The following is a 230,686-nucleotide window of genomic DNA, read 5'->3' as shown; positions in this document are numbered from 1 at the left end:
TTTGGTGACTTATGTCACATTCCTGAAATTCTCCTCCTGAACGTCTGGCTCCATAAAATCTAACCAGCACGAAATGCTGAAAACCCTCTGGCGAGGTGAGCCTTCTGCTGCCTGTCAGGCTATCGTTTGTATTGATGATGGCGGATTTTTTGTTATGTTGACTGTGAGCAGTCACCTAGCAGTTCGATTTCAGCCAGAAAAATATAGGGTCGGGAAATGGCAAAAGTATCACTTGAGAAAGACAAGATTAAATTTTTGTTAGTGGAAGGCGTCCACCAAAGTGCGGTTGATACACTCCGCGCCGCGGGCTACACCAATATTGAATTTCACAAAGGTGCTTTAGATACGGAGTCGCTGAAAGAATCGATCCGTGATGCGCACTTTGTTGGACTCCGATCGCGTACTCAGCTGACTGAAGAAGTGTTCCAGGCAGCCGAAAAACTGGTGGCTGTTGGGTGTTTCTGTATCGGGACCAATCAGGTTGACCTGAAAGCGGCGACCCGTCGCGGTATTCCGGTCTTCAATGCACCGTTCTCCAATACCCGTTCGGTTGCCGAAATGGTGTTGGGCGAAATGCTGCTGATGATGCGTGGCATTCCTGAAGCTAACGCCAAGGCGCACCGCGGTATCTGGAACAAACTGGCTGTCGGCTCGTTTGAAGCGCGCGGTAAACGTCTGGGTATCATCGGTTACGGCCACATTGGTACGCAGCTGGGGATTCTGGCGGAAAGCCTGGGGATGCGCGTCTTCTATTATGACATCGAAAGCAAACTGCCTTTAGGCAACGCGCAGCCAATTGCCACACTGGAAGAATTGCTCAATACCAGCGACGTCGTCACGCTGCATGTGCCGGAAACAGCAGGAACCAAAGACATGATTTCTGAAGTGCAGCTGGCGCAGATGAAGCCGGGCGCACTGCTGATCAACGCCTCACGTGGTACGGTCATCGACATTCCTGCGCTGTGCAATGCGCTGCGTAACAAACATCTTTCCGGTGCGGCTATCGACGTCTTCCCGGAAGAACCGGCGACTAACAGCGACCCGTTCAATTCTCCGCTGTGTGAATTCGACAACGTATTGCTGACGCCGCACATCGGCGGTTCGACAATGGAAGCGCAGGAAGGTATCGGTCTGGAAGTCGCAGGCAAACTGGCGAAGTACTCTGACAATGGTTCAACGCTGTCAGCGGTTAACTTCCCTGAAGCCTCTCTGCCGGCGCATACCGAGAAAGCCAGCCGTCTGCTGCATATCCACGAAAATCGTCCGGGTGTGCTGACCAGCATCAACCAGATTTTTGCGGAACAGGGTATCAACATTGCTGCGCAGTACCTGCAAACCAGCCCTGAAATCGGTTATGTGGTGATTGATGCAGAAACGGATATCAATACGCTGACTACCGCGCTGCAACTGATGAAGGCCATTCCGGGCACCATCCGCGCACGTTTGCTGTACTGATTACATCAGTCGTAAATATTAAAGCCGCCGAAAGGCGGTTTTTTGCTTTCTGGTTTCAGAGAAATAAAGAAGGGATATCAGGAAAGTGAAGAATGTCGGGAGGGGATCTTACCGGGATGACTAATCATTCAGAAGTTAAAAGCACTCAGAAGTAAAAAGCATTCAGAAGTAAAAGGAGAGGGCGACCAGACCACAAAGGATCAATGATGACAGGGTGATTTCAAACTGGTAGCGGCGCAGTGTCATCTGTCAGTACCTCAGAATAAAAACCGGAGAAAAAAACACCCGGCGAGCCGGGTGTTAAATTAACAGTCTTGATAAGAGTGAGCAGTAATACTCACGAAGACTTCTTCGTTACTTCTTATGCTGCTGGCGTTGCTTTTGCAGCCGGAGCAGCTTTCTTAGCATGTTTCACGTGTTTTTTAGCAGCCTGAGCTTTCTGAGCTACCGGAGCAGCTTTCTTGGCATGTTTCACGTGTTTTTTAGCAGCCTGGGCTTTCTGAGCTACCGGTGCAGCTTTCTTGGCATGTTTCACGTGTTTTTTAGCAGCCTGGGCTTTCTGAGCTACTGGTGCAGCTTTCTTAGCATGTTTCACGTGTTTTTTGGCAGCCTGGGCTTTTTGAGCTACTGGCGCTTTCTTAGCTGCTTTTTTGTGTTTCTTGGCAGCCTGGGCTTTTTGCACAGGTTTTTTGTGTGCTTTGTGTTTGGTCGCATGAGCCGGAGCAGCGGTAGTTGCTGTTGCAGCTGGTGCTGGAGTTGCGGTGGTTTCAGCAGCGAAAGCAACTGAAGACAGGCCCATTGCAGCGGCTACAACCAGAGCTAATACTTTTTTCATGTGTAATTCCTTAAGAATTTTTGGTTTATGTGTCCACCCCACTGCGGGGCCGGTGAGAGAATAATAGGCGTGACGAACAGCGCTGTCCGTGAGTGATTGGTATCGGCGTGTAACGGTATGTATAAATAAAGAGATGTGTTTTATTTCAGAGTGTTAGTGGGGGATGATGTGTGGTTTGGCGTAAAGACACTCTGGTTAGTTACAACATACTTAAAGATTGCTCGCAGCTTATGGCGTATCTGCGCTTTACAGCGATGTTTTATTGTCTGGCATTACCATGTCCATACTTTACCTGGCGTAATTACTTCAGGTAACGGCACATCCCAGTGTTCTGTCGGCAACGCATCCACATGCTGGCAATCGTGCGCCAGACCTATCGGATACGGCCCGCCTTCCTGCCAGTTTTCCAGAGTACGGTCATAAAAGCCGCCACCCATCCCTAAACGTTGCCCGGTGCTGTCGAAGGCGACCAGTGGCGTCAGGATGATATTCAGCTGTAATAAAGGAATGACCTGTGCGACGTCCAGCTGCGGCTCAAGGATTTTGAGGCGATTGCGGACCAGCGGTGTTTCGGGCGTATAACGCAGAAAAAGCAGATTACCCGCAGAGAAAGGGTGTAGTACCGGCAGGCAAAGTTGCTTACCTTCGCGCCATAAGCGGTCGATCAGGGGGGCTGTATCCAGCTCGCCATCAAAAGACAGAAAGACGGAAATGGTTTTTGCGGATTGAATCTCAGGATGCGTAGCGACACGTTCTGCGGCCTGATGGGCAAAATGCGTTTGCTGCTCAGCGGTCAGAGCGTTTCTGCGTTGGCGAATTTCAGTGCGGATAATTTGTCGGGCTGAAGCGAAATGAGGAGTGTAGGGCATAGATACAAACACCAGAAAGGGATGTACCGAAAAGAAAGGGGAATCTCCGAGATGCCGTCGCAGGCTGTAACCCTTGAACCCATGGTTCAAGGTGAACGTGCTGTCGCAGTCTTTAGGCTTCTCGGACGGACCGAGCATGCGCACCGATTACGGATCATCACATTCTGTTGGTACTAATTATCGGCTCAGGGGACGGGCCCGCTGGCGAACATCTCAGAGAAATTTTTTACCGTTTCTGACGACCTGTGACCAGTCAGTCAGCAACGTGTGTTATTCGAAAGGCGCCCCTTCACGTTCAGAGATCCGGCCTTGTTCGAGCAAAGCTTGCTCGATGGTTTGTTGCAGCATCCGAATGCGTTGTTCCATATTGGATGCATAGTCGCGTGTTTTCAACCTTTCCTGAGCAAGTTCGTGACATACGTTTAATGCCGCGATGAAAACCAGTTGCTCTGTATTGGTGACTCTAGTGCGAACTTTCAGATCTTGCAACCGCTGATTAAGATCATCAGCTGCCAGATTCAGTGCTTCCTGTTGTTCTGGCGGACAATTCACTCGTAAAGAGCGACCAAAAATTTGAATATCTACCGGTTGTGCAGACATGCCACCTTCCTGCTGATTTATTCGTCCGCCCCAACGTGACCACTACGACCTGGCGCAGGATGTTGGAAGCGGGCGCCACTATAACTATCTCAATACCAGGTTACAACCCCATGACCGGCTGACTGCTGCCCGATTGTTCAGGGCGTGCCATTCATGCCTTATACCACCCCATCGCGGGCTGCTAATCTGGTACTACGACAGACCTTGGTGGTAGCATAACACGAACTTAACCGACCAACGATGGCGAATGCGCATGTCTATTGAGAATACTTACCCTACTTACGATTCGTTGGATCAAAACCTGAAACAACAATCGGTTGCTTTGACCGCAGCAGAAATGCACGGTTTGATCAGTGGCTTGCTGTGCGGTGGCAATCGCGACGGCAGCTGGCTGACGATGGTGCATGACCTGACGAACGAAGGCATGGCCTTCCCGCACACGCTGGCAGATTTGCTGCAACAACTGCGCAAAGTGACGTCAGATACCCTCGAAGATGACAGCTTTGAATTTAAAATGCTGATGCCTGACGATGAGAAACACGTCTTTGAGCGTGCCGATGCGCTGGCCGGATGGGTGAACCATTTCCTGCTCGGTCTGGGCATGATGCAGCCGAAACTCGCTAAAGTGAAAGGCGAAGTTGGTGAAGCTATCGATGATTTGCGTAGCATCGCGCAACTCGGTTACGACGAAGATGAAGATCAGGAACAACTGGCGCAATCTTTAGAGGAAGTTGTCGAATACGTTCGCGTCGCAGCGATTCTTTGCTTTGGTGAATTTGGTCACAGCCGCCCGACGGCTGCGGAAAACCACCGTACATTGCATTAATGGTTGATGGCATTAACCGAACATTGCACACATTAAAACGATTTCAGGAGAAGGTGATGACTCAGCAAGAGTTTGAGAATCGTCGTCAGGCGCTGTTAGCGAAGATGGCACCGGGAAGCGCTGCGATAATTTTTTCTGCGCCGGAAGCAACACGCAGTGCTGACAGTGAATACCCGTATCGTCAGAGCAGTGATTTCTGGTACTTCACCGGTTTCAATGAACCGGAAGCGGTGCTTATCCTGGTGAAAAGTGATGAAAATCATAACCACAGCGTACTGTTTAACCGTGTGCGTGATCTCACCGCTGAAATCTGGTTTGGCCGTCGTTTAGGTCAGGATGCCGCGCCCGCCAAACTTGGCGTGACCAAAGCGCTGCCTTTTGACGACATCAACGACCAGTTGCATCTGCTGCTCAACGGCCTTGATGTGGTGTATCACGCGCAAGGCGATTACGCCTATGCCGATGAAATCGTAAACCGTGCCATGGAAAAACTGCGCAAAGGCTTCCGCCAGAATTTCTCTGCTCCTGCGACTGTCATTGACTGGCGTCCGTGGGTGCACGACATGCGCCTGTTCAAATCAGCGGAAGAAATCGCCATCATGCGCCGTGCCGGACACATTACCGCGCTGGCGCATACCCGTGCGATGGAAAAATGTCGTCCGGGCATGTTTGAATATCAGCTTGAAGGCGAAATTCATCACGAATTTAACCGTCAAGGCGCGCGTTATCCGTCCTACAACACCATCGTGGGCGGCGGCGAAAACGGCTGCATTCTGCATTACACCGAAAATGAATGCGAACTGCGTGACGGCGATTTAGTGCTGATCGACGCCGGTTGTGAATATCAGGGCTATGCCGGTGATATCACCCGTACGTTCCCGGTGAACGGCAAATTCAGCAAAGCGCAGCGCGAAATCTACGACATCGTGCTGGCGTCAGAATACAAAGCGCTGGAAGTCTTCGGGCCGGGCAGCAGCATTCAGGCCGCAACCGAAGCCGCAGTGCGCGTGATGATTGAAGGCCTGATCAAACTCGGCGTGATGAAGGGCGACGTTGAAACCCTTTACGCTGAGCAGGCGCACAAACAGTTCTTCATGCACGGTTTATCGCACTGGCTGGGGCTGGACGTTCATGACGTGGGGCATTACGGCTCGGCAGATCGCAGCCGTACGCTGGAACCTGGCATGGTACTGACCGTTGAACCGGGCCTGTATATCGCGCCGGACGCGGACGTACCCGAAGCTTACCGTGGCATCGGTATCCGTATCGAAGACGACATTCTGATCACCGCCACCGGCATTGAAATTCTGACCGGCGATGTGGTGAAAGAAGCCGATGAAATTGAAGCATTAATGGCGGCGGCACAGAAATAATATGAGCATAGTCATTGTTGGCGGCGGAATGACCGGTGCCTCGCTGGCGCTGGCGATTTCCTCGCTGACGCAGGGCAGTTTGCCGGTGCATCTGGTGGAAGCCACTGCACCGGATCATCATGGACATCCTGGTTTTGATGCCCGCTCGATTGCGCTGGCACAGGGAACCTGCCAGCAGTTAGCCCGTGCTGGCATCTGGCCGGCCCTGAAAGCTATCGCCACGCCAATACGTGATATTCACGTCAGTGATCGTGGTCATGCGGCTTTTGTGAATCTCAATGCTGCGCATTACGGCGTCGAAGCGCTCGGGCAGGTGGTTGAGTTGCATGAAGTCGGCAAACGGCTGTTTGCCATGCTGAAAAATGCCTCCGGCGTCACGCTGCATTGCCCGGCGAAAGTCACGGATGTCGCGCGTTCGCAGGATTCTGCCAGTGTCACGCTTGATACCGGTGAAACGCTGACCGCGCAGCTGCTTGTCGCCGCTGACGGTTCACATTCTTCGCTGGCGAAAGCCTGCAACATTGGCTGGCAGCGTGAGGATTATGGTCAGATCGCTGTCATTGCCAACGTGGCAACCAGCGAGCCGCACAACAATCGTGCTTTTGAGCGCTTCACAAAACACGGGCCGCTGGCACTGCTGCCAATGTCCGATGGACGCAGCTCGCTGGTCTGGTGTCATCCGCGCGAAGCGAAAGAAGAGATTGATCACTGGAGCGAAGCGCAGTTCCTCAGCGAGCTGCAAAAAGCGTTTGGCTGGCGTCTGGGCACTATAAAACAGGCCGGTAAACGTTTCAGCTATCCGCTGCAATTACAGCAAGCCAACAGTCATATCAGCCATCGTCTGGCACTGGTCGGCAATGCAGCACAAACGCTGCATCCGATTGCCGGACAGGGGTTTAATCTCGGTCTGCGTGATGTCATGACACTGGCGGAAACGCTGGCTAATGCGACGGCGAATGGCAGCGATGTCGGCAGTTACCGCGTACTGAGTGACTATCAGCAGCGCCGCCAGCCCGATCAACAGGCAACCGTCGGCGTGACCGATGGCCTGATCCACCTTTTTGCCAACCGCTGGCTGCCGCTAATGGTCGGACGTAATCTCGGTTTACTGGCGATGGAAGGCATTACGCCGTTGCGCGATGCGTTCACCCGCAGAACTTTAGGTTGGGTTGACCGTTAAGCCTTACAGGAAAAATTATGCAATCTTTTGATGTGGTTATCGCCGGTGGCGGAATGGTGGGTCTGGCGCTGGCGTGTGGTTTACAGGGCAGCGGTCTGCGCGTGGCGGTGCTGGAAAACCAGCAACCCGATCTCGATTCACCGTTACCGGAACAGCCGGGTTTACGGGTTTCAGCTATTAATGCTGCCAGTGAACGTCTGCTGAAATATATCGGCGTCTGGGACAACATTATTGCTCAGCGTGCCAATGCCTATCAGGGGATGGAAGTCTGGGATCGCGACAGCTTCGGTAAAATCGCGTTCCGTGGCGAAGAGTACGGTTTCAGCCATCTCGGCCACATCATTGAAAACCAGGTGATACATCGGGCCTTATGGCAACGTGCGGAACAATCTTCCGACATCACTTTGCTCGCGCCGGCCACATTGAAAAATGTGGCGTGGGGCGAAAACGAGGCGTTTATCACCCTCAATGATGATCGTCAGCTCACTGCACGGTTAGTGGTCGGCGCGGACGGCGCGCAGTCGTGGCTGCGTCAGCACGCTGATATCCCGCTGACATTCTGGGATTATCGCCATCATGCACTGGTTGCGACCATCCGCACTGAAGAGCCGCACCAGTCTGTTGCACGCCAGGTCTTCCACGGCGAAGGCATTCTGGCATTTCTGCCGCTGGCCGATACCCATTTATCTTCTATTGTCTGGTCAGTTTCGCCAGATGAAGCGCAGCGCCTGAGCGCGCTGGAGCCTGAAGAGTTCAACAAAATCCTCGCCAGTACCTTTGACCTGCGCCTGGGTATTTGTACCGTAGAAAGCGAGCGGCTGACCTTCCCGCTGACCGGTCGTTATGCCCGCAGCTTTGCCGGGCCACGTCTGGCGCTGGTGGGCGATGCGGCGCACACCGTGCATCCGCTGGCCGGTCAGGGCGTCAATTTAGGTTTCATGGATGCTGCTGAACTGGCATCTGAAATCCGAAGACTGCAAAAAGAAGGCAAAGATTTCGGCCAGCACATGTATTTGCGCCGTTACGAGCGCCGTCGTAAACACAGCGCCGCGCTGATGCTGGCGGGTATGCAGGGCTTCCGCGAACTGTTTGCCGGTGACAATCCTGCCAAAAAACTGTTGCGGGATATCGGCCTGACGCTGGCGGATTCTCTTCCGGGCGTGAAACCGAAACTGGTGCGTCAGGCGATGGGGCTGAATGATTTACCTGAGTGGTTACAGGACGATTCACTTCGATTGAAATAATCTAATTTCAGCTCAGTTTTTCCATTACATTTTCTAATCCGGGGCCGGATTTCTCATTCTGCAAATGGTGAGAAATCCGGCCTTGTCGTTATATAACATCGACACTTTTGATGTTTATTTGTAGATTTTGCGTCACAAACCCCAGTTTGCCAGTCAAAAACTCTGCACAATGCCCTTGTGAAATCACTGACATCTATCCCGCTCTGCATATTTTAACTTATGGTTAGTGAGCTTATTCAGTGGTAAGTTCGAGCGAGGGTATCGTTTGCGCGGTGTGCTGTTTATGCACTTAATTAAATGAGGAATAAGATGGTTAAGCAGACTCAGCTTTATGAACAACATGTTGCGTGCGGCGCGCGTATGGTCGATTTCCACGGCTGGATGATGCCTTTGCATTATGGCTCTCAGCTGGATGAACACCACATCGTGCGTCAGGATGCCGGTATGTTTGACGTCTCGCACATGACCATTGTCGATCTCCACGGTGCCCGTACCCGTGAATTCCTCCGTTATCTTCTGGCGAACGATGTCGCCAAGCTCACCGTTCCCGGCAAAGCGCTGTACACCGGCATGCTCAATGCGTCCGGCGGCGTGATAGACGACCTGATCGTTTACTTCCTCAACGAAAATTATTTCCGTCTGGTGGTTAACTCCGCTACTCGTGAGAAAGATCTGGCATGGATTTCGCAGCATGCAGAACCGTACGCTGTTGAACTGACGGTGCGTGATGATCTGGCGCTGGTCGCTGTGCAGGGGCCGCAGGCGAAAGAAAAAGCGGAAACCTTGTTTACCGCTGAACAAAAACAAGCGGTCGCGGGCATGAAACCGTTCTTTGGCGTTCAGGCGGGCGATCTGTTTATCGCCACCACCGGTTATACCGGCGAAGCGGGTTATGAAATCGCGCTGCCGCAAGAGCTGGTGGCCGATTTCTGGCAGAAATTGCTGGCCGCAGGCGTGAAACCCGCCGGTCTGGGCGCACGCGACACGCTGCGTCTGGAAGCTGGCATGAATCTCTACGGTCAGGAAATGGACGAAGGCGTGTCACCACTGGCGGCCAACATGGGCTGGACCATCGCATGGGCACCGGAAGACCGTAACTTTATTGGCCGTGACGCACTGGAAAGACAGCGCGAGCAGGGCACTGAACAGCTGGTCGGCCTGGTGATGACCGAGAAAGGCGTATTGCGTAACGAACTGCCGGTGCGATTCAACGACAGCGCGGGCAACACGCTGGAAGGCGTGATCACCAGCGGCTCATTCTCTCCGACGCTCGGCTACAGTATTGCACTGGCGCGCGTTCCGGCGGGCATTGGCGAAAACGCTATTGTGCAAATCCGTAACCGCGAAATGCCGGTAAAAGTCACTAAGCCAGGTTTTGTCCGTAACGGCAAACCACTGGTGCAGTAAAGAATTCGTAATAAAAATTATCCAGTTAACGCTGAATTAAGCACTTTTTTGGAGAAAGTAACATGAGCAATGTTCCAGCAGATTTGAAATACGCCTCTTCCCACGAGTGGGTACGTTCAGAAGGCAACGGCGTTTACACCGTAGGCATCACCGAACACGCGCAGGAATTACTGGGCGACATGGTTTTCGTTGATCTGCCAGAAGTCGGCCGCCAAGTCGCTGCCGGTGAAGACTGTGCCGTAGCTGAATCCGTCAAAGCGGCGTCAGATATTTATTCTCCAATCAGCGGCGAAATCGTTGCGGTTAACGGCGAACTGGAAGGTTCTCCGGAGCTGGTAAACAGCGAGCCCTACGGCACCGGTTTCCTGTTCCAGATTAAAGCGTCAGACGAAAGCGAACTGGCTAAGCTGCTTGATGCAGAAGCCTATTCAGCATCCATTGAAGACTGATTAAACACTGTTTACCCGCCCCGCAACCCGCTTGCGGGGCAGATCCCGACCCGTAGCTTTTGTCAGTATCCCAAGACACCTCCAGCAGATTTCAGGAATGCGTAGCAAATGACTCAGACTCTCAGCCAACTCGAACACAGCGAAGCCTTTATCGGCCGCCATATCGGTCCGTCTTCTCAGCAGCAACAACAAATGCTGGAAACGGTCGGTGCGGATTCCTTAAACGCGCTGATCCAGCAGATCGTTCCGGTCGATATTCAGTTGCCGGGGCCGCCGGCTGTCGGCGATGCCGTGACGGAACATCAGGCGCTGGCTGAGCTTAAAGCCATTGCCAGCCAGAATCAGCGCTATAAATCCTACATCGGTATGGGTTACAGCGCGGTGCTGACGCCGCCGGTTATCCTGCGCAATATGCTGGAAAATCCGGGCTGGTATACCGCGTACACGCCGTATCAGCCGGAAGTGTCGCAGGGCCGTCTTGAAGCATTGCTGAACTTCCAGCAACTGACGTTAGATTTGACCGGTCTGGATCTGGCTTCTGCTTCTTTGCTCGATGAAGCGACTGCCGCCGCCGAAGCGATGGCGCTGGCAAAACGTGCCAGCAAACTGAAAGACGCTAACCGTTTCTTCGTGGCGGACGACGTGCACCCGCAAACGCTGGATGTGGTACGCACCCGTGCGGAAACCTTCGGTTTTGACATCATCGTTGATAAAGCGGAAAAAGTGCTCGAGCTGGAAGGCGTGTTCGGCGTGCTGTTGCAGCAGGTTGGCACTACCGGTGAAGTTCATGATTACACCGCGCTGCTGGGCGAACTGAAATCCCGCAAAATTATTACCAGCGTTGCCGCTGATATTATGGCGCTGGTTCTGCTGGCCGCACCGGGCAAGCAGGGTGCAGACGTAGTCTTCGGTTCCGCACAACGCTTTGGTGTGCCGATGGGCTACGGTGGCCCACACGCGGCATTTTTCGCCTGTGTAGACGAATTCAAACGTTCCATGCCGGGCCGTATCATCGGGGTTTCCCGTGATGCAGCGGGCAAAACTGCACTGCGTATGGCGATGCAGACCCGCGAGCAACATATCCGCCGCGAAAAAGCCAACTCCAACATTTGTACCTCGCAGGTTTTACTGGCGAACATTGCCAGCCTGTATGCGGTATTCCACGGCCCTGAAGGCCTGAAACGCATTGCGTCACGCATTCATCGTCTGACCGACATTCTGGCCGCTGGCCTGAAACAGGGCGGCCTGACGCTGCGTCATAACACCTGGTTCGATACGCTGACCGTTGAAGTTAAAGACAAAGCCGCCGTGCTGGAACGCGCGCTGAGTTTCGGTCTGAACCTGCGTACTGACATTCACGGCGCAGTCGGTATCACTCTCGACGAAGCGACGTCCCGCGAAGACGTTCAGATTCTGTTTGCCGCTCTGCTGGGTGACGATAACTGTCTGGATATCGACAAACTGGATACAGCTGCATCGACCGACAGCAACTCTATTCCTGCCGCGATGTTACGTGTGGATCCGATCCTGACCCATCCGGTATTCAACCAGTACCACAGCGAAACCGAGATGATGCGTTATATGCACCGTCTGGAGAAAAAGGATCTGGCGCTGAATCAGGCGATGATCCCGCTGGGTTCCTGCACCATGAAACTGAACGCTGCGGCAGAAATGATCCCGATTACCTGGCCGGAATTTGCCGAGCTGCACCCGTTCTGCCCGACAGAACAGGCTGGCGGTTATCAGCAAATGATTGGTCAGCTGTCACAATGGCTGGTTCAGCTCACCGGTTACGACGCTGTGTGTATGCAGCCAAACTCCGGCGCGCAGGGTGAATATGCGGGTCTGCTGGCCATCCGTCGTTACCATGAAAGCCGTAACGAGAGCGGTCGTCATATCTGCCTGATCCCAAGTTCAGCGCACGGTACCAACCCGGCTTCCGCGCAGATGGCGAGCATGACCGTGGTGGTGGTCGCGTGTGACAAACAGGGCAACATCGACCTGAGTGACCTGCGTGAGAAAGCCGCGAAAGCGGGCGACGAACTGTCTTGTATCATGGTGACTTACCCGTCAACGCACGGCGTTTACGAAGAAACCATCCGTGAAGTTTGCCAGATTGTGCATCAGTACGGCGGTCAGGTTTACCTCGATGGCGCGAACATGAACGCACAGGTCGGCATTACGACTCCGGGTTACATCGGCGCTGACGTCTCGCACCTTAACCTGCATAAAACCTTCTGTATTCCTCACGGCGGCGGCGGTCCGGGCATGGGCCCGATTGGTGTGAAATCACACCTGGCTCCGTTCGTTCCGGGTCACAGCGTGGTGCAGATTGACGGCGTGCTGACCCAAAACGGCGCAGTTTCTGCGGCTCCGTTCGGCAGCGCTTCCATCCTGCCAATCAGCTGGATGTACATCCGCATGATGGGCGCGGAAGGCCTGAAACAAGCCAGCCAGGTGGCAATTCTGAATGCCAACTACATTGCGACCCGTCTGAAAGACGCCTATCCGGTGCTGTATACCGGCCGTGATGGCCGTGTGGCGCACGAATGCATTCTGGATATTCGTCCGCTGAAAGAGACGACCGGTATCAGTGAAATGGATATCGCCAAACGTCTCATCGATTACGGATTCCACGCGCCGACCATGTCCTTCCCGGTTGCCGGTACGCTGATGGTTGAGCCGACCGAATCCGAAAGCAAAGTGGAACTGGATCGCTTCATTGATGCGCTGCTGGCAATCCGCAGTGAAATCGACCGTGTTGCGAAGGGCGAATGGCCGCTGGAAGACAACCCGCTTGTGAACGCGCCGCACGTGCAGAATGAGCTGGTCAGTGACTGGAACCATCCGTACACCCGCGAAGTGGCGGTATTCCCGGCCGGTTACGACAATAAATACTGGCCGACAGTTAAGCGTCTGGATGACGTGTACGGGGACAGGAATTTGTTCTGTTCGTGTGTACCGATGTCAGATTACGAGTAAGACCCGTTTTGACTGAGGCCGCCATTATCTGCGGCCTCAGCTAACGTCAAAATCAAGGGCGTGGGCGCCGGCCCACACCGGGTTAAGGGGCGTAAACGCGCCCCCTTAACAATCCTGCGTTTTTTCACTCCGCGCTGTCGCATTCACGATGGACATGCACCACTAAAATAGTGAGTGGCGCAAAATGCCATCGCTGCGCGATCCCCTCATTTCAGGCTTCGAGCCTTTCGGTCTCGAACCGTTCATTCGGTGTCATTTTTGATCACGCCAATGCGCTTTTCTAAAAGATAAAAGATAAAAGACAATCTTCTTTTGAATTCAAGATCGTGCAGGCGATAAGCCACCCTTGAGGCCAGTGTGGCTGGCAACCCACGACCTTGACTTTGCAGTTGAATTTTCCTCTTCTACACTTTCCTGACTTCCCCCACTGGAGTATTCAATGAAAATCGCTCTCGTCACCGGCGCCAGCCGCGGCATTGGCCGTGCAACGGCTCTGCTTCTTGCGCAGCAGGGTTACGCCGTCGGTGTGAATTACCTGAATAACGAAACCGCAGCACAATCTGTTATCGATGAAATCCATCAGGCTGGTGGCAAAGCAATTGCGCTGAAGGCTGATATTGCCGATGAAGCGCAGGTTGTCGCGATGTTCAAACAGTTCAGCGCCGAACTCGGTCCGATCACCGCGCTGGTGAATAATGCCGGGATTTTGTTCCAGCAGACCACCATTGAAAATCTCTCCGCCGAACGTATCAATAAAGTGCTGTCTACCAACGTGACCGGGTATTTCCTGTGCTGCCGCGAGGCGGTGAAAATCATGTCGCATCGGCATGGCGGAAAGGGCGGGGCGATTGTGAATGTGTCCTCAGCGGCCTCCCGTCTGGGCGCACCGGGCGAATATGTCGATTACGCGGCATCGAAAGGCGCGGTGGATACCCTGACCACCGGTCTGGCGCTGGAAGTGGCGGCTTACGGTATTCGCGTAAACTGCGTGCGTCCCGGCCTGATTTATACCGAAATGCATGCCAGCGGCGGAGAGCCTGGGCGTGTCGATCGCGTGAAAGCCAATCTGCCGATGCAGCGCGGCGGTCAGCCGGAAGAAGTCGCACAGGCGATTTCCTGGCTGCTGTCGGATTCCGCCTCTTACGCCACCGGCAGCTTTCTCGAGCTGGCAGGCGGCAGGTAATCAGAATCAGTCACTGATAACGGGGATCACTCCTCGTTAACTCCCCGTTCACTCCCCTCAAACGGTCAACTCCACACAATCGGTCATTAACGGTCATCAGATTGCGCGAGGAATTGTGACCGTTTGCAAATCTGTTGCTGTCTTGTTGCAACGCAAATGACGATTTAATGCCGTTCCCGCCACAGATCCAAACTTTAACATTTCATCTTTTCTCACCTTTTCGTGACAACTATCACAGGACGATTGTGGCAAAAAATGCGCACAGTCGCCTTTGAGGCACTGCGCATTCCGTAAATACCCGGCTGCGTATCCTATTTGACATCGGGAAAGAGGAATCACCACATGCTGCCAGTAGAGCGACATCGTTATATCACCGAAATTCTCAGCCAGCGCGGACGCATCCTGGTGCAGGAAGTGGCGCAGTTATGCCGCATCTCGCTGGAAACCGCGCGGCGGGATCTGGCGCTGCTGGAAAAGCGTGGCGTGCTGTTACGCAGCCACGGCGGCGCGGTGTTTATGGAGCATTCGGCGGGCGAAAAAACCTATGTGCCTTCGCAGATTGAACAGGGCGAATCCTTCCGTGACCGCAGTAATCAGTCGCCGGACAGTAAAACGCGTATCGCCAAACGCGCATTACAGCTGATCAATCCCGGCGATTGCCTGCTGCTCGACAGCAGTTCCAGCAGCTGGTTTCTGGCGCGTCAGTTGCCCGACATTCAGCTGGTGGTGCTGACCAACTCGGTTCACATCATCCAGACGCTGGCGGTGAAAGCTAACGTGCGGGTGATCGGACTGGGCGGTGAATACTCGGCGAAATACGAAGATTTCGTCGGCGTGCTGGCCGAGCAAATGCTGAAAGAGTTCGTCATCAACAAACTGTTTTTCTCCTGTCACGGCATCAGCCACGAAGGCGGCATCCGTGAAAGTAACGAGCATCATGCGCGGCTGAAACAGCAAATGCTGCTTTCCTCCGAGCACAAAATTTTGCTGGCTGACTCCAGCAAATTCGGCCGCCGCTCCTTTGCGCGGATCTGCCACTACCGGGAAATCGACACACTGATAACAGACCATCTGGAGGATGAAGAATTCCGCCAGGAACTGGCCTGGAGCAACGTTAACGTGATTGAAGTTTCTCCGTCACCCCTACAGAAAAAAACTAAAAACAGCCGCAACGGCCCGTTAGCTGCGGCACATAACTGACCTACCAGGAGAGTAAACATGATCAAGAAATCCGTTCTTGCCTGCCTGTTCGCCACAGCCATGTTGTCCCTGTCTGCGCACGCCGCCGACAAAATCCGCATGGGCGTGGTGGTGAAAGTCGGCGGTAACGCCTGGTTTAACGCGATGGAAGCCGGGATCAAAAGCGAAGCGGCCAAACGCGGGATCGACGCGTGGCAGGTCGGGCCGACCAGCGCGGATCCGGCGTTGCAGGTGCGTGCGATTGAAGATCTGATCGCCCAGAAAGTGGATGTGATCGGCGTAGTGCCGAACGATGCCCGCGTGCTGGAGCCGGTACTGAAACGCGCTCACGACGCCGGGATCAAAGTCATCGTGCATGAATCACCGGATCAGAAATATGCCGACTGGGATTTCGAAATGGTCGATGCCACGCAGCACGGCATTAACCACATGGTCGCGCTGGCGCAGTGCATGAAAGAGAAAGGTGATTACGCGGTATACGTCGGAAGTCTTACCGTGCCACTGCATCAGAAATGGGCCGATGCCGCCATCAATTATCAGAAAGAACACTATCCGAATATGCATCTGGTCGGCGACAAATTTGGCGTGGGTGAATCCCTCGATGACAGCATCCGTACCACCAACGACCTGATGTCCAAAGACGCCAATCTGAAAGGCATTCTGGCTATCGGTTCACAAGGCCCGATTGGCGCAGGTCGCGCGGTGCTTAACCGTGGCAAAACTGACGACATCTGCGTATTCGGACCATTCAGTCCGGGCCAGGGCGCAAGTCTGGTGAAAGCCGGCGCCATCAAAGGCGGCTTTATCTGGAACCCGATGGTCGCCGGTGAAGTCTTTGTGCGCATCGCCGAGAAGCTGGAAAAAGGCGAAAAAATCACTGACGGCATGACCATTGAAGGCATGGGCAAAGTGAAAGTCGACGAGGCAACGCGCACCATTCTGGGCAACGAAACCGAAAGCCTGGACAAAGCGAACCTGCCGAAACTGGTCAAAATGGGGCTGTAATCATGGCAATCTCCGAGATCATTCAAACAGATAACGCGCCGCTGATTGATGTGCAAAACCTGTCGGTGACCTTTGGCGGGCAGCGTGCGCTCAACGACATTTCCCTGCGGCTGATGCAGGGAGAAGTTCACTGCCTGGCGGGCACCAACGGCTGCGGAAAAAGTACGTTGATCAAAGTGATCTCGGGGGTTTATCAGCCGGATAACGGCTGCCAGATCACGCTCAGTTCGCCCTCGCAGGGCAGCCAGAGTTTCAGCAAACTGTCCCCGGATCAGGCGCGGCAGTTTGGCGTGCAGGTGATTTATCAGGACTTGTCGTTGTTCCCGAACCTCAGCGTGTTCGAGAACATCGCCTTCGACCACAACTTACAGGGGCTGATGGGCTGGTACCGCCCGTCACGTCTGCGGGAAACTGCGCAGCGCATTTTGACTGAACTGAATTACACGCTCGATCTCGACAGCAAAGTCTCGGCACTGCCGATTGCCCAGCGTCAGCAGGTGGCGATTTGCCGGGCGCTGGTCGCCGATGCGCGATTAGTGATTATGGATGAACCGACCGCCTCGCTGACCCGTACTGAAGTGAATCAGCTGCTGCGCACCGTGCATTATCTGAAAAGCAAAGGCATCAGCGTGGTGTTCGTCAGCCATCGCCTCGATGAAGTGCTGGAGATTTCCGACAGCGTCACGGTTATCCGCGACGGTAAAAAAGTCGGGACGTTCCCGGCCTCCGAAGTCAGCAGCGAACGCCTGACCGAGCTGATGACCGGCCTGAAACTCGATTACCGGCTGAAAGCCGCCAACATGAATGACGAACGCATCATGCTGGAAACCGACAAACTCAGCCGCGCAGGGCAGTATCACGACGTCAGTTTCAAACTGCACGCCGGAGAAGTGCTCGGTTTATGCGGCCTGCTTGGTTCCGGCCGCACCGAACTGGCACTCAGCCTGTTTGGCATGACCAAACCGGACAGCGGCAAAATCTACCTCGACAGTAAACCGGTGCGTTTTCGCAGCCACGAAGACGCGATCAAATCCGGCGTCGGTTATGTGTCGGAAGATCGCCTGACGCTTGGCCTGATCCAGCAACAGTCGGTCGGCGACAACACCGTGCTGGCGATCATGGATCAGTTGCGCAGCCGTTTTCACCTGATCGATGAATACCGCAAAAACAAGATCATCCAGCAGTGGATCGAAAAACTCGGCGTCAAAGTCGCCAGTCCTGAACAGGCGATCTCCACACTTTCCGGCGGTAATCAGCAAAAGATCGTGCTCGCGAAATGGGTACTGACGCAGCCGAAAATCCTGATCCTTGATTCCCCAACGGTCGGCGTCGATGTCGGTGCGAAAGCCAGCATTTATCAGCTGATCCACCAGCTGGCGGAAGAGGGGATTTCAATCCTGCTGATTTCCGATGAAGTGCCGGAAGTCTATTTCAACTGCGACCGCGTGCTGCATTTCAGTGAGGGCACGGTGGTTGGCGAATATCTGCCGGGCGCGATCACCCAGCAACAACTTGCGGAGGCGGTCAATGCTTAAGCTCAGCCGGTTACGCCCGTCCAGCAACGAAGGTTATTTAGCCTGGGTATTGCTGGTGGTGATTGTCACCTTTTCCTTACTCAGCAATCAGTTTCTGACCTTGCAGAACCTGGTGGATCTGACTGAAAGCTACGCCGTCAGCGGCATCTTTGCCCTCGGCCTGTTCGTGGTGCTGGTCACCGGCGGTATCGATATTTCGTTCGCTGCCGTGGCTTCTGTCGTGCAGTACATCATCGCGACACTGGCGATCCACTACGGCCTGAGCAGCCCGACCGGCAGCATTTTACTGGCGGTCGCCATCGGCACGGTGCTGGGGATGATCAACGCCATTCTGATCTACTGCCTGCGCATCGTGTCGATCATCGTCACCATCAGTATGCAGTCGCTGCTGTTTGGCATGCTGATGTGGCTGACCAACGGCACCAGTCTGTATGACCTGCCGGACTGGCTGACGACGCCAATCCGCGTGCTGCCGTTCAGCGTCGGCGAACAGCATTATCAGATTGGTTTGCCGGTGGTGGTGATGCTGGCGGTCGCCGGGCTGAGCTGGATCCTGCTCAACAAAACCCATCTCGGACGCCAGTTGTTTGCGGTGGGAGGCGATCAGGAATCTGCGCGCCGTATCGGTATCCGTGTCGGGTTATTGCATCTGTTTGCTTACGGATATCTCGGCGCGATGGCGGCGATTGGCGGGCTGGTGCAGGTGTATCGCGTCGGTGAGGTGGTGCCGAATGCGCTGGTCGGCGGCGAGCTGGATGTGCTTGCAGCGGCAGTACTTGGCGGTGCCAGCCTTAATGGCGGCAAAGGCAGCGTGGTCGGCACTCTGATGGGCGTGTTCCTGATTGGCGTGCTGAAAAACGGCCTCAACCTGATCGGCGTTTCCAGCTACTTCATGAACATCGTCATCGGCGTGGTGATCGTCGCGGCCATCACTGTCACCCATTACAAAAAACGCAAAGAAACCGAAGTCGGCTTCGCCTGAGGAAAACCGCTATGTTCGCAAAAAGCAGAAATGTGAGTCTTAAAGCGAAGCCCGATGCGCGGCCTCGCCTGAAAATCGCTTCCCTGAAAATAGATAGCACAACATTGGGATTATCGCTGTTATTGCTGGTGGTGATCATCGGCTTCAGCCTGGCGATGCCGGGGCGCTTCTTCAGTGACGCCACCTTTATGAGCGTCGCCTTCCAGCTGCCGGAACTCGGTTTACTGACGCTGGCGATGTTTATCCCGATCCTCAGCGGTGGCCTGAACCTGTGCATTATCGCCACCGCCAACCTGACCAGTTTACTGATGGCGTGGGTGTTTCTCACCTGGCTGCCACCGGATGCCAGCATGGCGATGCAGGCGGTCTGGCTGACGCTGGCATTGGTCGGCGCAATGATTCTGGCGCTGGTGATTGGCATGCTGACCGGCGCGCTGGTGGCGTATGTCGGCGCGCATCCGATTCTGGTGACGCTGGCGACCATGACCATGGTGAACGGCGTCGGCATCTACCTTTCACGCGGCGCGGCGATCAGCGGTATGCCGGATATCGTGCGCTTTATCGGCGCGGAAACCCTGCTCGGCGTGCCGGTTCCGCTGATTATCTTCCTGCTGACCGCAGCCTTAATCGCGGTGTTTTTAGAACGCACACGCCTCGGTAAATACATCTACATGAGCGGCAGCAACATCAACGCCACCCATTTCAGCGGCATCAATACCCACCGCGTGCTGATTGCCATCTACGTGATTTCCAGCATGTTATGCGTGATTGCCGGACTCATCATGATGGCGCGTTTCAACTCGGCGCGCATGGGCTACGGCGACTCGTATCTGTTGCTGACGGTGCTGGCCATCATTCTTGGCGGCACCGACCCCAACGGCGGCTTCGGCAAAGTCGCAGGTGTGGTGCTCTCGCTGATTGTCCTGCAGGTGATTTCCACCGGCCTGAATCTGATGAACGTCAGCCCGCATTTCAGCCTGGCGATGTGGGGCGCGGTACTGATTGTGGTGCTGGCGCTGAAATTCTTCCGCAGCCGTTATCTGCAAAAAAGGGCAGGGCGAATGAGCGCTGCCAAAGCGCGGGCGGCTCAACCTTAAACACTTTTTTAAAATTGCCTCTGACTTAGGAAAACATCATGGAATACAAAATTTCTCCGTCGCTGATGTGCATGAGCCTCATCGACATTAAACAGCAACTTGAAGTGCTGAACCGCCGCGCCGATATGCTGCACATCGACATCATGGACGGCCATTACGTCAAAAATATCACGCTGTCGCCGTTCTTTATTGAGCAGATCCGCCCGCATACGCCGCTGGTTCTGGACGTGCATATGATGGTGGAAAACCCGGCTGACTTTATCGAGCCAATAGCCAAAGCCGGTGCCGATTTTATCTGTCCGCACGCAGAAACCATTAATCGCGACGCGTTCCGCATCATCAATCAGATCCGCTCGCTGGGTAAAAAAGTCGGCGTGGTGCTCAACCCCGCGACACCGGTGGAATACATCCAGCACTACATTCATCTGCTGGATAAAATCACCGTGATGACCGTCGATCCTGGCTATGCCGGTCAGCCGTTCATCCCTGAAATGCTGGGGAAAATCGCGCAACTGCGTGACCTCAAACAGCAAAAAGGCTACCGCTATCTGATCGAAATCGACGGCTCCTGCAACCTGCGCACCTATCAGGATCTGATGGGCGCGGGCGCGGAAGTGCTGATCGTCGGCAGTTCCGGCCTGTTCACGCTGGACAATGATCTGGATGTTGCCTGGGACAAAATGCTCGATCAGATGCGTCAGGCGCGTCACGCAGCCTGAGGGCAGGAGAGCCGTATGCCGCACTTTCTTGGAGTGGATGTCGGGGGCACCAATACCCGTTTAATGCTGATGGACAGCCAGCAAAATTTTCGCGGCTACCACAAAACCCCGACCCAAAGCTGGGCGGGGCAGACTGACCCGTTACAGGGGCTGGAAAACCTGATCACGGCGTATTTGCAGGAACAGGATCCGCATCATCAGGTGGCGCAAGTCATGCTCGGGCTGCCGGGCGTATTGTCCCGCGATCGCCAGACCGTGCTGTCGCTGCCGTTTATCTCCGCACTGGATAATCAGCCGGTGGCGGCGATGCTCTCGCAACGTTTACACCTGCCGGTGGCGATGGATAAAGACGTAAACCATCTGATGTGGTGGGATTTAACACGGCACAGTGCGCTGCCGGATGTTGCTGTCGGGCTGTATCTCGGCACCGGGCTGGGCAACAGTTTGTGGATCAACGGCGATTTTTACCACGGCGCGCACGGCGGTGCGGGTGAACTGGGGCACATTCCGCTGGCGGGGAATCCGTTACTTTGTCCCTGCGGCAAAACCGGCTGCGTCGAGACGCTGACGTCCGGCAACTGGCTGACCGGCTGGGCGCGGCAACATGCGCCACAAACGCCGTTCGCCGACCTGTTTGTACGTCACGCGGGGCATGTGGATTTAACTGAATTTGTGGCACGACTGGCGCGCACCGTCGCCAGCGAAATGAACATTCTGGATCCCGAATATCTGGTGCTGGGCGGTGGCGTGCTGGCGATGGAGAACTTCCCGCTGGTCGAACTGGAACAGCAGTTACGCAGTCATCTGCGCAGCCCGTATCCGGCGAACGGCCTGACCATTCATTTCAGCGCCGTCACCGACGAGACCGGTTGCCGTGGCGCATGTTTAGCCGCACAGCGCGTTTTTCCGTCGCAGCCAGCTCTGGCAGCCGGAACATTTTCCTTCAGGAGAGAGGCATGAACAAAGGCAAGGTATGCGTATTTGGGTCTTTCAACCTCGATATCGTGGCAGGCATGGCGCGTTTCCCCAAACCGGGAGAATCACTGATTGCGCGCAACAGCATGATGGGCGCGGGCGGCAAGGGCGCCAACCAGGCGGTCGCCGCACTGCGTGCCGGTGCGCGTGTGCATTACATCGGTAAAGTTGGTCGCGATGATTTCGGCATGTTTGCCCGCCGCCATCTCGACAGCGCCGGTTTCGACGCCGTCACGTTGTTCTCCACCAGCGAATGCCCGACCGGCAACGCGTTGATTTATGTCGCCGGAGCCGATGCCGAAAATATGATTGCCGTTGATCCGGGCGCAAACCTGACGGTCACCGACGAAGAAGTCGAACAGTGCCGTCCGGCCGTCGCCGCCGCTGATATCCTGCTGACACAGCTGGAAAATAACCTGCCAGCGATTGAAAAACTGATCGGTATCGCGAAGGACAACGGCACTTACATTATCCTCAACCCCGCGCCGTTCCAGCCCGTTTCTGACCATTTACTGGCTCAGGTGGATTTACTCACGCCCAATGCCACAGAATGCACGCTGCTGACCGGCATTGAAGTCTGCGATATTCCCTCCGCCGAACGCGCTGCTCACGCGCTGCACGCCAAAGGGATCCAGGCGCTGATCATCACGCTGGGCACGCAGGGCGCATTGCTTTCGGTGAACGGCGAAACGCAGATTATTCAGGCCTGTCCGGCGACCCCGGTCGATACCACCGGCGCAGGCGACGCCTTTAACGGCGCGCTGGCCTCCCAGCTTGCCGCCGGCGCCACACTCCCCGAAGCCGCACAATTCGCATCTGCTTATGCTTCTGTATGTGTGGAACGCGCAGGCGCAGCCGCATCAATGCCGACGTATGAAGAAGCACGTGAAAGAATGGGGGTTGTGGTGGTTTGAAGCAGGGTTTTCTTTGCTCCTTCCCCTCTCACGAGGGGAAGGGTTTTATTACTTCAGCCAGCCCTGCTGATGCGCATTATCCAGATGAGTGCGGATATGCAGCCACAGTTCAGGATGGATATCGGCGATAAAGGCATTACGTGCCAGAACCTGCTCGAGACGGATATTGTTTTCCACCCAGCTCTGACCCTGATTATTCAGGTTCATGACCATCGGCATCACGCGGTCGATCACCAGCGCAAAGCGCGCTTCAGGGGTTTCGCCCGCTTCATATTCATTCCACAAATCCAGGAACTGCGTGCTCATGGGCACAGGCAGCAGGCCGAACAGGCGTTTCGCTGCAATGATTTCCTGATCGTGAACCGCCGCGCGGGCAGCGAGATCGTAAACCAGCACATCACCGGCATCGATTTCGACGATGTCGTGGATCAGCGCCATGCGGATGACTTTATTGATATCAACGCCTTCCGGTGCGAAAGGGGCCAGAGACATTGCTGCCACGGCGAAATGCCAGCTGTGTTCTGCGGAGTTTTCCTGACGCTCAGTGCCTAACACTTTGGTGCGACGTTGCACGCTTTTCAGCTTGTCGATTTCCATCAGGAACTGAAAAACTTCGGTCATTGCCCCAAAATTCAGCGGGGTAGTTGCTGCAGACATACTAAAACCTTAGTCATATTGACGGCATGGTAAACGGCGTTATTTTCATTTTTCCGCTACACCTTAGTCGCTTGATATAAAAAAATCATGTTTTTGGGTGCGGAAAATCCCGCTGTAGTCTGAATGTCACTTTGGTAAATTATAAACAAAGCGAATGAATTGAAGGGCTTCACAGTCGAGGATGAGTGAAATGATGATCCGGCTAAGAGACTGTTACATCAGATAATACTCATTTTAAGCTTACAGATGTACACTGGAATTGTTCTCAGTTAAGCTAATTCCGTCGGAACGTTTTATAAACAATGATTTTTACTTTTTTGTCTTGAGGATCCTCAACGTATGGGTAAGTTGTCTCCATCACCACAGGGATATCCGTGGGCTGAAGAAATTGCTAACAGCCTGAGTCACGGCGTTGGTCTGGTTTTTGGGATTGTCGGGCTGGTGTTGTTGCTGGTTCAGGCAGTTGGCGATAACGCCAGCGCCATGGCAATCACCAGCTACAGTTTGTACGGCGGCAGCATGATTTTGCTGTATCTGGCCTCCACGCTGTATCACGCGATACCGCATCAGAAAGCCAAATACTGGCTGAAAAAATTTGACCACTGCGCGATTTATTTACTGATTGCCGGGACCTACACGCCGTTCCTGCTGGTCGGGCTTAATTCCCCGCTGGCGAAAGGACTGATGGCGGTGATCTGGGGGCTGGCGCTGTTCGGCGTAATTTTTAAACTGGCGTTTGCTCACCGTTTTGAAGTGCTTTCGCTGGTCACTTATCTGACGATGGGCTGGCTGTCGCTGATAGTGATTTACCAGCTGGCGACTACACTTTCGCTGGGTGGCGTAGCCTTACTGGCGCTGGGCGGTGTGGTGTACACGCTGGGCGTTATTTTCTATGCCTCTAAACGCTTTCGTTTCGGTCACGCCATCTGGCACGGGTTCGTGCTCGGCGGCAGTGCCTGCCACTTTTTGGCCATCTATTTTTACGTCTGATTTGTTTAATGAAAGTCAGTAAAAGGAAAGCGGAGCCTGATGCTCCGCTTTTTTGTGCCTGCTATTTACCGCGCTTGCCCGCATCCGGCGTGTCCGACCACCATTGCACCAGTGAAGGCACTGGCCGCAAATCGTAGTGCGCTTCGCCCAGCAAATGATTGAGGATTTTCGCCGAGCGCCACGCGGTCAGCGTCAGTTGCCCTTCGGCGCTGCCGTGACTGTGAATACCGGCATTCACTGCGTAAATGCGGTTCTGCTCAGGGCCGTCCCAGCGCAGGTTGAAATTCGGCTGAAGCGGCAAATGTTGTTCGCGGTCATAGGGGATGCGGTCCAGCAAAGGCTCGAGATAATCCGGTAAACCGGGGCGATAGCCAGTCGCCAGGATCACGATATCGGCACTGAAATGCTCCTCGCATTTTTCCAGCCCGTGTTTTGCCTGCAAACTGAAATCACCGCCCGCATTACGTACGATATGATCGAGCGCGCGGTGGGGCAATAAACGCACGTTACGCGGCTGATGCAGCACATCGAAACGGTGATACAGCTGCTTATAAATATCTTCCAGCGTGTGATAACTGATGCCATCCGAAGGCAGTTTTTGCGTGGCGATTTCCTGCTCACGTACGTCTTCCGGCAGCGTATAAAAGTAATTCACATACTCCGGCGTGAAATATTCATTGGTGAAAATCGATTCATCCAGCGGCTGAAAATTCGGGCGTCGTGATATCCAGCTCAGTTCGGCAAATTCGCCCCAGTGGCCGCTCAGCGCGTTAAGAATAATGTCCGCGCCGCTTTGTCCGCCACCGACGACGGCCACGCGTTTGCCGGTGAAATCCGGTTCGCGTAGTTCAATCTCAGCCGCATGAAAACAGTTTTCGCCCAGCGCCGCCCGCGCCGGTTTGGGGATCCACGGTGCATGGCCGGTGCCGAGGCAAATATTGCGCGCACGGTGCTCGCCTGTTTTACTCTGCACGATAAATTCCTGCCGCTTGTCATCGAAATCAATGCGCTCAACCGGCTCGGAAAAATGCAGGTCAGGGATGCGGTCGCACGCCCAGCGCAGATAATCGGAAAACTCATCGCGGCTGATGATCAGTTGTTCCGTCGCCAGAAAGCGGTAAATTTTCTTCTGTTCCACCAGATAATTGATGAAAGAAAACTCGCTGCGCGGGGCGACGGTGGTCACCAGATCCTGCAACACATAGGTTTGCATGGTGGCTGTCGGCAGCAACATGCCGGGGTGCCAGCTGAATTCCGGATTAGCGTCGAAGAAAGCAGCGTCGAGTTTTCCGGTATCTTTAGCCATCGCGGCGAGGCTTAAATTAAAGGGACCAATACCAATACCTATCAAATCCTTCGCGGACATCTTTCTGTTCCTTGTGTTTTTAGGATATTTTGGAAGCTCTGTTAAGCATAGGCCAGCCGCCCGCGACTGACATAGTTCTCGATAACTTATAGAAATATTCCTAAACTCAGTGACTTCGCCGTTCCTTACTCAATGATTAAAAAGGATTTGCTATGACCCGCCTGCGCCGTTTTAAACAAGTCGATGTGTTCACCGCCCAGCCGCTGAAAGGCAACGCCCTGGCCGTGATACTCGATGCCGAAGGACTGACAGACGCCGAGATGTTTGCAATGGCCCGCTGGACGAATCTTGCGGAAACGGCGTTTGTGCTCAAACCCGCTTCACCACAAGCCGATTATCGCGTAAGGATTTTCACTACCGATAAAGAACTGCCGTTCGCCGGACACCCAACGCTTGGCACAGCTTACGCGCTATTGCAAAGCGGGTTGCAGCCGAAAAATCCGGGATATCTTGTCCAGGAATGTGGCGTCGGGCTGGTGCAGGTGAAACAGCTGGCAGAAGGCGGACAGGCCTTTTCCGCGCCGCCAGCGAAACAGAGTCCGCTTGATGCTCAGCATCTGGAATTGCTGGCTAAGGCGTTACGTGGCGGAAAGATTCAGGCAGAAGTTACGCCAGTCAACGTCGATATGGGGATCATCTGGCTGGTGGTGCGGATGAAAAGCGCGCAGGAATGTCTGAATATCACCGCTGATGCCGCCGCTGTCAGCCAGCTGCAAACGCAACTGGGCATTAACGGTATCGCGGTTTACGGTTTGCACGATAAAAACGGTCCGGCGGATTATGAAGTGCGTGCGATTATTGATGAGGACGGCGTGCTGAAAGAAGATCCGGTCACCGGCAGCGCCAATGCCTGTCTGGCGCGGGTGCTGAAAGCCGCGAATTTCCCTGACGGAGAACATATGGCACAAACTTATCGCGTGCGGCAGGGGACTAAACTCCAGCGCGATGGCCGCGTAACCGTGACGTTTGTCGATGGCGAACCCTGGATCGGCGGCGATACATGTACGCTGATCGACGGCACGTTAGATCTCTGATCAGCGTGACCGCGCACTGGCGCTGCTGAAAGCGTGGAAACTATTTGTCGCTCATGACCAGCAAATACCGGCACGGCTCAGTGCCGGGATTACTGAAGGTGATCGGCAAATCCACGCCGAACGTCAGCGCATCGCCTGCCGATAGCACATACTTTTCCGTGCCATAATCGACAGTCAGCGACCCTTCCACCAGCCACAGACGTTGTTTATACGCCTGATGACTCCAGCCCGGATAACTGACGCGCGCGGCGGCTGGCAGCGTAATTTCCACCAGTTCCGGACCGCCGTTTTCCTCATGCGCCGTCACCTGACGCCGCAGATAACCGATATCCGGATCCTGCCACACTTCCTGCTGTGCAAGCGGACGTAATGGCGCGGGTTGTTGGTTATCTTCTGACAGCAACTGCGCGAGCGAAACACCCAGACTGGCGGCCAGACGACCTAAAAGGCTGGCGCTCGGACTGCTGTCCTGCCGTTCAATTTTGGAGATCATCGCTTTACTGACACCTGAACTGCTGGCCAGTTGTTCCAGGCTCAAACCCTGTGTTTTACGCAAAGACTGCAAACGTGTGGCGATCAGTTGGTCGATTGACATGGGATCCGTTCCGTTGTTTACTTTTGTGGAATTAATTCTACTATAGTGGAATTAAACATCAAACGGAAGTCACCGGGGAAGAACTGATGAAAATGATCACCTGTACCGAACGCCAGCACGCTGTCGCTATTCTGGATATTTTTAATGATGCGATCCTGACATCCACCGCGTTGTATGACTATAAACCGCGTCATATCGACAGCATGACAACCTGGTTTGCCACTAAACTGACCCATAACTTTCCGGTGATCGGGCTGGAAGACGCGCAGGGCGTACTGCTGGGTTTTGCCAGTTACGGCACGTTCCGCGCCTGGCCTGCGTATAAATATTCGGTCGAACATTCGATTTATATTCATAAAGATCACCGTGGCAAAGGGTTGGGTAAAATCTTGCTTAATGCACTGGTGGATGCCGCACGTGAACGTGGCGTACATACGCTGATTGGCGCGATTGGCGCGATTGACGCGGCCAACAGCGGCAGTATTGCCCTGCACGAAAAAAATGGATTCAGTCATACCGGGACCATTAAACAGGCGGCATTTAAATTTGACCGCTGGCTGGATCTGGCCTTTTATCAGATGATCCTCGACACGCCGTTAAAGCCGGTGGCAGGCTAAAAGTCCGGCATTGAATGAGAAAGCAAGCGCCGGAGGGTGCAAGGGATAATGGCGGCTTATGCTGACAGTCATCCAGTCGGGAAACGTGAGGCAGAAAATGTCAGGTAAAACACAAGTCATCAACAAAACGGTAGCGGAAAACTCAGCCTCTGAGTCGGTGAAGGATCCACGCTGGCAGGCGGTCATCAGCTGTGATGCGAACGCGGATGGCAAATTTGTTTACGCGGTAAAAACCACCGGTATTTACTGCGCGCCTTCATGCCCGTCACGGCAGCCGAATCCGGAAAATATTCTCTATTTTGATGATGCCGAAGCCGCAGAAGAGGCAGGATTTCGCCCGTGCAAACGCTGCCGTCAGGGACTGATTTCACTGGCGCAGTTTCACGCTCAGCGGGTAGCTCAGGCCTGCCGCATGCTGGAAGGATCTGCCGGGATGTTGACGCTTAATCAGCTGGCCGCCGAAGTAGGCATCAGTGCTTATCACTTTCATCGCCTGTTTAAGGCGCAAACCGGCGTGACGCCCAAAGAGTATCAGCAGGCGCAGCGCGCCCGGCGTGTACGTGAAATGCTGGCTGATTCTGCAACGATAACCGAAGCGATCCACGCGGCCGGATATCCTTCCGATGGCCGGTTTTACGAAACGTCCGCAGCCACGCTGGGCATGACACCGCAAAATTTCCGCTCCGGTGGCCGCGATGTGCGCGTCTGGTTTGCCATCGGAAAATCTTCACTGGGCGATATTCTGGTTGCCGAAAGTCAGCGGGGGATCTGCGCCATTTTACTGGGCGACGATCCTGAAAAGTTGATCAATGAGCTGCAAAACAGTTTTCCACAGGCGGAATTGCTGGGCGGCGATGCGGATTTCGAGCAGCGAATTGCTTTGGTTGTTGGCTTTGTCGAAGCGCCTCAGATTGGGCTGGATTTGCCGCTGGATATTCGCGGAACGGCTTTCCAGCAGCGCGTCTGGCAGGCATTACGTGATATCCCACCGGGAAATACCGCCAGTTATGCCGAGATTGCCACTAAAATTGGTTCGCCTAAATCAGTCCGCGCTGTGGCCGGAGCCTGCGCCGCAAACCTGCTGGCAGTCGCCATTCCCTGTCATCGGGTGGTTAAAACGGGCGGTAATATTTCCGGTTACCGCTGGGGCGTGGAACGAAAACGCAGTTTGCTGGCGCGGGAAGAGAAAGGCTGACTATACTCAGCTGACATTATGATTTTCCGAACATTTTGATGAAGAGGGATGCTGTGCCAGCCTGCACTATACGGATTGCTGAACCGAAAGATATTGATTCACTGGCTGAATTACACGTTGCCATCTGGCGTGATACTTATCGCGAACTGGCACCGCCGGAAGCCTTTAACGCGCTTGATGTTCCGCGTCGTAAATCCTTCTGGCAGGATAAATTTGCGCATCCTGCTGCCGGTCAGGGCATTTTTATCGCGGAAGTTGACGGCAAATTAGCCGGATTCAGTCTGGCTTCGGCTTCTTCAAACCCTGAATTTGGCGAGATGGCCGAAATCAAATTCCTGTATGTTTCGCCTGCATTTAAGCGTCAGGGGATTGGCAAATTGCTGATTGCCAAAGCCGCAACACATCTGGCGGGTGAAGGTTTTAAAAGTGCAGGGCTGGGAGTTGTAGAAGGCAACGAGCCTGCAATTAGGTTCTACCGGGCCCTGGGGGGGCTGGAATCCGGGCGCTATACCGATGCAGGTCCGCTGTGGCGTTCGCCTAATATTATCTATGCGTGGCCTGATGTTACGGTATTGTCTGCGCTAAATTCCTGAGCGGTTTTCATTGAAGGACCGGTTCTGCCTGCGTCAGTAAACAACGCAGGCAATGCCTGTCAGCGCAGTTCTTCCAGACGATGTTTCTGCTGACCTTCCGCATTGAAATTATCTGCACTTAACCAGCGATCAAACGCTGCCTTTGAGGCTGGCCATTCGTGGTCAAGAACCGAATACCAGCAGGTATCACGGTTGTGGCCTTTATTGATGATGGCCTGACGGAACATACCTTCATACTCAAACCCGAAGCGTTTTGCGGCCAGTTTTGACGGCTCATTCAGGCTGTGGCATTTCCATTCGCAGCGGCGATATTTCAGGGTATCGAACAGATAACGTTGCAGCAGGTAAATGGCTTCAGTGCCAAAACGTGTGCGTTTCATCAGCGGTGACCAGTTCACCCAGCCAATTTCGGCAACGCCATTCACGGCATCGATACGCATCAGAGAAACGCTGCCCACGGCGCGCTGTGTTTCGTTATCCACCACCGCGAAAAACAGCGGATCTTCACTTTTTTCCTGCTGGGAAATAAACACGTCGCAATCTGCCCGCGTTGCAGGGCGGTCGACGGCGAGATAGGTCCAGTCCCGGTTGTCATCAATGCTGTGCCAGGCGTTAAATAAATCCTCACTGTGGCGTTCGCAGGACAGAGGCTCAAGATGACACCAGAGGCCATCAAGCTGAACATGCACAGGACGCTCGCGGGGTTGCCAGTCGGGAAGGGCGTCACCGATGGGTTGGCCAAAATGGTTCAGGGTGGTCATAGCAGTTTCCATTTTACTATTAATGAACTTCCATAACATCAGAATGGAATGACAGCTGCAACCTGTACTTTACTAAAATCCTGAAAGCGGGCGCGGGCCCGCTTGGTTAATACAGGCGGGTCATAATCGCCCGGCACTGCCACAAATCCGGATTTTTTCTTCCACGACTTTTTGCATCGCGAGTTTTCCCGGCACGATGTATTTTCGCGGATCGTTAGCGTCCGGATGTTCTGCAAAATACGCTTTCACAGCATCCGCAAAGGCAATTTTCAGCTCGGTCGCGACGTTCACTTTACAGATCCCCAGACCGATTGCCCGGTAGATCATCTCCTCCGGAATCCCCGATGCACCGTGCAGAACCAGCGGAATATCAACCTGCTGGCGGATTTGTCCAAGACGGGTGAAATCCAGTTTGGGTTCTCCCTGATACAAGCCGTGAGCAGAACCAATGGCGACGGCCAGCGAATCAATTCGCGTCGCTTCAACAAAGTGTTTCGCCACTATCGGATCAGTAAAGTAGCTGTCGCCTTCTTCCACCACCAGGTCGTCTTCCTGACCGCCCAGGCGGCCTAATTCCGCTTCGACACTGGCATCAAAGCCATGACAAAGCCTGACGGTTTCGCTCACCTGTTTGATATTGTCTGCCAGCGGGAAGTGCGAGGCGTCGATCATGACGGAGCGGATCCCCGCACGGACTTTGCTTTCTATATCACCCTGATCCTCATGATGATCCAGGTGCAGTGCCAGTGGGATGCGGTATCTTCGCGCAGCCTCGTGGCATATCGAAATCAGGTAATCTGTTCCTGCATAACTGAATGTGCCTGGTGTTCCTGCAAGGATCACCGGAGAACTCATGGCCGCCGCGGTTTCGGCTACCACCTGCACAGTCTCCAGATTGTGGACGTTGAACGCAGGCACAGCATAACCGTCGCGCTGCGCGGCAAGCAGCATTTCCCTGTTTGAAATCAGATACATTGTTTCAGCTCCCTGTCATATCCAGTAAAATTTTCCCTGTCATCGGCTTTCCTGCGAGTGCCGTCACTTCCCTGACAAAGTCTTCCGGTGCTCCAATACTTGCGATCAGCGCGTCAAGATTTATCCTTTTCTCAGCAAAAAGTTGTGTGGCTTGCTGCCATTCACTGCCCGGCCAGGGGGCGGAATAATTCATCCAGCTGCCCAGCAACGTCAGTTCTTTGCGCAGGATATGGCTGAAGGTAGAAACGTTCAGGGTAAGATCCTTGTGTAACGTCCCGACCAGCGCCACCTGAGCTTTAGGGCCGGCAATATCGAGGGAAAGCGCAACAGTTTGCGGCGTGCCTGCTGTTTCTACGATCAACTGATTAAAGCGTCGTTCTTGTGTTTTCTGCCGAATGTCGTCTGCGCTCAGCGTTGCGCTGTTAAAGGCATGGCTGGCACCGGTTTCCAGCGCAAGAGCCAGACGCTGAGGATTGATATCAACAGCCGTCACCGATTTTGCTCCCAGTGCGCTGGCCGCCTGAATGATGAGTTGTCCGATGGTGCCTGCGCCAATCACAATGACCTCTTTGTCCTGACAGCCACCGGCAAGTTTGAGGGCATGCAGACCTACCGTAATGGGCTCGAGGAAAGCGCCCTGCAAAAGGGAGGCATTCCCTGGCAATTTGAACAAGTTTTTGCGGGAAACTACCGCATATTCAGCGTGTCCTCCCTCGCGGCGGGAGCCAATAAAGTCATAGTGTTTGCACTGCGAATAAGCGGCTTTCTTGCACTCTTCACATTCAAAGCATGGGAGTAAAGGAACGCAGGCCACGGCATCACCTTCCTGTAGGTCGTGAATATCCTTCCCGATACTGACGACATGACCGCTAAATTCATGGCCGAGGGTAATGGGATAATAATGCGAACTGTTTGCGAAGATACGCGGGATATCTGACCCGCAAAGACCTGAATAGGCGATGCGAACCAGCACATCACCGGAGCTTTTGAGTTCCGGAACCGGGCGATCTTCAACTGTCATCTTCCCGCCGGTGTGTACCACAACAGATTTCATAATCGGTTTCCTTGAGCGGGGGGATCCCCCCCGCTGAGATGAAGTTAAGAATTGGCCCGTGCAATCACTGCTTGTTTTTCAGCCTGCGTAAACTGGCGGGCACGACGCCATGTCAGGAAGACCCCGATGGCATAGACGACGCCAATCACGCTCAGTCCTGCGATATTCTTCAGTGTGCAGAGCTGAATCAGCAGATAGGTGACAGGTGAGCCGCCCTGATCCATAGATGCTACTCTTCCCCCTGCGGTAAGTGCGCCAGCATTGGCAGCCAGTTGTGTATGCAGATCAATAGTCTGAGTAGCAATCCACAACGTGATGCTCATGATGATGCAGCCGGAGATAAGCGTGCGGAACAAGTTACCCTGATGTACCGCTACGGCGATGGCAACGAAGAAACCGATAGTGGCGAGGTCCCCGAACGGCAGGACCTGATTGCCAGGTACCAGTACGGCAATCAGGATGGTCAGCGGAATAAAGATCAGGCTGGCAGATACCACGGCGGTGTGCCCGAGCAGCAGCGCGGGATCCAGACCAATCAGGAATTCCTGTCCGCCAAAGCGGGCTTGCAAACGGGTACGGGCATGGCGGGCAATGGGGGTTAAGCCGTCCATGATCGGTTTGATCACTCGTGGCATCAGGAGCATCACTGCCGCTGTTTTCACCGCCAGCTGCAGCACGCCCTTTGCGTCGTAGCCGGCGAGGAAACCAATAATCAACCCCATCACAAAACCGACAGTCACCGGTTCACCAAACGGCCCGAAACGCTTTTGCACATCGTCAGCGCTGAAGTGAATTTTGTTCAGCCCCGGGATTTTCCCGATAACAGTATCAACCAGCACAGCGATCGGGCCGAGATAGGCCGAAGAACCATGCGGGATCGCAATGCCTTCAAGATTGAAGAAATCCCGGGTATCTTTCGCAAACCAGTCACCCAGTTTGTAGATAAACGCCGCATGGATAACGACACCCATAATCCCCAGCCAGTAAGAGCCGGTGGCGAGATGCAGCATGGCGCCAGTGAACGTCATGTGCCAGATGTTCCAGATATCCACATTGACGACACGCGTCATACGGGTCAGCAACATCACAATATTCACACCGATGGCAATCGGGATGGCAACCAGTGCAATTTGTGAAGCCCAGGTCATTGGGGCTGAACCTGGCCAACCAATATCAACCACTTGCAGGTTGATTTCGAAGTGCTCTGCCATGGCTTTTGCCGCTGGCCCGATGGAATCGAGCATCAGGCCGATGACTAATCCGATCCCGACAAAACCTATGCCAATATGAATTGCTGATTTAAAAGAATCCCCCAGTTTCATCCCCAGTATCAGAGAGAAAACGATGATGACGCCGGGCAACATGACTGTTGGCCCGAGGTCGAGGATGTAGCGCATTATTTCAGTAAACATGGCTTACTCCTGTAACAGGGTCAGTATTTGCTGGCGCAACGTATCCATGCCTACACCTGAGATAAACGGCATCCCGTGAACGACCGGAATGCTGCCGAATGTGCGGTCGACTTTGGCGGTGGTACAAATCAGATGAGCACCGTCCATATAGGTTTCGATCTCCGTTACGCGACACTGCACGAGATCCACTTGTATGCCATGTGCTTCACACAGTTCTTTGATTTCTTCTGCTGCCAGCGTAGAGGTGGCAACAGCTCCGCCACAGGCGACTATAATTTTTCGCTTCACGGTAAAACTCCTCAATAGGTTGTTTTTGATATTATTTTTTTAGGTAAGACGTCGGGTTCAATGTTGAGAATGCGCTCAGGTGCACGCTTCGGAACGCTTCTCCGGTGATGAGATAAAAATGCGGCTTCTAAACAGCGTGGAAAGCTGCTCTTCAGGCGCCGTCAGCAAGCTTTCGCAAAAAACGGGATCTTGTAACTGGCTGAATAACTGGCGTAGTAACTTCAGCTGTTCTGCCGGATGAGTGACTATCAGGGCAATAATCAGTGAGGCCGGAATGGTTCCGTCGTCATCTGCCTGAAAAAATTCCACTGCGGTATCGGGTCTGATGAGATAAATCGCCGGACAGCGGGCATGTGTCGCTTCACAGTGGGGAATCGCGACGGCATGGTGTTCCAGCTGGATGCCTGTTGGGAATTCAGCTTCGCGGTTTACCAGGGCTTGCGGATACGTCGTTTCCACTATGCCTTCCTGCACCATACGTTCACCGATGTGCGTAAGCGCCTCGTGATGATCCGCAAAACTGATGCCGGTTTTGACGAAAACCTCGCAGTTATGCATGGCAGGCTCCTTCCTTAAGGGATTGCGCAGGTGTGCAGCCGAAATGGTAAGCGCGTAAAACATCCTGGATTTTATCGATGATAAGTTCGTGCGGATCGCTGGCGAGTTCGCCTTTCATCACCCTCTCAAACTGAGCGGGAAGGTACTGACTCAGTAAGCCCAGAGGAATTGCCACTGATTGCAGGTTGGTGATTAAGACTTCCATCGCCCGGTTAATGCGGGTGTGAGGCCAGTAATAGCGAATGCGATCGGACAGGCTGAAATGCAGGTCGATGAGCGAGAGGCTAAATGTCGAATGGTAATATTTTTTCCAGTAACCGGGCTCATCCAGCATAACGCTATCTATAACCGTCAGGATCTGGCTGCGGGACTCGGGCGCAATCAGTACCTGTTCAATGTTTGCCAGCGCGAAAACGGCTTCCCGTAAGGCAAAAGTCAACGCCGGCCCCACTTTCAGGATGGCGAAGTGATCGTTCACCAGGCTGCGGTAGGAATCACGGGTCTGGTAATCGGTAGAATGTGCCTCGTAAATTAGCGGAGTTGTCGCAATATACGCCGACAGATCCCGGGCGAGTTCCGGCTGGTAGTGGATTACACGGCTATGATCGAATTCCACGCCGGGCTGGACCACGACGGCGATAATCCTGTTTATTGCATCATTCAGCCCAAGCTCACTAAATGCCTGATGGTGCATATCGAGTGTGGCTTTGGCATCTGCGGCTTTCGTGACATGAACATGCTCGATAGAGGAGGATTCACCGCCGGGCACAGGAACTTCTGTACCAATGACATAGGTCAGCTGCTTTTTCTGCTGTGGAGTGGCTACCCTTTCTGCGACCTGACATAAGCGCGCAGCGCGTTGAGCCACAACAAGTGGATCCAGAGGGACAGGATCATCTGTGCATGACATAGACGCATCCAGATGAATTTTGCTGAACCCTGCTTCGACATAGCGGGCAATCAGCACCTCGGCTTTTGCCATCGCACTTTCAGCGCTTTCGTTCTGCCAGCAGTTTGGTCCCAGATGATCCCCACCTAAAATCAAACGATGCATCGGGAATCCTATATTTTCGGCGATCGCGAGAACGAAATCTCGAAAATCCATCGGCAGCATCCCGGTGTATCCGCCAAATTGATTGACCTGGTTTGAGGTCGCTTCGATCAGCACTTTGCGGTCTGTATGCAGGTCTTCGCGTAACGCCGCTTCAATCACCAGAGGATGTGCAGAGCACACTGAGCAAATCCCAATTCTTTCGCTTGTCTTGTGTTTAGCAATAATGTCTTTCATTTTCTGCCTCCGTTTGTTTCCGAAGAGGATCGTACCTTTGCGAAAGGCAAACAATAGCGTTTTCCGCATTATGTGATGGTGATCGAAATGTTTCGTAAGTTTATTGCATTCATTTTCTTTCGTTTTAAGTGGTGTCTCGGGAAATGAGAAGATAAAGTCTGAGAATGCAGCCAAGACACATCCGGAGTTGCTATGATTCACAGCGCCGGGAATTTTTACTCCTCATTGAGGGGGCTTTTGTTTACACTGTGGGGAATATGACCTTTCGGATTACTCATAATGAATACTTATGAACGTCGCCATAAAATCATTGAGTTAGTGAATGAAAATGGCAGTGTTTTAGTGGCTGATCTTTCGACTACTTTCGAAGTTTCAGAAGTGACCATTCGTTCGGATTTGAGTCTGCTGGAACAAAAAGGCGCACTTAGCCGTTTTCATGGTGGTGCGGCAAGATGGACGGCGAAGAACGCTTCCGGTCACGACAAACAGCCGGGGGAATTGGTACTGGAAGAACGCTACCTTCAGGCCAGTGACCCCAAAAAACGTATCGCGCAGACGGCGGCTGGCATGGTTAAGCCCGGCGATACCGTGATCCTCGACAGTGGTAGCACCACGATGTTACTGGCCGAGGAGTTAGTAAAATCAGGAGACATCACGGTTATCACCAATAATCTTCCTGCTGCTTTTGTTTTGTCTGAAAATCCAGACATTACACTGGTGGTTTGCGGCGGAACGTTGCGGCATAAAACCCGCTCCTTACATGGCAATATCACGGAATATGCGTTGCAGGGTATTGTCGCTAACCTGATGTTTGTCGGCGCTGACGGCCTTGATGCGGCGACCGGGATTACTACCTTTAATGAAGGCTACAGCATCAGCGGAATTATGGCCGAGGCCGCTCAGCATGTGGTGGTGGTCACTGATTCCACAAAATTTGGACGACGCGGATATAACCTGGTGCTGCCTATGGAAAAAATTGACACCATCATCACTGACGCGGGCATCAGCAATAATGTGCTGCAGGCGCTTCAGCAAACGTCGACAGAGATTATTGTTGTTTAATCTTTATCCGGTTTCTGACTTCAACCTGTGCTGACTTTATGGCTGCTGATGACTAAAAGATACGGGCACAACTGAGGATTGCGCAGACGCGCGAGGAAGATTTTAGCTTTTTCAGTAACAGCACTTGATAAGTGGAATCGGTATTCAAAAAGTTGGCCGCAGAGCAAGATGCCTGCGGCGACGGGAAAGCAATCAGGATTTTTTGTTATAGACTTAAAAGGTGAAGTATTTCTTTTCCAGCGTCTGATAAGTGCCGTTTTTGTGGATTTCTGCCAGTGCATTATTAATCAGTGTGAGATGCGCCTGGTCATCTTTGCGCAGGCCAATTGCCGTGCCTTCACCTAAGTAACGGGTATCCGTCAATGGCTCACCTGCAAAAGCATAACCCGCGCCTTCAGGCGTTTTTAGAAAGCCCGTTTCTGCCTATGTCAGCTGCCGGTGGCCGATAAAGTCGCGATGATCAGTAAGGTGATTTTTTTCACCAGTGTTCTCCGCTGGTACTTAATAAAAACAAACCCCGCCAGGCTGTGACGAAGGTAAAAGAGGGTTTTCTATTTTGAATATGACGACCGGACTGATTGTGGTTAAGCGGCAAACTTATGTTCAAAACGGGCAGCAGTGAGACATAGCGACGATTGGTTTTTGGGCAGAACAAATGAGAGATTTACAGGGGTGGGTTGCAGGGTAATTTCTGTTTTGCATTTTAAAAACAACAGGGTAAATCTGCCGATGTCTGAAGCTAACAGGCAAAAAAATCGTCTTTATCCAAAGGGATAAAGACGATTTAAGATTTACCTTTGACTTAATATGACATTGTCAAAGGCTGTTCATTGAAGATTACTTGGCTTTATCGATGAAGAATTTTATTGAAAGGGCTTTGTTATCAAATGACTTATTTGAAAGGTCGGGGATCATTTCACCTGACTTCACATCAATATAAGACCCCTGATAGTCACGTTTATCATACACGCGTGCGGTATAACCCTCAGCAACCTTTACTGAAGACATCTTACCACCGAAATTAGGCATATATTCCCAATATTCATAACCCCCATCGAGCAATGGAGTATCCCCCATAATGTTTACCCAGTCGCCCTTATAATAGGTTTCTGCATAACCAATCGCTTTAATAACCTGAACAGATGATGCTGCTTTGTTCATTTCGATGCCTGTCCGGGTCATATCATATTGAGATTGAGCTTTATATAGAGATGAAGTTCCTTTGAACTGACAGTCTGTGAATAAACGTATTCCCAATGAACCTTTTGGCAGCGATAAGGACGACACTTCGTCATTAGCTTCAAAACCGTTTTTCATCTTCACACCGGTTAAGCAAGCGATGTCCCCGGTGACATCCAGGCTATCACCCGTTAAACCAGAATTCTGGAACAGCGTGGCTTTAAGACCGGTCACCTGTTCTGGCTCTGGCTCTGGCGTTGGTTCTGGTTCTGGCTGCGGTTGTGGATCAAAACTGGTGACGACGATTTTAGCGACAGTCGCCGGGTTAGGTGAAATACGTTCAATGACAACGGTTTCACCGAGAGAGATATCTCTCTCATCCGACTTAACGTGGGAAACAGAGCTATCTTCAGTCACGGTGCTGTATGCACATTTGCCATTATCGCAGTTGAAAATAGAGTTCCCTTTTTTCTTATCATCGTTAATGACTTTAGCGATATAAGAGGAACCGTCCACACTGTGAAGAATCGATTTATCAAAATCAACGAATACATACGGCACGTTATTAACTTTTGACACGCTAATAGAGCTCACGGTGCCATCAAACATGACCGGATTATTACCGTCAAGCATATCCTGTGTGACCGTTAATTCGCCGAGAACAGCTTTATTCGGATAATCACGTGTTACAGTGATCACAGAACCCACTTTCAGGCGACTTGTGGCATCAAAGGAAGAACTTAATGAAACCTCTTTGCCAAAGTAACCCACCGAAGTGTAGAAAGATTTGGCACCCTCGCTGTTAAAGAGATAATTCCCGTCGACAGACGCAGTAAATCCGTTGCCACTCTTCAGCTTGCTTGCATCAAGGTTAACAATCACTTTTGTTTGACCATTGAGCAGGCTAACCAGAATACCCTTGAGATCGTCCTGATCAATAATCGGATCGACGTCTGGTGGTACAGGCACGTCGGAATCATCCGGCAGCGGCGTGTTTTTCACTTCTTTAACGATATTACCCAGTTCGTGTTCCGGGGTATCACCACTGATATCCCACAGGATTGCGCCACCAAAGCCTTGCGCATTGATATAGTCAACTTTTTCCTTAATAGACTGCGGATCGTCATAGGTCAGGAATTCTTGCTTGGTTTTGCTGTAGAGATACGGTACGTGTGACTCAGAGTCCCAGTAGCGCGTGTATTCGCCAGTGCTCAGTTTTTGTTTCAGCACATACCACGGGTTGGTACCTGTTAACTGATCTGCATCGTCCCATGCGCCTTTGACAGATGCGGCACCGGTGTTGAACATACCCGGTAAACCAGGAATCAGCTCGGTTCCAGGAACATGGCCCCAGCCACGACCGTAGTAAGGGATCCCCATCATCAGCTTGGCTTTTGGTACTTGCCAGGTTTCGACGTAAGCAGTCATGGTGTCGGCCACGTTCAGCTCTTTATCTTCATCATGGCTGTTTTCATACAGTGGTGCGTTATGACCGGTTAATGGATCAAAAGCACCGTGGATGTCATACGCCATCACGTTTACGCTATCCAGCAATGGCGCGGTCACAGCCGGGTTGATGTACTGAATGTTGTTGTGGTTGGTGGTGACTGCCGCAGAAAGTTGATAGTACTTATCATCTTTAAGACCCTGTGCATCCAGCTTGCTGCGTAGAGACTGGATAAGCTTGGTGAATTGCGCTTTTTCAGCTTCGGTGTCCGGGTATTCCCAGTCAATGTCCAGGCCGTCGAAATTCCACTGCGCCATATAGCTGACCATGCTGTTGGCCAGTTTCTCAAGACCTGCATCCGTAGCAGTTGCGTTTTCGAAGACACCTTCCTGAGAGTTATTCCAGCCACCGACAGAAATCATATGCGCCACGTTGGCCGCTTCTGTGCGTTTATCCAGATCTTTGATCAGGCTCGGAGCTTTGTCGGTGTCATGCATGGTCACTACACCATCTTTGACCACCGCAAAACCGTAGTTCAGGTGGGTCAGGCCAGAGTAGTCAACTTTATCCGGGGTAAAGAAGTTATGTGCTTCATACACACCCCATTCCGGGAAGTAGCCAATCACTTTACGCTCAGCAGCCACGCGGGCCTTTTCACGGGTCTGCAGATCGATTGCGTTCTGGCCGGTATACGGCGTGAACTGGAAGGTGGCGTAAGGCTTGATATTAATCGCATCGCCGGATTTCCAAACCGGATCAGTGCCCGGGCTGATGCCCTGATCAACCCACCATTGTGCAGTCCAGTAATATCCGAGGAAGCGAACGGTATCACCGCCTTTATAGGTGCGGTTCGGATCGTAGTCTTCGGAGATAATAGCCAGTTCTTGTTTCGGCGCGACTTCTGCTAAAACAGTACCAGGGAAGTTGTTTTGCGATGCTTCGGTATACGCAGTCCAGGTGTGACCACCATCTTTGGTGATCATCATCGAGTAATCGAGGCCTGAGAAGGTGTTCGTCTCGTCATTTCCCGCCACGGTGGCAGCTGACGAAATTATCGGGAATCCAATAGCTGAAAACAGGATTGCCGCAGTTAATTTATTTAAGCGCATAAATAGCTTCCAAATTTGTCCATAAACTCGTTATTCACGAGGGATGCAAAAAAAATACGCGCCTTTATATCATTTACATTGTCTGCATAGTATTTAATTATATATTAAGAACGAATAAATCAAACTTACCCATATGTATTTAAACAATAAAGATATATTCATCATTTAAATAAATGTTTTTGGTGTCAATTATAATTAAATGTAATTATTTATAATAGGTGCAGAAACTGAGCTCACTATCAGCTTCTTTGGATGCCAAAGACTGACTCCTCAAAGGCCCTGATCTTGGCAGTAGTGAGTCAAAACGGGGCGGTTTTGGGGTTCACCCAATCATAAATTGTGGATCTGAAAAGACCCGTTTTGAGCGAGGTCGCGGGTAAGCGTAAAACTTTACCATTAGACGATGTCATAGCTATTTCTCTTGAATCATATTGGTTTGGATGCAGGAGGACTAGTATGCGGTCGTTTTTAAAAAGTATTTGTGTCTTATTGTTTTTATAATGAAAGCCATAGAACTTCACTTGTTTATTTTAATTTAAATGAGTCTTAAAAATACTTACGATTTTTTATTAAAAGCTTCGACGATGTGCCTGAAACCCTACCACATTGGGTACAAAATACGCGATGGGAATCAGTGAAGTCGATGCAGGACTAAGAAAATCCTGACATTCCGATTATTTTGGAACAGCTCAATAACGAATTCACATCGGTGGCTCTTTTTCAGAGGCCCCGGGAAAAATTAAAGATACAAAAAAGCCCGCAGGGTTTACGCCTTGCGGGCTTCTAGGACTTCTCCGGACTTATCTGGTAATAACCGGATCATTATTTGGTGGAGCTGGGGGGATTTGAACCCCCGTCCGAAATTACTACATTTCTATTTGAGTAGTGTATATTCTGGAATCTTCAATATTATCATGTGGTTAATTTGTTTCTTTTAGTTTGCTTTAGTTTCACCTTGCACTTGGTGTCGCCAATATGCCGCCACGCATTGGATGCCTTTGTCCCATCAAATCTCCCTTCGCTGCTAGGGTACGGTTGGGCAGCATGTCTTTGAATACTGTTTGAGGCGTCATTATATAAATAATAAATTCGTGAGTATTATTTTTTGGCGGTATCGAATTAAGATAGTCAGTTCTAACACCAGCTATATCAGATATCTGTAAAGTTACATGATATAAAAACTTGAGCACTTTTTTGATCTGGTCTTCATTTTCAAATGAAAGAGCACATTTTTCGGTATCACCAAAGCAGTAATATAAATGATTGGTCGGATTATAATCTAAAGAGAGTACAATGCAAGTTTGCGTAATTAGACTATCTATTAATGACAAGCATTCAAGTTTATTTGCTTTATTTGTCTTGGTTTGACTAGCGGTATAAATTGCTTCACTTATTAGTTTGAAATAGTGTTCGAGTAAATCTGGAAAGTTTGGGTTTACCTCTAAAGAAAAACCATTTTTAATGTTAGATTTCGAAAAAATTCTTTTATATAACGCATGTGGTTGTGACAGATTAAAATTCTCACTTCCAAATGGATTATCCTTATATTCATAAGTTATGGAAATTTTGGGGAGTGATTCTAGTGCATCTGTTATAAATTTAACGTGTGAGTAGTAAGAGTCTGCTTTGTTTTTACTTTCAGTTAAATCAATTTGTTTTAACGTATTTTCTAACTGTTTATGACTATTATCTAACTGTGCTTGGGCGTAAATTATTTGTTTTTCTGTTTGAATTGTTCTGTGCATTGACACAATTATAGCTACTAAAGGAACACATATTCCGAAGAGATATATTGGCAGTTTATAGTTTTCCAAGAATCTATTATATGCTTCGCTACTAAAGGCCAAAGTGGAATTTTCCCATAGTGGATAACTGAATATAAAAAATAATATAGCTGGGACGATAATTGCTGCCCAAAACAAAAACTGTCTAGCAAGGTTTCTCTCATTAAGCATTAATTTCATTTTTCCGAGTCCAATTTAAGTTAGCTAATGGGTTTTTAGTGATAGCATCTTCAAGATGTTCAGGAGCGAAATGAGCATAAACCATAGTCATTTTAATATCTGCATGCCCCAAAATATCTCTAAGAACTAAGATATTTCCTCCGTTCATCATGAAATGGCTCGCAAATGTGTGTCTTAGAACGTGGGTGCACTGACCTTCTGGTAAAACAATGCCTGCTCTTTTAACTGCTCTCTCAAATGCCTTTCTACAAGGGGAAAAAATAGCCCCTCGTTTTTTAGGTATTTCCTCATAAAGTTCTTTTGATATAGGTACTGATCTATTTTTTTTCCTTTAGTCTTAATGTATGTAACTCTATATTTGGAAATTTGTTGCCCTTCTAACTTTTCAGCTTCGCTCCATCGCGCACCCGTTGAAAGGCAGATTTTAGCTACAATAGTGAGGTCTGGATTTAATGATTCTTCGCATGCATCTAAAAGGCGTTTGATCTCTGAACCTTCTAGAAATGTCAACTCAGTTTGATGAATCCTAAATAGAGGTAATCCGGCGAGCGGATTCGGAGCTGTCCAATGACCTAATTTTTTTAGAGCCCCAAAAACAGCAGAAAGGTTTAGCTGTTCGAGGTTTACAGTTCGCGGCTTAACTTTCGGAAGGAGCTTTCCTTCTGGGGTGATTAATTCGCCATTCAACCTTTTTTCACGGTATTTAGAAAAATCAGCTGCGGTTAGCTCTGTTCCAACTGGATCACCGAGGCCATCACAAATGACCTTTAACTTTGCATTCATTTTCTTTGGAGCAGCAAGGGTTTGTCCGTAGAGAGAGTCCCATAGCTTTATTAACTCTGACAGGGGTCTCTTATCGGCTTTTTCCCCAAGCCATGGCTTTTTACTTGCTTCATCCATTGTGAATGTTTCAAAAGCTGCCGCTTCACCTTTAGTTGCAAACAACTTCCTTACGCGTTTTCCTTTCCGTCCGCTTGGATAGCACTCACAAAGCCACTTTCCATCTGTTTGCTTTCTGATTGTCATTACTCAAGCCTTAATGAATGTACCTGCCACCTTGGCAATGATTTTTATATCCTCGACAGAGCAATCGAATGGTACGCCTCCGCCTAAAACTCGAACTTTTTTGACGGGGATGAATGCAAGTTCTCGAACACTAAATTTCCCCTCAATGTTAACTAACCACTCTCCGTCAGAAAACTCAGTAATGCCTTTGTCAACGATGTAGGTTTTTGATTCAGTGCGCACTGCATGAGCAGAAACAAGATTGTTGGGTAGAAACACCTTGTCGAACATCATATGACCCAAAAGATTTAGAGCGCCATCCTTGAGTGAATAGCTTTCAAGACGGTCAATATCTGACTTGGAATGTTCATATTTCACGCCCTCTCCGGTCGCTAACCACTTTAAAGACACATTGGTTTCTAAAGCACACCAAACGATGTAGTTACCTGGAAATTTATCGCTCGTATACCAAGTGGCCAGAGTGCTTTTTGAAATACCAAAATGCTCACATAAAGCCTGTCGGAATCTGTATCCGTATGCCTCAAGCATACGATCAATGGCTTTTGCGCCGCCTTCGTTAAAATTCATGTTTGTTCCAATATTCGAACTAAAAGGTTGACTGTTCGAATTCTCTTACGTATAAAGCAATAGTTCGCTGATACGAACTAATGTAAAGAGAAGTCATAATATACTAGTAAATACGAACCTAACGGAGATATTGCCCGATGAGTGGAACTATTTCAATCGAGATTCCGAGCCTATGGGTGTTTCCCGACCAGTTTGCTGCTCTGGAAAGCATGTCCATACATACCGTTTACAAATGGAAAGAGTTCGGGAAGCTGAAAATCATTCCTAAAAAGGTCGCCAAGGGTAAAACCAAGGCAGGTGGAAAAATTCAAATCAAGTATTACGACTATAAATTACAACAACTTAAGGCAATGGGTTGCAGTAATGTTGATATTAAAGTTGTTGGCTGGGATAAGTTTGCCGCCAAAAATGAGGCCTAACTATGTTTGATTATCAAGCATCCATACATCCACACCTGGACACGGCTTGCCGTCGTTTCTCTCTGGCTCACAACTTAACTGAGCTTGCGGAAGGAATGGGTATTACTGCCCAGGTGTTGCGGAACAAGCTGAACCCAATGCAGCCACACCGCCTAACTCTGCAAGAGCTAATCACGCTGACTGATATCACCGATGATTCGACGGTGTTAGATGGTTTGCTGGCACAGCTTAAATGCTTGCCTGCGGTGCCGATGAATGAAGCGAAGCCCGACAATTTACCTATGCACGCCCTAAGTGCCACGGCCGCAATTGGCGTTATCGCCGGTGAAGCCATATCCGCTGCGCCTATGACGCAACTAAGAGAAATACGATCCCGTCATTGGATAGGTATTTTATCCCCATGAAAGCCCGCCGTGCGGGCTTTTTATTGCTTGTAGATATCCGTTTTATTCAACAGAATCTTGATCATCTTCCGAAATAATTTTGTAGACAACTAACTCCCTAAAGCCATCGATCCCCTTATGACCATTTCTTTTAAGTAGATCGTTGGAAATAGCATTCAGAACATGTTTTAACACTTCTCCATCGTCGCATTCAGGGATTGTTGTGCGAAGCTCAAAAGGGATATCGTTGTGTCTGTAATGGATTAAATAATGTTGAGACATAGCTATTCCTCCTTCATGTGAGTTTCAAGAATAGCCTATTTTGGGCTACCCAATAATCCGCAGGGAGAGTCGACACAAATAACCCGCCTCAATCGCACGTAGTGCCGTTCAACATCGCATTCAACACCCTGAGCACTTTCAAAACGATCAAGCTGCCTGAGTGAGCCACTGTGGCCGTGCGTACACGAAACAAAGCAAGACCAGACGGAAATTGCACTACACCGCACCCGCCTGCGCTTTTTGCGTCAGCATTTTTTTCAGTTTTAAAATTCTACAAACCAAACCGCTAGCCCGTGCCGTGTCTGGGACTCTGCCGTCATTCCCAAACTGAAAAGATTGAAAAGAATTTCAGTAAATTTCAGTTTTCTGGATCTGTGGAGGATCGAGGGGATATATCATTTATATGAAAACAAAAGGTTTTATCTGCTTTTTGTCCTTTTGCTGGATCGTTAAGAAGATCAAACCAGTCGGCCGGTGCAATGCCGGGAGGTCAGCCGCGGCGAGGCCTGTAAGAGATTTAAAGACATTTTGTAAAACTGAAATTCATAACAGCGATTAATTTTTATACACTACATATCTATATTTGATCACGCTAATTATTTTATTGAACACATGGCACTGAAATTTTTTTTGATAAGCATGCTATAGCGTGTTAATTTTAAGGCATAAACATTAAATTAGAAGGGAAGAACATGGGGAGTCGGCGCAGAAGTGATCTAGAAAAGGCCGTCATAGAAGTTTTAAAAAACAGTAAGAAGCCATTATCTATGCTTCAAATGGTTGAAAAAATACAAAAAAAATATCCATTATTACTAACTGGGCAAACCCCAAAAAATACTCTTTATGCAATGATTTACAAAAGAGAGAAAAGAAGAGCTATGGATAGCGAAGCAGCTATCATTATCCGCCATAATGAAGGGCGTTCTGTCTATTATAAACTGATGGATAATACTAAATGAAAGTAGTTCCACATGTTATCCCTTACCAAGGAAGTAAGCGAAAATTAGCCAACGATATTTTGGAAAATATTAAAGGCTTTAAAATTGATACGTTTTATGAACCTTTTGCAGGTTCTGCGGCTGTGACATTAGCTGCCGCAGCTAGACAAAGTGCAAATAAATACATAATTGGTGATAAGTACACCCAATTAATGGAGTTATGGGGTCTTATAATTAATAGCCCTGCGGATGTTTCAATAAGATATTCAAAATTATGGCATGAGCAATTGGAAGAGCCAAACGAATACTTTTTGAAGGTGCGTAGCGATTTCAATAAAGATAATGACCCCGTTAAATTATTATACTTGATGGCTCGATGCGTTAAAAATGCTATTAGATTTAATAATTCTGGAGAGTTTAACCAATCCCAGGATAAGCGCCGCCTAGGCACTAAACCAGAGAAAATTCATCAAAATTTGCTTATGGTTTCTAATTTATTAAAAGACCAGGTGGAGCTTTTTAGCGGAGATTTTAGGTTGTTAACTCAGCAGGCGACAACTAATGATCTAGTGTATATGGATCCGCCATGGCAAGGTACAAGCACAAAGAAAGATCCAAGATATGCATATATTCTTGATTTGAATTCTCTTATTGATGAGATGGAAAATATGAATATTAAAGGCGTACCTTACATTCTTTCTTTTGACGGGGTTTGCGGTGATAAATCATATGGAAACGAATTGCCGGATAGTTTGCAACTCAAAAAAATCATGCTGAGTGCAGGACGTTCTTCACAAGCAACGCTTTTAGGAAGAGATGATTCAACCTTTGAATCACTTTATCTCTCCCCTGCCTTATTAAAAAAAATGTCTTAAATTGTATTCAGGACTGACTTAATAAAGTCCTGAATGCTCAAGCCATTTTCCTCACTAATTTTTTTAAGCTTACTGTAATTCTTGAACTCATTTATTCCTTTAAATTCTAAAATGATTCTTCTAGTTTGGGTCATCGCTAAATGTTCATATTTTTCAGGATAGGCCCAGTAACAAGTTTTACAGATTTCAATATCTTTTTTATTTTTAAAATTATAGCAATGTTCGCACGACCAGGACTTTTGCCTTTGCGACGCACCAGTTAATAACATAAAGTTTTGAGGTTCATTTTCTTGTGAAATATCATCACCTGCAACCTCATATGGAATTCGATGGTCTATTTGTAAGTAAATAGGTTCGTAAGATTCGCCAGAGATAGTACATTTAGAACCATAAATATCAATTAGGAGATTTTTAAAGGCCTTAGAAAATATTTGACGCCCTGCCAGTTTATGGGCTTCGATTTTATCTGGATCACCGAATTTATAACCGGCTATTGCCCGTCCAGTTGAGGATGGTATCTTGAATGTTTCTAAGGGTATTCCTGCCTCTCTTACATCTCGTGCCGCCCTGGGTGCATGATTGTAACCGTATAAGTCTTTTAACTCCTCAGTGGTTACGTAGCCATGTTCAATAATGTGCTCGATGACGGTTCGTGGTCTTTTCCCTGTAACATTTTTCACTGCTTGTAAAATTCTTGGATCGATTCCAGATGACATTCTTCTATCTCCCTCTATCAGAATTTTTTAGCATCCATTCAAACCAAAGGTATTGCGTTAGGAATGTTTGCTAAGACCGTCTATGTCTGCAGGCTTTAGGTTTGGATCGCCACTTTGTCGCCATTAATAAAAAAAAAAGGTTACGTTTGCACGTAACCTCTTGTTTTAATTGGTGGAGCTGGGGGGATTTGAACCCCCGTCCGAAATTACTACACCGTCGGCACTACATGCTTAGTCCAATCTTTACATTCGCCGGTTAGCTGCGGATGGACACGCCACTAACAAACTATCCTGATTGGGTTTAACGCTTTCACCCCAGGCAAGGTGTCCACGCGATCTCTTTTGGGTTTGACCTCTCTTGATCCCCGTCCTAAGAGCGGAGGCTAGGGAGAGAGGGCTCTAAGCAGGGTATTAAGCTGCTAGGGCGTAGTTTTCGTCGTTTGCGACTATTTTTTTGCGGCTTTTTACGAGGCAAACCGCCCCTCGGCATGCTCCTTGGGCTTCGCAAATCCCGTCGAATCCAGAATCAGCCCCAAGTACTGTTACGCAGTATACCAGAAAAAGAACACGCTAAGCCAGAGACTTAGCGGTTTGAGTTCTTCATGATACGTGCTTTGTCTACTTTCCATTCACGATCTTTAATGTCATCGCGCTTGTCGTGCTCTTTCTTACCTTTAGCCAGACCGATCTTCACTTTTGACCAGGCATTTTTCCAGTACAAGGAAAGCGCCACGACGGTGTAACCATCACGACTGACTTTTCCGAAAAGCGTTTCTAATTCTCGCTTCTTCAGCAGTAATTTTCTCGTACGGGTAGGGTCGCAGACGATATGACTCGACGCCACGTTAAGAGGTTGAATGGTTGCGCCAAATAAATAGGCTTCACCGTCGCGGAATGTGACATAGCTGTCAGAGATGTTTGCTTTACCAGCGCGCATCGATTTGACTTCCCATCCCTGCAAAGCAAGCCCCGCCTCGATTTCATCTTCAATGAAATATTCATGGCGAGCGCGTTTGTTCATCGCGATAGTCGCGGAACCGGGTTTATGTGCTTTTTTCTTTGTCATAGTGATACTTATTATACTGTAAGCGATGCCGATTGAAATCCCCACGCTGTCAGAGTGGGGTGTTTTTCCTGTTTGTGGCGAGCTGTGCTTCGTAGTTTTTATTACCGCGCGGATAAATGGTATTATCTGTACGTTTTATGACACCTGGAAAATGATATGCCACAGATAAGTCGTTCTGCGCTTGTACCCTTCAGCGTGGAGCAGATGTACACCCTGGTTAATGATGTCGATGCTTATCCGCAGTTTCTGCCCGGTTGTACCGGCAGCCGCATTTTAGAAAACAGCGATACGTCCATGACCGCCGCCGTTGATGTTTCGAAAGCGGGCATCAGTAAGACTTTTACAACCAAAAATACGTTAATCAGCAATAAGCGCATTGATATGCAGCTGGTTGATGGTCCTTTCCGCAAACTGACCGGAGGATGGGATTTCATCGAACTTAGCCCCGACGCATGTAAAGTTCAGCTTAGCCTTGATTTCGAATTTACCAATAAATTGATTGAGTTAGCGTTCGGAAAAATCTTTAAAGAACTGGCAGGCAGTATGGTTCAGGCGTTCACGATGCGCGCAAAAGAGGTTTACAGTGTCTGAGATCCGCGTTGAAGTCGTCTATGCACTGCCGGAACGTCAGTACCTGCGCACGGTGAAACTGGAAGAAGGGAGTAGCGTGGAGGAGGCGGTCAAGGCTTCCGGTTTGCTTGAGTTACGCAGTGATATCGATTTGAAGCAGAATAAACTGGGTATCTACAGCCGCCCGGTAAAGCTTGCCGATACGGTGAGTGACGGAGATCGTATTGAGATTTACCGGCCATTAATTGCTGACCCGAAAGAGTTACGGCGGATTCGCGCCGAACGTTCTAAAAAATAAGGCGCCTCAGGCGCCTTATTTTTTTACCCTGAAAGATGATTTTTGGTAGTTACCAGAGACCATCACACCGGGGCGATTTATTTTTGATCGCTCAACTTCGGTTTGTTGTCGATATTGGTCAGTTCACCCGCTTGGTTGAAGGTCAGCGTCAATGTTTGCTGTGTTACACCTTCGTGGCCTGGCTCCTGACGGAACACGTAGAACCAAACATCACTGCCAAACGGGTCGTGCAGCATCGGCGTGCCAAGAACATAAGCAACTTGTTGTTTAGTCATACCGGTATGAATTTTTTGAACATCCGCAGGAGATAAGTAATTCCCCTGGTTGATATCAGGCCGATAAACCACCTTTTCCAGAGTGGAACAGCCCGCAGTAAGCATTACAAGAGCTACAGCGGCGGCAGTTAGCGTTTTACAGCGCATAGTCATTACATTCCTTTAGGGCATAAGATGCCGATGATAATAGACCTTTCATCAGTTTGAAACCTTTGCGGGGCACCTGTATGACCGCTTAAATGTAAAAAAGTTGAGCTTTTTACGCAGCGAGCAGCTCTTTTGCATTGGCCAGCGTGTTTCGGGTGACTTCACTTCCGCCCAGCAGACGCGCCAGTTCCTGCAAACGCGCCTTTTTATCAAGCCGGTTCATTTGCGTTTCTGTCACTTCGCCGTCGGTTTCTTTGCTGACAAAATAATGCTGATGTCCGCAACCTGCAACCTGAGGTAAGTGAGTCACACACATAACTTGCGTGGATTCACCTAACTGGCGCAGCAACCGGCCAACAATGGCTGCCGTTGGTCCACTGATGCCAACGTCAACTTCATCGAAGATAAGCGCCGGAGTTTCCATTTTTTGCGCCGTAATAACCTGGATCGCCAGTGCAATACGGGAAAGCTCACCACCGGAGGCTACTTTGGCCAGCGCCTGAAGCGGCTGACCCGGGTTAGTGGTGACCTGGAATTCCAGACGGTCAGCCCCCTCCATGTTCAGGTGTTCTGGTTCGAACTGCACCTGAATTTTGAATTTACCGTGCGGCATGGAAAGTGCCTGCATGCTTTGCGTAATCAGATGTGTAAGTTCATCGGCGAAATACTGGCGTTTTTCATGCAGCTGTTCAGCAACCGCTACTGCCTGCTGATAATGACGCTGTACCGCTTCGCTCAGCTCTGCCTGATTGGTTTCCTGATCATCCAGTGCCTGCTGTTCTTCAAGCAACTGGCGATGCAATTCTGGCAGTTCTTCTGCGCTGACATGGTGCTTGCGTGCAAGATTCATCTGGCGGGACAGGCGCTGTTCCAGTTCGTATAAGCGGTTTGGATCCATTTCCAGGCGTTCACTGTAGTGGCGCAGTTCATCGCTGGCTTCGCTGACCTGAATGGAGGCATCGTCGAGCATGACGATCAGATCGTTCATTTTGCTGTCGAGCTCAGCGAGTTCAGTCAGCTGATTACGTGCGGTATAAAGCAAACTGACAATGTTTTGCTCTTCGCCATCGGCCAGAAGATATAGCGCGCTTTGGCTCAGGGAAAGCAGCTGTCCGCTGTTTGCCAGACGTTTGTATTCTTCATCGATTTGTTCGTACTCACCGGCCTGAGGGGCGAATTCGTTCAGTTCTTTCAACTGATATTGCAACAACTGACGGCGCGATTCGCGCTCGCTGACTTGCTGCTGATATTGTGCCAGCTGACGGCAGCTCTGATGCCAGTTTTGGTAAGCTTTACGCATTTCAGCCAACAGCAGGGGCTGATCGGCATAAGCATCGAGCAGATCTTTCTGATGCTCAGGCTTGAGTAAAAGCTGATGGGCGTGTTGTCCGTGAATTTGGATCAGATGCTGACCCAGCTCGCGAAGCTGTGACAAAGGCACGGGCGTGCCGTTAATGAAACCGCGGGAACGGCCGTCGCTGCTGATGGTACGGCGCAGCAGGCAATCCTGCCCTTCGTCGAGCTGGTTTTCTGCCAGCCAGTGTTTTGCAGAAGGTGTATCAGCCAGAGTGAAGCGGGCGCAGATATCGGCACGACTCGCACCCAGGCGCACCATGCTGCCGTCTGCGCGACTGCCAAGGCAAAGCCCGAGCGCATCAATAGCGATGGACTTACCGGCACCGGTTTCACCGGTGATTGCCGTCATACCGGCATGAAAATCGATTTCTAATTCGCGGACAATGGCAAAGTTACTGATAGTTAATTGCGCCAGCATGATCACCTTCCTGTACATAACAACAGACCTGTAATTACATACAGTATAAACTGGTTTTATATACAGTAAAGGGGCTGGCGAATTATTTTTATCTGATCAGAAGAGTTTTTTTGACCATCCGAGTTTTGTGCTTAATGTATTGAAATAGCTGTAGTCTTTCGGGTGGATCAGATTCAGGTGAAACTCGCTGCGGCGGATGACCACTTCTTCACCCGGTTGAATCGGCAGGGCAATCTGGCTGTCACAGCTGATTTCAAGGTCATTGCTCATATGTGAGAACCGCAGACAAATCGTACTGCTGCTGTTAATAACCAGCGGGCGCGCAGAAAGTGTGTGCGGGAACATCGGCACCAGCGCAATAGCTTCTAACGTCGGCGTCAGGATCGGACCGCCACCGGATAGCGAATAGGCGGTAGAGCCGGTTGGTGTCGAAATAATCAGACCGTCCGAACGTTGGGAGAAGGCGAATTTGTCGTCAATATAGACTTCAAATTCAATCATGTGTGCGACTTTTCCCGGATGAAGGACGACTTCATTGATAGCAGTGCTCACGCGACATTGCTGGTCTTTGCAGCGTACCATGGCCTCCAGCAGGAAACGTTGTTCGCTGATGTATTCGCCCTGCAGAACGTCATCGAGTTGCTGCAAAGCGTTATCCGGGTCCAGATCGGTCAGAAAACCGAGATTGCCACGGTTGATGCCGATGACTTTGATGTCATAGCGTGCCAGAACGCGTGCGGCGCCCAGCATGTTACCGTCGCCGCCGACAACAACGGCCAGATCGGCCAGTTTACCGATTTCTGCCAGACTGCCGGTCGTGGCGTTTTCAAGGGCTAAATCTTGTGCCACCTGTCGCTCAACAATGACCTGATAACCTTTTGAGATTAACCAGTGGTAAAGCATTTCATGGGTGGCAAGTGCTGAAGGATGACGAGGGTGTCCGACAATCCCAATGCACTCAAATTTTTTATTCATCGCTGTGGTTATCCTCAGCAGGGTGTGATGACCCCTGCATTATGACCGGTTTCATTAAAAACCAAACCTTGAAACCCCGGTTTTGATCCCCATAATAAGCCAAGTAGCAAGATTAATGCTAAAACGCGGAGAGATTCATGAGTAGTAAAGAACATAAGACACCTGACGAGCAAGTCTCTGAAGAACTGAATCAGGAACAAGAGCTGCAAGCGGAAGCGGAAACCCAGGCGGCAGATGTCGTTGACCCGCGCGATGAACGTATTGCTGAACTGGAAGCACAGCTGAAAGAACTCCAGCAGCGCGAGCGTGACAGCCTGCTGCGTGCTAAAGCGGAAGTGGAAAACATCCGTCGTCGCACCGAACTGGATATCGAGAAAGCGCATAAATTCGCTCTGGAGAAATTCTCCGGCGAGCTGCTGCCTGTTATCGATAATCTGGAACGTGCTCTGGATCTGGCTGATAAATCCAATTCAGAACTGGCAGGTTTGATTGAAGGCGTCGAGCTGACCCTGAAATCTCTGCTGGATGCTGTGCGTAAGTTCGGTATGGAAGTGGTGAGCGATATCCACGTGCCTTTCAATCCGGAACTGCACCAGGCGATGACGATGATGGAATCCGAAGAGCTGGAACCTAATTACGTGATGATGGTGATGCAAAAGGGTTACACGCTGAACGGCCGTCTGTTACGCCCTGCAATGGTTGCGGTTTCCAAAGCAAAAGCCTGATTCTGTGTTTAGCAGACTGATATAACGAAAGAGGCACCTTCGCGGGTGCCTCTTTTTTATGCCTGTTCAGGTCGCATTTATGCCTGTTCAGGCAATACCGGCACCCAGTCAATCGGTGCCAGACCCTGTTGTTCCAGTAAGACATTCGCCTGTGAGAAATGTTTACATCCCAGAAAACCGCGATGTGCAGAAAGCGGAGAAGGGTGCGGCGCTTTCAAAACATGATGGCGGTTGCGGTCGATAATATTACCCTTCTTCTGCGCGTGAGAGCCCCACAGCAAAAAGACAATTCCTTCACGATTTTCGTTCAGCGCGGCAATAACTTTATCGGTAAAGGTTTCCCAGCCTAGTTTGGCATGTGAGTGCGCCTGACCCCCTTCGACGGTCAAAACCGTATTCAGCAGCAGCACGCCCTGATCGGCCCAGCTTTGCAGATAGCCGTGAGACGGTCGTACGAAGCCGGGAATGTCGGTGGCCAGTTCTTTATACATGTTCACTAAAGAAGGCGGGGCAGGGATACCCGGACGGACAGAAAATGATAATCCGTGAGCCTGGTTGGGGCCATGGTAAGGATCCTGACCCAGGATCACCACTTTGACGTCTGCCAGTTCAGCAGAACGAAAGGCGTTGAACACATCCTGCTGTGGCGGATAAATGGTTTTGCCTGCCGCGCGTTCTGCCGCGACAAACTTCAATGTATCAACGAAATAGGATTGTTCTTTTTCCTGACCAATCACGTCATGCCAGGTGAGAGTAGTGGACATTGACGCTCTCCTTTTGAAGGTAATTTTAAACTGGCAGTAGCTTACCTGCTCATTCTGCTGAGTGAAACCCGCACGCGCTTTTGCTGATGTTTATCTGCGACTTAACGTTCTATGCAAAATTTGTTGATAATTTACAAAAATAATTTAATCAGGCGCCTTGAGAAAATTGATATAAAACATAAATATGCCGAGGGTGAGAAATACCCACAGGGAAAAGATTGATATTTATCAAAGAATGCGGGGTGCTCTGCTGTTATATCTGACAACAGGAAAACAGGTTGTGATTCAGCCTGACATCAATCAATTAACAGTATCGTAGCCAACTTGGAGGCAACATATGATCACCGGGATCCAAATTACTAAAACCGACAACGAAGCGCTGAAAAACTCTTTCTGGCTGCTCGATGATGAAAAAGCAGAAGCTCGCTGTGTATGTGCAAAAGCGGGTTTTGCGGAAGACCAGATTGTGGCTGTCAGCGATCTTGGCAAGTTTGAATACCGTGAAGTGCCAATGGAAGTTCAGCCGACCGTGCGCGTGGAAGGTGGTCAGCACCTGAACGTTAACGTACTGCGTCGTGAAACGCTGGAAGATGCGGTTAAACATCCTGAGAAATACCCACAGCTGACTATTCGTGTGTCTGGCTATGCGGTACGTTTCAACTCACTGACTGCTGAACAGCAGCGTGACGTGATTACCCGTACTTTCACTGAAAGCCTGTAATCGCCTCTGAGCGTTTCAGTTTTCAGGTAATAGCAGGAATAAAAAAACCGCCTTTAGGGGCGGTTTTCTTTGCATCAAATCAGGCCTGATTAGGAGGCGTCTTTTGCTGCGTCAGGTTTAACGCGGCGCTTGCCGACGTTTTTGCTGTCACGATGGCGAACTTTCACTTTCACCTTCGATTTTTCCTGATCCGCTTTCTGCTTCTCTTTACGTTTCGCCAGCACTTTCTTCGATGGCTTACCGGTCACTTTTTCACTAGGTGCTTTGGTCTTAGGACGGAAGCCTTCCAGCACGCGCGCTTTAAGTGGTTCATTCAGGTAACGACCGATTTTACCGAGCAGCAGATGGTCATGCGCTTCCACGAAGGAAATCGCGGTGCCTTTGCGGCCAGCACGACCGGTACGGCCGATGCGGTGCAGATAGATATCAGCGGTCAGCGGCAGGTCAAAGTTGAAGACGTGGCTGATGTCGTTGATATCCAGACCGCGCGCGGCGATGTCGGTGGCAACCAGCACGTTAACGCGATCTTCGACCATACGTTTAACGGCTTCGGTACGTTTAACCTGTACCATTTCGCCTTCGAGATAGCAGGAGTTAATCCCTGCTTCGCGTAACCAGGCAACCAGTTCATGCACACGCTCGCGCTTACGCACGAAGATCACCGATTTAGTGACGTCTTCCTGTTTCAGCAAATGGATCAGCATCTGGGTTTTATGCGCCAGATCGTCGGCACGGTAATACCATTGCAGGATCTTTTTGCGTTCGCGGCGTGACGGATCGGCTTCGATTTCTACCGGCTCAGTCAGAATGCGTTCTGCGAATTCACGGATGGCTTCCCCTTCCAGCGTTGCGGAGAACAGCAACGTCTGTTTGCGCCAGCGTGCTTCGGCAGAAATGGTTTCGATGTCCTGCGCAAAACCCATGTCCAGCATGCGGTCGGCTTCGTCGAGGATCAGCGTCTCGATTGCGCGGCAGTCGAAGTTTTCTTCTTTAATGTATTGCAGCAAACGTCCGGTTGTCGCAACGACAATGTCCTGGTTTTCGCTGAACACTTCGGCATGGTTCATATAAGCCACGCCGCCAGTGATGGTCGCGATATCCAGTTCGGTATGTTTGGCTAACTCACGCGCCTGTTCAGCAACCTGCATAGCAAGTTCGCGGGTTGGCGTGAGGATCAGAATTCGTGGCGGACCAGATTTCTTACGCGGGAAATCCAGCAAATGCTGCAATGCAGGCAGCAGGAACGCCGCTGTTTTGCCGGTGCCGGTAGGAGCCGAACCCAACACATCGCGTCCGTCCATTGCTGGCGGAATGGCCTCTGCCTGAATGACAGTAGGACGGCTATAGCCTTTGTCGCCAAGGGCTTCAATCAGGCGTTCATCGAGTTCGAGTTCGGAAAAAGTGGTTACAGTCATGGTCTACCTCTACTTGGGGCGCCGATTATAGACGTGTTAGACGCGATCTTCACCTATTTAAGCGGTTTGCGTGGCTTTTACTCTGCTTCTCTTTGCCCTATGCTACGACAGTTTTCGTTCCCGGCCCTGCTGGCTGGCGTTATTACGGTGAAATGAGTGACAAAAGAAGTCAGTTCCGCACAGCCTTTACGGCGCAATGGTTTTACCTTTAAACAGTTTTTCGTCGCACATGACCGTTGCGCGATGAAAGTTGGCACAGACGGTGTTCTGCTGGGTGCGACTGCGCCGGTCACTCAGGCACGACGTGTTCTTGATATTGGCTGTGGCAGCGGTCTGATTGCCATGATGCTGGCACAGCGCAGCGAATCTGACACTGTTATCGATGCCGTAGAACTTGAACCTGCGGCCGCCGGACAGGCAGCTGAAAATTTCCGCGAATCAGTCTGGGCGAATAGATTGTCTGTCCATGCGCAGGATATTAATGAGTACGCGCAAAAATATCCTGCTCAGTATGATCTGATTGTCAGCAATCCGCCTTATTTTGAATCGGCCGTTGCCTGCCGCGATGAAGCCCGTAATGCTGCCCGTTACACGGAAACCCTGACACATGAGGCGCTGCTTGAATGCGCGCAGATGCTGATTGCGCCGGAAGGGCTGTTCAGCGTTGTTCTGCCCTATGACATCGGTCTGGCATTTGAAACGCTGGCTCACCAGAACGGCTGGTTCAGTGCGTGGCGCATGGCCGTTCGAGACCGGCCGGGAAAACCGCTTAACCGTTTGCTGCTGACATTATCAAGGCAATTTGTTGAACGCACGGATGAGGAACTGGCATTGCGGAAATCGGAAGGCGTTTACAGCGAAGAGTTCTGCACGCTGATCACCGATTTCTATCTGAATTATTAACGGGGCAAAGGGTGAGGGGCCGAAAAGTGCGTTCCTTCGCACTCTTTCGAAACTAACACTGTAAAACCTATGGCTGCAAAATAGTGGGCTGCGGATTTTCCTGTAAATCAGGATAATCGAGCGTGTAATGCAGGCCACGACTTTCTTTACGCTCCAGCGCACTGCGGACGATCAGTTCAGCCACCAGCACCAGATTTCTCAATTCCAGCAGATTATTGGAAATACGGAAGTTGGCGTAATACTCGTCAATTTCCTGTTGCAGCGTCATGATGCGGCGCAGTGCGCGCTCCAGGCGTTTCGTTGTACGCACAATTCCCACGTAGTCCCACATAAACAGGCGCAGCTCATGCCAGTTATGCTGGATAACCACCTGTTCATCGGAATTGTCCACTCGGCTTTCATCCCACTGCGGAATGTTTTTTGCCAGCTTGGCATGAGGCAGGCGCTTAATAATGTCTTCCGCTGCCGACCAGCCGTACACCACACATTCCAGCAGTGAGTTAGAAGCCAGACGGTTAGCGCCATGCAGACCGGTATAGCTGACTTCGCCAATCGCATACAAACCATCGAGATCGGTACGACCGTGCTGATCTACCATCACGCCGCCGCAGGTATAATGCGCAGCCGGCACGATCGGAATGGGCTGTCTGGTCAGGTCGATGCCCAGCGATTGCAGCTTTTCATCAATCATCGGGAAATGATGCTTAATGAATTCCGGCGGGCGATGGCTGATATCGAGATACATGCAGTCTGCACCGAGACGTTTCATTTCATGGTCGATAGCACGTGCAACAACATCACGCGGCGCCAGTTCGCCTCGTTCATCGAAATCAGGCATAAACCGCGTGCCATCCGGACGTTTGAGCAGGGCACCTTCGCCACGCAGCGCTTCGGTCAGCAGGAAGTTACGCGCCTGAGGATGATAGAGGCAGGTCGGATGGAACTGATTGAATTCCAGATTGGCAACCCGACAACCTGCACGCCACGCCATGGCGACGCCATCGCCTGAAGAGATATCCGGGTTAGTGGTGTACTGATACACCTTAGCGGCACCGCCTGTGGCGAGAACGACGGCTTTGGCGCGCAGTGTTTCAACATGCTCTTTATCGCGGTTCCAGACATAGGCACCGACCACGCGTTGGGTGCCCGGTAATCCAAGTTTGCTTGAGGTAATTAAATCAACGGCATTATAGCGTTCTTTCACGCAAATATTGGCGTGCGCCCTTGCTTTCCCAACCAGCGTAGTCTCTACTTCTTTACCTGTAGCATCAGCAGCATGCAGGATCCTACGGTGGCTGTGACCGCCTTCGCGTGTCAGATGATAACGCTCTTCTGAGCTCGCGTTGGTTTCGGTATCAAACAGGACGCCCTGGTCGATCAACCATTGCACACAATGTCGTGCATTGCTGGCGATAAATTCAACAGCTTCTTTATCGCATAAGCCTGCGCCGGCAATTAATGTGTCATCAACATGTGAGGCAATGCTGTCTGCTTCGTCGAAAACGGCGGCAATTCCGCCCTGGGCGTAAAACGTAGAGCCTTCGTTGAGGGGGCCTTTACTGAGAACAGTGACGTGACAGTGGTCTGCAAGTCGCAAAGCCAGAGAAAGGCCCGCAGCACCACTTCCGATTATCAATACATCGCTAACAAATTCAGATGAAGGTTGCATAACGTATGATGTTTGCAGAAGAAGAGGGAAATTCATGTTAGCCTAAACCTTCGTGCAAAAGCCACGGGCTTAAGACTTCAATAGAAAAAACAATGGCGATGTGGAACTAATCGTTCCATGTGAACTCCAAGCAGTACTTGCTCAGGAATATAATGATGAAAGCTGGCAGTACGATTCTAAGCGCGGAGATAGTTTTGGGGAGATTTTACCTCGGATGAGCGAGCAGTTAGCCGATCAAGTTCTGGTTGAGCGGGTCCAGAAGGGTGATCAAAAATCGTTCAATTTACTGGTTATTCGTTACCAGCATAAAGTAGCGAGCCTTGTATCCCGCTACGTGCCACAAGGCGATGTGCCTGATGTGGTTCAGGAATCTTTTATCAAAGCGTATCGTGCGCTGGAATCTTTCCGCGGCGACAGTGCTTTTTATACCTGGCTGTATCGTATTGCAGTCAACACAGCGAAAAATTATCTGGTCGCTCAGGGGCGTCGTCCGCCATCCAGTGATGTCGATGCGAACGAAGCCGAGAATTTCGAAAGTGGCGGTGCCCTGAAAGAAATTTCGAACCCTGAGAACTTAATGTTGTCTGAAGAATTACGACAGATAGTTTTCCGTACTATTGAAGCACTTCCTGAAGATCTTCGCATGGCGATCACCTTAAGGGAGTTAGATGGATTGAGCTACGAAGAAATAGCCGCCATCATGGATTGTCCGGTGGGTACGGTAAGATCCCGTATATTCCGTGCCCGGGAAGCAATTGATAACAAGGTTCAGCCGCTCATCCAGCGTTAGAGATGACGGACACAGGAAGGGTACTTAGGCATGCAGAAAGAAAAGCTTTCCGCTCTGATGGATGGTGAAGCCATTGATTCTGAACTGTTGAGTTCTTTATCAACAGATTCCAAGCTTCAGCAAGACTGGCAGAGTTATCATTTGATCCGCGATACCTTACGCGGTGATATTGGGAATGTGGTGCATCTGGATATCGCAGACCGTGTGGCCGCAGCGCTGGCAAACGAGCCGGTTAAACTGGTGCCGGGTTCCGCAACAGAATCGCAGCCTCAGCCTCATACCTGGCAAAAAATGCCTTTCTGGCAGAAGGTGCGCCCTTGGGCGAGCCAGCTGACTCAGGTTGGCGTAGCTGCTTGCGTATCGCTGGCTGTGATTGTCGGTGTGCAGCACTATAACCAGCCTGACGCATCGGGCGCTTCTCCGGAAACGCCAGCATTTAATACTTTGCCAATGATGGGTAAAGCCTCTCCGGTCAGCTTCGGCGTGCCAAATGAAGGCAATACCACCAGCGGGCAACAAAATGTGCAGGAGCAACGTAAGCGTATCAATGCTATGTTGCAGGATTACGAACTGCAACGCCGCTTGCATTCTGAGCAACTTCAGCTCGAACCTGTTACTCCACAGCAAGCCGCTGTTCAGGTCCCAGGAACTCAGTCTTTAGGAACGCAAACGCAGTAATGAAGCAATTTTGGTTTGCCGCTTGTTTAGTGACGGGCAGCCTGCTTACTCCAAGTATCGCCTCGGCAGATCCCACTTCCGAGGCGTTATTACAAGGGATGGGTAAAGCCAGTCAGTCGCTGAATTATGAAATGGGTTTTATCAACATCACGAAGCAAGGGATTGATTCCTTTCGCTATCGTCATGCTGTTTCTAATCAATCCTCGCTCGCTCAACTGGTACTGATGGATGGTCCGCGCCGTGAAATTGTCCAGCGCGGAAAAGACATCAGCTACTTCGAGACCGGGCTTCAGCCTTTTACTCTGGATGGCGATCATATTGTTGATTCCCTGCCCTCCATTGTATTCAGCGATTTCTCCCAGCTGTCAAAATACTATGATTTCATCGCCGTAGGTCGCGCGCGTGCCGCAGACCGTCTGAGCCAGGTGATCCGCGTGGTTTCGCGTGATGGCACAAGGTTCAGCTATGTTATCTGGATTGATGAGCAGACTAAGTTGCCAATGCGTGTGGATTTATTAGATCGCGATGGCGAAACGCTGGAACAGTTCAGGGTCATCAGCTTTGATGATGGTAATCAAGTCATAGTGGCTCTTGCTGATCTTGAGAAAGCCAATCTGCCGCCGGTACTTTCGTTACCTGCTTCTGAGCCGATTAAGTTTGGATGGCAAGTGAAATGGCTTCCGGCGGGGGTAGCTGAAGTGGCGAGCAGTCGCAGAAGCTTGCCAAATATGCCAGTCACGATAGAATCCCGTTTGTATACTGACGGATTGTTCAGCTTCTCTGTCAATATCAGTGCTACCACTAACGGCCCCTCTGAGCAGTTAATCAGACAAGGGCGAAGAACCGTACAAACGGAAGTTCGTAACGGTAATGAGATTACTGTCGTCGGTGAATTGCCGCCTTCCACAGCAAAACGTATCGCTGAAAGCATTGTTTTCTCTGCCAAATGACTTTTGGCTAAATAAATCCGGGTGATTGTATGATGAAAGAATGGGCCACAGTGGTGTCGTGGCAAAACGGTATTGCATCACTGCGCTGTGAAACGCAGTCGGGTTGCAGTAGCTGCCATTCGCGTTCAGGTTGTGGTGCCCGGGTGCTGAATGAACTGGGACCACAGACTGGCCATAATCTTCAGGTCAGTTTTGCTGAGCCCCTGGAGCCGGGGCAAAAAGTTGAACTGGGAATACCTGAGGGTAGTTTGCTGCGCTCTGCATTTCTGGTCTATATGACACCGCTGTTTGGGGTGATTGCCGGAGGCGGAATACTGCAGGCTCTGTTTAAAGCAGACATGTACGCAGTGATCGGTGCAGTGCTGGGCGGCGGTCTGGGATTTATCATCGCCAAAGCACTGGCGGCAAAAGTCGACGGTAAATCGGGTTATCAGCCGGTGGTTTTGCAGGTGGGATTACCGCCGAACGCATTCCGTTATTCTGCGGATAACGAGCTTCCTTCTTAATACCTGATTTCTGTGGTGCTACCCGGAACGATGCGAAAACAAATGCCACTGACTCAGACGAGCCAGTGGCATTTTTAGTTTCTGACCGGGATACGGTTCTGAATCATATGCTCAATCAGGGCGATGAAAAGATCGGCACTGGAGAGTGAAGTATAGGCAACAGAGAACAAAATCCGACCGTGTTTATCAAGCAATCTGATTAACGGGCTGTTGCTCCCGCCGCTGATAAACTGAATGTCTTCAACGGGTATTGTCTTTCCTTCTTCAGTGGTCAGCATTAATGCACTCAACCGGATCCTTTTCTCGTTCATTGTCAGAAGGTTAGAACCGATAAAGCGTTTCAGTCCGCAGTGCGAATTTACCATGCAGGTAAAAAGAATGTCTCCGCCCTGCGCTAGCGTATTCAAAGCCCAGGGGCCACGAAACATCAGTTGTTCATTCTTAATAACATCAATCAGCCGTTCTGAATTAGCAATGTTCGGCGTGATCCGGTGCCATGTTTTGCTATTTTCCTCACGGAACATCATCGTATTTAAAATGCGACGTGTATATTTACCCGTTCTGAAACGGTATATATCCGAGATTCTGTCGAACGGAATAAACCGGTTCTTTTTATCTAGCTGGCTTATAACCAAAATACCATTTTCATGAAGCTGATAGACCTGATTCGGTCGAATCAAACGTCTCAATAAAATAAGCACGACACCGAGCGCAATGCTCAGCAAGGCAGATACCACCACGCTATGCAGCCCGTCAGCGGTATGGCCGAAGGCGAGGAAAAAAGCGATTTGTACGGCACCGCCCACCAGCAAAAGCACTGAAAGGACCAGAGTGATCCAAGAGTTGGCTTTGGCAAAGCCATGCTGACTGAGCAGCCGCCCTTCATTGATCATATTGATAACCTTGTGACCGGATTGAATTAATAATAAAAAAACGAATGAATAGGAAGAATGAGAATTAAAACTTTGTGAATTGAAATAATGTAATTTCTTTTATAACAATATATTAGGTGTGCAAGTGCGTTTTTGTATATGGGCATTTTCCTAAAACCTGCGTGAGTCTAAAAAACACAGACGAAATGCCCAAAAAAAGTCAGGGCGACGCTGAAAGAACAGTCCTTAAATGAAAACAAATGAAAATGTGAGGATTTCCTTCAGAAAAAGCACGCATAATCTGGAGTTAGGATGTACCGAGACTAGGTTTTCACGGTGCTGGCATGTAGAATGCTGCGACTTAGGCGAAAGACAGCCAACCTACAAACCGTCGCTGTATGTTCATGGCGAATGATTCAGAAATACCAAGGTAGAAAAACTTTTATAATGAAGCATATACGAAATTTCTCCATTATTGCCCACATTGACCACGGTAAGTCGACGCTGTCAGACCGTATTATTCAAATTTGCGGCGGCTTGTCCGATCGTGAAATGGAAGCGCAGGTTCTCGATTCTATGGATCTTGAGCGCGAGCGCGGTATCACCATCAAAGCGCAAAGCGTGACGCTCGATTACAAAGCGAAAGATGGGCAGATTTACCACCTGAACTTTATCGATACTCCCGGACATGTCGACTTCTCCTACGAAGTTTCCCGCTCACTGGCCGCCTGTGAAGGCGCATTGCTGGTTGTGGATGCGGGTCAGGGCGTAGAAGCGCAGACGCTGGCGAACTGCTACACTGCGATGGAAATGGATCTGGAAGTAGTTCCGGTTCTGAATAAAATCGATTTGCCTGCTGCTGATCCTGACCGCGCAGCTCAGGAAATTGAAGACATCGTGGGAATTGATGCGACGGATGCAGTCCGTTGTTCAGCTAAAACCGGTGTGGGTGTGCCTGAAGTTCTGGAGCGTCTGGTGCGTGATGTTCCGCCACCGGAAGGTGATCCTGATGCGCCATTGCAGGCTCTGATCATCGACTCCTGGTTCGATAACTATCTTGGCGTGGTTTCTCTGGTGCGTATCAAAAACGGCACCATGAGAAAAGGCGACAAAATCAAAGTCATGAGTACCGGACAGGTGTATAACGCCGATCGTCTGGGTATCTTCACGCCTAAACGTGTTGATAAAGACATTCTGAACTGCGGCGAAGTAGGCTGGCTGGTTTGTGCGATCAAAGACATCCTTGGCGCACCAGTGGGCGATACCCTGACGCTGGCTCGTCAGCCTGCAGAAAAGGCTTTGCCTGGTTTCAAGAAAGTGAAACCTCAGGTGTATGCTGGTCTGTTCCCGGTCAGTTCCGATGACTATGAAAACTTCCGCGATGCGTTAGGCAAATTGAGCCTCAACGATGCTTCCCTGTTCTATGAACCGGAAAGTTCTACCGCGCTGGGCTTTGGTTTCCGTTGTGGTTTCCTCGGTCTGCTGCACATGGAAATCATTCAGGAACGTCTGGAACGTGAATACGATCTGGACTTGATCACCACGGCACCGACCGTTGTGTACGAAGTTCTGACCACCGGCAACGAAACCATCTATGTCGACAGCCCGTCTAAGCTTCCGGCGCTGAATAACATTCTGGAATTACGCGAGCCAATTGCTGAGTGTCACATGCTGATGCCGCAGGAATATCTGGGCAGCGTGATCACCTTGTGTATTGAGAAACGTGGCGTGCAGACCAATATGGTCTATCACGGCAATCAGGTTGCGCTGACGTATGAAATTCCGATGGCTGAAGTAGTCCTCGATTTCTTCGACCGTCTGAAATCAACATCGCGCGGCTATGCGTCCCTCGATTACAATTTCAAACGTTTTCAGACTTCTGACATGGTGCGTGTTGATGTTCTAATCAACGGCGACCGTGTGGATGCACTGGCACTGATTACTCACCGTGGCAATTCACAGTTCCGTGGACGCCAGCTGGTTGAGAAGATGCAGGAACTGATCCCGCGTCAGCAGTTCGACATTGCTATTCAGGCGGCAATTGGTGCTCACATCATTGCCCGTTCCACCGTGAAGCAATTACGTAAAAACGTTCTCGCCAAATGTTATGGCGGTGACGTCAGCCGTAAGAAGAAACTTCTGCAGAAGCAGAAAGACGGTAAGAAACGCATGAAACAAGTGGGTAACGTTGAGTTACCGCAGGAAGCGTTCCTGGCCATTCTTCACGTGGGTAAAGAAAGCAAATAAATCCTCATTGAGTTGTAGGGAGTATGCATGGCTAACATGTTTGCCCTGATCCTGGCGATTGCAACGCTGGTTTCAGGGATTATCTGGTGCCTTGATCGCTTCAAGCTGGCACCTGCACGCCGGGCTAAAATTGCGAAAATTAAGGCTGAAACGGGCGGGGCGGTTGACGATACAACGCTGAGCAAAGTCGCGAAGCAGCCAGGCTGGGTGGAAACCTGTGCTTCTGTATTCCCGGTATTGTTAGTTGTGTTTGTGGTGCGTTCATTTATTTATGAACCGTTCCAGATCCCATCTGGCTCTATGATGCCAACGTTGCTTATTGGCGATTTCATTGTGGTTGAGAAATATGCTTATGGCCTGAAGGATCCTATTACCCAGACCAAGCTTATCCCGACCGGTGAACCAAAACGCGGCGATGTGGTGGTATTTAAATATCCGCTTAATCCAAGCGTGGACTATATTAAACGTCTGGTCGGTTTGCCAGGCGACCGGGTGACTTACGATCCGTTCAGCAAGCAGGTGACCGTTCAGCCAGCCTGCGACAGCGGCAAAAATTGCAACACGGCTTTGGCGGTGACTTATGACACCGGCGTTGCCAGCGATTTCGTGCAGACTTTCGGTCAGTCTTCTGGTGGCGAAGCCAGCAGTGGTTTCTTTGAAACGCCACCGACAGGCAATGTTCCGCAAGACGGTGTCCGTCTTGTTCAGCGTAATGAAACGCTGGGCAATGTCACGCATCGTATTCTGACTGTGCCGGGCGCGCGTGACCAACTGGGTGCGTATTATCAGCAACCGGGCCAACCGCTGGGGACATGGGTCGTTCCTGCCGGCCATTATTTCATGATGGGCGATAACCGTGATAACAGCGCTGACAGCCGTTATTGGGGCTTTGTACCTGAAAAGAATTTAGTGGGTAAAGCGTCTGCAATTTGGATGAGCTTTAAAAAACAGGAAGGTGAATGGCCTACCGGTGTTCGTTTAAGCCGTATCGGTGGAATTCATTAATTAATGGTGCCCGTTAGCGCAGCATTATATTTCCACTCGTTGTAGAATATCCTTTCGGGCGATAAAAGTTGGCTCCCCTGATTTTACGTTTTTATTTAAAACGAACAGGAGGAGCCACTGCAAACGAAACAGCTTTGGATTGGCTTAGGGCGAAGCAGGCCTGTTCCGTATGCTGAAGTTTTTGACGCATTCTTGATCTATTGGTAACTCATGAATCCCATCGTAATAAACAGGCTTCAGCGGAAGCTGGGCTACACTTTTCAACAGCAGGAGCTTTTATTGCAGGCACTGACTCACCGCAGCGCAAGCAGTAAACACAATGAGCGTTTAGAGTTCCTGGGTGACTCAATTCTTAGTTATGTAATAGCTAACGCGCTGTACCATCGCTTTCCTCGTGTAGACGAGGGCGATATGAGTCGTATGCGTGCCACGCTGGTACGTGGAAATACGTTAGCTGAAATGGCACGTGAATTCGATCTCGGCGAATGCTTACGCTTAGGGCCGGGCGAATTGAAAAGTGGTGGTTTCCGCCGCGAGTCGATTCTTGCGGATACGGTGGAGGCACTCATTGGCGGCGTGTTCCTGGACAGTGATATCCAGACCGTCGAAAAGCTGATTCTCGATTGGTACCGTAGTCGTTTAGACGAAATCAGTCCCGGTGATAAGCAGAAAGACCCAAAAACCCGTTTACAGGAGTTTTTGCAAGGTCGTCACCTGCCGTTGCCTTCTTATCTGGTTGTGCAGGTTCGCGGTGAAGCGCACGATCAGGAGTTTACCATCCACTGCCAGGTCAGTGGCTTGAACCAGCCGGTTGTAGGAACCGGTTCAAGCCGCCGTAAAGCCGAGCAGGCGGCAGCGGAACAAGCGCTGATACAGCTGGAGCTTGAATGAGCGAAGAAAAGAATTACTGTGGTTTTGTTGCAATCGTAGGCCGTCCTAACGTCGGTAAATCTACCTTGCTGAATGAATTATTGGGGCAGAAAATCTCCATTACTTCCCGCAAACCGCAAACCACGCGTCACCGCATCATGGGTATCCACACCGAAGGGCCATACCAGGCTATCTACGTGGACACCCCGGGGCTGCACATCGAAGAAAAACGTGCCATTAACCGTCTGATGAACCGCGCTGCAAGCAGCTCGATTGGTGATGTAGAACTGGTGATCTTCGTGGTTGAAGGCACTCACTGGACTCCGGATGACGAAATGGTGGTCAACAAACTGCGTGATTTGAAATCACCGGTTCTGCTGGCAATCAACAAGATTGATAACGTCACCGATAAGTCTAAATTGCTGCCACATTTGCAATTCCTGAGTGAGCAGATGAACTTCGTTGATATCGTGCCTATCTCAGCAGAGAAAGGCACCAACGTGGATACCATTGCAGCTCTGGTGCGCAAACGTCTGCCGGAAGCGGTTCACCACTTCCCGGAAGATTACATCACTGACCGTTCACAGCGTTTCATGGCCTCTGAAATCATCCGTGAAAAACTGATGCGTTTCCTCGGCGAAGAATTGCCGTATTCCGTGACCGTAGAAATCGAACGCTTCGTCAGCAATGAACGCGGCGGTTACGATATCAATGGCCTGATTCTGGTAGAACGTGAAGGCCAGAAGAAAATGGTTATCGGCAACAAAGGCTCTAAAATCAAGACGATTGGCATTGAAGCCCGCCAGGACATGGAAAACATGTTTGAAGCGAAAGTCCATCTTGAGTTGTGGGTTAAGGTCAAATCCGGCTGGGCAGACGACGAACGTGCGCTGCGTAGCCTGGGTTATGTAGACGACTTATAAGGTCCGCGCCTATGGAAGGCTGGCAACGCGCATTTGTTTTGCATGGGCGACCTTACAGTGAAACCAGTCTCATGCTGGATTTATTCACTGAGGGACAAGGGCGGGTACGCATACTGGCTAAAGGTGCGCGTGGCCGCCGGTCCAATTTAAAAGGCTGCCTGCAGCCTTTTACGCCTTTACTGGTTCGCTGGAGCGGGCGGGGAGAAGTCAAAACCCTGCGTAATGCCGAGCCGGTTTCTCTGGCACTTCCCCTTTCAGGTCTGATGCTTTACAGCGGCCTGTACGTCAATGAACTCGTTTCCCGCGTACTTGAGCAGGAAGCTAATTACTCTTCGTTATTCTTCGACTATCTTAATTGTCTGCAAAATCTTGCCAGCGCCAGTGGTTCGCCTGAGTACGCTTTGCGTCAGTTTGAACTCTCGCTTTTACACCATCTGGGCTATGGCGTGGATTTCCTGCATTGCGCGGGCAGTGGCGAAGAAGTCAGCGACACCATGACCTACCGCTATCGTGAAGAAAAAGGCTTTATCGCCAGTCTGGTCATTGATAATTCCAGCTTCACCGGGCGTGATTTGAAAGCGCTGGCCAGCCGGGATTTTCCGGATGTTTCCACGCTGCGTGCTGCAAAACGTTTTACCCGCATGGCACTGAAACCCTATCTCGGCGGCAAGCCCCTGAAAAGTCGTGAGCTATTTCGCCAGTTTCAGGTCAAAAAGCCTGTCTCACCTTCTGACAATTCTTCCAGCTAATTCAGATTCCGGGCTACACGTCGCTACTCTCAAGGGTGTAAACTGCAGAAAGTAGCTTTTCTGATCCACTCATAAATCAATTCATTCTCAAATCTGGAGCTGTTATGGCTGAGTTGCTGTTGGGCGTTAACATTGATCACATCGCGACACTGCGTAATGCACGTGGTACGGCTTACCCTGATCCGGTTCAGGCGGCATTCATCGCTGAACAGGCTGGTGCTGATGGGATCACCGTCCACCTGCGTGAGGATCGCCGTCATATCACCGACCGCGACGTGCGCCTTCTGCGTCAGACTATCCAAACCCGCATGAATCTCGAAATGGCTGTCACCGATGAAATGGTCGGGATTGCCTGCGAAGTTTTGCCGCATTTCTGCTGCCTGGTGCCGGAAAAACGCGAGGAAGTGACTACCGAAGGCGGTCTGGATGTCGCCGGTCAGATAGATAAAATGACCGTTGCCGTTTCCCGTCTGAGCGAAGCGGGCATTCTGGTTTCCCTGTTTATCGACCCGGATTTGCGCCAGATTGATGCTGCTGTCGCGGTCGGTGCGCCTTACATCGAAATTCATACCGGTGCGTATGCGGAAGCGAAGACTGATCTTGAGCGTCAGGCTGAGCTGGAACGTATTAAGCAGGGCGCGGCTTATGCAGCAGGCAAAGGTTTGAAAGTAAACGCCGGTCACGGGCTGACGTACCATAACGTGCAGCCGATCGCGGCACTGCCGGAAATGCATGAGCTGAATATCGGCCACGCTATCATCGGTCAGGCGGTTATCGACGGCTTATCCGGTGCAGTACGTGAAATGAAAAATCTGATGAGAGAAGCCCGCCGGTAATGAGCATTTTAGGTTTAGGTACGGACATTGTTGAAATTTCCCGTATCGAAGCAGTGATTGAACGCAGCGGCGACCGGCTGGCGAAGCGTATTTTATGCGCCAATGAATGGGCTGTTTATCAGCAACATCAGCAGCCGGTTCGTTTTCTGGCGAAGCGGTTTGCCGTCAAGGAAGCCGCAGCTAAAGCGCTGGGAACCGGTATTCGCAACGGCCTGGCATTTGAGCAGTTTGAAGTCGTCAATGATGTGCTGGGTAAGCCGGGGCTGGTTTTTCATGCCCGCGCGGCAGAAATGGCGGCGGAAATGGGCGTGAAATCCGTGCATGTTACGCTTGCCGATGAGCGCCGTTATGCCTGTGCGACGGTTATTATTGAAAACTGATTTGTTGCATCATTCCGTCAGTTAAACGGCGTGATGCAATACCACAAACTTATCCCAAAGCTGTTCGTTAGTTTCGGTGTGTTGCGGATTGATGATGATGGTATTGTCGATTGGGCAGACGCTCTGACAGGTCGGTTTGTCGTAATGACCGACACATTCCGTGCAACGATCGCTGTCAATTTCGTAAATATCATTGCCCATCGAGATCGCCTGATTCGGGCACTCCGGTTCGCACATATCGCAATTAATGCATTTGTGTGTGATCAGCAGGGCCATGGCGTTTTCTCATATCGTTCAGTCATCAGGGCGCGCAGTATAGCAGAATTGCGCTGGCACAGGGTCTACGTCAGTGCCTTTCCGCTCCCCGAATGATCCTGATCAAACCAGCTTTTTGACCAGTTCTTCGCTGTGGCGGATCCGCTCCGGTGCATGTTCAGTATCCTGCTGAACCAGCGCAACAAACAGCAGATCGGTCAGTGAATATTGTGCCGTTGTGGCCGACAGCGCGGCTCCGCGTGTGGTCGGTAATTCTGCGACGGTGTACAAACAGTGATCGGCCTGTTGTTGCAGGGTATTGGGTGAAAACCCGGTGATCGCCAGCACCTTAGCGCCACTTTCCCGGGCAACCCGTGCCGCCAGATTGATTTCGCTGCGTTCACCGCTGAACGAAATCGCCAGCAATAAATCTTCCTTTGAAAGCGCCTGAGCTGTAGCAATCAGCACATGTGTGTCCGACTCTGCGATGGCCGTGACGCCAATTTTCAACAGCTTATACGCCAAATCCTTAGCCACCAGTCCGGATGCCCCGATGCCCGTCAGAATGATTTTTCGGGCACTGCTCAGCATCGACAATGCGATTTGCAAACGGGGCTCGCTGTTGATATCGAGCGTAGCGCGCAAAGCCGATTGTTTTTCTGTCAGCAGTTTCTCGCCCACAACGTGCAGACTGTCGGTGCTCAGGATCTGATTGTGTACGGTGACAGGTTCGCTGTTTTTGGGGGATGCCAGGGATTCGCTCATGGCGAGTTTCAGCGCAGGAAAGCCTTTATAACCGAGTTTTTGCGCGAACTTCACCACGCCTGACTGGCTGACTCCCGCCATTTCGGCCAGTTTTTGTGAGCTCATATGACGCGCTTTTTCCGGCTGAGCCAGTAAAAAATCAGCCAGTTTACGGTCATTTTGTGCCAGTGTCGGATACAACTGGCGGATACGGATCATACAACTCATGGTGGCTTATCCCGGCTTCTCAGAATACGTAGGTCACGTTTTGCGGATTATGTTATCTAAAATAGCAAATATTCCTCGCAATGATGAATAAAATATTCAAGTATTATGCAATAATTTTGAATTAAAAATTCAGGAGAAAAACATGAACAGCCCCCTTAACTTAGGCGCACTCGTTTCCGAGAGCCGTAATCCGGATACGATCAACTTAGATGAAATGTCTTCACTGGAATTAGCCACCTGTTTCAATCAGGAAGACCGCAAAGTTCCTGAGGCCATCAGTAAAGTTCTGTCGCAAATAGCGCAGGCGATCGATAAAGCCGCGGCCTCATTTAAAGCGGGCGGTCGTCTGATTTATCTCGGCGCGGGGACCAGCGGGCGTCTGGGTGTTCTCGATGCATCGGAATGTCCGCCAACGTTCGGCGTGCCGCACGGCATGGTTGTCGGCCTGATTGCCGGTGGTCCCGGTGCATTACTCAAAGCGGTGGAAGGGGCCGAAGACAGCGAAGCGCTGGGCGTTGAAGATTTAAAGGATCTGCATCTGAGCGCGGATGACACCGTTGTCGGATTAGCGGCGAGCGGCCGCACACCTTACGTGATCGGCGCGTTGCGCTACGCCACGGAACTGGGTTGTGCCACGGTGGCGATTTCCTGTAACCCGGATTCACCGATTGCGCAGGAAGCGACGATCGCCATTTCTCCCGTTGTCGGGCCCGAGGCGCTGACCGGTTCCACTCGTCTGAAATCCGGTACTGCGCAGAAGCTGGTACTGAACATGATTTCTACCGGTGCGATGGTGAAAACCGGCAAGGTTTATCAGAACCTGATGGTCGACGTGAAAGCGACCAACGTCAAACTGGTCGATCGTGCCTGCCGCATTGTTGTGGAAGCCACCGGCGCGGCACGCAGTGATGCTGAACTGGCGCTTTCTCAGACTGATTTCGAAGTGAAACCGGCCATTCTCATGTTACTGGCGGGCATTGATGCACCACAGGCAAAAGCGCGTCTGGAGCAACATAACGGCTACCTTCGCGCCGCGCTGGCGGGCTAAATCAGGAGAAAAGCATGGCGACAGCAATGGATAAAACTCACCTGCTGGCTTCTAAGATTTTGCAGGGTGTGGGCGGCGAAGGGAATATCAGCAAGCTGGAAAACTGCATGACCCGTGTACGCGTGGAAGTTTTTGACGATGCGCGTCTGGATCTGGCCAGCCTGAAAACGCTGGAGGGGATTAAAGGTTATCTCAGGCAGGGCGAGCAGCATCAGTTTATCGTCGGGCCGGGGGCAGCAGCCAAAGTCGTGGACGCCATGCGCCTGTTGCTGAGCCCTGCGGGAACAGCCAGTGCGGCGGGTGAAAGTGATATAGCCCGCAACAAAGCCAGTGCCAAAGCCAAATACTCAGCGCCGATGAGTGGCGCGCTGCGAAAACTGGCGGATGTTTTCATTCCGCTGATCCCGGCATTTATCGCTTCAGGTCTGATTATGGGCATTATTAATCTGCTCAAACGGCCTGATATCGCCGGTTCCATTGCGACTGATTATCCTAATATTCTCGGCCTGCTGGCGATATTCGGCGGCGCTGTATTTGCCATCATGAATATTCTGGTCGGTGTGAATGCTGCCCGCGTGTTTGGCGGTTCACAGGCCATGGGCGGCGTGATGGCGGGGATCCTTTCCAGTCCGGCGCTGGCGCAAATTACGCTGTTTGGCGAAACATTACAGCCGGGGCGTGGCGGGGTGATTGCGGTCTTGCTGGTCGTCGCGCTGATGTGCTGGCTCGAAAAACGGCTGCGCCAGTGGCTGCCGGAATCGGTCGAACTGATCCTCAATCCGCTGATCACCACGCTGATCACTGCGACGCTGGCAATTGTTATCCTCCAGCCGATCGGCGGTTATATCTCTGACGGCATCGCGCATGGCGTCAATATTGCTATCGACAAAGGCGGATTACTTGTGGGTGCAGTGCTGGCCGGAGCCTTTCTGCCGCTGGTGCTTTCCGGGCTTCATCAGGGGCTGGTGCCCATCCACGTAGAGCTTATTCAGGCGCACGGTTCCAATCCGCTGTTGCCCATTCTGGCGATGGCGGGTGTCGGACAGGTCGGCGCGGCGATTGCGGTTTACATGAAAACGCGTAACGCACGGCTGAAAAAAGTGATTAAAGGTGCGCTGCCGGTGGGAATACTGGGCATTGGTGAGCCGTTGATTTTCGGGGTGACGCTACCGCTTGGCCGGCCATTTATTGGCGCCTGTCTGGGCGGAGCCGTGGGCGGCGCGCTAATCTGTTACTGGAAAGTCGCTACGGTCATCACGTTTGGTATTTCCGGGTTGCCGCTGGCGCTGACCATTATTTCTGGCAAAGTGATGTTGTATCTGGCCGGTTTAGTCATTACGGTATTAGCTGGTTTTATTTTTACCTGGCTGATGGGGTTTAACGATCCCGAGGAGTAATGGATTGAGTACGAAGCCTGATCGACGGGTGGTCTTTTTTGACCTGGATGGAACGCTGCATCAGCAGGACATGTTCGGAACCTTCCTGCGTTTTTTGCTAAAAAAAATGCCGCAGAACCTGGTTCTGGTGGTGCCTTTATTGCCGCTGATTGGCGCAGGACTATTCTTTCAGGGGCGCGCAACACGCTGGCCGATGAGCCTGTTGCTGTGGGCCATTACTTTTGGTCACAGTGAGGCACGCCTGAAAGCGCTGGAGCTGCAATTCGTGACTGCGTTTCGCGAAAAAGTGGTGGAGTTTCCGGTGGTACAACGCCGGTTGCGCGAATATCTGGACAGCGACGATACCGAAGTGTGGCTGATCACCGGTTCTCCTGAGAACCTGGTGCAGCAGGTTTATAACGCATCGCTGTTTTTACCGCAGGTACGTCTGGTGGGCAGCCGTATCGCGCGGGGTAAAGGCGGCTGGGTGCTGCCTCTGCGCTGTCTCGGTGAAGAAAAAGTTGTACAGCTCGAAAGCCGGATTGGCTCACCGCTTAAACTTTATAGTGGTTACAGCGACAGCAAACAGGACAACCCGCTGTTGTTCTTTTGCGAGCACCGTTTTCGTGTCAGCAAGCAGGGTGAATTGCAGCAACTTGAATAAATACCGCGGTATATTTCAGACAACAAAACAGGCCATTTCTGGCCTGTTTTTATTTGGGCATATTCTTTAGTAATCAGAACGCAGCTTTGAAAATCCCTACCACATCGGCATGTGTACCCTGAATCGGGTTAGTCAGTGCGCAGGCATCTTTCAGGGCGTTGGTCGCCAGTGTATTAAAATCTTCTTCTTTCACGTTCAGGTCGCGTAATCCGGCAGGAATATCGACATCACGCGCCAGCTGACGGATAGCATCGATACAGGCTTTTGCACCTTCTGCATCACTCATCGCTGAAACATCAATGTGCATCGCGGCAGCAACGTCTTTCAGACGCGGGCTGGCAACGCGGGCGTTGTATTCCTGCACAAACGGCAGCAGGACGGCATTACAAACACCGTGCGGCAGGTTATAGAAACCGCCTAACTGGTGCGCCATGGCGTGTACATAACCGAGCGACGCATTGTTAAATGCCATCCCGGCGAGAAACTGTGCGTAAGCCATGTCTTCGCGAGCCTGCATATTTTTACCGTCTTTCACCGCCGTGCGCAGTGAGTCGGTAATCATGGTAATCGCTTTCAGCGCACAGGCATCCGTTATCGGGTTTGCCGCGCTGGATACATAGGCTTCGATCGCGTGAGTCAGCGCATCCATCCCGGTGGCAGCAGTCAGCCCTTTTGGCATGCCGACCATCAGGTGCGGGTCATTGACTGACATCAGCGGCGTCACGTTTTTATCCACGATAGCCATTTTGATATGGCGTTCTTCATCGGTAATGATGCAAAAACGCGTCATTTCTGAAGCCGTACCGGCAGTCGTGTTGATAGAAATCAGCGGCAACTGGGGTTTAGCAGAACGGTCAACGCCTTCGTAATCATTGATGTTGCCGCCGTTAGTGGCCAGCAACGCGATACCTTTGGCGCAGTCATGCGGTGAACCGCCGCCAAGTGAGATCACGCAATCGCAGGCATCTTTTTTCAGGATCTCCAGCCCTTCACGCACATTGCGGGTGGTTGGGTTAGGGTTTGTTCCATGATAAACGCTGCTTTGCACGTCGCTTTTTGCCAGTAATTCCTGAACCTGTTTAACCACGCCGATATCGAATAACACTTTATCCGTGACGATCAGGGCATGGCGGAAACCATGCTGCGCGATAGCGGTAGCCGCATCATTAAGCGCGCCAGAACCAATAACGTTAACGGACGGGATAAAGAAAGTTGCAGTAGCCATAATTGTTTTCCTTGTTGTCAGCTCTTGATAGGTACAAGGAAACCTTAATGTTGTTACCGGTAACATCATTTGATCTGGCGCAAGAATACACAGATTAACCCGGCTAATTTCCTGATCTAATGACTATGAAATGTAAGGTTATTATCTGTTGGCATAAGCCATTTCTGCTATCAGAACCGCGGGTTATCATCATTAAGTAATACTTCCTGTTACCGCTGATGAACTGTACGCGCGATATCGATTATGGCCCGTGGGCGGGCGGCACGAACAAAGGTATAATGGCGCTGATTAAAATGACTGAGGTTGAAGTGGCAGTGACAGAATTAGCAGAAATAAATGACGACGAACGCTGGATGCAATACGCAATGACTTTGGCGCTGAAGGCGCAGGAGGAGGGCGAAGTGCCGGTGGGCGCCGTGCTGGTTTTGGACAATCAGGTGATTGGCGAGGGCTGGAACCGTTCTATCGGACATCATGATCCGACGGCGCACGCGGAAATCATGGCGTTACGTCAGGGCGGCAGCGCGGTGCAAAACTACCGCCTGCTGGATGCCATACTGTATGTCACTCTTGAGCCTTGCGTGATGTGCGCCGGCGCGATGGTCCACAGCCGGATCCGTCGCGTAGTGTATGGCGCAGCCGATGCCAAAACCGGTGCAGCGGGTTCCCTGATGGATGTTCTGCGCCATCCCGGCATGAATCATCAGGTAGAAATTACGGCGGGCGTTCTGGCTGATGCCTGTTCTGAACAGCTGAGTGCGTTCTTTCGTTTTCGCCGCAGCCAGAAAAAAGCGCTGCGGCTGGCAGAACGCGCAGCTCAGGCCGGTGACATCATTTCTGATAATCCTAAAGAATAAGGCTGTTCAGGCCTTATTTCTCCAGTGCTTCCTGTGCATCCACTACCGGATATCCCTGACCCAGCTGAGCCTGTAGCGCCGCCTTCTGCGCCTGCTGCTTCTCTTTTTCCATCAGATACCCCACCAGACTGAGCTGATAGCGGCGGATATTTTCCACATAATTATACGCCTGCGTGCCGCGGGCATAACCGTAAGTCGTCCGGCTTAAGAAGCGTTTCTGATTAAGCATCGGCAGCCGTTGCTTCACATCCGCCCAGCTGTCCGGATTCCCCTTTTGCTGTGCGGTCAGCTTGCGGGCGTCCAGCATATGGCCGTAGCCCATATTATATGCCGCCAGTGCAAACCAGATCCGTTCATCCTGCGGAATAGATCCCGGCATTTTATCCATCAGATGCGACAGATACTGCGCACCGCCACGGATACTTTGTTCGGCATCTGTCCGGTCATCGACATTCAGCCCGCCAGCCGTCGCGCGGGTCAGCATCATTACGCCACGCACACCGGTCGGTGATTTCGCCAGCGGATCCCAGTGAGATTCCTGATAAGCGATAGCGGCCAGCAAACGCCAGTCGATGTTCTGAGCATATTTTTCAAACAGCGGCTGCAAATCCGGCAGCGTCGTGTCGATGGCGTTCAGGAAAGTACGGGTATCGACATAATCGAAATCGCCCACGTGCCCGAGGTATTTTTCCTCCAGTTTTTCCAGCGTACCGTCCTCTGAAATCTGACTGAAGAAATCCAGCATAGCGGCAGCAAGGCTGTCGTCATCAGGTTGTTTGCGGTAATACCAGGTGACCGGTTCATCGTCTGTGGCATCAAAGGCCACCGCAAGGCGCGGATAGACGCGCTGCATCAGGGCGATGGTGACCGAATCCCCCAGCGTATAATCGAGTTTGCCGTTTTCAACCTGTTGCAACAGGTCGCGGGGTGACAATTTATCGGTGGTGGTCCAGTTGAGGTCTGGATATTTTTGGCTGGCAGCTTCCAGCGTGGCGATATGCGCACTGCCAGCAGACACTACCAGCGAGCCTTTGATGTCGGCGAAACCTTTCGGGCGCACAGCACCCTGCCGGTAAACCAGCTGCTGCGATACGGAATAGTATTCCGGGCCGGCGCGGTAGTTTTTCAGGCGCTCATTGTTGTACACCAGACCGGAAGCCAGCATGTCGGTTTTACCATGATCAAGATCGTCGAACATGCTCTCGATGGTGGTGTGCTGAGAAATCACCAGCTTCACGCCCAGATAATCTGCGAAGCGTTTAGCCAGTTCATAATCGAAGCCCAGATTGCCTTCAGGGGAGTCCATAAAAGTCAGTGGAGAATTGAGCGTGCTGACGCGCAATTCTCCACGGGATTTTATCTGATCCAGCTGGTCACCTTCACCTCTGTGCCACGGCACGGCAGGCCACAAGGCCAGTGCCAGTAACAGGGCGGCGATCCCCATCAGAACATAATTAATTTTTAGTCGCGTCAAATAGTTATCTCGCTGCGGCGCTCTTGTTTTTTTACGCTATGCTGTGCAGTTAGTATGGTTATATCCCCAGTGCTGACGCATTTTGCTCAACAAAACGGCAGTCTGCAACTTTATTCATAATAGCCATGATAACGGTAAGGCTATAAAGGAATATGAAGTTTCCCGACGCAAACGGTTTCGTCGGACGCCAGCTTTCTTTATAATAGCCCGCGTTTTCCCCCTGTTGCGCCCAATGAAGCACTGTGGTCAGTGTCTTCGAAGACGAGAGATCTGTGATTATGGAAATACTGCGTGGTTCGCCCGCTTTGTCGGCTTTTCGCATTAACAAATTGTTGTCCCGTTGTCAGGAAGCACGTCTTCCGGTCAGCGATATCTACGCCGAATATGTACACTTTGCCGACGTCAGCGCACCGCTGAATTCGGACGAACAAACCAAGTTACAACGCCTCCTGAAATACGGTCCTTCTCTCGCTGAACACGCTCCTTCTGGTCGTTTATTGCTGGTCACCCCGCGTCCGGGCACCATTTCTCCCTGGTCTTCCAAAGCTACCGACATCGCCCACAATTGCGGTTTGTCACAGGTTCTGCGCCTTGAGCGTGGTCTGGCATTTTATGTTCAGGCACCGCAACTGACCGAAGCGCAGTGGACCGAACTGGGCGCATTGCTGCATGACCGCATGATGGAAACCGTGTTTACCCGTCTGGAAGACGCCAGCGCGCTGTTCGCGCAGCATCAGCCAACCCCGGTGCAACATGTGGATATCCTCGGCGTTGGCCGTGGCGCACTCGAAGCCGCCAACACCAAATTAGGTCTGGCGCTGGCGCAGGATGAAATTGATTACCTGATGGAAGCCTTTACGTCGTTGGGGCGCAACCCGACAGACATCGAATTGTATATGTTCGCACAGGCCAACTCAGAACACTGCCGCCACAAAATCTTCAACGCAGACTGGATTATCGACGGCGAAACCCAGCCGAAATCCCTGTTCAAGATGATTAAAAACACCTTCGAACAGACCCCTGATCACGTGCTGTCCGCGTATAAAGATAACGCCGCCGTGATGGAAGGTTCGCAGGTCGGTCGTTTCTACGCCGATGCGAAAGACGGTTTGTACGATTTCCATCAGGAGCAGGCGCATATCCTGATGAAGGTTGAAACCCATAACCACCCGACGGCGATCTCTCCATGGCCGGGTGCGGCAACCGGTTCAGGCGGTGAAATCCGTGACGAAGGTGCAACGGGGCGCGGCGCAAAACCGAAAGCCGGTCTGGTTGGTTTCTCTGTTTCCAACCTGCGCATTCCTGGCTTTGAACAGCCGTGGGAAGAAGATTTCGGTAAGCCGGATCGTATCGTTACTGCGCTGGATATCATGACCGACGGCCCGCTGGGCGGCGCAGCCTTTAACAATGAATTTGGTCGTCCGGCGCTGCTGGGCTACTTCCGTACTTACGAAGAAAACGTCAACAGCCACAACGGCCCTGAGCTGCGCGGTTACCACAAACCGATCATGCTGGCCGGTGGTATTGGCAACATCCGCGCGGATCACGTGCAGAAAGGTGAAATCACCGTTGGCGCAAAACTGATTGTGCTGGGTGGTCCGGCGATGAATATCGGTCTGGGCGGCGGTGCGGCTTCTTCCATGGCATCGGGTCAGTCTGACGCGGATTTGGATTTTGCTTCCGTACAGCGCGACAACCCGGAAATGGAACGCCGTTGTCAGGAAGTGATCGACCGTTGCTGGCAGCTGGGCGAAGCCAACCCGATCCTGTTTATCCATGACGTCGGTGCCGGCGGTTTATCCAACGCCATGCCGGAACTGGTCAGCGATGGCAACCGTGGCGGGCGTTTCCAGCTGCGCGACATCCTGAACGACGAACCGGGGATGAGCCCGCTGGAAGTCTGGTGTAACGAATCACAGGAACGTTATGTACTGGCAGTTTCTCCGGCTCAGCTGGAACAGTTCGATGCTATCTGCCAGCGTGAGCGCGCACCTTATGCCGTGATTGGTGAAGCCACTGAAGAAATGCATCTTTCTCTGGAAGACAGCCATTTCGACAACCAGCCAATTGATATGCCGCTGGACGTTCTGCTGGGTAAAACCCCGAAAATGACCCGCGATGTCACCACACTAAAAGCGAAAGGCGACGACCTGAATGCGGAAAACATTCAGATTGCAGAAGCGGTAAAACGCGTTCTGCATCTGCCCGCTGTGGCAGAGAAAACCTTCCTCATCACCATCGGCGACCGCACCGTCACCGGCATGGTGGCGCGTGACCAGATGGTTGGTCCGTGGCAGATCCCGGTCGCTGACTGTGCGGTCACCACCGCCAGCCTCGACAGCTATCACGGCGAAGCGATGTCACTGGGCGAACGTGCGCCAATTGCCTTGCTGGATTTCGCTGCTTCTGGCCGCATGGCCGTTGGCGAAGCGCTGACTAACATTGCCGCCGTCGAAATCGGCAGCCTGAAACGCGTTAAGCTTTCTGCTAACTGGATGTCTGCGGCCGGTCACCCGGGCGAAGATGCGGGTCTGTACGCCGCAGTAAAAGCGGTGGGTGAAGAACTTTGTCCGGCGCTGGGTATCACCATTCCGGTGGGCAAAGACTCCATGTCGATGAAAACCCGCTGGCAGGAAGGTAATGAACAACGTGAGATGACGTCACCGCTGTCACTGGTGATCACCGCGTTTGCCCGCGTCGAAGACGTGCGCCACACCGTGACGCCGCAACTGCGCACCGATAAAGGTGACACTGCGTTGCTGCTGGTCGATTTAGGTGCCGGTCATAACGCACTCGGCGCGACGGCGCTGGCACAGGTTTACCGTCAGCTCGGCAATACGCCAGCGGATGTGCGCAGCGCAGAGCAACTGGGTAGTTTCTTCAACGCTATGCAGGCGCTGGTGTCTGAGCAGAAATTACTGGCTTATCACGACCGTTCCGACGGTGGTCTGCTGGTGACGCTGGCTGAAATGGCCTTCGCGGGACATTGCGGTCTGACCGCAGATATCGCAGCGCTGAGCACTGATTCGCTGGCGGCATTGTTTAACGAAGAACTGGGCGCGGTGATCCAGGTTCGTAAATCTGACCGTGAGGCGGTTGAGAAAACGCTGGCTGATTTTGGTCTGGCGGACTGCACGCATTACCTCGGCAGCGTCGAAACCGGTGACCGTTTCATCATTTCGTCGGGTGACAAGCCGGTGTACAGCGAAAGCCGCACCACGCTGCGTACCTGGTGGGCTGAAACGACCTGGCAGATGCAGCGTTTGCGCGACAACCCTGAATGTGCCGATCAGGAACATCAGGCCAAAACCAACGATCTGGATCCGGGCCTGAACGTCAAACTGAACTTTGCCCCTGACGAAGACGTGGCTGCACCTTACATCGCGAAGGGCGCGCGTCCGAAAGTTGCCGTGCTGCGCGAGCAGGGCGTGAACTCCCACGTTGAAATGGCTGCGGCCTTCCATCGTGCCGGTTTCGATGCGGTTGATGTCCACATGAGTGATTTGCTGGGGGGTCGCCGTGATTTGCAGGATTTCCATACGCTGGTGGCGTGCGGCGGATTCTCTTACGGTGATGTGCTGGGCGCGGGTGAAGGCTGGGCGAAGTCAGTGCTGTTCAACGACCGCGTGCGTGAAGAGTTCGAAGAATTCTTCCACCGCCCGCAAACGCTGGCGCTGGGTGTCTGTAACGGCTGTCAGATGATGTCGAACCTGAAAGAGTTGATCCCGGGCGCAGAACATTGGCCACGCTTCGTGCGTAACCTGTCAGACCGTTTTGAAGCGCGTTTCAGCCTGGTTGAAGTGACTGCCAGCCCGTCGATGTTCATGCAGGGGATGGCCGGCTCACGTATGCCAATCGCGGTTTCCCACGGCGAAGGCCATGTGGAGGTGCGTGACGCTGCGCATCTGGCACAAATCGAGCACAGCAATCTGGTGGCGTTGCGCTTTGTGGATAATAACGGTCAGGCAACCGAAGCGTATCCGGCGAACCCGAACGGCTCCCCGAACGGGATCACTGCTGTGACCAACCTGTCAGGTCGCGTTACTGTGATGATGCCGCACCCTGAGCGTGTTTTCCGTACCGTCAGTAACTCCTGGCATCCGGAAGAGTGGGGTGAAGACAGCCCGTGGATGCGCATGTTCCGTAATGCGCGTAAACAGCTTGGCTGATGCTAAATAAGCTCCAGTAATAAAAATCCGCAGTGCGAAAGCCTGCGGATTTTTTTGTCTGACTTACCGCAACGGAAGTAACGCTAACTCTCTGTTTTTTAATAGTTATGTCATTTAATATTCATTAAATTGATTGTTGCTTAATTAATCATTAACTATTTATATGTAATCATCGTCATATAATGCCCAGGTCAACTCAACAGGGCTTATACGCCAATGAAAAATATCATTTTCGCGAATATTCGTGCAGCACTCGCTTGCCCAATTTTTATGCTTTTATTATTAATATCCCTTAATGTGCAGGCACAGGATCACCCTGGTAATTCCACGGTGGAGAATGTTTCCCCGCAGGAAAATAATGAAGGCTTATGGGATTCATTCACCAATAATATTGCTGAAACGTGGAATACACCGCAGCAGCAAGATCTCTTTCTTCCGGTATTAACTCGTCATAACCGGCATACACACAGCAAAAAACAAATCGAAGGATATAACGAACATCCGTGGGGCGGAGGTTACGGTATTTCGCGTTATGATGAGAAAGGAAACTGGCACGGCATTTATGCGATGGCCTTTAAAGATTCTTTTAATAAATGGGAGCCTGTTGCCGGTTACGCTTATGAAAAGATATGGCAGCCGCTTGATGATAAAGAATTCCGCTTAGGGGCAGGGTACATTACCGCCGTTTCAGCCCGTGACAATTATGATTACATTCCTTTTCCCATGGTGCTGCCGCTGGTATCAGCAGGCTATTCAAGGCTGACGTTCCAGACAACCTACGTGCCGGGAACCAACAGCAAAGGGAACGTCCTGTTCGGCTGGTTCCGTTTTCAGTTTTAATCGTCTGAGTAAGGTGAGGGGAAAGTATTAAGAAAATCCCCGTTATGTTTTTCGGTTTATTCTTATTGGTGAGTTTTTTAAGTAAATTAATTGCCTAAACAGACCCTACATATTTTAGGGATAATTCCTATAATGAATTACGGAAAGACTTTAAATTCATGAAATTGAATAAACAGACGTTTTTTGTTACTTCTTTGTTTAGTTTATAAAGACATTATTTGTCTATGATACTCTCCTGACGCAGGGAGCTATTACAGATATGATGATCAAGAAAGTAATCGGTTGTGCAGGTATGATACTAACGCTGGGTATGAGCTCATCCGTGTGGGCAAATAACAGCGGGATTAATCCGGTCAGCGATCCGGATACCATCCAGTATAAATCGCTGGCTGCGAACGTGTGGTCAGACTTTACAGATAAAGTCTCAACGACATGGAATGATTCTGATTCACAGGATCTGTATCTGCCGGTGATCACATGGCATAACCGTCTGACATACGATAAAGAGAAAACCGATCGTTATAACGAACGTCCATGGGGCGGGGGTTATGGTATTTCCCGTTATGATGAAAAAGGCAACTGGAACGGCATTTATTTTATGGCGTTTAAAGACTCCCATAATAAATGGGAACCGATCGGCGGTTATGGCTGGGAAAAAATATGGACACCTGCAGAAGATAAAAACTTTCGGTTAGGTTTAGGTTATACCGCGGCGGTGACGGCGCGTGACGACTATAACTATATTCCTATTCCGATCGTGTTACCGCTGGCTTCCATCGGCTATAACAAACTGACCTTTCAGGCGACGTATATTCCGGGAACCTACAATAACGGCAACGTTTTCTTTGCCTGGCTGCGGTATCAGTTCTGAAGCGCTTTCTTTATGAATGAGTTTTGTGACTGAACAAAGTCCGGGCACAGGTTGTGAACCTGATCCCCCAATTTTGATGAATATTCCACTATGCTAAAAATTCACCGCAAGAATCAATCTGTTGGGTTCTGCGGTGATTTTTTGTTTTCAGGGAATCTGTAAAACACTTCATCAAGAGGATCACTCGTGAAAAAAGCATCCCGTTATCTTGCGTTATCTGCACTTGCCTGCGTTTTCCCCCTCTCGCTTCCTGCCGCTCAGGCGGCTCAGTCTGATAATTTAGAACTCCAGCAAGTCCTGGTGCTCAGCCGTCACGGTATCCGTGCGCCGCTGGTCAATTACGGTGACGTGCTTGCCGAATCCACGACGCACACCTGGCCGGTGTGGAAAACGGAAGGCGGGTTGCTGACGCCGAAAGGCGGCCAGAATTCTGAACATATGGGCCAGTACTTCCGCGCATGGCTGGCGAAAGATAAATTGCTGCCTGCAACCGGCTGCCCGGAAAGTGCGCAGGTCTTTACTTATGCCAACAGCTTGCCGCGCACCATTGATACCGCAAAACATTTCTCCACCGGTGCTTTCCCAGGCTGCGACGTTTCAGTTATTAATCGCGTAGAAATCGGCAAAATGGATCCGGTGTTCAACCCGATTATCACCGCTGATGTGAACGATACTTTCAAAACCAACGCGCTGAATTCTGTTAACCAGCATGCTGGCGAGGGCGGTCTGGCGGGGCTGAATCAGCGCCTCAAGCCAAATTACCAGCTGCTGGAAAGTATCCTCGATTATAAAAACAGTAAAACCTGCAAAGAAAAACAGCAGTGCGATCTGGCTTCGCAGCCATCAGAAGTCGTGCTGACGCAGGGTAAAGAACCGGGTATTACGGGGCCGCTGCGAATGGCGACCGGCGCGGCGGATGCGTTTATGCTGCAATACTACGAGGGTTACCCGATGAAAGACGTGGCGTGGGGGAAAATAACGACGCCGGAGCAGTGGAAGAAACTGGAGGATATCAAAAACCTTTATCACGAAACGCTGTTCGGCTCGCCGGCGATTGCTGCCAACGCCGCTAAACCGTTGCTGACCTTTATTTCCGGTGTGCTGGATCCGAAACTGGCAACGACCGCCGATCAGAAAGCCGCGCAGCAGGCAAAACTGGCGGTGCTGGTCGGGCATGATTCCAATATCGCGTCACTGCTTGCGGCACTGAAAACCCAGGATTACCAGCTGCCGGGTCAGTACGAACGTACGCCAATCAACGGGACCGTGGTCTTCCAGCGCTGGCACGATAAAAAGACCGATAAAGACCTGATGAAAATCGAGTATGTATATCCGACCGCCCGTCAGCTGCGCAACAATGTAGCGTTGAGTCTGAAAAATCCACCGGAACGCGTCACGCTGCAAATCGAAGGTTGTACCGTTGATAAGCAAGGTTTCTGCCCGATGGAGCAATTTAATCAGGCCGTGCAAAAGGATTTACAGGGCTGATGCCTTAAGCCGCTAACTGGCAATAGATAGCGTTTTAAGTTAGTTAGCGGCAGCTTTCCTCAGCCAGATAATGTGCCAAAGTTTCCTCACTCTGGCACATTATGGCGTCCTCTTCGTTTTACCTTAGCGCCCGTCAGCGGGCAGAGATTGCTTCCCGCTCCGCCCGTTTCTGGTGGCGGTTGGAAATCCCCACCTGGACACTGATCGCCACGGTTTACAGCGGCTGGTTTGCGCTGGTCTATTTCTGGGAAGATCTCGGTCCGTGGATTGCCACGCCTGCGCTTATCTGGTTCACGGCCTGGTATATGTCGCTGCAACACGAACTCATTCACGGGCACCCGACCCGTAAACCCTGGCTGAATCAGCTGCTCGGCACGCTGCCGCTGGCGGTCTGGTATCCCTATGGTTTATACCGCGACACGCATTTACAGCATCATCGTAATGAACATCTGACGCTGCCGGGCGATGACCCCGAGGCGTATTATTTCAGCCGCGCCAGCTGGGAAAGCTTGTCGCCGCTGATGAAAGCCGTTGTTCGTCTGCGTAACACACTGCCGGGACGGATGCTCATCGGGCCGCTGCTGGATATTTCCGCCACGCTGACCGGCGCGCTGACGGCGTTATTGCGCGGTGACTGGCGCACAGTCGGCATGTGGGGTTTCCACGGGGTTTTGCTGACAGGTTTGTTGTACTGGATGTCGCTGCACGGCCTGTCTGCCGGGTATTTCATTCTGGCGGTGAGCTATCCGGCGCTGAGCCTGACCAAAGTCCGTTCTTTTTATGAACATCGCGCCGAACATTCGCCACAGGCACGCTCAACCCTAAATGAGGCCGGTTTTATCTGGCGGCTGCTGTTTCTTAATCTCAATTATCATCTGGTACATCACGATTTGCCGGGCGTGCCGTGGTTCGCACTGCGTCAGGTGTATTTTGCTGAACGCGAAGCTTATATTGCGCGCAGCGAGGGGTTTGTGGTGAAAGGTTACCGGCAGTGGTTCAGGCAACATTCGCAGAAACCGGTTTGTGTAGAAGCGCATCCGTTTGCCAGCACTCGTGAGCCGGTGCAAACCGCGCGCAGCGACTATGATTATCAGCAGGAAACCCCCTGACGGAGTGGCCAGATGATGCTGATGTCTTTACCGATGTATGCTGTTTCTGTACCGGACGTGGAAGCTTTTGCCGGTGTTCTGCGGGAAACACTGAAGCGCGCAGGTCTGATTGCCACACCGCAATCGCTGAGCTGGCCGCAGGATTTATTGATGCACTGGCAGCAGCCGGATTTGCTGCTCAGCCAGACCTGTGGTTTTCCGCTGGTAGAAAGCCTGCCGGATGTTCAGCTGGTCGGCACTTTCAGTTACCGAGCGCCGGGCTGCGACGGCTATCGATACCGCAGTTTTTTGCTGGCGCGTGATGAAGATGCAAAACTGCATTTGCCTGATTTTCGTCACCGGCGGCTGGCGTTCAACAGCACCGATTCTCAGTCCGGATACAACAGCCTGCGGGCGCTGGTGGCACCCCTGGCGCAGGCCGGAAAATTTTTCTCTCAGGCCACAGCAACCGGCAGCCATCGTGAATCCCTGCATTATGTTCAGCAAAACCGGGCAGATCTGGCGGCGATCGACTGCGTGACGCTGGCGCTATTGCACCGCCACGATCCGTCAGCGCTCAGCGGTCTGGTGATTATCGGCCAGACGGCGGCCGTGCCGGGTTTGCCGCTGATCACTTCGTCACAAACGTCTCCGGAACATCTGTCCATTTTGCGTCAGGCATTGCATGAAATCGCGCATGAGCCGGTCGCTAAACCGTTGCTGATTGAAGAGTTTAGTGAAGTGCCGCGTCAGGCCTATAGCGTGATTACATTGATGAAAAATATTGCTCAGGAGTTTGGCGTCCGCGAACTGACGACGTCATAACGCTCTGAAATATTGCATAAAAAACCGGGCCTGAGCGCCCGGTAGTGATATCTGAGTAGCGATAAATCAGTGCGTTTCGATAGGGAAATCTTCGTTCACATCTCCCCATTCAGCCCATGAACCGTCGTAAAGCTGCACATCTTTAACACCCAGAGAATCCAGTCCGAACGCCAGCGCCGCTGCGGTTACACCGGAACCACAACTGGTGATCACCGGTTTATTCAGATCAACGCCCAGCCGTTCGAACGTCGCTTTCAGCTCAGGTGGCGATTTCAGATGCCCGTCTTGTGTCAGTTCGGTAAACGGAACGCTGAGGCTGCCCGGAATATGGCCGCCATGCAGCCCTGGGCGCGGTTCCGGCGCTTCGGCTTTAAAACGCGCCAGAGAACGGGCGTCGATAATCTGTACCTTGCCAAGCGCGTCTTTTACCTGCTCCGCACTGACGACGACCGGACGCACCAGTTTGGCGTTAAAGGTGGTCGGGACGCGGATGTGCTCGCCGTTTTGTGTGGGTTTCCCTTCAGCAATCCACGCATTCAGGCCGCCATCCAGCACGCGTACGCTTTTCGCGCCGAAGCTGGTCAGCATCCACCATACGCGGGGCGCGGAGAACAGATCGCCCTCATCATACAGCACGATGGTTTGCGTATCCGCAACGCCCAAACGGCTCATTGAGGCAGCGAATTCCTCTGCGGTCGGCATCATATGCGGCAGACCGGTGGAGCAGTCAGAAATGCTGTCGACTTCCACATAAATCGCGTTGGGAATGTGCGCTTCAAGATATTTGCCATGAAAATCCACCGGCGGCGTAATGCCCGGTTTGGATTTACGACAATCGATAATGACGACATCCGGTGAGTTCAGATTTTTTGCCAGCCATTGTGTAGAAACGGTATGGGTAGAAAAAGTCATGTTCTGTTGCCTTATCTTTTTTGTGAAACCAGCCTCAGAGATCGCCCGGGATCAAAGAATACATCCAGGCGTCACGCGGCTGACCGTGATAATAAAGCCGGTTGCGGTGCAGACCTTCGGACGTCGCGCCCGCTTTTTCTGCCACCCTGCGGCTGCTTTCATTGCCGTCCATCACGACGATTTCCAGACGGGTCAGCTCCAGTTCAGTAAACGCAAAACGCGCAGCGGCTTTGACCGCCAGCGTTGCCAGTCCCCGGCCGGTATAACCGGTGCGGATCCAATAGCCAAGATTGGAAAACTTATATTCCTGAACGATGCGGTTGATGCCCACGCTGCCAATCAGATTTCCGCCGGAGCGTTCAAAAACACAGAAATTGAATTCTGCCCCGCGATGACGCTTCTGCTCACTGTCGGTGAGATATTTGCGGCTGTCATCAGGGGAATATTTATCGGTACACCAGCTTTCCCAGGCACCAATTTCAGCCACCGAGGCCTGAACGGCGGCAAAGTGGGTGATGGCTTCCAGCTCCGTAGCAACGCGGATTTCTATTTCTTCATCCTGATAAATCTGGCGTGTCAGCATGGGCGTTATCCTGTTATTGAGGAGACCAATAAGTCAGCCTCACATATCATGTATCCGTCTGTCAATTGGCGAAAATGCCGGTTAAGTCAGAAAAAATAAGCCAGAAAAACAGCAGGCTGTCTGCTAAACGCTTTACTCTTCCGGCAGCAACATCACCAGCTTGCATTCGGCATATCCCGCCGGAAAAAATGTCTGCTGCCGGTAGCGAATTTCACCGCTCAGCGGATGGTTAAAGCGCCGCTCGCCACCTTCGCGAGCCAGCACTTCCTGTTGTGTCCACCACTGGCTGAATTCGGCGCTGCGTTCCCGTAACCGCTGCACCGCCTGGCGGACCGCTTCGGAATGAGGGTAATGGCTGGTTTCAGCCCGAAATTCTGCCACCACGCGCTTGGCGCGCTCCGGCCAGTTTGTCACCAGCTGGCGCGCCAGCGGATGCAGAAACATAAAATCCAGCAAATTAGGATTTTCATCCACGCCCAGCCAGCCGCTGAAGAGCACACCCGCCTGCGGATTCCACGCCAGCACATTCCAGCAACTGTCGAGCAGATAACCGGGGCAGGTCAGCTGATTGACGTAATCTTTCAGGCCCGCGTCCGGCGCGGCGGAAGACGGCAACGCCTCAGGGTCTTTCACCGATGCGAGGCTGAATAAATACTCGCGTGCGGCAGGCTCCATACGCAGCGATTTCGCCAGCCGGTCAAGCGTGGCGGCTGAAATCGACACATCGCGTCCCTGTTCAATCCACGTATACCAGGTTGCGCTGATACCGCTGATTTGTGCCAGCTCCTCACGCCTCAGCCCGCTGGTTCTGCGACGGGGTGAGCCTGGTAAACCCACCATTTCCGGCGTCACCCGTTCGCGGTGTGTGCGTAAAAAGGTTCCCAGCGCCCTGGGGCCACTGAGCGACTCTGCGATATCAATCATGACATCCTCTTAAACGTGAGTTCTTAGACAGGAACTTACTTATACCAGTATAAGTGCTCATATTGTACCCGTATAAAACAATGCCTATAGTGATTTTGAGGTCATTTGAAACCGCGTTCTTCCCTAATAAATCATTAAAAAAACAAGACAGACAGGAGCAATGATGAACATTAAAAACACCCATACTCAGGCCGTTGATAAGCAGTTTGGCTCGCAGGCAAAAGATTATCTGACCAGTGCCGTTCACTCACAGGGCGCGGATCTGCAACGTCTGGCGACGCTGCTGGCACCTTTTCCGGATGCGCATGTGGTCGATCTGGGATGTGGCGCGGGGCACGCCAGTTTTATGGCTGCCCGCGTCGTTAAAAATGTGGTTGCCTACGATTTGTCGGCGCAGATGCTGGACGTCGTGGCGCAGGCGGCAAAAGATAAAGAGCTGAATAACATTACGGTACAGCAGGGCGTTGCGGAGTCACTGCCGTTTGACGACAGCAGCGCGGATATCATTATCAGCCGTTATTCGGCACACCACTGGCATGATGTCGGGCAGGCGCTGCGTGAAGTGGCGCGTGTGCTGAAACCGGGCGGAAAGTTCATCATGATGGATGTGGTATCGCCGGGGCACCCGTTGCTGGATATTTATCTGCAAACGATTGAAGTACTGCGCGACACTTCTCATGTCCGCAACTATTCCCCAGGTGAATGGCTGAACATGGCTTCAGAAGCCGGTCTGATTGCCCGCGAAGTCACTACCGACCGCCTGCCGCTGGAATTCACCAGCTGGATAGCGCGTATGCGCACGCCGGAGCATTTCGCCGTCGCTATCCGCGAGCTGCAAAAAGTGATGTCTGAGGATGTGATAAAACACTTTGAGATCCAAACTGACGGCTCATTTACCAGCGATATTATGATGCTGGTCGCGTCGAAAAACTAAAGAATTGCGGTGTGATACGCCCTCCGTTGAACGGAGGGCGTGAAATTATCTTCTTACTTCTTACTTCTTACTTCTTACTTCTTACCAAACATTTTCTTGCCCAGCAGTACCAGCGCCAGTACCGCGGCACCCACCACCAGACCAACGACCAAATCTGTCGCGCCGGTAATCAGCGTATTAACCCAACTCTCATGGCCGTGTGTCAGCGGTTCAATCAGGCTGTGCATGAACGGTAAACCATGGCTGATAATGCTGCCGCCGACCAGGAACATCGCGATGGTGCCGACAACCGACAGTATCTTCATCAGCCAGGGCGCGAGATTCACAATACCGCGCCCGAAGGCGCGTACAGCATTCATCATGCCGCTTTCGCCGTTCAGCTTACTCAGGTACAAACCGGCGTCGTCAATTTTCACAATCGCTCCCACCAGGCCATATACACCGATAGTCATTGCCACGGCAATCAGCACCATCACAGTGACCTGATTAAGGAAAGGTGCTGATGACACAATCCCCAGTGAGATCACAATGATTTCAGCAGAGAGAATAAAGTCAGTGCGAACGGCACCTTTGACCTTTTCTTTTTCCTGCTTTTTAGCATCGGCTTCATTTTTTACCTCAGCCGACGCCGGTTTTTCTTCTTCGTGATGGTCACCGGGCATGAATTTGTGGGCGACTTTTTCGAAACCCTCGTAACACAGATAGGCGCCGCCAATCATCAGTAAAGGTGTGATCGCCCAGGGAATAAAGGCGCTGATCAGTAACGCCAGAGGAACCAGAATCGCTTTATTGATCATGGAACCTTTTGCGACAGCCCAGACGATCGGTAATTCCCGGTCGGCTTTTACTCCGGTAACCTGCTGTGCGTTCAGCGCCAGATCGTCGCCCAACACGCTGGCTGTTTTTTTAGCGGCGACTTTACTCATCGCCGCGACATCATCAAGAATCGATGCAATATCATCGATCAATGCCAGAAGACTTCCACCCGCCATAAATACTCCCTTTTATCATTGTGCAAAGGCTTTCCGCACGCGCGGAGCCTGAACTCTGCTGTTCCGACCTTGCATCAGATCACAGCAACAGAAAATTCATAAAAAATAATCATATCAGTGATTGCATAGCGGCGTCGATTTGTGCGAATGTTGTCCCGTTCTTAAATAACTTTGAAATCTCTTCATAGTTTCTCCATTAAATATCCTCATTTTTCCAGCAGTTATACCGGCAGAAATATTTCTTTGCATTCTCTCCTCATTTTTACCACAAAGGTTAAATTTCTTTACGTTCGATTACGTCGCCTTTCATTGCTTCGCTGATAATTAACTCAACGGATAACTTCCGCTCCATTAATTAACTAAACTAACGAAAGAAAGGTGCGTATTATGAAACTCTTACCTGCAATCACAGCTGTTGCTATTACCGTTGCTTCATTCTCTGCTCTTGCTGCTACGCCAATTTCAGAAATGCAGGCGCAAAGTGGTAATTTCCAGTCCCTGGGTGTTGTTTCAGTGAGCGCACCTAATACCGTCCCGGGCAGCATGCGTGACCAGCTGAACCAGGTCGCCAGCGACAAAGGTGCAACACACTACCGTGTCATCGGCCAGGGTACGCCGGGCGATTCAAGCCTGAACCGTGCAAGCGTTGAGTTGTATAAATAAACTCAGCTTTTATAGAAAGCCTTTTTTATAAAATCTGATTAAGGTTATTTCCCGTAGCGAGAAGGCCAATGTCATCTGACATTGGCCTTTTTATTACCATCATTTATAGCTTCTTTTGAGAATCATCCCATGTGTTTTAATTTATCCTCTTCTTTTTGACAATAATTTCTCTTATTAATCATTTCGTAAGAATTTTTGCGTTATATAAGGGTCTATGTCCTCAGGAGGAGTTAATATGCTGAATGCCGCAAGAATGACAATTAAGAACACCGGGGTCTCGATTCAGAACCAATTTTTCTATTTACAGAATTTTATTACTTCACCAAGAACGATGGGGACGCTGATGCCGTCATCCCCGTGGTTGTGCCATGCGATGCTTAGCCAGATTGACTGGGCGACGTCGCTGGAGATAGCTGAACTGGGCGCAGCCGACGGGGTGCTGACCCGCCGCATTCTCAGCCGGATGCGTGCTGACGCGAAACTCGAGGCATTTGAAATTCAGCCTGCGTTTGTCCGCAAGCTAAACCAGATGGATGATCCCCGTTTGCAGGTGATGGCGCATTCTGCTGAGCATATGAGTACGCAGTACGACGCTGTATTCTCCTGTTTACCGCTGCTGTCGATGCCAGTGCGAACCAGCATCCGGATTTTGCAGGCTACCCGCCAGCAGTTGAAAGAAAAGGACGGGGTACTTGTTTTGTTCCAGTACAGCCATCTCTCTGAGAAATTACTGTCACGCTACTTCACCTGGAAAAAAATTCGTGTGGTGAAGAATTTTCCGCCGGCGCTGGTGTATATCTGTAAACCTCGCTGATACAGTTACTTATGGAAGCTGGATCGCAAAGCTGCCCGCAGGCCTTTGCGGAACAAGGATTTTTCAGTATGATGAGCACCATAGCGTAAATAAAACGCTACAGAAGCTTCACCGGCAGGTGATAAAAATCTGCCAGTGAGGCTTTTTTGTTGTACTATCTGGCGAGTACATTTTCAGGCCAGTACAATGACCATTTTTGATGTTCACACTTCATATTGATGATGGATTTTCATCAGGCGGGCTAACGGCTCCCGGGGAATAAAGGATAGCGGTAATGACACAACCCATTTTCATGGTAGGCGCGCGCGGTGCGGGTAAAACGACGGTCGGCAGCGCTCTGGCGAAAGCACTGGGCTATAAATTTGTCGATACCGATCTGACATTGCTGCGCACCTCTGGCATGAGCGTGGCGGACATCGTTGAGCGTGAAGGCTGGGAGGGTTTCCGCCGCCGTGAAACTGAAACGCTGAAAGCGATTTGCGCGCCCTTCACGGTGATTGCGACCGGTGGCGGCGTGGTGCTGGCGCAGGAAAACCGCGATTTCATGCGTGATGCAGGAACGGTTATCTATCTGCGTTCGCCGGCTTCGACGCTGGCCAACCGTCTGGAAGATGCCCCGCTGGAAGATCAGCGACCTACGCTGACGGGTAAACCGATTACCGAAGAAATGATGGAAGTCCTGAATGAGCGCGAAGCCCTTTATCAGCAGGCTGCGCATCATGTCGTAGACGGAACGCTGGACCCTGCGGGTGTGGTGAATGCAATTCTTGATGCGCTGGCACTGCCGGTCGCGCGTTAAATCCTCCGCTACCAACTCTGAAGACGAGCCCCTGTGGCTCGTTTTTTTATGCCCCAAAATCCTGAAGTAGCGGAAGGTGTAAATTAAACGGGCCATTTTTGTGATGAATGTCACGGGTGCTTAAGTATTGTACGCAGTGATGTGCAGGCGTAAAGTAATCACTCAGGTTATTAATTTTTACGTCCACTTCTGCAACGGAACCCATGATGAAAATCCTGAAACACTTCTTCAGCCAGCATGCGAAAGCGATGCCCGCGATATGGTCAGTGACGATCATTCTTGTTGAAGCCTCTATCGCACTCTATATTTTGCGCAATATTTAATCAAAATTATCTGCTGAGTTTTACGTCCGTCACCTCATTATTACTCGGCATTCAACCTCTCTTTCTGTGAATTGAATGGCTTTAGGAATTTCTTTAAGCATATTCATTTATCTGTCTTCTTGTGCGGGAAAAATAAACGGCTTGACGCTGACACGTATCAGCTTTAGTTTTTATTTACCTTAACAGGAACCCTGTTCCATATACCGGAACTGCCTCCTTATGACTACTTTAGAAAATGCAGCAGCAGTGCTGAAGTTATTTTCCAAAAAGGGGGTCCGACAGGGACATCCCGGTTTGTCATTCAGTGATGTCGTCGAAAATTTAAAATTACCTAAAAGCACGGTATCGCGTTTGCTAATGACCATGGAAACGCAAGGGTTGCTGGAGCGTGATCCGGACAGCCGTCTTTATCAGATTGGAAAGTTATTACTGGCCGTCTCAAGCCATTATTTATCGGCGCCGCTGGTGGATTTGGCGTCGCCTTATATGACGCAACTCAGTCAGCTTACGCAATGTACCGGTTACATCTCGATGCTGGAAGGGCGTGACATTATGGTGATGCGTATGTTCCCCGGCAGAACCTATTTGCAAGTGGTCACTCCGGCGGGAAGCCTTTTACCCGCGCATGAAACGGCGATTGGCCGGGCCATTTTATCGCGTTATTACGATGAAGAAGTCCGTGAGCGTTTTAGCGGTAACTATGAAGCGCATTCTGTGAATGCACCGAAAAGTCTGGACGTTTTGTTATCTCGCCTGGCTGAAGTGCGACTGACCGGCGTGTCTTTTGCCAATAATGAAACGCTGCTGGGAATAAGTACGTTAGCGACCAGCATTTTTAATAAGCATCGCAATGAACTCGTGGGGTTGTGTTTATCTTTTCCTTCCCCCGCGCAGGGAAAAGAAATTCCGGAAGGGATCAGGGAAGGGCTGATTGCCGTAACCCGGCAACTCGCCGAAAAATTGGGTGATGAGTATTGGCATTTACCAGAGCGGTAATTAACCGCGAAAGTAATGACTAATAACGGACCCGGAAAATCGCAGTTTTCAATATTTGCCAACACCAGGGGCCTTATGTCAGATCAACCTGCTAAAAATAATAAGGAAAATCCGCTAAAGGATATTGGCACTCTCATCGTGATGATCCTGCTGTCTGTTTTGGGCGCAATCATCGGAGTTCAGCTGATTACCACATTGGGCGTGACGCCTAATACGTCGATTATCGGTGCGCTGTTTGCCATGTTACTGGCGCGCATCCCGATGCAGGCTTTTCAGCGTTACCGTTCTGTTCACACGCAGAATCTGGCGCAAACTGTGATTTCTTCCGCGACCTTTGGTGCGGCAAACAGCTTGCTGATGCCGATCGCCATCCCTTATGTCATGGGCCAGCCGCAACTGATTATGCCGATGTTTACCGGCGTAGCGGTGGCGATGTTGCTCGATGCCTACCTGCTTTATCGTCTGTTTGATACCAAAGTGTTCCCGGCCAGTAATGCGTGGCCACCGGGCGTTGCTGCCGCTGAAGCCATCAAAGCCGGTGATAACGGCGGGCGTCAGGCGTGGTTGCTGGTCGCGGGTGTGGTGGTCGGGCTGGCGGGCGCGATGCTTAAGATTCCGATGGCGGCCTTCGGCACGGCGTTTATCGGCAATATCTGGGCGCTGAGCATGTTTGGCATCGGTTTGCTTATCCGCGCTTATGCCCAGCCGCTTGCCGGTTTAGATCTTAATGCGATGTATATTCCGCACGGCATGATGGTCGGTGCCGGGCTGGTATCGCTGCTGCAGGTGATTCAGGTGGTGCGTGCTAAAAACGCCGACGCCAAAACCACTTTTACCCAACCAGCGAAAGAAGTGCGCAAAGCACTCGGGCTGGGCGCATTCGGCTATATCGCTATTGCCGCACTGCTGGCGCTGGGGGGCGGGCTGTACAGCGAAATGTCAGTCAGCATGCTGATTGCATTTGTGATTTACGCCGCCTTTGCCGCGTTCTTCCATGAGCTGATTGTCGGAATTGCCGCGATGCATTCTGGCTGGTTCCCGGCCTTTGCCGTGGCGCTGATCACGTTGATTATCGGCATACTGATTGGCTTCCCGCCTCTGGCGCTGTGCGTGCTGACCGGCTTTACCGCTGCTACCGGTCCGGCGTTCGCCGACATGGGCTTCGATCTGAAAGCCGGGTTCATTCTGCGCGGTTACGGCAAAGATTTACGTGCCGAACTTTATGGCCGCCGTATCCAGTTATTCGCCGCTTTACTCGCCTTTATTATCGCCATTCCTGTGGTCTGGTACGCCCATTACGGCTACTTCGCGCAGGATTTAGTGCCGCCAGTTGCACGGGTTTATGCCAAAACCATTCAGGCCGGTGCACAGCCTGGGATTGCGCACAGTTTGCTGATCTGGGCCATTCCGGGCGCATTAATACAGCTGATTGGCGGCCCGAAACGTCAGCTCGGCGTACTGCTCGCCACCGGTTTGCTGATCAACAGCGTGATGGCCGGTTGGGCAGTCGTCTGCGGCATCGTGCTGCGCATTATCATTATTCGAATCTGGGGTGAAAAAGGGCGTACACCAATGGAAGTGCTGGCGGCAGGATTTATTGCCGGAGACGCACTTTACAGCTTCTTCACCTCGGTTTTCAGCGCCAAAAAGTAGTGAGTACCGCACCAACACCAGGGCTTAATCAGCCAGCACGACACACCGACTGTTCCACGATGAACAGCGCCCGCGACCGTTTTGCCACTGCGCCTTATGCGCCGGTTGCGGGGTTTTAAGAGGATTTTGTGATGAGTTTGCAACAGACATTAACCGTATTCGAACTGATTGACAGTGCACATGTCAGCGGCCAGGACATTGTGGACTTATTCGCCCGTTATCCGGGGATCACCGCCAGTACACACCGTGCGGAGGGCCCGAAAGGCGGTACCGATTTTGTCCGCATTACCGTGCCGGGCAGCAAAGGGAAGAGCAGCGGCGGCACTGCGCCCACGCTCGGAATCATTGGTCGTCTGGGCGGCATCGGTGCGCGTCCGACGCGTATCGGGCTGGTATCCGATGCCGACGGCGCCATTACCGCCGTCACCAGCGCACTGAAGCTGGCCGACATGCAGCGCAAGGGCGATGTGCTGGAAGGCGATGTGATTATCACGACGCACATTTGCCCGAACGCGCCGACCCGTCCGCACGATCCGGTTGATTTTATGGATTCGCCGATTGATGACGTGACCATGAATGATAACGAAGTGGTTGAAGGCGTGGACGCGATACTTTCTATCGACACCACCAAAGGCAACCGCATTATCAATCACAAGGGATTCGCGATTTCGCCGACGGTGAAAGAGGGCTACATCCTGCGTGTTTCCGAAGATTTACTGCGCATCATGGAAATGACCAGCGGCAAACCGGCAGTCACTTTCCCGATCACCACGCAGGACATCACGCCTTACGGCAATGGTGTGCATCACCTGAACAGCATTCTGCAACCGTCAACGGCGACCAGCGTTCCGGTTGTCGGTGTGGCGATTACAGCGGAATCTGTGGTGCCCGGTTGTGGCACCGGCGCAAGTCATGAAGTGGATATCGCACTGGCGGCGAAGTTCGCCGTTGAAGTCGCGAAAGAGTTTGGCCGCGGCACCTGTCAGTTCTTTGATGCCGATGAATATCAACTCCTGTTGTCGCTGTACGGAAGCTTGCGTCACCTGCAAAACCGGAAGTAACACCATGATGACATCCTTTGCAACGTTAACCATCGGACAGGCGCCACGCAGCGATATTATGCCGCTGCTGATGGCGCATCTGCCAGCCGGGTCAGTCACGCATGTTGGCTTACTGGACGGGTTAAGCACGGAGCAAATTGAGCAGCGCTATGCGCCTGCCGAAGGCGACGCGGTGCTGGTCACCCGTTTGCTGGATGGTTCGCAAGTAAAGCTTGCCGCGCCGCGCGTAGAGCGAGGCTTACAGGAAAAGATTGATGTGCTCGAAGCGCTGGGCTGCATGACCATTCTGCTGCTGTGTACCGGCGAGTTTAACCATCTGCACGCAAATAATGCCCTGCTTCTCGAACCTGACCGCATTATCCCGCCACTGATTAGCTCGATTATCGGCCAGCACCGCGCAGGCATTGTGGTACCGGTAGAATCCCAAGTGGTTGAACAGGCCAACAAGTGGCGCAAATTAGCCAAAGCGCCGTGTTTTGCGGTCGCCAGCCCGTATCTTTCTGATGACAAGACCCTGACGGAAGCCGCGATGCGTCTGGCTGAACAGGGTGCGGAAGTGGTGGTGCTCGACTGCATCGGCTTTAACCGGCATCACGAGGATGTGCTGAAAAAGCATCTGAATATTCCGGTGGTGTTATCGAATGTATTGATGGCAAAACTGGCGGCGGAGCTGGTGGTCTGAGGATGTGACGGACGGGGCATACAGCTATCCACAATGGCACTGTGTGACCGTAAAATCAAATCAGTGACGCCGCTTTGCGGGCGGTGTCGTCTGGTGCAGATAAAGCGGTAATAATCAGTGACAGAAGACGCTTTCTGCCCCTAATATGAAGGCTCTGAAAATTATCGCAAAGGGCCAATCTATGTTGAAAAATAATGAGTATTTTGACGGGAAAGTGAAGTCGATTGGTTTCGACAGCGAAAGTACGGGTTCAGCCAGCGTTGGCGTGATGGCCGTCGGTGAATACACGTTCGGTACCGCAAAGCCGGAAGAAATGACCGTCATCAGCGGCTCACTGAAAGTGCTGATCCCGGGATCTCCGGACTGGCAGGTGTTTAAGCCAGGCGAAACTTTCTATATTCCGGGTAAAAGTGAATTCAACTTACAGGTCGGCGAAACGACTTCGTACTTGTGTAAATACCTGACCAAATAATATACAGACACAGTACAAACAAAAAGGCGCTCATGAGCGCCTTTTTTACGTTCTGCATCCGGTCTTAGCGTTGTGCTTCGCCGCCCAATGCTTCGATCAGGTTCTGGATAAGCGCCGCCAGTTCACCCGTCATCAGCACGAAATCAGCATCGAAACGTCCGGCGAAATCTTCGCGGTCGATGTCTTCATTTTGATCACGAATAACGTCGCTGAATTTCAGGCGTTTAATGCTGCCGTCGTCGGCCAGCACCACGGCGATACGTTCCTGCCAGTCAACGGCCAGCTTGGTGACCAGTTTGCCATTTTCGATATGCGTGGCGATTTCGTCACTGACCAGCGCCTGTTTTTTACAGCGGATCACGCCGCCTTCTTCCAGGATCGCTTTCAGCTCAGCTTCATCCTGTAAGGTGAAACCGGCAGGTGTTTCGCCTGAACGTACCCATTCGGTCAGCGTCAGCTCGATCGGGCTTTCCATGGTCAGCGGCACCACCGGCAGCGAACCGAGGCTTTTACGCAGCAGCGCCAGCATATCTTCGGCTTTCTTGGCGCTGGCGGCATCGACCATGATCAGGCCGTTAACGGTATCAATCCACATGAACGTCTGGCTGAAGCGGCTGAATGCGCGCGGCATCAGGCTGTGCAGCACTTCATCTTTCAGGGAATCTTTTTCGGTCTTTTTCAGCTTACGGTGCTGTTCGCCTTCGAGCTGATCAATTTTGGCCTGTAACTCTTGTTTGATAACCGGAGAAGGCAGAATTTTTTCTTCTTTGCGTGCGCAGATCAGGATCTGCCCGCCGTTGACGTGAGTCAGCGCGTCGCCACCGTGAGAACCCATCGGTGAAACCCAGCCGGTTTTCGCCATATCCTGGCTGCCGCACGGGGTAAAGGTGAAAGCACTAAGCTGTTTTTCCATTTCGTCAGCAGATAACGAAACTTCACGGCTCAAACGGTAAACCAACAAATTCTTAAACCATAACATGGCGTTATCCCTGTCCCGGCGCACTCGTGGTACGCTGAATAAATGAATGCAGGGCGGCATGATAACCAATTGAGCGCCGGTCGTCGTTAAGAAATCGCCGTGGCCTGTAACATTGCATAACAGCTTATTCTGGTGACAGAGGCCACTGGCTTCTAAACTGAACAGACTCAGAAAAACTGACCCTGCAGGACATAAAAAGGAGAATAAAACGTGCGAATTGGCATTGATTTAGGCGGCACAAAAATAGAAGTCATTGCGTTATCGGATGAAGGCAAAGAGCTGTTTCGCAAACGGGTCGATACGCCGAGAAATGACTACGAGCGCACACTCAAGGCGATTGAAGGGCTGGTGCTGGACGCCGAGAAAGGCACCGGACAGCGCGGCAGCGTGGGGCTGGGGATCCCCGGCACGTTATCGCCGTTTACCGGCAAAGTGAAGAATGCTAATTCGGTCTGGCTGAACGGTCAGCAACTGGATGAGGATCTGGCGCTGTTGCTCAAACGCGAAGTGCATATTGCAAACGACGCCAATTGCCTGGCGGTTTCCGAAGCCACCGACGGGGCAGGTGCAGGCCGCCACACTGTATTCGCCGTGATTATCGGCACCGGCTGCGGTTCCGGCATTGCGCTTAACGGCGTGGCGCACGCGGGCGGCAACGGCAACGCAGGCGAGTGGGGCCACAATCCGCTGCCGTGGCAGGATGAGGAAGAAATCCAGTTTGCCCGCGAAGTCCCGTGCTACTGCGGAAAATCAGGCTGCGTCGAAACGTTTGTTTCCGGCACCGGATTTGCCGAAGACTACTTCCGTCATTCCGGTCAGCGTTTAAACGGCGCAGAGATTATTGCGCTGGTTGAGCAGGGCGATGAAACGGCGGAACTGGCGCTGGGTCGTTATGAGCGTCGTCTGGCTAAGGCGCTGGCAAACGTAGTGAATATTCTCGATCCGGACGTGATTGTCTTCGGTGGCGGCATGAGCAACGTCGATCGCCTGTATCAGACCGTGCCACTGCTGGTTAAACAATGGGTATTTGGCGGGGAATGTGAAACGCCGATGCTCAAAGCGGTTCACGGTGATTCGAGCGGAGTGCGTGGCGCTGCCTGGCTGTGGCCGCAATCGCGTTTTGCGTTATAAGTTCTTCATCAATTTTCAGGGGGCAGAGTTTGCGCCCCTGATTTCATTCATAATCCAGCAGTTAAAGCGCCATCTCCCGTTTAAACACGTCCAGCGTGTGCGCCTTCACGCGGATAAATTCCGGGTGGCTCATGATTTCAGAACCACGCGGACGCGGCAGGTCAAACGGCACAATTTCTGCAATCTGCGTCGGTCGCCGTGTCAGCAGTAAAATCTCATCCGCCAGAAACACTGCATCCTCGAGATCATGCGACACAATCAGCATGGTGACGCCAGTCGCCAGCTGCACTTCCTGCAATTTATCGCGGATAAACAGCGTCATCTCGAAATCCAGCGCCGAGAAAGGCTCGTCGAGGAACATCACTTCCGGACGCGTCGCCAGCGCCCGCATGATGCACACGGTTTGCTGCTGGCCGCCGGAAAGCTCATACGGATAGCGTTTCAGGTCGAAGCGGATATCAAACATTTGCGTCAGTTCTTCGACCCGCGCATTGACGTCCGCTTTGCTCATGCCGTGTCGGATCAGCGGATATGCGATATTGGCGCGGGCACTCATCCACGGAAACAGCGCGTCGCGGTAGTTCTGAAACACATAACCGATGGTGGTCTGCGCCAGCGTTTTGCCGTCGAACAGAATGTCGCCTTTATCCACCGGGATCAGCCCGGCGATCATGTTCATTAACGTCGATTTACCGCAGCCGTTCGGGCCGAAGATCGACACGATCTTTCCACGCGGTAAGTCGAGATTGAGATCGGTATACAGCGGCTGTCCGGCAAACGCCTTGCTCAGTCCGCGGATCGTCACATGGGTATCCGGGCGCGTAGCGTACTGCGGCAACTGCGGGCCTTTATAATCAGGGTTTAGCGAGAGAGGTTGCGTCATGCTTTGCTACTCCAGTGGACGGTTTTTTTCTCGATCAGCAAAAAAGCCAGGTTCAGCAGATAACCCAGCGCGCCGGTGATCAGGATCGAGGCGTACATGTCTTTGATGTTAAACACCTGCTGGGCATCGATGATCCGGTGGCCGAGGCCGGTTTCCGATCCGATGAACATTTCAGCGACGATCACGATCACCAGCGCAATCGACACACCGGTGCGCAGGCCAACGAAGGTTTGCGCCAGGCTTTCCATCAGCAGAATGTCTTTAAAAATATGCCAGCGGGAAATTCCCATCACTTTGGCCGCCATCAGCCGGGTTTTTTTGGCATTCATCACGCCGTACGCGCTGTTAAACAGGATAACCAGCACCGCGGCAAAGGCGGCGATGGCAATTTTATTGGCATCGGTAATGCCGAAAATCAGCATAAACAGCGGGATCAGCGCTGATGACGGCGTGGAGCGGAAGAAGTCGATCAGAAATTCCAGGCTGCGATAGATCTTTTCATTGCTGCCTAAAATGACGCCGAGCGGCACGCCTATCACTGCGGCAAAAGCAAAGGATACCAGCGTGCGGTAAAGGGTTGCGCCGATGTCGGTGCGCATGGAAGCATCGAAAAATGACTGGAACATGTAGCCAATCGTCTCGACGGGCGAGGGCAAAAGCACCGGGTTCAGCCATTTTGCGCTGACGGCCAGTTGCCAGAATAAAAACAGCAGCACAGGGCCGACCAGCGGCAGTAACCTTGAAGACCAGCGTGAAGTCATCCTGTTTCTCCTTATCCTTTATAAATCAGCGAAGCGACATCCACCGGTTTGCTGAAGATTTTTCTTTCCGTAAAGACGTCATAAAATTTCTGGAACCATTGCAGGTTGTCGCCTTTTAAATCGGGATACATCACAAAGCCCGGCAGCGGCACCTCTTTCACCAGCGCCGGTTCTATGCTGGTGTAACCGGCGACGTTTTCGCGAGCCTTGTCAGGATGCGCCGCAATGAATTCCACCGCTTTCTGATAAGCGGCAATAAACTTTTTGGTTTCTTCCGGTTTGCTGGCGATAAAACTGGAGTTCAGCGCCGCGGCGCCGCCGAACCAGGGCGCGTCTGCATTGCCGAGCACGTATTTAGAAATGACGCCGGTTTCCAGCGTGCGGGAAAGGTTTTTCATGCGCCCGACGGTGCCGGTGGGTTCGAGTGTATACACGCCGTCAATTTGTCCGGCGGCCAGCGCAGGTGCGTGCTGCCCGACCGGCAGTTCGATCACTGAAGGATTAGTGAAACCATTTTTCTCCAGAATGATCTTCGCCATCGTCACGTTCTGGATCCCCGGCCCGCAGGCGATCTTCTTACCTTTCAGATCGCTGATCGCTTTCGCAGTGCTGTTCAGCGGCACCAGAAATTCATCCAGAACCAGCTGATGATTGGACGGATTCGAGCAGATGATTTTGAACAAATCCGGTGAGGTGATAGCCCCCAGACCCAGCGCGCCTGTGGCCGTGCCGTTAGCGCACCCGTGGATCCTGCCGGTAATCATCCCCTCGACAATTTGCTGTGCGCTGGCGAATTTAACGCCTTTTACATTCAGTCCGGCTTCTTTAAAAAAGCCCTGTTCCAGCGCCACATATAACGGTAAACCGCCGACAATCGGCCAGTAACCAATGCGGATTTCATCGTCATCAGCTGCAAAGACCGAGGTCGGGATCATACCGCCAAGCGTGGAGACGCCGCCGGTGATGGCGAGCCATTTCATCAGCTGGCGGCGTTTTTTATCGACTTCAGGTTTGATGTTATTCATGGGCGGTTCCCTTAACGGTTATGCAGGCGCTGCAACTTGTACTGCAACTTGTATACATAACGTTAAGCACAGGGCGTGCCAGTTTGTCGGCAGGAGGGAATAAGCGGGAATTCAGCGGGTTGGGAACAATGAGCGCACTGCGCTGGTGCGAATTTTGCGCAGTTGCTCACAATCAGGATCCATTGCGGAGCAGATGGCTAGCAATTTACCCGCCAGTTGCTCCGCAGGATAATCTGTCAGACTTTAAACTCACTGCTCAGGCGGCTGACGCCCAGACCGTTCACCTTAGTCACTTTGATTTGCACCGGAATACGGTCTTTCATCGCTTCCACATGGCTGATCACGCCGATGGTTTTACCCGAGGCATTCAGGCTGTCGAGCGCGTCCAGGGCGGTGTCCAGCGTATCGGCGTCGAGTGTGCCAAAACCTTCGTCGAGAAACAGCGAGTCGATGCGGGTTTTATCACTGACCAGATCAGACAGCGCCAGCGCCAGTGCCAGACTGACCAGGAAGCTTTCACCGCCGGATAAGGTGCGGGTATCGCGCACGGCGTCCGCCTGCCAGGTATCGACCACCTGTAATTCCAGCGCATCGCTGGTTTTGCGCTGCAACAAATACCGCCCGTGCAGTTTTTCGAGCTGAAGGTTCGCCAGATACACCAGATGGTCGAGCGTCAGTCCCTGCGCGAATTTACGGAATTTTGCGCCGTCGCTGGAGCCAATCATCTGATTCAGATAACCCCAGTCATCGCAGGTCAGTTGCGCCTGGGCAATCTGAGCAATCAGCGCCTGTTGTCCGCTGTGGCGTAATGTGTCACTTTCCAGCTGGTTTTTCACTTCGCCCAGACGTTGCTGTAAAGCTTTCAGCTGTTGCGTCAGTTCTGCCAGCTGCGCTGTCAGAACGTCAAGATCGCTTTCTGTTTCACTCAGATGAGCCGGGCGGGCAAGACGATGTTTTTCGAGCTGCTGACCGGCATCCGCCAGTAACGCCTGCGCCTGCGCCAGTTGTTGTTGCAGATTTTCTTTGCGTTGCTGAAGCTGCTGACGGAGTGCGTCATCCAGCAGCGCCAGTTTCACCGCGGCTTCATTGGCAAATCCGCTGGCACTCAGCGCCTGTTGCCACGCCTGCTCCGCCTGCGTCAGTTGTTCTGTTGCCTGCAACTGTTGCTGTTGCGTGCTCGCCAGTTGCCCGGCCAGCTGATCGCGCTGTTCCTGCGCTTTTTGCAATGCGGTTTGCGCGTCACTGACCGCTTTTTCTGCCGCCTGTTGTTGCTGATGTAAGTGCTCGCGAACCTGCGCCACCTGGCGGTTGCCGAACAGTTCAAGGCGTTGAGCAGTCAGTTCTGAAAGGTTTTTTTCGCCTTCTGCAAACAACTTTTGCAGCCGTTCGACGTCTTGCTGAGATTTCGCCTGCGTCTCTTCCAGCCGGGTAACGCGTTCGGTCAGCAATGCGCTTTGCTGCTGCACTTTCTGCTGCGCGTTCAGTGCGTCATTCAGGGCATCTTTCGCCTGTTGCAGCGCCCGGGCCAGCTGTTCGTGCTGGCTAATCAGCGCCTGCGATTGTTGTTCTTCTTCATCGCGGGCAGTCAGCCATTGAGTGATGTCGGCGGTATCATGTAGCGTAAACGTCAGGTTCAGCGGTGCGCTGAGCTGTTGCCAGTTTGCGGTATGCGCATTCAGTTGCTGCTGGTCTTGCTCCAGCTGGATTTGCAGCCGCGTTTGCTGTTCTTTCAGACTTTTAATTTTTGTTGCCAGTTCGATACCGCTGGCTTTTACCGCATCGAACTCCAGTTGCATTTTCTCGAGGCGCTGCGCCGTTTCAGAAGGTTTGACCTCCTGATAATGTTCAATCGCCGGATGCGATGTGGAACCGCACAGCGGGCAGGCTTTGCCGCTTTGCAGATTCGCACGTTCGGCTTCGAGGCTGACGATCAGCATTTCCTGTTTATGCAGTGCCTTAACGTCGTTGAGATGCTCCAGCTGTTTCTGACATTGCAGGCGGATGGTGCCCAGACGCTGTTCTTCTTCAGCCAGTTGCGTCTGATACTGAACGAAATCTTTTTGCTGTTGCTGCACGCGCTGATTCAGCTGCGGGAAAATTTGCGCGAGTGAAAACAGCTGTTGCCGCACCGGACGCAGCTGCGTGAGTTCGGATTGTCGTTTCTGCAATGCTGCCAGCGGGTGCTGTTTTTCCAGCTCAGTCAGACGCTGTTGCGCAGTGTTGAGTGCGCCGGTCAGCGCGGTCTGGCGGGTCGTATGCTGGCGGCTTTCTTCGTCCAGCTTCTGTCGTTCGGCGGTCATTTGCACCAGCGTCGCGTTATGCTCACTGACAAGTTTCTGCACATCAGTGACAGACTGCTGTGTTTCAGTCAGTGATTTACGCAAACGGGTGATTTCGCCATCCAGCGGCAGGATTTTTTCTTCGATCAGCGTTTGGGTCTGACGCTGTTCTTCCGCCTGTTTCTGACGTGCCGTTTGCGACTGCTCCACAGCCAGATTCAGCGGCGTCATTTGCGCGATTTGCTGTTCCTGCTGCTGCGTCAGGTGCGCCAGTTGCTGCTGAAGACGTTGCGATTCATCCTGACAACGCTGGCGATCGTTGAGCAACGGACGCAGTTTTTCTGCCGGTTCGCTGCGCGCCAGTTGCTGTAACTGCGGCGCGGCGGCCAGATTTTCCTGCTCGGCGGCGGTCAGTTGTTGCTGAGATTGCTGCTGTTTTTGCTGCACCTGCTGCCACTGTTGCAGCCAGTTCAGATCCTGCTGGCGCTGTTGCGCCTGCTGACTGAGCGTGATTTCCTGCGCGTTCAGTTCAGCAAGTTGTGCTTCAAGCGTCTGGCGCTGTTCTTCGCTGAGCAGTTCGATCCCGGCCATGCGCTGGTGCAGACCATCAAGCGTTATCCGCGCTTCTTTATGTTGCTCAAATACTCGCTCAGACAGCAGCCCGTAAATTTCGGTGCCGGTCAGTTCCTCCAGCAGTTCGGCGCGGTCATTGGCATCGGCATTCAGGAATGCGGCAAATTGCCCCTGAGACAGCATCATGGATTTGGTGAAGCGACCGAAATCCAGCCCGGTCAGTGTGGCGATGGCATCGAGTTTATCGCGCACTTTATCGGCCAGAATTTTGCCGTCGGCCAGCAATGCCAGCTCTACTTTCGGTGCCTGCAGATTGCCGTCCGGCGAGTTTTTGGCGCGGCGCTGACTCCAGAACGCGCGATAACCGACGCCTTTGACTTCAAACTCCACTTCGGCCAGCGATTCGGCGGTGTGGCGCGTCATCAGCTCGTTCTGGCTTGGCGTGATGTTCAGCCGTGGCGTCTGATGATACAGCGCCAGACAGATGGCATCGAGCAGGGTGGTTTTCCCCGCGCCGGTCGGACCGGTGATGGCGAACAATCCGTTGCTGGCAAAAGGCTCAGCGGTGAAATCAATTTTCCATTCGCCTTCCAGCGAGTTCAGGTTTTTTAAACGCAGGCTGAGAATTTTCATTGTGCGCTGTCCTCCGCATTCTGACCGCTGGTGACCTGTTCAACAACCTGCGCAAACAGCGTGCGCATCCGCGCCTGACGCGGTTCGTCAGGATCCGGTTCCAGTGCCAGCCGTCTTTCAAAGACGTCACTGACGCTCAGTTCGCTGAGTGTCTCTTTTTCCTGTTGCTCAATGCGGTTGATACGCTGTTCTTTACTGCGGCGTAAAAGCACCACTTCTACTGGCAAATCTGCCGTCAGCGCCTGAATGCGGCGCTGAATATCACTGAGATAATCCTGCGTGGCGACTTCAATATCCAGCCACACCGGTTTGGCCGGATCGCCGCCTTCGAACTGCGCCAGTTGTTTTTCGATTTCTGCCAGCGAGCCTTTGATTATCTGCATGGGCTGGAAAACGGGAATTTCCAGCGTGTCGATGGCGTTGAGCGTCGCGCCCTCAAAGTCCAGTAAGTACACACTTTTGGCTTTACTCAGTTCATCAAAACTCAGCGCAATCGGCGAACCGCTGTAACGGATATGTTCGGTTTTGGCGACGCACTGTGCGCGGTGAATATGGCCAAGTGCCACGTAGTCGACCGGCGGAAACGCCTGCGCCGGGAAGGCATCGAGCGTGCCTATATAAATGTCGCGCACGGAATCGGAGGTGCTGACGCCAACCGTGGTCAGATGGCCGGTGGCAATGATCGGTAGCGAAACGCCGAGTTCGTCCCGTTTGGTCTGCGCGGCCTGCCACAATGCGTCATAATGCGCGGCGATGGCTTCCTGTAATGCCAGCTGTTTGTCGCTGCCGGATTGTCCCGCCTGACTGGCGAGCAAATCACGCGGACGTAAAAAGGGTATAGCGCAAAGTACCGCGCCAGGTTTTCCGTCACGCTGGTTGAGCACCAGAATCTGTTCTGAGAGGTTTTCGCCGACGGTCGCAATCACCCGCGTATTCAGGCAGGAAAGCAGCTCACGTGATTCATTAAGCGTGGCGACAGAATCGTGATTCCCGGCCAGTACAATCAGCTGACAGCCGGTTTGTTGCAGTTCGACGACGAAACGGTTGTAAAGCTCTCGGGCATAGCTGGGCGGCGAACCGGTATCGAATATATCGCCTGCCACAATCACGGCATCTACCTGATGTTGCTGCACCTGACCGGTCAGCCAGCGCAAAAATGCCTGATGTTCGGCGGCGCGGCTTTTGGTGAAAAAGTACTGGCCGAGGTGCCAGTCTGACGTGTGGATCAGGCGCATGAGACTCCCGTATGGATCTGGATGACGACAATGGGGCAAAGTATAAACGTCGGCGGGGGACGCTGTCCCCGATAAATCAGACCAATTTCAGCGAGATGGCAGCTGAATAGAAGAAATGTCTCTGTCATATTTGACTGTAATGAACCATCATTTCTATTCATAAATCTGTCACAAAACTGACGCATAATGGCGCCCGCAATCAAATAAAAGATCGCTAACCTATTGGCAGGACCTACGATGGCAAGACGTATACTGGTGGTTGAAGACGAAGCTCCAATCCGTGAAATGGTGTGTTTTGTACTGGAACAGAATGGCTATCAGGCAGTAGAAGCTGAAGATTTTGATTCAGCCGTTGGCCAGCTGGTAGAACCTTACCCTGAACTTATCCTGCTCGACTGGATGTTACCCGGCGGTTCCGGTATTCAGTTTATCAAACATCTCAAACGTGAAGCGCTGACCCGCGAAATTCCGGTGATGATGCTGACCGCCCGCGGTGAAGAAGAAGACAGGGTGCGCGGCCTGGAAGTCGGTGCCGATGATTACATCACCAAACCGTTTTCTCCAAAAGAACTGGTTGCCCGCATTAAAGCCGTGATGCGACGCATCTCGCCAATGGCGGTGGAAGAAGTGATCGACATGCAGGGTTTAAGCCTGGATCCGTCGTCTCACCGTGTGATGGCCAACGAGCAGGCGCTCGATATGGGGCCGACCGAATTTAAATTATTGCACTTCTTTATGACCCACTCCGAACGTGTTTACAGCCGCGAACAGTTGCTCAATAACGTCTGGGGCACTAACGTTTATGTGGAAGATCGCACGGTAGACGTGCATATTCGTCGTTTACGTAAAGCGCTGGAAACCAGTGGACATGACAGAATGATCCAGACTGTTCGTGGAACCGGATACCGTTTTTCAACGCGTTATTGAGTCCCCACAGCGGAGAATCTGTGTGCTAGAACGTTTGTCATGGAAACGATTGGCCGGTGAATTCTTTCTCTTTTGCCTGCCCGCGTTAATCCTCGGTATCTTCGTCGGCCATTTCGGCTGGCTCCTCTTTGCGTCGCTGCTGGCGGCGCTGGGCTGGAATTATTACAACCAGCTCAAACTCTCTCACTGGCTGTGGCTTGACCGCAGCATAACCCCGCCGAATGGCCGCTGGAGCTGGGAGCCTTTGTTTTACGGGCTAAACCAGATGCAGATGCGTAACCGCCGTCGCCGTCGCGAATTAGGTCAGCTCATTAAACGTTTCCGCAGTGGTGCCGAATCATTACCCGATGCGGTGGTACTGACGACGGAAGAGGGCAATATTTTCTGGTGTAACGGGCTGGCGCAAGATTTGCTCGGTTTCCGCTGGCCGGAAGATAACGGACAACACATCTTTAACCTGCTGCGTTATCCCGAGTTTCGTACCTGGATCCAGACCCGTGATTTCAGCCGTGCCCTGAATCTGCAACTCAATAACGAGCATTACGTCGAGTTTCGCGTTATGCCTTATTCCGAAGGGCAATTGCTGATGGTGGCGCGTGATGTTACGCAGATGCGTCAGCTCGAAGGTGCGCGTCGTAACTTCTTCGCTAACGTCAGTCATGAACTGAGAACCCCGCTGACTGTATTGCAGGGATATCTGGAAATGATGGAAGACGCCAAGCTGGAAGAGCCGTTTCGTACCAAAGCGCTGGACACCATGCAGGAGCAGACGCGGCGCATGGACGGGCTGGTCAAGCAGCTGCTGACATTGTCGAAAATCGAAGCGTCAGCAAATATCGATATGCACGAGAAAGTCGATATTCCGGTAATGCTCGGCATGCTGGAGCGCGAAGTGCAATCTTTAAGCGGTGGCCGTCACGAAGTGGTGTTCCGTGTAAACGAGAAACTGAAGGTCTTTGGCAATGAAGATCAGTTACGCAGCGCGGTGTCGAATCTGGTGTACAACGCCGTCAACCACACCCCGGCGGGGACGCGGATAGAAGTCAGCTGGCAACAAACGCCGCATGGCGCACAGTTCCAGATCAGTGATAACGGGCCGGGTATTGCGCCGCAACACCTGCCGCGCCTGACTGAACGTTTCTACCGTGTCGATAAAGCGCGTTCGCGCCAGACGGGCGGCAGCGGTCTGGGGCTGGCCATCGTCAAACACGCCCTGAGTCATCACAACGCAAAACTTGAAGTGATGAGTGAAGTCGGCGTCGGTACCCGCTTTATATTTACACTGGCACCGAAACTGATTGTTCCTCAGGAACAGGCCAGCCAAAGCGATGTGAAGGGATAAAAAGAAGCCACAGCCCACGCTGTGGCTTCTTTTAGCAGATGATTTGTAAACCTTTTTCTTCGATCAGCATCAGTAAGATCAGAGCAGCACCGGTGGGTTTGGTTTCATCCCGCTCCCATTTTTGAATGCTGTTAGCCGACATATTGATGAGTCTGGCCAGCACGCCCTGGCTGATTTTTTCTTTTTCCCGCAGCGCGCGTATACGTTCGGCAGAGCTTTCTGCAAAGGCTCTCAGCCTTTCCTCCTGTACGGCTTCATCCACAATGTTGTTAATTTCGCGCATCGTGGTTTGTGAAACGGTGCCCGACTCATGAAAACGCTGAGCTATGCGCTGTGCCTTGAGCAGAAGTTCATCAGTCATGTTGTTTTACCTCGATTATCAGTCCCAGACTTAAATCTTTAGAGAGCTGCATATCTGAAATATTTAAAAGTTCGCGAGCCAGTGATTTAAACACTCTTAAGGCAGGCTCTGAGATTTCACGCCCTGATTTTGGGACATTTTTCTTTTCCCATCCCGCCATAAAAAAGATTCGCTCGTCAAAGCGGAAAGCAATCAGTGCCCGGCCAAACCCTGATTTCGACCTTCCTGTCGGTGCAGTTCTTTTCTTGTAAATGTTGCCAGACAAATCTGCATCAAAAAGTCCGTTTGCCAGTTCATGTGCAGACTTGAGGATATCCTTTTCCGACAGTTTGCTATCGGTCATGAAGTCGTGAAAATCCTCTGTAACAAAAATACGTAAACCGTTCATGCCATCGTCCCTGGTAAAATAAACTATAGTATTTATTACTACAGATCGCAAGGCTGCAAATATTGTTCAGCATCATGAAACATCGCGAAGTGAACATGAATTTTATTCACGTCCCATGAAGATTCCTCTGTTGCCCGTGAAGCATCTGCATGACAGTATCCTGTTAAAGACGTTTAGACATCCAGATGTCTAAATATAACGTAAGGTAATTATTTACTTAATGAATCATTCGCATTTCGCCAATGGCGGGATGTCATAAGGAGTTCTTCATGCAACGTACAACACCTCCATTCCGCGCTGACGTCGTTGGCAGTTTCCTGCGCCCGGCCGCTATTAAAGAAGCCCGTAAGCAATTTCAGGCCGGTGAAATTGATGCCGCGCAACTGCGTGCCGTAGAAGATACCGAAATCCGCCGAGTGGTGGATTTGCAGCGTGAAGCCGGTCTGCAAGTGGTCACTGACGGGGAATTCCGCCGCGCATGGTGGCACTTTGATTTCTTCGAAGGTCTGGAAGGCGTTGAAGGTTACGATGCGGTGCAGGGGATCCAGTTCAACGGCGTACAGACTAAAGCACGCAGCATCAAAGTCGTCAGCAAACTCGGTTTCGGCTCACACCCGATGCTGGAAGATTTCCGTTTCCTGAAAAGCATCAGCGGAAGTGCAGTGCCGAAAATGACCATTCCAAGCCCGAGCGTGATGCATTTCCGCGGTGGCCGTAACGCGATCAGTAAAGAAGTGTATCCGGATCTGAAAGACTACTTTGACGATCTGGCGCAGGTTTACCGTGACGCGATTAAGGCGTTTTATGATGCCGGTTGTCGTTATCTGCAACTTGATGACACCGTCTGGGCATACCTGTGTTCTGAAGATCAGAAGAAACAAATCCGCGAACGTGGCGACTCTCCGGAAGAGTTAGCGCGCACTTACGCCGATGTGCTGAACAAAGCGATTGCCGGTAAACCGGATGATCTGGTGATTGGTCTGCATGTCTGTCGGGGCAACTTCCGTTCCACCTGGATTTCAGAAGGCGGCTATGAGCCGGTGGCAGAGATTCTGTTTGGTGGCGTGAACATCGATGCCTTCTTCCTGGAATATGACAACGAGCGTTCCGGGGGCTTTGAGCCGCTGCGTTTTATCAAAAAAGGCCATCAGCAGGCGGTTTTGGGTCTGATCACGACCAAATCCGGTGAGCTTGAACTGGCGAAAACGGTGGAGGCACGTCTGGCTGAAGCAGCAGAATATCTGGATATCAACCAGATTTGCCTCAGCCCGCAATGTGGTTTCGCTTCAACGGAAGAGGGCAACAGCCTGACCGAAGCGCAGCAGTGGGAAAAGCTGAAGCTGGTCGTCGATATCGCCGCCCGCGTCTGGTAATGCCAGGGCATGGTCGAATTTTGACCTTGTAAAAATGCTGTAAACTGTGCGTGAAATAACCTGAGAGTGGTGATTTCACGCATTTTTCGTCTTACCGGAGCATATCTTGTGCTTCATTAGTTCAAAAATCATACATATCATATGGCGTGTTTTTCGTTGTATTTAGTGAATATGCCTGTCTTATATTGTTAATCTGGTTAAACACTCTGCTTTTTGGATCGCGGCTTGCCTTTATACGCTATAAACGTTTACCTTAGCGTCCGCTGTCGCTCGATACTCCCTGCATAACAACGTAATTATCTGCATATCATCAGGCGTTTTTAGCTTACTTCGTTCCTCATCGGGTGCTCTCTGGCTCTTTTATGCCATTCATCCTTCTGACGACGTGGCACGGCGACGGCAACGGACACTTTATTCATTTGAACAGGCAACACGACACCAATCATGAGTACTCGTTTAACAAATAAAGATATTATGGCGCTGGGTTTCATGACCTTCGCCTTATTCGTCGGGGCCGGGAATATTATTTTCCCGCCAATGGTTGGCCTGCAGGCAGGTCATGACGTCTGGTGGGCTGCCGCCGGATTTATGATCACCGCGGTCGGACTCCCGGTGATGACGGTAATTGCACTTGCGCGCGTTGGCGGCGGTGTGGATGCCCTGAGTACGCCAATTGGTCGTGGTGCCGGTATTCTTCTGGCCACCGTCTGTTATCTGGCGGTAGGGCCGCTGTTTGCCACGCCGCGTACCGCAACGGTTTCGTTTGAAGTGGGTATCGCGCCGATGACCGGTGATGGCCCGCTGCCACTGCTGATTTACAGCGTGATTTATTTCAGCCTGGTTATCGGTATTTCCCTGTATCCGGGCCGTTTGCTTGATACTGTCGGACATTTCCTGGCACCGCTGAAAATGGTGGCTCTGGCTGCGCTGGGTATCGCTGCACTGCTGTGGCCTGCCGGTCAGCCAATGCCTGCTGTCGGTGCTTACCAGACCGTTCCTTTCTCCAGTGGCTTTGTAAATGGCTATCTGACCATGGATACGCTGGGTGCGCTGGTGTTCGGTATCGTTATTGTTAATGCCGCGCGTTCCCGTGGTGTATCTGATGCGAAATTGCTGACCCGTTATACCGTTCTTGCCGGTCTGATCGCTGGTCTGGGACTGATGCTGGTTTATCTGAGCCTGTTCAAACTCGGCGAAAACAGCGCCTCGCTGGTGCCGGATGCGACCAACGGTGCGGTTATCCTGCATGCTTACGTCGCTCATACTTTTGGTAGTGTTGGCAGCTTCTTCTTAGGTGCGCTGATTTTCATCGCCTGTATGGTGACAGCGGTTGGCCTGACCTGCGCCTGTGCGGAATTTTTTGCCCAATATCTGCCGCTGTCTTACAAAACGCTGGTATTCATTCTGGGTCTGTTCTCCATGCTGGTGTCCAACCTCGGGTTGAGCCATCTGATCCAGATTTCTGTGCCGGTACTGACGGCTATTTATCCGCCATGTATCGCGCTGGTTGTGCTGAGCTTTACCCTGCGCTGGTGGAACAGCACCACACGTATTGTGGCGCCGGTCATGGTAGTGAGCCTGGTGTTCGGCATTGTTGACGGTATTAAGGCTTCTGCTTTTGCTGATCTGATGCCAGCCTGGACCGCGAACCTGCCACTGGCTGCGCAAGGTCTTGCCTGGTTACCACCGTCATTATTAATGCTGGTACTGGTCGGGATTTATGACAAAATCAGCGGCCCGCGCAGCGTCACCGCGCACCAATGATTATCGGGTGAATGTTCGAAGACCAGAAAGAATGATCGTCTGAAGAATATTTAGCCAATCAGGCCACGGAGAACCCTTCCGTGGCTTTTTCATTGGCAGGCTAAAAGTCATTTTTTAGAATACGATTTTTGATAGTTAAAAAACAACACGGGTTAATGCACATGCAGCAAGAAGCTGAACAACCAACAGCGCAGAACGAAGCGCCGGGCACGAAGTTAAAACGTGGCCTGACAACGCGCCATATTCGCTTTATGGCACTGGGATCAGCCATCGGAACCGGACTATTTTATGGCTCGGCAGATGCCATCAAAATGGCGGGGCCGAGTGTATTGCTGGCGTATCTGGTCGGTGGGATCATCGCGTTTATCATCATGCGCGCCCTCGGTGAGATGTCCGTTCACAACCCGCAGAGCGGTTCATTCTCCCGTTATGCGCAGGATTATCTCGGGCCGATGGCGGGTTACATCACCGGCTGGACGTATTGTTTCGAAATCCTGATCGTTGCCATTGCTGATGTGACGGCATTCGGCATTTATATGGGCGTCTGGTTCCCGGATGTGCCGCAATGGACCTGGGTGCTCAGCGTGGTGCTGATTATCGGCGCAATCAATCTGGTCAGCGTGAAAGTCTTCGGCGAGCTGGAGTTCTGGTTCTCCTTCTTCAAAGTACTGACCATCATCATCATGATCGTGGCAGGCTTTGGCATTATTTTCTGGGGCATTGGTAACGGCGGACAGGCGACCGGTATCCACAATCTGTGGAGCAACGGCGGCTTCTTCAGCCAGGGTATCATGGGGACGATTCTGTCGCTCCAGCTGGTGATGTTTGCTTACGGCGGCATTGAGATCATCGGCATCACAGCCGGTGAAGCTGAGAATCCAAAGCAATCCATTCCGAAAGCCATCAACTCTGTTCCGCTGCGTATTCTGGTGTTTTACGTGGGTACGCTGTTTGTGATTATGTCCATTTTCCCATGGAATCAGGTGGGTACGCAGGGCAGTCCGTTCGTTCTGACCTTCCAGCATATGGGCATTACGGCGGCAGCGGCTATTCTCAATTTCGTGGTGATCACCGCGTCGCTTTCTGCCATTAACAGTGACGTGTTCGGCGTGGGCCGCATGCTGCACGGTATGGCAGAGCAGGGACAGGCACCGAAAATGTTCAGCAAGGTTTCGCGTCTGGGGACGCCGTGGGTCACTGTCCTGGTGATGATGGCGGCGCTGCTGGTGGCGGTTTACCTGAACTACATCATGCCGTCAAACGTGTTCCTGGTGATCGCGTCTCTGGCGACGTTCGCAACTGTCTGGGTGTGGATTATGATCCTGTTCTCCCAGATTGGTTTCCGTCGCAAGCTGAGCAAACAGCAGGTTAAAGAACTGGAGTTTCCGCTGCGTGGCGGTGTTTACACCTCCGTGTTCGGTATCATTTTCCTGGTGTTCATCATTGGCCTGATTGGTTACTTCCCGGATACCCGTATTTCGCTGTATGTCGGGATGATTTGGGTTGTGGCGCTGCTGGTCGGTTATGCCTTTAAACTGCGCAATGACCGCAAAAAACAAGCGCTGGCGCTGAACAACAAAGCGTAAGCAAGCACTTACCTTCCGGTAAAGAAAAGCCCCCGGGATCTGATGATCCCGGGGGCTTTTTACTGTTTATAAATTTTATTAACGAAATCATTCTGGCTATATCAAGGCGGCAACTGAGTACATCCCCGGGAGCTTACACAGGTAAGTGACCGGGGTGAATGAAGGCAGCCAACGCAGAAATAGCGTGAAGGATGCCGGTTAATAGCCGATGGCCGCACCTGCGGGGCGTCGCACATCATTCGCGCCGTACAGATAACCTTCGCGCACCTTGCCTGAAACTGCCGAGTCATTACCTGAGGTCGCGGATGTCACGCCAGCGGCACCCGGTAATCCCACCATAATCAGCTCTGCGGCACCCCACGGCGTTTGTTCCACCATTTTGTAACCCATCTTCTGCAGGATGTTCAGGCTGTCCTGTGAAACGCCGCGCTGCTCGTAATAGACTTCATCCGGCAACCACTGATGATGAATACGTGGCGCATTCACCGCTTCCTGCGGTGGCATACCGTGGTCGATAACATTCAGCGCCGTTTGCAGAGTGATGGTGATGATGCGCGAACCGCCAGGCGAGCCGAGAACCATGAAGGTTTTGCCGTCTTTGGTCACTAAACTCGGACTCATAGACGATAGTGGGCGCTTACCGGGGGCGATTGCGTTTTTAACGCCCTGCACCAGGCCGAAGAGGTTTTTCTCACCGACTTTGGTGGTGAAGTCATCCATTTCATCATTAAGGAAGAAACCGGTTCCTGGCGCGATGACCACAGAGCCAAACAAGCCATTAATGGTGTAAGTGGTTGAGACGGCGTTACCCATTTTATCGACGATAGAGTAATGGGTGGTTTCCGGTTTCTCGTGCGGTTCCATCCCCGGCTGAACGGCTGTGGAAGGCGTGGCTTTATCTGCTTCTATTTTCTTACGAATTTCTTCGGCGTAGCTTTTACTGATCAGGCGGTCGATCGGGTTTTTCACAAATTCCGGATCGCCAAGATAGGTATTGCGGTCCATGTAAGCATGGCGCATGGCTTCGGTGAGCACGTGAATCGACGCCGCTGAGTTGAAGCCCATGCTCTTGATGTCGTAGCCCTCAACGATGTTGAGAATTTCACACATTGTCACTCCACCGGAGCTTGGCGGCGGTGCGGACACGAATTTATAGCCGCGATAGCTGCAGGTGATCGGCGCGTCCTCAGTGACTTTATAGTTCGCGAAATCTGCCGCTGTCAGGATACCGCCGCCTTTTTTCGAGGCCGCTTCCACTGCTGCCGGGATTTTGCCTTTATAGAAAGCATCCGGCCCGTGTTTTGAAATGGATTCCAGCGTATTGGCTAAATCGGTTTGAACCAGTTTATCGCCCGGCTGTAGTGCGCTGCCGTCTTTACGCAGGAAAATGCGCGCTGCCTCAGGATCTTCTTTGAAGCGGTCAACCTTGGTATCAAGAATATCGGTATCGGCGCGGGTCAGCACAAAGCCCTGACGGGCAAGTTCAATCGCCGGTGCCATCACCTGCTGGCGCGTCAGTTTGCCGTATTCCTTCTGCACCGTATCCAGGCCCAGTACTGTGCCCGGTACACCCGCCGCGAGATATCCGTACAGGCTGGCGCCTTTTTTCACATTCCCGTCTGCGTCCAGATACATATTGGCGCTGGCGGCGGCAGGTGCGGTTTCGCGGAAGTTAATGAAAGTGTCCTTGCCATCAGCAAGATGCACCGTCATGAAGCCTCCGCCGCCGATATTGCCACAACATGGGTTCACGACGGCCTGCGCGTAGCCAACGGCCACAGCGGCATCAATGGCGTTTCCGCCCATTTTTAGAATATCGACCCCGACCTGAGAGGCCAGATATTGCGAAGTGACAACCATGCCGTTTTTGGCTTCAACCGCAGGGCTGGACGCGGCGTACAGCGGAAAGCTGGTCAGCAAGGTCAGCGCGATGAGTGATTTCCGTAACATAGGGGCTCCTGTTTATTACCCTGTCTAATGAGTCATAACCTTCAGGTTATTGTGTGATAACGCTTTTTTTGGGTGTTTTATCCGATCAGAACTATGCAAACTGCACGCCATAATGACCGGAGTGGAACATTTTCAGCGTAGACGTAAAACAGGCAAAACGGGGAGGGGGAAGGGGAAATTGTGATCGTGTCGGATGGCAGGCAAAAAAAACGGCCAGCTTAGCTGACCGTTATTGACCTTGAAATCCGTGAAGGGATTACAGGTTTGACGCGTTTTCTGTCAGGTATTTAGCCACGCCGTCCGGAGAAGCGCCCATACCTTTTTTGCCTTTTTCCCACTGAGCCGGGCACACTTCGCCGTGCTCTTCGTGGAATTGCAGTGCGTCAACCATACGCAGCATTTCGTCGATGTTACGACCCAGTGGCAGATCGTTCACTACCTGGTGACGAACAACGCCTTCTTTGTCGATCAGGAAAGAGCCGCGCAGTGCAACGCCAGCGTCCGGATGTTCGATACCGTAGGCTTTCTGAATTTCGCGTTTGATGTCAGCAACCATCGCGTATTTAACAGGACCGATACCGCCTTTCTCAACAGGGGTGTTACGCCATGCGTTGTGAACGAACTCGGAGTCGAAGGACACGCCTACCACTTCTACGCCACGTTTCTGGAATTCTTCGTAACGGTGATCGAAAGCGATCAGCTCAGAAGGACAAACGAAAGTGAAGTCCATTGGCCAGAAGAAGATAACAGTAGGTTTGCCTGCAGTGTGTTTTTTGAAGTTGAAGTTTTCAACTACTTCGCCGCTACCGAGAACTGCTGCTGCGGTGAAGTCAGGGGCTGGACGAGTTACCAGAACCATAATATTACTCCTTATGAAACCCTTACGGGCGTCGTAGGTGAGAAGGAAGGGTGAACAAAACGACTGCCAGTATAGGGGCAACCCTCGGGTGAATAAACCCCATCGCACCAATCAATCAGATAGCATCCGGCTATCAGTCTTTGATGTAAGTCCCAAACTTTTTTAACAACAACCTTTTGGATTGCAGGGAATTGCGGATGGAATCACAAAATTCGCGGTGTTTGTCAGATTTGCCGGTCTTTCGCCTGTTGCATCATGACCGGATAAAACTGCCAAAAAAGCTGTTCGAGAGCATCGTAATTGAGCTCGATATCATGGAAAGAACCGGTCAGCGCGCCGAGTTTTGGCCGCCGGTTAGCCATGCCGCGCAATACGTCGCCAATAAAAGGCAGCACGGCATAACGTTCCATCCAGCGTTCCGGCCATAAATACGCATTCAGATTCTGGAAACGTTCCGGCATTTCAGGCAACTGCGGCTCGATTTCCTGCTGGCAGTCGTCAAGAAAATCTTCCAGCGACTGTTGCGGATGAATTGTAGCCCAGTGACGTGAGAGAAAATGATCCCAGACCACATCGAGCGTGATGGGCGCGACGCGGCGAAAATCTTCACGAAAATAGCTGCGGGCAATTTTCACTTCCGGCAGCGAATCGGTCATGGTATCTACGCGGCGATGCATGCGGATCCCGCTGACAATTTCAGCTGAATATTGTCCGTCAGGATTGCCGCGAACGAAGTCAGCCAGCAGGTTGCCGGTCAGGGAACTTTGAGCCAGTGAGGCCAGATGGAGGTGAGCGAGAAAATTCATGACGGCAGTATAACGCAGGAAAGTTGATCTCTGACAGGGCAGCGGATGCCTTTATTGACGCAGATGCTTGCAGGGGATGCCCCGTCCCTCTAGACTAAGCCGCCTGTTTTTGTCGTTAAGTGAAGTGAAAAGCCATGCGTGTTGACGATTTTTCTTTTGAACTCCCTGAATCCCTGATTGCGCGCTATCCGCAGACCCAGCGCAGCGGCTGTCGTTTGTTGTCTCTGGACGGGCCTAGCGGTGAGTTAACGCACGGCGTGTTCACCGATATTCTCGATAAAATCCATCCCGGCGATTTGCTGGTATTTAACAATACCCGCGTGATCCCGGCCCGGGTGTTTGGCCGTAAGGTCAGCGGCGGAAAAATTGAAGTGCTGGTTGAGCGTGTGCTCGATTCGCACCGCGTTCTGGCGCATGTGCGTGCGTCTAAATCGCCAAAACCGGGTGCAGAACTGCTGCTTGGTGATAAAGAAGATATTAAAGCGACGATGGTGGCGCGCCACGATACGTTGTTCGAGCTGGAATTTAATGAAGATCGTGATGTCTTTACTCTGCTCAACGAAATCGGCCATATGCCGCTGCCGCCTTATATCGACCGCCCTGATGAAGATGCTGACCGTGAACTGTATCAGACCGTCTACAGCGAACGTCCGGGTGCGGTAGCTGCGCCAACCGCTGGCTTGCATTTCGATGAGCCGCTGATGGATGCGCTGAAAGCCAAAGGTGTGGAGTTTGCTTTCGTCACACTGCACGTGGGAGCAGGGACTTTCCAGCCGGTTCGCGTGGACACCATTGAAGACCACATCATGCACGCTGAGTATGCCGAAGTGCCTCAGGAAGTCGTGGATGCGGTACTGGCGTGTAAAGCGCGCGGCAATAAAGTGGTGGCCGTGGGCACAACGTCTGTGCGTTCGCTGGAAAGTGCGGCGAAGGCCAGTGAAGATGCATTGATTGCGCCATTCTTCGGTGATACCAAAATCTTCATCTATCCGGGTTATCACTATCAGGTGATTGATTCCCTGATTACCAATTTCCACCTGCCTGAATCGACGCTGATCATGCTGGTGTCGGCGTTTGCCGGCTATAAAAATACGATGAATGCCTATCATCAGGCCGTCGCAGAGCAGTACCGTTTCTTTAGTTATGGGGATGCGATGTTCATCAACCGTAACCCGCTGGCGCCGCAGGAAGTGGTCGGACAGTAGCCTTTTTGTAATTACCGGTCCGGACGCACTCGGTGCATTCGGACTTTCTTTTCCGGGCATCATGCCACGGACTTAACCTCATCAGACTGTTTCTCTGATGCTGGAGGCAATGTGAAGTACGAATTAAGCACTACCGATGGCCGCGCACGTCGCGGACGTCTGGTCTTTGAACGTGGCGTCGTCGAAACCCCGGCATTTATGCCAGTGGGTACTTACGGCACCGTAAAAGGCATGACCCCGGAAGAAGTAAAGGAAACTGGCGCACAGATTTTGCTGGGTAACACTTTCCACCTGTGGCTGCGTCCGGGGCAGGAAATCATGAAGCTGCACGGCGACCTGCATGATTTCATGAACTGGCACGGCCCGATCCTCACCGATTCCGGCGGTTTCCAGGTATTCAGCCTGGGCGCGATGCGTAAAATCAAAGAAGAAGGTGTGCATTTCCGCAATCCGATCAACGGGGATCCTGTCTTCCTGAGTCCTGAAAAATCGATGGAAATCCAAAACGATCTTGGTTCGGACATCGTGATGATCTTCGACGAATGTACGCCTTATCCTGCTGACTGGGATTACGCAAAACGTTCTATGGAGATGTCTTTGCGCTGGGCAAAACGTAGCCGCGATCGCTTCAACGAATTGAATAATAAGAATGCTTTGTTCGGTATTATTCAGGGCAGCGTTTACGAAGATTTACGAGATGTATCATTAAAAGGGCTGGTAGATATCGGCTTTGATGGTTACGCTGTGGGCGGCCTGGCGGTAGGTGAGCCAAAAGAAGATATGCACCGTATCCTCGAACACGTTTGCCCGCAAATCCCGGAAGACAAACCTCGTTATCTGATGGGTGTCGGTAAACCGGAAGATTTGGTGGAAGGCGTGCGTCGCGGTATCGATATGTTTGACTGCGTGATGCCAACGCGTAATGCGCGAAATGGTCATCTTTTCGTGACCGATGGCATCGTGAAAATCCGAAATGCGAAGCATAAAGATGACACGTCAACGCTCGACGAACACTGTGATTGCTACACATGTCGCAATTACAGCCGCGCTTACTTGCATCATCTTGACCGTTGCAACGAAATTCTCGGTGCGCGGTTAAATACGATCCATAATCTGCGCTATTACCAGCGTCTGATGGCCGGTTTACGCCAGGCTATTGAAGAGGGTAAATTAGAAGCGTTTGTGACAGACTTCTACGAGCGTAAAGGCAAGCCTGTTCCGCCTTTAAACTTCTGATTTCTTTTTCGTATCGGCATCTTCGAAAGGGGGTGCCGATTTTATAATTTCTTGAACCGGCATTATGGGGTATTGTGCGAGACGTTTCATCGCCAGACTCCGGGTCGGATTCTCGGTTTGTATTACATCAATTTGCTTCACAACAACAATGAGGGAATTTAAATGAGTCTTTTCATTTCCGATGCAGTCGCAGCGACCGGCGCACCGTCACAGGGAAGTCCTTACTCTCTGGTTATCATGCTGGTGGTTTTTGGTCTAATCTTCTATTTCATGATCCTGCGCCCGCAGCAGAAACGTTCTAAAGAACACAAAAAACTGATGGACTCTATCGGTAAAGGTGACGAAGTCATGACCACCGGTGGTCTGATCGGTCGCGTAACTAAAGTAGCCGAAACCGGTTATGTGGTTATCGCACTGAACGACACCAACGAAGTGATGATCAAACGTGACTTCGTGGCAGCAGTTCTGCCAAAAGGCACGATGAAGTCTATCTAATTTTCGATTTTCCCGAAGGGAACTGCCGTGTTAAACCGTTATCCTGCGTGGAAGTATCTGATGTTGATCGTTGTGGTCATCGTCGGTTTGCTTTATGCACTTCCCAACCTTTATGGTGAGGATCCGGCTGTTCAAATCACTGGTGCTCGGGGTTCCGACGCCAGTGAAGCAACGCTGGACCAAGTCCGTAACGTATTAGATCAAAGCAAAATCCAGATCAAATCAGTTGCTCTGGAGAATGGCGCTATTCTTGCCCGTTTCAAAGACACGGATGTACAGCTCCGTGCACGTGAAGCGCTGACTGAAGCGCTGGGCGACAAGTTTGTTATTGCACTGAACCTCGCGCCGGCAACGCCGCGCTGGTTGAGCATGCTGGGCGCTGAGCCGATGAAGCTAGGCCTCGACTTGCGTGGTGGTGTTCACTTCCTGATGGAAGTGGATATGGATACCGCGCTGAGTAAGCTGCAAGAGCAAACGATGGACAACATGCGCAGCGACCTGCGCGACAAGAATATTCCTTATGCCACGGTGCGTAAGCTCGACAACTATGGCGTTGAAGTGCGTTTCCGCGATGCTGCTACCCGTGATTCTGCGGTCAGCTACCTGAGCCCACGTCACCGCGATTTAGTGATCACCAACAGCGGCGATAATGCAGCTCGCGTGGTGATGACTGATGCTCGCCTGAGTGAAGCGCGCGAGTATGCCGTTCAGCAAAACATCACTATCCTGCGTAACCGTGTCAACCAACTGGGTGTCGCCGAGCCGCTGGTACAGCGTCAGGGTGCTGACCGTATCGTGGTTGAGTTGCCGGGTATTCAGGATACTGCGCGTGCTAAAGAAATTTTAGGCGCGACCGCGACTCTGGAATTCCGTCTGGTAAACACCAATGTGGATGCTTCTGCTGCTTCAACCGGTCGTGTACCTGGCGACAGCGAAGTGAAAAACATGCGTGATGGCCGTCCGGTAGTTCTGTACAAACGCGTGATCCTGACCGGTGACCACATCACTGATTCTACATCCAGCATGGATGAGTACAATCAGCCGCAGGTTAACATCTCTCTCGACAGCGCTGGCGGTAACGCCATGTCTAACTTCACGAAGGATAACATCGGCAAACCGATGGCTACCCTGTTCGTGGAATATAAAGACAGCGGTAAGAAAGATGCGAATGGCCGTTCGATTCTGGCGAAACAGGAAGAAGTCATCAACGTGGCGACGATTCAGTCACGTCTGGGTAACAGCTTCCGTATCACCGGGGTGAATGATCCGAATGAAGCCCGTCAGCTGTCTCTGCTGCTGCGCGCCGGTGCGTTGATCGCGCCAATTCAGATTGTTGAAGAACGTACTATCGGCCCGACCTTAGGGATGCAAAACATCACTCAGGGTCTGGAAGCGTGCTTGTGGGGTCTGGTGGCATCTATTCTGTTCATGGTGGTTTGGTACCGTAAGTTCGGCATTATTGCCACGACTGCGCTGGTGGCTAACCTGATTCTGATTGTTGGGATCATGTCGCTGCTGCCGGGGGCAACGCTGACCATGCCGGGTATTGCCGGTATCGTGCTGACGCTGGCGGTAGCCGTCGACGCCAACGTACTGATAAACGAACGTATCAAGGAAGAGCTGAAGAACGGTCGTTCCGTTCAGCAGGCGATTCATGAAGGCTATAAAGGCGCGTTCTCCAGTATCGTCGATGCCAACATTACTACCCTGATCACGGCAATTATTCTTTATGCAGTGGGTACCGGTTCGATCAAAGGCTTTGCTATCACCACCGCTATCGGTGTGGCAACCTCGATGTTTACGTCGATCGTGGGAACCCGTGCAATCGTGAACCTGGTTTACGGCGGCAAACGCATTAAAAAGCTGTCTATCTGAGGAGTGCGTTGTGGCACAGCAACAACCATATACTGTTGAACAACTGAACTACGGCCGTAAAGTCATCGACTTTATGCGCTGGGACAACGTGGCCTTCTGTATTTCAGGCCTGTTGTTTATCGCTTCCGTCGCGATTATGGGTGTTCGCGGATTCAACTGGGGTCTGGACTTCACTGGCGGTACCGTCATTGAAATCAGCCTCAGTCAGCCCGCTAACCTCGACGACATGCGCGCCGATCTGGAAAAAGCAGGATTCAAGGATCCTGTTGTTCAGAACTTTGGCAGCAGCCGTGACGTGATGGTTCGCCTTCCGCCTGTTTCCGGTAATGCCGGTCAGGAACTGGGGAATAAAGTCCTTAGCCTGGTAAACGCTGATATCGACAAAGACGCCACCGTAAAACGTGTCGAGTTTGTGGGTCCGAGCGTGGGTAACGATCTGGCGCAGGCTGGCGGCATGGCGCTGCTGATGGCGCTGATTTGTATCCTGATTTACGTCGGGTTCCGTTTTGAATGGCGACTGGCGCTGGGTGCAGTAATCGCACTGGCGCACGACGTGATCATCACCATGGGCGTATTGTCGCTGTTCAGGATCGAAATTGATCTGACCATTATCGCGTCCCTGATGTCGGTTATCGGTTACTCGCTGAATGACTCCATCGTGGTGTCGGACCGTATTCGTGAAAACTTCCGCAAAATTCGTCGCGGTAACTCTTACGAAATCATGAACGTGTCCCTGACCCAGACGTTAAGCCGTACCATTATGACCTCAGCAACCACGCTGATGGTGGTACTGATGCTCTATATCTTTGGCGGTGCGTTGCTGGAAGGCTTCTCTCTGACCATGTTGATTGGTGTGTCAATTGGTACTGTTTCGTCAATCTACGTGGCGTCTGCGCTGGCTCTGAAACTGGGCATGAAGCGTGAACACATGTTGCAGCAGAAAGTGGAAAAAGAGGGCGCAGATCAGCCTTCGATTCTTCCGTAATTTGCCGATGGTTCAGCTACCGACCTGAAAACAAAAACCCCGCGATGCGGGGTTTTTTTTGGTTTGTAATTCGCTGCTGCTATTTAGCCACGACAGGCGTTGTGGCAGTCGCTACGACCGGCTGTGCCGCCACGATATTATGCAGGTGTACAAATCCCAGCGTGTCGACAGTCACCTGATTAAACTTCACCTCGACGGTTTTCACCGGCCCCGGTAATAAATCTGGCTCGACGGTAATCGTCTGGGTTTGCATATCGACGGTCAGCGGTTTGCCGGTGACCGGATCCAGCTGTCCCCAGCTTAAAGAAGCCGTAAACGGCGGCAATGGCTGACCGGAGGTGTTTTTGATTTCAAGCACGGCCTGAATGCCGGTGGCATCGGGTGCGACGCGGGTCAGCTGAACTTCCAGCTGGCCGATATCACTTTTCAGCAGCGCGGCGCTTTTCGCTGCCGGCAATAAATACACGCCATTTGATGACTGGCGGTTAAGCGTGGTCTGCTGCTCCAGCGCGATGGCCAGATCTGTCAGGCGTTGCAGTTTTTGATTGAGCTGACCCACTTCCGTTTTAAGTTCCGGCATTTGAGGATTTTGCTTCGCGCAGCCCGCCAGACTGAATAACGCGGCACAGGCCAGTAAAAATCGCGGGTGTTTCGTCATATCAGAGACTTCCTTTCATCTGCCCGTTGAAACATTCCGTCCGGGCACCAATATAGATAACTAAGTTTAACCCGATGTCGATGAAAGTAGCGACAGCCTTTGTTGTCGGCACACTTCGGGTTAAACTAATGTCCAATTGAGTTCGCGATCAGGAAGTGCTATGCATTGCCCATTTTGTGCCGCTGTTGATACTAAAGTCATCGATTCCCGTCTGGTAGGCGATGGATCGCAGGTTCGCCGCCGCCGTCAGTGTCTGGTGTGCCATGAGCGTTTCACCACCTTTGAAGTGGCTGAACTGGTGATGCCACGCGTCATTAAAAGCAATGAAGTTCGCGAACCTTTCAACGAAGACAAGCTGCGTGGTGGTTTTCTCAAAGCGCTGGAAAAACGCCCGGTCAGCTCTGATGATGTCGAAACGGCCATCAGTCACATTAAGTCGCAACTGCGCGCAACCGGCGAACGTGAAATCCCGGCCAAGATGATCGGCAATCTGGTGATGGACGCCCTGAAAGGGCTGGATAAAGTCGCTTATATTCGCTTCGCATCGGTGTATCGCAGCTTCGAAGATATCCGTGAATTTGGTGAAGAGATCGCCCGTCTTCAGGACTAAGGAAAGCTGATGCTGTCTGACCAACCGTCTTCTGTTCAAAATCTTTCTGATGAATCACCTGCTGATGAACGCTATATGGCGCGCGCTTTCGAACTGGCGCGTCTCGGGCGTTTTACCACCACGCCCAATCCTAATGTGGGTTGCGTCATTGTATTAAATGGCGAAATCGTCGGCGAAGGCTATCATTTGCGTGCCGGTGAACCGCACGCCGAAGTCCATGCTTTGCGCATGGCCGGTGAGAAAGCCCGCGGCGCGACTGCCTACGTAACCCTAGAGCCTTGCAGCCATCACGGGCGCACACCGCCTTGTGCCGATGCCTTGCTGACCGCCGGTGTCAGCCGCGTGGTCGCCGCGATGCAGGATCCGAATCCGGAAGTCGCCGGTCGCGGTTTATACCGCCTTAAACAGAATGGTATTGACGTCAGCCACGGGCTGATGCATTCCCAGGCAGAAGCCGTAAACCTCGGTTTTCTCAAACGCATGCGTACAGGTTTTCCTTACGTGCAGCTGAAAATGGGCGCGTCTCTGGATGGGAGGACGGCGATGGCCTCCGGCGAAAGCCAGTGGATCACGTCTCCGGCAGCCCGTGCGGATGTTCAGCGTTTTCGTGCTGAAAGCTCGGCCATTCTGAGCACCAGCGCCACCGTGCTGGCCGATAATCCTTCGCTGAATGTACGCTGGAGCGAGCTGGGCAGCGAAGTGCAGGCGATCTATCCCGAGGGAAATCTGCGTCAGCCGCTGCGTATCATTCTCGACAGCCAGAATCGTGTCACACCGCAGCATCAGCTGGTGAATATTCCTGGTGATGTCTTGCTGGCGCGCCTTGAAGCCGATTCGCAGGTCTGGCCGGAGTCAGTCGAACAATGGCGCGTGGCCGGGCGCGATAACCGTATTGATCTGGTTCTGCTGATGATGCAGCTGGCAAAACGCCAGATAAACGCCATCTGGGTGGAAGCGGGCGCGCAGCTGGCCGGCGCCTTATTACAAGCGGGTCTGGTTGATGAATTAATCGTTTATATGGCGCCTAAGTTATTGGGTAATAATGGGCGAGCACTTTGCGAGTTGCCCGGTTTGCAACATCTGACTGATGCGCCGGAGTTTGCTTTCAGCGATATCCGCCAGATTGGCCCTGACTTACGTTTACGCCTGAAACCGGTGTACTGAGAATTTTACTCCCCCCTGATGGAATGACGTTAAAAGCGCATGTCCAGACAGGGTAATTTTATGATAGAATCCGCCCCCCTGCGGCTGGGGTTGAGAAACTCCTGAACCCACTTTAAGGAAAACTATGAACGTTATCGAAGGTGTTGTAGCCACGCCTAACGCGCGCGTAGCCATCGCGATTGCTCGTTTTAACAACTTTATCAACGACAGCCTGCTTTCCGGCGCTGTTGATGCGTTAAAGCGTATCGGTCAGGTCAGCGATGACAACATCACCGTAGTCTGGGTCCCGGGCGCATACGAATTGCCTCTGGCAACTCGTGCACTGGCTGAAAGCGGTAAATTTGACGCGGTTGTTGCACTTGGCACCGTGATCCGCGGGGGCACTGCCCACTTTGAATTTGTAGCGGGCGAATGCAGCTCTGGCCTGTCCAGCGTTGCCATGAACAGCGAAATCCCGGTTGCCTTTGGCGTGCTGACCACAGAAAGCATTGAACAAGCCATCGAACGCGCAGGGACAAAAGCCGGTAACAAAGGTGCAGAAGCTGCACTGACCGCGCTTGAAATGATTAATGTTATCAAGGCTATTAAGGCCTGAATCTAGTTAAGGGGAAATCCGTGAAACCTGCTGCTCGTCGCCGCGCCCGTGAATGTGCCGTTCAGGCGCTTTACTCCTGGCAGTTGTCGAAAAATGACATCGCCGATGTTGAATTAGAATTCCTGACCGAGCAGGATGTCAAAGACGTAGACATTGCCTATTTCCGCGAACTGCTGGCTGGTGTAGCAAACAGTGCTGAGAAACTCGATGCACTGATGGCGCCATACCTGTCCCGCCAGCTGGATGAACTGGGCCAGGTGGAAAGAGCGATTTTGCGTCTGGCTCTGTTTGAGCTGAGCAAACGCCAGGACGTCCCTTACAAAGTGGCGATCAACGAAGCCATTGAACTGGCGAAAACTTTTGGTGCGGAAGACAGCCATAAGTTCGTCAACGGTGTGCTGGATAAAGCAGGCCCGCATATTCGTAAAAAATGATCATCAAAAAAGTGCCGGCTTCAGTCACAAATGGCGACAGTCATTTTCGCCTGAATACCGCCTCTGTTGATAATCTGGTGATGTCACCTGGTTTATCTTTTGTGTGACACCCCTCTTAAGGCCGGATTTCCGGCCTTAAGTCATTCTAACGATTTGGAAATGTACTATGTCATGCGGCGAATTTGATGTAATCACTCGCTACTTTAACCGTTACAGAACCGCCCGACAGGACGTTCATTTAGGCATTGGTGATGATTGTGCCTTACTGACGGTTGGCGAGAAGCAGCTGTTAGCAGTCAGTACCGACACTCTGGTTGAAGGCATTCATTTTCTAAAAACGATTTCACCGGCCGATTTGGGCTATAAAGCGCTGGCGGTAAACCTCAGTGATCTGGCCGCGATGGGCGCTGATCCTGCCTGGGTTTCTCTGGCACTGACGTTGCCGGAAGTGAACACCGACTGGCTGCAGGCATTCAGCGACAGTCTGTTTGATCAACTTAATTATTACGGCATGCAGCTGATTGGCGGTGACACCACCCGCGGTCCGCTGAGCATGACGTTAACCATTCAGGGGCTGGTACCCGCAGGGCGCGCATTAACCCGTTCCGGCGCCGGTATTGGTGACTGGATTTTCGTGACCGGAACGCTGGGTGACAGCGCAGCGGGGCTCGCCATTCTGCTGGAACAGCTGAATGTGACGGAGTCCGATACCCGTGAATTCCTGCTCAAACGTCATCTTCGGCCGTCGCCGCGCGTGTTGCAGGGTCAGGCATTGCGTGATTTGGCAACCTCCGCTATCGATCTCTCTGACGGGCTGATTTCGGATCTTAAACATATACTGAATGCCAGTGAATGCGGTGCTCGCCTCGATCTCGATGCCATCCCGTTATCTGCCGCATTAAAGAATGTCACGGATCCTGAGCAGGCGCTGAAATGGGCACTGACCGGTGGCGAAGATTACGAGCTTTGCTTTACCGTCCCGGAAATCAACCGTGGCGCGCTGGATGTAGCGCTGAGCCATCTGGGTGTTGATTTCACCTGTATCGGGCAGATTGCGCCGCTGTCTGAAGGGATTAAATTTTTGCGTTCAGGCGCACCGGTAGAACTTGAATGGCAGGGTTTTGATCACTTTGCCGCAGAGGAATTGCTGTGAATATTGGCCGTAAAAAACGCCCAGCCGGGTATAAAGGCAAAACCGGTGATCCGGTTCAGGACATGGCTGCGGCCAAAAAACGTTTAAATCTGCGTAATCCCTGGCATTTGCTGGCGACCGGTTTTGGCAGCGGATTATTCCCGGTCGGGCCGGGCACCGCAGGTTCCATCGCCGCGATCCCATTCTGGATTGTTATGACGTACCTGCCGTGGCAGGTCTATTCCATGATCGTCATGTTCAGTATCTGTATCGGCGTGTATCTCTGCCGTCAGACCGCGCGCGACATGCGGGTTCATGACCACGGCAGCATCGTGTGGGATGAATTTGTTGGCATGTGGATCACGCTGATGGCGATCCCTGTGAATGACTGGCGCTGGGTGTTGATCGGCTTTATCGTTTTCCGCGTACTGGATATCTGGAAACCCTGGCCGATCCGCTGGTTTGACCGCAACGTGCAGGGCGGAATGGGCATCATGATCGATGATGTCGTCGCCGGTGTATTGGGTGCGGCGATCATCTATCTGATCGGGCATCACTGGCCGCTTGGTTTGTTCTGATCTGCATTAAAGAGCAGTAAAAAGGCGTTGCCAGGTTTGCCCTGACAACGCCTTTTTTATGACTTCACATGACTTCACATGACTTCACATGACTTCACATGACTTCACATTTGTTCAAATCACTTCGGATCATTTGAAACCGGTGGCTTCGTGCGGCACATAGGCCATTTCCAGTTCAGCGATTTCTTCAATGGAGAGTTTTATCTCCAGTGCGGCGACAGCATCTTCCAGATGAGCTGCGCGTGAAGCGCCGATAATCGGGGCCGTTACCACGTGCTTACTCAGGATCCACGCCAGTGCGATCTGCGCGCGCGGTACGCCGTGATCTTCGGCAATTTTACCCACACGTTCAGCGATTTTACCGTCAGCTTCATCGGTAGCGTCGTACAACGTTTTGGCAAAATTGTCGGAAACTGAACGTGCAGTGGTTTCTCCCCACGGACGGGTCAGTTTGCCGCGTGCCAGCGGACTCCACGGCAACACCGCGATATTCCTTTCCAGACACAGCGGATACATTTCGTTTTCTTCTTCACGCTGGATCAGATTGTATTGATCCTGCATCGACACAAAGCTCGCCCAGCCATTTTGCGCTGAGACATCCAGCGCCTGTTTAAACTGATGCGCATGCATGGATGACGCACCGATAAAGCGTGCCTTACCGGCTTTCACGACGTCGTTCAGCGCTTCCAGCGTTTCCTCAATCGGCGTTTCGTAATCCCAGCGATGGATTTGCAGCAGGTCGACATATTCCATGCCAAGGCGGCGCAGGCTGTCATCGATAGATTGCATAATCGAGGCGCGCGACAGTCCCGGCTTCAGGCCAGTGACCGCGTTATAGACTTTGGTGGCGACGACAATCTCATCGCGTTTTGCGAAGCCTTTCAGGGCGCGACCGACGATTTCTTCACTGCTGCCGTCGGAATAACTGTTGGCGGTGTCAAAGAAATTGATACCCGCGTCGAGTGCCTGCTTAATGATCGGGCGGCTGCTTTCTTCGGGCAGCGTCCAGGCATGAGTTCCGCGATCGGGTTCGCCAAACGTCATACAGCCCAGACACAGGCGTGAGACGTTCAGACCGGTTTTTCCTAAGGTGGTGTATTGCATGACATCTCCTGGTAAACACAAGTTGATTTCAGAAGCCGTGGAAAATGATTAGCTTGCTATAACTGTAGCTCACAGAACGAGATGAACGTGTGACAAAGAAGGGAGTGGGGAAGGAAATTCCCCTCTTTCAGACTAAAAGAGGGGAGGATAATCAGGCCAGCCAGTCGGTGATCTGACGGTCGATGCCTTCGGCATCCAGCCCTACATCATGACGGATTTCGTCCTGCGTGCCCTGCGGGACAAAGCTGTCCGCCAGACCGATATTCAGCACCGGCACCAGGATACGCTTAGACATCAGCAGTTCGTTCACGCCGCTGCCTGCGCCGCCCATGATGGCGTTTTCTTCAAGCGTGACCAGCACTTCATGGCTGGCGGCCAGTTCCTGAATTAACGCGTCATCCAGCGGTTTCACAAAGCGCATATCCACCACGGTGGCGTTACGTTTTTCTGCCGCAGCCAGCGCTTCCGGCAGCAATGTACCAAAGTTGAGGATCGCGACTTTCTCGCCTTCACGGCGCACCACGCCTTTACCGATGGGCAATGACGCCAGCGGTTCACAGGTGGCACCCGTCCCGTTACCACGCGGATAACGCACGGCAACCGGCCCGCTGTTATGGTGATAACCGGTATGCAGCATCTGACGACATTCGTTCTCGTCGCTCGGCGTCATGATGGTCATGTTCGGGATGCAGCGCAGGAAAGAGAGATCGAATGCGCCCTGATGCGTTTGTCCGTCGGCACCGACGATACCGCCGCGATCGATGGCAAACAGCACCGGCAGATTCTGGATCGCCACATCGTGGATCACCTGATCGTAAGCCCGTTGCAGGAATGTCGAGTAGATTGCGACGATCGGTTTGTATCCGCCAATTGCCAGACCGGCGGCAAATGTCACCGCGTGCTGCTCGGCAATCGCCACATCGAAATACTGTTGCGGGTATTCACGCGAGAAACGCACCATGCCCGAGCCTTCACGCATCGCTGGCGTGACTGCCATCAGCTTGCTGTCTTTGGCGGCGGTTTCGCACAACCAGTCACCGAAAATCTTCGAATACGTTGGCAGACCTTCTTTGCTTTTCGGCAGTGTGCCGGAAGCCGGATCGAATTTCGGCACCGCATGGAAACTGATCGGATCTTTTTCGGCGGGCTCGTAGCCTTTGCCTTTTTTGGTCATGATATGCAGCAACTGCGGCCCTTTCAGGTCGCGCATATTTTTCAGCGTCTGCACCAGCGCCACCACGTCGTGACCATCCACTGGCCCGATATAGTTAAAGCCGAGTTCTTCAAACAGCGTGCCCGGCACCATCATGCCTTTCAGATGTTCTTCGGTACGGCGCACCAGTTCTTTAATCGGTGGCAAGCCGGAAAGGACTTTCTTACCGCCTTCACGCAGTCGCGAATACAGTTTGCCGGACAAGAGCTGTGCCAGATGATTATTCAGCGCGCCGACGTTTTCGGAAATCGACATTTCGTTGTCGTTGAGGATAACCAGCATGTCGGGTTTGATATCGCCCGCATGGTTCATCGCTTCAAACGCCATACCCGCGGTGATCGCGCCGTCGCCAATCACGCACACAGTGCGGCGGCCTTTGCCTTCACGCTCGGCAGCCACAGCCATTCCCAGACCTGCACTGATGGACGTCGATGAGTGACCCACGGACAACGTGTCGTATTCGCTTTCACCGCGCCACGGGAACGGGTGCAGACCGCCTTTCTGGCGGATGGTAGAAATACGGTCACGGCGGCCGGTCAGAATTTTGTGCGGATAGGCCTGATGGCCGACATCCCAGACAACGTGGTCGAATGGCGTGTTGTAGACATAATGCATCGCAACGGTCAGTTCCACCGTTCCCAGACCGGACGCAAAGTGTCCGCTGGACTGGCTGACGCTGGCCAATAAATATTGGCGCAGTTCATCGCAGAGCTTAGGCAGACTCTCTTTAGGGAGTGAGCGGAGATCTTCAGGATCCTCCGCCAGCGCCAGTGTCGGGTATTTGGCTAATTCAAGACTCATCAGTTGCTCATAGTAAGTTTAATTATCGCGTTCAATGATAAAGCTGGCTAACGCGAGAAGTGGCGCGGTGTTGTAAGAAAGTGCTGCCAGCTGATCCAGTGCGGAAACGGCTTCCTGATACAGGTCCATGGCCTTGGCCTTAGCGCCGTCCAGCCCCAGCAGGGCAGGGTAGGTACTTTTTCCCAGCTGCTGATCAGCGCCCTGGCGTTTACCAAGTGTGGCGGTATCGCCAACCACGTCCAAAATATCGTCCTGGACCTGAAACGCCAAGCCAATGGCTTGCGCGTAGTTATCCAGTATAGGCAAAACGGCGCGTCCGGTTTCACCGGCAGCCAGCGCACCCATGCGTACCGCGGCGCGGATCAGCGCACCGGTTTTATGACGGTGAATTTTTTCTAACGCTTCAAGACCGACCTGCTGACCTTCAGCGGCCAAATCCAGAGCCTGACCGCCACACATGCCGCTGGCACCGCTGGCGCTGGCCAGTTCGGAAATCATCGCCAGACGATCTTTTACCGCGACGTCTGGCATTTCACTGTCAGCCAGAATTGAGAATGCGAGCGTCTGCAGCGCATCACCGGCCAGAATCGCATTGGCTTCGCCAAATTTAATGTGGCAGGTCGGCTGGCCGCGACGTAAATCGTCGTCGTCCATCGCCGGTAAATCATCGTGGATCAGGGAATACGCGTGGATACATTCCACGGCCGCCGCGGGTGCATCAAGATTCTTTAAATCAAGGCTGAACAACTGACCGCTGGCGTAAACCAGATACGGGCGCAGACGTTTACCGCCCAGCAGCGCGCCGTAACGCATCGCCTCAACCAGCGGTAAATCTGCCAGTGGCTGTGCGCTGACATACGCCGTTAAGACTTCATCCACACGCTTTTGCTTCGCGCGCAGCTCATGCGTAAACCCGTCAGCACCGGAAAAGGAAATCGCTTCAGACATGACCAGTTACTCGGCTTCTGGGGTGAACGGGGTCAGCGGAGCATCGTTGTCGCTGTCGAGCAGGATCTGAACACGTTGTTCTGCCTGTTGCAGCTTTTGCTGTCCCTGACGCGCCAGCTGGACGCCTTGCTCAAATTCGTTAAGTGCGTCTTCCAGAGGCAGCTCGCCTGATTCGAGGCGGGAAACGATCTGTTCAAGTTCGGCCAGAGCCGTTTCAAAATTGGCAGGTGGTGCAGATTTTTTTGGCATAATTCTCTTTTAATATCGTTGATCAGACTGGATGATCGAAGTACTGAGGCGGCAGAGTCAGCGCTCGGCCTCAAGAGACATTCCTGTTCAGCATGACATCTGCTGCAGGGTTTTGTGCACAGAGTACCCATTTTAAGTGATATACTCTGCGCCGCAGATATTATTGCTAAGCCCAATGTGACACATATCGACCATTTGGCTTAGCAATAATAGGATCCTAGATCCTTATTCAGCGACTTACTACCCCGTTTTTTCACCCGCTAACAAAAGACTGCCATGAAGTTTATCATTAAATTGTTCCCTGAAATCACCATCAAGAGCCAATCTGTGCGTTTGCGCTTCATTAAGATCCTCTCAAGCAGCATTCGCAATATCGTGCGACCGCATGATGAGACGCTGGCGGTGGTTCGCCACTGGGATCATATCGAAGTTCGCAGCAAAGACGAAAGCAAACACGACCTGATCCAGGAATTGCTCTGCCGCATTCCGGGCATCCGTTATGTTGAAGAAGTCGAAGACCGTCCTTATACCGACGTTCACAATATCTTCGAGCAAACGCTGGAAGCTTATCGTTCTGAAGTAGAAGGCAAAACTTTCTGCGTGCGCGTTAAACGTCGTGGTAAACATGACTTCACGTCGACCGAAGTAGAACGCTATGTCGGCGGCGGTCTGAATCAGCACATCGAATCGGCAAAAGTCAGCCTGAAAGATCCGCAAGTGACGGTGAAACTGGAAATCAACGACGATCAACTGGTGCTGGTGAAAAGTCGCCTCGAAGGTCAGGGCGGTTACCCGATTGGCACGCAGGAAGATGTGATCTCGCTGATTTCCGGCGGTTTCGATTCCGGCGTATCCAGTTATATGCTGATGCGTCGCGGTTGTCGTGTGCATTACTGCTTCTTTAATCTCGGCGGTGCAGCGCACGAAATCGGCGTGAAGCAGGTGGCGCATTATCTTTGGAACCGTTTCGGCAGCTCACACCGCGTCCGCTTTATCTCCGTCGATTTCGAACCGGTAGTGGGTGAAATCCTCGAAAAAGTCGAAGACGGCCAGATGGGCGTCGTCCTGAAACGTATGATGGTACGCGCGGCATCTTCCATTGCTGAGCGCTATGGCGTGCAGGCACTGGTGACCGGCGAAGCGCTGGGCCAGGTATCCAGCCAGACGCTGACTAACCTGCGTCTGATCGACAACGTTTCTGACACACTGATCCTGCGTCCGCTGATTTCTCACGATAAAGAGCACATCATCAAGATTGCCCGTGAAATCGGTACCGAAGATTTTGCGAAAACCATGCCGGAATATTGCGGTGTGATTTCGAAAAGTCCGACGGTGAAAGCCGTGAAAGCCAAAATTGAAGCCGAAGAAGCGATGTTCGATTTCGATGTACTGGATAAAGTGGTCAGTGAAGCGCGAAACGTCGATATTCGCGAAATTGCCGCGCAGGCCGCAGAAGTGGTGCCGGAAGTAGAAACCGTGGCCGAGTTTACTTCAACGGATATCGTGCTGGATGTACGCGCACCGGATGAAGTAGAAGCGCAGCCGCTGGCGCTGGAAAACGTTGAAGTGAAGCCATTAGCGTTTTACAAGCTGGCGACACAGTTTGGCGATCTGGACCAGAGCAAAACCTATCTGCTGTATTGCGATCGTGGCGTGATGAGTCGTTTGCAGGCGCTGTATCTGAAAGAGCAAGGTTTCGATAACGTTAAGGTATATCGTCCTTAACAAGCGTACCTTCTATAAAAAAGGGGTTCAGCCATGCTGAGTCCCTTTTTTGTTTGCTCAAATTATTCCCGGTATCTTGTGGCTCAGGATTCCCGTGCACCTTCATCGGTATAATTGTAGATACCCGGTGCGAGAACCAGCTGAGCGGCAATTTCGGCGGCTTTTGTTTTTCCCAGCAGCAGATCGATAATCTTCAGGGCGAATTCCATCGATGTTCCCGGTCCCTGGCTGGTGAGCAGATTCACGCGTGGATCAAAAATTACCCGGCGATCGGACCATTTGTTCGGGTCGATTTTATCTTTTAAGCCCGGAAAACCGGTCATATTGCCGACCGGGAATAAATCATGATATTCCAGTACCAGCGCGGGTGCGGCGCAGATAGCGGCAACAATTTTACCGCTGACGTGCATCTGGCGGACTTTCTCTACCAGCAGCGGACTTTCGCTGAAACAGGTCGCACCGCCGAGACCGCCGGGCAATACAATCACATCATGATCTTCATCCGCGACATCCACCAGCGCGACGTCGGCCAGAATGCGCACGCCACGCGAGCAGCGGATCTCAAGATTTCCATCACCGGCGACGCTGGCGGTGGTAACGTTAATGCCCGCCCGCACCAGCAAATCAATCGCAGTAACGGCTTCTATTTCTTCGCTACCAGGTGCCAGGCAGACCAGAACTGACGCGCTCATAATCGTTTTCCTTTCTCTTAATCTGTTCAAATAAGCGGGTATTGACCGGCAGGGTCAGACCGAATTTGCGCCCGCGACGCAGAAGATAGCCGGTGATGTAATCAATTTCGGTATGACGCTGGTTGCGGATATCCTGCAACATCGATGAATGGTTGGCGGAGGTCGATTCAATCACCTGATAGACAAAGCTGAGCAACGATTCTCTGTGGATTTCGACGCCTTCAATCGCCATCACCTGTGCCACTTCCTGACAAATTTGTTCAATCTGATCGGCATACGCTACCAGGTCGCCGTTGGTACAATCATACAAAGCTGTCAGCGGATTAATCACACAGTTCACTGCCAGTTTATTCCACAGTGATGGCTTAATGTTGTCATGCCAGGCGACGTCCGGTAAGGCGTTATGCAGTGTATCCGCCAGAGAACTCAGCGCCGCACCTCGGGGTGTCACCGGGCCGATGTGCGTCGCTCCGGCAGCCACATGGACAATTGCATTGCCTTCATGTCGCGCCGCGTGGGTTGTCGCGCCCTGTAAAATTGCCAGGCGGTTAGCCGGTAATTCATCGACTGTACCCATGCCGTTATGCAGCAATAATATCGCGCAATTGTCATTGAGTATCGGCATCAGCGTGCTGACCGCGCCGGAAACCTGCCACGCTTTCAGCGTGACCAGCAGCAATTCGCTCTGCGCCAGATGTTCCGGGTCATTTGTTGGCATATTGCGGTTAAAAGCAATGCCTTCCGGCGAGATGACATTGACGGCACAGAAAGGCTGAGGAATACGGATCCATCCCTGAACATCGTGGCCTTGCTGATAAAGGGTTGAAAGCCAAAGTTGTCCCAGTGCACCGCAACCCAATACTGTTATTTTCATTGTGCCTCCAGGGATGTTGGGCGAATCACGCCCGCTAAATCGGCTGTAGAAAGAATATTCTGCTGTCCGGTTATCTTATTAGTATAGACATTCGTGCTGTAGATCACATTTTCACCTGCACTTTTTGACCATCGGGGCATTTTATGTTCGGTGTTTTGCTGTTGTTTGGCATCGACGGTTGAAGGCGGTATTATGCACGCCATATAACGTGCAATACAAAAACTACAGGGAGAAGCGATTATGCCGTCTTTTGACATTGTTTCCGAAATCGACATGCAGGAAGTGCGCAATGCCGTGGAAAATGCCAGCCGTGAACTGCAAACCCGCTGGGATTTCCGCAACATTCCTGCCAGCTTCGATCTCAACGAGAAAAACGAGAGTATCAAAGTCGCCAGTGAATCCGATTTCCAGGTAAACCAGCTGGTCGATATTCTGCGTGAGAAGCTAGCCAAACGTGGTATCGAAGGTGGCGCGCTGGAAATTCCTGAGCAGATGGATCACAGCGGTAAAACATACAGCGTTGAAGCTAAACTGCATTCTGGCATTGAATCTGCGCTGGCGAAGAAAATCGTCAAGCTGATTAAAGACAGTAAAATCAAAGTTCAGGCGCAGGTGCAGGGCGACGAAGTTCGCGTCACCGGCAAAGCACGTGATGATTTGCAGGCCGTAATGGCGCTGGTTAAGAAAGGTGATCTGGGCCAGCCCTTCCAGTTCAAAAACTTCCGCGACTAATAGCCTTCGTACTTCGGGCTGCAGATGCGTTGGCTGCGGTTTTTAAAGGGACGCTGTGCGTCCCTTTTTTATAGCCTTTACTTCCGCTGGCGAAGTCTTTTCACAAGTTCGAAGTCTTTAAAATAGATCGGTTTGTCGTGCTGCATAGAGAGGTTTCCGGCGATCCCGGTCAGGATCGACATTGCACCTGCGCGGTGATCGGCAGCGCGTTTTAACGGATCGTCTTTGCGCTCGCCGAACAGGTCTTCGAGCATGGCATTATCGCCGCCGCCGTGACCGCCTTCTCCCATCTGGAATTCAGCTTTCCACGGCTCTGCAAATAACGGGAAAACCGTGATTTCTGCTTTCTCGATACTACCTTCATTTTCGCGTTTGCCACCGGCATTCACGTAAGACATCTCGACGATTTTCATTTCAATGCGGCCCTGGGTGCCGTTGAATACCACATTCAGTCCTTCCCACGGCAGATACGCATTCAACGAGTAAGTCAGCTGGACTTTGTTCTGATATTTCACCAACACCGACAGCGTATCTTCAATGTTGATCCCGTCGCTGAACACGCTCTGGTCGCGGAAATAGTTATCCTCATGCTCGGCATCCAGATACAGCGCTTTGAGCTGGGCGTTGTCTTCCATATGCAGCGCAAACGGATCGTTCTGCGCCTGCGGATAACCCTGCGCGCGTGGATAAAACTGAGTAACGCCGCGTTTCTCCGCATTCTCTTTGCCGTAAAACCGCAGGTCGCCCTGAGCATAAACTTTCTCCGGCGTGCTGTTCAGCCAGAAGTTCATCAGGTCGAAATGGTGGGTGGATTTGTGTACCAGCAGGCCGCCGGAATTGCGTTTCTCACGGTGCCAGCGGCGAAAATAATCTGCACCGTGTTCGGTATTGAGCAGCCATTCAAAATGCACAGACAGCACTTCACCAATGGTGTCCTGCATCAGCAGTTCGCGCATTTTGCTGTGATGCGGTGCGTAGCGATAGTTAAACGCCACGCGCACCTGATAGCCGGTGGCATCGACGGCATCAAGAATACGCAGCGCGCGCGGCTCATCAATGGTCATCGGCTTCTCAGTTATGACGTCGCACCCCGCGTGCAGGGCGCGGACGATGTAATCGTCGTGCGTACGATCCATGCTGGTGACGATCACAATGTCCGGTTTATTCTCGTCGAGCATCGCAGAGAAATCAGCGGCTTTCCAGGTCGATACCCGGGCGATGCCGCTTTGCTCAAGCTGGCGATTCGCATAATCCATTCGCGTCTGGTTTGTATCACAGAAGGCCACAAATTTTGCGTTGTGGCGGTATTTGCCGGTGATCGCTTCAATGTATAAACCTGAGCGTCCGCCGGTGCCAACGAGAGCATATGTTTTCATGAGATCCTCAATAGGCCCGAAAGCCGTCATCACTGACAAAAATTTTTGTTAAGGAATTCTTGAGGATAATGATTACTGAGGTTTTTTAAGTGAGGGGAGTCACGCGGTGGGGATAAAATTGAAACGCTGTGCCAGTTTGCAGGCACAGCGTTTATTACGTCATAGCGCGTCAGGCAGCGCTGACCAGTTGCTCAAGGGCTTTGCGGTTGGTCTGTTTGGTATCGACCTTCACGTATGCACTGAATTCTTCCGGTACGACAACGGCTTCTGCCACGCCTGGCTGGGCGAGAATGCGTGCCTGCAGGGCGGAATCTTTCACCGCCAGTTCAGACAAGGTAATGCGCAGGCTGCTGACATACGGCGGTTCGGTCATGGTGGAACTGACCACCAACCAGACAACGGCAATCGCTGCACAGACCAGGAATACCGCACCAGCACCGGCGTGTCCGTAAACATAACCGCCTAAGCTGCCGCCAATCGCCACGCCGATAAACTGGCTGGTGGAGTAAAGTCCCATTGCGGTGCCTTTGTAGCCTGCCGGTGATTCTTTACTGATAAGCGACGGCAGAATCGCTTCCATGACGTTGAACGCCAGGAAGAACAGCTGGATACCTGCAATGACCGCCCATAAATGCAGGCCTGCCGACCACAGCACGATTTCCGCCAGCAGCAGTACGGCGACGCAGCCCATGAATACCTGTTTCATGTGGCGTTTTTTCTCGGCATAGATAATCACCGGAATGACGGCGACGAAAGAGGTCAGCATGGTCACAAGATACACACGCCAGTGTTCACTAGGCGGGAATCCGGCGTGTTCCATGACTTGCGGTAACACCACAAAACTCGACATCAGCAAAACGTGCAAACACAGAATGCCGAAGTTGAGTTTGAGCAGTTTGGCGTTGCTCAGCACTTTGCCAAAGCTGCCTTTCACCATGCTCGATTCACGATTGAGAATGTGCGTGGCAGGGGAGGGCACCACGGCAACGGTAATAATGATGCCGAGAATAGTCAGTACCGCGATCGCCCAGAACAGGGCGTGTAAACCCCAGGCGTGGGTGATGATCGGGCCGAGTACCATCGCAATCGCAAAGGTAATGCCGAAGCTGATGCCGATGAACGCCATCGCTTTGGTGCGGTTTTGTTCGCGGGTCAGGTCAGAAAGCAGGGCCATCACGGCGGCGGCAATCGCGCCGGAGCCTTGCAGGGCACGACCAATGATCACGCCCCAGATAGATTCGGTTGAAGCAGCCACAATGCTGCCGATACAGAAGATGACCAGACCAAAGACGATCAGGGGTTTGCGGCCAACGCGATCAGAAAGCAGTCCAAATGGGATCTGGAAAACGGCCTGTGCCAGTCCGTAAATACCGATAGCGATGCCGATAAGCGTTTCGCTGGCGCCGGAGAGTTTCATGCCATAGGTGGTCAGCACCGGCAGAACCATGAACATGCCGAGCATGCGTAAAGAAAATACTGTCCCTAGTCCCCATGTAGCCCGACTTTCCTGCGGGGTCATCTGGTTATCGTTCACATTACTACCTCAAAATAACAATCCGACATTTTAATGATTAAGCCGGCCTGGGTAAAACGATGGATCTTTAGCAGATATTACGGGAGTGGTCTGACTGAAAGAGCAAAAGAAAAGGCCAGTATTGCTACTGGCCTTTCGCTATGATTTCAGAGCGTTACACTGAAATTGAATGTTACCAAACGTAGGTCAGCAACGATGTCGGTGCAGAATTAAAATCCACGGACATCATGAAGCTCAGCGACATGATAGTGATGATGGAGAAACCAAACAGTTTTCTTGCCCACACCACGTCGTTTTCCGTTTTGTAACCTTTCAGTGCCATGCCCAGCCACCAGATACTGACAGCGGCGGCCACAACCAGGTATTTATAACCTGCGTACCCGCTCAGGGTCAGCATCAGCGTCGCAATCATAAACGCCAGAATGTAGACGATAATATGATGCTTGGCGACGGAGATGCCTTTCACCACTGGCAGAACCGGGATGCCTGCTGCCTGATAATCTTTAAAGCGGAAGATGGCAATCGCGTACGAATGCGGCATCTGCCACAGGCTGAAGATCAGAAGCAGGATCAGGGCACCGGTATCGAACTGGCCTGAAACGGCGCAGTAACCGATAACCGGTGGCGCTGCGCCAGACAAGCTGCCGATCAACGTGCCGTATACCGAGTTGCGCTTCATGTACAGGCTGTAAACGCCGACATAAACCACAAAGCCCATCACTGCCAGCCACATCGCCAGCGGATTTGCTCCGATATACAACAACGCAAAGCCCGCAATACCCAGAATGGTCGCGTAAACCAGGCTTGTTTTCGGCGGAATAAGCCCTTTCACCAGGACCCGGTTCTTCGTTCTTTCCATGATCCGGTCGATGTCGCGGTCGATAAAGTTGTTAAATACACAACCCGATGCGACAACCAGCGAAACACCCACCAGCGTGGCGAGAAAGAGTGGGAAGTCGATGCTGCCTTTGGCAGCAAGGAGGAATCCCCCGATGACAGAAATTAAGTTGCCGAAAATAATTCCTGGTTTCGTTACTTGCAGGTATTGCTTAATCATCACGTGCAGCTCGGCTCTTTAACTGACCATCATATTGAGGTTGAGGTTATACATAATCCACAATGAGCCCACAACGACGATAAAGATAATCACAGCGGTGAACAGAAGTGCCACCAGGTTCCAGCGCTCTTCCGACGACGTATTCATGTGCAGGAAGAACACCAGATGGACAACGATCTGGATGATTGCGGACGCAACCACGGTACCCAGGATCAGTGAATGTGATGCCGTGTCGGTCATGACCATGGCAAACGGGATCACCGTCAGGATAACCGACAAGATGAAGCCAATAGCGTATGACTTCAGGCTGCCGTGGCTTGCGCCACCATGGGAAGTAGCAGAATGACTCATTACATCGCTCCCATCAGATAAACAACGGTAAACACGCAGATCCACACCACGTCCAGGAAGTGCCAGAACAGGCTCAGACACATCAGACGGGTTTTGTTGACTTCAGTCAGACCGCGACGTGAAACCTGAACCATCATAGTCAGGATCCAAATCAGACCACAGGTCACGTGCAGACCGTGGGTGGCGACCAGCGCAAAGAAGCCAGACAGGAAACCACTGCGTTGCGGGCCATAGCCTTCAGCAATCAGGTGATGGAATTCATAGAGTTCCATTCCGATGAAGCCTAAACCGAACAGGAAAGTCAGGAACAACCAGCCGTTAACAGCTGCTTTGTTGCCTTTGTTCATGCCCAGCATCGCAAAGCCGTAAGTGATACTACTGAACAGCAGGCAGAAGGTTTCTACCAGCACGAACGGCAGTTCAAAAATGTCTTTACCAGAGGGACCGCCAGCGGTCCCGTTTACCAGTACTGCATACGTTGCGAACAGGCTCGCAAACAAGATGCAGTCACTCATCAGGTAGATCCAGAAGCCGAAGACTTTGGTTGCACCTGCGTCGTGGTGCCCATGCTCAGCATGGGCCTCATCGTGGTGAGTCAGAGTATCAGTTGCCATGTTTCACACCTGCTTTACGGATTTGTTCATAATGTTGGTTTTCAATACGTTCCACTTCTTCAACTGGCACGTAGTAATCAACATCTTCGTCGAAGCTTTTCGCAATCCAGGTCACAACCAGCGCAATGAAGCTCACTGCTGCCAGCCACCAGATATCCCAGATTAAAGCGAAACCACAAACCAGACTCAGCATAGCGATGATGAAACCGGCGCCGCTGTTACGTGGCATATGAATCGGTTCATATTTAGCAGGCTGCTTGTAAGCGGTGCCTTTCTCTTTCATGTCCCAAAACTCATCACGGTCGTGAATTTGCGGCACGATAGCGAAGTTGTAGAACGGAGGAGGAGAAGAGGTTGACCACTCCAGAGTACGTGCGCCCCATGGGTCACCGGTCAGATCACGGTTCTGGTCGCGGTCGCGAACGGAAACGAAGATCATGATCAGCTGGCAGAGGATACCGCAGGCAATCAGTGCAGCACCGCATGCCGCAACAACCAGCAACGGGTGGAACTCAGGATCGATGTTCTGGCTGACACGACGGGTCATACCCATGAAGCCCAGTACGTACAGTGGCATGAACGCAACGAAGAAACCGATGATCCAGAACCAGAATGAACGCACACCCCATTTTTCGTTCAGCGTGAAGCCGAAGGATTTAGGGAACCAGTAAGTCAGACCTGCGAAGCAACCGAAGACCACACCACCGATGATTACGTTATGGAAGTGGGCAATCAGGAACAGGCTGTTGTGCAGCACGAAGTCAGCACCCGGAACCGCCAGCAGAACGCCGGTCATACCACCCACAGAGAAGGTGATGATGAAGCCAACGGTCCACAGCATCGCTGCATTCAGCGTGATACGGCCCTGATACATGGTGAACAGCCAGTTGAAGATTTTTACCCCGGTCGGGATAGAAATGATCATCGTCATGATGCCGAAGAAGGCATTGACGTTTGCGCCTGAACCCATGGTGAAGAAGTGGTGCAGCCAAACGATGAACGACAACACGGTGATGGCGATGGTTGCCCATACCAGCGAGGTGTAACCGAACAGACGTTTTTTGGAGAACGTTGCGGTAACTTCTGAGAACACACCAAATACTGGCAGAACCAAAATGTACACTTCCGGATGGCCCCAGGCCCAAATCAGGTTGATGTACATCATCATGTTGCCGCCCATATCATTCGTGAAGAAATGGGTGCCCAGATAACGGTCTAAAGTCAGCAGTGCAACAGTCACGGTCAGGATCGGGAAGGACACGATAATCAACACGTTGGTGCACAGTGCGGCCCAGGTAAATACCGGCATTTTCATCAGCGGCATACCAGGAGCGCGCATCTTCAGGATGGTCGCAAAGAAGTTAACACCGGTCAGCAAGGTACCGACACCGGATATCTGGAGACTCCAGATCCAGTAATCTACCCCGACCCCCGGACTGTATTCCTTACCTGACAGTGGCGGATAGGCCAACCAGCCGGTCTGTGCGAATTCACCCACACCCAGAGAGATGTTGATCAACACAACAGCAGCGGCGGTAAACCAGAAGCTCACGTTGTTCAGGAACGGGAACGCAACGTCGCGCGCACCGATTTGCAAAGGAACAACCACGTTCATCAGACCGATTACGAAAGGCATCGCCATGAAGAAGATCATGATTACGCCGTGCGCGGTGAAGATTTGGTCGTAGTGATGAGGCGGCAGGAAGCCCGGTTCACCTGCAGAAGCAAGAACCTGCTGGCTACGCATCATGATGGCATCGGCAAAGCCACGCAGAAGCATGACGAAGGCCAGAATGATATACATGATACCTAATTTTTTGTGGTCGACAGACGTCAGCCACTCGGTCCACAGATACTTCCACTTACCGAAATAGGTGATGCCGGCAAGGACTGCCAGACCACCAATGATAATCGCGGCAACTGTGACCATGATAATCGGTTCATGATACGGAACCGAATCAAGCGTTAATTTTCCGAACATCGTTTATTCCTCGGCTCCGGCTGCGTGAGACTGTCCACCCATATCCATGCCTTTCATGTCGCTGCCTGCTGGCATTGGCATGGTGTGACCTTCTGGCGCTGCCTTCATGTCATGCATGGAGTATTTGCCAATGATTTCTTTGAACAAACCAGGTTTTGCAACAGAGAAGTATTCGACCGGGTTGTCGATACTCTGTGCAGCCAGTTTGTTGAAGTCATCAGTGGTTGCCAGTTGGTTCGGTGCGCTTTTCACTTTCGCTACCCAGGTGTCGAAATCGGCACGGGTTGGAGTCGCAATCGTGTTGAACTTCATGCCAGAGAAACCGCGGCCGCTGAAGCTTGCTGAGATGCCCTTGTAGGTACCGGCTTCATTTGCAATCAAATGCAACTGAGTCTGCATACCGGCCATCGCATAAATCTGCCCGCCTAACTGAGGAATAAAGAACGAGTTCATCACAGAGTCAGAAGTGACTTTGAACTGAACCGGCACATCTTTAGGAATGACGAGTTCGTTAACGGTAGCGATCCCCTGTTCCGGATAAATGAACAACCATTTCCAGTCCAGAGAAACGACTTCAACCGTCATCGGTTTTTCGTCAGTCACGATAGGCTTGAACGGATCAAGCGAGTGGGTGGTTTTCCAGGTTATCGTTGCCAGGATGGCAATGATAATAATTGGAACTGTCCAGACGACGGCTTCAATCTTGTTGGAGTGGGACCAATCAGGACTGTATTTTGCTTTTGTGTTGGAAGCACGATACTTCCACGCAAAGGCAAACGCCATGATAATAACTGGTATAACAACGATCAGCATTAAACCGATAGCGGTTAAAATCAGCGTTCTCTGCTCGAGTCCAATTGCTCCCTTGGGATCCATCAATGCCGTATTGCAACCGCTCAACAATAACGCGGAAGCAAATAAGGACAACATCCCAATACTTTTATTGTATTTCTTAAGTCTCATCTAACGACCTCAATAACTAGGGCTCTATTGTCGCTTCAGGTGTGCGGGCATTTTACGGGAAGGTTGCAGGACTGTAAACACGCTTAAACAAGTGTCAAGCCGCTGTTGACACTTTATGTTAACGCAGTCACACATGTCACGGATCGTGACAATTTACAGTGGGCAACAATATGTTGCGTATAGATTTTTTTCTATAGTGATGAAAAACAAGGGGTGACAGATTTTCTCAATATTATTGCCGGCCGATATCCGATCGATAGGTTTAATTAATGTTAAATTAATGTTTAAAACGAGTGAAATAAAATCAACAAAAAGCGGCGGAGAAAAATTATCCCCGCGAATATTATTTTTTCTGAATTTAAATTGTTGAGTGATATTTATTGATCAGTTGTTAAATGAATGCGCCACTCATTTCAAATGAATGGCGGCAAATCATGAACGTGCGGTACGGCGCAGAGATAAAAAGTCGAGCAGGCTGCCTAAAATAACACCAGTCAGACATATAAATGCGCCAGTTTCCAGCAAAACTGTCGCCAGAGCTTGCCAGGAAGCCCAGCCCATACTGTCGGCAATCAGTGTGACCAGCCACAGGATCAGCAGCACGCTTCCTGTCAGCAGAAAACGCAGCGCCCACCTGTAGGATTTTGCAAAGTGAACGCGTGGCAGGAAGCTGTCGGTGCTTTGAGTGTATTCCAGCGTCTGTCTGCAAACCGCCAGCAGCAGTAAACCGGGGACCGCCGCCACAATCGAGAAAAGATAAAACCACGGCCAGCCATAGGCTTCCACAAACCAGCCTGCAATCGGCCCGACATATACACGGCCCACGGCTGATAGCGCAGAAAGCAACGCAAACTGCGTGGCAGAAAACGAGCGGTTACACAACGTCATCAGCAATGCGACAAAGGCCGCCGTCCCCATCCCCCCGCAAAGATTTTCGAAGAAAATCGCCGTGCCCATGGTGATCAAATCTTTATCTGTAACGGCAAGGATCCAGTAACCCGCATTGGATACAGCCTGCAAAATCCCGAACAGCATCAGTGCGCGGAACAGGCTCAGACGTTGCATCAGCATCCCGCCCAGCAGGGCGCCAAAAATTGTGGCCGCCAGACCGAGCGTTTTATTTACCAGTCCGACTTCTCCGGCATCAAATCCGACGCCGCGGATCAAAAATGTGGTGCTCAGGCTGCCTGCGAATGCATCGCCCATTTTGTACATCACGATGAGCAGTAAAATCAGCCAGGCATTGTTACGGCCAAAGAAGTCTTTCAGCGGCGCGACGACCGCCATTTCGAGGGTACGCGGTGCCGGTTGCGAGTTTTCAGGTTCCGGCGACAGCAGGGTGGCGATAACGCCAGTCAGCATCAGACCTGACATCAGCCAGTACATGTGTTGCCAGCCGAGGTAGCGATCTGCCAGCCATAAGGCCAGTCCGCCGGATACCAGCATCGCCAGCCGGTAGCCCAGTACGGAAACTGCCGCGCCGTTCCCGCGCTCTTCCGGTGGCAATAAATCAGTTTTGTAGGCGTCGAAAACGATGTCCTGCGACGCGGAAGCGAAGGCTATCAGCACTGCCAGCGACGCCAGCCAAAATAAATCTTTGGAGGGATCCATAAATCCCATCGCGAAAATCGCCACCACCAGCAGGAGTTGCGTCAGTATCAGCCAGCCGCGTCTGCGCCCGAGGAAAGAGGGCGTATAACGGTCCATCATCGGTGACCACAGGAATTTAAAAACGTAAGCCTGACCGACCAGCGAGAAAATCCCGATGGTTTTCAGATCGACGTTTTCCACTGTCATCCACGCCTGCAATGTGCCGGATGTCAGCGCCAGCGGTAAGCCGGAAGCAAAGCCCAGAAGCAGTAAAATGACGGTATTACGCTGCGTGAAAATCTTGAAATACTGACCTTTCATTAAAATTGTGTTCCTGCGTACCGGTGAGAGAGTGGCGCATACGCATAATAAAGGAAGGGATGCTTATCGGGAAAGACAATCACTTGCCTCAGAAAGCATTCTGCCCGGACAAGCCGGGCAGAAGTGTTCACTCTTACAGCAGAAACTTATCGCGCGTTAGCTTTGATGAAGTCGCTGATGCTGGTATCTGAGGCCATGTCGCTAATGACATCACCCAGAGTGGTGTTAACCGCATTGGTGATTTTCGCGTTAGTCGCAGACAGTGCGCCCTGAACGTTGTACGTCGAGCGGTAGTTTTTCACCTGTTTGCTGCCATTTTTAGCCGTTGCAATGATAGAGATATCGGCTTTAGTGGTGATGTTATAACGAAGGTTACCTTCCTGAACATCTGCATACAGATTGTTCACGACGATTTGCAGATCCACAGCGCCGTCAGCACCGACCATGTAACCACGGGCGGTCATTTGTTTCTCCAGAGATTCCTGCAGCAGGAAACGCAGGTCACGGGAAGGCGTAAGGGAAATCAGCTGGCCGTCACGGTTTACTTTTGCCAGTGCCTGATCCTGACGCTGGTCAGCACCGTTGATGCTGATGGTGATGCCCTGGAGGGTAGGATCCTGTGAAGGCAATACAATTTTCGGAGAAACGTCCAGCGTGTTAGTGCTGGTGGCACAGCCTGCCAGCATCAACATCGCCAGAACCGGGAAAATAATTTTCTTTAGCATGTGTATTTTCTCAATATTAATAAGGGAATAGTGCTCAAAATTTTGCCGACATCATAACATTGCCATTTTCCGGGGGAAGTCCCAAAAATCCGGAAAACGTCTTTTTTGCGCTTTTTTTCAGCAAAGAAGTCGTTAACCTGCGGATGACATTCATCATCCGTGGCGGAACAGCACTTTCTTTGACAGAATCAGCTTTGACAGGCTGAGCGGCGTTTTTATCAATCTGCAGCAGAAATTTATTGTTCTGACATGCATAGAGTCCGGAAAACAGCCTATCATTATAGAGAGATAGAAGTACCAGACAGACGCAGTTCTCAGCTGATGCGGTGTAAGGAGATTGCTATGATTCGTGAGCAAATAGAAGCAAAATTAGTTGAAGCATTCGAACCTGCGTTTCTGGAAGTGACTGACGAAAGCTATCGTCATAATGTCCCGGCAGGCTCCGAGAGCCATTTTAAAGTCGTCATGGTGTCCGATAAGTTTATCGGCGAGCGTTTCCTGGCGCGTCATCGTGCAATTTATGGAAGATTAACCGAAGAGCTGGCGGGCAGCGTTCATGCACTGGCACTGCATACTTACACCCTGAAAGAATGGGAAGGTTTGCAGGATACGGTTCCGGCCTCTCCGCCTTGTCGCGGCGCGGGCACAATGGCGTAATCGTCACGATTTGATTCAAAAAAGGCATAAATATCGGCATTTGAGACGGTAAAACTGGAACTTTCCTTGTCAGATGCGGTATTAGTAGATGCGAATTTCAAGAAACGGCCCGCGGGCCGTTTTTGTTTTTCTTCTGACGGACAGACGGCAAGGCGAAATGCCTTTGCAATGACCGCTTTTTTCGATGGATCGATTCCCGTGTGAGTTTCCTCCCGCGTAACAGATACCGTCCTCGACTCAATGCGTCTGCGTCGCTATAATGTCGCGTCTAATTTTTCCGGAATGGTTTCGGACTCTCTCGAATACAGGGCTACGTTCTGATACAGAACTGTCCCGGTTCTTAGAAGTCGTTTTCAAGGTAAGTTCGCGCACTCGATGCTGCTTCTCATCTTGAGAACGACTTCTGGAGTTGACCGAGCACTGTGATTTTTTTTTGAGGTAACAAGATGCAAGTTTCTGTTGAAACCACTCAAGGCCTTGGGCGCCGCGTAACGATTACTGTTCCTGCTGAAAGCATTGAAAAAGCAGTGAGCAGTGAACTGATCAACGTCTCTAAAAAAGTACGTATTGACGGCTTCCGTAAAGGCAAAGTACCAAGCCACATCATCGAACAGCGTTACGGCGCGTCAGTACGTCAGGACGTGCTGGGTGATCTGATGCAACGCAATTTCGTTGATGCGATCATCAAAGAAAAAATCAATCCGGCTGGCGCACCTAACTATATCCCGGGTGAGTACAAGCAAGGTGAAGACTTCAATTTCTCCGTAGAATTCGAAGTGTACCCGGAAGTTGAGCTGAAAGATCTGGAAAACATCGAAGTTGAAAAACCTGTTGTTGAAGTTAACGACGCTGATGTTGATACCATGCTGGAAACTCTGCGTAAGCAACAAGCTGACTGGAAAGAAACTGACGCTGCAGCCACTGCTGAAGACCGCGTAACCGTTGATTTCTCCGGTTCTATCGACGGTGAAGATTTCGAAGGCGGCAAAGCCTCTGATTTCGTACTGGCTATGGGCCAGGGCCGCATGATCCCAGGCTTCGAAGAAGGTCTGGTCGGTCACAAAGCGGGTGAAGAATTCACAATCGACGTGAACTTCCCGGAAGACTACCACGCTGAAAACCTGAAAGGTAAAGCAGCTAAGTTCGCGATCACTCTGAAGAAAGTTGAAGAGCGTGAACTGCCAGAACTGACGCCAGAATTCATCAAACGTTTCGGCGTGGCTGATGGTTCTGTTGAAGGTCTGCGCGCTGAAGTGCGTAAAAACATGGAACGCGAGCTGAAAGGTGCTGTTCGTAACCGCATCAAAACTCAGGCAATCGACGGTCTGGTCAGCGCTAACGAAATCGACGTGCCAGCTGCACTGATCGACGGCGAAGTAGATGTTCTGCGTCGTCAGGCTGCACAACGTTTCGGCGGCAACGAAAAACAAGCGCTGGAACTGCCACGTGAGTTGTTCGAAGAGCAAGCTAAACGTCGCGTCGTTGTTGGTCTGCTGCTGGGTGAAGTGATCAGCCAGCACGAACTGAAAGCTGACGAAGATCGCGTTAAAGCGCTGATCGAAGAAATGGCTTCTGCGTACGAAGATCCACAAGAAGTTGTTGAGTTCTACAGCAAAAACAAAGAGCTGATGAACAACATGCGTAACGTCGCTCTGGAAGAACAAGCGGTCGAAACTCTGTTGTCTAAAGCGAAAGTGACTGAAAAAGCCACTACCTTTACTGAGCTGATGAACCAGACTCAACCTGCATAAGTTAATTGCACGTTGCTGAACCTGTTTACAGGTTCGCTTCTCAGGCCCGCAGTTTTTACTGCGGGCTTTTTATTTGCTGAAAATCAGGTGTTTTTTGTTTTTGACTGTTGTTTTTGCACTATATTTATCACTATAAGGCACAGCCCACGTAGAAACCTCACACTGGCCTCATCCAGAATGGCTTTCACCGGTTCAGGACAGCGTGAGAAAAAGAAATATTCCTGCAGGCTTGAAAAAAGGGGCTAAATCCCCCAATTGATAAGAACGAACCCAGGTAAATTTGTAGTTAAAATCTGACTGATAACGACCGTCAGGCGTGTAAATGGCGACTTGGCCGCTTGAGCATAGTCATGTGTGCCTATCTCAAGTAGAATCGGTTTTAAAGAGCGCCAAACAGAATCTATTAGGAGACGGTTATGTCATACAGTGGTGAAAGAGAGCAATTTGCACCAAACATGGCGTTGGTACCCATGGTGGTTGAGCAAACTTCACGGGGCGAACGTTCATACGACATCTTCTCCCGTCTGCTTAAGGAACGCATCATCTTCCTGACAGGTCAGGTTGAAGACCATATGGCTAACCTGATTGTTGCCCAGATGCTGTTTCTGGAAGCAGAAAGTCCGGAAAAAGACATTTATCTTTATATCAACTCACCGGGTGGTGTGATCACTGCCGGTATGTCGATTTATGACACCATGCAGTTTATCAAACCGGACGTCAGCACCATTTGTATGGGGCAGGCTTGTTCAATGGGGGCATTCCTGTTGACCGCCGGTGCAGAGGGCAAACGTTTCTGTCTGCCAAACTCACGCGTGATGATCCACCAGCCACTGGGCGGTTTCCAGGGCCAGGCGACGGACATCGAAATCCACGCAAAAGAAATTCTCAAAGTGAAATCACGTATGAATGAGCTGATGGCGAAACATACGGGTAAAACTCTTGAAGAAATAGAGCGTGACACTGAGCGTGACCGTTTCCTGTCTGCTGATGAGGCTGTACAGTACGGGTTAGTGGATTCCGTATTTACCCATCGCGCCTGACGGCTTATTTCTGCCGGGCTGATGGTCTATAGTTATACTCATACGGATGTCTCAACGGCAGGTTTTGTATTAAGCAAAACCTGCCTGCCATGAGTCATAACAGGAATGAACAGACATCAGCCAATCATGCGGCTGTTGTGTAATATGGTCGTGCCGTGGTGTTCTTGTTACGCTGCGGGACTGATACTAGAGAAGAGGTTTACTGATGACAGATAAGCGCAAAGACGGTTCAGGAAAGCTGCTGTACTGCTCTTTTTGCGGCAAAAGCCAGCATGAAGTGCGTAAGCTGATTGCCGGGCCGTCAGTGTATATCTGCGATGAATGTGTCGATTTGTGTAATGACATTATTCGCGAAGAGATCAAAGAAGTCGCGCCACACCGTGAACGCAGTGCATTACCGACGCCGCATGAAATCCGTCAGCACCTTGACGATTATGTCATCGGCCAGGAACCTGCGAAAAAAGTGCTGGCTGTGGCTGTGTACAACCACTACAAGCGCCTGCGTAATGGCGATACCAGCAACGGTATCGAATTAGGCAAGAGCAACATTCTGCTGATCGGGCCAACCGGTAGCGGTAAAACGCTGCTGGCTGAAACCCTGGCGCGTTTCCTGGATGTGCCATTTACGATGGCTGATGCTACCACGCTGACCGAAGCGGGTTACGTTGGTGAAGACGTCGAAAATATTATCCAGAAGCTGCTGCAGAAATGTGACTACGACGTACAGAAAGCGCAACGCGGCATTGTTTACATTGATGAAATCGATAAGATTTCCCGCAAATCTGACAACCCGTCTATCACGCGTGACGTGTCGGGCGAAGGTGTTCAGCAAGCGCTGCTGAAACTGATTGAAGGCACAGTGGCTGCCGTTCCACCGCAAGGCGGACGTAAGCATCCTCAGCAAGAATTCCTGCAAGTTGATACATCGAAAATCCTCTTTATCTGTGGCGGCGCATTTGCCGGTCTGGATAAAGTGATTGGTCAGCGTATCAACACCAATACCGGTATCGGTTTTGGTGCAGAAGTGAAAGGCAAAGAACAGAAAGCGACCGAAGGTCAGTTGCTGGCGCAGGCTGAACCAGAAGATTTGATCAAATTTGGTCTGATCCCTGAGTTCATCGGCCGTCTGCCCGTGGTAGCGACCCTGAGCGAGCTGAACGAAGAAGCTCTGATTCAGATTCTGAAAGAGCCGAAAAATGCCCTGACTAAGCAATATCAGGCATTGTTCAATCTGGAAGGCGTTGAACTGGAATTCCGCGATGAAGCGCTGGTTGCGATTGCGAAAAAAGCCATGGTCCGTAAAACCGGTGCCCGTGGTCTGCGTTCCATCGTAGAAGCCGCATTGCTGGACACTATGTATGATCTGCCGTCTCTCGAAGATGTCGAAAAAGTGGTGATTGATGAGTCCGTGATTGCGGGCCAGTCAGAACCTCTGATGATTTATGGCAAACCAGAAGCACAACAGGCATCTGGCGAATAATTAGCCAATCTATCCAGAGAGTTAGCCATGAAATGGGGGATTTTGTCCCCCATTTTTTTTTCGCACATTCTTATCGTTGAATGTCAGACATTCATCCCCATATACTCAGTTAACGACTTGCTGAAACCCGTCTGACTCGTGTTTCACGAGATTTCCTTAACCTGGCGGAAGCTAAACTAAGAGAGAGCTCTATGAACCCTGAGCGTTCTGAACGCATAGAAATCCCCGTATTGCCTTTGCGCGATGTGGTGGTTTATCCGCACATGGTGATCCCGTTGTTTGTTGGCAGGGAAAAATCGATTCGGTGCCTCGAAGCTGCGATGGATCACGACAAAAAAATCATGCTGGTGGCGCAGAAAGAAGCTTCAACAGATGAGCCGGGCGTTAATGACCTCTTCTCCGTGGGTACGGTTGCCTCAATATTACAAATGCTGAAGCTCCCGGACGGAACGGTCAAAGTGCTGGTGGAAGGGTTACAACGTGCGCGTATTACGACACTTTCTGACAGTGGCGAGCATTTTGCTGCCCAGGCGGAATATCTTGAATCTCCGGCCGTGGATGAACGCGAGCAGGAAGTTCTGGTGCGTACTGCGATTAATCAGTTTGAAGGCTACATCAAGCTGAACAAAAAGATCCCGCCGGAAGTGCTGACTTCGCTGAACAGTATTGAAGATGCTGCACGTCTGGCTGACACCATCGCTGCGCATATGCCATTGAAACTCGCTGACAAACAATCCGTGCTGGAAATGTTTGATATCACCGAGCGTCTTGAATATCTGATGGCGATGATGGAATCGGAAATCGACCTGTTACAGGTTGAGAAACGCATCCGTAACCGTGTCAAAAAACAGATGGAAAAAAGCCAGCGCGAGTACTATCTGAATGAGCAAATGAAAGCGATTCAGAAAGAACTTGGCGAAATGGACGATACGCCTGACGAGCATGAGGCGCTGAAACGCAAAATCGAAGCGGCCAAAATGCCGAAAGATGCGCGTGAAAAAACCGAAGCTGAGTTGCAAAAGCTGAAAATGATGTCGCCAATGTCCGCCGAAGCTACGGTTGTCCGTGGATATATCGACTGGATGCTTCAGGTGCCATGGAATGCCCGCAGCAAAGTGAAAAAAGACCTGCTCAAAGCGCAGGAAGTTCTGGATACTGACCACTATGGTCTGGAGCGTGTCAAAGACCGCATTCTGGAATACCTCGCAGTACAGAGTCGTGTCAGCAAAATTAAAGGGCCAATCCTGTGTCTGGTCGGGCCTCCGGGTGTGGGTAAAACCTCACTGGGTCAGTCAATCGCACGTGCGACTGGCCGTCAGTATGTACGTATGGCGCTGGGTGGCGTACGTGATGAAGCGGAAATCCGCGGTCACCGTCGTACCTATATCGGTTCCATGCCAGGCAAACTGATCCAGAAAATGGCGAAAGTCGGGGTTAAAAACCCGCTGTTCCTGCTTGATGAAATCGACAAGATGTCATCGGACATGCGTGGTGATCCCGCTTCTGCTCTTCTGGAAGTGTTGGATCCGGAACAGAACGTGGCGTTTAACGATCACTATCTGGAAGTCGATTACGACCTGTCAGATGTGATGTTTGTGGCGACCTCGAACTCGATGAATATCCCGGCTCCGCTGCTTGACCGTATGGAAGTGATCCGTCTTTCGGGCTATACCGAAGATGAAAAACTGAACATCGCCAAACAGCATTTGCTGCCGAAGCAGCTTGAGCGTAACGCGCTTAAGAAGAACGAACTGACGGTAGATGACAGTGCAATTATCGGCATTATCCGTTTCTATACCCGTGAAGCGGGTGTGCGTAGTTTAGAACGTGAGTTGTCTAAACTTTGCCGAAAAGCAGTTAAACAATTGCTGATGGATAAAAACATCAAGCACATTGAAATCAACGGCGACAACCTGAAAGATTTCCTCGGCGTGCAGAAGGTCGATTATGGCCGTGCTGATACCGAAAACCGTGTGGGCCAGGTCACTGGTCTGGCGTGGACCGAAGTGGGCGGCGAATTGCTGACCATCGAAACGGCCTGCGTACCGGGCAAAGGTAAGCTGACTTACACCGGTTCTCTGGGTGAAGTGATGCAGGAATCCATTCAGGCCGCGCTGACCGTTGTGCGTTCACGTGCTGACAAACTGGGTATCAACCCTGACTTCTACGAAAAACGCGATATTCACGTTCACGTACCAGAAGGGGCAACGCCGAAAGATGGTCCGAGTGCCGGTATCGCAATGTGTACTGCGCTGGTGTCTTGTCTGACGGGTAACCCGGTTCGTGCGGATGTTGCGATGACAGGTGAAATCACTTTGCGTGGTCTGGTTCTGCCAATTGGCGGTCTGAAAGAAAAACTGCTCGCAGCCCATCGTGGTGGCATCAAAGTGGTTCTGATCCCGGATGACAACAAACGCGATCTGGAAGAAATTCCGGCAAACGTGCTGGCAGATCTTGAGATCCACCCGGTAAAACGCATTGATGATGTTCTGAACATCGCATTGCAAAATCCGGCTTACGGCGCATTGCCGGTGGCAGCAAAATAGTGACATCAGCTTACACAGTTGAATAAAACTCAGGCTGGCAGGTGAAATCTCACTTGCCAGCTTTTTTTTGTGCCGTTAACGTAGTCAACGGTCAAAGGGTTTCAGGCTGCTTTCAGTCGCTTGCATCGCTCTGACAAGATTGATATAACAGCAGCGCGGTCACGTCTGCAGGGAAAATGCGGCGTGATGAACGAAATTAAGAGGGGATGATAAGAGTGAATAAGTCACAATTGATCGACAAAATTGCTGCCGGTGCTGATATTTCTAAAGCCGCAGCGGGACGTGTTTTAGATGCTGTTCTTGCATCTGTCACTGACACCCTGAAAGCGGGGGATGAAGTAGCTCTGGTAGGCTTCGGTACTTTCTCCGTGCGTGAACGTTCAGCACGTACTGGTCGTAACCCACAGACCGGTAAAGAAATCAGCATTGCAGCAGCCAAAGTACCTGGCTTCCGTGCAGGTAAAGCGCTGAAAGATGCCGTTAACGGCTAATTATCTGCAAGCTGACGTTATAACCGTGTGAGGCGCATCACTGATGCTTTTTCATTCAGGTCTGGTTGTTAAACAATAACCTGACGTCATCGGGCTGGTAAGGTAAGATACAAGGCGCATCGAGAACGATGCGCTTTTTTTATTACAGCGGAGTGTTGCCTCACTATGATGGACAATTTACGCGCGGCTTCCAACAACGTCGTGCTCAAAATCATTCTGGCCCTGATTATTCTGTCCTTTATTTTGACAGGGGTGGGCAACTACCTGGTCGGCGGTTCAGGCGACTATGCAGCGAAAGTGAATGGTCAGGAAATCGGTCGGGCTCAGTTAGAGCAGGCTGTGCAGAACCAGCGTAACCGGTTGCAGCAGCAACTTGGCGATCAGTTCTCTGAACTGGCGGGCAGTGACGGTTACATGCAGCAACTGCGTCAGGAATCCCTGAGCAATCTGATTGACGTCACTTTGCTGGATCAGTATTCCAAAAAATTGGGTATTGCCGTCAGCGATCAGCAGATCAAAGACGCGATTTTTGCCACCCCACAATTCCAGACTGATGGCCGTTTTGATAACGCCAAATATCTGCAAAGTATCCAGAGCATGGGATACAGCGCGGATAATTTTGCGCAGTTGATGAAACAGCAGCTTATCAGTCAGCAGCTTGAGCAGGCTTACGGCCAGTCAGATTTCGTTTTGCCGGTAGAAAGCAAATCATTGGCTGCACTGCTTCTGCAGGTTCGTGAAGTACAAACCGCCACTCTGGATACCGATGCGCTGGCTGCTAAACAGCAGGTGACTGACGCAGAGTTACAGGCTTTCTACGACCAGAACAAAAACAGCTTTATTTCCCCTGAGCAGGTAAAAGTCAGCTACATCGAAATGGATGCCGCGGCCATGCAGGGCAAAACTGAAGTGACAGATGCTGATATCAGCGCCTATTACGATCAGCACAAAAGTGAGTTTGGTCAGCCTGAACGTCGCCGTTACAGCGTCATTGTCCTTAAATCACAGGCTGATGCCGACGCGGTTGCCGCCGAGCTGAAAAAAGGGACTGACTTTGCCGAACTGGCTAAGACTAAATCTACCGATGCTCTGAGCGCTAAACAGGGTGGTGATTTGGGCTGGATGGAACCTGAAACCACATTGCCAGAATTTAAGAACGCTAATCTGACGGCTAAAGGTCAGGTTTCCGGCGTGATTAAATCTGACAGCGGTTTCTTCATCCTGCGCCTTGATGACGTGACGCCTGAGCAGGTCAAACCGTTAGCGGCTGTCCGTAACGCGATCACTGACAAGCTTAAGCAGGAAAAATCACTGGATGCTTACTACGCGCTGCAACAGAAAGTCAGCGAAGCCGCAACTAATGACAATGAATCTCTGACTTCAGCCGAAGAAGTTGCAGGAACTAAAGCGGTGCATACCGACTGGTTTACCCAAAACCAAATTCCTGCTGGCATCAACTTCAAACCTGTCGTACAGGCGATCTTTGATGGCGGTCTGATTGGTCAGGACGGTTCTCCGGGCAGTAACTCCGATATCATTACTGTCGATGGCGATCGCGCCTTTGTGGTTCGTGTAGAAGCGCATAAAGCGGAAGGCGTGAAACCTTTTGCTGAAGTGAAAGATCAGGTGACGACGCTGGTTAAACGCCAGAAAGCACAAGATCAGGCACGGATGGATGGCGAAAAACTTCTGACCGCTCTGAAAGACGGCAAAGGCGATGACGCGATGAAAGCGGCAGGTCTGAGCTTCGGTGCTGTGCAGAAAGTCCAGCGCAGTCAGCAGCCTTCTGCGTTTGAATCTAACGTCTACGCGTTGCCACATCCTCAGAAAGACCAGCCAGTTTATGGTCTGACTCAGGACAATAAAGGCAACAGCGTGCTGGTTAAACTGAATACTGTGACGCCGGGTGTCGTTCCTGAAGCGGATATCGCGCGTTTCAATCAGGAGATGCAACAAACCTCCTCGAACGTAACCTTTGATGCCTTGCTGACTAATCTGCGTCAGGAAGCGAAAATCAAATACGGTTCAGCTGCACAAAACCAGTAAACGCCGCAAAGTTTTGCAACGCGTTGCAACAAACAAAGGCCGCTTTCGCGGCCTTTTCCATATTTGAAACTTGCCCGTTGTTCGATTTTCCTGCCTGATGCACTCTCTCCGTGCTGTCAAACACATGGAGGATACAGCATGAAAAAATTAGGCATTACATCACTTTCGTTGGCTCTGGCACTGGGGCTTTCTACTCTGCCCGTTATGTTACACGCGGCACCCAATGCCACCAGCCCTGTGGCGACTACCACGGCAGCGCCGGTAACGGCTGCAGGTAAAGTCTCAGGCCCGCAAGTGAAAAAGGAGCAGGTTGCGGTTACAGATGAAAGTACTGTCAGTATCAACACTGCGACAGCAGAGGAATTTGCCAAGGTGATGAACGGGGTAGGGATGAAGAAAGCGCAGGCCATCATCAGCTATCGCGAAGAACTTGGGCAGTTTACCGATGTGGAACAACTGCGCGAAGTACCGGGAATTGGTGCTGCATTATTTGAACGTAACAAGGACCGTCTGAAATTGTGACGGATGTCGCGGCGGTAAACCCTCAACGGTTGCCGCCGTTTTCTTCTGCTAATCTCTAAAGACATCTGACCAGTTTGGTTGTATGCCTAAGACGACTATCAGGAGTTTTTTAACCACTATGCATACCTTTATCAAAGTTCGCGGCTTTCATATCGACGTCTATCAGCACGTCAACAATGCGCGCTATCTTGAATTCCTCGAAACTGCCCGCTGGGAATGGCTCGATAATCAGTCGGGTTTCCAGTGGATGAGCGAAAATAAAATCGCGTTTATCGTGGTAAATATCAACATCAATTATCGCAAACCCGCAGTGCTTGGCGATGTGTTGCGCATTGACAGCAGCATGCAGCAATTAAACGGACGCAGCGGTGTGCTGGAACAGGTTGTGACCTGTGAGGGCGAAGTGGTTGCCGATGCGACGCTGACGTTTGTCTGTATCGACTTGCGTACGCAAAAGGCGTTGCCGCTGGAAGGTGAGTTGCTGGAGCGATTACGTGAACTGGAGCTGGAAAACGACTGATTCGGCTAAGTACTTATAAACATGCTGATTAATAGAAAACGGGTGGTCTGATGGCCACCCGCTTTGCTTCTGACGTCTGCTTAATCAGCGCAGACCGGTTTTCTGCTTCAGGCTGTTCATTACGCCCGTTTTATCCTGCTGAAATTGCTGCAAACCGTTGGCGCGCAAATGACAGGCCGCACATTCGCCACAGCCATCACCGGCAATGCCGTTATAACAGGTCAGCGTTTTATGGCGGACCAGATCCAGTTGCTGATAATAATCAGCCAGCGCCCAGGTTTCGGCTTTATTCAGCCACATCAGCGGCGTTTCAAAACGAACATCGCGTGCCAGACCGAGCGAAACGGCCGTGTTCAGCGCCTTCACGAACTCATCACGGCAATCCGGATAACCGGAGAAATCTGTTTCACAAACCCCGGTGATCACCGCTTCAGCCTGGATCTGATAAGCGTAAATTGCTGCCAGTGTCAGGAATAAAATATTACGACCTGGAACGAAAGTGCTTGGCAGGCCGCCGTTATTTTCATCCCCAAAGTTAGGCACCGGAATGTTATCGCGGGTCAGGCTGCTGACGGCCAGTTCATTTAACAAGCCAACATCCAGCACCTTATGCGCACGGGCGCCAAGTTCCACTGATAATTTCTGTGCGATTTCAATTTCAGCACGATGGCGCTGACCATAATCGAACGTGACGCAGTGGACTTCGTCATATTGCTTCAGAGCCTGAATCAGACAGGTTGTTGAATCTTGTCCGCCGCTAAAAACTACCACTGCTCTTTTCATTCTGATTACCTGTTGTTGAAACCATTATCTGAATTCACTGCCCGCCGGACAGTAAAACTGCCCTAATGTTACTTTTCTTTAGTGCCAGAGTGTAGTGAAACAGCTCCTTCACGCATTTTCATCCTGCAGGGGCGGCGGAACCCAGGCCTGACTAAAATCGAACCAGCCCCAGGCCGTAAGCTGAACTCCGCTGATACGCGGTGGCGCACTGACCTGATATTGATAATTAAACAAGGGTGTCACGATGCCTGATTTCATCCATTTAAAGAAATGATCGCGAAGCTCATCCGAACGACGGTTTTCCTGCGGGATTTGCTGAATCACTTCCAGGCGCTGTTGCTGACACGCATAATCTTCATCGCGCAGGATCCCCGGCCAGAGCGGGTCTTGCTGTAGCCAGTTTTCAAGCGATGCTTCGGGCGATTCACCAATCAGGCGGTCCCCGAGCAGAAGATCGGCTGAGCGGAGCAACGCATCGTCCTCCCAGAGCCTGCCAGCATGGTAACCAATCTCAAGCCGACAACCTTCTTCCGCCAGCCGTTCTTTTAGCGCCTGTGCTACCAGCTCAAATTCAACCGGCGGATGAAACAGCAATGTCAGTTTTTCCGGCAGCAGAACATCCGCATCATCATGCAAAGGAATTGGCCAGCCCGGCAGCATTTCTTTGCTGGATTTCACCAGGTCATGATCGATAGGCAAATTATTTAACATGCCGCTGCGCTGGATCAGACTAACAATTTTCCGCGCCTGCGCCTCATTTAACACACCGCGCCGGAGATTGGCGGCGATATAGCAAAACCCCAGGCTGGTGCTGCGCCTTACCGGTTTTACCCGCGATAATTCTTCTTGCTCGCCAAGAATGATCCTGACCGGATGCTGACAGCTGACATTGTTCTTCTGAGCAAACAGTTGTGGCGTGATCCAAAACTCAATCGCCGCCAGATAAGGATGTTGCAGCGTATACAACGTGTGTTGCTCCAGCCGGACCAGCTCAGGGGAAAACGTGGTCAGGCGGAAAGGTCCGGCACCAATGTGCGGATCTTCAGGGTGCGAAAGCAGGCAATTGAGATCGGCAAAACGATGTGCCAGCCAGTAATCGGGTTTATCGAGATCAAATTGCAGACATAGCGCGTGAGGCTGCGACAGTCGGGTGACGGACGCCAGATTGTGTTTGCCGCGTGACGAATTTTTTAGCTGCTGGAACCGGGCCATCAGTTGCGCTGTTTTAAGCGGCTCGCCGTTATGCCAGAACAACTGACTGCGCAGAAAAAACTGCCAGGTTTTGCCATTGTTACTGACCTGCCAGTGATGTGCCAGATCAGGCTGTGGCGCAGAGTTTCCCGGAATATAACGCGTCAGACCCGCATGAATGGTGTGGGCGAGATGCTGCTCCGCCCGCCCGGTCAGGGTCAGAGGATCCAAAGGCTGGAGAGGGCGGTAATAAGGTATGCGTAATGTGGGGGCGTCTTCCTGCCATTGTCCGCCGAGATGCGGTGCCAGCAGGGCATTGAGGTGTGTGGGATCCAGCTGGCTTAATTGCAGTGCCGCAGAATGTTCACCGTTAATCAGTAATTCCTGTAAATAGGTGCCGCGCAGATCTTCGGGTGTTCTCAGGCAGCAGAGCGAGGCGCGTTTACCGCGGCCAGCCTGTGATTTCCATTCAATCCAGCCCGCATCTTGAAAATGAGTAAGTAAAGTTCGCGTATGGCGTTCGCTACAGCAAAAAATGTCTGCCAGTTCTGCCACAGTAAGCTGAACCGGAAACGATCCGGTTTTGAGATGCAGACGCTGGAATTGATTAAGGCGGTTTTGCAGGCGCATGATAAATACGGAACCTTATTTTTCAGGTTAACTTGTTTGTTCAGCATATCGTTTGTTCAGGATATCCCACGCACGGCGCGCTGGCTTGCCGCGAAGAAAGAAAGTGTGAGCTAAAACCGGAACAGTATTCATAAACTGTTCACTATTAGTTCCGCAAATCCGGGTACATACTTTGAAAGTGAAAATTATTCCCGCTCAGAGAGGAAACATGTACCGTTTAGCTGCATTTGATATGGATGGCACGCTGCTTTTACCCGATCACACCCTGGGCGAAAAAACACTGGCAACGCTGCGTCAGCTGGCTGAAAAACCGGTAAAACTGACGTTTGCGACCGGTCGTCATTATCTTGAAATGAAAGATATTCTGGCAAATATCGGGCTGGACGGTTTCCTGATCACTGGTAACGGCACGCGTATTCATGACTTAGCCGGCCACCGGTTACACGCAAGCGATTTGTCCGAAGATTGTGCGCATGAGCTTCTGCACACGCAATGGGATACTCCGGCCAGTCTGCACGTGTTCCGCGATGAAGGCTGGTTTACGTCGCTCGATGATCCTGACTTACTGATCCCGCACCAGTTCAGCGGTTTCCGTTACCAGTTGCAGGATCTGCGTTTATTGCCGGATTCGGGTAACAGTAAAGTGTGTTTCTGCGCGCCTCACGAAACCCTGCTGGCGCTGGTTCCTCAGCTGAAAGCGCACTTCGGACCGCGCTTAGATTTGTGTTTCTCAGCGGCAGATTGTCTGGATGTGCAGCCTGCGGGCAGCAATAAAGGCAGCGCCCTGGCACTTCTGACGGCGGGACTGGGGATTGAAATGTCTGAATGCATGGCCTTTGGCGATGCTATGAACGACAAAGAAATGCTGGAAGGCGTCGGGATGGGGCTGATAATGGGCAACGCATTACCGGTGCTGAAAGAGCAATCTCCTCACTTACAAATCATCGGGCATTGCCGCAATCAGGCGGTGTCTCACTTTTTGCAACACTGGCTGCACACTCCACACCTCACCTATTCCCCCGAATAAAAGGTATTGCAGCAAGCCGGGCCATTCTGTCCCGGCTTTTTTCCTCTTCATCTTTCAAACTCTAGCTGTGTTAGCCGCATTCTTTCACCCGAATCACTTACTCATGTAAGCTCATCGGGATTCACAAACTTGCCGCCTGCCTGCAACTCGAATTATTTTGGAAAAAGATTAGTTAAGTCCTTCCAGTTGTGCAGCGTAAACGGAAATATCCCCGATATTCTTTGCCACCCAGTTGTCGTCAAAATAGGTATTCAGATAGCGTTCGCCGCTGTCGCAAAGCAGCGTGACGATCGAACCGGTTTCACCTTTCTCATGCATTTGTTTTGCCAGCTGCAAAGCGCCCCACATATTGGTGCCCGTTGAGCCACCGACTTTTCGTCCCAGCACCTTTTCTAACCAGCGGACGGTCGCCACGCTTGCGGCATCGGGCACCTGCATCATGTTGTCGATGACGTCCGGGATAAATGACGGTTCGGCGCGCGGGCGGCCAATGCCCTCAATGCGGCTGCTGCATTGCGCAGTGACGCTGGCGTCACGTTGCTGATAATAATCGTAAAATACCGAGTTTTCAGGATCTACCACCACCAGTTCGGTGTCGTGCCCCTGATAACGGATATAGCGTCCGAGCGTCGCAGAGGTTCCACCGGTACCGGCGCTCATCACCAGATAACGCGGCACCGGATGCGGCTCGCGGGACATCTGACGGAAAATACTGTCGGCAATATTGTTGTTCCCGCGCCAGTCAGTCGCGCGTTCCGCGTAGGTGAACTGATCCATATAATGACCGTTCAGTTCTCTGGCGAGTTGCTCGGAAGCCGCATAAATCTGGCTGGAATTTTCGACGAAATGACAGCGGCCGCCGTAAAACTCAATTTGCTGAATCTTGCGCGGAGCCGTACAGGAAGGCATCACGGCAATAAAAGGCAGACCGAGCAGTCGGGCGAAGTAGGCTTCGGAAATGGCGGTGCTGCCCGAAGAAGCTTCAATGATGGGCGTATTTTCGCGGATCCAGCCGTTGCAAAGACCATATAAAAACAGTGAGCGTGCCAGGCGATGTTTCAGGCTGCCGGAAGGGTGGGTGCTCTCATCCTTCAGATACATCGAAATTCCGGGTAAGTCATTCAGTGTGAGACGAATTAAGTGTGTGTCGGCTGAACGTTGAAAATCGGCGTCGATTTCTTTAATGGCGTGAGTGACCCAGGAATTACGCATGTTGCAGACTCATAAAAGTGTTCGGATGGGATAAGAATAACGTAATCACCAGAGAAATAAGTTACTCTTTGGCCCACGGTTTGTCGTATTTGTAGAAGTATTTTCTCCCGGAGTGCCTTATGGTAGATAAAATTGACCTCAAGCTTTTATCCCTGCTGCAAAAAGATTGCACCCTTTCCCTGAACGAACTGGCGGATGCCGTTAATCTCACTTCCACTCCTTGCTGGAAACGAATCAGGCGCCTTGAAGATGACGGGATTATTCGCGGCAAAGTGGCGTTGCTGGATGGCGATAAGCTGGGACTGAGCCTGACGGCATTTGTGCTGATCAAAACTCAGCATCACAACAGCGAATGGTATCAGCGGTTTGTACAACAGGTTGAAGCATTTCCGGAAGTACTGGGCTTCTACCGGATGGCCGGAGAATATGATTATTTATTGCAGGTGCAGGTTTACGATATGAAAAGCTACGATAACTTTTACAAGCGACTTGTGAACGGCATTCCGGGACTGAACGATGTGACCTCAAGTTTTGCGATGGAGCGCATAAAATCGACCACCGTATTGCCCATTTAATGCAAAAGTTGCAGTAAAAAGTTTCATCAGAAACGCATGTTAACTCTGGTATCCTTGTCAGCCTGAAGAGCAAACGGGTATTTGTGATATCTGTTAACTCAATAAAATCATTATTATTTGTATGGAAAACTCTGCGTGAGACTGTTTGCACAATTAGGCTGGTATTTCCGTCGCGAATGGCGCCGGTATCTGGGTGCCGTTGCCTTGCTGATCATTATTGCTGTCCTGCAATTACTGCCGCCAAAACTGGTGGGCATAATCATTGATGGCGTAACGTCAAAACAAATGTCTTACAACGTGCTTTTCGCATGGCTGGGTCTGATGCTCGGCACAGCGATAGTCGTGTACCTGCTGCGCTATGTCTGGCGCGTACTGTTATTCGGTGCGTCCTATAAGTTGGCCGTCGAGTTACGCCAGGATTTCTTCCGCCAGCTTAGTCGTCAGCATCCGGCTTTTTATTTGCGTCATCGCACCGGCGATTTGATTGCCCGTGCCACCAACGACGTCGACCGCGTGGTGTTTGCCGCAGGCGAGGGCGTTTTGACACTGGTGGATTCACTGGTTATGGGACTTGCCGTGCTGATTGTCATGGCAACCCAGATCAGCTGGGAACTGACGCTGCTTTCGCTGGTGCCGATGCCGGTGATGGCGATCATCATCAAGCGTTACGGCGACCAGTTGCATTCCCGCTTTAAAACCGCACAGGCGGCATTTTCCTCTCTTAACGATCAGGCCCAGGAAAGCCTGACCAGCATCCGCATGATCAAAGCTTTTGGTCTGGAAAACCATCAGTCATCACAATTTGCTGATGTTGCCGCGGATACCGGTGCTAAAAACCTGCGCGTAGCCCGGGTCGATGCACGTTTTGATCCGACGATTTACGTCTCCATCGGCATGGCAAATCTTCTGGCCATTGGCGGCGGCAGCTGGATGGTGGTCAACGGGCATCTGACACTCGGTGAACTGACCAGTTTTGTGATGTATCTGGGGCTGATGATCTGGCCGATGCTGGCGCTGGCGTGGATGTTCAATATCGTAGAGCGTGGCAGTGCCGCCTACAGCCGTATCCGCAGCCTGTTACAGGAAGCGCCAGCGGTGGCCGATGGCGCAACGCCTTTACCGGCGGGTCGCGCAGTACTTGAAGCGCAGATCAACAATTTCCATTATCCCGAACACCAACACGCTGCCTTAACGTCTGTGGCGTTTTCCCTGAAACCGGGGCAAATGCTCGGTTTATGTGGCCCGACGGGTTCTGGAAAAAGTACCTTGCTGGCACTGCTTCAGCGCCAGTTCGATGTGACTGAAGGCGATGTGCGTTACCACGGTCTATCACTCAAAGAGATCCGGCTTGATGACTGGCGCGCGCGGCTTGCGGTAGTCAGCCAGACGCCTTTCCTGTTTTCAGATACCGTCGCGCAGAACATTGCCCTCGGCCGGCCGGATGCCACGCAGGAAGACATTGAGGAAGCGGCACGGCTTGCCAGCGTTCACGATGACATTCTGCGTTTGCCTCAGGGATATGAAACAGAAGTCGGTGAACGTGGCGTTATGCTTTCGGGCGGCCAGAAACAACGTATTTCAATTGCCAGAGCGCTGTTGCTGAAAGCTGAAATCCTGATCCTGGATGATGCGCTATCTGCCGTCGATGGCCGCACGGAACATCAAATCCTGCAAAATCTGCGTCAGTGGGGCAGTGACAGAACGGTGATTATCAGCGCTCACCGGCTTTCTGCGCTGACCGAAGCCAGTGAGATTCTGGTTTTCAGTCACGGAAGCATTTCACAGCGCGGCGATCATGACGAACTGGCTGCGAAGCCGGGCTGGTATCGCGATATGTTCCGCTATCAGCAGCTTGAAGCTGCGCTGGATGATGTGCCGGAAAAGGAGGCTGAATAACATGGCGGAACAAAAAGTCAGTAAAATCCAAAAGCTTTGGCCTACGCTCAAACGTCTGCTGGGATATGGTAAACCCTACAGTAAGCCGCTGTCTTACGCTGTACTGATGTTGTGGATTGCTGCCGCAGCGGAAGTTACCGGCCCGATTCTGATCAGCTTTTTTATCGACCATTATGTGGCGAAGGGTGAAATGCCCTGGGGGAAAGTCAGTTTACTGGCGCTGAGTTTCATCTTCCTGCAATTTCTGGCTGCAAGCCTGCACTATTTTCAGGCACTTCTGTTTAACCGTGCTGCGGTTGGCGTGGTTCAGCGTCTGCGCACCGACGTCATGGATGCGGCATTGCGTCAGCCTTTGAGCGCCTTTGATACCCAGCCGGTCGGGCAACTGATTTCGCGTGTGACCAATGATACTGAAGTGATCCGTGACCTTTATGTCACTGTCGTATCGACGGTTTTGCGCAGCATTGCGCTGATTGGCGCAATGCTGGTGGCGATGTTCAGCCTTGACTGGCGACTTGCCTCGGTGGCTATCTGCATCTTCCCGGCTGTGTTTGTGGTGATGGGGCTGTACCAAATTTACAGTACGCCGGTCGTTCGTAAAGTGCGTGCTTATCTGGCGGACATAAATGATGGCTTCAACGAAGTCATTAATGGTATGAACGTCATTCAGCAATTCCGTCAGCAAAAACGGTTTGGTGAACGATTGTCCCGCGCCAGTCAGTCACATTATATGGCCCGCATGCAGACGCTCAGGCTGGAAGGATTTTTGCTGCGACCATTACTCAGCTTATTTTCATCCCTGATTTTATGCGGCTTGTTAATCTTGTTCGGTTTCAGTGCCGAAGGCTCGATTGGCGTGGGGGTTTTGTATGCTTTCATCAACTACCTCGGGCGTCTAAACGAACCTCTGATTGAGCTGACGTCGCAGCAATCCATTCTCCAGCAGGCTGTAGTCGCAGGTGAACGTATCTTTGATTTGATGGACCGGACTCAGCAGCAGTACGGACCGGACGATAAGTTGCTGACCAGCGGCGAGATTGATATTCGCGACGTCAGTTTTGCCTACCGTCCGGACAAATGGGTGCTGGAGAATATTACCCTGCATGTCCCTTCACGTGGATTTGTGGCGCTGGTCGGGCACACAGGCAGTGGCAAAAGTACGCTGGCGAATCTCCTGATGGGCTATTATCCGCTGAATAAAGGTGAGATCCGCGTCGACGGGCGTAACCTTGCTGATCTCTCGCATTCCAGTCTGCGAAAGGGAATTGCTATGGTTCAGCAGGATCCGGTGGTGCTGGCGGAATCGGTATTCTCTAACGTGACTTTAGGTCGCGATATTGATGAAGCTCAGGTCTGGCACGCACTGGATATTGTGCAGCTTTCTCCGCTGGTACGGGGAATGCCGGAAGGGTTGAATACGCGTCTGGGAGAACAGGGTAATAATCTCTCTGTCGGACAGAAGCAATTACTGGCGATGGCGCGCGTTTTGGTGCAGGCACCAGAAATTCTGATCCTTGACGAGGCAACGGCCAATATCGACTCAGGAACCGAGCAGGCAATTCAGCGTGCTTTACGTGCCATTCGTCAGCAAACAACTCTGGTTGTAATTGCACACCGGCTGTCGACGATTGTGGATGCAGATAATATTTTGGTATTGCACCGCGGGCAAGCCGTTGAGCAGGGCAACCACTTACAGCTGCTGGCAGAAAAAGGCCGGTATTATCAGATGTATCAGTTGCAACTTGCCGGGCAAGAACTGGCGTCAGCTGAGCAGGGAATTCCTTCCACAGAAAACGCATAAACTGTCAGCTGGCGTAACGCGTTCGCTACGCCAGCATTCTCTCCTCAACGTCTTATCCTCCCGCCATCCCATCCCGCGCACCGTATTCATGCAGGCAAAATACCTGCGGTTTACACATTGCACTATAAAGCAGCGATGAGCACTTAAATGGTGCGTACTCAGCAGTGTGCTGTGTGGCGAAACAACTGTGCGCCCGGTCACGATTATTCTGAAAATGCCGGTTTGCGCGGGAATTGCAGGAATCTTTCATCAGTTTCAACTCTGGCACACCCTTTGCTTTATCCCTTGCGTATCGGGCGCGAATCCTCTCGCGGTAAGCCCTTAATTCGAGGAGTGGCACAATGAAGCTGGTTACTGTGGTGATCAAACCTTTTAAGCTGGAAGACGTGCGTGAAGCGCTGTCTGCTGTTGGAATTCAGGGGCTGACCGTAACGGAAGTTAAAGGTTTTGGCCGTCAGAAAGGTCATGCCGAACTTTACCGTGGCGCGGAATACAGTGTGAACTTCCTTCCAAAAGTAAAAATCGACATTGCTATCGCTGACGATCAGCTCGATGAAGTGATCGACGTGATCAGCAAAGCGGCCTACACCGGCAAGATCGGTGATGGCAAAATTTTCGTTGCTGAATTGCAACGTGTTATCCGTATTCGTACTGGTGAAACCGACGAAGCAGCACTGTAATTTCCGGTTTTTATCTCTCATGCCAACCGGTTTGAGATAAATCAGATTAGAAAAAACAGTTTTGAGAAACAGGGGTGGGTTAATAATGAAAAAACTTTTATCCATGATGGGGCTGGGCGCAGTGGCATTATTGCCTTCGCTTGCCATGGCCGCGGCACCAGCCGCCGCCAACGGCGCTGATAACGCCTTTATGATGATTTGTACTGCGCTGGTATTGTTTATGACCGTACCTGGCGTAGCGTTGTTCTACGGCGGTTTACTGCGTTCCAAAAACGTTTTATCCATGCTGACTCAGGTTATTGTGACCTTCGCATTGGTCTGCGTTTTGTGGATCCTTTACGGTTACAGTCTGGCATTCAGCGAAGGTAACGCCTTCTTCGGTGGTTTCGGCAACGTAATGATGAAAGGCATTGGCCTGGATTCTGTTACCGGCACCTTCTCTCAGATGATCCATGTGGCATTCCAGTGTTCATTCGCCTGCATCACCGTGGCACTGATCGTCGGTGGTATCGCTGAACGTGTGCGTTTCTCTGCGGTGCTGATTTTCACCGTGATCTGGCTGACCTTCTCCTACATTCCAATGGCACACATGGTATGGGCGGGCGGTTTCCTGGCTGCTGATGGCGCGCTGGACTTCGCTGGTGGTACCGTTGTTCACATCAACGCCGCTATCGCGGGTCTGGTCGGTGCTTATCTGCTGGGCAAACGTGCCGGTTTCGGTAAAGAAGCGTTCAAACCTCACAACCTGCCAATGGTGTTCACTGGCGCTGCAATCCTGTATGTCGGCTGGTTCGGCTTTAACGCCGGCTCTGCAAGTGCAGCAAGTTCCATTGCCGCGCTGGCGTTCCTGAATACTGTGATTGCAACGGCTGGCGCAATCCTGTCCTGGACTCTGGTTGAGTGGATGGTTCGCGGCAAGCCTTCTCTGCTGGGCGCAAGCTCCGGCGCTATCGCAGGTCTGGTTGCCATCACTCCGGCGTGTGGTACGGTCGGCGTGGGCGGTGCGTTGATCATCGGTCTGGTCGGCGGTGTGACTGGCCTGTGGGGTGTCGTTACCCTGAAAAAATGGCTTCGCGTTGATGATACCTGTGACGTGTTCGGTGTTCACGGCGTCTGCGGTATCGTAGGTTGCCTGCTGACCGGCGTATTCACTTCCAGCTCTCTGGGCGGCGTGGGTTATGCAGAAGGCGTGACCATGGGCCATCAGGTTTGGGTTCAGTTCTTCAGCGTTTGCGTCACACTGGTGTGGTCTGGTGTTGTGGCCTTCATCGGTTACAAAGTGGCTGACATGATTGTAGGCCTGCGTGTTCCTGAAGAGCAGGAACGTGAAGGTCTGGATGTGAACAGCCACGGCGAAAACGCCTATAACCAGTAATGGCTCAGTAACAGGATTTCAGAGAAAGTAGTGCGCTAACTCTCTCATTAAGCAGTACAAAACAATAAAATAATGATGATATGCAAAAGGGGCGATAACGATATCGCCCCTTTTTAATGCACAGTTTTTGCCAACCGCGATCGGATAATGTTTATTCAGGCGTCCGCTGGCGGATCACGCCTTCCTGTACCGTAGAGGCAACCAGAACGCCATCACGGGTATAAAATTGTCCGCGTACAAAACCACGAGCGCCCGACGCAGATGTGCTTTCAACGGCGTATAGCAGCCAGTCATCCATACGGAAAGGGCGGTGGAACCACATCGAATGGTCGATGGTGGCGACCTGCATTCCTGGCTCAAGGAACCCGATACCATGCGGTTGCAGTGCAGTCGGCAGGAAATTGAAGTCCGAGGCATAACCCAGCAGATACTGATGGATGCGCAAATCATCTGGCATTTCTCCGTTAGCCCTGAACCAGACCGCGCGGTGAGGTTCTTCTACACTTCCCTTCAACGGGTTATGGAATTTCACCGGACGCATTTCAATCGGCTTGTGACCAATGAATTTTTCGCGGAATTTTTCAGGGATCAGATGCGCCAGATTTTTGGCAATATCTGATTCTGAAACCAGCGTTTCTGGTGCCGGGACATCAGGCATGGTGTTCTGATGTTCGAAGCCGGTTTCCTGGCTCTGGAACGACGCGGTCATATAAAAAATCGGTTTGCCATGCTGAACGGCTTTTACGCGTCGTGCGCTAAAACTGTTGCCGTCCCGCAGAATTTCCACGTCATAAATGATGGGTTTGCTGCTGTCACCGGGACGCAGAAAGTAGCTATGAAAAGAGTGAATACCGCGGTCGACAGGTACGGTTTGTTTGGCCGCGTACAACGCCTGACCGACAACCTGACCACCAAAGACCTGACGCAAACCCAGATCTTCACTTTGACCACGAAACAGTCCTTCTTCGATTTTTTCCAGATCTAACAGATCCAGCAGATTTTTTAATGCCTGACTCATAGTGGCCTCATGAAAGTTACCGGTGATATTGACCTAAGTTGTTCGGGATACCGCAGGCAGGAATGTTCTGAAATACACCTTCGCTGACAGGTCTAACCTGTTAATCATAGTGGATCTTTTGAAACCTCAGAAGTCTTGTTTTATCCTCGGGGCGGCGAACTCTGGTTTTTTGTGCCATGATTAATGGGTAAGCTGGTTTAAGTCACTAAGTTCATCGTCGGCGTTGGTTACGTTTGTTACAACTTGTCGACAATCGAATAATAAAAGGGAGAAGGATCAATGAAACTTTGGCAGATAGTAGGTGGAACCGCGCTGTCTCTGACTCTTGCCGGATGCGCACAGCATCACGAGGCTCCAGCGCAGCAACCTCCAGTGAATACCGCGGCCAGCCCGGCCACTGCACCTGCGATCACCGGCCCGAACGTATCGGGTAGCGTGTTCATTAATCAGCGTGTGGCCTTGCCGCCAGATGCGGTTCTGACCGTGACCTTGTCTGATGCTTCGGTTGCTGATGCGCCGTCGCGTGTCATCTCGCAGAAAGTCGCGAGAACCCAGGGCAAACAGTCACCGTTTACCTTTATCCTGCCGTATAACCCACAGGAAATTGCGCCTAATGCGCGTGTTCTGTTAAGTGCGGCGGTGACCATTAATGGTCAGGTAACCTTTGTTACTGACAGCATCAAAGAAGTCATCAATAACGGTCAGGGCACGCGTGCCGACCTGCAACTTGTTCCGGTCGTAGCCGTCCCTGTGGCGACTAAACCGAATGCTCTGGCGCCAATGACTAACCCGTCAAATTCGGGGCTGGGCACGGCACCGGCACCGGTAAGTGCAGTTCCGACACAGTCAGCAACGTACTAATTCGTTACTCACTTATTTATTCGTGACTCGTGATGATTCAGGCACCGCTCCGGCGGTGCTTTTTTATTTGCGTAATGATGTGCGCAGAACTACCACTTCCAGCCATACTTTTCTAAATCAACTTTACCTTTCGTAAAGATTATCCCTTCGGCCAGAAGCGCCTGACGCTGACGTTTAAAGTCCTCACCCTGCAGGGAAATTTCACCGTGGCGATTAATCACCCGATGCCAGGGAAGCGTGCTGCCTTCGGGTAACTTTTTGAGCACACCGCCCACCTGACGTGCCGCCCGCGGAGAACCAGCCAGCTGAGCGACGTTGCCATAAGTCGTGACCTGACCCGGGGGAATGGCAGCGATTATCTGGAATACGCGCTGGCGAAAGCTGTCGGGCTCTGACATGACATCCTCCTCAGTGTTTGGCGAACAGTATGACGCAAAAAATGTCCTTCTGTCCGTCCAGATTCAGGCGTATTGTTTAAGAAAACAACGGTTGTCGGCGGTTAACTTGCTTTTGCCTCGGGCATCACAGATAATGCCCACCGCTTCGATTCTCTCAGGAGAAATGAAGCCGACAACGTCAATGGGGGCCCTGTTGGTTCTCCCGCAACGCTAACTTGTTAACTCGGTCAGGTCCGGAAGGAAGCAGCCATAGCAGGTGTCGTGTGTGCCGGGATGTAGCTGGCAGGGCCTCCACCAATTTCAGGCCTTCCCGTTTTATCAATCCCCTTATTTTTCCGATTCATAACTCCCTCTTAGCCAAACTGCGCCCATAAAAAAGGGCACGTTATCCGCGCCCTGGTTTGCTGACTGTTTACTGGTTTTTTTTAGTGATGAACCAGCGTCGCAAAGTAATACACCAGCGGGATGGCGAGTATATACAGTCCCAAAGGCACTTCGCGCACCTTACCGGCCACCACTTTAATGATGATGTAAAACAGCAGGCCACCGGCAATCCCGGTACCGAAGCTGTTGGAAATCAGGGTAATCATCGCCATCATCAGCACCGGCAGCGCATCAGTGAAGTTAGCCAAATCGACCTTGCGCAGATTACTGAACATGTTCAGGCCAATCAGGATCAGCGCAGGTGCGGTCGCTTCTTTCGGGATCATCAGCGCAACAGGTGTGAACAATAGCATCAGCAGGAACATCACTGCGGCAGACAGCGCCGTCAGGCCTGTTTTCCCCCCCGCTTCTGCAGCAGCAGACGATTCTATCAGCGCGGTTGCGGCTGGGATCCCTACAATCGGGCCGAGCGCTGCGGCAACAGAGTCCACCATGAATGGCCGGTTGATGTGTTTCATATTGCCATGTTCATCAAGCAACCCGGCTTCCCCGCCTACCGCCAGCGTCGTACCCATCGTTGAGAAGAATTCTGATGCAAAGAAGATGAACAGGAAAGGCAGGAAAGCGATATTAATCGCGCCGATCAAATCGACTTTGCCAAAAAGCGGAGCCACTGAGTGGGGCAGGGAAATCCATTGTTCAGGCAGATGCGTCACACCAAACGGAATACCGGCCACGGTCGCCAGTAAAATAGCCCAGAGGATTGCTCCAGGTACTTTGCGCGCCTGCAATCCCACGGCAAGCAGCAAACCGAGCAGCGCAATCAGCGCACCCGGCGCGGTGAAATCGCCTAACGCCAGTGCATGTGTCCTGGCATTAGCCATCACCAGTCCGGCGTTACGAAAACCGAGCAGGGCAACGAAAATACCAATCGATGCCGTCAGACCGAGTTTGATGGACTGCGGCACAGAACGTGTGACGACTTCCCGCAGACCAAAAACTGTCATCACGAAGAATAAAATACCCGACCAGCAGGCTATCCCTAATGCGATGGGCCAGCTGATGCCGTCACCGGCCAGCGTGACACCGACCAGCACGGAACCGCCGATGCCGGGGCCGACCATAAACGGCAGATTAGCGTAGAACGCCATTAATAATGAGCCCAGCACAAATACCAGGATCACGCCGGTTGTCGCCGCGCCTTTGTCCATCCCGCTCACCGCCAGCAAACCGGGGATCACCACCAGCAAATAAGCAGCGGCGAGGAATCCGGTGATCCCTGCCAGACATTCGGTTTTCACCCGGGTCTGGCGCTGATGTAAATGAAAGCGTCGCTGCAACCAGCTTTGCTGCGTTGAGGTTGCTACGTTTTTCACAGAACTTTCAGACATGCTTAAATTCCCCTGACAATAATTTTTATAATGTTGTGTTTGCTATCATTTCTGCTCCGGCGTGGCACCGGGCATTTCAGAATTATTCCGGCCAGATTTCCAGAACCGGGTCGACGATTTCACGCAGTCCGCCGTCAGTGAGGCCTAAGTCAGTCAGATGCGGCCCGGCATTACACGCCAGACACGTGCCCTCGATGGCTTTGAAAACGCGATAAGGGGGTTCCCAGTCGGCTATCTGTGCGCTGAGTTCACGCAGATTTTTAAATTGTTCAGCCAGTTGTTCCGCAGGCAATTCAGAGAGCATTCCGGCAATGGGCATATCTACTTTTGCCAGCAATGTGCCATTCTGGCTGAGTGCCATTCCGCCGCCGCTGGAGATGAGCTGATTCGCCGCCACAACCATATCTGCGGGGGAACGTCCCAGTACCACCAGATTATGTGAATCGTGCGAGTAGGAGGTGGCAATCGCTCCGCGCAGTTCTCCCCAGCCTTCCAGTAATGCCATTTTTGGGGTGGCGTCATGCCGCCCGTGGCGGTGCTGCACCCAAATCAGGCTGAAGCCTTCCGGGAGTTGTACCATGCCGTCTTTGACGTCAACGGTCACTTCACTCCACTGTGTAAAGCGTGCGCCTTTAATATTACGCAGGCGGGCTTTGCCGTTTGTCAGCCCCGGAACTTTCATGCAGAAGTCGTCTGCAATGAGGGCACTGAGCCGCATTGTGTCACGAGGAGGTGTCACACCACTGGCCGCCGCCGGTGTGAAGAGAAGTTTGCTCTCTTTTGCCACACACTTCCCTGCCACGTATACGGCGTGCGGATGCAGATTCTCCAGTGAATCAAACGCGATGATATCTGCCGTACGGCCTGGCGCTATCAGCCCTAAATCTGAACGTTGCATGCGTATAGCGGCGTTGAAAGTCGCCATGCGCAATACATCTTCTGCACGTAACCCGTGTGAAATTAGGAACTTGACTAACGCAATCAGCCCGCCTTTTTCCAGCAGATGATCGGGCGGAACATCATCAGTACACAGCGTAATCTGTGAGGAAAGATGTGGCAGCGCCTGCAACGCAGCAGCGATATCCGGCAGAAGATAAGGATGGGAGCCGCGGATTTGCAGCGTCAGACCGGCGCGCAGTTTTTCCAGTGCATCTTGCGCAGAAGTCAGTTCGTGATCAGAGGTGACGCCAGCCGCCAGATAGGCTTGCAACTGTTCATCTTTCAGCCCGCGGGCATGGCCTTCGATCAGTTTGCCGCTGTTTAAACCGGCCTCGAGAATTTCCAGCATCCGCCCGCTGCCATTAATCACGCCGTGCATATCCATGACTTCGGCAACCCCGGCGACTTCCGGCCAGCTCAGCATGGTTTGCATTTCCTGACCGTGAAAGTCAGCGCCGGACATTTCTAAACCGGGAGTGGAAGGGACGCTGGAAGGGGCTGCGCAAATCACGCGCAGAGGTAAATTACGGCTCGACTCAACGGCATATTGCACCCCGGCGACGCCCAGTACATTCGCCAGCTCGTGCGGATCCCAGAACACGGTGGTCGTTCCCTGAGCAACGACAATCCCGGCGTATTTTTCCGGAGAAAGGTGAGAGCTTTCGATATGCACATGGGTGTCGATAAGTCCCGGCGAAAGATAGCGACCGGTTAAGTCATCGACATTTTCTGCCTGAGAGAATTTTCCACGCGGATGGACGCTGGCAATCATATTGCCGGTGATCCCGACATCGGCTTCGCGAATCTCTCCCGTCACCATATCGATAACGTTTGCGTTGATAAGCAGACGATCAAAAGGAATTTTCCCTAACGCAGCCTGAACCGCGCGCTGGCGCAGGGGTAACGGAGCAATGTTTTCGGTCATGTCAGTATCCGGATTTACAAAGTGATTGGGCTAATGTAGGGAGAGGGAATGCCTTTGCACAGATGAATTATTTTATCCGTTTATAAGATGCGGTTATGCTGAGCAAACGTTTTCTATTTTTAGCGGGATCCCTGACCATCATGTCTGAACCCTGGCGCCGGTTGCCTGCGCTCTCCCTCAAGCAAATTCAATACTTTGTAACGCTGGCGCAGTTACGCAGTTTCACCGACACGGCGAACCGTCTGGCGATCAGTCAGCCAGCTTTAAGCAGCGCACTGCGGCAAATTGAATCAGTACTGGGGGGGAAATTATTAAACCGCACCGCTCAGGGAGTCAGCCTGACCGAACAGGGCGAAGCTGTTTTACCTTATGCAGAAAGGCTACTGAATACAGCGCATAGTGCCTTCGATGATATGCAACAAATCATGCGGCAGGGGGGTGATGGAACGTTACGTATCGGATTGGTCCCTTCAGTCAGTACGTTGTTATTCCCGGCTGTTCCGCAGTTATTATCGGAATATTTCCCTGATATGCGTGTGGAATTTCATGACCTGACAAACGATGCATTATTACTGGAACTGGAGAACGGATCTGTGGATTTTGGTATCGGTGCGACCGACAGCACGGTGCCGGATTCTGTAGCAATATATCCGCTGCTGGAAGATCCTTTCGTGGCAGTTATCCGGCGTGATGATCCGTTATCAGAAGGGCATAATATCCCCTGGAAACAACTGGCTAAAAGGGATATTGCTTTGTTTTCAAAAGGAAATGTCAGCAGGCTGGTGAGTTCATTAATTGAAAGTCACAGGCTGAATTTGCGGGTGAGTTATCGCGTGGATTTTCAGGAGACGTTATATGGTTTAGTTCGTTCGCGTCTGGCTCTGGCGATATTGCCAGAATTATATACAGCAACACTTAATGATGATGAATTAACAGTGGTTCATCTGCAGCAACCCACATTAAGTCGTACAGTGGCGATGATGCGTAAGCCAACGCCTCTGCGCTCGCCTGTAACAGAACAATGTTTCCAGTTTCTTTTACAAACATTCCACCGGCAGATCAAAGAGAAAGCAGAAAGAAATATCTGAAGAAATAGTTAAAAATTGCTTAAGTTATATTGTATGAATTATGAGCGTCAGGCCGAAAGGTATTTCGACCTGACTCTGTCTGTCAGCGTACAAATTTCCAGACTGATACCGGGATTTTATCGTACAGCTTGTTCATCGTTAGCTCCGCTAAACGATGATCAGCTGCTGAGTAAAACAATTCCAGCTCGTCGTCGGACAGTTCATACTTATTCTTTTCAATGACACGTTCAAGTGTATCAATAGTGGTGCATTTTCTTAAACGCATCAAATAGTCGATTTTGTTCATCTTAGCCTTTTCATTTTTATCTGATGACTGCATATAAATTATTACTCAAGTCTTCATTAGGGTACAGATGTAGTCCCCTGAGAACATTCTGAATAATCGCTTCTTGGTCTTTTGCCATTGGCGTAAATCAGAATCGTTAATTCCATAATTGCTGAACAGGGTGTAGGTATCATCCAGATACTCTTCAACCAGATCACTTAAATGGGTATCGTCCGGATACTTAATTTTAAAGCTCATCACAAAAGATGCAATGTGCTCAATCAGTTCGTTGAGTTGCAGGTTAACAGCAGAAGTAGGGTCGTTGACCCAACCGTGGTGACTGTCACCCAGTGTCGCGATGCCTTCATCATACAACATTTCATTCAGGTAGCGTAACTGAGCGATATCGTGCCGCTTAGGCGAGTACTCATCCATATCATCCCCTCCGTAATGGTTTATTCGGTGTTGATAACACTCTGTGAGTAAACAACAAAACTTGATGGCTTACAGAAAACGGCTCTCACTACTAACGCTATGAACAGATGACGCTATGAACTGACTTATACATCAAAGACAATCGCAGTCTTTGAGATGAACTTTCTCGGGCTTATTACACAACATATAATTTAAATATAATTCATTTTGAGAAAGCTGCGCAAACGTATTACTCAAACTTACAATTCTTCAGCCGTTGAACCTTTGAACAAATCAATAATATCAAACTCCAGACCTGCCGGCTTTACAAGGAATGTGACACTTTGCGTCGTGAACTCTTGTGCATTAATGTCCAGACAACCGTTGAAAACCGTCCATCTGAACTGGTAATTCATCGAATAACAATTTTCGCCAATTGCAACGATTGACACGATTTGCAAAGAATTTGGTTCATAACGTGCATTTTCTGAGAAGTAAGTTAAATCGCCAATTAATGACTCTTCAATTTCAGATAAATAACGTTCAATAATCTGCAGCAAATCTGAAGGAGTCAGATTTTCCCCATTAATAGGGTAGGGGATAAATTTTTTCACCGGTTTTCGCCTTTGAACTCCATACCTTTCTATTATTGCATACTTTTATCAGGATGTGTTTTGAGCAGAGAAAAAAATTTCCACTGCGGAAAAACATAACTTTCTGATTGTAATGACAATTAGTTTCTGTTCATCAATTTTTACCCTTTTCTAACAATTTTGCCTGGCCCAGGGTGTGCATTCCCCGTTCCGAAAGGACATCTGGTAAAAAATCGAAACAGTTCACGTGTTGATACAAAACCGAGTGTGTGATGTTATATTGTAACGAATGGAGGGGCTATGACCAAAACACTCTTTACACTTTCTTCGCCAGTACGCTGTCTCGCCGTGCTGGCTGTACTGGCTATTTTATGGGCCGCAATTTACTGGGCAATATCGCTACCATGATTTTTGTTAATAATGTTGAAGTCGGCTATGACCGCCGGGCGGTTGCGATGCCGGTCAGCGGGCAATTTCTTTCGGGCTCACTGACGGCGGTTATCGGGGCTAACGGGGCGGGTAAATCCACTTTCCTCAAAACGCTGGCTGGCCTTCAGCAGGCGGTTGCGGGCAATATTACCTTCACCGGCGGAAAACGTCCGCGTCTGGCCTATTTACCGCAGCAGGCGGAATTGGATCGCGGTTTTCCGATCAGCGTATTCGACCTGGTCGCGATGGGGTGCTGGCCGCAAAGCGGACTTTTTGGCGGCATAAATCAGCAGTCAGCCACCGCAGTAACTCAGGCGCTTGAGACGGTCGGGATGACTGAAATGTCGCATTTGCCCGTAGGTTCGCTTTCCGGTGGTCAGCTGCAACGTACTTTATTCGCGCGTTTACTGGTGCAACAGGCGCCTCTCATCATGCTTGATGAACCTTTTACTGGCATCGATACCCAGACAACGGAACTGCTGCTCAAGGTGATTGCGCAGTGGCATCAGGAAGGTAAAACCGTTATTGCGGTTTTACATGATATCTCTATGGTTGCCCGGCATTTTCCTCATGTGCTTTACCTCAGCGCGCAACAGAATCTATGGGGAACGGCACATGACGTATTGGGTCACTTCCCGCATCAGGCGCATGCCTGTATTTCGACCGAACCTTTTTCTCTCGTGGCGGGAGTTGCCAATTCATGATGCTTTTTCATTTACTGGCCGATCCCTTTATTGAGTTTGGTTTCATGCGCCGCGCGTTAATTGCCTGTATCGCATTATCCATCAGCGCCACGCCTCTGGGCGTTTTCCTGCTATTACGTCGGATGAGTCTGGTGGGGGACGCACTTTCCCACGCCGTATTGCCGGGTGCCGCTATCGGTTATCTGATTTCAGGAATGTCGCTGGTCGCCATGGGAATTGGCGGTTTTATTGCAGGACTTGCAGTGGCGATGCTGTCAGGCCTTGTGAGCCGCCGCACACAATTAAAGGAAGATGCCAGTTTTGCCGGTTTCTATCTGGGTTCGCTCGCGTTGGGTGTGACGCTGGTTTCCCTGCGCGGTTCCAGTGTTGATCTTCTGCACGTTCTGTTTGGCTCTATTCTCGCTATCGATTCCTCAGCAATGATTATGGTCGGCATTATTACCAGTGTGTCATTGCTGGTGCTGGCCTGCATTTATCGCGCCCTGGTCATAGAATCCTTCGATTCACTGTTTTTACGGGTCAGCGCAGGGAAATGGCTGGCGGCGATACATGGGATTTTCCTGGCGCTGGTCGTTGTGAACCTGGTTGCCGGCTTCCAGATCCTCGGCACGCTGATGTCAGTCGGTTTGATGATGTTACCCGCGGCCAGCGCACGTTTCTGGGCGCAGGATTTACCCCATACCTTGCTGAGCGCCATGATTATCGGTGTGATCGCCAGTATCGTCGGACTTATCTGGTCTTATTACGCTTCGCTGCCCGCAGGCCCGGCTATCGTCCTCAGCGCGACGGTGATCTTCTTTATTTCAGTTTTATTTGGAAAGCGGGGCGGGATGTTAACGGCTTCGCGAACTTAAGCAGCAGTAAGTTAATAAGCAGTACCACAATTAAGGGGACATGATGAAAGTATTACCTGTATCACTCGCAGCAGCTGCCCTGCTGTCGAGCCCGCTGGCTATGGCGAAAACCGTGGATGCGGTGGCCAGTTTTTCTATTCTCGGGGATATCGTTCAGGAAGTGGGCGGCGAGCACGTTAAAGTGACGACGCTTGTCGGACCTGACGGTGATCCGCATAGCTTTGAGCCTTCGCCGAAAGACAGTAAGGCGATTAATGCGTCTGATGTCGTTTTCGTCAGTGGCTTAGGTCTGGAGGGGTGGATCGATCGTCTGGTGACGGCTTCCGGTTACAAAGGTCATGTGGTGACGGCATCTGAAGGCGTTAATTCCCGTAAAATGGAAGAAGACGGCAAACAAATTACCGATCCGCACGCCTGGAACAGCATGGCGAACGGCGTGATTTATGCGACCAATGTGATGAATGCGCTGATCAAAGCCGATCCGGAAGATGCTGACTATTTCCGCCAGCGCGGAACCGCCTATATTGAGCAGTTACAAAAGCTTGATGCGTGGGCCAAAACTGAATTCACCGGCATTCCTCAGTCAAAACGTAAAGTGCTGACCAGTCATGATGCTTTCGGTTATTTTGGTCAGGAATACCATGTCAGCTTTATGGCACCGGTCGGCTTTTCTACCGAAGCGGAGGCCAGCGCCAGCGGTGTCGCGTCGCTGATTAAGCAGATCAAAGAGGAGAAGGTGAAAACGTACTTCATCGAAAATCAGACCGATCCGCGTCTGGTGAAACAAATTGCTGCGGCGAGCGGCGCGCAACCTGGTGGTGAGCTGTATCCTGAAGCACTTTCAGGCCCGCAAGGCCCGGCCACGACGTATATCAAAGCGTTTAAGCACAACGTTGAGACGATCGTTGCCAGCATGAAATAAGATTTCCCCTCCTCACGGTTTCGCTGTGAGGAGGTTTTACATCATGTCTTAACATAAGAAAAAGCCCCGTCGGGCAAGCGGCGGGGCTTTTATTTTTTTTATAAGGGGCATAAGGGAAAGGCGCAGTGTTAACGCTTTTTCTTTCTGCCCTGAACGGCTTTAAAACGCGGATTGCTTTTACAGATCACATAAATCCGGCCTTTACGGCGAACTACGCGACAATCCGGATGACGATTTTTTGCCGAACGTAATGAACTCAGAACCTGCATAACAATTTCCCTGATGTTGTTTACTTTTTACCGAGGAAGCTGCCGAAGCGTTGATTGAATCGCGCGGTGCTGCCTTCTTTTGAATACTCTTTCTGCTTACCGGTGTAATACGGATGGGAAGCGGAAGAAACTTCAATCGTGATGTAAGGGTAGGTTGCCCCTTCCAGTTCAATGGTGCGGTCTGTCGAGATGGTTGAACCGACCTTGAAGTATTCATTAGCACTGGTGTCGTGGAAAACCACGGTGCGATACGCAGGATGGATAGCGGGTTTCATAATGCCTCAAGTTGTTATGTTATACTATAACAATAAGTATGCACCCATCTGTTTTCCGGTTCAAGACTCAGGCGAAAAAAAAGGCCGCATAAGCGGCCTTTCGTCAGGGTGAGGATCCGTTACAGCGTCGGATGCTCTGTTTTGTGCGTATGTTCGATATCCTCGTTCTTCTTACCGAAGCGTCGACGAACCACTACGAAGAAGACCGGAACAAAGAAGATCGCCAGCAGCGTTGCTGTGATCATCCCGCCCATTACGCCGGTACCTACGGCGTTCTGAGAACCGGAACCTGCACCGGAGCTGATTACCAGCGGCATTACACCGAGGATAAATGCCAGTGAGGTCATCAGAATCGGACGAAGACGCATACGAACCGCTTCAAGTGTGGATTCGATCAGACCCTTACCTTCTTTGTCCATCAGGTCTTTGGCGAACTCAACAATCAATATGGCGTTCTTCGCCGACAACCCGATGGTGGTCAGCAGGCCTACCTGGAAGTAAACGTCGTTACTGAGTCCGCGCATCGTGGCTGCCAGAAGCGCACCCACAACCCCGAGCGGAACCACCAGCATGACCGAGAACGGTATTGACCAGCTTTCATACAATGCTGCCAGACACAGGAATACGACAATCAGGGAGATAGCGTACAAGGCCGGAGCCTGGTTCCCTGACAAGCGTTCCTGATAGGACAGACCGGTCCAGTCATAGCCGATACCGCTTGGAAGTTTGGAAGCCAGAGACTCCATCATCTCCATTGCAGCACCCGAACTTTTGCCCGGAGCTGGCTGACCCAGAATTTCCATGGATGGCAGACCGTTATAACGTTCCAGACGCGGTGAACCGTATTCCCATTTCGCACTGGAAAATGCGGAGAACGGCACCATCTGGCCAGCACTGCCACGGACATACAAGTTATTGATGTCAGACGGCAACATACGGTATTTATTTTCAGCCTGAACATACACTTTCTTCACGCGACCACGGTCGATGAAGTCGTTGACGTAGCTACCACCAATCGAAGCACCGAGAGTGGTGTTGATGTCGGAAATTGAAACGCCAAGTGCCGTTGCTTTTTCCTGATCAATTTCGATTTTGAACTGTGGTGTATCTTCCAGACCGTTTGGACGAACCTGAGTCAGCAAGTCCGGATGTTGAGCAACCATGCCCAGCAACTGGTTACGTGCCTGTGTCAGTTTGTCATGTCCAAGGTTAGCCTGGTCAATCAACTGGAAGTCGAAGCCTGTCGCCGTACCTAACTCAACAATCGCTGGCAAGTTGAACGGGAACACCAGTGCATCTTTAATGGTGCTGAATGCGCCCATCGCACGGCCTGCAATGGCAGGAACTTTATTCTCCGCGCCGCTACGCTCAGACCAGTCTTTCAGACTGATAAACGCGATACCGGTGTTCTGACCACGACCAGCAAAGCCAAAGCCGTTGACCGTAAACACGGACTTCACGTTAGCTTTTTCTTTCGTCAGATAGTAATCGCTGACTTCGTCGAGCACTTTCTGTGTACGCTCCTGGGTCGCACCTGCTGGCAATTGCGCCATGGTCAGGAATACACCCTGGTCTTCTTCCGGCAGGAAGGAGGTTGGCAGGCGGATAAACAGGAATGCCATGCCGACAACGATCAGCAGATAAATCACCAGATAACGACCGGTGCTGCGCAGAATGTTGCCTACGCTGTCGGTGTAGTGGTGCGTGCTTTGGTCAAATTTCTTGTTAAACCAGCCGAAGAAACCTTTTTTATCGTGATGCTCACCTTTGGCAACCGGCTTGAGCATGGTCGCACAAAGCGCAGGTGTCAGGATCATCGCCACGAGAACCGACAGCACCATGGCCGAAACGATGGTGATGGAGAACTGACGGTAGATAACACCGGTAGAACCACCGAAGAAGGCCATCGGGATGAATACTGCGGACAGCACCATCGCGATCCCCACCAATGCACCCTGGATCTGCTCCATGGATTTTTTGGTGGCCTCTTTCGGAGGCAGGCCTTCTTCGACCATGACACGCTCGACGTTCTCGACGACGACGATGGCGTCATCGACGAGCAGGCCTATCGCGAGCACCATCCCGAACATTGTCAGGGTGTTTATCGAATAGCCAAACGCTGCCAGAATTGCAAAGGTACCGAGCAGGACCACCGGAACCGCAATGGTCGGGATAAGCGTTGCGCGGAAGTTTTGCAGGAACAAGAACATGACCAGGAATACCAGGACGATGGCCTCGAACAGCGTTTTACCTACTTCTTTAATCGAGATTTTTACGAACGGCGTGGTGTCGTACGGGTAAACAATTTCTAAGCCAGCCGGGAAGAATGGCTCAAGCTTAGTCAGTGTGGCTTTTACAGACGCCGCGGTATTCAGGGCGTTCGCACCAGTTGCCAGTTTGATACCCAGGCCTGACGCAGGTTGTCCGTTGAAACGGGCAATAACGTCGTAGTTTTCACCGCCGAGTTCGATTTTAGCCACATCTTTCAGGCGAACCTGAGAACCATCCTGATTTACTTTCAGAATGATTTTACCGAATTCATCAGGTGACTTCAGACGGGTCTGCGCCACGATAGATGAGTTCAATTGCTGGCCCGGAACCGGTGGTGTACCACCGAGCTGACCTGCTGCGATCTGGTTGTTCTGTACTTTGATGGCGTTGATGACATCTACCGGCGTCAGCTGGAAGTTGTTCAGTTTGTTCGGATCCATCCAGATACGCATCGCGTACTGAGCACCAAACAGCTGAACGTCACCTACACCCGCAGTACGGCTGATAGGATCCTTGATGTTGGAACCGACGTAGTCGGCGATATCATCCTGGGTCATTGAACCGTTATTGGAAATAAAGCCCGCTACCATCAGGAAGCTGCTGCTCGATTTCTCAACCGAAATACCCTGTTGCTGAACTTCCTGCGGCAGCAATGGTGTTGCCAGCTGCAGTTTGTTCTGAACCTGTACCTGCGCGATATCTGCGTCAGTACCGGAAGCGAAGGTCAAGGTAATCTGAACAGTACCTGATGAATCACTGGTCGACGACATGTACATCATGTTGTCGATACCGTTCATGTTCTGTTCGATAACCTGAGTAACGGTATCCTGTACGGTCTGCGCATCCGCACCCGGATAAGTTGCGGTCAGCTGGATAGCCGGTGGCGCAACGGTTGGATACTGTGCGATTGGCAATTTAAGTATTGCCAATCCCCCTGCCAACATGATGATGATCGCAATTACCCATGCAAAGATGGGACGATCTATAAAAAACTTAGCCATGAATTACCGGCTCCTATTAAGACTTCGTCGCTGTAGCGGGTGCTGCTGCGTTTTGATCGACTTCCTGTGCAGTAACCTGTACGCCTGGCTTAATTTTTTGCAGACCTGTCACGATAACTTTATCGCCACTTTTCAGGCCGTCTGTCACGACCCATTTGTCGCCAATTGCCTGCGTTGTGGTCACTGTACGAATTTCAACTTTATTGTCCGCACCAATCACCATCGCCGTGGCATCACCACGTGGGTTACGGGTAATACCTTGCTGAGGAACCAGCAGAGCGTTGTCGTTTACGCCTTCATCCAGACGTGCGCGCACAAACATACCTGGCAGCAGGGCGTCATTTGGATTAGGGAAGATGGCACGCAAAGTAATGGAACCGGTTGTTTCATCAACAGTCACATCAGAGAATTCTAATGTACCCGCCTGTGAATATTCTTTACCGTTATCCAACAGCAGCTTGACTTGTGCTTTGCCGTTAACTTGCTTGAGTGAGCCATCTGCCAGTTCCTGCTTCAGACGCAGGAAATCGTTGCTCGATTGAGTGACGTCAACGTAGATAGGATCAAGTTGCTGAACAGTTGCCAGTGCATTGGTCTGGCCGGTTGAAACCAGCGCACCTTCAGTTACCGACGAAATACCGATACGTCCGCTAATAGGGGAGGTGACCTTGGTATAAGCCAGATTGATGCGCGCATTTTCAACGGCTGCTTTGGCGCTGACAACAGCGGCGTCAGCCTGAGCGGCAGTCGCCACAGCGGTATCGTAATCTTGCTTGCTGATGTAGTTAGTGCCAAGCAGAGGTTTATAACGAGTTACGGTCAGACGGGAAATCTGTGCATTCGCCTGAGCTTTTACCAGATCGCCTTTAGCGCTGTTATACGCGGCCTGATAAGTGGCTGGATCAATCTGATATAACGAAGTCCCGGCTTTAATTTCGCTGCCTTCAACGAAATTGCGTTTAAGAATAATGCCGCCAACCTGCGGACGTACCTCAGCGATGCGAAAAGCAGCAGTACGACCAGGAAGTTCGGTAGTCACATTCAACGGTTCAGTTTTGAGAGTAACGACCCCAACCTGCGGAGCATGAGGTGCGCCTTGTTGAGCTTCTTTATCGTTACATCCTGTAAGTGCTAAGCTTCCGGATAGCATCAGAACTACCGCCAGAGGCGTTAACCCTCTGTTTTTGTTCATAAATAAACCTCAAGTGTCCGATTTCAAATTGTCCAATGGATCACAACATTCCAAATCCATTGCTGCGCTTTTAGTATGTGCGTGCTATGTTACATACATTCAAGAATGTATGTAAATCAAACTCCCCTTAAAGATAAACCTATGGCACGAAAAACCAAATCACAGGCACTGGAAACCAGACAGCAGATTCTGGATGCTGCTGTGCGTGAGTTTTCTGCCCGCGGGGTATCATCGACATCACTGACTGATATTGCGAATGCAGCCGGTGTGACGCGGGGCGCAATTTATTGGCATTTCAGGAACAAAGTGGAGCTGTTTAATGCGATTTGGGAAGCTTATGAATCCCGCATAAAAGTGCTTGAAGTAGAGTATCAGACAAAGTATCCGAATAATCCACTGCGTATTTTACGCGAAATCTTAATTTACATCCTGGTCGCCACTGTCACCGATAGCCAACGTAAAGCATTGATGGAGATTATATTCCATAAATGTGAATTTGTTGGGGAGATGACGTCAGTTCACGAAGCGCGCAAAGCGTTATACATGGAAGGTTACGGTAAAATCGAGCGTATTCTCGTGCGCTGTATAGAAGAAAAGCAGCTCCCGGTTGATCTTGATACCCGCCAGGCCGCCATTATTCTTCGTGCTTATCTCACAGGGCTGATGGAAAACTGGTTATTTATTCCTGAAAGCTTTGATTTAGAAGGGAATGCCGGGAGATTCGTGGATACGTATATTGACATGTTGTGCCATTCGTCCTTTCTCACCGCGGTAAAATAACCCCTCAATACTTTCCTGTTAATTAATAAGCCTGCAAATTTACATCCCTTTTTGTTTATAAAATACACACTCTGATGTTGTATTCAGAAACGCTTTTCTCCTTCCTTTCATCGCCAACGCTGCTATTGTCATCTCCATATTATTCATTCAGTAAATGAGTTGACGCTGACGTATGTGTATCCGGTTTTTGGCCGCCCCTTCTGACGTAAGGCTTTCCCTGAAAAAAAGGGGAATGACAGGTTTTTTCACGCTTGTGATATGCGTTGCACTGCTTTTTATCTCCTTTTCCGGCCATGCGGCAAGTAATGATATTCCCGGCAGGAATGAAGTTCAGAACCAGCTGGATGCATTAAATCGCCAGAAGAACCTGACGCCGGTCGATAAGCTTTCGCAACAGGATTTGATCCACACGCTGGAATATCTTGATGCGCTGGAAAGAGTGAAGCAGGAAGTAAATCAGTTGCAAAAACAGGTCGCCGACGCACCGCAAAAACTGCGGGTCGCCATGGACGGTCTGGATCAGATCAAAAACAATCCGAAAGATGATGTGAATAAAGCTCAGCTTTCCGCGCTGTCGCTGCGTCAGCTGGAAAACCGTCTTAATGACACACTCGACGATTTGCAGTCTTCGCAGGAAGATTTATCGACTTTTAACACTCAGCTGATTTCCCTGCAAACCCAGCCTGAGCGCGTCCAGAACGCAATGTACTCCTATTCGCTGGCGATTCAGAAAATCCGTAATCAGCTCAACGGCATGTCGCCCGGTCAGCAGGATTTACGTAACACGCAACAAAACATGCTGGTCACGCAACAGGCTTTACTTGGGGCGCAGATTGACCTGCAACGTAAGAGCCTCGAAGCCAATACCACGTTGCAGGATTTACTGCAAAAACAACGTGATTACACCAACGCGCACATCAATCAGCTTGAACACACCGCGCAGTTATTGCAGGAAGTGGTCAACGGCAAACGGTTGATTTTGTCCGAGCGGACAGCGAAAGAAGCCCAAACGCCGGACGATGCCTCGAATATCCAAAATGACCCGCTGGTGGCGCAGGAACTGGGAATTAACCGCCAGCTCAGCGAACGTCTGATTGCCGCAACCGAGGAAGGCAACCAGCTGGTTCAGAAAAATATTACAGTGAAAAACTGGCTGGATCGTTCGGCGCAGGCTGAGCATGACCTTAAAGAGCAAATTACGGTGCTGAAAGGCAGCTTATTATTGTCGCGCATTTTGTATCAGCAGCAGCAAAATACTATCCCACCTTCCGGTCTGATGACCGATATGAGCACGCGGATTGCTGATTTGCGGCTTGAGCAGTTCAAAATTAATCAGCAGCGTGATGCCTTATTTCAGGGCGACAGTTACATTCAGGGAGTGGTGACCAACAGCAAAGAGACGATTAATGACGATATCAGCGATGCGCTGGATCAGATTGTCGATATGCGCCGCGAACTGCTTGATCAACTGAATAAGCAACTGGGTAATCAGCTGTCTCTGGCCATCAATTTACAGATTAACCAGCAACAATTGCTGAGCATCAACCAGTCGCTTACAGAAACGCTGACTCAGCAGATTTTCTGGGTGAGCAGTAACAAGCCGATGAACTGGGAGTTCATCAAATCATTGCCGGGCGATGTCAAAAGTCAACTAAGCGACCTGCATGTCAGTATTCCACCGGGCGAACTGATGCTGGGCGCGTTGCATTCCCTGCCGGTGACCATCCCGTTATTAATCGTTATTTTGCTGCTGTTATGGCGCAGGAAATACATTGATCAGCGGATTGATATGTTGAGTAATGACGTCGGACAACTCAAGCGCGACAGCCAGCTGCACACGCCGCAGGCGCTGTTATTGATGGTTCTGAATGTTTTACCCGGCGTGTTACTGATGCTGGGCGTCGGCTACTGGCTTTCGCAATGTGATATCGAACCGAGCGACTTTTTATGGACGCTGGCGCAGCGGCTGGCGGTGTTCCAGCTGGTCATGGGCTTTTGTTATCGCATTCTTAAACCCGGTGGCATCAACGAGCGGCACTTTACTACACCTGCGGCCACTTGCGCGCATTATCGTCGTTCCGTCATTCGTCTGAGCCTGGTGATGTTGCCGCTGATTTTCTGGTCCGTGCGCGGCGAGAAAGCACCGCTCGGTCTGGTGGATGACATCATCGGGCAGGTGGTGATTTTCCTGACGCTGCTGGCGCTGACGGTTCTGGTATTCCCGATCGCACGCGATGGCTGGCGTGAAAAAGATTCTCACAGCATTCGTCTGGTGGTGGTCACGGCGATTGCGATTGCGCCGGCTTTCCTGGTCGGGCTGGTGGTCACCGGATATTTTTACACCACGCTGCGTCTGGCGGGCCGCTGGATTGACAGTCTTTACCTGCTGATTTTCTGGAACATTATTTATCTCACCGCGCTCAGGGGATTAAGTGTTGCAGCACGGCGTCTGGCGTATCGTCGTGCGCTGGCCCGCCGTCAGACAAACCTGGCGAAAGAGGGCGCGGAAGGTAATGAGCCGGTTGAAGAACCGCAAATTGGTCTGGATCAGATTAACCAGCAATCGCTGCGCCTGACCACCATGGGGCTGTTCTTCATCTTCGCGACAGTGTTCTACTGGATTTGGTCGGACTTATTGACGGTGATTTCCTATCTCGACAGCATAACGTTATGGCATTACTCCAGCACGGTGGCGGGTGCGGTCACTCAGCAAACCGTGACGCTGGGTAATATGCTGCTCGGTTTTCTGGCGGTGATCGTGGCGTATGTTTTGACGAGAAACCTGCCGGGCCTGCTGGAAGTGGTAGTGCTGTCGCGGCTGCAATTACGGCAGGGGACGTCGTACGCTATCACTACCATCCTGACGTATTCGATCACGGTGATCGGGGCGATCACGGCGCTCGGTTCTCTCGGGGTCTCGTGGGATAAATTGCAATGGCTGGTGGCGGCACTGTCGGTCGGGCTGGGCTTTGGTTTGCAGGAGATCTTTGCGAACTTTGTTTCGGGTCTGATTATCCTGTTCGAACGCCCGGTACGTATTGGCGATACCGTAACCATTGGCACATTTTCCGGCACGGTCAGTCGTATCCGTATCCGCGCAACAACCATTATCGATTTTGACCGCAAAGAAGTGATCATCCCTAACAAAGCCTTTGTGACGGAACGGCTGATCAACTGGTCACTGAGCGATACCGTCACCCGCGTGCTGATCAAAATTGGCGTGGCGTACGGTTCTGATCTGGATAAAGTGAAAGAGATCTTGTTGCAGGCGGCGCATGAAAACGCCCGTGTGATGAGTGATCCGGCACCGCTGGTCTTCTTCCTTAATTTTGGTGCCAGCACGCTCGATCACGAACTGCGTGTTTATGTTCGTGAACTGGGCGACCGCAGTTATACCGTCGATGAACTTAACCGCAGTATTGATAAACTGTGCCGTGAGAACGATATCAATATCGCCTTCAATCAGCTGGAAGTGTATCTGCACAATCAGGACGGCAGTGAGATTCAGGAAGTTAAGCGCGTGTTGAGACAACCGGGTGATGAACCGGATGCGTTGCCTCAGGGCTAATGGGAAGCGGGCAATTCAGGGGAATGCGAAAGGTTCCCCTGATACAGTCAGCCGGACGGCTTAAAGGTAACTAATTGACAGCGTGCTTTTGCTGTTTTTCAGCTTTTCCTGATAATCGCGTTGTACGATTTCCAGTGCTGCGAGAGCGGTTTCCGGTGCAATTTCGTTGCACTCAAGCAGGTAAATCAGATCAACAGCAAGCTGAAGTTCGGGAGGCGCATTTTCTACGGACATATTGGCCAACATTATTATTAGCAGGTTTTGGACTTACCATTATAGATAAGAAAATGGCGGGTCTGAACGCCGGATTAAAAAAATGTGATAAAGATTCAAAAACCTTTTTCCTGCCGCTCGATTTGCCTCTCAATTTTGGCCAGTGCCTGACGACACCGCATTAAACGTCCTTCCAGCGCAGCCAGTTCTTTTTGCACGCGTTGCTGATCGCTGAACGTGGCGAGTTGTCCCAGCGTAGTTTCCCGGTCTTCAATCATCGCAATCAGACGACGCTCGAACTGCTGAGTTTCCGCGAGTTTGGTATAATTATCATGACTTTTTCGCTCCGGCGTCTGGTGCGTTTTACGCAGTGTTTGCGTGGCGAGTTCACGCTGCATGGCGGTGATTTGTGCCACCAGTCGCTCGGCAATAAACGCCACCTGCGCGGAACGTTTCTCAACCACTTCCTGATTCAGTTGCTGTAAATTCATCTTAATTTCTGCCAGATAATCGCGCAGACGGGTGCCTTTGGTTGAGAAAAGGGCGATATCAAACCGGGCCTGCGAAGCGGAAACATGGCCGATGGGTTCGATTTCCCGCGCCAGAGTTTCTATTTGCTGATCAAGGACATGTAAAATTCGTTCAGTGCTCACAGGTTATCTCCATTAATGACGCTCATAGCTTACCTGCAACCGGCGGTTATGACACCTTCGTTGCACTTGTATAAACTGGGGGCTTAATTTCTGGCAATTTGTGCGAATCAAAAGGAACTGCATGAAGCGCATATTACTGATTATGGTCGGCTGGCTGTGTGTGGTACTGGCAACGCTGGGCGTTGTGCTGCCGCTGTTGCCCACCACGCCGTTTTTACTGCTGGCCGCCTGGTGTTTTGCCCGTTCGTCTCCACGCTTTCATCACTGGCTGCTGCACCGTTCCTGGTTTGGCAGCTATTTACGTCACTGGCAGGCGCATCGCGCGCTGCCGAAAGGGGCGAAGCCAAAAGCCGTTGCGCTGATTGTGACGACATTCGCGATTTCGATCTATTTTGTGCCGTTATTGTGGGTGCGTATTTTATTGGTTTGCATGATGTTTGCGTTACTGATCATGATGTGGCGATTACCAGTGGTTGACCTTGAGCAATAAAACAGGCGATCATGTCCGGCTGCGGGTTGCTTTTTAAAGCAGCTTTGCATAGATTTGGGCATCTCGTACGTCGGTGCGCTCCCAATTTCCTTCCTTGAACGACATGCTTTAAAAGGGCATGACGGGGGACATTTGACCGCCCGCGTTTAAGTATGAACAGCAGCTTTATCAGGCAATTAACATTATGACCGCTACCGCACAGCAGCTACAGTTTATTAAAGACAGTATCAAGACCATCCCTGACTATCCGAAGCCAGGCATACTGTTCCGTGACGTCACCAGCTTGCTGGAAGACCCAAAAGCTTACGCTGCAAGCATTCAGTTACTGGCCGATCGTTACCGCGATGCCGGCGTCACCAAAGTGGTGGGCACCGAAGCACGTGGTTTCCTGTTTGGCGCGCCGGTTGCGCTGGCTCTGGGCGTGGGTTTTGTTCCCGTGCGTAAACCGGGCAAATTACCGCGTGAAACCATCAGCGAAACTTACGATCTGGAATACGGCACTGACAGTCTTGAAATCCATACGGATGCCATTCTGCCGGGTGAGAAGATCCTGGTGATCGACGACTTGCTGGCAACGGGTGGCACCATTGAAGCTACCGCGAAACTGATCCGCCGTCTGGGTGGGGAAGTGACGGATGCTGCATTTATCATCAATCTGCCGGAACTGGGCGGTGAAAAACGCCTGAACGATGCCAATATCACCTGCTACAGCCTGGTGTGTTTCGACGGGCACTGATTTAAATTTTGCAGTGTGATGTAAAAAGGCCTCGCCGTTAACGCGAGGCCTTTTGCTTTCTGCGCTACTCTTTCCCGCTTTCTCCCGTCCAGACTACCATCACCTTATCGTCACCGTGCTGACGGCTGAAGGCGTAGTATTCTGCTGTCTGCTGTGATTTCTGCACACCTGCACCGACCGCCGGATGTTGTTCCCGGAATTTCCCCAGTTTTTGCCAGTGCTTCAGCAACGCCTGTTTTGCACCGTTCAGCTCATCCCAGTTCATGTCTGATCGCGTTCCCTGTAAAGGATCCGATCCCGTCGGGCCGAACTGACGTCCGCTTTCGTCGCCGTAATAGATCTGCACTGCGCCCGGTGCCAGCAGTAATAAGTCTGCCGCACGCTGTTGTAAGGGAACTGACCCTTTGGCATCGTCAGTGAAAAATAACCGGGTATCGTGTGATGAGAGATAACTCAGCACATTGAAACCCTGCATTTTCTCCGCCATCTGCTGATACGTTGCGTCGATATGTGCAAAGCAGTTCAGCGCCGCCGCTGCCTGATCCTGAAAATCAAAATTGATCATCGCGTCAAAACCATTGGCGTAATAATCACTTTTCATTACGCCGTGACCCCAGGCTTCACCGGTCATCCAGAACGGCGCGTCATCCAGCGCTAGTGAAGGATTGGCGGATTTCCACTGCTTCAGTGCTTCGGCAGAACGCGCTTTCAGCAACGCCAGTGTTGGTTTTTCCACGTGCTTGGCGGTATCGACGCGAAAACCGTCAATGCCGTAATCGCGTACCCACTGACTGAGCCACGTCACCAGATAATCGCGGGGCGCAGCGCCGGGGATTTCGCGGGCGGCGGTATCAGGTTTATGACGATAGAAAACAGGCAGGCCGCTGGCTTGTGTGGATCCGGTTTTGATATCCGGCAGGAACGCCAGCGACATGGTCAGGTCGTCATAACCGGGCGGGTCATAATCGCCAATATCGGTGCGGATCCATTTTTTGCCCCACCAGGTGCTCCAGCCGTCTTTGTCACTGAAATTGATGTAATCATTAAAACTGTGCCAGTTCTGACCGGGGCCGGGTTTCCAGTCGGTCCATTTTTTGCCCAGCGTCTTTTCGATTTCATCGCCTTTGAGATACAGCGAGCCAAAATGGAACGTTTGCATATCCGCCAGCGTGGCGTAACCGGTGTGATTGACCACCACGTCAAAGAGAATGCGGATCCCGCGTTTGTGCGCTTCGCTGACCAGCTTTTGTAACTCTTCGCCGGTGCCCATATTGGCATCGAGTTTTGTCCAGTCGAGCGTGTAATAGCCATGATAGGCATAATGCGGGAAATCACCTTTGGTGCCGCCACCGACCCAGCCGTGGATCTGCTCCAGCGGCGAACTGATCCACAATGCGTTCACGCCCAGTTGTTGCAGATAATCCAGCTTGCTGGTCAGTCCGGCCAGATCGCCACCATGGAAAGTGCCGATTTCCTGCATTCCGTCACTGTGACGGCCATAGCTGTGATCGTTATCCGGATTGCCGTTTTCGAATCTGTCGGTCAGCACGAAATAGACTGTGGCGTTTTGCCAGCTGAAAGTGGCGGGAGTTTTACGCGTCGCAGATTCCAGCAACAGCAGGCCGCCGCTGGCCGGATCGGGCGTCATCGTGATGTGACCATTAGCGACCACTGCACTCTGGCCGGAATAAAAATCACGCACTGTTTCGCCATCGCTGAAGGTACCGGATACCTCCACAGTCAGTGGTTTGCCATCCCAACGCGGACAGGTTTTTGTCACGGCGGCGACGGCTTCCTGCGCCGTTTTCAGGCTCAGCTGAAGCGTGGGCGTGCCGCTGCGGGTATCAATGCGTACCTGATAATCGCCCGTGCGAAACTGTTTCCAGTTTACCGGCGGATGACTTTCACAGGGTTGCAGCGACAGCATCTCGTTAAGCTTTACCGCGCCCGAAGGTTGCCAGCACTGATCATCCTGATGCAATTCCAGTGCGCGCTGTCCTTTGGGTAACGTGGCATCGCTGGTGAATATTCCGCTGACCGGCTCGGCAAACGCAGGAAAACCTTCCAGCGCCCAGGTGGCCTGTGCGGCGGGGGAAACGAGCAGTAATAAAGGTAATGTCAGGTATTTCATGGCTCTCCTTACGCGGGGCAGGAAGCATTATCAGAACAGAGGTGAATTCAGTGTAATCAGTGCGCAAAATTTGCCCTCATCCCCTTGTGCGAATTGTCAGGAGGAGGACGACGGTGGAGAAACTGCGGCGCGGTACGCAAAAAGTAAAGTAATAGGAATGATGGCGACCCTGCTGGTACACTAAGAAGTGGCAGTCTGGCGCGGGCATCATTATGCTTAGCCTTTAGTCGCCGGTTCGCCGACCCGCGCAGAAAATCGGGTTAAACGATGTTTTTTCGTGTATCGTCAAATTATTCATTATAAATCAACGATGAAGTATTAATGAGCTATCAGGTTCTTGCCCGTAAGTGGCGCCCCCAAACTTTTGCCGACGTCGTCGGACAGGAACATGTGCTGACCGCGCTGGCCAATGGCCTGTCGCTCGGGCGCATCCATCACGCTTACCTGTTTTCCGGAACCCGTGGCGTCGGGAAAACCACCATCGCCCGTCTGCTGGCAAAAGGACTTAACTGCGAAACCGGGATTACCTCCACGCCTTGTGGCGTGTGCGATAACTGCCGTGAAATCGAGCAGGGCCGTTTTGTCGATTTAATTGAAATCGATGCCGCTTCCCGTACTAAAGTCGAAGATACCCGCGAACTGCTCGATAACGTGCAATACGCACCGGCGCGTGGTCGTTTCAAGGTTTACCTGATTGACGAAGTGCACATGCTCTCGCGTCACAGCTTCAATGCGCTGTTGAAAACGCTGGAAGAGCCGCCTTCGCACGTCAAATTCCTGCTGGCGACAACCGATCCGCAAAAATTACCCGTCACCATTTTGTCGCGTTGTTTGCAGTTCCATCTGAAAGCGCTGGACGCTGAACAGATCCGCAAACAGCTTGAACACGTATTAACGCAGGAAACCATCACCACTGAACCGCGTGCGTTACAGCTGCTTTCCCGTGCTGCCGACGGCAGTATGCGTGATGCGCTGAGCCTGACCGATCAGGCAATCGCCATGGGGCAGGGCGCCGTCACCACCGAAACCGTGGCGCAAATGCTCGGTACGCTGGACGACGAGCAACCGCTGGCGATGCTGGAAGCGCTGGTCAGCGCCGATGGCGGTCAGATGATGGCGCAGGTTGAACAAGCCGCGTCACGTGGCGTGGACTGGGAAAACCTGCTGGTGGAAACACTGGCGCTGCTGCACCGCATTGCGATGGTTCAGCTGTTGCCGTCGGTGCTCGATAACCATTACGCGGCTATCGAACAACGTCTGCGCGAACTGGCGCGTGTTATTCCGCCGGCTGACGTTCAGCTTTATTACCAGACCTTACTGATAGGCCGCAAAGAGCTGGCGTATGCGCCGGACAAACGCATGGGCGTTGAAATGACCCTGTTGCGTGCGCTGGCCTTCCATCCAAAAGTGATTATTGCTGAACCGGCTCCGCAGCCGGTCGCGGTTCCGGCGGCTGTAGCGCCACAGCCATCGCGTCCTGCTTTAGCGCAACCGCAGCAGTCGCCGCAACAAAACTACAATGCGCCGCCGCCACAGGGCAATGCCGAGCCGGCCGCGATGCCGGATTCCACCGCGCAACTTTTACAGGCGCGAACACAATTGCTCAGGCAGGGGAGTACCACCCCAAAAAAAGCTGAGCCGGCAGCGCCAGGAAAAGCGCGGCCGGCAACCTCAGCACTGGAGCGCCTCGCTTCGGTGACTGAACGTGCGCAGACTCTGGCGGTGAAGAAAGAACCTGCCGCGCCGGTAAAAGAAGAGGCTTATCGCTGGAAAGCGACGATGGAACCGGAAGTCGCACCGGAACCGGTGGCGACACCGAAAGCGCTGCGCACCGCGCTGGAATATGAAAAATCGCCGGAACTGGCTTCCCGTCTGGCGGAAGAAGCGATTGAACGAGACGAATGGGCGGCTGAAATCAGCCGGATGACCATTCCGAAACTGGTACAGCAACTGGCGCTGAATGCGTATCGCGAGCAGCCGGAGCCGGGTAAAATTTGCCTGCACCTGCGTTCCTCGCAAAAGCACCTGAATTCGCCGTCCGCGCAGAAAGTGCTGACGGATGCCTTATCGGCATTGCATCAGACGCCGGTTGAACTGACCGTGCTGGAAGATGATAATCTGGCGGTGAAGACGCCGCTGGAATGGCGACAGGCCATTTATGAAGAAAAACTGGCGCAGGCGCGTCAGTCTATTATTGCGGATAACAACATTCAGACGCTGCGTCGTTTCTTCGACGCGGAGCTGGATGAAGAAAGTATCCGCCCAATTTAAACGCCGCGATTGTGACGCGGCCATTGCTGAGAGAGAAGACTATGTTTGGAAAAGGCGGCATTGGTAACCTGATGAAACAGGCCCAGCAAATGCAGGAAAAAATGCAACAGGCTCAGGCGGAAATCGCTCAGCTGGAAGTGACCGGTGAGTCAGGCGCTGGCCTGGTGAAAATCACCATCAATGGTGCGCACAACGTGCGTCGCGTTGAAATCGATCCGAGCCTGCTGGAAGACGATAAAGACATGCTGGAAGATCTGATCGCTGCGGCGTTCAACGATGCAGCACGTCGTATCGAAGAAACTCAGAAAGAAAAAATGGCAGCCGTGTCTGGCGGCATGCAGTTGCCACCAGGCTTTAAGATGCCGTTCTGATGCAAACCAGCCCTCTCCTTGAATCTTTAATGGAGGCGTTGCGTTGCCTGCCGGGCGTTGGCCCGAAGTCAGCGCAACGTATGGCATTCCAGCTGCTGCAACGTGATCGCAGCGGCGGAATGCGGCTGGCGCAGTCTTTAACGCGTGCTATGTCTGAGATCGGCCACTGTGCTGATTGCCGTACCTTTACCGAACAGGAAATCTGCACCATTTGCGCCAATCCACGGCGTAAAGAAAACGGTCAGATTTGCGTGGTTGAAAGTCCGGCTGACATCCATGCGATAGAACAAACTGGTCAGTTTTCTGGTCGCTATTTTGTGCTGATGGGGCACCTGTCACCCCTTGATGGCATCGGGCCTGACGACATTGGTTTGGGCCGTCTGGAAGAGCGCCTGGAGAGTGAAAACATCCAGGAAGTAATTCTGGCGACCAACCCGACGGTCGAGGGCGAAGCGACCGCCAACTATATCGCTGAAATGTGCGGCCAGTTTGGCGTGCTGGCGAGCCGTATCGCGCACGGTGTGCCGGTTGGTGGCGAACTGGATATGGTCGATGGCACCACGCTGTCACATTCCCTCGCCGGGCGTAACCCCTTCCGGTTCTGACGGTTATACGGGCGCAGCCTTCTGCGCCTCGTATTATTCTGCTATGCCTCTGCATTTCTTCTTAAAAATTTCCTCCTGCGCTTGAAAAGCCTGACATATAACCCCACTTATTCCTCAACGTCTGATTTGGTCAATAACAGTATCTGGATTGAGGTAATTTGATGAGTATGAAAGGACAAGAGACACGTGGCTTCCAGTCTGAAGTAAAACAACTGCTTCATCTGATGATCCATTCTCTGTATTCAAACAAAGAAATTTTCCTGCGCGAGCTGATTTCCAACGCCTCGGATGCCGCCGACAAACTGCGTTTCCGCGCACTGTCCGCACCTGAGCTTTATGAAGGTGATGGTGAGCTGCATGTCCGTCTGTCGTTTGATAAAGAAAAACGCACCCTGACACTGAGCGATAACGGCATCGGTATGAGCCGTGATGAAGTGATCGACAACCTCGGGACTATTGCCAAATCCGGCACCAAAGCGTTCCTGCAATCTGTGGGTTCTGAGCAGGCGAAAGACAGCCAGCTGATTGGTCAGTTCGGTGTCGGTTTCTATTCTGCATTCATCGTGGCGGATAAAGTCACCGTGCGCACCCGCGCAGCCGGTGCCAGCGCTGACGAAGGGGTATTCTGGGAATCTGCCGGTGAAGGCGAGTACACCCTGGCGGACATCGAGAAAGCGGATCGCGGCACTGAAATTACCCTGCATCTGCGTGAAGATCAGGACGAATTCCTGGATGACTGGCGCGTGCGCTCCATCATCAGCAAATACTCTGATCACATTGCGCTGCCGGTTGAAGTCGAAACCCGCAACGAAGAAGACGGCACCGTTACCTGGGAACAAATCAACAAGGCGCAAGCTCTGTGGACCCGCGGTAAAGCCGAAGTGACCGACGAAGAATATAAAGAATTCTACAAACACATTTCTCATGATTTCAGCGATCCGCTCAGCTGGAGCCATAACCGCGTTGAAGGTAAGCAGGAATACACCAGCCTGCTGTATATCCCTTCACAGGCACCGTGGGATATGTGGAACCGCGATCATAAACACGGCCTGAAACTCTATGTTCAGCGCGTGTTTATCATGGATGAAGCGGAGCAGTTCATGCCGAACTACCTGCGTTTTGTTCGTGGTCTGATAGATTCCAACGATCTGCCTCTGAACGTGTCACGTGAGATCCTTCAGGACAGCCGCATTACCCAGAACCTGCGCAGTGCGCTGACCAAACGTGTTCTGCAAATGCTGGAAAAACTGGCGAAAGACGACAACGAAAAATACCTGCAATTCTGGAAACAGTTTGGTCTGGTATTGAAAGAAGGTCCGGCAGAAGACGGCGCAAACAAAGAAGCGATCGCCAAACTGCTGCGTTTCGCCAGCACCCGCAACGACAGCAGCGAGCAGACTTTGTCGCTGGAAGAGTATGTGGCGAACATGGTGGAAGGTCAGGACAAAATTTATTACATCACTGCTGACAGCTATGCCGCGGCGAAGAGCAGCCCGCATCTGGAACTGTTCCGCAAAAAAGGCATTGAAGTTCTGCTGTTGTCTGACCGCATCGACGAATGGATGATGAGCTATCTGACTGAGTTTGATGGCAAAGTCTTCCAGTCCGTCAGCAAGGCCGACGATACACTGGACAAACTGGCTGACGAAAGCGAAGAGCAGAAAGAAGCTGAAAAAGCGCTGGAGCCGTTCGTTGAGCGCGTGAAAACGCTGCTGGGTGACCGTGTGAAAGAAGTGCGTCTGACGCACCGTCTGACCGATACGCCGGCCATCGTTACTACCGGCGCCGACGAAATGACCACGCAGATGGCAAAACTCTTTGCCGCTGCCGGTCAGGAAGCGCCGGAAGTGAAATACATCTTTGAGCTGAACCCGGAACACGCGCTGGTGAAACGTGCTTCTGATGTGGCTGATGAAGACCAGTTCAGCGAGTGGATTGAGCTGTTGCTGGATCAGGCGCTGTTCGCAGAACGCGGCACGCTGGAAGATCCAAACCTGTTCATCCGCCGTATGAACACGCTGTTACAGGCGTAATCGCCGGGCGTAAAATGAAAGGGTGTCGTGAAAGCGACACCCTTTTTTATTGCCTCGCTTCTTCCCGGATCCATTCCCTGAATGCGCGGATCTCCGGCTCGTCACGGCGCTGAGAACTCACCAGCACCGTCGTAGCGCGATCTACTTCGCAAAAGCCCGCCGGCGCAATCAGTGAACCTTCCTCCAGCTCTTTCTCCACCAGCATTTTCGGTGCGATACATACCCCCAGCCCGTTTTTCGCCGCCTGGATTGCCAGAATCAGATTATCGAAATGTTTACCGGTACTGACATCGCCCGGCGCACCCGTCGCTTTTGCCCATTCCTGCCAGGCATTGATCTTCGTATCGGCGTGCAGTAAGGGCAGGGCGCTGAAATCCGGCGGCGGCATCAGGTCATGACACAAGCCAGGCGCACAAACCGGCCCGATAAAATCAGAGGCAATTTGCATAGCGTCAGTGTCTGGGTTTTCAATGTGCGGACCGCTTTTTATCAGCACATCGGTGCGCTGGTTTTCCAGCTGTCCGGGCGCGGTCTGCGTCTGAAAAGAAAGCGTTATCTGCGGATAAAGTTGTGAAAACCGGCTGATGCGCGGCAGCAGCCACTGCGCCAGAAAACTGGGTGAGCAGGCAATGATCAGATGCTGTTCGCTGCCATTTCGGATCTCGTGACAGGTTTTTGCTATCTCATCAAATACCCGATCGCAGCAGGTTTTCAGTTTAATTCCGTCAGCGGTGAGAAACACGCGCCCAGCTGTGCGATTAAATAACACCGTCCCCAGCCAGCCTTCGAGATTTTTCATCTGATGGCTGATCGCGCTGTGTGTCACGTTCAGGGATTCCGCCGCTGTACTGAAACTTTCAAACTGCGCAGCCTGTTTGAAATAATGCAGGGCACGTAGCGAAGGGAGATCATTCATTTTATACCTTGTGAGTTTTTTTCATCTTCCGTGTCTGTTTATATCATTTTTTTTGCCGCTGAAAGCGCATTAATCTTGTCGCATGTTGAATCACAGGAGGTAAACATGCGTCAGTCTTCGCCGGTAAACGGCACTTTTACGGGTACTCTTATCGGCATTCTCGGCGGGGTTATCCTCAGTACCGATTCCGTTTTTATCCGCCTGATGTCGGTCGAAGACTCATGGCTGATCGTGCTACTGCGCGGTCTGTTTATGTGGGCACTGGTGGCGATGTTGTACCTGTTCTGGCCGGCATCGCGTTCCACGCTGGGCGTGCCGTGGATCACCCGTAAAAATGCGCTATCAACGCTGTTCTTCTGTATTGCGTCAGCCTGTTTCGTCAATGCGCTCAACCGCGGCAGTATCGCCACGGTGCTGGTGATCATCTCTTCAACACCGTTTGTCTCGGCATTGATTTCGCGGATTTTCTTCCGCGTTCGCATTGATAAACCGCTGATGCTGGCGGCACTGGCCGGAATGGCGGGCGTCGGCGTGGTGATGAGCGGACGCAGCACGGGCCACGACCCTGTCGCCAACTATTTTGCACTGGCCACGGCGGTGTCGATGGCGCTGGCGTTTATCTTCGCGTCGAAAGTCGAAAGCGGTACCGTCGGGCTGCCTTCACTGGGCGGTATTCTGGCCTCTTTTTGTGTAGTGATTTTTTCCGGTGGCAGCGTTTTGCATTGTTTACCCGCCTTAGCCGGTGAACAATGGCTATGGATAGCACTTGAAGGCGCGGTAATTATGCCGCTGGCGATGGGGCTGATTACGATGTCGACACGGCTGGTTTCTCCGGTCAATGCGGGGCTGTTTTTGCTGCTCGAAACCGCGCTGGCACCGCTTTGGATCTCACTGTTTTTAAATGAGGATCCTGCGCCATCGGCGGTTGCCGGTGGTGTGATCATCGTGCTGGCGGTGGTGTCGCAAACCTGGTGGGTAAAACGCCGGATAGCGCAGGCTTAACCCCAATTTCAGCGGGGTGTGTTCCTTGAGCAAAAGTGCTCAGAATGGTATGGTTGACCGGTTTTCGTGATTCATAATAATTACATGCAAGGGGATTTACGCAATGCGTATCATTCTGCTGGGCGCTCCGGGCGCAGGTAAGGGTACTCAGGCTCAATTCATCATGGAGAAATTTGGTATTCCTCAGATTTCTACCGGTGATATGTTGCGCGCCGCTGTGAAGGCCGGAAGTGAGCTCGGCAAGAAAGCAAAAGAGATTATGGATGCCGGTAAACTGGTGACCGATGAACTGGTTATCGCACTGGTGAAAGAACGTATTCAACAGGAAGATTGCCGTAACGGTTTCCTGTTAGACGGTTTCCCACGCACCATTCCGCAGGCTGATGCTATGAAAGACGCGGGCATCAAAGTGGATTACGTGCTGGAATTTGATGTGCCTGATGAACTGATCGTTGATCGCATCGTTGGCCGTCGCGTACACCCGGGCTCTGGCCGCGTGTACCACATCCAATACAATCCGCCAAAAGTGGAAGGTAAAGATGATGTGACTGGCGAAGAACTGATCACCCGTAAAGATGATCAGGAAGAAACCGTGCGTAAACGTCTGGTGGAATACCATGAGCTGACTGAGCCGCTGGTATCTTACTACAGCAAAGAAGCAGAAGCGGGCAACACTCAATACGTCAAAATTGACGGCACACAGCAGGTTTCTGCTGTGCGTGACGAACTGGCTGCAATCCTGAGCTAATCGTCTGCACTGCGCGCTACCACGGGGTGACTTCGGTCGCCCCGTTTGTTTTTCTGCGCCAACGCCTCTGTAGCTTGAAGTGTGAAGGGTATTAATAACAATTCGCATTGATAGCTTATGCCGTTGTTCCCATCGTCTTTGTTTTCGTTACAATGACCTGCGCCTCTTTTCAGCATTGCAAATTGCAGCACCAAAAACGGCGGCGCCCATCATTTTTCACACGGCTTCAATGCCTTTAATTTAGGATATTCAGCATGACGCAGACTAAATTCGGTGTTCTCCTGGTCAATCTTGGAACACCGGAAGCACCGACTCCGCAGGCCGTTAAAAAATATCTGGCTGAGTTTTTGAGTGATATCCGCGTCGTGGATACGCCCCGTCTGCTGTGGTGGCCGATCCTGAATTTGGTGATCCTGCCGCTGCGTTCCCCGCGCGTGTCCAAACTGTATAAAGCGGTCTGGATGGAAGAAGGTTCGCCGCTGATGGTGTACAGCCGCCGTCAGCAGAAAGCGCTGGCAGAACGCCTGCCGGGCACGCCGGTTGAACTGGCGATGAGTTACGGCAAGCCGGGCATGAAAGAACCCATTGAAAAACTGCTGGCGCAGGGCGTGACTAAAATGGTGGTACTGCCGCTGTATCCGCAATACTCCTGCTCAACCAGCGCCGCGGTTTTTGACGGTGTGGCGCGCGTGCTGAAATCTCAGCGTCGCCTGCCTTCAATGAGCTTTATCCGTGACTACGCCACCCATCCGGCCTATATTTCCGCGCTCAAAGCCAGCATCGAACGTTCCTTTGCTCAGCATGGCGAACCGGATCGTCTGGTGCTCTCCTTCCACGGTATTCCTAAGCGTTTTGTCGCTGAAGGCGATGATTATGAACAGCGTTGCCGCGATACCGTGCAGGCGCTGACCGATGCGCTGCAACTGCCGTCGGGCAAAATAATGCTGACCTTCCAGTCGCGCTTTGGTCGCGAACCGTGGCTGACGCCGTACACGGACGAAACGCTGAAAGGTCTTCCGGCTCAGGGTGTTAAGCATATTCAGATCCTGTGCCCTGGCTTTGCGGCAGACTGTCTGGAGACGCTGGAAGAGATCAAAGGCGAGAACCGTGAGATTTTTATTCATGCAGGCGGCGAGCGCTTCGAATATATTGACGCCTTAAACGACCAGCCGGAGCATATCGATCTGCTGCAACAACTGGTCACTCAGCACTTCTGAATGAAGCCTGAGTTTTTTGAATTTCCCGAGAATAATGAATGAAATTTCCTGGTAAGCGTAAGTCTAAACACTATTTTCCGGTCAGCGCGCGTGACCCTTTATTGCGTGATTCCATGCTGCAGGCCATGCAGCCGGAATCTGAAGCCGGGGCCTCGTACATCGTCGGCATCGACCAGACAATGGTCGATATTGAAGCGCGCGTGGATGAAAATTTTGTGGCCCGTTACGGCCTGACGCCGGGTGAATCCAATATTCTTGACGATGAGATGTCGGAAGCGCTGTATCAGGAACTGATGAGCCACGCGCTTATCAGCCATCAGTTTGCCGGTGGCACCGTCGGCAATACGCTGCACAATTATTCCGTGCTGGCTGATGACCGTTCGGTGCTGCTGGGTGTGATGTGTAACAACGTCAAAATCGGTGATTACGCTTACCGCTATTTGTGTAACACCTCAAGCCGTGTGGATCTTAATTTCCTGCAAGGCGTGGACGGCGCAATTGGCCGCTGTTTCACGCTGATCAGTGACACCGGCGAGCGCACCTTTGCCATCAGTCCGGGCAAAATGAATGAACTGCATGCCTGCAGCGTGCCGGAAGATGTGATTGCCGGCGCGTCCGCGCTGCTGCTCACCTCGTACCTGCTGCGCAGCAAGCCGGGCGAACCGATGCCAGAAGCCACCATGCAGGCCATTGAATACGCTAAAAAATACCATGTGCCGGTAGTGTTAACGCTGGGGACGCAATACGTCATCGCGGAGGATCCGCAGGCATGGCGCGATTTCATCCGTGATAACGTGTCGATTCTGGCGATGAACGAAGATGAAGGGTTTGCACTGACCGGCATGAAAGATCCGCTGATGGCGGCGGATAAAGCGCTGGAATGGGTGGATCTGGTGTTGTGTACCGCCGGACCGAACGGTCTGTTTATGGCGAGTTATACCGAAGACGAATTCAAACGCACGACTCAGCATCCGTTGCTTCCGGGTGCGATTGCTGAATTTAATCAGTATGAATTCAGCCGGGCGATGCGCCGTGAATGCTGTCAGGAGCCGCTGAAGATTTATTCCCACATTGCGCCGTACATGGGCGGGCCGGAAAAAATCATGAATACCAATGGGGCGGGGGATGGCGCGCTCTCTGCGCTGCTGCATGACATCGCGGCTAACGGTTTTCACCGCACTTCCGTGCCGAATTCCAGCAAACATACCCGCGAGTATCTGACGTACTCCTCACTGGCGCAGGTGTGTAAATACGCCAACCGCGTGAGTTATCAGGTGCTGAACCAGCATTCACCACGTCTGACGCGTGGTCTGCCGGAGCGTGAAGACAGTCTGGAAGAGAGTTACTGGGAACGTTAAACATCATCGGGAACGAAAAGTGAAAAGGGCGGGAAATTGAATCCCCGCCCTTTTTTCAGCCCATCTGAACCTGATTCCTTCCAGATGTCTTTGCGCGATATAACGCGTCATCCACACGTTTAAACAGTCTGGTGAAGTCTTCTCCGGTTTCGTACTGCACCACACCGACGCTCACTGTCATCGAAGGTAAATCAGGATGCTTATACTCTTCAACGGCTAAGCGGAGCGTCTCAGCGACGTGTAATGCGCCTTCCAGACCGGTCAGCGGCAGCAAAATCAGAAACTCCTCGCCACCCCAGCGGAATACGGTATCGCTTTCGCGGATCCCCGTTTCCAGCGTTCTCGCCAGCATCACCAGTGCATCATCGCCTTTGTTATGCCCGTGCTGATCGTTAATTGCTTTGAAATGATCGGCATCGACCAGCATCAGACTGAAATTGTGCGTGCGTTGCGGATTTTGCGTCCGCGCGTTTTCTACCAGTTGCATAAACTGGCGGCGGTTGCCCAGTCCGGTCAGCGGATCACGGAGTGCGGCGTGTTCCAGCTCCTGCTCAAGGCGCTTTTGCTCGGTAATATCGTGAATGATGCACAGCATCAGCCGCACGCCATCCACGTCCACCGGGCCGGCGTAAGTCTGCACATGGCGCAGATTACCGTCCGCAAGTTTGTGCACAAAGGTCAGCGGTTTATGTCCGCCGGGCAGACGGGCGATTTCATGCATCACCGGCAGCACATCCTGGCCCATTGCATTGATTTCCCAGGTGTGTCTCATGCACATTTCGTCGCGTGTATAGCCATAGAATCGTGTCGCCGCCAGATTCGCATCGACAATCTGCCCGTTATTAGCAGGGTCAATCAGCAGCATTGGTGCCGTATTAGTCTGGAAAAATCGCTCATAGAAACCGCTCTGATCACGGCGGTAAGGTCGGGCTTCGCTCAGGAACGAACCGGGTGCCGGAACGTTGGCCGCGGAGGTGTGCGTTCCTTCGAACACGATGACCGGCTCCTGCAAGCCAAACTGTGCCAGAGAAAGACGACAGCTCAGGGGAAAGGCGCGGCCTTCTTTGTGGATGGTCCAGATTTCAATGACCTGATCGCCTTTTTGCAGATGAGGCAGATAGGACTCGAGGGATTGCAAAGACTGGACCGAAAACTGACCGTTGCGCAGGGGGCCCAGCAAACTGTTACCCGCAAGTTTTCGGGCCGCCGTATTAGCGAAAATAATTTGCTGGTTATGTACTGAGACAACCCAGACCGGCGTGCTCAAAATGTTCAATGTTTCCAGATGGGATAGCAACATCGCAGTACCGGTCAATTTTTGACATAAAAAGAGAATACCGCGAAATGATCTGATTAGGTGTTTTTTATGTCGCGAAAGTTAAAGGGAATTTTTTGCGGGAAGGGGGGCAGGCGCAGCAAAAGTACTGCGCCCGGCGTTAGGAACAAATCAGATCGGGCAAAACGGCCTTTTTTCGTCTTCGGTCAGAGTGTCGATTTGCAACATACCCAGCATGCTGTTGGCGATTTCCCGCTCGCCCATCACCACGCGATCGGCACCGCGCTCCATGATGTAGGTGACTTCATCGTCATAATGCGCACGGGCGATAATCTCAATATTTGGTCGCTTGGTGCGGGCGGAGGCGACGATTTCACCGGCTTCATAACCATTGGGAATGGTCACCAGCAGCCAGCGGGCGCAGTCGAGACGTGCCAGATCCATCACTTCCTGATTGGCAGCATTGCCCAGCACCGTGCTGATGCCCTGATCGCGCAGCGCTTCGACACGCGGACGCGAATTTTCAATCACCACCAGCGGAATTCCGGCGGCCTGAAGTTTCTCACCGAGCAGGCTGCCGACACGTCCATAACCGACCAGCAGTGCGTGATTGCATAAATCGAACGGGATTTGCTTCTCGTCTTCAACGGCTTCTTCAACGCTCTGGTCTTCGATGGTTTCTGTTTTCGCCAGATATTTTTCAAGCAACGTGAACAGCAGCGGGTTAAACATAATCGACAGAATGGCCCCCGCCAGTACCAGATTGCGGCCATGTTCAGACAGTAAACCCAGTGAAATCCCAAGGCCTGCGAGAATAAAGGCGAATTCACCAATCTGCGCCAGACTGACGGAAATCGTCAGCGCGGTGCGTTTGGAGTGCCCGAACATTTTCACCAGCAGGAACGCGGCAATGGATTTACCGAACACGATGATCGCCAGCGTGGCGATCACGGTCAGCGGTTCACGCACCAGAATCATCGGGTCGAATAACATGCCAACCGAGACGAAGAACAGTACCGCAAACGCATCGCGCAGCGGTAACGTGTCGTGCGCCGCACGCTGGCTGAGTTCGGATTCATTGAGCACCATACCGGCGAAGAACGCACCCAGCGCGAACGACACGTCAAAGAATTCGACGGCGCCGTACGCGATGCCCAGCGCCAGCGCCAGAACAGACAGCGTAAACAGTTCGCGTGAACCGGTACTGGCGGTTTTGGCGAGGATCCACGGTACCACGCGGCGGCCGACCACCATCATCAGCACCATGAACGCAATCACTTTACCAATGGTCACTGCCAGTCCGGTCAGCAGTTCGACCGGGCTGGAATGATGGCTTTCCAGCATGCCGCTGAACGCAGGCAGCAGAACCAGCGTCAGCACCATCACCAGATCTTCAACAATCAGCCAGCCGATGGCGATTTGCCCGCGCTGGCTGTCAATCAGTTGCCGCTCTTCCAGAGCACGCAACAGCACCACGGTACTGGCGGTGGACAAACACAGCCCGAACACCAGCCCGGTCGCCAGATCCCAGCCCATCAGACTTGATAACCCCATCCCAAGCAGCGTCGCTACCGCGATTTGCGCTACAGCGCCGGGAATGGCTATCGACTTTACGGCGAGGAGATCTTTCAGGGAAAAATGCAGACCGACGCCAAACATCAGCAGAATGACGCCGATTTCAGCCAGTTCCGGTGCCAGTGAGGTGTCTGCAACGAAGCCCGGTGTAAAAGGGCCGGCCAGCACGCCAGCGGCGAGATAGCCAACCAGAGGAGAAATACGCAGGCGGTTGGCAAGCATTCCTAACAGGAAAGCCAGGACCAGACCGCCAACGATGGTAGTGATGAGAGGCGTAGAATGATGCATTCAGACTCCTTCTGGTTATGCATAAAGCAAATATGTTGCTGATTGTTTCTAAGTTTATGGTGAAAATCGTTTTCGCGTTGGGGAATTTTGGCCTTTTTTATTAAAAATCATCAGCAGACGATAAAAAAAATTCCAACGCGGGATTTAAATGGGTTTTATCAGGCAGATATCAAGGGAATAGGGGTTCAGACGCTGCCGATATTTAACTATCGGCAGCCGGGAAGGAAAGGTTAAGGGCTATTTGCGTTCAATATTTGGCAGGAATGCTGTCAGGATCCCAAGCAACGGCAGGAAGGCACAAATCTGATACACCAGTTCGATGCTGGTTTTATCCGCCACATAGCCGAGAACCGCAGCGCCCAGCCCGCCCATACCAAAGGCCAGACCGAAGAACAGGCCGGAAACCATGCCGACTTTGCCCGGCATCAGCTCCTGCGCGAACACCAGAATGGCTGAGAATGCCGAGGCCAGGATCACACCGATAATCACGCTCAGCACGCTGGTCCACATCAGATTGGCATGAGGCAAAAGTAGCGTAAATGGCGCGACACCCAGAATTGAGACCCAGATGACGTATTTGCGCCCAATCCTATCGCCCACCGGCCCGCCGATAATGGTGCCTGCTGCGACGGCAAACAGGAAGACGAACAAATGGATTTGCGCGCTTTGTACCGAGACGCCAAATTTATGGATCAGGTAAAAGGTGTAATAACTGCTCAGGCTGGTCAGGTAGAAATACTTTGAGAAAATCAGCACCAGCAGAATACCCATCGACATCGCCACGGTTTTACGCGGCAGCAGGGTGATATTGCTGTTCACCGGGCCACGCTTTTTGGCGATCTGATTTTGCTGGCGATACCATTTACTGATTTGCAGCAGCACGACAATCCCCAGCAGCGCCGCCAGCGAGAACCATGCGACGTTGCCTTTACCGTAAGGCGCGATGATCAGCGCCGCGAGTAACGGGCCAAGTGAAGAACCCAGATTGCCACCGACCTGGAACAGCGACTGCGCCAGTCCGTGACGTCCGCCGGAAGCCATACGTGCCACGCGCGACGATTCAGGATGGAACACCGAAGAGCCTGTGCCAACCAGCGCCGCCGCCAGCAACACCACCGGGAAACTCTGCGCGACCGCCAGCAACAGCAGGCCGGAGAGCGTAAAGCCCATGCCTATCGGCAGAGAATAGGGTTGCGGATGCTTGTCAGTGTAATAGCCGATAAGCGGTTGCAACAGTGAGGCGGTTATCTGGTACGTCAGGGTAATCAGGCCGATTTGCGTAAAGCTCAGGGAAAACTGGTTTTGCAGTAACGGATAAATCGCCAGTATCAGCGACTGAATCATGTCATTGAGCAGATGAGAAACGCTGATCGCCGCCAGAATAGAAAACGCAGTCTTTTTGACTGCGTCTTTCTGCGGGCTGACTGGCGTTGACGTCGTGTCTGTCATAGCGGAGGAAGCCTTCTTATTGTAGAGGTGCAGAGTACCTGCCTGTCAGTCGACTTTAGCGATATCGGCAAACTGGGCTTTGAGTAAACGGCAAAGATCGCCTGCCGCCAGTTCAATATCAAGTCCGCGTTTACCGCCTGAAACATAAATCGTGGAAAACGTCTGCGCCGGACTGTCGATCACCGTCGGCAGCAGTTTTTTCTGTCCCAGCGGGCTGATGCCGCCGACCAGATAACCAGTGATGCGCTGGGCGATAGCCGGATCTGCCATATCGGCTTTTTTCGCTTTCAGGGCTTTGGCGACCTTTTTTAAATCCAGCTTCGACGCCACCGGCGTGACGGCAACGGCCAGATTTTTGGCATCGCCGTTGAGCGAAACGAGCAGCGTTTTATAAACCTGGCGCGCATCAAGCCCGAGTTTTTTCACGGCTTCATCGCCAAAATTGGTTTCATCGCTGCTGTGTTCGTACGGGTGAAGGGTAAAGCTGACGTTGTTTTTTTCCAGGAGGATGACCGCGGGTGTCATGATTACCGCCTATTTTATTTACTTTTTTGTTCGGAAAATAGTCATCAGCTCAATCTGATGAAAACAAACAATAAAGTATGATTACTGAGCGAGGATGAAATAGTAGAGCAATGAATGGTTATTGCCAAGACCCGTCGCAGATTGATACCCTGTGCGCGCCGGTGCTGTGCCTGAAAAGGCCGGTACTGAAGCTATAACTAATAAAATGAAATTCCTCTTTGACTGGCCGGCCTTAAAAACCGGCCATTTTTTTATCCTTTCAGCAGCTCCGGCAAATTCCCTTCGCCGTACAAATGCAGCGCACCGACTGCGACCACATAGTTTCCTGCAGGTAAGTCCAGCAGCTGTTTTTTCCAGCGCACATTTCGCTGATTCATCAGCACATCGTATAAATCACTGCTAAAAGTATTCGGAAGCTGCTCGACCGCCAGCCCCGGTTTGCTGTCCAGCCACCAGCTGATCATGGTTTGCAACAGGCGCGCGTTGGTGTGCCAGTGCGTCAGGGTATCTTCCAGCAGTCCGAGCCCGTCGTCAGGAAGTTGCTGCAACAGTGCAAACTGCTCCTCCGGCCCTTCCAGTTCAATGACCGGCGTGTTCTGCTCTTTAGCGTTGTGCAACAGCTGATAATCGATGCCGTAATTTCCGCGCAGTCCGAGACGCTGCGCCTGCGTGGCCTGCAACATCAGCGCGACCTGCCATGACGGCAAAGGATTAAGCGTCCACATCGACACACCCAGTTCTTCGCATAAACGCTCGACGTGCAGATATTGCGATTCAGAAAGGCGTTCAGCCAGCGGAGGATATTCGCCGGTCATACTGAAAGGGGAATCGGTGCCGCTGATATCTGCCTCGACTATCAGCGCATCGGCTTTTTTCAGGCGGCGCAACAGTTGCGCAGGCAGCGGTTGCATATCCTGCGTGCCCATATGAATGCTGCCGACCAGATGCAGATAGCGATTGCCGGGAAGCCGGATATCCAGGGCGGGATAGGAATACTCAGCGGGAAAAAGCCGGCGAAGCCAGCTGAATGCCTGGTTTAAAAACGGCGCCATAATGCAGGGTCTCCCGAAAAATGAGAGACCATGCTAACGCGCCTGCGGTTTAGCGAACAGGGGAAACGTCTTGTTTTTTCGGCGTGTTTTTCAAGACTGTCCTTTTTTAGGTGAAAAGCGCAACAGACGGTTTGCGTTGGCGACCACCGTGATGGAAGACAGCGCCATCGCAGCACCCGCCACTATCGGGCTGAGCAGAGTTCCGGTCAGCGGATAAAGCACACCGGCGGCAACCGGAATACCAATCACGTTGTAAACAAAAGCACCCAGCAGGTTTTGCTTCATATTTCGCAGTGTCGCCTGAGACATTGCCAGCGCATCGGCGACACCGTTCAGGCCCGGGCGCATCAGCGTAATCGCCGCGGTTTCAATTGCCACGTCGCTGCCGCTACCCATCGCAATACCGACATCCGCCTGAGCCAGCGCCGGAGCATCGTTAATGCCGTCGCCAATCATCGCGACCTGCTGCCCTTTGGCCTGCAACGCTTTGATGGCGTCGGCTTTCCCTTCCGGACGCACGCCGGCAATCACCGTGTCAATTCCCGCCTGCGCCGCAATGGCTTGCGCAGTTCGCGGGTTGTCGCCGGTCAGCATCACCAGCTGATAACCCAGCTGATGCAGGCGTTGCAACGCACTGACGCTGTCTTCACGCAGCGGATCCCGCAGGGCAAACAGCGCCGCAATCTTACCGTTAGCAGCCAGCAATACCGGCGTGGCACCTTCGCTGGCTAACGTATCCAGCAACGTGTCAGCCGCCTGAGTATCCACCCCGTTTTCATGCATCAGCGCCTGATTGCCCAGCAGCAGGGATTGTTCTTCCACGTCACCGCGCAAACCCAGCCCGCCAAGGGTACGGAAATTCGCGATATCAGGGATTTCCAGCCCTTGCGCTTTTTCGACAATGGCCTGAGCAAGAGGATGGTGTGAACCTTTTTCCAGTGCGGCTGAAAACCGTAAAACCTGTTGTTCACTGAAACCGCTGAACGTATGAATGTCTGTCACTTTGGGCTGGCCTTCGGTCAGCGTGCCGGTTTTATCAAACACCAGCGTGGAAAGCGTACTGGCTTTTTGCAGTGCATCGGCATCGCGCACCAGCACACCAAACTCAGCGGCGCGTCCGACACCGGCGGTAATCGACATCGGCGTTGCCAGACCGAGCGCACAAGGACAGGCGATAATCAGTACCGTTGTGACAATCACCAGCGTATACATCAGTTGCGGTTGCGGACCAAAGAAGTACCAGATGGCACCGCTGAATAACGCAATCAGCACCACAACCGGTACGAAGACAGCAGAGATTTTATCCGCCAGCTTACCGATTTCAGGTTTACTGCTTTGGGCTTCACGCACCAGATTAATAATGCGTGAAAGGGTGGTCTGGCTGCCGATGGCATCTGCGCGGAACAGCACGCTGCCGTCTTTCACCAGCGTACCGGCATGCACTTTTTCACCCTGCGATTTTTGCTGAGGGATCGGCTCACCGGTCAGCATCGCCTCATCCATCCAGGCTTCACCACGTTGAATTTCGCCGTCCACCGGCACACGGTCACCGGTCGTCAGGCGCAGCATCATTCCTTGCTGAACGTCAGCCAGCGGCAGAGTTTTCTCGCCTTCTTCGGTAACCACGCGTGCGGTCGGCGGGGTCAGATCCAGCAAACGTTCAAGTGCCTGAGACGAACGCTGACGCCCGCGTTGTTCCAGCGCGTGGCCGAGGTTAATCAGACCAATAATCATCACGCTGGCTTCATAATAAAGATGACGTGCCTGTATCGGGAACGCCTCCGGCCACAGGCTGACGGCGAAGGAAAATATCCAGGCCGCGCCGGTACCGAGCGACACCAGCGTGTCCATATTGGCGCTGCCGTGCATCAGGCTTTTCCAGGCACTGCGGTAAAAATGGCCGCCCGCGACAATCATGATCAGCAACGTCAGCAGACCGACAATCAGCCAGCCGGTCTGGTTGCCGGCGGTCACCATCATGTCACCGCCGAGTAATCCCCATAACATCATCGGGATACCCGCAGCTAAGCCAAGAGCCGCCTGCCAGCTAAAGCGGATCATACTTTTGCGTGAGGTTTGTTGCTGGCGCTCACGACGTTTAGTTTCGTCGATAATGATTTCGGCGCCGTAACCGGCCTGTTCAACGGCGGCAATCAGCGCATTCTGGTCGGCATTACCGCTGACCAGCGCACTGCGTTCCGCCAGATTGACGCGTGCCCGTTCGACACCGTTCACGCCTTCCAGCGCCCGCTGCACTTTACTGACACAACTGGCGCAGCTCATCCCGCTGAGCAACAGCTGCACGCTGTCGTCGGCGGTTTGTGGTGCATGAGTTTCTGCCGGAACAGGTGACGCCGCCGCTGACAGGGGTTCCGGCAAAACTTTCGCCTTATCGGTCAGCGGCTCAGATTTTGGGGATGCGTCTTCCACCACCTGTGCTTCATAACCGGCGTTAATCACGGCATCGACCAGACTCTGGCTGCTGGCATCGCCTTTGACGATGGCTTTATCCAGAGAAACTTCAACGGCAGTCGTGCCTTCCACGGCTTCCAGCGCTTTACGCGTTGAAGCCACGCAGTGCCCGCAGGACAGGCCTTGCAAAGATAATACGGTGGTTGTCATGATCATTTTCCTTGGGTTAACTTCACTCAGGACAGAGGATAAACCTTCCAGCAAGGGGAAGGTCAAGCCGCAGTCTCTGTTATTTTAATTTCATGGCGTATGATGTTCGTATCATGCGCAACAATCAGCTTGTCGTGGAGGCGAAATGAACATCAGTGATGTAGCAAAAAAAACCGGTCTCACCAGTAAAGCGATTCGATTTTATGAAGAGAAGGGGCTGGTTACCGCACCGGCTCGCAGTGAGAACGGCTACCGCAGTTATGCGCAAAAACATATCGAAGAGCTGACGTTATTGCGTCAGGCGCGGCAGGTCGGATTCACTCTGGAAGAGTGTCAGGAACTGGTGGCGTTATTCCACAACCCGGATCGCCACAGTGCGGACGTGAAAGCGCGGACATTAGAAAAGGCCGCCGAAATTGCACGGCACATCGAAGAACTGAAAGTGATGCGTGAGCGCTTACTGACGCTGGCGGATGCCTGTCCGGGTGACGAGGGGGCAGACTGCCCGATCATTGATAACCTCAGCGGATGCTGTCATAAGCACTGAGATTTTGTTTTAGCGAGCCTCAGGTTCCACGCGCAGCGTCGCGCCTTCTACGCCGGTGATCACCACTTTGTCACCGACGTTCAGCGGCGACGCGCAAATTGCCCGCCAGCTGCTGTCGCCGATCTGTACCCGCGTGAACTGGTTAGTGACCGGTTCCAGCACGGTGGCGTGAGTGCCTACTAACTGCTGACCGCGCTGGTTCAGCGCTGAATTGCCTGCACTTTTGTCGACACGCTGATTCAGCCACTTCCACCACAGCCACGCCGCCAGAATGGTCAGCAGCGCAAACGCCGTGCCTGACCATTCCCACGGCAACGGCAGGATCCACGTGACAGCGCCCACTAAGGCCGCAGCCACGCCGCTCCACAGCAAGTAACCACTCGCACCCACCAGCTCAGCCGCCAGCAACAGGCCGCCCAGAGACAGCCAGAATACGTGCGGATTTGCCATGAAATCATGCAGCATTATTTGCCGCCTTTGGTTTCTTTCAGCAGCTCAGCAATCCCGCCAATAGAGCCCATCAGACTGGTGGCATCCAGCGGCATCATGATGATTTTGCTGTTATTAGCAGAACCTATTTTGGTCAGTGCATCGGTATATTTTTGTGCCACGAAGTAGTTAATCGCCTGCACGCTACCGGCTTCAATCGCTTCAGACACCATTTTGGTTGCCTGGGCTTCGGCTTCCGCCGCACGTTCACGCGCTTCGGCCTGCAGGAACGCCGACTGACGCTCACCTTCCGCTTTCAGGATCTGCGACTGCTTTTCACCTTCAGCGCGCAAAATGGCAGACTGACGCACGCCTTCAGCTTCCAGAATATCGGCACGTTTTGTACGTTCGGCCTTCATCTGCGCGTTCATGGCGGAGATCAGTTCAGCAGGCGGACGCACATCGCGGATTTCGATACGGGTGATTTTGACGCCCCACGGATTGGTGGCTTCGTCGACGATATGCAGCAAACGTGCGTTGATGTTGTCGCGTTGTGACAGCATTTCGTCAAGTTCCATGGAACCCAGAACTGTACGGAAGTTGGTCATGGTCAGGTTAACGATCGCCTGTTCCAGATTGCTGACTTCATACGCGGCACGCGCCGGGTCAATCACCTGAATAAAGCACACGGCGTCGATGGCAACGTTAGCGTTATCGCGAGAAATCACTTCCTGAGAAGGAATATCCAGCACCTGTTCCATCATATTGATTTTACGGCCGATGCGGTCAACAAATGGCACCACCAGATTCAGCCCCGGCATCAGCGTTTTGGTGTAACGGCCGAAGCGCTCGACAGTCCACTGATAACCCTGAGGCACAATTTTGATCCCGGCGTAAACCACCAGCAGCGCCAGCACGATCAGAATAAGGATAGGAATGGGAATCAGATCAAACATAGTGTGAAACTCCTGTAAAACTGTGTCCTGACTATTCCGGATGAAATAGTCGAGTAAAAACATGTCCCTGGCACATTTGCCGACCGGCAAAGTGTGTGATGAATTGTCGCACAAATAACCGTTACATCGTATTAATAAAGGATAGTTCAGGGGATAAAAGGCGGGGGAAAGCTCAAAAAAAACGCACGTCCTGTTCAGTGACGTGCGTCTGATATTTTACAGCCGGGCCGTATGAATTAATACAGCAGAGAATATAACTGGCGGCGATATTTGGCAGCCAGCGCATCGCCGGTACCGAGAGCGGCCATGATATCCATCAGCGTTTTACGCGCTGCACCGTTCGCTGCGCCTAAATCTTTTTTCAGCGGCGCCATCAGCAGTTCAAGCGCTTCTTCGTTGCGCCCGACCTGATGCAATTGCAGGCTGAGTTTGACGATGAGTTCAGCGTTCTCAGGATCCTGCTGGAGTTCCTGTTGCAATAGCTGAATTTCCGGCGTATCTGCGGCCTGTTTGAGCAGTTCGATTTGTGCGATCAGCCCCTGATAACGGGAATCTTTATCCTGTAACGGAATGGTCGCCAGCACGGCTTCGGCGTCATCGGTGCGGTTCAGATGAATTTGCGTTTCCGCCAGCAGCAGGCCGATATCACTGCGGTAATTGCTCAGCTGCCAGGCATCTTTCAGCAGCGGCAGGGCTTCCGCCACATTGCCCGCCTGCAACATTTCCTGCGCCTGAGCCAGCTTCAGCTCTTCTTCTTTCGGCAACACTTTTTGCAGCAGTTCGCGGATGACTTCTTCCGGCTGTGGTCCCTGGAAACCATCGACAGGCTGACCGTCTTTAAACAGGTACACGGCAGGAATTGAACGCAGACCAAACTGCTGAGCAATCATCTGCTCGGCATCGCAGTCCACTTTAGCCAGGATCAGCTGACCGGCGTATTCCACAGCCAGTTTGTCCAGGATCGGCCCCAGTTGCAGGCAGTGCTGGCTGCGTTCAGACCAGAAATAGAACATCACCGGCACAGACATGGATTGTTCCAGCGTCTGGTGCAGGTTGGATTCGTTGATATCGATTACTGTAGGTTGTGCAAGCATGAATTCTGTCTCTCCGCTACCCGTCATACTTCGAGCTGCTGATGCGTTGGCTGCGCTCACTCATCCCGGTCACTGAGTTATCTAAGCTCCCGGTATCTCGTGAACTGGCCGCCTTCCCGCAACCCGAATTATTTAGGGTATAGAAATGTAAAGTATTTAAGAACAAATGGGGGCGACTCGTGCCGCTTCAACCCCTTATCGTTTTTACTTAGCTGTTTCCGCGTAATATTTTGTCCAGCAAACGGGCTGGCAACAGGCGTTTAAGCACCGTCAGTGCATGGGCGACCAGCGTGACCGGATAACGAAAACGCGCGCGCGGGTTTTCTAAAGCATGGTGCAGTTTGGGTAAAACTGCCTCCGGCTTGAGGGTAAAACGTCGCGCAATACCCGGATTTTCTACCGGCTGATCGGCTTGTGACTGACTGACATTGGCGGTGAAATTACTGCTCAGCGGGCCGGGTTCAATCAGGCTGACCTGAATTCCCGTGCCGTGCAGCTCCATACGCAGCGTGTCGGACCAGGCTTCCAGCGCAAATTTACTGGCGGCATAAACGCCACGACGCGGCGTGGTAATCAGCCCCATCACCGAACTGGTCTGGATAATACGTCCTTCGCCGTGCGGCAACATGGCAGGCAGCAAAAGCTGCGTCAGCTGATGCGTGCCAAACAGATTGGTAGAGAATTGTTGTTCGAACTGTTCACGGCTGATGGTATTAAGCGGCCCGTAAACGCCGTAACCCGCGTTATTAAACAGGGCGTACAGACGGTTTCCCGTCAGCGCGATGACCTCGGCGGCGGCGCGTTCCACACTCTGTTTATCATCAAGATCGAGCTGAACAGTTTCAAAACCCATTTGTTGCAGCGTGTCGATATCTTGCGTTTTGCGGCATGCCGCCAGTACCCGGTAGCCACGAGCGCGTAAATCCTGTGCGGCGACCAGCCCGATACCGCTTGAAGAACCGGTGATTAATACAGCTTTTTGCATAACTTTACCTGTGGGATGTCCCTATTTTTTATGACTGTGATTTACTAGGGAGTCGGATGAAAAGGTAACGTCTTGGTTTTACTCACGTCCCGGTATTATTTTATTCGTCGTATTTTAAACTTAATGCGTCAGCAGCGGTGTGAGTTTTTCTGACATCCAGCCGGCAATAAACGACTGTGCTGCCAGTGCCGGATGCAAACCGTCGTCCTGCATCCATTCAGGCTTAACGGCGACCTGTTCCATAAAGAACGGCACCAGCGGGATATTTTCCTGCTTCGCCAGCGCCGGATAAATAGCGTAGAACGCATCCCCGTAGCGACGGCCATAATTAGGGGGCAGGCGGATTTGCATCAGCAGCGGTTGGGCATTGGCCTGTTTGACCTGACTGATTATCTGCGTCAGCGTTTGCGAAATGGTTTGCGGCGGGAAACCGCGCAATCCATCGTTAGCGCCCAGTTCAATCAGCACCCAGCGCGGATGGTGTTGTTCCAGCAACGTTTGCAAACGCGCCAGCCCTTGTTCAGCGGTATCGCCGCTGATGCTGGCATTAATAATGGTGGGCTTGCCACCTTCTTTTTGCCATTTGTTATTCAGTAATGTCGGCCACGATTCGGCTACCGGAAGGCGATAGACAGCACTCAAACTGTCGCCAATAATCAGCAAGTTATCAGCAGCAACGGCGCGAAAACTCAATAATCCTAACAACATAAGGAAGGGGAGATGCCAGCGGAAAATGTTCTTGAAGTTCATCATTTAAGTAAGCACGTCGGTCAGGGTGAAGGTCAGCTCACCATCCTGTCCGGTGTGGAGCTGGTTGTCAAACCTGCCCAGACAATTGCCCTGATTGGCGAATCCGGTTCCGGTAAATCCACCCTGCTCGGCATTCTTGCCGGGCTGGATGATGGCACCAGCGGCGACGTGAAGTTGCTGGGTAAATCTCTTGGCGAACTCAATGAGGAAGGGCGCGCAGCGTTGCGGGCAAAAAATGTCGGCTTTGTGTTCCAGTCGTTCATGCTGGTGCCGACGCTCAACGCGCTGGAAAACGTGCAACTTCCTGCGCTGTTGCGCGGCGAAAGCGACAGCAGCAGCCGTCAGCAGGCGGTGCAGTTGCTGGAAAGTCTCGGGCTGGGCGGGCGTCTGCATCATCTTCCGGCGCAGCTTTCCGGCGGCGAACAGCAGCGTGTGGCGCTGGCGCGGGCATTTATCGGTAAACCTAAACTGCTGTTTGCCGATGAGCCGACCGGCAATCTGGATCGCGCAACCGGCGAACGTATCGTCGACTTGTTGTTCTCACTGAACCGCGATGCGGCGACCACGCTGATCCTGGTCACGCATGATGAACAGCTGGCGGCGCGTTGCCAGCGGCGCTTACGTCTGCGCGACGGGAAATTGTGGGAGGAAGCATGATCTGGCGCTGGTTCTGGCGGGAATGGCGATCGCCTTCGCTGCTGATTGTCTGGCTGGCGCTGACGCTGGCGGTCGCCTGTGTGCTGGCGCTCGGCAGCATCAGCGACCGCATGGACAAAGGGCTGAGTCAGCAAAGCCGCGAATTTATCGCAGGCGATCGCGTGTTGCGTTCCGCGCATCCGATTACCGAAGCCTGGTTACAGGATGCGCAGTCACAGGGGCTGAAAGTCAGCCGTCAGCTCTCGTTTATGACCATGACCTTTGCCGGTGAAACGCCGCAGCTGGCGGCCGTCAAAGCCACCGATCTGGCGTATCCGCTTTATGGCGCGTTACAAACCGAACCGGCAGGGCTGAAACCTGAGCCGGGAACCGTGCTGGTCGCGCCGCGTTTACTGGCGCTGCTGAACGTGAAAGTCGGTGACAATCTGGACGTCGGCGATACCACGCTGAAAATTGCCGGAGTGATTGTTCAGGAACCGGATTCGGGGTTTAACCCGTTTCAGACCGCGCCCCGCGTGATCATGAATCTGGATGACGTACCGAAAACCGGAGCCATTCAGCCGGGCAGTCGCCTGACTTATCGTTATATGTTTGCCGGTTCTCCGCAGGCTATTCAGACTTACGGCGAGGCGATAAAAAGCCTGCTCAAGCCTGATCAGCGCTGGAGCGGCATGGAAGACTCCGAAGGCGCGCTGGGCAAATCATTACAACGTTCACAACAATTCCTCACATTGTCGGCGCTGCTGACGCTAATGCTGTCGATTGCTGCCATTGCCGTGTCGATGGGGCATTACTGCCGCAGCCGTTACGATCTGGTTGCGGTGCTGAAAACGCTGGGAGCCGGGAAAAAGGCGCTGCAAAAACTGATCATCGGTCAGTGGCTGGCGGTGCTGGTGCTGGCGGGAATTTGCGGCAGCGTGGTCGGCCTGGTGTTCGAAGCCGTGCTGATGAAAGTGCTGGCGCCGGTTCTGCCTGCCGCGTTGCCGCCTGCCGGTGGCTGGCCGTGGGTGTGGTCGATGGGCGCGATGGTGGTGATCTCGCTGCTGATCGGTATCCGTCCGTATCGCCAGTTACTGGCCACTCAGCCGCTGCGTGTGTTGCGCAATGACGTGGTGGCGAATGTCTGGCCGCTGCGGTATTTCCTGCCGGTGATGGTGCTGGTGGTCGTCGGTCTGCTGGCGGCGCTGATGGGCGGCAGTTCGCTGCTCTGGTCACTGCTGGCGGGCGTGCTGGTACTTTCGCTGCTGCTCGGTGTGATTGGCTGGGGGGCGCTGTTGTTGCTACGCAAGCTGACGTTTCGTCAGTTACCGCTGCGTCTGGCCGTTAACCGTCTGCTGCGCCAGCCGTGGGTGACACTCAGTCAGCTGGCGGCGTTCTCGATGTCGTTTATGTTGCTGGCCTTGCTGCTGGTGATGCGCGGCGATTTGCTGGATCGCTGGGAGCAACAGCTGCCGCCGGACAGCCCGAATTACTTCCTGCTTAATATCACCAAAGAACAAATTCCGCAGGTGACGGATTTCCTGCATCAGCATAAAGCGGAGCCGGAAACCTTCTATCCGATTGTGCGCGTGCGTCTGACGAAGATTAACGACAAGGTTGCCACGGATATCATCAAACCGGACGATGCGGGCGGCGAAGCGGTGAACCGTGAGCTGAATCTGACCTGGATGGAAGGGCTGCCGGATCATAATCCGCTGGTCGCGGGCAACGGGCCACCGAAAGCCGGTGAAGTGTCGATTGACGAAGGGCTGGCGGGGCGTCTGGGGCTGAAGCCTGGCGATACCGTGACGTTTAGCGGCGATACGCAGGAATTCAGTGCCAAAATCACCAGCCTGCGGAAAGTGGACTGGGACAGCCTGAAGCCGAATTTCTACTTCATCTTCCCGCCGGGAGCGCTGGACGCCCAGCCGCAAAGCTGGCTGACCAGTTTCCGTTATCACGGGGATGTCAGCACTATTACACAGCTAAACCGCCAGTTCCCGACGCTGAGTTTGCTGGATATTGGTTCTATCCTGCGGCAGGTCGGTCAGGTCTTACAGCAGGTGAGCAGGGCGCTGGAAGTGATGGTTCTGCTGGTGATGTTGTGCGGTGGATTGTTATTACTCGCACAGATTCAGGTCGGCATGCGTCAGCGCCGTCAGGAGTTGATCGTTTACCGCACGCTGGGGGCCAGCAAAAAAATGCTGCACCGGACGCTGTGGTGTGAGTTTGCCGTACTTGGTCTGGTGGCGGGTATCGCTGCCGCGATTGGCGCGGAAGCCGCACTGTGGCTGCTGCAACGCAAAGTGTTCGATTTCCCGTGGGAACCGAATTACCTGATGTGGATTGCGGTGCCGGTGGTTAGCGCGGTGTTGTTGTCCGTCTGCGGTGGCTGGCTGGGTGTGCGGTTGTTGCGGGGGCGGGCATTATTCCGGCAATACGACTCGTAACCGTCATACTTCGAGCCACAGGTGCGTTGGCTGCGTTCAGTAACCCGAATCACTTACCTGAGTAAGCTCATCGGGATTCCTTGACTTGCCGCCTTCCTGTAACTCGAATTATTTAGGTTACCAGAGCATCTCCTTTTAATAAGGAGGTGCTCAAATCAAAGCTTTTCAACTGCCCATTCAATGCCGCTGGCGTATTCTGACGGCAGCATCGGGACCAGTGCGTTGAGAGTGTCTTTCAGCAGGCTGGCGCTGGCGTCGTTGAGATTCAGGTGTCCGACTTTACGACCCGGACGCACGTCTTTCTCGTACCAGTGCAGATTGACCAGCGGCAGGCTCAGCCACTCTTCTGACACATCCGTGCCAATCAGATTCACCATCACCGACGGCGTACTGACGACCGGTTTCGGCAGCGGCAGACCAAGGATGGCGCGCAAATGCATCTCAAACTGGCTGTAGGACGCGCCGTTTTGCGTCCAGTGACCGCTGTTATGAACGCGCGGAGCCAGCTCATTGATCAGCAAACCTTCGCTGACCACGAAACATTCCATCGCCATCACGCCGACATAATTCAGTTCGTTGAGAATGGCTGACAGCATGCTTTCTGCCTGCTGTTGCAGGGCTTCGTCCGGCTGCGGCAATGCGACGCTGGTGCGCAAAATGCCGTCCTGATGCAGGTTGTGGGTCAGCGGATAAAACACAGTGTTGCCGTCGTGACCGCGTGCGCCCACCAGCGAAACTTCGCCGGAAAAATTGATGCCCTGCTCAACGATGCATTCGCCGTAGCAATCCTGCGGCAGAGTCTTTTCTTCGCCAGAACGTAAGCGCCACTGACCACGGCCGTCGTACCCGCCGACGCGACGTTTAACAATCGCCAGTTCGCCAAGCTGAGAGAAAACCTGCGGCCATTCGGCGGCATCAGCCAGCAACTGCCACGGCGCAGTTGCCAGACCGAGCTGGTCGAGCAACTGTTTTTGCGTCAGGCGGTCAGCCAGACGTGGGAAAATCTCGCGGTTAACGAACGCGTTGTGCGTTGCCAGTTCGCGGGTCAGTGCAGTTTCCGGCCAGCGTTCGATTTCAGCGGTGATCACGCTTTGCTGATATGGCACGGCTTCCGGTTCGGCATCAAGTCCGACGGGATATACGGCGATGCCCAGCGGTTCACCAGCCTGACGCAGCATCCGGCCTAACTGACCGTTTCCAAGGACGCAAACCGGCTTCATGCTTCCTCCCGCGGATCGGGATTATTCAGCACTTCGTCAGTTTGTGCAGTGCGCCATGCAGCCAGATTTTTAGCAATCTCAGCATCGTGAAGCGCCAGAATTTGTGCGGCCAGCAAAGCGGCGTTAGCAGCACCGGCTTTTCCGATCGCCAGCGTACCGACCGGAATACCACGTGGCATTTGTACGATGGAATACAGACTGTCGATGCCACTCAGGGCAGCACTCTGAACCGGAACACCCAGTACCGGCACCAGCGTTTTTGCCGCCAGCATGCCTGGTAAATGTGCTGCGCCACCGGCACCCGCGATGATCACATCAAAGCCATTGGCAGAAGCCTGCTCAGCGAAAGTGAACAATTTATCCGGTGTGCGGTGAGCGGAGACGATATCGACATGGAAAGGAATATTCAGCGTTGTGAGAACTTCGGCGGCGAACTGCATGGTCGCCCAGTCACTTTTAGACCCCATAACGATGGCGATTTTTGCCGGGGTAACGTTGGATGACATGTCTTTAAAGCTCCTGTGATTCGGAAATAGAAACTGCGAGGGCGCAAATGATAACACGCTCCGAGAGGGAGGAAAACGGTTGCGTGGCCGGAAAACGGCGCATTTTTGATGAGAAGTTGGCGGCAGATTTGTATAATCCAAACCAATATATTAAAGACAAACTTGAGTGGAAACTGATTTATGACGCAGGCTTTACTGGCACCGATTTATGATTTTCTTCACTGTGAAACGCCCGCTCTGTGGGTGGATGTGGCGCTGGAAAATCAGACGGTCATGCTGATTGACCACGCTAACTGTGAAAAGAAAGCGGCGGCGACGGCGATGAGCCTGATGACGAAATATCTGGACCGCACCGAACTGCTATTTTGTGCGGCGCGTCTGGCGCGTGAAGAACTTCATCACTTTGAACAAGTGGTGGAAATCATGCAAAAACGCAATATCACCTACACCCAGCTTTCACCATCGCGCTACGCCAGCGGCATGATTAAACATACCCGCCATCACGATGATCTGAATATTCTGGTCGACCGGCTGATTATCGGCGCATACATCGAAGCGCGCTCTTGCGAGCGTTTTGCCAAAATAGCGCCGCATCTCGATGAAACCTTGTCGCGTTTTTACACTTCGCTGCTGCGTTCTGAATCACGGCATTTTGCCGATTATCTGGCGCTGGCAGAGCAATATGCCGGAACGGATATTAGTGAGCGGGTAGAGGAGTTTGGCAGGATTGAAGCGGAATTAATTCTTACACCAGACGAACAGTTCCGCTTCCACAGCGGTGTACCCGTCTGCGGACTTAAAACGGGAAGCTGATCAGCTCGACGTTATCGGCGGTGACTTTCACCATCGAACCTTCTTCGTGCCATGCGCCGAGTACCACACGATGGCCGGTTTTGTTTCCGAGCGGGACATCGTGAATGGCTGGCCGATGGGTATGGCCGTGGATCATCCACTCGACGCCAGCCATCTGCATTTCGCTGACCACCGCCTGCGGGTTCACATCCATAATCTCCAGTGATTTACCCTGATTCGACGCCTTACTGTTAGCGCGCATTCTGGCAGCAATACCCAGTCGCCATTTCAGTGGCAGCATCAGGAAAAGTTTCTGGATAAACGGATTGTGGACTTTTTTGCGGAAGTTTTGATACGCGACATCGTCGGTACACAGCGTGTCGCCGTGCAGGATCAGGATGCGGCGTCCGTACAGCTCGAGCACTTTTTTCTCCGGCAGCAACGTCATCAGGCTGTCGCGGGCGAAACGTCTGCCGAGCAGAAAATCGCGGTTGCCGTGAATAAAGAAGCAGGGCACGCCTTGCTGGTGCAAATGATTCAGTGCGGCGGAGATTTCTGCGTGAAGCGGCTGCGGATCGTCGTCGCCAATCCAGGCTTCGAACAGGTCGCCGAGAATGTACAGAGCATCGGCCTGTGGCGCATCTTCACGTAGAAAACGAAGGAAACCGGCAGTGATTGCCGGTTCCTGCGCGCAAAGATGGATATCTGCGATAAAAAACGTGGTCATGCCGACGTGTTCTTAAAAACGTCGGTTATTCGCTGACTGTCACGCTTTTGATCACAACATCTTCTTTTGGAACGTCCTGGTGCATACCGCTGCGGCCCGTTTTGACGGCTTTGATCGCGTCAACCACGTCCTGACCTTCAACCACTTCTGCGAATACGCAGTAGCCCCAACCCTGCGCGTTTTTACCGCTGTGGTTCAGGAAATCGTTGTCAGTGACGTTGATAAAGAACTGTGCGGTAGCAGAATGTGGATCGTTGGTACGGGCCATCGCCAGCGTGCCTTTGGTGTTTTTCAGGCCGTTGTCTGCTTCGTTATCGATAGGTGCATCGGTGTTTTTCTGGTTCATGCCTGGCTCAAAACCGCCGCCCTGGATCATGAAGCCGTTAATAACACGGTGGAAAATTGTGTTGTCGTAGAAGCCTTTACGGCAATAGTTCAGGAAGTTTTCAACCGTGGCTGGCGCTTTGTCAGCGAAAGTTTTAATGACGATGTCGCCGTGGTTGGTGTGGAAAGTGACCATAATTATCATCCTGCTAATGTTGATGTGTGCTCTGTGTCAGAGCGGCTACTATAGCCTTTTCTTATACCATAACTCAAAAGTTGCCGTCAGCAGCGCCTTTATGACCACTAAAGCCCGTCCGGCGGCCTTATGCCGTTTCGGTGAAATCATTTTCGTTATATTATGGCCGTTAGTGTCGCTTAAATGCGCCAACGTCATTTTCTACGCCCAACACACGGAATAGCCTGATGCTGAAGATTTTTAATACCCTGAGTCGCCAAAAAGAGGAATTCAAGCCAATTCATGCCGGTAAAGTCGGGATGTACGTGTGTGGGATCACTGTTTACGACCTGTGTCATATCGGCCACGGTCGCACCTTTGTCTCTTTCGACGTGGTATCGCGTTACCTGCGTTACGTCGGTTATGACCTGAAATACGTGCGTAACATCACCGATATTGACGACAAAATCATTAAACGTGCCGCTGAGAATGGCGAAACCTTTATGGCATTGACCGATCGTATGATCGCCGAAATGCACGCGGATTTTGCTGCACTGAACATTCTGCCGCCGGATTCTGAGCCTCGCGCCACCGGTCACATTCATGAAATCATCGATATCGTGCAGAAGCTGATCGACCGTGACCACGCGTATGTGGCGTCGAACGGCGATGTGATGTTCTGGGTGGAGAGCGATCCGGATTACGGCGTGTTATCCCGTCAGGATCTGGATCAGTTGCAGGCGGGCGCCCGCGTTGAAGTTGAAGCCAACGTGAAACGCAATCCGATGGACTTTGTGCTGTGGAAAATGTCCAAGCCGGGTGAGCCGAGCTGGACGTCACCGTGGGGCGAAGGCCGTCCGGGCTGGCACATCGAATGTTCTGCTATGAACTGCAAACAGCTTGGCGCGCATTTCGATATTCACGGCGGCGGTTCTGATCTGATGTTCCCGCACCACGAAAACGAAATTGCTCAGTCCAGCTGCGCGCACGACGGCCCGTACGTCAACACCTGGATGCACTCCGGCATGGTGATGATCGACCGCGAAAAGATGTCCAAGTCACTGGACAACTTCTTTACCGTGCGCGATGTGCTGAAATATTACGACGCCGAAAGCGTGCGTTACTTCCTGATGTCTGGCCATTACCGCAGCCAGCTGAACTACAGCGAAGAGAACCTGAAACTGGCACGTACCTCGATGGAACGTTTGTATACCGCGCTGCGCGGTACGGACGTTACTGCAACGCCAGCCGGTGGTGAGGCTTTCGTGGCGCGTTTTCGTGCGGCAATGGACGACGATTTCAACACGCCGGAAGCCTATTCCGTGCTGTTCGATATGGCGCGCGACATCAACCGCCTGAAAGCGGAAGATATGGCGGCAGCCAACGGTCTGGCAGCAGAACTGCGTCAGCTGGCGGGCGTGCTGGGCTTGCTGGAGCAGGATCCGGAGCAGTTCCTGAAATCTGGTGCGCAGGCGGACAACGACGATGAAGTCGCCGAAATCGAAGCGTTGATCAAACAGCGTAACGATGCCCGCGCCAGCAAAGACTGGGGTATGGCGGATAAAGCGCGCGATCGTCTGAATGAAATGGGCATCGTGTTAGAAGACGGCGCCAACGGCACCACCTGGCGTCGTAAGTAATCTCCTTCATACCTGAAGCCGCAGGAGCGTTGGCTGCGTTCGCGAACCCGAATCACTGACTTGTGTCAGCTTATCGGGATTCGTTCACTTGCCGCCTTGCTGCAACTCCAGTTATTTTGGAGATGCGAGACATATAGCCTCCTTCCGGGAGGCTTTTTTATAAGGATCATCCTGTGACCCAAATGCTTTTGACGTATCAGCCTCCGTATGACTGGCAGTGGATGACGGCGTTTCTCGGTGCGCGTGCGTTGCAGGGCATCGAGCAGCAGGACGGCGACTATTATCAGCGGACGCTGGCGGTAATACACAACGGCGTGCGGCTGACCGGCTGGTTGCGGCTGCGGCCTTTGGCGGACATTAACAGCGTCGAACTTGAGATTTCGCCGTCGCTTGAGCCGGTGACGGATACCGTGGCAAAGCAGGTGCGGCGTTTACTGGATCTCGATGCGCAGCCATTACTTATCGCTGAGGGTTTAGGTCGGCTGGCTGAAAACGCTGTGGGATTACGTCTGCCGGGCTGCATCAACCGTTTTGAGCTGACGGTCAGGGCCATTCTCGGGCAACTGGTCAGTGTGAAAATGGCCGCGACGCTGGCAACCCGGCTGACCGAAAAATGGGGCGAGCCGGTGAGCACGCCGTTCGCGGCGCTGACGCATTTGTTTCCGTCTCCGGCGGCGATGGCGAAATTAACGGTCGATGATTTACGCGGTATCGGCGTGCAGGCCAAACGCGCAGCCTGTCTGATCAATATTGCGCAGGCGGTGGAAGAAGGGCGGTTGCCGCTCGATGACATTACCGATGTGCAGGAAGGTGTCAGATTACTGCTGGCGATGCCGGGAATTGGCAGCTGGACGGCCAGTTATGTGGCGATGCGGGCATGGTCTGCGCCGGACGTTTTTCTTGGCGGTGATTATCTGATTAAACAGCGTTTTCCGGGCATGACGCCGGGGAAAATTGCCCGCTATGCCGAAGTCTGGAAACCGTGGCGCACTTACGCCACGCTGCATTTATGGTTCAATAACGACTGGCAACCGGATATGCCTTAATCCGCGCGGGTTAAGTTTTTTCAGGCGGGAAAATGCTGCCGTCGGTATGAACGGTGGCGGTTTTCTGTTGCGGCTCATAGCGGAAAACCCGTCCCCGTCCGTTATTTTTGGCGGTATAACAGGCCTTATCCGCCTGCGCCATGTACTCGCTGCCGCTGACGGTGGGGTCATTCATCTTCGTTAATCCGGCGCTG

214 protein-coding genes, 3 other RNA genes, 2 pseudogenes and 1 other annotated feature (1 of these 220 cut by a window edge) are annotated in these 230,686 nt (G+C 52.0%); of the genes and pseudogenes, 120 read left to right on the top strand and 99 right to left on the bottom strand.

From position 1 onward, the window contains the following. Window positions 1–216 precede the first annotated feature (216 nt). Window positions 217–1,455: a phosphoglycerate dehydrogenase gene (serA, locus tag ACM615_RS10710; protein ID WP_112288973.1), complete on the top strand. Its 1,239-nt coding sequence runs from the start codon at window positions 217–219 to the stop codon at window positions 1,453–1,455. Between the two features lie 361 nt (window positions 1,456–1,816). Here the strand turns inward: serA and asr are convergent, their stop codons facing one another. The 4 genes from asr to zapA all read right to left on the bottom strand — a co-directional run bounded on the left by asr (window position 1,817) and on the right by zapA (window position 3,759). Beyond that, complete coding sequence (gene asr / locus ACM615_RS10705; protein ID WP_113878248.1) at window positions 1,817–2,290, bottom strand: acid resistance repetitive basic protein Asr; 474 nt, start codon at window positions 2,288–2,290, stop codon at window positions 1,817–1,819. Between the two features lie 272 nt (window positions 2,291–2,562). After that, window positions 2,563–3,159, bottom strand: coding sequence for a 5-formyltetrahydrofolate cyclo-ligase (locus ACM615_RS10700; protein WP_129637935.1), 597 nt, complete (start codon window positions 3,157–3,159; stop codon window positions 2,563–2,565). A gap of 39 nt (window positions 3,160–3,198) precedes the next feature. After that, a non-coding RNA gene (gene ssrS / locus ACM615_RS10695) (6S RNA) lies at window positions 3,199–3,382 on the bottom strand. A 47-nt stretch (window positions 3,383–3,429) separates the two neighbouring features. Further along, a complete protein-coding gene (zapA, locus tag ACM615_RS10690) occupies window positions 3,430–3,759 on the bottom strand; it encodes a cell division protein ZapA (protein ID WP_112290630.1) in 330 nt (109 codons plus the stop codon). A gap of 253 nt (window positions 3,760–4,012) precedes the next feature. Between zapA and ACM615_RS10685 the strand changes: the two genes are divergently transcribed. The 16 genes from ACM615_RS10685 to rbsK all read left to right on the top strand — a co-directional run bounded on the left by ACM615_RS10685 (window position 4,013) and on the right by rbsK (window position 22,830). Then, entirely contained in the window at window positions 4,013–4,585 is a 573-nt protein-coding gene (locus ACM615_RS10685) for a YecA family protein (protein WP_120506533.1), read from the top strand. Window positions 4,586–4,641: 56 nt separating this feature from the next. Continuing rightward, entirely contained in the window at window positions 4,642–5,958 is a 1,317-nt protein-coding gene (pepP, locus tag ACM615_RS10680) for a Xaa-Pro aminopeptidase (RefSeq protein WP_431011863.1), read from the top strand. A gap of 1 nt (window position 5,959) precedes the next feature. Beyond that, complete coding sequence (ubiH, locus tag ACM615_RS10675) at window positions 5,960–7,138, top strand: 2-octaprenyl-6-methoxyphenyl hydroxylase (protein ID WP_431011862.1); 1,179 nt, start codon at window positions 5,960–5,962, stop codon at window positions 7,136–7,138. A 17-nt stretch (window positions 7,139–7,155) separates the two neighbouring features. Then, window positions 7,156–8,382: an FAD-dependent 2-octaprenylphenol hydroxylase gene (ubiI, locus tag ACM615_RS10670; protein ID WP_113878251.1), complete on the top strand. Its 1,227-nt coding sequence runs from the start codon at window positions 7,156–7,158 to the stop codon at window positions 8,380–8,382. 309 nt (window positions 8,383–8,691) lie between these two features. Continuing rightward, window positions 8,692–9,789 (top strand): glycine cleavage system aminomethyltransferase GcvT, encoded by a 1,098-nt coding sequence (gene gcvT / locus ACM615_RS10665; protein ID WP_431011861.1) that lies wholly within the window; start codon window positions 8,692–8,694, stop codon window positions 9,787–9,789. 62 nt (window positions 9,790–9,851) lie between these two features. Next, complete coding sequence (gene gcvH / locus ACM615_RS10660; protein ID WP_129637938.1) at window positions 9,852–10,238, top strand: glycine cleavage system protein GcvH; 387 nt, start codon at window positions 9,852–9,854, stop codon at window positions 10,236–10,238. Window positions 10,239–10,346: 108 nt separating this feature from the next. Beyond that, a complete protein-coding gene (gene gcvP / locus ACM615_RS10655) occupies window positions 10,347–13,220 on the top strand; it encodes an aminomethyl-transferring glycine dehydrogenase (protein WP_431011860.1) in 2,874 nt (957 codons plus the stop codon). A gap of 439 nt (window positions 13,221–13,659) precedes the next feature. After that, entirely contained in the window at window positions 13,660–14,403 is a 744-nt protein-coding gene (locus ACM615_RS10650; RefSeq protein ID WP_431011859.1) for an SDR family oxidoreductase, read from the top strand. 342 nt (window positions 14,404–14,745) lie between these two features. After that, complete coding sequence (locus ACM615_RS10645) at window positions 14,746–15,603, top strand: DeoR/GlpR family DNA-binding transcription regulator (RefSeq protein WP_112288408.1); 858 nt, start codon at window positions 14,746–14,748, stop codon at window positions 15,601–15,603. Between the two features lie 18 nt (window positions 15,604–15,621). Further along, on the top strand, window positions 15,622–16,608 hold the full coding sequence (locus ACM615_RS10640; RefSeq protein ID WP_238485700.1) for a substrate-binding domain-containing protein: 987 nt from the start codon (window positions 15,622–15,624) through the stop codon (window positions 16,606–16,608). A gap of 2 nt (window positions 16,609–16,610) precedes the next feature. After that, the gene (locus ACM615_RS10635) at window positions 16,611–18,143 is read left to right on the top strand and encodes a sugar ABC transporter ATP-binding protein (RefSeq protein WP_112288407.1); all 1,533 of its coding nucleotides are present in this window, start codon (window positions 16,611–16,613) and stop codon (window positions 18,141–18,143) included. Continuing rightward, the gene (locus ACM615_RS10630) at window positions 18,136–19,125 is read left to right on the top strand and encodes an ABC transporter permease (RefSeq protein ID WP_431011858.1); all 990 of its coding nucleotides are present in this window, start codon (window positions 18,136–18,138) and stop codon (window positions 19,123–19,125) included. Before ACM615_RS10635 ends, ACM615_RS10630 begins: the two co-directional genes overlap by 8 nt. An 11-nt stretch (window positions 19,126–19,136) precedes the next feature. Continuing rightward, window positions 19,137–20,222 (top strand): ABC transporter permease, encoded by a 1,086-nt coding sequence (locus ACM615_RS10625; RefSeq protein ID WP_113878381.1) that lies wholly within the window; start codon window positions 19,137–19,139, stop codon window positions 20,220–20,222. A gap of 38 nt (window positions 20,223–20,260) precedes the next feature. Then, the gene (gene alsE, locus ACM615_RS10620; RefSeq protein ID WP_112288404.1) at window positions 20,261–20,941 is read left to right on the top strand and encodes a D-allulose 6-phosphate 3-epimerase; all 681 of its coding nucleotides are present in this window, start codon (window positions 20,261–20,263) and stop codon (window positions 20,939–20,941) included. A 15-nt stretch (window positions 20,942–20,956) separates the two neighbouring features. Next, window positions 20,957–21,901, top strand: coding sequence for an allose kinase (gene alsK / locus ACM615_RS10615; protein WP_431011857.1), 945 nt, complete (start codon window positions 20,957–20,959; stop codon window positions 21,899–21,901). Beyond that, window positions 21,898–22,830, top strand: a complete 933-nt coding sequence (gene rbsK / locus ACM615_RS10610) for a ribokinase (protein WP_112288402.1) — start codon at window positions 21,898–21,900, stop codon at window positions 22,828–22,830. The genes alsK and rbsK overlap by 4 nt, the downstream gene beginning before the upstream one ends. A 48-nt stretch (window positions 22,831–22,878) precedes the next feature. Here rbsK and ACM615_RS10605 read toward each other — a convergent pair whose 3' ends face one another. Continuing rightward, window positions 22,879–23,487, bottom strand: coding sequence for an HD domain-containing protein (locus ACM615_RS10605; protein WP_112288155.1), 609 nt, complete (start codon window positions 23,485–23,487; stop codon window positions 22,879–22,881). A gap of 339 nt (window positions 23,488–23,826) precedes the next feature. Between ACM615_RS10605 and trhA the strand changes: the two genes are divergently transcribed. Beyond that, window positions 23,827–24,477, top strand: a complete 651-nt coding sequence (trhA, locus tag ACM615_RS10600; RefSeq protein ID WP_120160928.1) for a PAQR family membrane homeostasis protein TrhA — start codon at window positions 23,827–23,829, stop codon at window positions 24,475–24,477. Window positions 24,478–24,538: 61 nt separating this feature from the next. Here the strand turns inward: trhA and ACM615_RS10595 are convergent, their stop codons facing one another. After that, a complete protein-coding gene (locus ACM615_RS10595; protein ID WP_113876235.1) occupies window positions 24,539–25,843 on the bottom strand; it encodes a lysine N(6)-hydroxylase/L-ornithine N(5)-oxygenase family protein in 1,305 nt (434 codons plus the stop codon). Window positions 25,844–25,995: 152 nt separating this feature from the next. On the opposite strand from ACM615_RS10595, the gene ACM615_RS10590 reads away from it, so the two are divergent. Continuing rightward, entirely contained in the window at window positions 25,996–26,877 is an 882-nt protein-coding gene (locus ACM615_RS10590) for a PhzF family phenazine biosynthesis protein (protein ID WP_431011856.1), read from the top strand. Window positions 26,878–26,917: 40 nt separating this feature from the next. Here the strand turns inward: ACM615_RS10590 and ACM615_RS10585 are convergent, their stop codons facing one another. Then, complete coding sequence (locus ACM615_RS10585; RefSeq protein ID WP_132964989.1) at window positions 26,918–27,472, bottom strand: helix-turn-helix domain-containing protein; 555 nt, start codon at window positions 27,470–27,472, stop codon at window positions 26,918–26,920. Between the two features lie 86 nt (window positions 27,473–27,558). Between ACM615_RS10585 and ACM615_RS10580 the strand changes: the two genes are divergently transcribed. The 3 genes from ACM615_RS10580 (at window position 27,559) to ACM615_RS10570 (ending at window position 29,877) form a co-directional block, all read left to right on the top strand. Then, the gene (locus tag ACM615_RS10580) at window positions 27,559–28,089 is read left to right on the top strand and encodes a GNAT family N-acetyltransferase (RefSeq protein WP_431011855.1); all 531 of its coding nucleotides are present in this window, start codon (window positions 27,559–27,561) and stop codon (window positions 28,087–28,089) included. 97 nt (window positions 28,090–28,186) lie between these two features. Further along, on the top strand, window positions 28,187–29,284 hold the full coding sequence (gene ada, locus ACM615_RS10575) for a bifunctional DNA-binding transcriptional regulator/O6-methylguanine-DNA methyltransferase Ada (protein ID WP_431011854.1): 1,098 nt from the start codon (window positions 28,187–28,189) through the stop codon (window positions 29,282–29,284). Between the two features lie 53 nt (window positions 29,285–29,337). Beyond that, complete coding sequence (locus tag ACM615_RS10570) at window positions 29,338–29,877, top strand: GNAT family N-acetyltransferase (protein WP_112288161.1); 540 nt, start codon at window positions 29,338–29,340, stop codon at window positions 29,875–29,877. 59 nt (window positions 29,878–29,936) lie between these two features. Here the strand turns inward: ACM615_RS10570 and ACM615_RS10565 are convergent, their stop codons facing one another. The 7 genes from ACM615_RS10565 to gatZ all read right to left on the bottom strand — a co-directional run bounded on the left by ACM615_RS10565 (window position 29,937) and on the right by gatZ (window position 36,213). After that, a complete protein-coding gene (locus ACM615_RS10565) occupies window positions 29,937–30,638 on the bottom strand; it encodes a GNAT family N-acetyltransferase (RefSeq protein WP_431011853.1) in 702 nt (233 codons plus the stop codon). A 120-nt stretch (window positions 30,639–30,758) separates the two neighbouring features. Continuing rightward, window positions 30,759–31,613: a tagatose bisphosphate family class II aldolase gene (locus ACM615_RS10560; protein WP_431011852.1), complete on the bottom strand. Its 855-nt coding sequence runs from the start codon at window positions 31,611–31,613 to the stop codon at window positions 30,759–30,761. Between the two features lie 4 nt (window positions 31,614–31,617). Further along, window positions 31,618–32,667, bottom strand: coding sequence for a galactitol-1-phosphate 5-dehydrogenase (gatD, locus tag ACM615_RS10555; protein WP_129637946.1), 1,050 nt, complete (start codon window positions 32,665–32,667; stop codon window positions 31,618–31,620). Window positions 32,668–32,711: 44 nt separating this feature from the next. Next, a complete protein-coding gene (locus ACM615_RS10550; RefSeq protein ID WP_159281268.1) occupies window positions 32,712–34,079 on the bottom strand; it encodes a galactitol-specific PTS transporter subunit IIC in 1,368 nt (455 codons plus the stop codon). A 3-nt stretch (window positions 34,080–34,082) separates the two neighbouring features. Next, entirely contained in the window at window positions 34,083–34,367 is a 285-nt protein-coding gene (gene gatB, locus ACM615_RS10545) for a PTS galactitol transporter subunit IIB (protein WP_129637947.1), read from the bottom strand. 75 nt (window positions 34,368–34,442) lie between these two features. Beyond that, on the bottom strand, window positions 34,443–34,925 hold the full coding sequence (gatA, locus tag ACM615_RS10540) for a PTS galactitol transporter subunit IIA (protein WP_129637948.1): 483 nt from the start codon (window positions 34,923–34,925) through the stop codon (window positions 34,443–34,445). Beyond that, window positions 34,918–36,213, bottom strand: a complete 1,296-nt coding sequence (gene gatZ / locus ACM615_RS10535) for a tagatose-bisphosphate aldolase subunit GatZ (RefSeq protein ID WP_431011851.1) — start codon at window positions 36,211–36,213, stop codon at window positions 34,918–34,920. The genes gatA and gatZ overlap by 8 nt, the downstream gene beginning before the upstream one ends. Before the next feature lie 279 nt (window positions 36,214–36,492). Here gatZ and ACM615_RS10530 point away from each other — a divergent pair, with 279 nt between their 5' ends. Continuing rightward, window positions 36,493–37,275, top strand: coding sequence for a DeoR/GlpR family DNA-binding transcription regulator (locus ACM615_RS10530; protein WP_431011850.1), 783 nt, complete (start codon window positions 36,493–36,495; stop codon window positions 37,273–37,275). Between the two features lie 213 nt (window positions 37,276–37,488). Here ACM615_RS10530 and ACM615_RS10525 read toward each other — a convergent pair whose 3' ends face one another. From ACM615_RS10525 to ACM615_RS10505, 5 genes and pseudogenes are all read right to left on the bottom strand, one after another. Continuing rightward, on the bottom strand, window positions 37,489–37,638 hold the full coding sequence (locus tag ACM615_RS10525; protein ID WP_431011849.1) for a transporter substrate-binding domain-containing protein: 150 nt from the start codon (window positions 37,636–37,638) through the stop codon (window positions 37,489–37,491). Window positions 37,639–38,112: 474 nt separating this feature from the next. Beyond that, window positions 38,113–41,010, bottom strand: a complete 2,898-nt coding sequence (locus ACM615_RS10520; protein ID WP_431011848.1) for a glycosyl hydrolase family 18 protein — start codon at window positions 41,008–41,010, stop codon at window positions 38,113–38,115. Between the two features lie 950 nt (window positions 41,011–41,960). Continuing rightward, window positions 41,961–42,974 (bottom strand): hypothetical protein, encoded by a 1,014-nt coding sequence (locus tag ACM615_RS10515; protein WP_431011847.1) that lies wholly within the window; start codon window positions 42,972–42,974, stop codon window positions 41,961–41,963. Then, window positions 42,958–44,000 (bottom strand): annotated as a pseudogene (locus ACM615_RS10510) (site-specific integrase). Before ACM615_RS10510 ends, ACM615_RS10515 begins: the two are co-directional and overlap by 17 nt. 3 nt (window positions 44,001–44,003) lie before the next feature. After that, window positions 44,004–44,567 (bottom strand): phage repressor protein CI, encoded by a 564-nt coding sequence (locus ACM615_RS10505; RefSeq protein WP_431011846.1) that lies wholly within the window; start codon window positions 44,565–44,567, stop codon window positions 44,004–44,006. Between the two features lie 137 nt (window positions 44,568–44,704). On the opposite strand from ACM615_RS10505, the gene ACM615_RS10500 reads away from it, so the two are divergent. Both ACM615_RS10500 and ACM615_RS10495 read left to right on the top strand, forming a co-directional pair. Further along, the gene (locus ACM615_RS10500) at window positions 44,705–44,986 is read left to right on the top strand and encodes a hypothetical protein (RefSeq protein ID WP_431011845.1); all 282 of its coding nucleotides are present in this window, start codon (window positions 44,705–44,707) and stop codon (window positions 44,984–44,986) included. A gap of 2 nt (window positions 44,987–44,988) precedes the next feature. Further along, window positions 44,989–45,348, top strand: a pseudogene (locus tag ACM615_RS10495) (phage regulatory CII family protein); the annotation flags it as partial. 84 nt (window positions 45,349–45,432) lie between these two features. On the opposite strand, the gene ACM615_RS10490 reads toward ACM615_RS10495, so the two are convergent. Then, window positions 45,433–45,651 (bottom strand): hypothetical protein, encoded by a 219-nt coding sequence (locus ACM615_RS10490; RefSeq protein WP_431011844.1) that lies wholly within the window; start codon window positions 45,649–45,651, stop codon window positions 45,433–45,435. Between the two features lie 692 nt (window positions 45,652–46,343). Between ACM615_RS10490 and ACM615_RS10485 the strand changes: the two genes are divergently transcribed. Together ACM615_RS10485 and ACM615_RS10480 are read left to right on the top strand one after the other, a co-directional pair. Further along, window positions 46,344–46,610: an HTH domain-containing protein gene (locus tag ACM615_RS10485; RefSeq protein ID WP_431011843.1), complete on the top strand. Its 267-nt coding sequence runs from the start codon at window positions 46,344–46,346 to the stop codon at window positions 46,608–46,610. Then, window positions 46,607–47,464, top strand: coding sequence for a DNA adenine methylase (locus ACM615_RS10480; protein WP_431011842.1), 858 nt, complete (start codon window positions 46,607–46,609; stop codon window positions 47,462–47,464). Before ACM615_RS10485 ends, ACM615_RS10480 begins: the two co-directional genes overlap by 4 nt. On the opposite strand, the gene ACM615_RS10475 is transcribed toward ACM615_RS10480, so the two are convergent. From ACM615_RS10475 to smpB, 3 genes are all read right to left on the bottom strand, one after another. Beyond that, window positions 47,461–48,180 (bottom strand): hypothetical protein, encoded by a 720-nt coding sequence (locus ACM615_RS10475; protein ID WP_431011841.1) that lies wholly within the window; start codon window positions 48,178–48,180, stop codon window positions 47,461–47,463. The genes ACM615_RS10480 and ACM615_RS10475 overlap by 4 nt on opposite strands. 170 nt (window positions 48,181–48,350) lie before the next feature. Beyond that, window positions 48,351–48,714: a transfer-messenger RNA gene (gene ssrA, locus ACM615_RS10470) on the bottom strand. Between the two features lie 49 nt (window positions 48,715–48,763). Beyond that, entirely contained in the window at window positions 48,764–49,246 is a 483-nt protein-coding gene (gene smpB, locus ACM615_RS10465) for an SsrA-binding protein SmpB (RefSeq protein WP_112288217.1), read from the bottom strand. A 156-nt stretch (window positions 49,247–49,402) separates the two neighbouring features. On the opposite strand from smpB, the gene ACM615_RS10460 reads away from it, so the two are divergent. Together ACM615_RS10460 and ACM615_RS10455 are read left to right on the top strand one after the other, a co-directional pair. Further along, complete coding sequence (locus ACM615_RS10460) at window positions 49,403–49,837, top strand: type II toxin-antitoxin system RatA family toxin (RefSeq protein WP_113876197.1); 435 nt, start codon at window positions 49,403–49,405, stop codon at window positions 49,835–49,837. Next, a complete protein-coding gene (locus ACM615_RS10455) occupies window positions 49,830–50,114 on the top strand; it encodes an RnfH family protein (RefSeq protein ID WP_113876196.1) in 285 nt (94 codons plus the stop codon). The genes ACM615_RS10460 and ACM615_RS10455 overlap by 8 nt, the downstream gene beginning before the upstream one ends. Before the next feature lie 77 nt (window positions 50,115–50,191). Here ACM615_RS10455 and bamE read toward each other — a convergent pair whose 3' ends face one another. From bamE to nadK, 3 genes are all read right to left on the bottom strand, one after another. Further along, window positions 50,192–50,536, bottom strand: a complete 345-nt coding sequence (gene bamE, locus ACM615_RS10450; RefSeq protein WP_112288172.1) for an outer membrane protein assembly factor BamE — start codon at window positions 50,534–50,536, stop codon at window positions 50,192–50,194. A gap of 112 nt (window positions 50,537–50,648) precedes the next feature. Then, window positions 50,649–52,310, bottom strand: coding sequence for a DNA repair protein RecN (gene recN, locus ACM615_RS10445; protein ID WP_165353133.1), 1,662 nt, complete (start codon window positions 52,308–52,310; stop codon window positions 50,649–50,651). 96 nt (window positions 52,311–52,406) lie between these two features. Further along, the gene (gene nadK, locus ACM615_RS10440) at window positions 52,407–53,285 is read right to left on the bottom strand and encodes an NAD(+) kinase (protein WP_112288174.1); all 879 of its coding nucleotides are present in this window, start codon (window positions 53,283–53,285) and stop codon (window positions 52,407–52,409) included. Window positions 53,286–53,422: 137 nt separating this feature from the next. On the opposite strand from nadK, the gene grpE reads away from it, so the two are divergent. Continuing rightward, window positions 53,423–54,010 carry a nucleotide exchange factor GrpE gene (grpE, locus tag ACM615_RS10435; protein WP_113876194.1) on the top strand — a complete coding sequence of 196 codons (588 nt, stop codon included), beginning with the start codon at window positions 53,423–53,425 and terminating at the stop codon, window positions 54,008–54,010. Window positions 54,011–54,087: 77 nt separating this feature from the next. Here the strand turns inward: grpE and ung are convergent, their stop codons facing one another. Next, window positions 54,088–54,774 carry a uracil-DNA glycosylase gene (ung, locus tag ACM615_RS10430; RefSeq protein WP_129638289.1) on the bottom strand — a complete coding sequence of 229 codons (687 nt, stop codon included), beginning with the start codon at window positions 54,772–54,774 and terminating at the stop codon, window positions 54,088–54,090. Window positions 54,775–55,111: 337 nt separating this feature from the next. Here ung and grcA point away from each other — a divergent pair, with 337 nt between their 5' ends. Further along, on the top strand, window positions 55,112–55,495 hold the full coding sequence (gene grcA / locus ACM615_RS10425; RefSeq protein ID WP_112288177.1) for an autonomous glycyl radical cofactor GrcA: 384 nt from the start codon (window positions 55,112–55,114) through the stop codon (window positions 55,493–55,495). Between the two features lie 89 nt (window positions 55,496–55,584). On the opposite strand, the gene srmB is transcribed toward grcA, so the two are convergent. Continuing rightward, complete coding sequence (gene srmB / locus ACM615_RS10420) at window positions 55,585–56,910, bottom strand: ATP-dependent RNA helicase SrmB (protein ID WP_112288178.1); 1,326 nt, start codon at window positions 56,908–56,910, stop codon at window positions 55,585–55,587. A 156-nt stretch (window positions 56,911–57,066) separates the two neighbouring features. Between srmB and trmN the strand changes: the two genes are divergently transcribed. Then, window positions 57,067–57,813, top strand: coding sequence for a tRNA(1)(Val) (adenine(37)-N(6))-methyltransferase TrmN (trmN, locus tag ACM615_RS10415; protein ID WP_159281263.1), 747 nt, complete (start codon window positions 57,067–57,069; stop codon window positions 57,811–57,813). 67 nt (window positions 57,814–57,880) lie between these two features. Here the strand turns inward: trmN and nadB are convergent, their stop codons facing one another. Beyond that, the gene (gene nadB / locus ACM615_RS10410) at window positions 57,881–59,482 is read right to left on the bottom strand and encodes an L-aspartate oxidase (protein WP_192878624.1); all 1,602 of its coding nucleotides are present in this window, start codon (window positions 59,480–59,482) and stop codon (window positions 57,881–57,883) included. A gap of 214 nt (window positions 59,483–59,696) precedes the next feature. Here nadB and rpoE point away from each other — a divergent pair, with 214 nt between their 5' ends. The 4 genes from rpoE to rseC are packed head-to-tail and all read left to right on the top strand — an operon-like array spanning window position 59,697 to window position 62,406. Further along, on the top strand, window positions 59,697–60,272 hold the full coding sequence (rpoE, locus tag ACM615_RS10405) for an RNA polymerase sigma factor RpoE (protein ID WP_037040184.1): 576 nt from the start codon (window positions 59,697–59,699) through the stop codon (window positions 60,270–60,272). A gap of 30 nt (window positions 60,273–60,302) precedes the next feature. Then, window positions 60,303–60,950, top strand: coding sequence for an anti-sigma-E factor RseA (gene rseA / locus ACM615_RS10400; RefSeq protein ID WP_112288182.1), 648 nt, complete (start codon window positions 60,303–60,305; stop codon window positions 60,948–60,950). Then, window positions 60,950–61,900, top strand: a complete 951-nt coding sequence (rseB, locus tag ACM615_RS10395; protein ID WP_113876190.1) for a sigma-E factor regulatory protein RseB — start codon at window positions 60,950–60,952, stop codon at window positions 61,898–61,900. Before rseA ends, rseB begins: the two co-directional genes overlap by 1 nt. 29 nt (window positions 61,901–61,929) lie before the next feature. Next, on the top strand, window positions 61,930–62,406 hold the full coding sequence (rseC, locus tag ACM615_RS10390) for a SoxR-reducing system protein RseC (protein ID WP_132965007.1): 477 nt from the start codon (window positions 61,930–61,932) through the stop codon (window positions 62,404–62,406). A 74-nt stretch (window positions 62,407–62,480) separates the two neighbouring features. Here rseC and ACM615_RS10385 read toward each other — a convergent pair whose 3' ends face one another. Next, window positions 62,481–63,299, bottom strand: coding sequence for a DUF6585 family protein (locus ACM615_RS10385; protein WP_113876188.1), 819 nt, complete (start codon window positions 63,297–63,299; stop codon window positions 62,481–62,483). 426 nt (window positions 63,300–63,725) lie between these two features. On the opposite strand from ACM615_RS10385, the gene lepA reads away from it, so the two are divergent. From lepA to acpS, 7 genes are all read left to right on the top strand, one after another. Next, window positions 63,726–65,525, top strand: a complete 1,800-nt coding sequence (lepA, locus tag ACM615_RS10380) for a translation elongation factor 4 (RefSeq protein WP_113876187.1) — start codon at window positions 63,726–63,728, stop codon at window positions 65,523–65,525. A gap of 27 nt (window positions 65,526–65,552) precedes the next feature. Next, window positions 65,553–66,530, top strand: coding sequence for a signal peptidase I (gene lepB / locus ACM615_RS10375; RefSeq protein WP_112288187.1), 978 nt, complete (start codon window positions 65,553–65,555; stop codon window positions 66,528–66,530). A 210-nt stretch (window positions 66,531–66,740) separates the two neighbouring features. Then, a complete protein-coding gene (rnc, locus tag ACM615_RS10370; RefSeq protein ID WP_013576719.1) occupies window positions 66,741–67,421 on the top strand; it encodes a ribonuclease III in 681 nt (226 codons plus the stop codon). After that, window positions 67,418–68,323, top strand: a complete 906-nt coding sequence (gene era, locus ACM615_RS10365) for a GTPase Era (protein ID WP_112288188.1) — start codon at window positions 67,418–67,420, stop codon at window positions 68,321–68,323. The genes rnc and era overlap by 4 nt, the downstream gene beginning before the upstream one ends. A gap of 11 nt (window positions 68,324–68,334) precedes the next feature. Continuing rightward, window positions 68,335–69,072 carry a DNA repair protein RecO gene (gene recO, locus ACM615_RS10360; protein WP_113876186.1) on the top strand — a complete coding sequence of 246 codons (738 nt, stop codon included), beginning with the start codon at window positions 68,335–68,337 and terminating at the stop codon, window positions 69,070–69,072. Window positions 69,073–69,176: 104 nt separating this feature from the next. Continuing rightward, a complete protein-coding gene (pdxJ, locus tag ACM615_RS10355; RefSeq protein ID WP_112288190.1) occupies window positions 69,177–69,908 on the top strand; it encodes a pyridoxine 5'-phosphate synthase in 732 nt (243 codons plus the stop codon). Beyond that, on the top strand, window positions 69,908–70,288 hold the full coding sequence (gene acpS, locus ACM615_RS10350) for a holo-ACP synthase (protein ID WP_112288191.1): 381 nt from the start codon (window positions 69,908–69,910) through the stop codon (window positions 70,286–70,288). Before pdxJ ends, acpS begins: the two co-directional genes overlap by 1 nt. A gap of 21 nt (window positions 70,289–70,309) precedes the next feature. On the opposite strand, the gene ACM615_RS10345 is transcribed toward acpS, so the two are convergent. Together ACM615_RS10345 and ACM615_RS10340 are read right to left on the bottom strand one after the other, a co-directional pair. Continuing rightward, entirely contained in the window at window positions 70,310–70,564 is a 255-nt protein-coding gene (locus ACM615_RS10345) for a YfhL family 4Fe-4S dicluster ferredoxin (protein WP_113876185.1), read from the bottom strand. A gap of 102 nt (window positions 70,565–70,666) precedes the next feature. Further along, a complete protein-coding gene (locus ACM615_RS10340) occupies window positions 70,667–71,515 on the bottom strand; it encodes a MurR/RpiR family transcriptional regulator (protein WP_113876184.1) in 849 nt (282 codons plus the stop codon). A gap of 142 nt (window positions 71,516–71,657) precedes the next feature. Here ACM615_RS10340 and murQ point away from each other — a divergent pair, with 142 nt between their 5' ends. From murQ to yfhb, 3 genes are read left to right on the top strand one after another with little or no spacing between them, the layout of a single operon-like run. Then, window positions 71,658–72,563 carry an N-acetylmuramic acid 6-phosphate etherase gene (murQ, locus tag ACM615_RS10335; protein ID WP_431011840.1) on the top strand — a complete coding sequence of 302 codons (906 nt, stop codon included), beginning with the start codon at window positions 71,658–71,660 and terminating at the stop codon, window positions 72,561–72,563. Between the two features lie 26 nt (window positions 72,564–72,589). Then, window positions 72,590–73,960 (top strand): PTS transporter subunit EIIC, encoded by a 1,371-nt coding sequence (locus ACM615_RS10330; protein ID WP_159281393.1) that lies wholly within the window; start codon window positions 72,590–72,592, stop codon window positions 73,958–73,960. 4 nt (window positions 73,961–73,964) lie between these two features. Next, a complete protein-coding gene (gene yfhb / locus ACM615_RS10325) occupies window positions 73,965–74,603 on the top strand; it encodes a phosphatidylglycerophosphatase C (RefSeq protein ID WP_113876182.1) in 639 nt (212 codons plus the stop codon). A 73-nt stretch (window positions 74,604–74,676) separates the two neighbouring features. Here the strand turns inward: yfhb and yiaY are convergent, their stop codons facing one another. Further along, window positions 74,677–75,828 (bottom strand): L-threonine dehydrogenase, encoded by a 1,152-nt coding sequence (gene yiaY / locus ACM615_RS10320; protein WP_113876181.1) that lies wholly within the window; start codon window positions 75,826–75,828, stop codon window positions 74,677–74,679. Window positions 75,829–76,121: 293 nt separating this feature from the next. On the opposite strand from yiaY, the gene tadA reads away from it, so the two are divergent. Continuing rightward, complete coding sequence (gene tadA / locus ACM615_RS10315; protein WP_159281257.1) at window positions 76,122–76,685, top strand: tRNA adenosine(34) deaminase TadA; 564 nt, start codon at window positions 76,122–76,124, stop codon at window positions 76,683–76,685. Between the two features lie 13 nt (window positions 76,686–76,698). On the opposite strand, the gene mltF is transcribed toward tadA, so the two are convergent. Further along, a complete protein-coding gene (gene mltF / locus ACM615_RS10310; protein WP_431011839.1) occupies window positions 76,699–78,159 on the bottom strand; it encodes a membrane-bound lytic murein transglycosylase MltF in 1,461 nt (486 codons plus the stop codon). A gap of 275 nt (window positions 78,160–78,434) precedes the next feature. Between mltF and purL the strand changes: the two genes are divergently transcribed. The 6 genes from purL (at window position 78,435) to ACM615_RS10280 (ending at window position 87,440) form a co-directional block, all read left to right on the top strand. Further along, the gene (gene purL, locus ACM615_RS10305) at window positions 78,435–82,328 is read left to right on the top strand and encodes a phosphoribosylformylglycinamidine synthase (RefSeq protein ID WP_431011882.1); all 3,894 of its coding nucleotides are present in this window, start codon (window positions 78,435–78,437) and stop codon (window positions 82,326–82,328) included. A gap of 216 nt (window positions 82,329–82,544) precedes the next feature. Further along, complete coding sequence (gene pagP, locus ACM615_RS10300; RefSeq protein WP_159281256.1) at window positions 82,545–83,168, top strand: lipid IV(A) palmitoyltransferase PagP; 624 nt, start codon at window positions 82,545–82,547, stop codon at window positions 83,166–83,168. Between the two features lie 259 nt (window positions 83,169–83,427). After that, window positions 83,428–84,039 (top strand): lipid IV(A) palmitoyltransferase PagP, encoded by a 612-nt coding sequence (gene pagP / locus ACM615_RS10295; RefSeq protein ID WP_112288200.1) that lies wholly within the window; start codon window positions 83,428–83,430, stop codon window positions 84,037–84,039. A gap of 186 nt (window positions 84,040–84,225) precedes the next feature. Next, window positions 84,226–85,527 carry a bifunctional glucose-1-phosphatase/inositol phosphatase gene (gene agp / locus ACM615_RS10290; RefSeq protein ID WP_112288201.1) on the top strand — a complete coding sequence of 434 codons (1,302 nt, stop codon included), beginning with the start codon at window positions 84,226–84,228 and terminating at the stop codon, window positions 85,525–85,527. A gap of 101 nt (window positions 85,528–85,628) precedes the next feature. After that, window positions 85,629–86,636: a fatty acid desaturase gene (locus ACM615_RS10285; RefSeq protein ID WP_431011838.1), complete on the top strand. Its 1,008-nt coding sequence runs from the start codon at window positions 85,629–85,631 to the stop codon at window positions 86,634–86,636. A 12-nt stretch (window positions 86,637–86,648) separates the two neighbouring features. After that, window positions 86,649–87,440 carry a phosphate/phosphite/phosphonate ABC transporter substrate-binding protein gene (locus ACM615_RS10280; RefSeq protein ID WP_431011837.1) on the top strand — a complete coding sequence of 264 codons (792 nt, stop codon included), beginning with the start codon at window positions 86,649–86,651 and terminating at the stop codon, window positions 87,438–87,440. Between the two features lie 66 nt (window positions 87,441–87,506). Here ACM615_RS10280 and sseA read toward each other — a convergent pair whose 3' ends face one another. The 3 genes from sseA to ACM615_RS10265 form a co-directional block, all read right to left on the bottom strand. Next, window positions 87,507–88,352 carry a 3-mercaptopyruvate sulfurtransferase gene (sseA, locus tag ACM615_RS10275; RefSeq protein ID WP_431011836.1) on the bottom strand — a complete coding sequence of 282 codons (846 nt, stop codon included), beginning with the start codon at window positions 88,350–88,352 and terminating at the stop codon, window positions 87,507–87,509. 34 nt (window positions 88,353–88,386) lie between these two features. Next, entirely contained in the window at window positions 88,387–88,935 is a 549-nt protein-coding gene (locus ACM615_RS10270) for a GNAT family N-acetyltransferase (protein WP_113876175.1), read from the bottom strand. A 132-nt stretch (window positions 88,936–89,067) separates the two neighbouring features. Further along, window positions 89,068–89,859, bottom strand: coding sequence for a helix-turn-helix transcriptional regulator (locus tag ACM615_RS10265; RefSeq protein WP_113876174.1), 792 nt, complete (start codon window positions 89,857–89,859; stop codon window positions 89,068–89,070). 163 nt (window positions 89,860–90,022) lie between these two features. Here ACM615_RS10265 and ACM615_RS10260 point away from each other — a divergent pair, with 163 nt between their 5' ends. Beyond that, on the top strand, window positions 90,023–90,793 hold the full coding sequence (locus ACM615_RS10260; RefSeq protein WP_431011835.1) for a class I SAM-dependent methyltransferase: 771 nt from the start codon (window positions 90,023–90,025) through the stop codon (window positions 90,791–90,793). Window positions 90,794–90,867: 74 nt separating this feature from the next. Here ACM615_RS10260 and ACM615_RS10255 read toward each other — a convergent pair whose 3' ends face one another. Continuing rightward, the gene (locus tag ACM615_RS10255; protein ID WP_112288208.1) at window positions 90,868–91,785 is read right to left on the bottom strand and encodes a DUF808 domain-containing protein; all 918 of its coding nucleotides are present in this window, start codon (window positions 91,783–91,785) and stop codon (window positions 90,868–90,870) included. Window positions 91,786–92,172: 387 nt separating this feature from the next. Here ACM615_RS10255 and ACM615_RS10250 point away from each other — a divergent pair, with 387 nt between their 5' ends. The 8 genes from ACM615_RS10250 to ppnP all read left to right on the top strand — a co-directional run bounded on the left by ACM615_RS10250 (window position 92,173) and on the right by ppnP (window position 99,248). Next, the gene (locus ACM615_RS10250; protein WP_112288209.1) at window positions 92,173–92,448 is read left to right on the top strand and encodes a DUF1471 domain-containing protein; all 276 of its coding nucleotides are present in this window, start codon (window positions 92,173–92,175) and stop codon (window positions 92,446–92,448) included. Window positions 92,449–92,683: 235 nt separating this feature from the next. After that, window positions 92,684–93,262 (top strand): class I SAM-dependent methyltransferase, encoded by a 579-nt coding sequence (locus ACM615_RS10245; RefSeq protein WP_112288210.1) that lies wholly within the window; start codon window positions 92,684–92,686, stop codon window positions 93,260–93,262. Window positions 93,263–93,536: 274 nt separating this feature from the next. Beyond that, a complete protein-coding gene (aroL, locus tag ACM615_RS10240) occupies window positions 93,537–94,061 on the top strand; it encodes a shikimate kinase AroL (RefSeq protein WP_112288211.1) in 525 nt (174 codons plus the stop codon). A 542-nt stretch (window positions 94,062–94,603) separates the two neighbouring features. Then, window positions 94,604–95,380: an IclR family transcriptional regulator gene (locus ACM615_RS10235; protein ID WP_431011834.1), complete on the top strand. Its 777-nt coding sequence runs from the start codon at window positions 94,604–94,606 to the stop codon at window positions 95,378–95,380. A gap of 75 nt (window positions 95,381–95,455) precedes the next feature. Continuing rightward, complete coding sequence (locus ACM615_RS10230) at window positions 95,456–97,033, top strand: OPT/YSL family transporter (protein ID WP_112288213.1); 1,578 nt, start codon at window positions 95,456–95,458, stop codon at window positions 97,031–97,033. Between the two features lie 131 nt (window positions 97,034–97,164). After that, on the top strand, window positions 97,165–98,094 hold the full coding sequence (locus tag ACM615_RS10225; protein WP_431011833.1) for a DUF1177 domain-containing protein: 930 nt from the start codon (window positions 97,165–97,167) through the stop codon (window positions 98,092–98,094). A 4-nt stretch (window positions 98,095–98,098) separates the two neighbouring features. Beyond that, window positions 98,099–98,776, top strand: a complete 678-nt coding sequence (locus ACM615_RS10220; RefSeq protein WP_431011832.1) for an AroM family protein — start codon at window positions 98,099–98,101, stop codon at window positions 98,774–98,776. 181 nt (window positions 98,777–98,957) lie between these two features. Beyond that, a complete protein-coding gene (gene ppnP, locus ACM615_RS10215) occupies window positions 98,958–99,248 on the top strand; it encodes a pyrimidine/purine nucleoside phosphorylase (RefSeq protein ID WP_013576688.1) in 291 nt (96 codons plus the stop codon). Between the two features lie 64 nt (window positions 99,249–99,312). Here ppnP and rdgC read toward each other — a convergent pair whose 3' ends face one another. Then, window positions 99,313–100,227: a recombination-associated protein RdgC gene (rdgC, locus tag ACM615_RS10210; protein WP_112287473.1), complete on the bottom strand. Its 915-nt coding sequence runs from the start codon at window positions 100,225–100,227 to the stop codon at window positions 99,313–99,315. A 210-nt stretch (window positions 100,228–100,437) separates the two neighbouring features. Here rdgC and mak point away from each other — a divergent pair, with 210 nt between their 5' ends. After that, window positions 100,438–101,358, top strand: coding sequence for a fructokinase (mak, locus tag ACM615_RS10205; protein ID WP_113876166.1), 921 nt, complete (start codon window positions 100,438–100,440; stop codon window positions 101,356–101,358). 61 nt (window positions 101,359–101,419) lie between these two features. Here mak and ACM615_RS10200 read toward each other — a convergent pair whose 3' ends face one another. From ACM615_RS10200 to sbcD, 5 genes are all read right to left on the bottom strand, one after another. After that, entirely contained in the window at window positions 101,420–102,241 is an 822-nt protein-coding gene (locus ACM615_RS10200) for an ABC transporter ATP-binding protein (protein ID WP_232829820.1), read from the bottom strand. After that, on the bottom strand, window positions 102,238–103,002 hold the full coding sequence (locus tag ACM615_RS10195; protein ID WP_113876165.1) for an ABC transporter permease: 765 nt from the start codon (window positions 103,000–103,002) through the stop codon (window positions 102,238–102,240). Before ACM615_RS10195 ends, ACM615_RS10200 begins: the two co-directional genes overlap by 4 nt. An 11-nt stretch (window positions 103,003–103,013) precedes the next feature. Beyond that, window positions 103,014–104,027, bottom strand: coding sequence for an ABC transporter substrate-binding protein (locus ACM615_RS10190; RefSeq protein WP_112287476.1), 1,014 nt, complete (start codon window positions 104,025–104,027; stop codon window positions 103,014–103,016). Window positions 104,028–104,263: 236 nt separating this feature from the next. Then, window positions 104,264–107,512, bottom strand: coding sequence for an exonuclease subunit SbcC (gene sbcC, locus ACM615_RS10185; protein WP_431011831.1), 3,249 nt, complete (start codon window positions 107,510–107,512; stop codon window positions 104,264–104,266). After that, window positions 107,509–108,747 carry an exonuclease subunit SbcD gene (gene sbcD / locus ACM615_RS10180; protein WP_431011830.1) on the bottom strand — a complete coding sequence of 413 codons (1,239 nt, stop codon included), beginning with the start codon at window positions 108,745–108,747 and terminating at the stop codon, window positions 107,509–107,511. Before sbcD ends, sbcC begins: the two co-directional genes overlap by 4 nt. Window positions 108,748–108,984: 237 nt before the next feature. Between sbcD and phoB the strand changes: the two genes are divergently transcribed. Continuing rightward, complete coding sequence (gene phoB, locus ACM615_RS10175) at window positions 108,985–109,674, top strand: phosphate response regulator transcription factor PhoB (protein ID WP_112287479.1); 690 nt, start codon at window positions 108,985–108,987, stop codon at window positions 109,672–109,674. A 22-nt stretch (window positions 109,675–109,696) separates the two neighbouring features. After that, the gene (gene phoR / locus ACM615_RS10170; RefSeq protein ID WP_113876162.1) at window positions 109,697–111,016 is read left to right on the top strand and encodes a phosphate regulon sensor histidine kinase PhoR; all 1,320 of its coding nucleotides are present in this window, start codon (window positions 109,697–109,699) and stop codon (window positions 111,014–111,016) included. A gap of 31 nt (window positions 111,017–111,047) precedes the next feature. Here the strand turns inward: phoR and ACM615_RS10165 are convergent, their stop codons facing one another. Further along, a complete protein-coding gene (locus ACM615_RS10165) occupies window positions 111,048–111,377 on the bottom strand; it encodes a helix-turn-helix domain-containing protein (RefSeq protein WP_113876161.1) in 330 nt (109 codons plus the stop codon). Further along, on the bottom strand, window positions 111,370–111,765 hold the full coding sequence (locus tag ACM615_RS10160; RefSeq protein WP_431011829.1) for a type II toxin-antitoxin system RelE/ParE family toxin: 396 nt from the start codon (window positions 111,763–111,765) through the stop codon (window positions 111,370–111,372). Before ACM615_RS10160 ends, ACM615_RS10165 begins: the two co-directional genes overlap by 8 nt. 269 nt (window positions 111,766–112,034) lie before the next feature. Between ACM615_RS10160 and ACM615_RS10155 the strand changes: the two genes are divergently transcribed. From ACM615_RS10155 to proY, 3 genes are all read left to right on the top strand, one after another. Continuing rightward, window positions 112,035–113,138, top strand: a complete 1,104-nt coding sequence (locus ACM615_RS10155; protein ID WP_113876159.1) for a cobalamin-independent methionine synthase II family protein — start codon at window positions 112,035–112,037, stop codon at window positions 113,136–113,138. A 444-nt stretch (window positions 113,139–113,582) separates the two neighbouring features. Next, the gene (gene brnQ, locus ACM615_RS10150) at window positions 113,583–114,902 is read left to right on the top strand and encodes a branched-chain amino acid transport system II carrier protein (protein WP_112287484.1); all 1,320 of its coding nucleotides are present in this window, start codon (window positions 113,583–113,585) and stop codon (window positions 114,900–114,902) included. A gap of 161 nt (window positions 114,903–115,063) precedes the next feature. Continuing rightward, on the top strand, window positions 115,064–116,488 hold the full coding sequence (proY, locus tag ACM615_RS10145; RefSeq protein ID WP_181955499.1) for a proline-specific permease ProY: 1,425 nt from the start codon (window positions 115,064–115,066) through the stop codon (window positions 116,486–116,488). Window positions 116,489–116,686: 198 nt separating this feature from the next. Here the strand turns inward: proY and ggt are convergent, their stop codons facing one another. The 3 genes from ggt to ACM615_RS10130 all read right to left on the bottom strand — a co-directional run bounded on the left by ggt (window position 116,687) and on the right by ACM615_RS10130 (window position 120,103). Further along, on the bottom strand, window positions 116,687–118,438 hold the full coding sequence (gene ggt, locus ACM615_RS10140) for a gamma-glutamyltransferase (protein ID WP_112287486.1): 1,752 nt from the start codon (window positions 118,436–118,438) through the stop codon (window positions 116,687–116,689). Between the two features lie 256 nt (window positions 118,439–118,694). Continuing rightward, the gene (locus tag ACM615_RS10135; protein WP_095924927.1) at window positions 118,695–119,297 is read right to left on the bottom strand and encodes a peroxiredoxin C; all 603 of its coding nucleotides are present in this window, start codon (window positions 119,295–119,297) and stop codon (window positions 118,695–118,697) included. A 224-nt stretch (window positions 119,298–119,521) separates the two neighbouring features. Next, on the bottom strand, window positions 119,522–120,103 hold the full coding sequence (locus ACM615_RS10130) for an ACP phosphodiesterase (protein WP_279918265.1): 582 nt from the start codon (window positions 120,101–120,103) through the stop codon (window positions 119,522–119,524). A 134-nt stretch (window positions 120,104–120,237) separates the two neighbouring features. Between ACM615_RS10130 and queA the strand changes: the two genes are divergently transcribed. The 5 genes from queA to secF all read left to right on the top strand — a co-directional run bounded on the left by queA (window position 120,238) and on the right by secF (window position 125,899). After that, window positions 120,238–121,308 carry a tRNA preQ1(34) S-adenosylmethionine ribosyltransferase-isomerase QueA gene (gene queA / locus ACM615_RS10125; protein ID WP_431011828.1) on the top strand — a complete coding sequence of 357 codons (1,071 nt, stop codon included), beginning with the start codon at window positions 120,238–120,240 and terminating at the stop codon, window positions 121,306–121,308. Window positions 121,309–121,419: 111 nt separating this feature from the next. Next, window positions 121,420–122,544, top strand: coding sequence for a tRNA guanosine(34) transglycosylase Tgt (gene tgt / locus ACM615_RS10120; protein ID WP_015698345.1), 1,125 nt, complete (start codon window positions 121,420–121,422; stop codon window positions 122,542–122,544). A 162-nt stretch (window positions 122,545–122,706) separates the two neighbouring features. Further along, a complete protein-coding gene (gene yajC, locus ACM615_RS10115; protein ID WP_013576670.1) occupies window positions 122,707–123,039 on the top strand; it encodes a preprotein translocase subunit YajC in 333 nt (110 codons plus the stop codon). A 27-nt stretch (window positions 123,040–123,066) separates the two neighbouring features. Next, window positions 123,067–124,914, top strand: coding sequence for a protein translocase subunit SecD (secD, locus tag ACM615_RS10110; RefSeq protein ID WP_112287489.1), 1,848 nt, complete (start codon window positions 123,067–123,069; stop codon window positions 124,912–124,914). Between the two features lie 73 nt (window positions 124,915–124,987). Beyond that, window positions 124,988–125,899 carry a protein translocase subunit SecF gene (secF, locus tag ACM615_RS10105; RefSeq protein WP_211334002.1) on the top strand — a complete coding sequence of 304 codons (912 nt, stop codon included), beginning with the start codon at window positions 124,988–124,990 and terminating at the stop codon, window positions 125,897–125,899. A gap of 79 nt (window positions 125,900–125,978) precedes the next feature. On the opposite strand, the gene ACM615_RS10100 is transcribed toward secF, so the two are convergent. Beyond that, on the bottom strand, window positions 125,979–126,557 hold the full coding sequence (locus tag ACM615_RS10100) for a DUF3251 domain-containing protein (RefSeq protein ID WP_431011827.1): 579 nt from the start codon (window positions 126,555–126,557) through the stop codon (window positions 125,979–125,981). Between the two features lie 160 nt (window positions 126,558–126,717). Here ACM615_RS10100 and nrdR point away from each other — a divergent pair, with 160 nt between their 5' ends. The 6 genes from nrdR (at window position 126,718) to pgpA (ending at window position 131,070) form a co-directional block, all read left to right on the top strand. Further along, on the top strand, window positions 126,718–127,167 hold the full coding sequence (gene nrdR / locus ACM615_RS10095; RefSeq protein WP_015698341.1) for a transcriptional regulator NrdR: 450 nt from the start codon (window positions 126,718–126,720) through the stop codon (window positions 127,165–127,167). A 9-nt stretch (window positions 127,168–127,176) separates the two neighbouring features. Beyond that, a complete protein-coding gene (gene ribD / locus ACM615_RS10090) occupies window positions 127,177–128,331 on the top strand; it encodes a bifunctional diaminohydroxyphosphoribosylaminopyrimidine deaminase/5-amino-6-(5-phosphoribosylamino)uracil reductase RibD (RefSeq protein WP_431011826.1) in 1,155 nt (384 codons plus the stop codon). Window positions 128,332–128,455: 124 nt separating this feature from the next. Next, window positions 128,456–128,926 (top strand): 6,7-dimethyl-8-ribityllumazine synthase, encoded by a 471-nt coding sequence (gene ribH / locus ACM615_RS10085; protein ID WP_095924936.1) that lies wholly within the window; start codon window positions 128,456–128,458, stop codon window positions 128,924–128,926. Window positions 128,927–128,946: 20 nt separating this feature from the next. After that, window positions 128,947–129,360, top strand: a complete 414-nt coding sequence (gene nusB, locus ACM615_RS10080) for a transcription antitermination factor NusB (RefSeq protein WP_013576663.1) — start codon at window positions 128,947–128,949, stop codon at window positions 129,358–129,360. Between the two features lie 166 nt (window positions 129,361–129,526). Then, window positions 129,527–130,513, top strand: a complete 987-nt coding sequence (gene thiL / locus ACM615_RS10075) for a thiamine-phosphate kinase (RefSeq protein WP_431011825.1) — start codon at window positions 129,527–129,529, stop codon at window positions 130,511–130,513. Between the two features lie 62 nt (window positions 130,514–130,575). Next, window positions 130,576–131,070, top strand: coding sequence for a phosphatidylglycerophosphatase A (pgpA, locus tag ACM615_RS10070; RefSeq protein WP_113876254.1), 495 nt, complete (start codon window positions 130,576–130,578; stop codon window positions 131,068–131,070). Window positions 131,071–131,199: 129 nt separating this feature from the next. Here pgpA and ACM615_RS10065 read toward each other — a convergent pair whose 3' ends face one another. From ACM615_RS10065 to xseB, 4 genes are all read right to left on the bottom strand, one after another. Then, window positions 131,200–132,174 (bottom strand): aldo/keto reductase, encoded by a 975-nt coding sequence (locus ACM615_RS10065; protein WP_159281240.1) that lies wholly within the window; start codon window positions 132,172–132,174, stop codon window positions 131,200–131,202. Between the two features lie 151 nt (window positions 132,175–132,325). Continuing rightward, entirely contained in the window at window positions 132,326–134,188 is a 1,863-nt protein-coding gene (dxs, locus tag ACM615_RS10060; protein ID WP_113876151.1) for a 1-deoxy-D-xylulose-5-phosphate synthase, read from the bottom strand. Between the two features lie 18 nt (window positions 134,189–134,206). Beyond that, window positions 134,207–135,136 carry a (2E,6E)-farnesyl diphosphate synthase gene (ispA, locus tag ACM615_RS10055; protein ID WP_112287496.1) on the bottom strand — a complete coding sequence of 310 codons (930 nt, stop codon included), beginning with the start codon at window positions 135,134–135,136 and terminating at the stop codon, window positions 134,207–134,209. Window positions 135,137–135,142: 6 nt separating this feature from the next. Continuing rightward, entirely contained in the window at window positions 135,143–135,385 is a 243-nt protein-coding gene (gene xseB, locus ACM615_RS10050) for an exodeoxyribonuclease VII small subunit (protein ID WP_013576657.1), read from the bottom strand. A 276-nt stretch (window positions 135,386–135,661) separates the two neighbouring features. Here xseB and thiI point away from each other — a divergent pair, with 276 nt between their 5' ends. Continuing rightward, window positions 135,662–137,110, top strand: a complete 1,449-nt coding sequence (gene thiI / locus ACM615_RS10045) for a tRNA uracil 4-sulfurtransferase ThiI (RefSeq protein WP_113876150.1) — start codon at window positions 135,662–135,664, stop codon at window positions 137,108–137,110. Between the two features lie 83 nt (window positions 137,111–137,193). On the opposite strand, the gene yajL is transcribed toward thiI, so the two are convergent. Both yajL and panE read right to left on the bottom strand, forming a co-directional pair. Then, window positions 137,194–137,802 carry a protein deglycase YajL gene (yajL, locus tag ACM615_RS10040; RefSeq protein ID WP_112287498.1) on the bottom strand — a complete coding sequence of 203 codons (609 nt, stop codon included), beginning with the start codon at window positions 137,800–137,802 and terminating at the stop codon, window positions 137,194–137,196. Then, the gene (gene panE / locus ACM615_RS10035; protein ID WP_113876149.1) at window positions 137,765–138,676 is read right to left on the bottom strand and encodes a 2-dehydropantoate 2-reductase; all 912 of its coding nucleotides are present in this window, start codon (window positions 138,674–138,676) and stop codon (window positions 137,765–137,767) included. The genes yajL and panE overlap by 38 nt, the downstream gene beginning before the upstream one ends. Window positions 138,677–138,916: 240 nt before the next feature. Here panE and ACM615_RS10030 point away from each other — a divergent pair, with 240 nt between their 5' ends. After that, window positions 138,917–139,408, top strand: coding sequence for a YajQ family cyclic di-GMP-binding protein (locus ACM615_RS10030; protein WP_112287500.1), 492 nt, complete (start codon window positions 138,917–138,919; stop codon window positions 139,406–139,408). Window positions 139,409–139,485: 77 nt separating this feature from the next. On the opposite strand, the gene ACM615_RS10025 is transcribed toward ACM615_RS10030, so the two are convergent. The 9 genes from ACM615_RS10025 to ACM615_RS09985 all read right to left on the bottom strand — a co-directional run bounded on the left by ACM615_RS10025 (window position 139,486) and on the right by ACM615_RS09985 (window position 149,920). Continuing rightward, window positions 139,486–140,784, bottom strand: a complete 1,299-nt coding sequence (locus ACM615_RS10025) for a Gfo/Idh/MocA family protein (RefSeq protein WP_431011824.1) — start codon at window positions 140,782–140,784, stop codon at window positions 139,486–139,488. Between the two features lie 169 nt (window positions 140,785–140,953). Beyond that, window positions 140,954–142,318, bottom strand: a complete 1,365-nt coding sequence (locus ACM615_RS10020) for an MFS transporter (protein WP_113876147.1) — start codon at window positions 142,316–142,318, stop codon at window positions 140,954–140,956. A gap of 172 nt (window positions 142,319–142,490) precedes the next feature. After that, on the bottom strand, window positions 142,491–143,375 hold the full coding sequence (gene cyoE, locus ACM615_RS10015) for a heme o synthase (protein WP_112287502.1): 885 nt from the start codon (window positions 143,373–143,375) through the stop codon (window positions 142,491–142,493). An 18-nt stretch (window positions 143,376–143,393) separates the two neighbouring features. Next, the gene (locus tag ACM615_RS10010) at window positions 143,394–143,726 is read right to left on the bottom strand and encodes a cytochrome o ubiquinol oxidase subunit IV (RefSeq protein ID WP_013576648.1); all 333 of its coding nucleotides are present in this window, start codon (window positions 143,724–143,726) and stop codon (window positions 143,394–143,396) included. Next, complete coding sequence (locus ACM615_RS10005; protein ID WP_013576647.1) at window positions 143,726–144,340, bottom strand: cytochrome o ubiquinol oxidase subunit III; 615 nt, start codon at window positions 144,338–144,340, stop codon at window positions 143,726–143,728. The genes ACM615_RS10010 and ACM615_RS10005 overlap by 1 nt, the downstream gene beginning before the upstream one ends. After that, window positions 144,330–146,321: a cytochrome o ubiquinol oxidase subunit I gene (cyoB, locus tag ACM615_RS10000; RefSeq protein WP_113876146.1), complete on the bottom strand. Its 1,992-nt coding sequence runs from the start codon at window positions 146,319–146,321 to the stop codon at window positions 144,330–144,332. Before cyoB ends, ACM615_RS10005 begins: the two co-directional genes overlap by 11 nt. Before the next feature lie 3 nt (window positions 146,322–146,324). After that, entirely contained in the window at window positions 146,325–147,284 is a 960-nt protein-coding gene (gene cyoA, locus ACM615_RS09995) for a cytochrome o ubiquinol oxidase subunit II (protein ID WP_112287504.1), read from the bottom strand. Window positions 147,285–147,716: 432 nt separating this feature from the next. Beyond that, the gene (gene ampG / locus ACM615_RS09990) at window positions 147,717–149,195 is read right to left on the bottom strand and encodes a muropeptide MFS transporter AmpG (RefSeq protein ID WP_113876145.1); all 1,479 of its coding nucleotides are present in this window, start codon (window positions 149,193–149,195) and stop codon (window positions 147,717–147,719) included. A gap of 146 nt (window positions 149,196–149,341) precedes the next feature. Beyond that, window positions 149,342–149,920 carry a lipoprotein gene (locus ACM615_RS09985; protein ID WP_113876144.1) on the bottom strand — a complete coding sequence of 193 codons (579 nt, stop codon included), beginning with the start codon at window positions 149,918–149,920 and terminating at the stop codon, window positions 149,342–149,344. Between the two features lie 342 nt (window positions 149,921–150,262). Between ACM615_RS09985 and bolA the strand changes: the two genes are divergently transcribed. The 9 genes from bolA (at window position 150,263) to ACM615_RS09940 (ending at window position 160,973) form a co-directional block, all read left to right on the top strand. After that, entirely contained in the window at window positions 150,263–150,577 is a 315-nt protein-coding gene (gene bolA / locus ACM615_RS09980; RefSeq protein ID WP_013576642.1) for a transcriptional regulator BolA, read from the top strand. Window positions 150,578–151,023: 446 nt separating this feature from the next. Continuing rightward, window positions 151,024–152,328, top strand: coding sequence for a trigger factor (tig, locus tag ACM615_RS09975; protein WP_112287507.1), 1,305 nt, complete (start codon window positions 151,024–151,026; stop codon window positions 152,326–152,328). 416 nt (window positions 152,329–152,744) lie between these two features. Beyond that, window positions 152,745–153,368, top strand: coding sequence for an ATP-dependent Clp endopeptidase proteolytic subunit ClpP (gene clpP / locus ACM615_RS09970; protein ID WP_056771081.1), 624 nt, complete (start codon window positions 152,745–152,747; stop codon window positions 153,366–153,368). Window positions 153,369–153,573: 205 nt separating this feature from the next. After that, window positions 153,574–154,848: an ATP-dependent protease ATP-binding subunit ClpX gene (gene clpX, locus ACM615_RS09965; protein WP_112287508.1), complete on the top strand. Its 1,275-nt coding sequence runs from the start codon at window positions 153,574–153,576 to the stop codon at window positions 154,846–154,848. Between the two features lie 191 nt (window positions 154,849–155,039). After that, a complete protein-coding gene (gene lon / locus ACM615_RS09960; RefSeq protein ID WP_015698322.1) occupies window positions 155,040–157,394 on the top strand; it encodes an endopeptidase La in 2,355 nt (784 codons plus the stop codon). 215 nt (window positions 157,395–157,609) lie between these two features. Next, complete coding sequence (gene hupB, locus ACM615_RS09955; protein WP_013576637.1) at window positions 157,610–157,885, top strand: nucleoid-associated protein HU-beta; 276 nt, start codon at window positions 157,610–157,612, stop codon at window positions 157,883–157,885. 165 nt (window positions 157,886–158,050) lie between these two features. Then, window positions 158,051–159,931 carry a peptidylprolyl isomerase gene (ppiD, locus tag ACM615_RS09950; protein WP_132965055.1) on the top strand — a complete coding sequence of 627 codons (1,881 nt, stop codon included), beginning with the start codon at window positions 158,051–158,053 and terminating at the stop codon, window positions 159,929–159,931. 138 nt (window positions 159,932–160,069) lie between these two features. Further along, entirely contained in the window at window positions 160,070–160,453 is a 384-nt protein-coding gene (locus ACM615_RS09945) for a ComEA family DNA-binding protein (protein WP_113876142.1), read from the top strand. Window positions 160,454–160,571: 118 nt separating this feature from the next. Then, entirely contained in the window at window positions 160,572–160,973 is a 402-nt protein-coding gene (locus ACM615_RS09940) for a YbgC/FadM family acyl-CoA thioesterase (protein WP_112287511.1), read from the top strand. Window positions 160,974–161,057: 84 nt separating this feature from the next. On the opposite strand, the gene queC is transcribed toward ACM615_RS09940, so the two are convergent. After that, the gene (gene queC, locus ACM615_RS09935; RefSeq protein ID WP_112287512.1) at window positions 161,058–161,756 is read right to left on the bottom strand and encodes a 7-cyano-7-deazaguanine synthase QueC; all 699 of its coding nucleotides are present in this window, start codon (window positions 161,754–161,756) and stop codon (window positions 161,058–161,060) included. A 108-nt stretch (window positions 161,757–161,864) separates the two neighbouring features. Next, window positions 161,865–163,577, bottom strand: coding sequence for an SgrR family transcriptional regulator (locus ACM615_RS09930; protein WP_159281238.1), 1,713 nt, complete (start codon window positions 163,575–163,577; stop codon window positions 161,865–161,867). 208 nt (window positions 163,578–163,785) lie between these two features. On the opposite strand from ACM615_RS09930, the gene cof reads away from it, so the two are divergent. Further along, window positions 163,786–164,604: an HMP-PP phosphatase gene (cof, locus tag ACM615_RS09925; protein ID WP_113876140.1), complete on the top strand. Its 819-nt coding sequence runs from the start codon at window positions 163,786–163,788 to the stop codon at window positions 164,602–164,604. Window positions 164,605–164,772: 168 nt separating this feature from the next. Here the strand turns inward: cof and ACM615_RS09920 are convergent, their stop codons facing one another. Beyond that, a complete protein-coding gene (locus ACM615_RS09920; protein WP_112287515.1) occupies window positions 164,773–165,816 on the bottom strand; it encodes a PLP-dependent cysteine synthase family protein in 1,044 nt (347 codons plus the stop codon). 119 nt (window positions 165,817–165,935) lie between these two features. On the opposite strand from ACM615_RS09920, the gene ACM615_RS09915 reads away from it, so the two are divergent. The 5 genes from ACM615_RS09915 (at window position 165,936) to amtB (ending at window position 172,143) form a co-directional block, all read left to right on the top strand. Continuing rightward, window positions 165,936–166,391: an Lrp/AsnC family transcriptional regulator gene (locus tag ACM615_RS09915; protein ID WP_431011823.1), complete on the top strand. Its 456-nt coding sequence runs from the start codon at window positions 165,936–165,938 to the stop codon at window positions 166,389–166,391. Window positions 166,392–166,526: 135 nt separating this feature from the next. Continuing rightward, window positions 166,527–168,287, top strand: coding sequence for a SmdA family multidrug ABC transporter permease/ATP-binding protein (locus ACM615_RS09910; RefSeq protein ID WP_120160786.1), 1,761 nt, complete (start codon window positions 166,527–166,529; stop codon window positions 168,285–168,287). A 1-nt stretch (window position 168,288) separates the two neighbouring features. Then, on the top strand, window positions 168,289–170,088 hold the full coding sequence (locus tag ACM615_RS09905; RefSeq protein WP_113876137.1) for a SmdB family multidrug efflux ABC transporter permease/ATP-binding protein: 1,800 nt from the start codon (window positions 168,289–168,291) through the stop codon (window positions 170,086–170,088). A gap of 341 nt (window positions 170,089–170,429) precedes the next feature. After that, the gene (gene glnK, locus ACM615_RS09900) at window positions 170,430–170,768 is read left to right on the top strand and encodes a P-II family nitrogen regulator (RefSeq protein WP_009639071.1); all 339 of its coding nucleotides are present in this window, start codon (window positions 170,430–170,432) and stop codon (window positions 170,766–170,768) included. 85 nt (window positions 170,769–170,853) lie between these two features. Next, window positions 170,854–172,143: an ammonium transporter AmtB gene (amtB, locus tag ACM615_RS09895; RefSeq protein ID WP_095924964.1), complete on the top strand. Its 1,290-nt coding sequence runs from the start codon at window positions 170,854–170,856 to the stop codon at window positions 172,141–172,143. A gap of 151 nt (window positions 172,144–172,294) precedes the next feature. Here the strand turns inward: amtB and tesB are convergent, their stop codons facing one another. After that, window positions 172,295–173,161: an acyl-CoA thioesterase II gene (gene tesB / locus ACM615_RS09890; RefSeq protein WP_113876136.1), complete on the bottom strand. Its 867-nt coding sequence runs from the start codon at window positions 173,159–173,161 to the stop codon at window positions 172,295–172,297. A 279-nt stretch (window positions 173,162–173,440) separates the two neighbouring features. Here tesB and ACM615_RS09885 point away from each other — a divergent pair, with 279 nt between their 5' ends. Continuing rightward, window positions 173,441–174,022: a YbaY family lipoprotein gene (locus ACM615_RS09885; protein WP_112287520.1), complete on the top strand. Its 582-nt coding sequence runs from the start codon at window positions 173,441–173,443 to the stop codon at window positions 174,020–174,022. Between the two features lie 89 nt (window positions 174,023–174,111). On the opposite strand, the gene ACM615_RS09880 is transcribed toward ACM615_RS09885, so the two are convergent. After that, a complete protein-coding gene (locus ACM615_RS09880) occupies window positions 174,112–174,420 on the bottom strand; it encodes an MGMT family protein (RefSeq protein WP_132965061.1) in 309 nt (102 codons plus the stop codon). Window positions 174,421–174,611: 191 nt separating this feature from the next. On the opposite strand from ACM615_RS09880, the gene ffs reads away from it, so the two are divergent. Next, window positions 174,612–174,708: signal recognition particle sRNA small type (gene ffs, locus ACM615_RS09875), an RNA gene on the top strand. Between the two features lie 137 nt (window positions 174,709–174,845). Here ffs and ACM615_RS09870 read toward each other — a convergent pair. Next, window positions 174,846–176,195, bottom strand: a complete 1,350-nt coding sequence (locus ACM615_RS09870) for an NCS2 family permease (RefSeq protein ID WP_431011822.1) — start codon at window positions 176,193–176,195, stop codon at window positions 174,846–174,848. Window positions 176,196–176,277: 82 nt separating this feature from the next. Further along, window positions 176,278–178,059 (bottom strand): adenine deaminase, encoded by a 1,782-nt coding sequence (locus ACM615_RS09865; protein WP_431011821.1) that lies wholly within the window; start codon window positions 178,057–178,059, stop codon window positions 176,278–176,280. A gap of 137 nt (window positions 178,060–178,196) precedes the next feature. Between ACM615_RS09865 and ACM615_RS09860 the strand changes: the two genes are divergently transcribed. Beyond that, the gene (locus tag ACM615_RS09860) at window positions 178,197–179,147 is read left to right on the top strand and encodes a LysR family transcriptional regulator (protein ID WP_207914752.1); all 951 of its coding nucleotides are present in this window, start codon (window positions 178,197–178,199) and stop codon (window positions 179,145–179,147) included. A gap of 82 nt (window positions 179,148–179,229) precedes the next feature. Here the strand turns inward: ACM615_RS09860 and ACM615_RS09855 are convergent, their stop codons facing one another. The 3 genes from ACM615_RS09855 to ACM615_RS09845 form a co-directional block, all read right to left on the bottom strand. Beyond that, window positions 179,230–179,433: an HHA domain-containing protein gene (locus tag ACM615_RS09855; RefSeq protein ID WP_013576617.1), complete on the bottom strand. Its 204-nt coding sequence runs from the start codon at window positions 179,431–179,433 to the stop codon at window positions 179,230–179,232. A 45-nt stretch (window positions 179,434–179,478) separates the two neighbouring features. Beyond that, the gene (gene tomB / locus ACM615_RS09850) at window positions 179,479–179,847 is read right to left on the bottom strand and encodes an Hha toxicity modulator TomB (protein ID WP_104923047.1); all 369 of its coding nucleotides are present in this window, start codon (window positions 179,845–179,847) and stop codon (window positions 179,479–179,481) included. Window positions 179,848–180,086: 239 nt separating this feature from the next. Continuing rightward, window positions 180,087–180,440, bottom strand: a complete 354-nt coding sequence (locus tag ACM615_RS09845) for a hypothetical protein (protein ID WP_431011820.1) — start codon at window positions 180,438–180,440, stop codon at window positions 180,087–180,089. Window positions 180,441–180,790: 350 nt separating this feature from the next. Here ACM615_RS09845 and ACM615_RS09840 point away from each other — a divergent pair, with 350 nt between their 5' ends. From ACM615_RS09840 to ACM615_RS09830, 3 genes are read left to right on the top strand one after another with little or no spacing between them, the layout of a single operon-like run. Further along, a complete protein-coding gene (locus ACM615_RS09840; RefSeq protein ID WP_113876131.1) occupies window positions 180,791–181,552 on the top strand; it encodes a metal ABC transporter ATP-binding protein in 762 nt (253 codons plus the stop codon). Next, window positions 181,549–182,406, top strand: a complete 858-nt coding sequence (locus ACM615_RS09835) for a metal ABC transporter permease (protein ID WP_112287526.1) — start codon at window positions 181,549–181,551, stop codon at window positions 182,404–182,406. Before ACM615_RS09840 ends, ACM615_RS09835 begins: the two co-directional genes overlap by 4 nt. Window positions 182,407–182,449: 43 nt before the next feature. Then, a complete protein-coding gene (locus ACM615_RS09830; protein WP_112287527.1) occupies window positions 182,450–183,328 on the top strand; it encodes a metal ABC transporter substrate-binding protein in 879 nt (292 codons plus the stop codon). Between the two features lie 128 nt (window positions 183,329–183,456). On the opposite strand, the gene ykgO is transcribed toward ACM615_RS09830, so the two are convergent. From ykgO to ACM615_RS09810, 4 genes are all read right to left on the bottom strand, one after another. Next, window positions 183,457–183,597, bottom strand: a complete 141-nt coding sequence (ykgO, locus tag ACM615_RS09825) for a type B 50S ribosomal protein L36 (RefSeq protein WP_004954542.1) — start codon at window positions 183,595–183,597, stop codon at window positions 183,457–183,459. Window positions 183,598–183,617: 20 nt separating this feature from the next. Then, on the bottom strand, window positions 183,618–183,872 hold the full coding sequence (locus ACM615_RS09820; RefSeq protein ID WP_112287528.1) for a type B 50S ribosomal protein L31: 255 nt from the start codon (window positions 183,870–183,872) through the stop codon (window positions 183,618–183,620). A 119-nt stretch (window positions 183,873–183,991) separates the two neighbouring features. Next, window positions 183,992–187,144 carry a multidrug efflux RND transporter permease subunit AcrB gene (gene acrB, locus ACM615_RS09815; protein ID WP_431011819.1) on the bottom strand — a complete coding sequence of 1,051 codons (3,153 nt, stop codon included), beginning with the start codon at window positions 187,142–187,144 and terminating at the stop codon, window positions 183,992–183,994. Between the two features lie 16 nt (window positions 187,145–187,160). Beyond that, a complete protein-coding gene (locus ACM615_RS09810; RefSeq protein WP_112287530.1) occupies window positions 187,161–188,336 on the bottom strand; it encodes an efflux RND transporter periplasmic adaptor subunit in 1,176 nt (391 codons plus the stop codon). A gap of 141 nt (window positions 188,337–188,477) precedes the next feature. On the opposite strand from ACM615_RS09810, the gene acrR reads away from it, so the two are divergent. After that, entirely contained in the window at window positions 188,478–189,116 is a 639-nt protein-coding gene (gene acrR / locus ACM615_RS09805) for a multidrug efflux transporter transcriptional repressor AcrR (protein ID WP_112287531.1), read from the top strand. Window positions 189,117–189,288: 172 nt separating this feature from the next. Further along, the gene (gene mscK, locus ACM615_RS09800) at window positions 189,289–192,684 is read left to right on the top strand and encodes a mechanosensitive channel MscK (RefSeq protein ID WP_129638325.1); all 3,396 of its coding nucleotides are present in this window, start codon (window positions 189,289–189,291) and stop codon (window positions 192,682–192,684) included. Window positions 192,685–192,744: 60 nt separating this feature from the next. Here the strand turns inward: mscK and rsmS are convergent, their stop codons facing one another. Beyond that, window positions 192,745–192,918 (bottom strand): pleiotropic regulatory protein RsmS, encoded by a 174-nt coding sequence (gene rsmS, locus ACM615_RS09795; protein WP_015690305.1) that lies wholly within the window; start codon window positions 192,916–192,918, stop codon window positions 192,745–192,747. A gap of 95 nt (window positions 192,919–193,013) precedes the next feature. Beyond that, window positions 193,014–193,550: a primosomal replication protein PriC gene (gene priC, locus ACM615_RS09790; RefSeq protein ID WP_112287533.1), complete on the bottom strand. Its 537-nt coding sequence runs from the start codon at window positions 193,548–193,550 to the stop codon at window positions 193,014–193,016. A gap of 121 nt (window positions 193,551–193,671) precedes the next feature. On the opposite strand from priC, the gene ACM615_RS09785 reads away from it, so the two are divergent. After that, the gene (locus ACM615_RS09785; protein ID WP_113876128.1) at window positions 193,672–194,040 is read left to right on the top strand and encodes a DUF454 family protein; all 369 of its coding nucleotides are present in this window, start codon (window positions 193,672–193,674) and stop codon (window positions 194,038–194,040) included. 184 nt (window positions 194,041–194,224) lie between these two features. Continuing rightward, on the top strand, window positions 194,225–194,776 hold the full coding sequence (gene apt / locus ACM615_RS09780) for an adenine phosphoribosyltransferase (RefSeq protein ID WP_112287535.1): 552 nt from the start codon (window positions 194,225–194,227) through the stop codon (window positions 194,774–194,776). Between the two features lie 64 nt (window positions 194,777–194,840). Here the strand turns inward: apt and ACM615_RS09775 are convergent, their stop codons facing one another. After that, a complete protein-coding gene (locus tag ACM615_RS09775; protein WP_431011818.1) occupies window positions 194,841–196,907 on the bottom strand; it encodes an alpha-amylase in 2,067 nt (688 codons plus the stop codon). Window positions 196,908–197,228: 321 nt separating this feature from the next. Between ACM615_RS09775 and dnaX the strand changes: the two genes are divergently transcribed. From dnaX to htpG, 4 genes are all read left to right on the top strand, one after another. Continuing rightward, a complete protein-coding gene (gene dnaX / locus ACM615_RS09770) occupies window positions 197,229–199,178 on the top strand; it encodes a DNA polymerase III subunit gamma/tau (protein WP_431011817.1) in 1,950 nt (649 codons plus the stop codon). Continuing rightward, window positions 198,514–198,578: a sequence feature (DnaX frameshifting element), on the top strand. It overlaps the preceding gene by 65 nt. Before the next feature lie 41 nt (window positions 199,179–199,219). Continuing rightward, window positions 199,220–199,549, top strand: a complete 330-nt coding sequence (locus ACM615_RS09765; RefSeq protein ID WP_112287539.1) for a YbaB/EbfC family nucleoid-associated protein — start codon at window positions 199,220–199,222, stop codon at window positions 199,547–199,549. Continuing rightward, a complete protein-coding gene (gene recR / locus ACM615_RS09760) occupies window positions 199,549–200,154 on the top strand; it encodes a recombination mediator RecR (RefSeq protein ID WP_112287540.1) in 606 nt (201 codons plus the stop codon). The genes ACM615_RS09765 and recR overlap by 1 nt, the downstream gene beginning before the upstream one ends. Window positions 200,155–200,321: 167 nt before the next feature. After that, entirely contained in the window at window positions 200,322–202,187 is a 1,866-nt protein-coding gene (gene htpG, locus ACM615_RS09755; protein ID WP_165353166.1) for a molecular chaperone HtpG, read from the top strand. Between the two features lie 46 nt (window positions 202,188–202,233). Here htpG and ACM615_RS09750 read toward each other — a convergent pair whose 3' ends face one another. Continuing rightward, window positions 202,234–203,103 carry a LysR substrate-binding domain-containing protein gene (locus ACM615_RS09750; RefSeq protein WP_159281230.1) on the bottom strand — a complete coding sequence of 290 codons (870 nt, stop codon included), beginning with the start codon at window positions 203,101–203,103 and terminating at the stop codon, window positions 202,234–202,236. A 105-nt stretch (window positions 203,104–203,208) separates the two neighbouring features. Here ACM615_RS09750 and ACM615_RS09745 point away from each other — a divergent pair, with 105 nt between their 5' ends. From ACM615_RS09745 to ACM615_RS09730, 4 genes are all read left to right on the top strand, one after another. Then, the gene (locus ACM615_RS09745; RefSeq protein WP_431011816.1) at window positions 203,209–204,105 is read left to right on the top strand and encodes a DMT family transporter; all 897 of its coding nucleotides are present in this window, start codon (window positions 203,209–203,211) and stop codon (window positions 204,103–204,105) included. 103 nt (window positions 204,106–204,208) lie between these two features. Further along, a complete protein-coding gene (adk, locus tag ACM615_RS09740; RefSeq protein ID WP_112287544.1) occupies window positions 204,209–204,853 on the top strand; it encodes an adenylate kinase in 645 nt (214 codons plus the stop codon). Between the two features lie 254 nt (window positions 204,854–205,107). After that, entirely contained in the window at window positions 205,108–206,070 is a 963-nt protein-coding gene (gene hemH, locus ACM615_RS09735; RefSeq protein WP_112287545.1) for a ferrochelatase, read from the top strand. A 38-nt stretch (window positions 206,071–206,108) separates the two neighbouring features. Next, entirely contained in the window at window positions 206,109–207,428 is a 1,320-nt protein-coding gene (locus tag ACM615_RS09730) for an inosine/guanosine kinase (protein ID WP_132965077.1), read from the top strand. A gap of 55 nt (window positions 207,429–207,483) precedes the next feature. Here the strand turns inward: ACM615_RS09730 and ACM615_RS09725 are convergent, their stop codons facing one another. The 6 genes from ACM615_RS09725 to copA all read right to left on the bottom strand — a co-directional run bounded on the left by ACM615_RS09725 (window position 207,484) and on the right by copA (window position 216,215). Next, window positions 207,484–208,728: a sensor domain-containing diguanylate cyclase gene (locus ACM615_RS09725; RefSeq protein ID WP_129638332.1), complete on the bottom strand. Its 1,245-nt coding sequence runs from the start codon at window positions 208,726–208,728 to the stop codon at window positions 207,484–207,486. Window positions 208,729–208,875: 147 nt separating this feature from the next. Continuing rightward, entirely contained in the window at window positions 208,876–210,567 is a 1,692-nt protein-coding gene (gene ybaL, locus ACM615_RS09720; RefSeq protein WP_431011815.1) for a YbaL family putative K(+) efflux transporter, read from the bottom strand. Window positions 210,568–210,804: 237 nt separating this feature from the next. Then, window positions 210,805–212,016 carry an MFS transporter gene (locus ACM615_RS09715; protein WP_120160753.1) on the bottom strand — a complete coding sequence of 404 codons (1,212 nt, stop codon included), beginning with the start codon at window positions 212,014–212,016 and terminating at the stop codon, window positions 210,805–210,807. Window positions 212,017–212,061: 45 nt separating this feature from the next. Then, a complete protein-coding gene (gene ybaK, locus ACM615_RS09710) occupies window positions 212,062–212,541 on the bottom strand; it encodes a Cys-tRNA(Pro)/Cys-tRNA(Cys) deacylase YbaK (RefSeq protein ID WP_431011814.1) in 480 nt (159 codons plus the stop codon). A gap of 251 nt (window positions 212,542–212,792) precedes the next feature. Next, window positions 212,793–213,593: a TraB/GumN family protein gene (locus ACM615_RS09705; protein ID WP_113876117.1), complete on the bottom strand. Its 801-nt coding sequence runs from the start codon at window positions 213,591–213,593 to the stop codon at window positions 212,793–212,795. A 90-nt stretch (window positions 213,594–213,683) separates the two neighbouring features. Next, window positions 213,684–216,215 carry a copper-exporting P-type ATPase CopA gene (copA, locus tag ACM615_RS09700; RefSeq protein ID WP_431011813.1) on the bottom strand — a complete coding sequence of 844 codons (2,532 nt, stop codon included), beginning with the start codon at window positions 216,213–216,215 and terminating at the stop codon, window positions 213,684–213,686. A gap of 145 nt (window positions 216,216–216,360) precedes the next feature. Here copA and cueR point away from each other — a divergent pair, with 145 nt between their 5' ends. Next, window positions 216,361–216,762 (top strand): Cu(I)-responsive transcriptional regulator, encoded by a 402-nt coding sequence (cueR, locus tag ACM615_RS09695; protein WP_112287553.1) that lies wholly within the window; start codon window positions 216,361–216,363, stop codon window positions 216,760–216,762. Window positions 216,763–216,771: 9 nt separating this feature from the next. Here cueR and ACM615_RS09690 read toward each other — a convergent pair whose 3' ends face one another. The 5 genes from ACM615_RS09690 to tesA all read right to left on the bottom strand — a co-directional run bounded on the left by ACM615_RS09690 (window position 216,772) and on the right by tesA (window position 220,976). After that, window positions 216,772–217,227, bottom strand: a complete 456-nt coding sequence (locus ACM615_RS09690; protein ID WP_112287554.1) for an NfeD family protein — start codon at window positions 217,225–217,227, stop codon at window positions 216,772–216,774. Beyond that, window positions 217,227–218,147, bottom strand: coding sequence for an SPFH domain-containing protein (locus ACM615_RS09685; protein WP_095925004.1), 921 nt, complete (start codon window positions 218,145–218,147; stop codon window positions 217,227–217,229). The genes ACM615_RS09690 and ACM615_RS09685 overlap by 1 nt, the downstream gene beginning before the upstream one ends. Window positions 218,148–218,383: 236 nt before the next feature. Beyond that, window positions 218,384–219,241 carry a co-chaperone YbbN gene (locus tag ACM615_RS09680; protein WP_112287555.1) on the bottom strand — a complete coding sequence of 286 codons (858 nt, stop codon included), beginning with the start codon at window positions 219,239–219,241 and terminating at the stop codon, window positions 218,384–218,386. 208 nt (window positions 219,242–219,449) lie between these two features. Beyond that, window positions 219,450–220,226, bottom strand: a complete 777-nt coding sequence (locus ACM615_RS09675; protein WP_431011812.1) for an SDR family oxidoreductase — start codon at window positions 220,224–220,226, stop codon at window positions 219,450–219,452. 120 nt (window positions 220,227–220,346) lie between these two features. Next, the gene (gene tesA, locus ACM615_RS09670; RefSeq protein WP_165353167.1) at window positions 220,347–220,976 is read right to left on the bottom strand and encodes a multifunctional acyl-CoA thioesterase I/protease I/lysophospholipase L1; all 630 of its coding nucleotides are present in this window, start codon (window positions 220,974–220,976) and stop codon (window positions 220,347–220,349) included. Here tesA and ybbA point away from each other — a divergent pair. Together ybbA and ybbP are read left to right on the top strand one after the other, a co-directional pair. After that, window positions 220,947–221,633 (top strand): putative ABC transporter ATP-binding protein YbbA, encoded by a 687-nt coding sequence (gene ybbA, locus ACM615_RS09665; RefSeq protein WP_112287557.1) that lies wholly within the window; start codon window positions 220,947–220,949, stop codon window positions 221,631–221,633. The genes tesA and ybbA overlap by 30 nt on opposite strands. Further along, on the top strand, window positions 221,630–224,062 hold the full coding sequence (gene ybbP, locus ACM615_RS09660) for a putative ABC transporter permease subunit YbbP (RefSeq protein WP_426785150.1): 2,433 nt from the start codon (window positions 221,630–221,632) through the stop codon (window positions 224,060–224,062). Before ybbA ends, ybbP begins: the two co-directional genes overlap by 4 nt. A gap of 155 nt (window positions 224,063–224,217) precedes the next feature. Here ybbP and purK read toward each other — a convergent pair whose 3' ends face one another. Both purK and purE read right to left on the bottom strand, forming a co-directional pair. Further along, window positions 224,218–225,282 (bottom strand): 5-(carboxyamino)imidazole ribonucleotide synthase, encoded by a 1,065-nt coding sequence (gene purK, locus ACM615_RS09655; RefSeq protein WP_431011811.1) that lies wholly within the window; start codon window positions 225,280–225,282, stop codon window positions 224,218–224,220. Continuing rightward, on the bottom strand, window positions 225,279–225,788 hold the full coding sequence (gene purE / locus ACM615_RS09650; protein WP_112287560.1) for a 5-(carboxyamino)imidazole ribonucleotide mutase: 510 nt from the start codon (window positions 225,786–225,788) through the stop codon (window positions 225,279–225,281). Before purE ends, purK begins: the two co-directional genes overlap by 4 nt. Window positions 225,789–225,968: 180 nt before the next feature. On the opposite strand from purE, the gene ACM615_RS09645 reads away from it, so the two are divergent. Further along, window positions 225,969–226,601, top strand: coding sequence for a tRNA-(ms[2]io[6]A)-hydroxylase (locus ACM615_RS09645; RefSeq protein WP_112287561.1), 633 nt, complete (start codon window positions 225,969–225,971; stop codon window positions 226,599–226,601). Here ACM615_RS09645 and lpxH read toward each other — a convergent pair. Further along, window positions 226,585–227,307, bottom strand: coding sequence for a UDP-2,3-diacylglucosamine diphosphatase (lpxH, locus tag ACM615_RS09640; RefSeq protein WP_113876112.1), 723 nt, complete (start codon window positions 227,305–227,307; stop codon window positions 226,585–226,587). The two genes, ACM615_RS09645 and lpxH, sit on opposite strands and share 17 nt — an antisense overlap. Before the next feature lie 25 nt (window positions 227,308–227,332). Next, entirely contained in the window at window positions 227,333–227,827 is a 495-nt protein-coding gene (gene ppiB / locus ACM615_RS09635; RefSeq protein WP_113876111.1) for a peptidylprolyl isomerase B, read from the bottom strand. 227 nt (window positions 227,828–228,054) lie between these two features. Between ppiB and cysS the strand changes: the two genes are divergently transcribed. After that, on the top strand, window positions 228,055–229,446 hold the full coding sequence (gene cysS / locus ACM615_RS09630; protein WP_113876109.1) for a cysteine--tRNA ligase: 1,392 nt from the start codon (window positions 228,055–228,057) through the stop codon (window positions 229,444–229,446). A 182-nt stretch (window positions 229,447–229,628) separates the two neighbouring features. Beyond that, a complete protein-coding gene (gene alkA / locus ACM615_RS09625) occupies window positions 229,629–230,492 on the top strand; it encodes a DNA-3-methyladenine glycosylase 2 (RefSeq protein WP_431011881.1) in 864 nt (287 codons plus the stop codon). A 10-nt stretch (window positions 230,493–230,502) separates the two neighbouring features. Here the strand turns inward: alkA and ACM615_RS09620 are convergent, their stop codons facing one another. Continuing rightward, a protein-coding gene (locus ACM615_RS09620; RefSeq protein ID WP_431011810.1) for a PAS domain S-box protein crosses the window boundary here: on the bottom strand, window positions 230,503–230,686 show its 3' end. 2,078 nt of this gene lie beyond the right edge of the window; only the last 184 of its 2,262 coding nucleotides appear in the window; its start codon lies off the right edge, out of view; the stop codon is at window positions 230,503–230,505.

It is taken from the genome of Rahnella sp. PAMC25617, from assembly GCF_050606005.1.
GTDB classification, from domain to species: Bacteria; Pseudomonadota; Gammaproteobacteria; order Enterobacterales; family Enterobacteriaceae; genus Rahnella; species Rahnella variigena.
Note: the sequence above shows the minus strand (reverse complement) of the source record. Positions and strands in the feature narration are given on the sequence as shown.

What these genes read in the sequence shown, in the direction of transcription:
- ACM615_RS09705 (WP_113876117.1), bottom strand. Translation starts at nt 213,593, where the DNA reads ATGGCGCCGTTTTTAAACCAGGCATTCAGCTGGCTTCGCCGGCTTTTT.
- ACM615_RS09915 (WP_431011823.1), top strand. Translation starts at nt 165,936, where the DNA reads ATGGTAGATAAAATTGACCTCAAGCTTTTATCCCTGCTGCAAAAAGAT.
- nadK (WP_112288174.1), bottom strand. Translation starts at nt 53,285, where the DNA reads ATGAATAAAAAATTTGAGTGCATTGGGATTGTCGGACACCCTCGTCAT.
- alsK (WP_431011857.1), top strand. Translation starts at nt 20,957, where the DNA reads ATGCCGCACTTTCTTGGAGTGGATGTCGGGGGCACCAATACCCGTTTA.
- ACM615_RS10025 (WP_431011824.1), bottom strand. Translation starts at nt 140,784, where the DNA reads ATGAAAACATATGCTCTCGTTGGCACCGGCGGACGCTCAGGTTTATAC.
- recR (WP_112287540.1), top strand. Translation starts at nt 199,549, where the DNA reads ATGCAAACCAGCCCTCTCCTTGAATCTTTAATGGAGGCGTTGCGTTGC.
- dxs (WP_113876151.1), bottom strand. Translation starts at nt 134,188, where the DNA reads ATGAGTCTTGAATTAGCCAAATACCCGACACTGGCGCTGGCGGAGGAT.
- yajC (WP_013576670.1), top strand. Translation starts at nt 122,707, where the DNA reads ATGAGTCTTTTCATTTCCGATGCAGTCGCAGCGACCGGCGCACCGTCA.
- ACM615_RS09945 (WP_113876142.1), top strand. Translation starts at nt 160,070, where the DNA reads ATGAAAAAATTAGGCATTACATCACTTTCGTTGGCTCTGGCACTGGGG.
- bamE (WP_112288172.1), bottom strand. Translation starts at nt 50,536, where the DNA reads ATGCGCTGTAAAACGCTAACTGCCGCCGCTGTAGCTCTTGTAATGCTT.
- ACM615_RS09885 (WP_112287520.1), top strand. Translation starts at nt 173,441, where the DNA reads ATGAAACTTTGGCAGATAGTAGGTGGAACCGCGCTGTCTCTGACTCTT.
- ACM615_RS10340 (WP_113876184.1), bottom strand. Translation starts at nt 71,515, where the DNA reads ATGAGTTGTATGATCCGTATCCGCCAGTTGTATCCGACACTGGCACAA.
- ACM615_RS10195 (WP_113876165.1), bottom strand. Translation starts at nt 103,002, where the DNA reads ATGACTTCACGCTGGTCTTCAAGGTTACTGCCGCTGGTCGGCCCTGTG.
- mscK (WP_129638325.1), top strand. Translation starts at nt 189,289, where the DNA reads ATGTGTATCCGGTTTTTGGCCGCCCCTTCTGACGTAAGGCTTTCCCTG.
- htpG (WP_165353166.1), top strand. Translation starts at nt 200,322, where the DNA reads ATGAAAGGACAAGAGACACGTGGCTTCCAGTCTGAAGTAAAACAACTG.
- ACM615_RS10100 (WP_431011827.1), bottom strand. Translation starts at nt 126,557, where the DNA reads ATGACGAAACACCCGCGATTTTTACTGGCCTGTGCCGCGTTATTCAGT.
- secF (WP_211334002.1), top strand. Translation starts at nt 124,988, where the DNA reads ATGCGCTGGGACAACGTGGCCTTCTGTATTTCAGGCCTGTTGTTTATC.
- ppiD (WP_132965055.1), top strand. Translation starts at nt 158,051, where the DNA reads ATGATGGACAATTTACGCGCGGCTTCCAACAACGTCGTGCTCAAAATC.
- ppnP (WP_013576688.1), top strand. Translation starts at nt 98,958, where the DNA reads ATGTTGAAAAATAATGAGTATTTTGACGGGAAAGTGAAGTCGATTGGT.
- copA (WP_431011813.1), bottom strand. Translation starts at nt 216,215, where the DNA reads ATGACAACCACCGTATTATCTTTGCAAGGCCTGTCCTGCGGGCACTGC.
- ACM615_RS10635 (WP_112288407.1), top strand. Translation starts at nt 16,611, where the DNA reads ATGGCAATCTCCGAGATCATTCAAACAGATAACGCGCCGCTGATTGAT.
- ACM615_RS10565 (WP_431011853.1), bottom strand. Translation starts at nt 30,638, where the DNA reads ATGACCACCCTGAACCATTTTGGCCAACCCATCGGTGACGCCCTTCCC.
- sbcC (WP_431011831.1), bottom strand. Translation starts at nt 107,512, where the DNA reads ATGAAAATTCTCAGCCTGCGTTTAAAAAACCTGAACTCGCTGGAAGGC.
- ACM615_RS10190 (WP_112287476.1), bottom strand. Translation starts at nt 104,027, where the DNA reads ATGAATAACATCAAACCTGAAGTCGATAAAAAACGCCGCCAGCTGATG.
- ACM615_RS09920 (WP_112287515.1), bottom strand. Translation starts at nt 165,816, where the DNA reads ATGCGTAATTCCTGGGTCACTCACGCCATTAAAGAAATCGACGCCGAT.
- ACM615_RS10505 (WP_431011846.1), bottom strand. Translation starts at nt 44,567, where the DNA reads ATGAATTTTAACGAAGGCGGCGCAAAAGCCATTGATCGTATGCTTGAG.
- purE (WP_112287560.1), bottom strand. Translation starts at nt 225,788, where the DNA reads ATGTCATCCAACGTTACCCCGGCAAAAATCGCCATCGTTATGGGGTCT.
- rseA (WP_112288182.1), top strand. Translation starts at nt 60,303, where the DNA reads ATGCAGAAAGAAAAGCTTTCCGCTCTGATGGATGGTGAAGCCATTGAT.
- ACM615_RS10135 (WP_095924927.1), bottom strand. Translation starts at nt 119,297, where the DNA reads ATGGTTCTGGTAACTCGTCCAGCCCCTGACTTCACCGCAGCAGCAGTT.
- yajL (WP_112287498.1), bottom strand. Translation starts at nt 137,802, where the DNA reads ATGAGCGCGTCAGTTCTGGTCTGCCTGGCACCTGGTAGCGAAGAAATA.
- rseB (WP_113876190.1), top strand. Translation starts at nt 60,950, where the DNA reads ATGAAGCAATTTTGGTTTGCCGCTTGTTTAGTGACGGGCAGCCTGCTT.
- smpB (WP_112288217.1), bottom strand. Translation starts at nt 49,246, where the DNA reads ATGACAAAGAAAAAAGCACATAAACCCGGTTCCGCGACTATCGCGATG.
- ACM615_RS10220 (WP_431011832.1), top strand. Translation starts at nt 98,099, where the DNA reads ATGATGACATCCTTTGCAACGTTAACCATCGGACAGGCGCCACGCAGC.
- ACM615_RS10255 (WP_112288208.1), bottom strand. Translation starts at nt 91,785, where the DNA reads ATGGCGGGTGGAAGTCTTCTGGCATTGATCGATGATATTGCATCGATT.
- thiI (WP_113876150.1), top strand. Translation starts at nt 135,662, where the DNA reads ATGAAGTTTATCATTAAATTGTTCCCTGAAATCACCATCAAGAGCCAA.
- ACM615_RS10030 (WP_112287500.1), top strand. Translation starts at nt 138,917, where the DNA reads ATGCCGTCTTTTGACATTGTTTCCGAAATCGACATGCAGGAAGTGCGC.
- rbsK (WP_112288402.1), top strand. Translation starts at nt 21,898, where the DNA reads ATGAACAAAGGCAAGGTATGCGTATTTGGGTCTTTCAACCTCGATATC.
- grcA (WP_112288177.1), top strand. Translation starts at nt 55,112, where the DNA reads ATGATCACCGGGATCCAAATTACTAAAACCGACAACGAAGCGCTGAAA.
- tomB (WP_104923047.1), bottom strand. Translation starts at nt 179,847, where the DNA reads ATGGATGAGTACTCGCCTAAGCGGCACGATATCGCTCAGTTACGCTAC.
- ribH (WP_095924936.1), top strand. Translation starts at nt 128,456, where the DNA reads ATGAACGTTATCGAAGGTGTTGTAGCCACGCCTAACGCGCGCGTAGCC.
- ACM615_RS09865 (WP_431011821.1), bottom strand. Translation starts at nt 178,059, where the DNA reads ATGACCGAAAACATTGCTCCGTTACCCCTGCGCCAGCGCGCGGTTCAG.
- pagP (WP_112288200.1), top strand. Translation starts at nt 83,428, where the DNA reads ATGATGATCAAGAAAGTAATCGGTTGTGCAGGTATGATACTAACGCTG.
- ACM615_RS10165 (WP_113876161.1), bottom strand. Translation starts at nt 111,377, where the DNA reads ATGACTGATGAACTTCTGCTCAAGGCACAGCGCATAGCTCAGCGTTTT.
- acrB (WP_431011819.1), bottom strand. Translation starts at nt 187,144, where the DNA reads ATGGCTAAGTTTTTTATAGATCGTCCCATCTTTGCATGGGTAATTGCG.
- recO (WP_113876186.1), top strand. Translation starts at nt 68,335, where the DNA reads ATGGAAGGCTGGCAACGCGCATTTGTTTTGCATGGGCGACCTTACAGT.
- ACM615_RS10345 (WP_113876185.1), bottom strand. Translation starts at nt 70,564, where the DNA reads ATGGCCCTGCTGATCACACACAAATGCATTAATTGCGATATGTGCGAA.
- sseA (WP_431011836.1), bottom strand. Translation starts at nt 88,352, where the DNA reads ATGACTTTTTCTACCCATACCGTTTCTACACAATGGCTGGCAAAAAAT.
- zapA (WP_112290630.1), bottom strand. Translation starts at nt 3,759, where the DNA reads ATGTCTGCACAACCGGTAGATATTCAAATTTTTGGTCGCTCTTTACGA.
- ACM615_RS10385 (WP_113876188.1), bottom strand. Translation starts at nt 63,299, where the DNA reads ATGATCAATGAAGGGCGGCTGCTCAGTCAGCATGGCTTTGCCAAAGCC.
- ACM615_RS10700 (WP_129637935.1), bottom strand. Translation starts at nt 3,159, where the DNA reads ATGCCCTACACTCCTCATTTCGCTTCAGCCCGACAAATTATCCGCACT.
- ACM615_RS09715 (WP_120160753.1), bottom strand. Translation starts at nt 212,016, where the DNA reads ATGACAGACACGACGTCAACGCCAGTCAGCCCGCAGAAAGACGCAGTC.
- ACM615_RS09855 (WP_013576617.1), bottom strand. Translation starts at nt 179,433, where the DNA reads ATGAACAAAATCGACTATTTGATGCGTTTAAGAAAATGCACCACTATT.
- ykgO (WP_004954542.1), bottom strand. Translation starts at nt 183,597, where the DNA reads ATGCAGGTTCTGAGTTCATTACGTTCGGCAAAAAATCGTCATCCGGAT.
- ACM615_RS10580 (WP_431011855.1), top strand. Translation starts at nt 27,559, where the DNA reads ATGAAAATGATCACCTGTACCGAACGCCAGCACGCTGTCGCTATTCTG.
- aroL (WP_112288211.1), top strand. Translation starts at nt 93,537, where the DNA reads ATGACACAACCCATTTTCATGGTAGGCGCGCGCGGTGCGGGTAAAACG.
- ACM615_RS10485 (WP_431011843.1), top strand. Translation starts at nt 46,344, where the DNA reads ATGGGGAGTCGGCGCAGAAGTGATCTAGAAAAGGCCGTCATAGAAGTT.
- ACM615_RS10250 (WP_112288209.1), top strand. Translation starts at nt 92,173, where the DNA reads ATGAAACTCTTACCTGCAATCACAGCTGTTGCTATTACCGTTGCTTCA.
- lpxH (WP_113876112.1), bottom strand. Translation starts at nt 227,307, where the DNA reads ATGACCACGTTTTTTATCGCAGATATCCATCTTTGCGCGCAGGAACCG.
- cof (WP_113876140.1), top strand. Translation starts at nt 163,786, where the DNA reads ATGTACCGTTTAGCTGCATTTGATATGGATGGCACGCTGCTTTTACCC.
- phoB (WP_112287479.1), top strand. Translation starts at nt 108,985, where the DNA reads ATGGCAAGACGTATACTGGTGGTTGAAGACGAAGCTCCAATCCGTGAA.
- ACM615_RS10685 (WP_120506533.1), top strand. Translation starts at nt 4,013, where the DNA reads ATGTCTATTGAGAATACTTACCCTACTTACGATTCGTTGGATCAAAAC.
- nadB (WP_192878624.1), bottom strand. Translation starts at nt 59,482, where the DNA reads ATGCAACCTTCATCTGAATTTGTTAGCGATGTATTGATAATCGGAAGT.
- hemH (WP_112287545.1), top strand. Translation starts at nt 205,108, where the DNA reads ATGACGCAGACTAAATTCGGTGTTCTCCTGGTCAATCTTGGAACACCG.
- queC (WP_112287512.1), bottom strand. Translation starts at nt 161,756, where the DNA reads ATGAAAAGAGCAGTGGTAGTTTTTAGCGGCGGACAAGATTCAACAACC.
- ACM615_RS10160 (WP_431011829.1), bottom strand. Translation starts at nt 111,765, where the DNA reads ATGAACGGTTTACGTATTTTTGTTACAGAGGATTTTCACGACTTCATG.
- ACM615_RS09750 (WP_159281230.1), bottom strand. Translation starts at nt 203,103, where the DNA reads ATGAATGATCTCCCTTCGCTACGTGCCCTGCATTATTTCAAACAGGCT.
- gcvH (WP_129637938.1), top strand. Translation starts at nt 9,852, where the DNA reads ATGAGCAATGTTCCAGCAGATTTGAAATACGCCTCTTCCCACGAGTGG.
- clpP (WP_056771081.1), top strand. Translation starts at nt 152,745, where the DNA reads ATGTCATACAGTGGTGAAAGAGAGCAATTTGCACCAAACATGGCGTTG.
- ACM615_RS09745 (WP_431011816.1), top strand. Translation starts at nt 203,209, where the DNA reads ATGCGTCAGTCTTCGCCGGTAAACGGCACTTTTACGGGTACTCTTATC.
- ACM615_RS10630 (WP_431011858.1), top strand. Translation starts at nt 18,136, where the DNA reads ATGCTTAAGCTCAGCCGGTTACGCCCGTCCAGCAACGAAGGTTATTTA.
- ACM615_RS10640 (WP_238485700.1), top strand. Translation starts at nt 15,622, where the DNA reads ATGATCAAGAAATCCGTTCTTGCCTGCCTGTTCGCCACAGCCATGTTG.
- ada (WP_431011854.1), top strand. Translation starts at nt 28,187, where the DNA reads ATGTCAGGTAAAACACAAGTCATCAACAAAACGGTAGCGGAAAACTCA.
- ACM615_RS09985 (WP_113876144.1), bottom strand. Translation starts at nt 149,920, where the DNA reads ATGCTAAAGAAAATTATTTTCCCGGTTCTGGCGATGTTGATGCTGGCA.
- gatD (WP_129637946.1), bottom strand. Translation starts at nt 32,667, where the DNA reads ATGAAATCTGTTGTGGTACACACCGGCGGGAAGATGACAGTTGAAGAT.
- ybbA (WP_112287557.1), top strand. Translation starts at nt 220,947, where the DNA reads ATGCCAGCGGAAAATGTTCTTGAAGTTCATCATTTAAGTAAGCACGTC.
- ACM615_RS09835 (WP_112287526.1), top strand. Translation starts at nt 181,549, where the DNA reads ATGATGCTTTTTCATTTACTGGCCGATCCCTTTATTGAGTTTGGTTTC.
- pdxJ (WP_112288190.1), top strand. Translation starts at nt 69,177, where the DNA reads ATGGCTGAGTTGCTGTTGGGCGTTAACATTGATCACATCGCGACACTG.
- ACM615_RS10480 (WP_431011842.1), top strand. Translation starts at nt 46,607, where the DNA reads ATGAAAGTAGTTCCACATGTTATCCCTTACCAAGGAAGTAAGCGAAAA.
- ggt (WP_112287486.1), bottom strand. Translation starts at nt 118,438, where the DNA reads ATGTTACGGAAATCACTCATCGCGCTGACCTTGCTGACCAGCTTTCCG.
- ACM615_RS10065 (WP_159281240.1), bottom strand. Translation starts at nt 132,174, where the DNA reads ATGCAATACACCACCTTAGGAAAAACCGGTCTGAACGTCTCACGCCTG.
- ACM615_RS09725 (WP_129638332.1), bottom strand. Translation starts at nt 208,728, where the DNA reads ATGTTGCTATCCCATCTGGAAACATTGAACATTTTGAGCACGCCGGTC.
- era (WP_112288188.1), top strand. Translation starts at nt 67,418, where the DNA reads ATGAGCGAAGAAAAGAATTACTGTGGTTTTGTTGCAATCGTAGGCCGT.
- ampG (WP_113876145.1), bottom strand. Translation starts at nt 149,195, where the DNA reads ATGAAAGGTCAGTATTTCAAGATTTTCACGCAGCGTAATACCGTCATT.
- ACM615_RS09820 (WP_112287528.1), bottom strand. Translation starts at nt 183,872, where the DNA reads ATGAAACCCGCTATCCATCCTGCGTATCGCACCGTGGTTTTCCACGAC.
- ACM615_RS09785 (WP_113876128.1), top strand. Translation starts at nt 193,672, where the DNA reads ATGAAGCGCATATTACTGATTATGGTCGGCTGGCTGTGTGTGGTACTG.
- rdgC (WP_112287473.1), bottom strand. Translation starts at nt 100,227, where the DNA reads ATGTTATGGTTTAAGAATTTGTTGGTTTACCGTTTGAGCCGTGAAGTT.
- tadA (WP_159281257.1), top strand. Translation starts at nt 76,122, where the DNA reads ATGACTGAGGTTGAAGTGGCAGTGACAGAATTAGCAGAAATAAATGAC.
- ubiH (WP_431011862.1), top strand. Translation starts at nt 5,960, where the DNA reads ATGAGCATAGTCATTGTTGGCGGCGGAATGACCGGTGCCTCGCTGGCG.
- ACM615_RS10515 (WP_431011847.1), bottom strand. Translation starts at nt 42,974, where the DNA reads ATGAAATTAATGCTTAATGAGAGAAACCTTGCTAGACAGTTTTTGTTT.
- ACM615_RS10595 (WP_113876235.1), bottom strand. Translation starts at nt 25,843, where the DNA reads ATGTCCGCGAAGGATTTGATAGGTATTGGTATTGGTCCCTTTAATTTA.
- pagP (WP_159281256.1), top strand. Translation starts at nt 82,545, where the DNA reads ATGAAAAATATCATTTTCGCGAATATTCGTGCAGCACTCGCTTGCCCA.
- amtB (WP_095924964.1), top strand. Translation starts at nt 170,854, where the DNA reads ATGAAAAAACTTTTATCCATGATGGGGCTGGGCGCAGTGGCATTATTG.
- ACM615_RS10230 (WP_112288213.1), top strand. Translation starts at nt 95,456, where the DNA reads ATGTCAGATCAACCTGCTAAAAATAATAAGGAAAATCCGCTAAAGGAT.
- ybbP (WP_426785150.1), top strand. Translation starts at nt 221,630, where the DNA reads ATGATCTGGCGCTGGTTCTGGCGGGAATGGCGATCGCCTTCGCTGCTG.
- ribD (WP_431011826.1), top strand. Translation starts at nt 127,177, where the DNA reads ATGCTGTCTGACCAACCGTCTTCTGTTCAAAATCTTTCTGATGAATCA.
- ACM615_RS10585 (WP_132964989.1), bottom strand. Translation starts at nt 27,472, where the DNA reads ATGTCAATCGACCAACTGATCGCCACACGTTTGCAGTCTTTGCGTAAA.
- ybaK (WP_431011814.1), bottom strand. Translation starts at nt 212,541, where the DNA reads ATGACACCCGCGGTCATCCTCCTGGAAAAAAACAACGTCAGCTTTACC.
- sbcD (WP_431011830.1), bottom strand. Translation starts at nt 108,747, where the DNA reads ATGCGCCTGATCCACACGTCAGACTGGCACCTCGGCCAGTACTTTTTC.
- ACM615_RS10590 (WP_431011856.1), top strand. Translation starts at nt 25,996, where the DNA reads ATGACCCGCCTGCGCCGTTTTAAACAAGTCGATGTGTTCACCGCCCAG.
- ACM615_RS09905 (WP_113876137.1), top strand. Translation starts at nt 168,289, where the DNA reads ATGGCGGAACAAAAAGTCAGTAAAATCCAAAAGCTTTGGCCTACGCTC.
- ACM615_RS10550 (WP_159281268.1), bottom strand. Translation starts at nt 34,079, where the DNA reads ATGTTTACTGAAATAATGCGCTACATCCTCGACCTCGGGCCAACAGTC.
- gatA (WP_129637948.1), bottom strand. Translation starts at nt 34,925, where the DNA reads ATGCATAACTGCGAGGTTTTCGTCAAAACCGGCATCAGTTTTGCGGAT.
- purK (WP_431011811.1), bottom strand. Translation starts at nt 225,282, where the DNA reads ATGAAGCCGGTTTGCGTCCTTGGAAACGGTCAGTTAGGCCGGATGCTG.
- ppiB (WP_113876111.1), bottom strand. Translation starts at nt 227,827, where the DNA reads ATGGTCACTTTCCACACCAACCACGGCGACATCGTCATTAAAACTTTC.
- ACM615_RS09685 (WP_095925004.1), bottom strand. Translation starts at nt 218,147, where the DNA reads ATGTTTGATCTGATTCCCATTCCTATCCTTATTCTGATCGTGCTGGCG.
- bolA (WP_013576642.1), top strand. Translation starts at nt 150,263, where the DNA reads ATGATTCGTGAGCAAATAGAAGCAAAATTAGTTGAAGCATTCGAACCT.
- ybaL (WP_431011815.1), bottom strand. Translation starts at nt 210,567, where the DNA reads ATGCATCATTCTACGCCTCTCATCACTACCATCGTTGGCGGTCTGGTC.
- ACM615_RS09730 (WP_132965077.1), top strand. Translation starts at nt 206,109, where the DNA reads ATGAAATTTCCTGGTAAGCGTAAGTCTAAACACTATTTTCCGGTCAGC.
- gatZ (WP_431011851.1), bottom strand. Translation starts at nt 36,213, where the DNA reads ATGAAAGACATTATTGCTAAACACAAGACAAGCGAAAGAATTGGGATT.
- alkA (WP_431011881.1), top strand. Translation starts at nt 229,629, where the DNA reads ATGCTTTTGACGTATCAGCCTCCGTATGACTGGCAGTGGATGACGGCG.
- tesB (WP_113876136.1), bottom strand. Translation starts at nt 173,161, where the DNA reads ATGAGTCAGGCATTAAAAAATCTGCTGGATCTGTTAGATCTGGAAAAA.
- ACM615_RS09830 (WP_112287527.1), top strand. Translation starts at nt 182,450, where the DNA reads ATGAAAGTATTACCTGTATCACTCGCAGCAGCTGCCCTGCTGTCGAGC.
- ACM615_RS09810 (WP_112287530.1), bottom strand. Translation starts at nt 188,336, where the DNA reads ATGAACAAAAACAGAGGGTTAACGCCTCTGGCGGTAGTTCTGATGCTA.
- serA (WP_112288973.1), top strand. Translation starts at nt 217, where the DNA reads ATGGCAAAAGTATCACTTGAGAAAGACAAGATTAAATTTTTGTTAGTG.
- ACM615_RS09680 (WP_112287555.1), bottom strand. Translation starts at nt 219,241, where the DNA reads ATGCTTGCACAACCTACAGTAATCGATATCAACGAATCCAACCTGCAC.
- ACM615_RS09940 (WP_112287511.1), top strand. Translation starts at nt 160,572, where the DNA reads ATGCATACCTTTATCAAAGTTCGCGGCTTTCATATCGACGTCTATCAG.
- ACM615_RS10200 (WP_232829820.1), bottom strand. Translation starts at nt 102,241, where the DNA reads ATGACGCAACCTCTCTCGCTAAACCCTGATTATAAAGGCCCGCAGTTG.
- rnc (WP_013576719.1), top strand. Translation starts at nt 66,741, where the DNA reads ATGAATCCCATCGTAATAAACAGGCTTCAGCGGAAGCTGGGCTACACT.
- panE (WP_113876149.1), bottom strand. Translation starts at nt 138,676, where the DNA reads ATGAAAATAACAGTATTGGGTTGCGGTGCACTGGGACAACTTTGGCTT.
- ubiI (WP_113878251.1), top strand. Translation starts at nt 7,156, where the DNA reads ATGCAATCTTTTGATGTGGTTATCGCCGGTGGCGGAATGGTGGGTCTG.
- thiL (WP_431011825.1), top strand. Translation starts at nt 129,527, where the DNA reads ATGTCATGCGGCGAATTTGATGTAATCACTCGCTACTTTAACCGTTAC.
- adk (WP_112287544.1), top strand. Translation starts at nt 204,209, where the DNA reads ATGCGTATCATTCTGCTGGGCGCTCCGGGCGCAGGTAAGGGTACTCAG.
- ACM615_RS09870 (WP_431011822.1), bottom strand. Translation starts at nt 176,195, where the DNA reads ATGTCTGAAAGTTCTGTGAAAAACGTAGCAACCTCAACGCAGCAAAGC.
- rseC (WP_132965007.1), top strand. Translation starts at nt 61,930, where the DNA reads ATGATGAAAGAATGGGCCACAGTGGTGTCGTGGCAAAACGGTATTGCA.
- ACM615_RS10260 (WP_431011835.1), top strand. Translation starts at nt 90,023, where the DNA reads ATGAACATTAAAAACACCCATACTCAGGCCGTTGATAAGCAGTTTGGC.
- ACM615_RS10645 (WP_112288408.1), top strand. Translation starts at nt 14,746, where the DNA reads ATGCTGCCAGTAGAGCGACATCGTTATATCACCGAAATTCTCAGCCAG.
- trhA (WP_120160928.1), top strand. Translation starts at nt 23,827, where the DNA reads ATGGGTAAGTTGTCTCCATCACCACAGGGATATCCGTGGGCTGAAGAA.
- glnK (WP_009639071.1), top strand. Translation starts at nt 170,430, where the DNA reads ATGAAGCTGGTTACTGTGGTGATCAAACCTTTTAAGCTGGAAGACGTG.
- lon (WP_015698322.1), top strand. Translation starts at nt 155,040, where the DNA reads ATGAACCCTGAGCGTTCTGAACGCATAGAAATCCCCGTATTGCCTTTG.
- nrdR (WP_015698341.1), top strand. Translation starts at nt 126,718, where the DNA reads ATGCATTGCCCATTTTGTGCCGCTGTTGATACTAAAGTCATCGATTCC.
- alsE (WP_112288404.1), top strand. Translation starts at nt 20,261, where the DNA reads ATGGAATACAAAATTTCTCCGTCGCTGATGTGCATGAGCCTCATCGAC.
- ACM615_RS10280 (WP_431011837.1), top strand. Translation starts at nt 86,649, where the DNA reads ATGATGCTGATGTCTTTACCGATGTATGCTGTTTCTGTACCGGACGTG.
- tesA (WP_165353167.1), bottom strand. Translation starts at nt 220,976, where the DNA reads ATGAACTTCAAGAACATTTTCCGCTGGCATCTCCCCTTCCTTATGTTG.
- tig (WP_112287507.1), top strand. Translation starts at nt 151,024, where the DNA reads ATGCAAGTTTCTGTTGAAACCACTCAAGGCCTTGGGCGCCGCGTAACG.
- ACM615_RS10475 (WP_431011841.1), bottom strand. Translation starts at nt 48,180, where the DNA reads ATGTCATCTGGAATCGATCCAAGAATTTTACAAGCAGTGAAAAATGTT.
- lepB (WP_112288187.1), top strand. Translation starts at nt 65,553, where the DNA reads ATGGCTAACATGTTTGCCCTGATCCTGGCGATTGCAACGCTGGTTTCA.
- cueR (WP_112287553.1), top strand. Translation starts at nt 216,361, where the DNA reads ATGAACATCAGTGATGTAGCAAAAAAAACCGGTCTCACCAGTAAAGCG.
- cyoE (WP_112287502.1), bottom strand. Translation starts at nt 143,375, where the DNA reads ATGATTAAGCAATACCTGCAAGTAACGAAACCAGGAATTATTTTCGGC.
- cyoB (WP_113876146.1), bottom strand. Translation starts at nt 146,321, where the DNA reads ATGTTCGGAAAATTAACGCTTGATTCGGTTCCGTATCATGAACCGATT.
- dnaX (WP_431011817.1), top strand. Translation starts at nt 197,229, where the DNA reads ATGAGCTATCAGGTTCTTGCCCGTAAGTGGCGCCCCCAAACTTTTGCC.
- acpS (WP_112288191.1), top strand. Translation starts at nt 69,908, where the DNA reads ATGAGCATTTTAGGTTTAGGTACGGACATTGTTGAAATTTCCCGTATC.
- ACM615_RS10530 (WP_431011850.1), top strand. Translation starts at nt 36,493, where the DNA reads ATGAATACTTATGAACGTCGCCATAAAATCATTGAGTTAGTGAATGAA.
- grpE (WP_113876194.1), top strand. Translation starts at nt 53,423, where the DNA reads ATGAGTAGTAAAGAACATAAGACACCTGACGAGCAAGTCTCTGAAGAA.
- srmB (WP_112288178.1), bottom strand. Translation starts at nt 56,910, where the DNA reads ATGACTGTAACCACTTTTTCCGAACTCGAACTCGATGAACGCCTGATT.
- apt (WP_112287535.1), top strand. Translation starts at nt 194,225, where the DNA reads ATGACCGCTACCGCACAGCAGCTACAGTTTATTAAAGACAGTATCAAG.
- rsmS (WP_015690305.1), bottom strand. Translation starts at nt 192,918, where the DNA reads ATGTCCGTAGAAAATGCGCCTCCCGAACTTCAGCTTGCTGTTGATCTG.
- brnQ (WP_112287484.1), top strand. Translation starts at nt 113,583, where the DNA reads ATGAGTACTCGTTTAACAAATAAAGATATTATGGCGCTGGGTTTCATG.
- ACM615_RS10625 (WP_113878381.1), top strand. Translation starts at nt 19,137, where the DNA reads ATGTTCGCAAAAAGCAGAAATGTGAGTCTTAAAGCGAAGCCCGATGCG.
- ACM615_RS10155 (WP_113876159.1), top strand. Translation starts at nt 112,035, where the DNA reads ATGCAACGTACAACACCTCCATTCCGCGCTGACGTCGTTGGCAGTTTC.
- clpX (WP_112287508.1), top strand. Translation starts at nt 153,574, where the DNA reads ATGACAGATAAGCGCAAAGACGGTTCAGGAAAGCTGCTGTACTGCTCT.
- ACM615_RS09840 (WP_113876131.1), top strand. Translation starts at nt 180,791, where the DNA reads ATGGGCCGCAATTTACTGGGCAATATCGCTACCATGATTTTTGTTAAT.
- cyoA (WP_112287504.1), bottom strand. Translation starts at nt 147,284, where the DNA reads ATGAGACTTAAGAAATACAATAAAAGTATTGGGATGTTGTCCTTATTT.
- ACM615_RS10460 (WP_113876197.1), top strand. Translation starts at nt 49,403, where the DNA reads ATGCCACAGATAAGTCGTTCTGCGCTTGTACCCTTCAGCGTGGAGCAG.
- gcvT (WP_431011861.1), top strand. Translation starts at nt 8,692, where the DNA reads ATGGTTAAGCAGACTCAGCTTTATGAACAACATGTTGCGTGCGGCGCG.
- acrR (WP_112287531.1), top strand. Translation starts at nt 188,478, where the DNA reads ATGGCACGAAAAACCAAATCACAGGCACTGGAAACCAGACAGCAGATT.
- pepP (WP_431011863.1), top strand. Translation starts at nt 4,642, where the DNA reads ATGACTCAGCAAGAGTTTGAGAATCGTCGTCAGGCGCTGTTAGCGAAG.
- ACM615_RS10500 (WP_431011845.1), top strand. Translation starts at nt 44,705, where the DNA reads ATGAGTGGAACTATTTCAATCGAGATTCCGAGCCTATGGGTGTTTCCC.
- ACM615_RS10520 (WP_431011848.1), bottom strand. Translation starts at nt 41,010, where the DNA reads ATGCGCTTAAATAAATTAACTGCGGCAATCCTGTTTTCAGCTATTGGA.
- ACM615_RS10235 (WP_431011834.1), top strand. Translation starts at nt 94,604, where the DNA reads ATGACTACTTTAGAAAATGCAGCAGCAGTGCTGAAGTTATTTTCCAAA.
- xseB (WP_013576657.1), bottom strand. Translation starts at nt 135,385, where the DNA reads ATGCCAAAAAAATCTGCACCACCTGCCAATTTTGAAACGGCTCTGGCC.
- ACM615_RS09675 (WP_431011812.1), bottom strand. Translation starts at nt 220,226, where the DNA reads ATGCAAAAAGCTGTATTAATCACCGGTTCTTCAAGCGGTATCGGGCTG.
- rpoE (WP_037040184.1), top strand. Translation starts at nt 59,697, where the DNA reads ATGAGCGAGCAGTTAGCCGATCAAGTTCTGGTTGAGCGGGTCCAGAAG.
- ACM615_RS10005 (WP_013576647.1), bottom strand. Translation starts at nt 144,340, where the DNA reads ATGGCAACTGATACTCTGACTCACCACGATGAGGCCCATGCTGAGCAT.
- ACM615_RS10270 (WP_113876175.1), bottom strand. Translation starts at nt 88,935, where the DNA reads ATGCTGACACGCCAGATTTATCAGGATGAAGAAATAGAAATCCGCGTT.
- pgpA (WP_113876254.1), top strand. Translation starts at nt 130,576, where the DNA reads ATGGCTGCGGCCAAAAAACGTTTAAATCTGCGTAATCCCTGGCATTTG.
- ACM615_RS10560 (WP_431011852.1), bottom strand. Translation starts at nt 31,613, where the DNA reads ATGTATCTGATTTCAAACAGGGAAATGCTGCTTGCCGCGCAGCGCGAC.
- ACM615_RS09690 (WP_112287554.1), bottom strand. Translation starts at nt 217,227, where the DNA reads ATGCTGCATGATTTCATGGCAAATCCGCACGTATTCTGGCTGTCTCTG.
- yiaY (WP_113876181.1), bottom strand. Translation starts at nt 75,828, where the DNA reads ATGGCTACTGCAACTTTCTTTATCCCGTCCGTTAACGTTATTGGTTCT.
- ACM615_RS10285 (WP_431011838.1), top strand. Translation starts at nt 85,629, where the DNA reads ATGGCGTCCTCTTCGTTTTACCTTAGCGCCCGTCAGCGGGCAGAGATT.
- ACM615_RS10010 (WP_013576648.1), bottom strand. Translation starts at nt 143,726, where the DNA reads ATGAGTCATTCTGCTACTTCCCATGGTGGCGCAAGCCACGGCAGCCTG.
- ACM615_RS09765 (WP_112287539.1), top strand. Translation starts at nt 199,220, where the DNA reads ATGTTTGGAAAAGGCGGCATTGGTAACCTGATGAAACAGGCCCAGCAA.
- ACM615_RS10130 (WP_279918265.1), bottom strand. Translation starts at nt 120,103, where the DNA reads ATGAATTTTCTCGCTCACCTCCATCTGGCCTCACTGGCTCAAAGTTCC.
- ispA (WP_112287496.1), bottom strand. Translation starts at nt 135,136, where the DNA reads ATGTCTGAAGCGATTTCCTTTTCCGGTGCTGACGGGTTTACGCATGAG.
- cysS (WP_113876109.1), top strand. Translation starts at nt 228,055, where the DNA reads ATGCTGAAGATTTTTAATACCCTGAGTCGCCAAAAAGAGGAATTCAAG.
- ACM615_RS09645 (WP_112287561.1), top strand. Translation starts at nt 225,969, where the DNA reads ATGACGCAGGCTTTACTGGCACCGATTTATGATTTTCTTCACTGTGAA.
- ACM615_RS10650 (WP_431011859.1), top strand. Translation starts at nt 13,660, where the DNA reads ATGAAAATCGCTCTCGTCACCGGCGCCAGCCGCGGCATTGGCCGTGCA.
- ACM615_RS09775 (WP_431011818.1), bottom strand. Translation starts at nt 196,907, where the DNA reads ATGAAATACCTGACATTACCTTTATTACTGCTCGTTTCCCCCGCCGCA.
- ACM615_RS10225 (WP_431011833.1), top strand. Translation starts at nt 97,165, where the DNA reads ATGAGTTTGCAACAGACATTAACCGTATTCGAACTGATTGACAGTGCA.
- murQ (WP_431011840.1), top strand. Translation starts at nt 71,658, where the DNA reads ATGAACAGCCCCCTTAACTTAGGCGCACTCGTTTCCGAGAGCCGTAAT.
- ACM615_RS10245 (WP_112288210.1), top strand. Translation starts at nt 92,684, where the DNA reads ATGCTGAATGCCGCAAGAATGACAATTAAGAACACCGGGGTCTCGATT.
- lepA (WP_113876187.1), top strand. Translation starts at nt 63,726, where the DNA reads ATGAAGCATATACGAAATTTCTCCATTATTGCCCACATTGACCACGGT.
- asr (WP_113878248.1), bottom strand. Translation starts at nt 2,290, where the DNA reads ATGAAAAAAGTATTAGCTCTGGTTGTAGCCGCTGCAATGGGCCTGTCT.
- ACM615_RS10490 (WP_431011844.1), bottom strand. Translation starts at nt 45,651, where the DNA reads ATGTCTCAACATTATTTAATCCATTACAGACACAACGATATCCCTTTT.
- ACM615_RS10265 (WP_113876174.1), bottom strand. Translation starts at nt 89,859, where the DNA reads ATGATTGATATCGCAGAGTCGCTCAGTGGCCCCAGGGCGCTGGGAACC.
- ACM615_RS10605 (WP_112288155.1), bottom strand. Translation starts at nt 23,487, where the DNA reads ATGTCTGCAGCAACTACCCCGCTGAATTTTGGGGCAATGACCGAAGTT.
- queA (WP_431011828.1), top strand. Translation starts at nt 120,238, where the DNA reads ATGCGTGTTGACGATTTTTCTTTTGAACTCCCTGAATCCCTGATTGCG.
- proY (WP_181955499.1), top strand. Translation starts at nt 115,064, where the DNA reads ATGCAGCAAGAAGCTGAACAACCAACAGCGCAGAACGAAGCGCCGGGC.
- ACM615_RS09880 (WP_132965061.1), bottom strand. Translation starts at nt 174,420, where the DNA reads ATGTCAGAGCCCGACAGCTTTCGCCAGCGCGTATTCCAGATAATCGCT.
- recN (WP_165353133.1), bottom strand. Translation starts at nt 52,310, where the DNA reads ATGCTGGCGCAATTAACTATCAGTAACTTTGCCATTGTCCGCGAATTA.
- ACM615_RS10330 (WP_159281393.1), top strand. Translation starts at nt 72,590, where the DNA reads ATGGATAAAACTCACCTGCTGGCTTCTAAGATTTTGCAGGGTGTGGGC.
- gcvP (WP_431011860.1), top strand. Translation starts at nt 10,347, where the DNA reads ATGACTCAGACTCTCAGCCAACTCGAACACAGCGAAGCCTTTATCGGC.
- ung (WP_129638289.1), bottom strand. Translation starts at nt 54,774, where the DNA reads ATGTCCACTACTCTCACCTGGCATGACGTGATTGGTCAGGAAAAAGAA.
- ACM615_RS09930 (WP_159281238.1), bottom strand. Translation starts at nt 163,577, where the DNA reads ATGCGCCTGCAAAACCGCCTTAATCAATTCCAGCGTCTGCATCTCAAA.